This window comes from Sphingomonas panacis (assembly GCF_001717955.1).
GTDB lineage: Bacteria > Pseudomonadota > Alphaproteobacteria > Sphingomonadales > Sphingomonadaceae > Sphingomonas > Sphingomonas panacis.
Window position 1 is genome coordinate 57672 of sequence record NZ_CP014169.1, and the last position, 229032, is coordinate 286703.

211 protein-coding genes and 7 pseudogenes (2 of these 218 running past the window's edge) are annotated in these 229032 nt (G+C 62.5%); 105 read left to right on the plus strand and 113 right to left on the minus strand.

Annotated features, from left to right (window positions below; genetic code table 11):
- The 8 genes from J0A91_RS23470 to J0A91_RS24975 all read right to left on the minus strand — a co-directional run.
- Positions 1–1062 carry the 5' portion of an ATP-binding protein gene (locus J0A91_RS23470; protein WP_069207646.1) on the minus strand. Its footprint begins 768 nt before the window's first position, so only the first 1062 of its 1830 coding nucleotides appear in the window; the start codon lies at positions 1060–1062; its stop codon lies beyond the left edge, outside the window.
- Positions 1055–2245: a ferredoxin reductase domain-containing protein gene (locus tag J0A91_RS23475; RefSeq protein ID WP_150127127.1), complete on the minus strand. Its 1191-nt coding sequence runs from the start codon at positions 2243–2245 to the stop codon at positions 1055–1057. The genes J0A91_RS23470 and J0A91_RS23475 overlap by 8 nt, the downstream gene beginning before the upstream one ends.
- 57 nt (positions 2246–2302) lie before the next feature.
- The gene (locus J0A91_RS23480) at positions 2303–4963 is read right to left on the minus strand and encodes an AAA family ATPase (RefSeq protein WP_069207648.1); all 2661 of its coding nucleotides are present in this window, start codon (positions 4961–4963) and stop codon (positions 2303–2305) included.
- Positions 4960–6069: a metallophosphoesterase family protein gene (locus J0A91_RS23485; protein WP_069207649.1), complete on the minus strand. Its 1110-nt coding sequence runs from the start codon at positions 6067–6069 to the stop codon at positions 4960–4962. The genes J0A91_RS23480 and J0A91_RS23485 overlap by 4 nt, the downstream gene beginning before the upstream one ends.
- 22 nt (positions 6070–6091) lie before the next feature.
- A complete protein-coding gene (locus tag J0A91_RS23490) occupies positions 6092–6949 on the minus strand; it encodes a nucleotidyl transferase AbiEii/AbiGii toxin family protein (RefSeq protein ID WP_069207650.1) in 858 nt (285 codons plus the stop codon).
- Positions 6946–8049, minus strand: a complete 1104-nt coding sequence (locus J0A91_RS23495) for a type IV toxin-antitoxin system AbiEi family antitoxin (RefSeq protein ID WP_069207651.1) — start codon at positions 8047–8049, stop codon at positions 6946–6948. Before J0A91_RS23495 ends, J0A91_RS23490 begins: the two co-directional genes overlap by 4 nt.
- 81 nt (positions 8050–8130) lie before the next feature.
- Positions 8131–8688: a hypothetical protein gene (locus J0A91_RS23500; RefSeq protein WP_069207652.1), complete on the minus strand. Its 558-nt coding sequence runs from the start codon at positions 8686–8688 to the stop codon at positions 8131–8133.
- A 98-nt stretch (positions 8689–8786) separates the two neighbouring features.
- Positions 8787–9062 (minus strand): hypothetical protein, encoded by a 276-nt coding sequence (locus J0A91_RS24975; protein WP_069207653.1) that lies wholly within the window; start codon positions 9060–9062, stop codon positions 8787–8789.
- Between the two features lie 52 nt (positions 9063–9114).
- Here J0A91_RS24975 and J0A91_RS24980 point away from each other — a divergent pair, with 52 nt between their 5' ends.
- The gene (locus J0A91_RS24980) at positions 9115–9480 is read left to right on the plus strand and encodes a hypothetical protein (RefSeq protein WP_069207654.1); all 366 of its coding nucleotides are present in this window, start codon (positions 9115–9117) and stop codon (positions 9478–9480) included.
- 305 nt (positions 9481–9785) lie between these two features.
- Here J0A91_RS24980 and J0A91_RS23510 read toward each other — a convergent pair whose 3' ends face one another.
- Positions 9786–11381 (minus strand): putative bifunctional diguanylate cyclase/phosphodiesterase, encoded by a 1596-nt coding sequence (locus J0A91_RS23510; RefSeq protein WP_069207655.1) that lies wholly within the window; start codon positions 11379–11381, stop codon positions 9786–9788.
- 140 nt (positions 11382–11521) lie between these two features.
- Here J0A91_RS23510 and J0A91_RS23515 point away from each other — a divergent pair, with 140 nt between their 5' ends.
- The 5 genes and pseudogenes from J0A91_RS23515 (at position 11522) to J0A91_RS23535 (ending at position 17475) form a co-directional block, all read left to right on the plus strand.
- Entirely contained in the window at positions 11522–13378 is a 1857-nt protein-coding gene (locus J0A91_RS23515; RefSeq protein ID WP_069207656.1) for a putative bifunctional diguanylate cyclase/phosphodiesterase, read from the plus strand.
- A 116-nt stretch (positions 13379–13494) separates the two neighbouring features.
- Positions 13495–14094 (plus strand): annotated as a pseudogene (locus tag J0A91_RS23520) (YoaK family protein).
- 170 nt (positions 14095–14264) lie between these two features.
- Positions 14265–15248: a sensor histidine kinase gene (locus tag J0A91_RS23525; RefSeq protein WP_069207657.1), complete on the plus strand. Its 984-nt coding sequence runs from the start codon at positions 14265–14267 to the stop codon at positions 15246–15248.
- The gene (locus J0A91_RS23530; RefSeq protein ID WP_069207658.1) at positions 15248–15730 is read left to right on the plus strand and encodes a response regulator; all 483 of its coding nucleotides are present in this window, start codon (positions 15248–15250) and stop codon (positions 15728–15730) included. The genes J0A91_RS23525 and J0A91_RS23530 overlap by 1 nt, the downstream gene beginning before the upstream one ends.
- A 116-nt stretch (positions 15731–15846) precedes the next feature.
- Entirely contained in the window at positions 15847–17475 is a 1629-nt protein-coding gene (locus J0A91_RS23535) for a Na+/H+ antiporter (RefSeq protein WP_069207659.1), read from the plus strand.
- 344 nt (positions 17476–17819) lie between these two features.
- On the opposite strand, the gene J0A91_RS23540 is transcribed toward J0A91_RS23535, so the two are convergent.
- From J0A91_RS23540 to J0A91_RS23560, 5 genes are read right to left on the minus strand one after another with little or no spacing between them, the layout of a single operon-like run.
- Entirely contained in the window at positions 17820–18347 is a 528-nt protein-coding gene (locus J0A91_RS23540; protein ID WP_240502334.1) for a DUF2726 domain-containing protein, read from the minus strand.
- 32 nt (positions 18348–18379) lie between these two features.
- On the minus strand, positions 18380–18580 hold the full coding sequence (locus J0A91_RS23545) for a hypothetical protein (RefSeq protein ID WP_069207660.1): 201 nt from the start codon (positions 18578–18580) through the stop codon (positions 18380–18382).
- Positions 18581–18620: 40 nt separating this feature from the next.
- Positions 18621–21683, minus strand: coding sequence for a MobF family relaxase (gene mobF / locus J0A91_RS23550; protein WP_069207661.1), 3063 nt, complete (start codon positions 21681–21683; stop codon positions 18621–18623).
- Between the two features lie 3 nt (positions 21684–21686).
- Entirely contained in the window at positions 21687–23999 is a 2313-nt protein-coding gene (locus J0A91_RS23555) for a type IV secretion system DNA-binding domain-containing protein (RefSeq protein WP_069207662.1), read from the minus strand.
- Positions 23989–24279 carry a hypothetical protein gene (locus J0A91_RS23560; protein WP_069207860.1) on the minus strand — a complete coding sequence of 97 codons (291 nt, stop codon included), beginning with the start codon at positions 24277–24279 and terminating at the stop codon, positions 23989–23991. Before J0A91_RS23560 ends, J0A91_RS23555 begins: the two co-directional genes overlap by 11 nt.
- Positions 24280–24987: 708 nt before the next feature.
- On the opposite strand from J0A91_RS23560, the gene J0A91_RS23565 reads away from it, so the two are divergent.
- Positions 24988–25206, plus strand: coding sequence for a hypothetical protein (locus J0A91_RS23565; protein ID WP_069207663.1), 219 nt, complete (start codon positions 24988–24990; stop codon positions 25204–25206).
- A gap of 111 nt (positions 25207–25317) precedes the next feature.
- Here J0A91_RS23565 and J0A91_RS23570 read toward each other — a convergent pair whose 3' ends face one another.
- Both J0A91_RS23570 and J0A91_RS23575 read right to left on the minus strand, forming a co-directional pair.
- A complete protein-coding gene (locus J0A91_RS23570) occupies positions 25318–25542 on the minus strand; it encodes a hypothetical protein (protein WP_069207664.1) in 225 nt (74 codons plus the stop codon).
- A gap of 239 nt (positions 25543–25781) precedes the next feature.
- Positions 25782–26078: a hypothetical protein gene (locus J0A91_RS23575; protein WP_069207665.1), complete on the minus strand. Its 297-nt coding sequence runs from the start codon at positions 26076–26078 to the stop codon at positions 25782–25784.
- Positions 26079–26427: 349 nt separating this feature from the next.
- On the opposite strand from J0A91_RS23575, the gene J0A91_RS23580 reads away from it, so the two are divergent.
- Positions 26428–26652 (plus strand): hypothetical protein, encoded by a 225-nt coding sequence (locus J0A91_RS23580; RefSeq protein WP_150127128.1) that lies wholly within the window; start codon positions 26428–26430, stop codon positions 26650–26652.
- Positions 26653–26741: 89 nt separating this feature from the next.
- Here the strand turns inward: J0A91_RS23580 and J0A91_RS23585 are convergent, their stop codons facing one another.
- Positions 26742–27320 (minus strand): hypothetical protein, encoded by a 579-nt coding sequence (locus J0A91_RS23585; RefSeq protein ID WP_069207666.1) that lies wholly within the window; start codon positions 27318–27320, stop codon positions 26742–26744.
- 189 nt (positions 27321–27509) lie between these two features.
- The gene (locus J0A91_RS23590) at positions 27510–28484 is read right to left on the minus strand and encodes a DUF2493 domain-containing protein (protein WP_069207667.1); all 975 of its coding nucleotides are present in this window, start codon (positions 28482–28484) and stop codon (positions 27510–27512) included.
- Positions 28485–29010: 526 nt separating this feature from the next.
- Here J0A91_RS23590 and J0A91_RS23595 point away from each other — a divergent pair.
- Positions 29011–29175 carry a hypothetical protein gene (locus J0A91_RS23595; RefSeq protein ID WP_169833233.1) on the plus strand — a complete coding sequence of 55 codons (165 nt, stop codon included), beginning with the start codon at positions 29011–29013 and terminating at the stop codon, positions 29173–29175.
- Positions 29176–29238: 63 nt separating this feature from the next.
- Here the strand turns inward: J0A91_RS23595 and J0A91_RS23600 are convergent, their stop codons facing one another.
- The 14 genes and pseudogenes from J0A91_RS23600 to J0A91_RS23665 form a co-directional block, all read right to left on the minus strand.
- A complete protein-coding gene (locus tag J0A91_RS23600) occupies positions 29239–29559 on the minus strand; it encodes a single-stranded DNA-binding protein (protein WP_069207861.1) in 321 nt (106 codons plus the stop codon).
- A gap of 324 nt (positions 29560–29883) precedes the next feature.
- Positions 29884–30321 (minus strand): hypothetical protein, encoded by a 438-nt coding sequence (locus tag J0A91_RS23605; protein ID WP_069207668.1) that lies wholly within the window; start codon positions 30319–30321, stop codon positions 29884–29886.
- Entirely contained in the window at positions 30318–30584 is a 267-nt protein-coding gene (locus J0A91_RS23610) for a hypothetical protein (protein WP_069207669.1), read from the minus strand. The genes J0A91_RS23605 and J0A91_RS23610 overlap by 4 nt, the downstream gene beginning before the upstream one ends.
- Before the next feature lie 173 nt (positions 30585–30757).
- Positions 30758–31264, minus strand: coding sequence for a DUF736 domain-containing protein (locus J0A91_RS23615; RefSeq protein WP_069207670.1), 507 nt, complete (start codon positions 31262–31264; stop codon positions 30758–30760).
- A gap of 285 nt (positions 31265–31549) precedes the next feature.
- A complete protein-coding gene (locus tag J0A91_RS23620; protein WP_069207671.1) occupies positions 31550–31939 on the minus strand; it encodes a hypothetical protein in 390 nt (129 codons plus the stop codon).
- Positions 31923–32264, minus strand: coding sequence for a type II toxin-antitoxin system prevent-host-death family antitoxin (locus J0A91_RS23625; RefSeq protein WP_240502335.1), 342 nt, complete (start codon positions 32262–32264; stop codon positions 31923–31925). Before J0A91_RS23625 ends, J0A91_RS23620 begins: the two co-directional genes overlap by 17 nt.
- A gap of 236 nt (positions 32265–32500) precedes the next feature.
- Positions 32501–33007, minus strand: a complete 507-nt coding sequence (locus J0A91_RS23630; protein WP_069207670.1) for a DUF736 domain-containing protein — start codon at positions 33005–33007, stop codon at positions 32501–32503.
- 173 nt (positions 33008–33180) lie between these two features.
- Complete coding sequence (locus J0A91_RS23635; RefSeq protein ID WP_069207672.1) at positions 33181–33882, minus strand: Ros/MucR family transcriptional regulator; 702 nt, start codon at positions 33880–33882, stop codon at positions 33181–33183.
- Between the two features lie 320 nt (positions 33883–34202).
- Entirely contained in the window at positions 34203–34682 is a 480-nt protein-coding gene (locus J0A91_RS23640; RefSeq protein ID WP_069207673.1) for a hypothetical protein, read from the minus strand.
- Positions 34683–34874: 192 nt separating this feature from the next.
- Entirely contained in the window at positions 34875–35204 is a 330-nt protein-coding gene (locus tag J0A91_RS23645; protein ID WP_069207674.1) for a hypothetical protein, read from the minus strand.
- 243 nt (positions 35205–35447) lie between these two features.
- Positions 35448–37115 (minus strand): ATP-binding protein, encoded by a 1668-nt coding sequence (locus J0A91_RS23650; RefSeq protein WP_150127129.1) that lies wholly within the window; start codon positions 37113–37115, stop codon positions 35448–35450.
- 82 nt (positions 37116–37197) lie between these two features.
- A complete protein-coding gene (locus J0A91_RS23655) occupies positions 37198–37548 on the minus strand; it encodes a DUF3768 domain-containing protein (RefSeq protein ID WP_069207676.1) in 351 nt (116 codons plus the stop codon).
- Positions 37545–38147, minus strand: a pseudogene (locus J0A91_RS23660) (hypothetical protein); the annotation flags it as partial. The pseudogene J0A91_RS23660 and the gene J0A91_RS23655, both read right to left, overlap by 4 nt.
- Positions 38148–38330: 183 nt before the next feature.
- On the minus strand, positions 38331–38750 hold the full coding sequence (locus J0A91_RS23665; protein WP_069207677.1) for a MerR family transcriptional regulator: 420 nt from the start codon (positions 38748–38750) through the stop codon (positions 38331–38333).
- 71 nt (positions 38751–38821) lie between these two features.
- On the opposite strand from J0A91_RS23665, the gene J0A91_RS23670 reads away from it, so the two are divergent.
- From J0A91_RS23670 to J0A91_RS23695, 6 genes are all read left to right on the plus strand, one after another.
- Positions 38822–39484: a cation efflux transmembrane domain-containing protein gene (locus J0A91_RS23670; RefSeq protein ID WP_069207678.1), complete on the plus strand. Its 663-nt coding sequence runs from the start codon at positions 38822–38824 to the stop codon at positions 39482–39484.
- Positions 39471–39836 (plus strand): hypothetical protein, encoded by a 366-nt coding sequence (locus J0A91_RS23675; RefSeq protein WP_240502336.1) that lies wholly within the window; start codon positions 39471–39473, stop codon positions 39834–39836. Before J0A91_RS23670 ends, J0A91_RS23675 begins: the two co-directional genes overlap by 14 nt.
- A gap of 65 nt (positions 39837–39901) precedes the next feature.
- On the plus strand, positions 39902–41167 hold the full coding sequence (locus J0A91_RS23680; protein ID WP_069207680.1) for a TolC family protein: 1266 nt from the start codon (positions 39902–39904) through the stop codon (positions 41165–41167).
- On the plus strand, positions 41164–42330 hold the full coding sequence (locus J0A91_RS23685) for an efflux RND transporter periplasmic adaptor subunit (protein ID WP_069207681.1): 1167 nt from the start codon (positions 41164–41166) through the stop codon (positions 42328–42330). The genes J0A91_RS23680 and J0A91_RS23685 overlap by 4 nt, the downstream gene beginning before the upstream one ends.
- 3 nt (positions 42331–42333) lie before the next feature.
- On the plus strand, positions 42334–45561 hold the full coding sequence (locus tag J0A91_RS23690) for an efflux RND transporter permease subunit (protein WP_069207682.1): 3228 nt from the start codon (positions 42334–42336) through the stop codon (positions 45559–45561).
- 11 nt (positions 45562–45572) lie between these two features.
- Positions 45573–46487 (plus strand): cation diffusion facilitator family transporter, encoded by a 915-nt coding sequence (locus J0A91_RS23695; RefSeq protein WP_069207863.1) that lies wholly within the window; start codon positions 45573–45575, stop codon positions 46485–46487.
- A 143-nt stretch (positions 46488–46630) separates the two neighbouring features.
- On the opposite strand, the gene J0A91_RS23700 is transcribed toward J0A91_RS23695, so the two are convergent.
- The 4 genes from J0A91_RS23700 to J0A91_RS23715 all read right to left on the minus strand — a co-directional run bounded on the left by J0A91_RS23700 (position 46631) and on the right by J0A91_RS23715 (position 51837).
- Entirely contained in the window at positions 46631–47095 is a 465-nt protein-coding gene (locus tag J0A91_RS23700) for a hypothetical protein (RefSeq protein ID WP_240502337.1), read from the minus strand.
- The gene (locus J0A91_RS24985) at positions 47079–48203 is read right to left on the minus strand and encodes a site-specific integrase (protein ID WP_240502338.1); all 1125 of its coding nucleotides are present in this window, start codon (positions 48201–48203) and stop codon (positions 47079–47081) included. The genes J0A91_RS23700 and J0A91_RS24985 overlap by 17 nt, the downstream gene beginning before the upstream one ends.
- 681 nt (positions 48204–48884) lie before the next feature.
- A complete protein-coding gene (locus tag J0A91_RS23710) occupies positions 48885–50723 on the minus strand; it encodes a site-specific integrase (RefSeq protein ID WP_240502339.1) in 1839 nt (612 codons plus the stop codon).
- Positions 50695–51837: a tyrosine-type recombinase/integrase gene (locus J0A91_RS23715; RefSeq protein ID WP_069207684.1), complete on the minus strand. Its 1143-nt coding sequence runs from the start codon at positions 51835–51837 to the stop codon at positions 50695–50697. Before J0A91_RS23715 ends, J0A91_RS23710 begins: the two co-directional genes overlap by 29 nt.
- A 237-nt stretch (positions 51838–52074) precedes the next feature.
- On the opposite strand from J0A91_RS23715, the gene J0A91_RS23720 reads away from it, so the two are divergent.
- From J0A91_RS23720 to J0A91_RS23745, 6 genes are all read left to right on the plus strand, one after another.
- Entirely contained in the window at positions 52075–52446 is a 372-nt protein-coding gene (locus tag J0A91_RS23720) for a hypothetical protein (RefSeq protein ID WP_069207685.1), read from the plus strand.
- Between the two features lie 94 nt (positions 52447–52540).
- Positions 52541–52792, plus strand: a complete 252-nt coding sequence (locus J0A91_RS23725; protein WP_069207686.1) for a hypothetical protein — start codon at positions 52541–52543, stop codon at positions 52790–52792.
- A 136-nt stretch (positions 52793–52928) separates the two neighbouring features.
- On the plus strand, positions 52929–54158 hold the full coding sequence (locus J0A91_RS23730) for a TolC family protein (protein WP_069207687.1): 1230 nt from the start codon (positions 52929–52931) through the stop codon (positions 54156–54158).
- Positions 54155–55669 carry an efflux RND transporter periplasmic adaptor subunit gene (locus tag J0A91_RS23735; protein ID WP_069207688.1) on the plus strand — a complete coding sequence of 505 codons (1515 nt, stop codon included), beginning with the start codon at positions 54155–54157 and terminating at the stop codon, positions 55667–55669. The genes J0A91_RS23730 and J0A91_RS23735 overlap by 4 nt, the downstream gene beginning before the upstream one ends.
- On the plus strand, positions 55666–58821 hold the full coding sequence (locus tag J0A91_RS23740) for an efflux RND transporter permease subunit (RefSeq protein ID WP_069207689.1): 3156 nt from the start codon (positions 55666–55668) through the stop codon (positions 58819–58821). Before J0A91_RS23735 ends, J0A91_RS23740 begins: the two co-directional genes overlap by 4 nt.
- Positions 58818–59153 (plus strand): copper-binding protein, encoded by a 336-nt coding sequence (locus tag J0A91_RS23745; RefSeq protein WP_069207690.1) that lies wholly within the window; start codon positions 58818–58820, stop codon positions 59151–59153. The genes J0A91_RS23740 and J0A91_RS23745 overlap by 4 nt, the downstream gene beginning before the upstream one ends.
- A gap of 132 nt (positions 59154–59285) precedes the next feature.
- On the opposite strand, the pseudogene J0A91_RS23750 reads toward J0A91_RS23745, so the two are convergent.
- The 26 genes and pseudogenes from J0A91_RS23750 to J0A91_RS23875 form a co-directional block, all read right to left on the minus strand.
- Positions 59286–59657, minus strand: a pseudogene (locus J0A91_RS23750) (hypothetical protein); the annotation flags it as partial.
- Positions 59658–59719: 62 nt separating this feature from the next.
- Positions 59720–60958 carry a hypothetical protein gene (locus tag J0A91_RS23755; RefSeq protein ID WP_069207692.1) on the minus strand — a complete coding sequence of 413 codons (1239 nt, stop codon included), beginning with the start codon at positions 60956–60958 and terminating at the stop codon, positions 59720–59722.
- Positions 60955–62160, minus strand: coding sequence for a helicase HerA domain-containing protein (locus J0A91_RS23760; protein WP_069207693.1), 1206 nt, complete (start codon positions 62158–62160; stop codon positions 60955–60957). Before J0A91_RS23760 ends, J0A91_RS23755 begins: the two co-directional genes overlap by 4 nt.
- 64 nt (positions 62161–62224) lie before the next feature.
- Positions 62225–62464: a hypothetical protein gene (locus J0A91_RS23765; RefSeq protein WP_069207694.1), complete on the minus strand. Its 240-nt coding sequence runs from the start codon at positions 62462–62464 to the stop codon at positions 62225–62227.
- Complete coding sequence (locus J0A91_RS23770) at positions 62458–62712, minus strand: hypothetical protein (RefSeq protein WP_069207695.1); 255 nt, start codon at positions 62710–62712, stop codon at positions 62458–62460. The genes J0A91_RS23765 and J0A91_RS23770 overlap by 7 nt, the downstream gene beginning before the upstream one ends.
- Before the next feature lie 2 nt (positions 62713–62714).
- Positions 62715–63113 carry a hypothetical protein gene (locus J0A91_RS23775; protein ID WP_069207696.1) on the minus strand — a complete coding sequence of 133 codons (399 nt, stop codon included), beginning with the start codon at positions 63111–63113 and terminating at the stop codon, positions 62715–62717.
- Position 63114: 1 nt separating this feature from the next.
- Entirely contained in the window at positions 63115–63927 is an 813-nt protein-coding gene (locus tag J0A91_RS23780; protein ID WP_069207697.1) for a Mom family adenine methylcarbamoylation protein, read from the minus strand.
- Between the two features lie 17 nt (positions 63928–63944).
- Entirely contained in the window at positions 63945–64343 is a 399-nt protein-coding gene (locus tag J0A91_RS23785; protein WP_240502340.1) for a transposase, read from the minus strand.
- 27 nt (positions 64344–64370) lie between these two features.
- Entirely contained in the window at positions 64371–65702 is a 1332-nt protein-coding gene (locus J0A91_RS23790) for a hypothetical protein (protein WP_069207698.1), read from the minus strand.
- Positions 65699–66160, minus strand: coding sequence for a hypothetical protein (locus J0A91_RS23795; RefSeq protein WP_069207699.1), 462 nt, complete (start codon positions 66158–66160; stop codon positions 65699–65701). The genes J0A91_RS23790 and J0A91_RS23795 overlap by 4 nt, the downstream gene beginning before the upstream one ends.
- Before the next feature lie 12 nt (positions 66161–66172).
- Complete coding sequence (locus tag J0A91_RS23800) at positions 66173–66817, minus strand: hypothetical protein (protein WP_069207700.1); 645 nt, start codon at positions 66815–66817, stop codon at positions 66173–66175.
- Positions 66818–66955: 138 nt separating this feature from the next.
- Positions 66956–67189: a hypothetical protein gene (locus tag J0A91_RS23805; protein WP_150127130.1), complete on the minus strand. Its 234-nt coding sequence runs from the start codon at positions 67187–67189 to the stop codon at positions 66956–66958.
- Complete coding sequence (locus tag J0A91_RS24990; protein ID WP_240502341.1) at positions 67186–67884, minus strand: hypothetical protein; 699 nt, start codon at positions 67882–67884, stop codon at positions 67186–67188. The genes J0A91_RS23805 and J0A91_RS24990 overlap by 4 nt, the downstream gene beginning before the upstream one ends.
- A gap of 1 nt (position 67885) precedes the next feature.
- Positions 67886–68368, minus strand: a complete 483-nt coding sequence (locus tag J0A91_RS23815) for a hypothetical protein (protein WP_069207701.1) — start codon at positions 68366–68368, stop codon at positions 67886–67888.
- Positions 68369–68505: 137 nt separating this feature from the next.
- The gene (locus J0A91_RS23820; protein ID WP_069207702.1) at positions 68506–69009 is read right to left on the minus strand and encodes a hypothetical protein; all 504 of its coding nucleotides are present in this window, start codon (positions 69007–69009) and stop codon (positions 68506–68508) included.
- Complete coding sequence (locus J0A91_RS23825) at positions 69003–69443, minus strand: hypothetical protein (RefSeq protein ID WP_069207703.1); 441 nt, start codon at positions 69441–69443, stop codon at positions 69003–69005. The genes J0A91_RS23820 and J0A91_RS23825 overlap by 7 nt, the downstream gene beginning before the upstream one ends.
- Positions 69444–69874: 431 nt before the next feature.
- Entirely contained in the window at positions 69875–70708 is an 834-nt protein-coding gene (locus J0A91_RS23830; protein ID WP_083225024.1) for a PRTRC system ThiF family protein, read from the minus strand.
- Positions 70698–71360, minus strand: coding sequence for a PRTRC system protein A (locus J0A91_RS23835; RefSeq protein WP_069207704.1), 663 nt, complete (start codon positions 71358–71360; stop codon positions 70698–70700). Before J0A91_RS23835 ends, J0A91_RS23830 begins: the two co-directional genes overlap by 11 nt.
- Positions 71357–72184, minus strand: a complete 828-nt coding sequence (locus J0A91_RS23840; RefSeq protein WP_069207705.1) for a PRTRC system protein B — start codon at positions 72182–72184, stop codon at positions 71357–71359. The genes J0A91_RS23835 and J0A91_RS23840 overlap by 4 nt, the downstream gene beginning before the upstream one ends.
- The gene (locus J0A91_RS23845; protein ID WP_069207706.1) at positions 72171–73283 is read right to left on the minus strand and encodes a hypothetical protein; all 1113 of its coding nucleotides are present in this window, start codon (positions 73281–73283) and stop codon (positions 72171–72173) included. The genes J0A91_RS23840 and J0A91_RS23845 overlap by 14 nt, the downstream gene beginning before the upstream one ends.
- A gap of 75 nt (positions 73284–73358) precedes the next feature.
- Positions 73359–73565, minus strand: coding sequence for a PRTRC system protein C (locus tag J0A91_RS23850; RefSeq protein WP_069207707.1), 207 nt, complete (start codon positions 73563–73565; stop codon positions 73359–73361).
- A 45-nt stretch (positions 73566–73610) separates the two neighbouring features.
- A complete protein-coding gene (locus tag J0A91_RS23855) occupies positions 73611–74042 on the minus strand; it encodes a PRTRC system protein E (RefSeq protein ID WP_069207708.1) in 432 nt (143 codons plus the stop codon).
- 35 nt (positions 74043–74077) lie between these two features.
- Positions 74078–75715 carry a PRTRC system ParB family protein gene (locus tag J0A91_RS23860; RefSeq protein ID WP_069207709.1) on the minus strand — a complete coding sequence of 546 codons (1638 nt, stop codon included), beginning with the start codon at positions 75713–75715 and terminating at the stop codon, positions 74078–74080.
- A gap of 471 nt (positions 75716–76186) precedes the next feature.
- Positions 76187–76687: a hypothetical protein gene (locus J0A91_RS23865; protein WP_069207710.1), complete on the minus strand. Its 501-nt coding sequence runs from the start codon at positions 76685–76687 to the stop codon at positions 76187–76189.
- Positions 76688–76868: 181 nt separating this feature from the next.
- Complete coding sequence (locus J0A91_RS23870) at positions 76869–77207, minus strand: hypothetical protein (RefSeq protein WP_169833234.1); 339 nt, start codon at positions 77205–77207, stop codon at positions 76869–76871.
- Positions 77208–77305: 98 nt separating this feature from the next.
- Positions 77306–77590 carry a hypothetical protein gene (locus J0A91_RS23875; protein WP_206365077.1) on the minus strand — a complete coding sequence of 95 codons (285 nt, stop codon included), beginning with the start codon at positions 77588–77590 and terminating at the stop codon, positions 77306–77308.
- A 208-nt stretch (positions 77591–77798) separates the two neighbouring features.
- Between J0A91_RS23875 and J0A91_RS23880 the strand changes: the two genes are divergently transcribed.
- The 3 genes from J0A91_RS23880 (at position 77799) to J0A91_RS24995 (ending at position 82599) form a co-directional block, all read left to right on the plus strand.
- Entirely contained in the window at positions 77799–78959 is a 1161-nt protein-coding gene (locus J0A91_RS23880; protein WP_069207866.1) for a tyrosine-type recombinase/integrase, read from the plus strand.
- Positions 78959–80758 carry a hypothetical protein gene (locus tag J0A91_RS23885; RefSeq protein WP_069207712.1) on the plus strand — a complete coding sequence of 600 codons (1800 nt, stop codon included), beginning with the start codon at positions 78959–78961 and terminating at the stop codon, positions 80756–80758. Before J0A91_RS23880 ends, J0A91_RS23885 begins: the two co-directional genes overlap by 1 nt.
- Positions 80759–81066: 308 nt before the next feature.
- A complete protein-coding gene (locus tag J0A91_RS24995) occupies positions 81067–82599 on the plus strand; it encodes a site-specific integrase (protein ID WP_240502342.1) in 1533 nt (510 codons plus the stop codon).
- Positions 82600–82776: 177 nt separating this feature from the next.
- Here the strand turns inward: J0A91_RS24995 and J0A91_RS23895 are convergent, their stop codons facing one another.
- Entirely contained in the window at positions 82777–83745 is a 969-nt protein-coding gene (locus tag J0A91_RS23895) for a deazapurine DNA modification protein DpdA family protein (RefSeq protein ID WP_206365078.1), read from the minus strand.
- 86 nt (positions 83746–83831) lie between these two features.
- Between J0A91_RS23895 and J0A91_RS23900 the strand changes: the two genes are divergently transcribed.
- Positions 83832–84320, plus strand: coding sequence for a hypothetical protein (locus tag J0A91_RS23900; RefSeq protein WP_069207714.1), 489 nt, complete (start codon positions 83832–83834; stop codon positions 84318–84320).
- A 10-nt stretch (positions 84321–84330) separates the two neighbouring features.
- On the opposite strand, the gene J0A91_RS23905 is transcribed toward J0A91_RS23900, so the two are convergent.
- From J0A91_RS23905 to J0A91_RS23955, 11 genes are all read right to left on the minus strand, one after another.
- Complete coding sequence (locus J0A91_RS23905) at positions 84331–84837, minus strand: thermonuclease family protein (protein WP_069207715.1); 507 nt, start codon at positions 84835–84837, stop codon at positions 84331–84333.
- Positions 84837–85031, minus strand: coding sequence for a hypothetical protein (locus tag J0A91_RS23910; protein WP_069207716.1), 195 nt, complete (start codon positions 85029–85031; stop codon positions 84837–84839). The genes J0A91_RS23905 and J0A91_RS23910 overlap by 1 nt, the downstream gene beginning before the upstream one ends.
- Positions 85032–85072: 41 nt before the next feature.
- Positions 85073–85681 carry a DUF6927 domain-containing protein gene (locus J0A91_RS23915; RefSeq protein ID WP_069207717.1) on the minus strand — a complete coding sequence of 203 codons (609 nt, stop codon included), beginning with the start codon at positions 85679–85681 and terminating at the stop codon, positions 85073–85075.
- A 72-nt stretch (positions 85682–85753) separates the two neighbouring features.
- Positions 85754–86707 carry an ArdC family protein gene (locus J0A91_RS23920; protein ID WP_069207718.1) on the minus strand — a complete coding sequence of 318 codons (954 nt, stop codon included), beginning with the start codon at positions 86705–86707 and terminating at the stop codon, positions 85754–85756.
- A gap of 98 nt (positions 86708–86805) precedes the next feature.
- Positions 86806–88887: a ParB/RepB/Spo0J family partition protein gene (locus J0A91_RS23925; protein WP_069207719.1), complete on the minus strand. Its 2082-nt coding sequence runs from the start codon at positions 88885–88887 to the stop codon at positions 86806–86808.
- Positions 88888–88996: 109 nt separating this feature from the next.
- Positions 88997–93220, minus strand: a complete 4224-nt coding sequence (locus tag J0A91_RS23930; protein ID WP_069207720.1) for a strawberry notch-like NTP hydrolase domain-containing protein — start codon at positions 93218–93220, stop codon at positions 88997–88999.
- 79 nt (positions 93221–93299) lie between these two features.
- Entirely contained in the window at positions 93300–94154 is an 855-nt protein-coding gene (locus J0A91_RS23935) for a DUF7146 domain-containing protein (protein ID WP_069207721.1), read from the minus strand.
- A gap of 805 nt (positions 94155–94959) precedes the next feature.
- A complete protein-coding gene (locus J0A91_RS23940) occupies positions 94960–96192 on the minus strand; it encodes a replication initiator protein A (protein ID WP_069207722.1) in 1233 nt (410 codons plus the stop codon).
- Positions 96193–96765: 573 nt separating this feature from the next.
- On the minus strand, positions 96766–97827 hold the full coding sequence (locus J0A91_RS23945; RefSeq protein WP_069207723.1) for a ParB/RepB/Spo0J family partition protein: 1062 nt from the start codon (positions 97825–97827) through the stop codon (positions 96766–96768).
- 59 nt (positions 97828–97886) lie between these two features.
- Positions 97887–99086 carry an AAA family ATPase gene (locus J0A91_RS23950; RefSeq protein WP_069207868.1) on the minus strand — a complete coding sequence of 400 codons (1200 nt, stop codon included), beginning with the start codon at positions 99084–99086 and terminating at the stop codon, positions 97887–97889.
- Positions 99087–99452: 366 nt separating this feature from the next.
- Positions 99453–100469, minus strand: a complete 1017-nt coding sequence (locus J0A91_RS23955) for a hypothetical protein (protein WP_240502343.1) — start codon at positions 100467–100469, stop codon at positions 99453–99455.
- A gap of 223 nt (positions 100470–100692) precedes the next feature.
- Between J0A91_RS23955 and J0A91_RS23960 the strand changes: the two genes are divergently transcribed.
- Genes J0A91_RS23960 through J0A91_RS23980 form a run of 5 tightly spaced genes read left to right on the plus strand, consistent with a single transcriptional unit; the run spans position 100693 to position 105056 of the window.
- Positions 100693–101166, plus strand: a complete 474-nt coding sequence (locus J0A91_RS23960) for a hypothetical protein (protein ID WP_240502344.1) — start codon at positions 100693–100695, stop codon at positions 101164–101166.
- A complete protein-coding gene (locus J0A91_RS23965) occupies positions 101163–102404 on the plus strand; it encodes a toll/interleukin-1 receptor domain-containing protein (RefSeq protein WP_069207725.1) in 1242 nt (413 codons plus the stop codon). Before J0A91_RS23960 ends, J0A91_RS23965 begins: the two co-directional genes overlap by 4 nt.
- Positions 102397–103524, plus strand: coding sequence for a tyrosine-type recombinase/integrase (locus J0A91_RS23970; RefSeq protein WP_069207726.1), 1128 nt, complete (start codon positions 102397–102399; stop codon positions 103522–103524). Before J0A91_RS23965 ends, J0A91_RS23970 begins: the two co-directional genes overlap by 8 nt.
- Complete coding sequence (locus J0A91_RS23975; protein WP_069207727.1) at positions 103521–104249, plus strand: hypothetical protein; 729 nt, start codon at positions 103521–103523, stop codon at positions 104247–104249. Before J0A91_RS23970 ends, J0A91_RS23975 begins: the two co-directional genes overlap by 4 nt.
- Before the next feature lie 6 nt (positions 104250–104255).
- On the plus strand, positions 104256–105056 hold the full coding sequence (locus J0A91_RS23980) for a trypsin-like peptidase domain-containing protein (RefSeq protein ID WP_069207728.1): 801 nt from the start codon (positions 104256–104258) through the stop codon (positions 105054–105056).
- Positions 105057–105153: 97 nt separating this feature from the next.
- On the opposite strand, the gene J0A91_RS23985 is transcribed toward J0A91_RS23980, so the two are convergent.
- From J0A91_RS23985 to J0A91_RS24000, 4 genes and pseudogenes are all read right to left on the minus strand, one after another.
- The gene (locus J0A91_RS23985; RefSeq protein WP_069207729.1) at positions 105154–106377 is read right to left on the minus strand and encodes an ATP-binding protein; all 1224 of its coding nucleotides are present in this window, start codon (positions 106375–106377) and stop codon (positions 105154–105156) included.
- A gap of 126 nt (positions 106378–106503) precedes the next feature.
- Positions 106504–106623 (minus strand): annotated as a pseudogene (locus J0A91_RS23990) (IS5 family transposase); the annotation flags it as partial.
- Positions 106624–107637, minus strand: coding sequence for an NADP-dependent oxidoreductase (locus J0A91_RS23995; protein WP_069207730.1), 1014 nt, complete (start codon positions 107635–107637; stop codon positions 106624–106626).
- Between the two features lie 12 nt (positions 107638–107649).
- The gene (locus tag J0A91_RS24000; protein ID WP_069207731.1) at positions 107650–108372 is read right to left on the minus strand and encodes a GntR family transcriptional regulator; all 723 of its coding nucleotides are present in this window, start codon (positions 108370–108372) and stop codon (positions 107650–107652) included.
- 173 nt (positions 108373–108545) lie between these two features.
- Here J0A91_RS24000 and J0A91_RS24005 point away from each other — a divergent pair, with 173 nt between their 5' ends.
- From J0A91_RS24005 to J0A91_RS24050, 10 genes are all read left to right on the plus strand, one after another.
- Positions 108546–109271 (plus strand): enoyl-CoA hydratase/isomerase family protein, encoded by a 726-nt coding sequence (locus tag J0A91_RS24005; protein WP_240502320.1) that lies wholly within the window; start codon positions 108546–108548, stop codon positions 109269–109271.
- A 3-nt stretch (positions 109272–109274) separates the two neighbouring features.
- A complete protein-coding gene (locus J0A91_RS24010; protein WP_069207733.1) occupies positions 109275–110528 on the plus strand; it encodes a CaiB/BaiF CoA transferase family protein in 1254 nt (417 codons plus the stop codon).
- A gap of 63 nt (positions 110529–110591) precedes the next feature.
- Positions 110592–111524, plus strand: coding sequence for a 3,5-dioxohexanoate:acetyl-CoA acetone transferase (gene kce, locus J0A91_RS24015; RefSeq protein WP_069207734.1), 933 nt, complete (start codon positions 110592–110594; stop codon positions 111522–111524).
- Between the two features lie 400 nt (positions 111525–111924).
- Complete coding sequence (gene merB, locus J0A91_RS24020; protein ID WP_069207870.1) at positions 111925–112608, plus strand: organomercurial lyase; 684 nt, start codon at positions 111925–111927, stop codon at positions 112606–112608.
- 30 nt (positions 112609–112638) lie between these two features.
- Positions 112639–113136, plus strand: a complete 498-nt coding sequence (locus J0A91_RS24025; protein ID WP_069207735.1) for a DUF302 domain-containing protein — start codon at positions 112639–112641, stop codon at positions 113134–113136.
- A gap of 433 nt (positions 113137–113569) precedes the next feature.
- The gene (locus J0A91_RS24030) at positions 113570–115945 is read left to right on the plus strand and encodes a TonB-dependent receptor (RefSeq protein ID WP_069207736.1); all 2376 of its coding nucleotides are present in this window, start codon (positions 113570–113572) and stop codon (positions 115943–115945) included.
- Between the two features lie 15 nt (positions 115946–115960).
- Positions 115961–116320: a DUF485 domain-containing protein gene (locus J0A91_RS24035; RefSeq protein WP_083225029.1), complete on the plus strand. Its 360-nt coding sequence runs from the start codon at positions 115961–115963 to the stop codon at positions 116318–116320.
- On the plus strand, positions 116317–117975 hold the full coding sequence (locus J0A91_RS24040) for a sodium:solute symporter family transporter (RefSeq protein WP_069207737.1): 1659 nt from the start codon (positions 116317–116319) through the stop codon (positions 117973–117975). Before J0A91_RS24035 ends, J0A91_RS24040 begins: the two co-directional genes overlap by 4 nt.
- The gene (locus J0A91_RS24045) at positions 117976–118425 is read left to right on the plus strand and encodes a MarR family winged helix-turn-helix transcriptional regulator (protein ID WP_069207738.1); all 450 of its coding nucleotides are present in this window, start codon (positions 117976–117978) and stop codon (positions 118423–118425) included.
- A 194-nt stretch (positions 118426–118619) separates the two neighbouring features.
- On the plus strand, positions 118620–119411 hold the full coding sequence (locus J0A91_RS24050; protein WP_150127131.1) for a thioesterase family protein: 792 nt from the start codon (positions 118620–118622) through the stop codon (positions 119409–119411).
- Positions 119412–119649: 238 nt separating this feature from the next.
- On the opposite strand, the gene J0A91_RS24055 is transcribed toward J0A91_RS24050, so the two are convergent.
- The 4 genes from J0A91_RS24055 to J0A91_RS24070 form a co-directional block, all read right to left on the minus strand.
- A complete protein-coding gene (locus J0A91_RS24055; RefSeq protein WP_083225057.1) occupies positions 119650–120735 on the minus strand; it encodes a fatty acid desaturase family protein in 1086 nt (361 codons plus the stop codon).
- A 35-nt stretch (positions 120736–120770) separates the two neighbouring features.
- Entirely contained in the window at positions 120771–121967 is a 1197-nt protein-coding gene (locus J0A91_RS24060; RefSeq protein ID WP_069207739.1) for a hypothetical protein, read from the minus strand.
- A 139-nt stretch (positions 121968–122106) separates the two neighbouring features.
- Positions 122107–122997 carry an alpha/beta fold hydrolase gene (locus tag J0A91_RS24065; RefSeq protein WP_069207874.1) on the minus strand — a complete coding sequence of 297 codons (891 nt, stop codon included), beginning with the start codon at positions 122995–122997 and terminating at the stop codon, positions 122107–122109.
- Between the two features lie 39 nt (positions 122998–123036).
- Entirely contained in the window at positions 123037–123603 is a 567-nt protein-coding gene (locus J0A91_RS24070; protein WP_069207740.1) for a TetR/AcrR family transcriptional regulator, read from the minus strand.
- Between the two features lie 420 nt (positions 123604–124023).
- Here J0A91_RS24070 and J0A91_RS24075 point away from each other — a divergent pair, with 420 nt between their 5' ends.
- The 13 genes from J0A91_RS24075 (at position 124024) to J0A91_RS24135 (ending at position 137040) form a co-directional block, all read left to right on the plus strand.
- Positions 124024–124812: an SDR family NAD(P)-dependent oxidoreductase gene (locus J0A91_RS24075; protein WP_069207741.1), complete on the plus strand. Its 789-nt coding sequence runs from the start codon at positions 124024–124026 to the stop codon at positions 124810–124812.
- A 44-nt stretch (positions 124813–124856) separates the two neighbouring features.
- Positions 124857–125843: an acrylyl-CoA reductase (NADPH) gene (gene acuI / locus J0A91_RS24080; RefSeq protein WP_069207742.1), complete on the plus strand. Its 987-nt coding sequence runs from the start codon at positions 124857–124859 to the stop codon at positions 125841–125843.
- A gap of 54 nt (positions 125844–125897) precedes the next feature.
- The gene (locus J0A91_RS24085; protein WP_069207743.1) at positions 125898–126899 is read left to right on the plus strand and encodes an NADP-dependent oxidoreductase; all 1002 of its coding nucleotides are present in this window, start codon (positions 125898–125900) and stop codon (positions 126897–126899) included.
- Positions 126900–126937: 38 nt separating this feature from the next.
- Entirely contained in the window at positions 126938–127795 is an 858-nt protein-coding gene (locus J0A91_RS24090; protein WP_069207875.1) for an alpha/beta fold hydrolase, read from the plus strand.
- Positions 127796–127936: 141 nt separating this feature from the next.
- Positions 127937–128362 (plus strand): organic hydroperoxide resistance protein, encoded by a 426-nt coding sequence (locus J0A91_RS24095; RefSeq protein ID WP_069207744.1) that lies wholly within the window; start codon positions 127937–127939, stop codon positions 128360–128362.
- A gap of 394 nt (positions 128363–128756) precedes the next feature.
- On the plus strand, positions 128757–129839 hold the full coding sequence (locus J0A91_RS24100; RefSeq protein ID WP_069207745.1) for an alkene reductase: 1083 nt from the start codon (positions 128757–128759) through the stop codon (positions 129837–129839).
- Positions 129839–130606, plus strand: a complete 768-nt coding sequence (locus tag J0A91_RS25000; RefSeq protein WP_240502321.1) for a MarR family winged helix-turn-helix transcriptional regulator — start codon at positions 129839–129841, stop codon at positions 130604–130606. The genes J0A91_RS24100 and J0A91_RS25000 overlap by 1 nt, the downstream gene beginning before the upstream one ends.
- A 39-nt stretch (positions 130607–130645) precedes the next feature.
- Positions 130646–131953: an MFS transporter gene (locus J0A91_RS24110; protein ID WP_069207747.1), complete on the plus strand. Its 1308-nt coding sequence runs from the start codon at positions 130646–130648 to the stop codon at positions 131951–131953.
- Between the two features lie 34 nt (positions 131954–131987).
- On the plus strand, positions 131988–132941 hold the full coding sequence (locus tag J0A91_RS24115; protein WP_169833235.1) for an alpha/beta fold hydrolase: 954 nt from the start codon (positions 131988–131990) through the stop codon (positions 132939–132941).
- A gap of 22 nt (positions 132942–132963) precedes the next feature.
- Positions 132964–133971 carry an aldo/keto reductase gene (locus J0A91_RS24120; RefSeq protein ID WP_069207748.1) on the plus strand — a complete coding sequence of 336 codons (1008 nt, stop codon included), beginning with the start codon at positions 132964–132966 and terminating at the stop codon, positions 133969–133971.
- A 39-nt stretch (positions 133972–134010) separates the two neighbouring features.
- Positions 134011–135195 (plus strand): thiolase family protein, encoded by a 1185-nt coding sequence (locus tag J0A91_RS24125; protein WP_069207749.1) that lies wholly within the window; start codon positions 134011–134013, stop codon positions 135193–135195.
- A gap of 238 nt (positions 135196–135433) precedes the next feature.
- Positions 135434–136216 (plus strand): SDR family NAD(P)-dependent oxidoreductase, encoded by a 783-nt coding sequence (locus tag J0A91_RS24130; protein ID WP_069207750.1) that lies wholly within the window; start codon positions 135434–135436, stop codon positions 136214–136216.
- Between the two features lie 203 nt (positions 136217–136419).
- The gene (locus tag J0A91_RS24135; RefSeq protein ID WP_069207877.1) at positions 136420–137040 is read left to right on the plus strand and encodes a TetR/AcrR family transcriptional regulator; all 621 of its coding nucleotides are present in this window, start codon (positions 136420–136422) and stop codon (positions 137038–137040) included.
- 109 nt (positions 137041–137149) lie between these two features.
- Here the strand turns inward: J0A91_RS24135 and J0A91_RS24140 are convergent, their stop codons facing one another.
- Complete coding sequence (locus J0A91_RS24140) at positions 137150–137848, minus strand: IclR family transcriptional regulator (RefSeq protein ID WP_169833236.1); 699 nt, start codon at positions 137846–137848, stop codon at positions 137150–137152.
- Between the two features lie 290 nt (positions 137849–138138).
- Here J0A91_RS24140 and J0A91_RS24145 point away from each other — a divergent pair, with 290 nt between their 5' ends.
- From J0A91_RS24145 to J0A91_RS24165, 5 genes are read left to right on the plus strand one after another with little or no spacing between them, the layout of a single operon-like run.
- Positions 138139–138633, plus strand: a complete 495-nt coding sequence (locus J0A91_RS24145) for a MaoC family dehydratase (protein WP_083225058.1) — start codon at positions 138139–138141, stop codon at positions 138631–138633.
- A complete protein-coding gene (locus J0A91_RS24150) occupies positions 138633–139121 on the plus strand; it encodes a MaoC family dehydratase (protein ID WP_069207752.1) in 489 nt (162 codons plus the stop codon). Before J0A91_RS24145 ends, J0A91_RS24150 begins: the two co-directional genes overlap by 1 nt.
- A complete protein-coding gene (locus J0A91_RS24155) occupies positions 139118–140344 on the plus strand; it encodes a CaiB/BaiF CoA transferase family protein (RefSeq protein WP_069207753.1) in 1227 nt (408 codons plus the stop codon). Before J0A91_RS24150 ends, J0A91_RS24155 begins: the two co-directional genes overlap by 4 nt.
- 14 nt (positions 140345–140358) lie before the next feature.
- Positions 140359–141267, plus strand: coding sequence for an HpcH/HpaI aldolase/citrate lyase family protein (locus J0A91_RS24160; RefSeq protein ID WP_069207754.1), 909 nt, complete (start codon positions 140359–140361; stop codon positions 141265–141267).
- Positions 141268–141269: 2 nt separating this feature from the next.
- Positions 141270–142055 carry an IclR family transcriptional regulator gene (locus J0A91_RS24165; RefSeq protein ID WP_069207755.1) on the plus strand — a complete coding sequence of 262 codons (786 nt, stop codon included), beginning with the start codon at positions 141270–141272 and terminating at the stop codon, positions 142053–142055.
- A 38-nt stretch (positions 142056–142093) separates the two neighbouring features.
- Here J0A91_RS24165 and J0A91_RS24170 read toward each other — a convergent pair whose 3' ends face one another.
- Entirely contained in the window at positions 142094–142882 is a 789-nt protein-coding gene (locus J0A91_RS24170; protein ID WP_169833237.1) for an IclR family transcriptional regulator, read from the minus strand.
- Between the two features lie 29 nt (positions 142883–142911).
- Entirely contained in the window at positions 142912–143802 is an 891-nt protein-coding gene (locus J0A91_RS24175) for an alpha/beta hydrolase (protein WP_169833238.1), read from the minus strand.
- Positions 143803–144012: 210 nt separating this feature from the next.
- Here J0A91_RS24175 and J0A91_RS24180 point away from each other — a divergent pair, with 210 nt between their 5' ends.
- From J0A91_RS24180 to J0A91_RS24190, 3 genes are all read left to right on the plus strand, one after another.
- The gene (locus tag J0A91_RS24180) at positions 144013–145929 is read left to right on the plus strand and encodes a flavin-containing monooxygenase (protein ID WP_338056998.1); all 1917 of its coding nucleotides are present in this window, start codon (positions 144013–144015) and stop codon (positions 145927–145929) included.
- A 179-nt stretch (positions 145930–146108) separates the two neighbouring features.
- A complete protein-coding gene (locus J0A91_RS24185; protein ID WP_069207758.1) occupies positions 146109–147314 on the plus strand; it encodes an acyl-CoA dehydrogenase family protein in 1206 nt (401 codons plus the stop codon).
- Positions 147315–147394: 80 nt separating this feature from the next.
- Positions 147395–148252, plus strand: coding sequence for an HpcH/HpaI aldolase/citrate lyase family protein (locus tag J0A91_RS24190; RefSeq protein ID WP_420852842.1), 858 nt, complete (start codon positions 147395–147397; stop codon positions 148250–148252).
- Between the two features lie 151 nt (positions 148253–148403).
- On the opposite strand, the gene J0A91_RS24195 is transcribed toward J0A91_RS24190, so the two are convergent.
- Entirely contained in the window at positions 148404–150851 is a 2448-nt protein-coding gene (locus J0A91_RS24195; RefSeq protein WP_069207760.1) for a TonB-dependent receptor, read from the minus strand.
- A gap of 243 nt (positions 150852–151094) precedes the next feature.
- Between J0A91_RS24195 and J0A91_RS24200 the strand changes: the two genes are divergently transcribed.
- From J0A91_RS24200 to J0A91_RS24230, 7 genes are all read left to right on the plus strand, one after another.
- Positions 151095–152678 carry a GMC family oxidoreductase gene (locus J0A91_RS24200; RefSeq protein WP_069207761.1) on the plus strand — a complete coding sequence of 528 codons (1584 nt, stop codon included), beginning with the start codon at positions 151095–151097 and terminating at the stop codon, positions 152676–152678.
- 98 nt (positions 152679–152776) lie between these two features.
- On the plus strand, positions 152777–153829 hold the full coding sequence (locus J0A91_RS24205; protein WP_069207762.1) for an alcohol dehydrogenase catalytic domain-containing protein: 1053 nt from the start codon (positions 152777–152779) through the stop codon (positions 153827–153829).
- A 137-nt stretch (positions 153830–153966) separates the two neighbouring features.
- Positions 153967–156027 carry a 3-hydroxyacyl-CoA dehydrogenase NAD-binding domain-containing protein gene (locus J0A91_RS24210; protein ID WP_069207763.1) on the plus strand — a complete coding sequence of 687 codons (2061 nt, stop codon included), beginning with the start codon at positions 153967–153969 and terminating at the stop codon, positions 156025–156027.
- Between the two features lie 24 nt (positions 156028–156051).
- Positions 156052–157779: an acyl-CoA dehydrogenase family protein gene (locus J0A91_RS24215; RefSeq protein ID WP_069207764.1), complete on the plus strand. Its 1728-nt coding sequence runs from the start codon at positions 156052–156054 to the stop codon at positions 157777–157779.
- Positions 157776–158669 (plus strand): SDR family NAD(P)-dependent oxidoreductase, encoded by an 894-nt coding sequence (locus J0A91_RS24220; RefSeq protein WP_069207765.1) that lies wholly within the window; start codon positions 157776–157778, stop codon positions 158667–158669. The genes J0A91_RS24215 and J0A91_RS24220 overlap by 4 nt, the downstream gene beginning before the upstream one ends.
- 4 nt (positions 158670–158673) lie before the next feature.
- Positions 158674–159852, plus strand: a complete 1179-nt coding sequence (gene bktB, locus J0A91_RS24225) for a beta-ketothiolase BktB (protein WP_069207766.1) — start codon at positions 158674–158676, stop codon at positions 159850–159852.
- 49 nt (positions 159853–159901) lie between these two features.
- The gene (locus J0A91_RS24230) at positions 159902–161308 is read left to right on the plus strand and encodes an aldehyde dehydrogenase family protein (protein ID WP_069207880.1); all 1407 of its coding nucleotides are present in this window, start codon (positions 159902–159904) and stop codon (positions 161306–161308) included.
- 164 nt (positions 161309–161472) lie between these two features.
- On the opposite strand, the pseudogene J0A91_RS25300 reads toward J0A91_RS24230, so the two are convergent.
- The 3 genes and pseudogenes from J0A91_RS25300 to J0A91_RS24240 form a co-directional block, all read right to left on the minus strand.
- Positions 161473–161664 (minus strand): annotated as a pseudogene (locus tag J0A91_RS25300) (DUF2000 family protein); the annotation flags it as partial.
- A 168-nt stretch (positions 161665–161832) separates the two neighbouring features.
- Positions 161833–163209: an IS1182 family transposase gene (locus J0A91_RS24235; protein ID WP_069207767.1), complete on the minus strand. Its 1377-nt coding sequence runs from the start codon at positions 163207–163209 to the stop codon at positions 161833–161835.
- A gap of 141 nt (positions 163210–163350) precedes the next feature.
- The gene (locus J0A91_RS24240) at positions 163351–163644 is read right to left on the minus strand and encodes a putative quinol monooxygenase (RefSeq protein ID WP_150127133.1); all 294 of its coding nucleotides are present in this window, start codon (positions 163642–163644) and stop codon (positions 163351–163353) included.
- Between the two features lie 217 nt (positions 163645–163861).
- Here J0A91_RS24240 and J0A91_RS24245 point away from each other — a divergent pair, with 217 nt between their 5' ends.
- Both J0A91_RS24245 and J0A91_RS24250 read left to right on the plus strand, forming a co-directional pair.
- On the plus strand, positions 163862–164434 hold the full coding sequence (locus tag J0A91_RS24245) for a TetR/AcrR family transcriptional regulator (protein WP_069207881.1): 573 nt from the start codon (positions 163862–163864) through the stop codon (positions 164432–164434).
- A 2-nt stretch (positions 164435–164436) separates the two neighbouring features.
- Positions 164437–165810, plus strand: coding sequence for an MATE family efflux transporter (locus J0A91_RS24250; protein ID WP_069207769.1), 1374 nt, complete (start codon positions 164437–164439; stop codon positions 165808–165810).
- A gap of 70 nt (positions 165811–165880) precedes the next feature.
- Here J0A91_RS24250 and J0A91_RS24255 read toward each other — a convergent pair whose 3' ends face one another.
- Complete coding sequence (locus J0A91_RS24255) at positions 165881–166336, minus strand: MaoC family dehydratase (RefSeq protein WP_069207770.1); 456 nt, start codon at positions 166334–166336, stop codon at positions 165881–165883.
- Positions 166337–166650: 314 nt separating this feature from the next.
- The gene (locus J0A91_RS24260; protein ID WP_069207772.1) at positions 166651–167136 is read right to left on the minus strand and encodes a winged helix-turn-helix transcriptional regulator; all 486 of its coding nucleotides are present in this window, start codon (positions 167134–167136) and stop codon (positions 166651–166653) included.
- 292 nt (positions 167137–167428) lie between these two features.
- Here J0A91_RS24260 and J0A91_RS24265 point away from each other — a divergent pair, with 292 nt between their 5' ends.
- From J0A91_RS24265 to J0A91_RS24275, 3 genes are all read left to right on the plus strand, one after another.
- Entirely contained in the window at positions 167429–168184 is a 756-nt protein-coding gene (locus tag J0A91_RS24265; RefSeq protein WP_240502322.1) for an enoyl-CoA hydratase, read from the plus strand.
- 82 nt (positions 168185–168266) lie between these two features.
- Entirely contained in the window at positions 168267–169241 is a 975-nt protein-coding gene (locus tag J0A91_RS24270) for an NAD(P)H-dependent flavin oxidoreductase (RefSeq protein ID WP_069207774.1), read from the plus strand.
- Between the two features lie 79 nt (positions 169242–169320).
- Entirely contained in the window at positions 169321–170112 is a 792-nt protein-coding gene (locus J0A91_RS24275; protein WP_069207882.1) for an enoyl-CoA hydratase/isomerase family protein, read from the plus strand.
- Between the two features lie 183 nt (positions 170113–170295).
- On the opposite strand, the gene J0A91_RS24280 is transcribed toward J0A91_RS24275, so the two are convergent.
- Positions 170296–170832 (minus strand): TonB-dependent receptor domain-containing protein, encoded by a 537-nt coding sequence (locus J0A91_RS24280; RefSeq protein WP_240502323.1) that lies wholly within the window; start codon positions 170830–170832, stop codon positions 170296–170298.
- Positions 170833–171272: 440 nt separating this feature from the next.
- Between J0A91_RS24280 and budC the strand changes: the two genes are divergently transcribed.
- Complete coding sequence (budC, locus tag J0A91_RS24285) at positions 171273–172073, plus strand: meso-2,3-butanediol dehydrogenase (RefSeq protein WP_069207777.1); 801 nt, start codon at positions 171273–171275, stop codon at positions 172071–172073.
- Positions 172074–172496: 423 nt separating this feature from the next.
- Here the strand turns inward: budC and J0A91_RS24290 are convergent.
- The 8 genes and pseudogenes from J0A91_RS24290 to J0A91_RS24320 form a co-directional block, all read right to left on the minus strand.
- Positions 172497–172715 (minus strand): annotated as a pseudogene (locus tag J0A91_RS24290) (acetyl-CoA hydrolase/transferase C-terminal domain-containing protein); the annotation flags it as partial.
- Positions 172716–172828: 113 nt separating this feature from the next.
- Complete coding sequence (locus J0A91_RS24295; protein WP_069207779.1) at positions 172829–174439, minus strand: 4-coumarate--CoA ligase family protein; 1611 nt, start codon at positions 174437–174439, stop codon at positions 172829–172831.
- 123 nt (positions 174440–174562) lie between these two features.
- Positions 174563–174959, minus strand: a pseudogene (locus tag J0A91_RS25010) (hypothetical protein); the annotation flags it as partial.
- A 162-nt stretch (positions 174960–175121) separates the two neighbouring features.
- Positions 175122–175331, minus strand: coding sequence for a tautomerase family protein (locus J0A91_RS24300; RefSeq protein WP_069207883.1), 210 nt, complete (start codon positions 175329–175331; stop codon positions 175122–175124).
- A gap of 2 nt (positions 175332–175333) precedes the next feature.
- Entirely contained in the window at positions 175334–175618 is a 285-nt protein-coding gene (locus tag J0A91_RS24305) for a tautomerase family protein (RefSeq protein ID WP_069207780.1), read from the minus strand.
- Between the two features lie 48 nt (positions 175619–175666).
- Positions 175667–175960, minus strand: a complete 294-nt coding sequence (locus J0A91_RS24310; RefSeq protein ID WP_069207781.1) for a YciI family protein — start codon at positions 175958–175960, stop codon at positions 175667–175669.
- Positions 175961–176034: 74 nt separating this feature from the next.
- Positions 176035–176796: a 2-keto-4-pentenoate hydratase gene (locus J0A91_RS24315; RefSeq protein ID WP_069207782.1), complete on the minus strand. Its 762-nt coding sequence runs from the start codon at positions 176794–176796 to the stop codon at positions 176035–176037.
- Positions 176780–177685, minus strand: a complete 906-nt coding sequence (locus tag J0A91_RS24320; protein WP_069207783.1) for a fumarylacetoacetate hydrolase family protein — start codon at positions 177683–177685, stop codon at positions 176780–176782. The genes J0A91_RS24315 and J0A91_RS24320 overlap by 17 nt, the downstream gene beginning before the upstream one ends.
- Positions 177686–177857: 172 nt before the next feature.
- Between J0A91_RS24320 and J0A91_RS24325 the strand changes: the two genes are divergently transcribed.
- Positions 177858–178520: a GntR family transcriptional regulator gene (locus J0A91_RS24325; protein ID WP_069207784.1), complete on the plus strand. Its 663-nt coding sequence runs from the start codon at positions 177858–177860 to the stop codon at positions 178518–178520.
- A 34-nt stretch (positions 178521–178554) separates the two neighbouring features.
- On the opposite strand, the gene J0A91_RS24330 is transcribed toward J0A91_RS24325, so the two are convergent.
- On the minus strand, positions 178555–178809 hold the full coding sequence (locus tag J0A91_RS24330) for a hypothetical protein (RefSeq protein ID WP_150127134.1): 255 nt from the start codon (positions 178807–178809) through the stop codon (positions 178555–178557).
- Positions 178810–178956: 147 nt separating this feature from the next.
- Between J0A91_RS24330 and ilvD the strand changes: the two genes are divergently transcribed.
- The 12 genes from ilvD (at position 178957) to J0A91_RS24390 (ending at position 197754) form a co-directional block, all read left to right on the plus strand.
- On the plus strand, positions 178957–180684 hold the full coding sequence (gene ilvD, locus J0A91_RS24335) for a dihydroxy-acid dehydratase (RefSeq protein WP_069207786.1): 1728 nt from the start codon (positions 178957–178959) through the stop codon (positions 180682–180684).
- A gap of 790 nt (positions 180685–181474) precedes the next feature.
- Positions 181475–182662, plus strand: coding sequence for an epoxide hydrolase family protein (locus J0A91_RS24340; RefSeq protein ID WP_240502324.1), 1188 nt, complete (start codon positions 181475–181477; stop codon positions 182660–182662).
- A 206-nt stretch (positions 182663–182868) separates the two neighbouring features.
- Positions 182869–184338, plus strand: a complete 1470-nt coding sequence (locus J0A91_RS24345; protein WP_069207787.1) for an aldehyde dehydrogenase family protein — start codon at positions 182869–182871, stop codon at positions 184336–184338.
- Positions 184339–184405: 67 nt separating this feature from the next.
- Positions 184406–185443 carry an AraC family transcriptional regulator gene (locus tag J0A91_RS24350; protein ID WP_069207788.1) on the plus strand — a complete coding sequence of 346 codons (1038 nt, stop codon included), beginning with the start codon at positions 184406–184408 and terminating at the stop codon, positions 185441–185443.
- Between the two features lie 253 nt (positions 185444–185696).
- Positions 185697–187502: a flavin-containing monooxygenase gene (locus J0A91_RS24355; protein WP_069207789.1), complete on the plus strand. Its 1806-nt coding sequence runs from the start codon at positions 185697–185699 to the stop codon at positions 187500–187502.
- Positions 187503–187635: 133 nt separating this feature from the next.
- Complete coding sequence (locus J0A91_RS24360; RefSeq protein WP_069207790.1) at positions 187636–190059, plus strand: TonB-dependent receptor; 2424 nt, start codon at positions 187636–187638, stop codon at positions 190057–190059.
- 87 nt (positions 190060–190146) lie between these two features.
- On the plus strand, positions 190147–190941 hold the full coding sequence (locus J0A91_RS24365) for an SDR family oxidoreductase (RefSeq protein WP_069207791.1): 795 nt from the start codon (positions 190147–190149) through the stop codon (positions 190939–190941).
- 68 nt (positions 190942–191009) lie between these two features.
- Positions 191010–192479 (plus strand): aldehyde dehydrogenase family protein, encoded by a 1470-nt coding sequence (locus J0A91_RS24370; protein ID WP_069207787.1) that lies wholly within the window; start codon positions 191010–191012, stop codon positions 192477–192479.
- 157 nt (positions 192480–192636) lie between these two features.
- A complete protein-coding gene (locus J0A91_RS24375) occupies positions 192637–193530 on the plus strand; it encodes a 3-hydroxyacyl-CoA dehydrogenase (RefSeq protein WP_069207792.1) in 894 nt (297 codons plus the stop codon).
- Positions 193531–193635: 105 nt separating this feature from the next.
- Entirely contained in the window at positions 193636–194673 is a 1038-nt protein-coding gene (locus tag J0A91_RS24380; RefSeq protein ID WP_069207793.1) for an alpha/beta fold hydrolase, read from the plus strand.
- 85 nt (positions 194674–194758) lie between these two features.
- The gene (locus J0A91_RS24385) at positions 194759–196519 is read left to right on the plus strand and encodes an IlvD/Edd family dehydratase (RefSeq protein ID WP_069207885.1); all 1761 of its coding nucleotides are present in this window, start codon (positions 194759–194761) and stop codon (positions 196517–196519) included.
- A gap of 290 nt (positions 196520–196809) precedes the next feature.
- A complete protein-coding gene (locus tag J0A91_RS24390; RefSeq protein WP_069207886.1) occupies positions 196810–197754 on the plus strand; it encodes an SMP-30/gluconolactonase/LRE family protein in 945 nt (314 codons plus the stop codon).
- A gap of 678 nt (positions 197755–198432) precedes the next feature.
- Here J0A91_RS24390 and J0A91_RS24395 read toward each other — a convergent pair.
- The 9 genes from J0A91_RS24395 to J0A91_RS24435 form a co-directional block, all read right to left on the minus strand.
- Entirely contained in the window at positions 198433–199356 is a 924-nt protein-coding gene (locus J0A91_RS24395) for an SMP-30/gluconolactonase/LRE family protein (protein ID WP_069207794.1), read from the minus strand.
- Positions 199357–199501: 145 nt separating this feature from the next.
- Positions 199502–201922, minus strand: a complete 2421-nt coding sequence (locus J0A91_RS24400; RefSeq protein WP_240502325.1) for a TonB-dependent receptor — start codon at positions 201920–201922, stop codon at positions 199502–199504.
- A gap of 218 nt (positions 201923–202140) precedes the next feature.
- Positions 202141–202947, minus strand: a complete 807-nt coding sequence (locus tag J0A91_RS24405; protein ID WP_069207795.1) for an SDR family NAD(P)-dependent oxidoreductase — start codon at positions 202945–202947, stop codon at positions 202141–202143.
- Positions 202937–204553, minus strand: a complete 1617-nt coding sequence (locus tag J0A91_RS24410; RefSeq protein WP_069207796.1) for a long-chain-fatty-acid--CoA ligase — start codon at positions 204551–204553, stop codon at positions 202937–202939. The genes J0A91_RS24405 and J0A91_RS24410 overlap by 11 nt, the downstream gene beginning before the upstream one ends.
- A gap of 140 nt (positions 204554–204693) precedes the next feature.
- Entirely contained in the window at positions 204694–205260 is a 567-nt protein-coding gene (locus tag J0A91_RS24415) for a 2,4'-dihydroxyacetophenone dioxygenase family protein (RefSeq protein WP_069207797.1), read from the minus strand.
- A 56-nt stretch (positions 205261–205316) separates the two neighbouring features.
- Positions 205317–206396 carry a zinc-binding dehydrogenase gene (locus tag J0A91_RS24420; RefSeq protein ID WP_240502326.1) on the minus strand — a complete coding sequence of 360 codons (1080 nt, stop codon included), beginning with the start codon at positions 206394–206396 and terminating at the stop codon, positions 205317–205319.
- Between the two features lie 219 nt (positions 206397–206615).
- Positions 206616–207623 carry an AraC family transcriptional regulator gene (locus J0A91_RS24425; RefSeq protein WP_069207798.1) on the minus strand — a complete coding sequence of 336 codons (1008 nt, stop codon included), beginning with the start codon at positions 207621–207623 and terminating at the stop codon, positions 206616–206618.
- Between the two features lie 211 nt (positions 207624–207834).
- Positions 207835–208578: an NAD(P)H-dependent oxidoreductase gene (locus J0A91_RS24430; protein WP_069207799.1), complete on the minus strand. Its 744-nt coding sequence runs from the start codon at positions 208576–208578 to the stop codon at positions 207835–207837.
- A gap of 82 nt (positions 208579–208660) precedes the next feature.
- On the minus strand, positions 208661–209284 hold the full coding sequence (locus J0A91_RS24435; RefSeq protein ID WP_069207800.1) for a TetR/AcrR family transcriptional regulator: 624 nt from the start codon (positions 209282–209284) through the stop codon (positions 208661–208663).
- Between the two features lie 363 nt (positions 209285–209647).
- Here J0A91_RS24435 and J0A91_RS24440 point away from each other — a divergent pair, with 363 nt between their 5' ends.
- From J0A91_RS24440 to J0A91_RS24465, 6 genes are all read left to right on the plus strand, one after another.
- Entirely contained in the window at positions 209648–210769 is a 1122-nt protein-coding gene (locus tag J0A91_RS24440; protein ID WP_069207802.1) for a thiolase family protein, read from the plus strand.
- Between the two features lie 2 nt (positions 210770–210771).
- Complete coding sequence (locus J0A91_RS24445) at positions 210772–213069, plus strand: 3-hydroxyacyl-CoA dehydrogenase/enoyl-CoA hydratase family protein (protein ID WP_069207803.1); 2298 nt, start codon at positions 210772–210774, stop codon at positions 213067–213069.
- Positions 213070–213087: 18 nt separating this feature from the next.
- Positions 213088–214857 carry an acyl-CoA dehydrogenase gene (locus J0A91_RS24450; protein WP_069207804.1) on the plus strand — a complete coding sequence of 590 codons (1770 nt, stop codon included), beginning with the start codon at positions 213088–213090 and terminating at the stop codon, positions 214855–214857.
- A 157-nt stretch (positions 214858–215014) separates the two neighbouring features.
- On the plus strand, positions 215015–215278 hold the full coding sequence (locus tag J0A91_RS24455; protein WP_069207805.1) for a hypothetical protein: 264 nt from the start codon (positions 215015–215017) through the stop codon (positions 215276–215278).
- A 75-nt stretch (positions 215279–215353) separates the two neighbouring features.
- Positions 215354–215758 carry a hypothetical protein gene (locus J0A91_RS24460; RefSeq protein WP_069207806.1) on the plus strand — a complete coding sequence of 135 codons (405 nt, stop codon included), beginning with the start codon at positions 215354–215356 and terminating at the stop codon, positions 215756–215758.
- A 124-nt stretch (positions 215759–215882) separates the two neighbouring features.
- Complete coding sequence (locus tag J0A91_RS24465) at positions 215883–216152, plus strand: hypothetical protein (protein ID WP_069207807.1); 270 nt, start codon at positions 215883–215885, stop codon at positions 216150–216152.
- Between the two features lie 19 nt (positions 216153–216171).
- Here J0A91_RS24465 and J0A91_RS24470 read toward each other — a convergent pair whose 3' ends face one another.
- Positions 216172–217467 carry a hypothetical protein gene (locus J0A91_RS24470; protein WP_069207808.1) on the minus strand — a complete coding sequence of 432 codons (1296 nt, stop codon included), beginning with the start codon at positions 217465–217467 and terminating at the stop codon, positions 216172–216174.
- 109 nt (positions 217468–217576) lie between these two features.
- On the opposite strand from J0A91_RS24470, the gene J0A91_RS25015 reads away from it, so the two are divergent.
- Positions 217577–218569: a lytic transglycosylase domain-containing protein gene (locus J0A91_RS25015; RefSeq protein ID WP_083225062.1), complete on the plus strand. Its 993-nt coding sequence runs from the start codon at positions 217577–217579 to the stop codon at positions 218567–218569.
- A gap of 13 nt (positions 218570–218582) precedes the next feature.
- Here the strand turns inward: J0A91_RS25015 and J0A91_RS24480 are convergent, their stop codons facing one another.
- Together J0A91_RS24480 and J0A91_RS24485 are read right to left on the minus strand one after the other, a co-directional pair.
- Positions 218583–219032 carry a helix-turn-helix domain-containing protein gene (locus J0A91_RS24480; RefSeq protein ID WP_240502327.1) on the minus strand — a complete coding sequence of 150 codons (450 nt, stop codon included), beginning with the start codon at positions 219030–219032 and terminating at the stop codon, positions 218583–218585.
- A 181-nt stretch (positions 219033–219213) separates the two neighbouring features.
- Positions 219214–219675 (minus strand): hypothetical protein, encoded by a 462-nt coding sequence (locus tag J0A91_RS24485; RefSeq protein WP_069207809.1) that lies wholly within the window; start codon positions 219673–219675, stop codon positions 219214–219216.
- Positions 219676–220043: 368 nt separating this feature from the next.
- Here J0A91_RS24485 and J0A91_RS24490 point away from each other — a divergent pair, with 368 nt between their 5' ends.
- The 11 genes in view from J0A91_RS24490 to J0A91_RS24540 are tightly spaced (at most 58 nt apart) and all read left to right on the plus strand, a layout consistent with a single transcriptional unit that may run on beyond the window.
- Positions 220044–220364, plus strand: a complete 321-nt coding sequence (locus tag J0A91_RS24490; RefSeq protein ID WP_069207810.1) for a TrbC/VirB2 family protein — start codon at positions 220044–220046, stop codon at positions 220362–220364.
- A gap of 58 nt (positions 220365–220422) precedes the next feature.
- On the plus strand, positions 220423–220713 hold the full coding sequence (traL, locus tag J0A91_RS24495) for a type IV conjugative transfer system protein TraL (RefSeq protein ID WP_069207811.1): 291 nt from the start codon (positions 220423–220425) through the stop codon (positions 220711–220713).
- Position 220714: 1 nt separating this feature from the next.
- Positions 220715–221281, plus strand: coding sequence for a type IV conjugative transfer system protein TraE (locus tag J0A91_RS24500; protein ID WP_069207812.1), 567 nt, complete (start codon positions 220715–220717; stop codon positions 221279–221281).
- Positions 221281–222084 carry a type-F conjugative transfer system secretin TraK gene (locus tag J0A91_RS24505; protein WP_069207813.1) on the plus strand — a complete coding sequence of 268 codons (804 nt, stop codon included), beginning with the start codon at positions 221281–221283 and terminating at the stop codon, positions 222082–222084. Before J0A91_RS24500 ends, J0A91_RS24505 begins: the two co-directional genes overlap by 1 nt.
- A gap of 1 nt (position 222085) precedes the next feature.
- Entirely contained in the window at positions 222086–223405 is a 1320-nt protein-coding gene (locus J0A91_RS24510) for a TrbI/VirB10 family protein (RefSeq protein WP_069207814.1), read from the plus strand.
- Positions 223392–224279 carry a DsbC family protein gene (locus J0A91_RS24515; protein ID WP_069207815.1) on the plus strand — a complete coding sequence of 296 codons (888 nt, stop codon included), beginning with the start codon at positions 223392–223394 and terminating at the stop codon, positions 224277–224279. Before J0A91_RS24510 ends, J0A91_RS24515 begins: the two co-directional genes overlap by 14 nt.
- Positions 224276–225247 (plus strand): type IV conjugative transfer system lipoprotein TraV, encoded by a 972-nt coding sequence (gene traV / locus J0A91_RS24520; RefSeq protein ID WP_083225039.1) that lies wholly within the window; start codon positions 224276–224278, stop codon positions 225245–225247. Before J0A91_RS24515 ends, traV begins: the two co-directional genes overlap by 4 nt.
- 1 nt (position 225248) lies before the next feature.
- A complete protein-coding gene (gene traC / locus J0A91_RS24525; protein WP_069207816.1) occupies positions 225249–227840 on the plus strand; it encodes a type IV secretion system protein TraC in 2592 nt (863 codons plus the stop codon).
- Positions 227841–227844: 4 nt separating this feature from the next.
- Complete coding sequence (locus tag J0A91_RS24530) at positions 227845–228207, plus strand: hypothetical protein (RefSeq protein WP_069207817.1); 363 nt, start codon at positions 227845–227847, stop codon at positions 228205–228207.
- A complete protein-coding gene (locus tag J0A91_RS24535; RefSeq protein WP_069207818.1) occupies positions 228200–228877 on the plus strand; it encodes a type-F conjugative transfer system protein TrbI in 678 nt (225 codons plus the stop codon). The genes J0A91_RS24530 and J0A91_RS24535 overlap by 8 nt, the downstream gene beginning before the upstream one ends.
- On the plus strand, positions 228858–229032 hold the 5' portion of the coding sequence (locus tag J0A91_RS24540; RefSeq protein ID WP_069207819.1) for a S26 family signal peptidase. It continues 362 nt past the right edge of the window; the window shows 175 of its 537 coding nt (coding positions 1–175); it begins with the start codon at positions 228858–228860; the stop codon falls past the right edge of the window. Before J0A91_RS24535 ends, J0A91_RS24540 begins: the two co-directional genes overlap by 20 nt.

Below are 229032 nucleotides of genomic sequence, written 5' to 3' on the forward strand. Positions count from 1 at the left end.
GTGGAAAGGACCATTCGACGCCTTTGTGGCAGCTGCAGTGGAAGAGACCACGAAGCTCTGCGCTCCATCAAAATAATACGCATCTCTGTCCGCGACGAGCGTTCCGTCTGCCAGCTTCGGCTTTCCTTCATCGGGCAACTTGCCGACGACCTCTGAGTTCATGTTCTCCAGATAGGTTACTACCTCGTCGACGGAAAAATAAACCGGGCTATCGAACGATACGTTTGAAAGTCCAGGGTTATGCCGACACTTGTTCCGCACGACGGCATGGCGGAATTGCGAAACCTGGTTATGCGAGTTGAGTTCGTTGCTCTCGATGAACATTTCCTCCAGCTCCTGGGCGTTCATCAGCCAATAGGGCAGTCGGAGACTGTCCACGTCGAGCAGGTTGAGTGTGAAACTCTCCTCATCGGCAAGCCGAAACGCTGCAGCATACTCGGCGTGGATATCGAATATCACGATATGCGCGTTCTTTTGCGCGGCTTTATGGCTGTTCGCCTTGGACTCGATCCCGACCACCGTCTGAAGGATTTTGGCTACGGCGCATGACTTGCCGGATCCAGTCGAACCAACGACGGCGACATGCTTGCTGAAAAACCGGTCGCCATCGATGTCGAACCGGACTTCAGGGGCGATGCTGAGCGTACCCAGCGGAAATGGAGATTTGATCTGGTCCGAAAAGATGCTGCTCAATACCTCTGGAGGAGTAACATAGGCAAATTCGGTCGGCACCGGCAATGAATGTGAGCCGCGCGTGAATTCGCTCTCGTCAGACAAGGTCCCGATGGGTTGCGTGTCGACCTGAAATCGGAAGGCGACTGCCTCGACTTCTCCGCCGCCATCGGCATCACCAGAGCCGTGGGAGCGCTCGGTGTGAGACGCGCGGACCGCCGTGATCGTGCTCAGCAGGTGGAGACTGTTCCCTGAGGCGATGAGGAGATATTGTCCTACGCCTAGCTTCGACTTGTGTTTTTCAAACTCCTCCGCCCCGCTGATTTCAATCCGAATAAGGGAGGGCGAGCTATCGGTGACGCAGCCGATTGGGGCTCCAAGCTCAAGCATAGTCGTTCCTTAACTGAAGCGCGTATTCCAGGTCGGAGAGGCGCTCGATCTCGAATCTGTGAACGTTGACGTCCGGATGGTCCCAGTCGTCGTCGGCGATGTTCACGAGGAACAGGTCGTCAGGTCGCTTCTGGCCTATTTCTGTCACGACCGCGCGCTTAGCTAACCTTACCCTGAACTCGAGTTCGTCTGGGCTTTTCCGCCGCATCGGCTTTCGGAAAAGTTCAGTGGGCCGAAACTCTGTGCCGCCGACCAAGCCGTTCGCACATCGGAGGCCGACATCGTGCAATCTCGCCTGCAGTGCGCCAACGTCATATTCTCCAGTGATCGCGAAAAGCGGCGGGTTGGCGTGCAGATATTTGAAGCTGTAACGCTCGCTGAACTTCTTGATAAATCTGACTATTTCTCCGTCGAAATTAGCGATCATCGTCGGATCGATAACAAAGTGCCGCCCTCGCGAATTCTGGCTGAGCGAGAATTTTAGATCTTTGCGCAGTCGCTGGAAAATCTTGGCGCGGGTCGCAAGCTCGCGGGTCCAGCGCGTGAAGGTGACCTGCCGCACATCATGCAGCGCCGTGATGAAAGCCGATGGTTCAACCGTGCGCTCCGCCGATGTTGACCGGGTAGCTAAGTCCACGATGCGCTGGAAGGCGTTCGGATATACGATCGCATCGACGTCTTCGGGCGAGAAGCCCTTTGCGTTCAGCGACGCTAGGACCGTGTCCTGAAGTGCCTCGCAGGTAGGCCCAAATTCGATCGAAAACCGGCTCAGAAACAGGTTCAGATTCGCTCCTGGCGCGACGCGCGCCACTATCGCCTTTAGCGGCACGGAATTGGTGGCGAGTACTGTCTGCAGCTCGGCGTGCGTTAATGATTGCGACCCGGACGAACCAGGAAAATAGCAAAAGAGTCTGTAATGAACCTTAGGAGGGGCGCTATGATTCGAGAAGTGCTCGAGCATCAGCAGGATTGGCTTGTAGACCTTACCTAGTGTGAACTTCTCAACCTGCTCGTGATATTTGCATTGGACGGCGGTAGTCAGGTCGCGTGTCGTGACGTCAATGTCCTCGATCGCTCCTTCGATCGTTATCGTAGCGCCGTCAGTAGCTGACAGAATCTCCGAAAGGTACCGGAGAAACTGATAAACGTAACCCTTGATTGAATATTCGGCAGTCCGCGCCACAGCATTCATCCCCCTAAGTTGAGGGTGGGCCGCTGGTCCCAACCGGTCAAGGAGTGTTCAGGCCGCAGGCGCATTGACGCGGTCTTTCAGATTGGCGGAAAGGCTGAGCCGGTTAGCCTCCACATGGCGGAATGTCCGATCGCGGCAGGTCAGCAGAATGACCTGCATCCGCTCGGCCGCTTCGCTCAGAATTTCGACCATCAAGTCGAGCCGCGCATCATCGGCATAGACGAGCGGATCGTCCAGGATCAGCGAGACCGGCCGGCCCTGGTCCAGAAGCATGTCTGCAAACGCGATCCGCGTCAGTACCGCCAGCTGTTCCTGTGTGCCGCGCGATAAATCGCCGCACCCTTCGCTTAGCCCGCCACGCACGACAGCCTCAAGGGTCAGGTCCTCTGAAAAGCTAAGGTCGCAGCCCGGCAACAGACGCTCGATGTGCCGTTTCGCCCGTTTTGCAACAGGTCCAACGAACTTGGCTGACGTCTCATCGCGTGCTTCGTCGAGCGTGTCGCGCAGCAGCTTGAGCGTGTCGGCTTCCTCAGAGATCCGCTGCAGTGCTGCGCGCGCCGCCTCCGCCTCTTCGCGAGCACCAGCCTCCCGATCGGCGAGGCCTTTGCCTCCTTCACTTTCGATGGTCCCTTCCAGTCGCGCGACGTCCATCTCGAGTTTGATCCGCGCTTCTCCCGCCGCCTTCGTCCGCGCGTCGATCGTCTCGATTTTTTGCGTAATCGCCGCCGGGTCGTGCGCGGTAGCGTCGCGCGAAGCCTCCTCAAGCTTCACAGCCGCCACGGCAGTCTGCTCGCGGGCACGAGCGACATCGGCGGCAAGGGTTGGAAATTCGGGGCGGGTCTCAATCGTCTCAATCTGGGTCGTTGCGTTGGCGAGAGTGCTGGCGGTGCCGGCTTCCGCGCTGGCCAGCGGCGCGTCCTCCTGTTCGATACGGCGAAGGGCATCGACAGCGCTTTCCTGAGCACCTACCGCGCGTGCAAGCGCAGTATCGGCTGCTTCAAGATTTATGGTGAGGAGCGCGATATCCGGCAGTTCAGCTGGGTCCGTATCCGCATCATCGTTCAATTCCACGATGAAAAGCTTGAGCGCCTCAGGCCCGGCAGCGAGTCCGATGCTGTCATCGGCCGGCGTCACTCCGGCGATGCGAGCGGCGATTGTGCGCAGCTCGCTTGCGGCATCCCGCGCAGCATCGTTTTGTGCGCGTGCCGCCGGCAGGCTGTTGAGGCCGAGCTCCGCAAGCGCGGACCTCTGCCGTTCCAGCGCAGAGGAGAGCGCTCCTTCGGCACTTGCGGCCCCTGCCGGTGGTGTGATGATAAGCTCGGCGCTGCCGAGCCGAACACGGGTTTCGCCCGTCAGGACTCGTTCGCCTAGCGCCATCGGCTCGCCTTCTATCGATATGCCAGTAGCATCGCCCGACAGGGCGATCCGCGTGGCGCCCGCTGCCTGCAGTGCGCGCGCTTCGGCAACAAGGCGCTCGTTTGCCTCAATCGTCTCCATGATCTTTGCGGGAATAAGCGTCGCGGCAAGGGCTTTGGCCTCGTCCTGAAGCCGTTCAAAGTCGACAAGTTCGGCGTGCCGCGTGCGGGCCGCAGCAACAGCACTCTTGCGACGCGATGCGCGCAGAACCTCCTCACCCGTAGTCAGAGCGCTCCAAGCTTCCTGCCGCGCGGTTCGCGCAGCCGCCAGGGCGGTACGTGCATCGACAAGTCGTTGCTGCGCCGTGGCTAAGCCGTCACGGACGTCGGCGCGGCGCGCTCGCGCTTGCGCGACTGCGAGTTCGGCGCTGTCGCGCTCTTCGACTGCCTTGCGATGACGGTCGACGAGATCTTGCAGGCCGCGCATCTTGGCGGTGACGGCTTCATGCTCGGCCCGGCGCGTCGCGAGGATTTGCGCGGCTGCGCGCGCGGTCTCAAGGGAGGCGGAAAGATCCTTGCGCGTCTGGGCATCGGTGTCGTCGGCGATCTCACGGTGAAGAACCTTCAACCTGGCACGCGCGGTTTCGAGGTCGGAGAATGTCATTTCCAGTCCGGCCAGACGTTCAGCGGCGTCGCGCGCGGCCGCGTCGGCCATTTCGACACGCTCTCGCGCCTCGTTCTGTCGTCCCCGTTTTTGCCCCGTCGGAGACCAGTAACGCCCGAACTGCTCGTCGATTCTGGCGCGCACGCGCGTGTAGGCGGGGCCACCCATGATCGAGCCGACCTCTGCTTCAAGCGTCGAGCGGACCGTGTCACGGACGATTTGCCCTGGCGCGGTGACTGTGAGCGCCTCGGCCTGTGCCACCCAGAGGAGCCCCAGAGCACCATAGGTCCCGGCGTCGCCCCTCTGGCTGGTGTCGCGAACCGACCCCAGAAGTGCGTGGAGACGCGCTTCGGCCTCTTCGCCCTGAGCCTTGCCCTGGGGTCCGGTGACTTCGATCGAGGCGCCCCGCAGGAAGCGCTTGGTCACAGTCCACGGTGCACCATCGGCATCGAATGAGACTCGGATTTCTGGACCGACGGCTTCTCCGTAAGGGGCGAACGACTGGGCAAGCTGGTTCTTCGTACTGTGGCGCACAAAAAATGCGGCGCGCAGCGCCTCAAGCACTGTCGACTTACCGGTCTCGTTGGGTTCGATGACGATGTTCAGACCGTCGGTCAGGCCTTCGATCGCCATCGGCTCCCGAAACTTGCGAAAGCCGTCGACGGCGATCCGACGCAGGTACAGGCTCATGCCCTGTCCTCTCGGCTATATTCCACGAACAGGCGTTCCAACGCCCGCTTCGCGACCGATACGTCTGGACCACCAGTTTCCACCAAGGCGGAGAGCTTCGCAGCCGCTACACCGAGCATGCCCTCTACCGAGAGGCTTGCCAGGTCATCTTCGCTGGGGCGGCCGACGAGGTCGGCGGATCGAACGTCGAGATAACGGACGCGGTGTCCGACGTCGTTTTCCAGTCTTCCAAGCATCCCGACCCGGTCGGTGAGGCTGGTGATTCCTGCCAGGGACAGCTCGAGGAGCGTCGACGGTGGATCGATAGATGCCAACAATTGGCTGCACTCGGCATCGAAGCCGGCCTGATCGTTCACCATCCAGGTCCGCCTGATCCACTGGAAACGTCCCGTGCGGATTTGGGTAACGAACGGTTCGCGACCCTCCTGAACGTCAACGAGCAGCACATGGCCGGGATCATCACGCTGGAAACGATCGGTTTCGGGGGTGCCGGCGTACCAGGTGTGCGCATCGATATTGAGTGTCCCGTGCCAGTCGCCGAGCGCAAGATAATCAAGGGAAGAGCGACGGGCCCGGTCGGGAGCGATCTGGTTTTTGGTTTCGCCCTGTGTCCCGAAGTCGCGGATCGATCCGTGGGCAAGGCCGATGCGGATGCGAGCGCCTGATGTATCCATGCTGTCGAAGCGCTCGGTGGGATCGTCGAGATTATGGCGATGCGTGAGCGGTGCCGGCAGCAGCCAGACGTCCGGCTCGATCTCGTGAGGCTGCGCCTCTGACAAGACGGTAATGCCGGCGCCCGCTCGTTGACGCACGCGGTCCCAGAGGCCGCCATTGCGTGCAAAGTCGTGATTGCCCGGCAGGAGCCACCACCGGCATGCATGACGTTCCATCCGGGAGATCGCTTGAACAATCGTGCGGTCTTCCGGTCCTTCCGTGTCGAACACATCGCCGGCGACGAGGACGTGATCCGCGCCATGGAGAGCCGCTTCCTTACCAATCGCATCGATGACATCGAAGCGTGCTTCAGAAAGAGCTGCGCGCACCTCCGGGTCGAACCGCCCATAGGGTTTCCCGAGTTGCCAGTCCGCTGTGTGAATGAGCTTCATCGTTGCCCCGCAGATCGGTGTGTCATCGCAGTCCCATCGCACGAGCCCAGGCATCGACCTGACCAAAGGCATCCTGTTGCCACTCGTCCGGCGTTCGGCCGTCAAGGATATCGGAGTCCTCGACGAAGTTGCGCACGCATGTCGGGCCGTAGCCGTCCGGGTCTTCGAACTTGGCGACGACATGCGCGAAGCCGTCTCTACCGCTCTGATGATCGAGCAACGGGCGGCAATCTTCGGCGAGCGCGTCGATTCCGCCGGGATAATTCCGGATCGAGTAATAGACGTCGTAGGCGTCTTTCTGCTTGTAGCGCCCGTCGAGCGCGAAGCCTTTCATGGCGAGAAGCGCCGGAATCGAGGCGACGGCGATCATCACCTTGTTGGTCCCGCCCTTGGGCATGTCGCCTTCGATCGCGACGAGCTCGTGGAAATGGATGGCAAGTTCCGCGCCGGATGCGCGCTGGGTCGCGAACTCGGTGGTGATCGGCGGCCGGTTCTTTTCCAGAACGGCGTCGTAGGGTCGCAGGAAATCAACGATTACATCAATCGGCGGCCCGTCATCCTTCGGCTGCACCGTCCGGACCATCTGGAAATATTTGAGCGTGTCGCGTGGGGCGTAGCCCTGACCGTGGAGGGCATCGACAAGGGCGACATACTCCTCGCAGGCGACCAGAGCCTGCGCGTCGAGACTGAGATCGATGTCGAGGGTGCCGACGTGGCGCATCTCGCTGTCCTCGAGCAGCAGCCATGGAACGGCGCCACCGATAACCGCGAACTTGCCGCGAAAGCTGCCCAATGTCTGGCCGATCTCGACGAGCACCGATCGTACCGCCGCGCTGGTGCGATCGTCGTAATCGGTTTCCGATTGCGGCTCGTCGGTCATGAGGGCCACCTGAGAAGCTTGCCTTTCAGATGTTCGGCCCCTTCGGCGCCACGCTCGCCGCTTGCCGCGAGATCGAGGTAGGTCTGGACCGGACTGGTCGCGATGACCCCCGGCGCGACCGCTCGCGCGTCATCAAGCACGCCATCCTCATCGGGGACGCGCACGACGATGTTCGCACCTTTCGCCGGCGCGCTCAGACTGAGGATCGTCTGCAAGGCGCCGAGACCCTTGTCATCGGCGTAGAAATAGCTGGTGCTCTGGCGGACGAAGGGCGCGTACCAATCAGCGGCGCTGAACGAGGCGAGTACCACCCTTCCCTCCTCAGGCGCGAGATCGCGCAGACGCTCGGACAGGGCTTTGCCGTGGAGGTGGGTATAGAGGCGTACCTCCTCCCCTCTGGGCTTTTCATAGTTGCGTACCCATTCGTCCAGCAAACCGGAAGGATCGATAAGGCGCAGCCCCTGTTCGGTTTGATCGGCCCAATCGCGGTCGCGCAGTGCCGCTCCGATCGTGCTGACCAGCCCCAGGCTGACCTTGGCTTCTTCGGCTAGTTCGGTCACGCGCCAGGCCCGTTGAGGGTCGTTCAGCAGCACGCGCAGGATGCGGGCTGACTTGGGCTTGAACAGGGTGCGAAGGGAACGTCGCTCGGGATCCGGCTTTCCTTCGACCTGACGTTCGATGAAGATGGAGTCGAAGACGATGCGAGCGTTACCCTGGAAATCGAGATAGGCGATGCCCTCGTCGCGGCATGCGGCCTGCGCCTGTTCGGATAGATAGGGTGCGATGAACATCGGCACGCCCTCCTGGCCGGTTTGATCCAGATAGCGTTTGAGCTGGTAGGCCGCTTGATGCGCGATCCGGGGCTGCCCGTTAGTTTTGACCTCGACCACGAGCCTGACCGGGCGGCCGGCGAACTCCGTTTCCGCAACGATGTCGACACCGCGATCGGATTCGCCTGGCTCGCCGCATACCGTCATCTGGCCAAGGGCAAATTGGGGGATCGATCCAAGGAAGGCCTTCAGCGCTTCTGCTGCGCGTCGCTCGGTAACTGTTGGGTCTTTCACCGAGCCGTTGAAATCACAATTCTGCTGAAATGGCAATATATTTCACTAGAAGTCTCGTTTCAACGAGTCGGTGAAATCCTTGGGATGATGAAAACAGTGCCGCAGAGTTCACCTCTGTCAAGCTCGCTGAGACCCGAGCGCGCACGCGGCCGCTTCGGTGATGGTGTAGACTGCCTCGCGCTGCGCCCCACGATTATGATGGTCCACCCGGTAGCCCTGATAGTGCCGTCGAACCAGACCCGCGCGCACGAGATCGGATACGGCGCGACTGACATTGCACCGCCCGGAGCGTCGCACGCGCGTCCGCACCTCATGATCGATCATACGAGCGGCTTCCTCTGCGTCGTCTGGCAGAGCGTTTTGTTCCGCGAGCGACGCCGTGACCTCGTCAACGATAATCAAGCGACGTGCATCGCGTTTGGCCATTGGTACCAGAGAGTCGCAGAGCCAATCGCGAAGGGGGATCCTGCTCTGGTCGTCGGCGATGACATAGGGACCGGCTGACCCGCTGTTGCCACCAGCGGCTTTGGCGATCAGGTTGAGGACCATGAAGGTGTAGCGCGGCCGTGGCGAAAAGTCAGCGATACGCTCGATCAGCGCCGGTAAGTTCAGGCTCTCGGAAGCGATATTCTGCTCCGCGCCCATCGCATCGAAGAGGTCGGCTTGGTGGAACATAATGGGAATCTTAGCACCGCCTTCGAGGAAGTGAATCCCGTTCGTGCGCTGTCGAGTAGTTTTTTCACCTGTGACACTTCACGGGCGGGGAAAGCGCCCTAGTCCGCCCGACCCTCGGGCAGCAGCCATCCCGCGCGACCGGGTGTTTCGCGGCGCGGAAAGCGATGGCTGCGTAGTAACGCGAGACTATAGAATTCCCCGATCTCAATTTCATGGTCCGATCCGGACCTCTCGTCCTGTACTGGCCAGCGCAGGACACGCCGCTGGCCCAGCTCCAGTTTGACACAATCGCGCGCTGGCGTGGTTTCATCGATGCAGAGTCGCTCAATCCGCTTGTGCTGGACATCGTAATACTCGCGTTCGAGCGCGCTCAAACAATATTATCTGGCTTGGATCGACTTCGATCTGATCAAGGCAGGCGAACTGGTGGCGCTCATTGCCCTCGAGCTGGCGCTCAACGATCGGTACGGAAGGCAGATACCAGGCAAGCCAAGACATAGGCTCAAGGCTGGTGAAGCGCCCGGGCTCGCCAATGCGCTGCCACAACGATCTCTCGCGGCACTGATCGAATATATAGTCGATAGCGATGGTCTTACCGACGCGGACATACCGATGATCGTGCAATGCGGTGGAACGGCCGTAGGTCAGCTAATCGGAAATACGAAGTCGACACTGGCGGTTCGGCGCAATGCGCTGGCGCATGGTAATCCCTTTGATGGGCTTCCGACCAGCGGCCTTGTCGAGCTGGTCCGCGACCTCATCGAGTTCGTCTATCGCGGTCATATCCAGTAAGCGGAGCTCTAGCCGGAGATTGTCAGCAATGACACTTTACCAGATACCCCTAGGTAAAGTGTCACAAGTGGCAGCTAACGGAAACTGAGCACGGCGGGCCTAGAGTCATGCCGTAGGCCCGAGGCACTGGCGCGACTGTTGCTTCGCCGCCTCCGCAATTCACTACCGCAGAATAGATCGGGTGTCCGCGATCGGAAACCGCGGTCATGCGCGTCGGTATTCGCATCAATACCGAAGACCCGCCTGCCATCAGTGGCACCGCCGTTATCGTGCAGCCATTCTTGCGGGGCGCGTATCCGACATCGTCAATCCCTACCCCATTGATGATTGGCGCTGCGGATTGGCGCCGTGCCGAAAAAGGCCAGCGTCTCGCCTGCTGAGACCGGTCCGCTCAGTAAGGCGCCTTGGCCCTGCTCGCACCCAGTGCCGAGAAGCGAGCGCTCTTGCGTGCCGAAGTCGATGCCATCGGCTGCTACTGTAACACCAAGGCCATGGCCGAGACCGATCATGGCGTTGACGATCACCGCGCTTTCACGCTCATCACCCATGGCGTCGATCAGGCTGCGATCAATCTTGATTTTGTCGAGCTTAAAATTGCGTAGATGGTAAAGGCTCGAATAGCCCGTCCCGAAATTGTCGAGCGCGATCCGCACGCCCGCACCACGCAAGGCGCCCAAGGTGACTCGGGCTGCTTCGAGATCTGCGACGAGCGCGCTTTCGGTTATCTCCACCTCGAGCCGTTCGGCAGCAAGGCCCGTCTCGTGCAGGACGCGCACGACGCGGGCCGCGAGCAGCTCATCACGTAATTGAAGGGGAAAGATATCGATCGACAGCCGCACGTGCACGGGCCACTGCACGGCGGCTAGGCAGGCACGGCGCAGAAGAGACTCCGCCAGTTCGTGTATCAGTCCCGCGTTTTCGGCAATCGCAATGAAGCGCTCGGGAGGAATGTCGCCCTGTTCGGGATGATGCCAGCGGGGGAGTGCTTCGAAGCCGACAATGCTGTGGTCGCGCAAATCGAAGGACGGCTGGAAGACCGTCTCGATCGATCCGCTCTCCATTGCATCACGCAGTGCCTGTTCCATCTGGACGCGCTCGTGGATGCGGTAGTCCATCTGCTCTTCGAAAAACCGCATCGCCGAGCGGCGTTCGGCCTTGGCTCGGTAGAGCGCAACATCGGCTTTACGCAGCGCTTCGATCGGTGTCGTCGCATCGGCAGGAAGCAGTGCGATGCCGATACCGGCGCCGATATGGTGGCGTCCATCGCCGCCAGTGATCGGCTCCTTGAGCGCCTCGATCACTCTGAGCGCGACATTGCTCGCCGCTTCAGGCCCAGCAAGGTGATGGGCTAAAATCGCGAACTCATCGCCTCCGAAGCGCGCGATCATGTCGCCGTCGCGCATCACGCCGCGCAGCCGTTGGCCGACCACAACCAGCACCTCATCGCCCGCGCCATGGCCATGAACGTCGTTGACCTGCTTGAAACCGTTGAGATCCAGCAGATAGAGGGCATGGGCGCCGCCGGCGCGCGGTGGCGCGGCCAAGGCTGCGACGAGCGCATCGTCGAACTGGCGCCGGTTGGGCAAGCCAGTCAGAACGTCTTGATAGGCAAGCGTGCGGGCATGTGCTTCGGCCGCCATTCTCCGTTTCACTTCGCGCTTCTGCTCAGCATATCGGCGCCAGCCAAAAATCAACAGACCGATCGCGAGCAAAGCGCCGAGGATCGCCATCTCGTCAAGTTCGATCACCGCGCCTCGGGGTGTGAGCTGGCCCTCCTGCATGAAGATGTCGACATCGAACGCAATATAGGCACCGGAGGCAAGTACCGCGGTGAGCAGCGAAAGATCGCCAATGGTGACGCGATGGCGAATGACGAAGCTCCTGAGCCGGTGCCAGTTCATGGTCAATTCCCGACAGTCACGCTGCGCACGACAGAAATCTTCCTTGCGGCTGCGTAATGTCTTTCAGATTGCACGCTAATCTCTTGGTAAGGCCCAAGGGTTAACAAGTCCCGGTTCGCCCGCGTCGAGTTCGCTTCTTCATGCCATGCGCTTCTATCCATCTTGAGGGCTCGCGCGAAAGCGAGCGGCTCGCGGCGATCGCCGATTATGAGCTCGCCGACGCGCCAGACGAGACCGAATTCGATCATATCGTCGCGCTTGCCGCCTCCTTGTTCGATGTGCCTATCAGCCTGATCTCGGTAGTCGAAGAAGACCGTCAGGTATTCGCCGGGCGAACCGGGCTCGACGTCACCGAAACCGCCCGTGATATCTCCTTCTGCTCGCATGCGATCGAAGCAGATGGCGTCTTGGTCGTCGAAGACGCACGGCGCGATCCACGCTTCTCCCAGAACCCGCTCGTTCTCGGGCCGCCTTACATTCGCTTCTACGCCGGCGCGCCGTTGCGCGTCCTATCCGGGCACGTGCTGGGGACGTTGTGCATCATTTCGCCCGAGCCGCGCGAGTTCGGCCCCAAATTCATCCGCCAACTAGAAAGCCTGGGACAGCTGGTCACTGACCGGCTCGAGCTTCGCAGGAGCGAGCGCAAGCGCTGCGCCAATGAGGTCCGCCTTGCCCAGATCGCGCATGTCGACCAGCTGACGGGCTTACCCAACCGGGCCCTGTTCCACGAAAAGGCCGATGATCTGCTATCGGGACGAAGCGGCGCTGAACCGGCGTCGGGAGCACTGCTGCTGTTCGACCTCGACGGATTCAAGGACGTCAATGACGTGCTCGGGCACGGCGTGGGCGACCGGTTGCTGACCGCCGTCGGCGATCGCCTGCGTGAACGAATCCACGATGGCCACCTGCTTGCCAGGCTCGGCGGAGATGAGTTTGTTTTATTGATGCCCGGTGTCGGCGATCCGCGCGAAGCCCACCGGATGGCCGATGCCATGCGCGCCTGTTTCAATGAGGGCTTCAGGATAGACGGCGAGGAGTTGCAGCTCGATACAAGTATCGGCGTCGCCATCGCGCCGCATCATGGCGCCAACACCGATGCGCTGCTGACGAGCGCGGATCTCGCGCTCTACCGCGCCAAGGATATGGGCGGGGGCGCCATCAGCTTTTTCGAGCCGCATCTGCGCCATCAGGTCGAGATGCGGCGGCGGCTGCAGGGCGAGTTACGTGGCGCTTTCGAGGCCGGCGAGTTCGAACTGCTCTATCAGCCGCAGGTCTGCCTTGACGATGGACGCATTGTCGGAGCCGAAGCACTGCTGCGCTGGCGCCATCGAGAGCATGGGCTACTATCCCCTGCTCAGTTTCTGTCGGTGCTCGACCGCATGCCGCTTGCCGCCGCCGTCGGCGAATGGGTATTGCGAACCGCGTTGACCCAAGCTGCAAAGTGGAAGCAAAATGGGCTGACTTTACGTATGGGCGTAAACCTGTTCGCGTGCCAGTTTCGCACGAATGGTTTGCCCGAGCTTGTCGCTTTCGAACTGGCGCGAACGCACCTTCCAGGCAGCTTGGTGGAGATCGAAGTCACGGAGACGATCGCCATCAAGAACGTCCAGCCCGTCGCGTCCGCTTTGATCGCCTTGCGACAAATGGGAGTCAGCATTGCTCTTGACGACTTTGGCACCGGTTATGCCTCGCTCAGCCTGCTCAAGGAACTGCCGGTCACGCGATTAAAGATAGACAAGAGCTTTTTGCGCGATCTTGATTCCGGATCATGTGATGCCGCGGTGGTCGACGCGGTGTTGCGGATGGGAGAGGCTTTCAGACTTGATGTCATCGCCGAAGGGGTCGAGACCCAAGCGCAGGAGGATTGGCTGCGCGCTGCAGGCTGTCGTGAAGTTCAAGGCTATCTGTACGGCAAGCCGATGACCGCTCACGAACTGTGGCGCTGGGCAGTGAGCTCAACCTCAGATCCTGCGATCAAGTCCCTCCCTAGTGCGTGAGATGCGCTTCCTACAGCAATAGTCGCGCACGTTCCCACCGGGAGATGATTTTCTATAGGGATTATATACTCCGCTACGAACGACGCGCGCGCCTGTTGGCGATTTGCCTGGCCGGGTTGGCCGGCTTCGTCGACGAAGTCGGCTTCCTGAGGCTTGGTAGGTCGTTCGTTTCCTTCATGAGCGGCAAGTCAACCCGGATGGCGGTCGGTTTAACCGGGCGCACTGCAACGGCGGTGCTCGCTGGGTCATTGATCACCGCTTTCGTCACGGGGGTCGTCGTCGGTTCGCTCCTTGCTTCATCTGCAGGGCGGTCGCGCAAGGCAATTGTGTTGGGGGCGGTTTCGCTGCTCTTGTCTGTCGGTGCTGCACTTGGGCGGCTCGGCTTCGACGATGGCGTAGGCATCGCCATGGCGCTCGCGATGGCTGTGTGAACACGGTTCCAACGCGATGGCGAAGTCAGCATTGGTGTGACATATATGACCGGCACGTTGGTCAAGTGCGGTCAACACATCGCCGCCGCACTGCGTGGCGGTGAGCGCTGGGCATGGATACCTTATCTGTTGCTGTGGGCCGGGCTGGTTTTAGGCGCGATCGCAGGTGCCGCCACCTATGCCATGATCGGCCTAAGCGCTCTGTGGTGTGCCGCTGCTGCTGCCGCGTCGCTCGCATTTGCCGTTCGGCTGATCACGTCACCAGCTGGCACGTTCACGTTATAGCATAAGCTGTTCACAGACCGTCTCAAGCGGGAGGACAGGCGGAACATCTCGCGTCAATTTTTGGATCGAGGGCCCAGCGAGAGGCTCGATCCGGTCAGAAATCGCACGAAAAAACAACTTTAGGGCTGCGATTTATGGACGGCGTTGCGCATGGAGGATAGCCCCTGTTCATGGAAGTGATGCATGATCTCGACAGCGCGAGTCTCGGTGCCGTTCTCAAGACGGCGCTCGATGCCGTGGTGGTGATGCGGATGGATGGCACGATCGCGGGATGGAACGACGTCGCCGCGCGGACTTTCGGCTGGTCTTACGACGAGGCCTACGGGCAACGGATGAGCGAGATGATCATCCCGCCTCGGTATCGCGCAGCGCATGAGCAGGGTCTTGGCCACTTTCTGGCGACCGGTGCGGGCCCGGTGCTGGACCGGCATTTCGAAATCGAAGCGCTTCATCGAGCGGGTTATGAGCTGCCCGTAGAGCTGTCGATTACCCGCACCGAACAATTTGGTGCGCCGGTTTTCCTCGGCTTCCTCCGCGATATCAGCGAACGACGCGACGCCGCGCGCCGGCAGGAACTGATGATCGGCGAACTCAACCACCGCGTGAAGAACTTGCTCGGCGTCGTCGCGGCCATCGCGCATCAGACCGGGCGCAACGCCACCACCCTTCCTGAGTTCTCCAAAGCTTTCGAGGGGCGACTCGCGTCGCTCGCCCGTTCCCATGAAATCCTGACCAGCGTTGCCTGGGAGCGCGCGCCATTGCGGGCGCTGGTCGACGAACTGTTCGGCGCTGATCTGAGTGAGGCGGCGCCGCGGATCACGGTCGACGGTCCCACCGTGCTGTTGGCGCCCCGTCACCTGCTCAGCCTTAGCATGATCCTGCATGAATTGATGACGAATGCCGTCAAATATGGAGCGCTCTCGACCCCAGGAGGTCAGATCAATCTGACCTGGGCCGTAAAAGACGGCGAATTGTCGCTGATCTGGAGCGAAACCGGCATCTCCGGGGTTCAGACGCCAAGCCGCAAGGGTTTCGGTTCGAAAATGATCGCGCTCAGCGTCAAACATGAACTGCGCGGGACGATGAACAAGGACTGGCGCGAGGATGGCATGAGGTTTTATCTCAGCTTCGCGCTTGCCGAGGAGGCCGCGTGATGCTGGATCATGGCGTGATCGGATGGCGATGCTCGGGCGACAGGCCGCCGCCAGGTGACGTGAGCCCGGACGGTGCCGGTTCGCTGCCGCAGGCTTTTCTCGAACAGCCCGTCCTCATCATCGAAGACGAAGCCATGATCGCCTGGACGCTAGATAGCTTGCTGGAGGATTTGGGGTTCGTCTCGATCACGATCACCGCGCGCGGCGAGGACGCGATCGCCGCGGCGACGCAGCTGCAGCCCGGCCTGATCGTTTCGGACATCAATCTTGGCATTCGCGGCATGGACGGCATTGCGGCCACCATCGCGATCCGCCGCACGCGCCTGATCCCTATCCTGTTCGTCACCGGACATGCCGGCGCGGACGCCACCGCGCGGATCGGCCACGACTTGCCGGACGCCCTTGTGCTGCGCAAGCCCATTGCCTACTCCGACCTGCAGCGCGCCCTTGTGCGGCTTTCTCAGGCGCTCAAGCCGAGTTGAGCCCGTGCCGCGCGGCCGATGCCGCTAGGTGAGACGCGCCAAGCTGGTCCTGAGCGGATCGTCTTGCCATAAGGGCAGGAGGGCGCGCCCTCCGCCCCGCAAACGGAAAGCGCATTTTGGAAGCAATCACGATCGTTCTTGCCCTGTTGGTCGCCGTCGTCGTCAGCGGCGTCATCTCCAGGCTCCTTCCGCTGCCTGTCCCCCGGCCTCTCGTGCAGATTGCTCTCGGAGCGGTGATCGGCTTGGCGGCAAACTGGCGCGTGACGCTCAATCCCGAAATCTTCTTCCTGCTTTTCCTGCCGCCTTTGCTGTTCCTCGACGGCTGGCGCATCCCGCGTGAAGAGCTATTCAAAGATGGCGTGACCATTCTCGAACTGGCGCTGGGTCTGGTCATCTTCACCGTGATCGGCATGGGCTTGTTCATCCATTGGATGGTGCCCGCGATCCCGCTCGCGGTCGCCTTCGCGCTGGCCGCGGTCGTCTCGCCGACCGACCCGATCGCGGTTACGGCGATCGCGCAACGCGTGCCGATTCCGAGGCGGATGATGCACATTCTTGAGGGCGAATCCCTGCTCAACGACGCCTCGGGCCTGGTCTGTTTGCGCTTTGCCATTGCCGCGGCGCTGACCGGGGCCTTCTCGGTTCATGATGCCGCGCTCAACTTCCTGTACGTCTCCTTCGGCGGTATCGCGGTCGGCGCCGGCCTCACCTGGACGGTCGGCCGCGTCAAGAACTGGATCAGCCGCCGCCTAGGCGAAGACAGCGGTTCGCAGATCCTGATCAGCCTTTTGATCCCGTTCGGCGCCTATCTCATCGCCGAGCATCTCCATTGCTCGGGTATCCTGGCCGCCGTAGCCGCCGGCCTCACCATGGGTTTCATCGAGAGTGGCGGCCAGGCGCTGGCGGTGACCCGTATCCGCCGCAACACCGTATGGGACGTCATCCAGTTCACCGCCAACGGCATGATCTTCGTGCTGCTGGGCGAGCAGTTGCCGATAATCCTCTCGGGCGCGGCCGAGACCGTGCGGCTGACCGGGCATCACGAACCCTGGTGGCTGGGGGTCTATGTGCTGGCGATCAACCTGGGCTTGGCGGCGCTCCGTTTCGGCTGGGTGTGGATCTCATTCCGGCTGACGGTGTTCCGACAGACCGGTCAGCAGACGACGCCAAACTGGCGGATTGTCGCGGCGATGTCGTTTGCCGGCGTCCGAGGTGCGATCACGCTGGCGGGTGTACTGACGCTTCCACTTGCGATGACCGACGGCAGCCCGTTTCCCGCGCGCGACCTAGCCATCTTGCTCGCCATGGGGGTGATCATCGTCTCGCTGGTCGTCGCCAGCATCGGCCTACCCTGGCTGCTCAACGGGCTTGAAATGCCGGCCGAGCCATCGCGGCAGGCCGAGGAGGATCATGCGCGGATCGAAGCCGCGCAGGCGGCGATCGCCGCCATCGAAAAGGTCCAGCATGACTTGGCCGAAGGCCGCAAGGACGCGGATCTCTATGTGGCCGCCGCGTCGCGGATCATGGACGGCTATCGCGAGCGGATCGAGAATCGCCGAGGCACACCTGAAGACAATGCGCTCGGTCGTCGGTCGGAGCGGATCGAGCGCGATATGCGGCTTGCCGCCCTCAAGGCGGAGCGCGCGCAAATCTTTCGGATGGTACGAAAGCGGGAACTGGGCAGCGAATTGGCGCGCAAGCTGATCCGCGAACTCGATCTACTCGAAACACGTTATGCGGGTTAGGCTGACAACGCGGCCTCCATCAGCAGCGTCGTTCGTCTGCATCCCGTGGGGCGACCTCCCTTGATCGCTCACCACCGTTTTTAGTGTTGTGCATATGACCAAACTCAATCTTGGCGGAGCCGATCAACTGCTCCGCTTCCGTGGTCTTCCTCTCCGAGTAGATTTGCATGTGACGATCGGCAGGCAACACCTACTGGGTCTCCATAGTAAGAGAGGCGGCATGCAACTTAACATAGATCGCTGGTCTAACACAGGCGCTAGCCGCTTCTGCTGGAACGGCGGTCTGAACGCAGGCTGTGCGGAAAACGAGTAAATAGGAACAGGCATATGTCCATCGGACCACCTCACGCATTCGCGCGGTCGTGGAGCAGCTCGACGTCGCGCAAATGGCCGACCGCTGCCAGCGCCGTCGGAATAGTCGGCCGGGCCGACGCGGGAATGCGGATCGTCTGGTAGCCCGCCCGCGCCGTCATGGCGTCGCGCAGTCGGTCTTTCACCGCGTCGTGCGAACGGTCGTCGAGTTCGACCAGAGCGACCACCTTGCCGATGGTCGGATCCACGATGACGAAGTCGATGATCTTTTGCGAGAAGGCGTTTCGGTCGGCCAGGTTGAACCGACTTCCCGGCCGCCTGGGCGCGGCGAGCAGCGCGCCCATAGCGACCTGAGCATGGATCCGGTACATCGGGAGCACATGCTCGAGCGCCGACAGCATGGCCTGCTCGCGCGGGGTCATGAACGCCTTGGCGACCGGCGCCGGAGGTCCACCGATCGCCTTCAGCGGCGCGAGCAGCCCGAGCAGGACGACGAGACAGACGAGGAAGATGATCGGCCCCATCGATAGTCGACCAAGCTGGTCGGTCAGCTGGTGCATATGCGTTTCCCTCCGGATTTGCGCGTGGCCGCTCAGAACCAGCCGTCCTTGCGGCCCTCATTGCTGTCGCGAAGCGCTCGGCCGTCGACGGCCGAGCAGCGAATCTCCAGCTCGACCTGGTCGCCCTTGCGTCGCGTCCGGAAATCGGCTTCGCTGAGCCCATTGCGACGCGCATAATCCTCGGCTGCCTTCTCGCTGCCGAACTTGCCGCCTTCGTCAAAATCCCACGCCATGGTCAGTCTCCTTCCAATGTGCCGGCACCGCGCCGACAGTTCACAAATCGAGGCCAAGGCTGCGCTCGGGCAGCGGTGGCAGCAGGTCGCCCTTGACGTCCGGCTTGAGGTCGGGCGGCGCTTTGAGATCATTGGCTTGCCCCACGACCGCGGGCGCGACTGGCCCCTCGGGGATCGGCGGCAGGTCGCCGAGAATGTCGGGCTGGTCGGCCAGATTGATGCCGTCGATCGGGCCAGGATCGAATTTCACGGGCGCGCCGCCACCCTTCCTGTTGTCGATGTCGAGGCGGCCCAGCGTCTCGAGCGCCGAGGTCTTGTTGCCGGGATTGAGGTTGAGCTGGCGCTCGAGCTTCGCCTTGTCGTCCACGACCATCACCAGCTCGTCCCGGACGCGGGTGACGCCGACGTTGAACATTCGCTGGTTCGAAAGATTGCGCTCGTGGCTGTCCATCACGGTGATGGCTTTGTCGGTGGTGATGCCCTGGGCCATGTGCATGTTGAGCGCATAGGCAAGGTCGAGCCGGGAGAGCATCGGGTCGCCGAGGTCGAGCGTGAGCCGCTCCCTGCTCGCGGTCTCGACCGTGACGCCATTGACGTCGACGGTCAGGACCCGCGCGAGCGCAGCGTTATGAAGGTCGCGCGGCTTGTCGTTGGCGGTCCAGCGAATGCGGTCGCCCTCGCGGATATGGAGGTCCTTCTTCTCGGTCAGTTCGAGGCGATCGCGCTTCTCGGTCGGCGAAAGTTGCTGGGGATCGAACCGGATCTTGCGGCGGCCGTCGCTGAGCTCGACCTTTCCATTGGGCAACACGCGGGTGACGTCGTAGCGGCCCTTCTCGAGCCCGACGTCCAGTGCCCCGCCCCGGCCGACGTCGAGCGTCTGACCGGGCTGGTACGTAGAGGCATAGCGCAGCTCTTCGCGCGTGTGGTTGACGCGCTCATAGACGGTGAGGTGGATCCCCTGCCCGCGCACCGTGCCCTCGGCAGCTAGGCCGTCCTGAATCCGTTGGTTGATGATCGCGCGCGAGGCGCGGCCCGACGCAAAGACGGCGGTCGCCTCGCGCTCGTCTGGCGCTAGGGCCAACCACATCTCGGCGGCTGTCTCGGGCGCGCTGGCGCTCTCATGGACGTTCTCGCCCAGCACTTTCATCGCCTCGCCCGCCTTGCCGATATTGGCGAGCGCCGCGACTGTCCGCAGCGTGTCGGTGCGCTGGCGGATGTTCTCGTCCATGCGCGCCATCGTGCCGCCGGCGGCCTGGATCATCGCGAACGACTTGCCGGCGTCGATCGACGAGAGCTGCTGCCGGTCGCCGACCAGAACGAGCTTGTCGATGCCGAGCGCCTCCGTGATCCGGTGGAGCTTGAGCATGTCGTCGCTCGAGACCATCGACGTCTCGTCGACCACCAGCATCGCGCCGGCGAACTTCGCCTGCGCCGCCTCGAACCGCGGCGTGTCGCGCTCGGTTACGAACCGCTCGTTAGCGAGCACGAACGAGGCGATCGTCTGGCTCTTGATGCCGGCACCGTCGGCGAGGTCCGCGACCATCTTGTTCTGGAAGGCGAGGCCGACGATGTCGCGGCCTTCGGCTTCCGCCACGCGCGCGACCGCCTGCAGCATCGTCGACTTGCCGGCGCCGGCGACACCCTGCACCGTGATGGTGCGGTCTTCCGATGACAGGATCAAAGTGGCGGCCGCGAGCTGGCCGGCGTTGAGCGGACGATCGGCGATGGCCTGCAGGCGCTCTGGCGCCTCTGTCGCAGGGATCACCGGCACCGCCTTGCCCGCCCCCGCTTCGACCGCCTTCAGGATCGTTTCCTCGGTGCGCAGCGCTTCGGCCGTAGTGACCATGGAGATGTTCTTGTCGCCGTCGCGGGGCACGCCCGGGATGAGCTGGCGCTGCTCGATCAGCCGCCCGACCCGCGCTTCGACGCTGTCGATCGTCACGCCCTTCAGGCCGAGGTCGAGTGCGGTCTTCGCGAGCAAGTGAACGTTGAACGCCGCCTCGCGCTCGGACAGGATCCGCACGGCGGATGCGACCGCGAGCTGGGTTCGCGCGGTGGCGGGCGACAGGGTGATGCGGGTGAGTCCCGAATCGACCAACGGATCGTGCGGGCGGAGGAAGCCTCCGATCACCTCGCGCGCGCCCTGTATCGCATCGGCTACGGCGCGATACCCACGCTCGACACGGCTGTCCGAGACGCTGGCGCCGGCGCGCGCCTCGGAGGAAGCCAGAAGGCCCTTGCCGTCGAAGCCGAGCGCCGCCGCCTTGTCGATCCAGCCCTTGATCAGACCGTCGCGATCGCCGGCGTTGAGCTTGGGGTCGCGGGTGGTGGTGGTGACGCCGTCGCGCCCTTTCGCCGAGACGATGCCGAGCGCGGCGGCTTTTTCGAGGATCGCCTCGCGCCGCTGGCTGAACGCGTCGATGACGGTCTTCGGCACCCCCGAAATCTCGAATGTGCCATGCTTGCCCTGGAGTTCGACCTGATAGCCGAGCGTCTCGAGGCCGGCGCGCAGATAAGCGTGGTAGATGGCGCCGATCGTCGCATTGTTCGCCCAGAGCTTGTCGGCATGGAGCGCCTGCCATTTGCCGTCGGGCATGCGGGTCAGATTGGCGACGACGGCGTGGATGTGCGCCTGGGGATCGAGCGCGCGGCTGGTGTCGTGCTGGAACAGCGCATAGACGAGATTGCTGGTCTGGACCGGCACCTTGCGGCCCTCGATGTCCTTGCGACCTTCCGCGAGATTCTTCTCGACCCAAGCCATGGTTTTCTGGACGGCGGTCATGTTGGCGGCGAGCACGCGCTTGTCGCCGGCGACATAGGCCATGAGCGACACCGATTTGGGGGCAGAGAAGGTGAGGTCGACGCCGTTGCGACGGTTTTCGTGCCTCGCGACGCCCTCGCCCGACGGCAGCGTGCCGCTCAGGATTTCCTCGAAAGCCTGTTTCGAAACCTCGCCTTCGAGGCCGAGCGTCTCGGCCCCTGCGCCGCCCCACGCACTCTGCTCGGCCGAGCCGTCGGCGGTGTAGTAATTGTCCTTGAAATCGTCCTTCGCGAAATAGTTCGCGGCACCCGAGGCGGAGCGGACCGAGGCGACCGAGAGCACGCCCTAGATCCCCATATCCATGCCACCGGTATCGCGCCCGCTGGCAAAGCCTTCCCTCAGCTCGACGAGGCTTTGGTTTTCGACCTGGGTCTCGCGCGGTTGCGCATCGCGACCCTCACGGCGCTCGTCGCTGGTGCGCGTGCCGACGACCTGCTCCTCGGGCTTGTCGCGCGCCGCCTGCGCCTTGTCGGCCGCGTGGGTAGCAGGCGTCGTCTGCTCGTTACGATCGTCGCTACGCTGTGCCGCGCGCATCGTCTCGGCATTCTCCTCCTCGGTCGGGCTACTGAGGATCCGCGCCGCCATGTCCTTGGCGAGATTGGTCGCCTCGACCACTTCCTCGACGATCTGGGCGGCGCCATCACGCCCCCCTGCCTCGCCTCCCGCACCGCCCTCGTCGGCGAACACTTCCTCTCCGCGCCTTGACCGCACGGGGGCCATATTGGGTCGGGCGATGAAGCCCTGGGCGACCTGGGGATAGTCTTGCCATTCGAGCAGAATCCGCGCTGCCGGAAAGCCATCGGGGAACTTCACGAAGCCGTGCATGGACGGAAGGTTCGTGATGTCATCGGCGATGACGAGGGGCTCGACCTGCTTGCGCGGGGTTAGCGTCGAGGCGTCGCGATTGTTGTTATAGCCGTAGCTATAGGCCTCATCCATCTGGCGCACTTCGCGGTTGCCGATGTAGCGCGCGCACTGCTCGGCCGTATCCAGATCGGCGGTCGCGAGGATGAGTTTGGAGCGAGCGAGCGAGGCAAGGTTGCGAGCGCCCTGTTCACCGTACACCTCGACCAGTTTCTCGAAGCTGTGGATGCCGAGGATCATCGCGCCGCCGAACGCGCGCGCGGTTTGCAGCCCGTTCTCGATCGCCGGCAATTTATGGAGCGCGCCGAGCTCGTCGAACATGAACCAGGTCCGCAGCGAACGGGTGCGCGGCATGGTCATGAGGCGGTTGATGCACAGGTCCATCCAGAGCGTCAGCAGCGCCCGGTTCATCGGCAGATCGACATAGTTGGACGTGATGAAAAGGATCGATCCGGGCTGCTTGTCACCGGTGATCCAGTCCCGGATCGAGAACTGCTCTCCCTCGTCGGGTAGGAAGCGCAGGACCTGCGCATTGGTGTTGAAGACGGCCCGGATCGATTCCGCCATCCGGGCGGCTTCAGGGGCGGTCAGCGGGTCGGCGATGGTGTTGGCGAGGAACCGATGCACCCGCTTCAGGTCCGCCGTCATGAGGTTCTCGGAGAGCGCCAGATTGGTGGTCTGCCCGCGCTCCTGCAGCCGTATGCACATCTCGATGAAGAGCGTGCGTGCGGCGAGCGCCCAAAACGGCTCTGACGAGCCGCCGTCGGACGGAATCAGCGCGGCCGCGGCAGCGGTGAACTCGCTATGCGTGCGGCAGTCGTTGAAGATCGACCAGGCCGGGCAGCGCTGGTCCATCGGGTTGAGGATCGTATCCCGCTCGGGGTCGTAGAAGGCTTCGACATAGGCGCCGGTCAGGTCGAAGATGACGGCATTGTCCTGGCGCGCGCGCATCTGCGCGACGAGGCTGCGAAGCTCGGTGGTTTTGCCCGATCCGGTCGTGCCGATGAGCATCGTGTGCGACTGCTCCATGCGGTGCGGATAGGGGACGCCGGCCAGCGAATAGGCGTGGTGGATGCCGCCGGATTTCCGCTCGGCGAACGGGAGGCGCAGCACCGCCGAAGGGCTCAGTCGCGGGAAGAATTGGCGTGCATCGTCCTCGAATTTGGCGACGTTGTGCTGGGCGATTTCGGCGAAGAGGACGTCGCGTTCGACGAGCATCGCGCCGCGCTCATGGCGCTCCTGGAGTATGGTCTTGCCTCGCCGGCGGGAGATGTCGACGAACCAGATCGCGATCGGCGCAATGACGAATAGCGACACCAGAAGCGAGCCGATCAGCGCGTGGATGGTAGTGTCCCAAGCCTTCTGGACGGCGGGGATATAGGGCACCGCTGGCATTATGGTCTTGAGGATCTCGCCGTTGGGCAGGGTGACGTTGACGCGCTTGTTCGGGTTGAGGTCGACCCAGTTCCAAAGCGCCGAATAGAGCTTCATGCAGACGAGTTGGAAGCCATGTTCGTCGAGACGGAGCGAGAGGATGATGAACCAGGCGGCGAGGAAGGCGAAGAACCAGGCGATAATGGGCAGTTTAGCGCCCGAGAACCACATCAGCATCTCATGTGTGAGAAGCTGGCTGCCACGCGTGAAATTGCCCGAGTTGCGCTGCACGCGGCCACGCGCGCTGTGATGGGTCAGCGGGATGTTTTTCCCGTTCGAGCGGATGTCCTCACGCGCCATGATATTGGACCAGACGCTTGTCGGTTTCGGCCACGAGCCGGTCACGCAGTTCGGGATATTGCTCGCGGATGATGACGTCCAAAGCGAGCTGTTGAAACTCGCTGATCCGGGCGAGCCGCCGCTGGCTCGCGCTCAGGAGATCGGACGAGGAGAGGAACACGTCGAGGGCCGACCGGATGATATCGGCGACGCTGAGTTTGCGTTCGGCGGCGATCGCGCTCAGCCGATCCCATTGGGACCGCTCGAGCCGCACATTATAGTGCCGGTAGCTTGTAGCCAAGACCAACCTCCTAGCAGGGAGGCTGGTGGGGACTGAAGAATGGCAGACTTATAGCGTAGCGAGGCTTGCACGGCAAGTTGATCGTCGCTGGCTCAAGTGTCGTAGTCTCTGAGACTACGCAGAAATGGCCGATTTCCGCGCTTTCGGGTCGCAGCAAAAGCCGTACTACAGCGTAGTCGCGCCTTCACGCGCGATAAACCGTTGTGAAACAACGAAAACCTTGCACCTTCAGGTGCGTAGGGTGTGCATATCCTCAGAGACCGATTCCTTGTCCCTGGGTCGTCTGGTGATGTCTGCTGGGGCGCCGTTAGCGGGTCCGGCTGGGCCAAGCGCCGCCGACGGGCGGAATGCGCAAGGCGTCGGCTGCAAAGCAGCCACGCAGCGCGATCGGGGACGGGCAAGCGAAGCGATGCCCTCCCCATGCGTGCTGGGACGCAAGGCCCGAGCGCGCGTCAATTGGGGCCACCGGCCCCATTGGTCAGGCGAGGATCGTGACCCGGCAGGGCGGAGACAAGGACGCAGTCCTTGGCTCCGTGAGCTTTGATCCCGGCGTCCGTGCAGGGCGGCGGGATCTCTAGCGAATAGAGCCGTCATCGGGCGACCAGCCCGATGCGCCCCCGACCCGTTCATCCTCTTCTTCCAGCGATCTGGCAAAGTCGCTATACTTGACCAGTTCACAGCCCGATTAGCGTTGAACAAGAGGCCCTTATGGCAAAGACACTGGAACAGGAGCGCTTGGCGTTCGAGGAAGATGCGCGTCGGCTCGATGAGCGACGCAGGAGGCTGGAGGAGAAAGAGCGCGAGCAGGCGATTACGACGATCGAAAAGTCGGGTTTGCTCAAGCTCGAAGCCAAAAGACTGGCGGCGCTGACCGACCGCATCAAGGCCCTCGGAATCGACGCTGTCGAAAAGCGTCTGGCCGCCTGAGGCCATCCCGCCGCGCCAACGGCGCGGCACGGACATGGGGGGTTCGATGCCCCCCATGTCCGTTTCTCTCCCAACAAAAAAGGGAGAGGCCGAAGCCCCTCCCTGATGTGCTCAATATTCGTCTGACATCCGTCCCGGGACCGTGTGCACCACCCGGTCGATGAGCGTCATCGGCAGCGCGTCATAGTCGCCCTCGTCGATGGCGGTGTAGGCGCCGCGTTCGTCCTCGATGACGTGCTGGTCGAAGTAGCTGTGGAAGGCGCGGCGTTCGGCGAAGGCGAGTGCTGCGAGATAGTTGGCGGTGTCGGCGTGCGCGGCGGTCGAGATGATCTGCATGATGTGCCTCCTGTCGTCTTGAATGACAGGGGAATGGCCGTCGTTGAGGGAGCCGCCGGGTCAGGGACGCCGGCACAGCCGGCGCCGCGAAGCGGCGGTGGGGGTCACGATTTTCTTCGGCGGCCGCGGCGCCGAAGAGGGAACGCCCACGTCCGATCCGCCGAAGAAAATGGTGGGGCCCCGCCGTCCTTGACGCGGCGGCTCCCTCAACGACATGCTCGGAATTCTGTGAGAGATTTTTATCCTCTGATGGGGCCTCGACGGTCGATCCAGGACCAGCAACGCCCGAACCCTGGCTGACGCATGCGATAATCACTGATCCCGTGCCGCGTGGCCACGCTCGGATCTCGTCGATCGGTGCACCATGACCGCTTCTGCGCGTTCGATCGCAGCAATTCTTCGAGATGCTCGGCGGCGCGTTCATGGAGCGCGCGGCTTTCTGCCGTGAGCTTTTCGCCCGACGGCATCTTTCCGCTTTCGACGGAGTCCCTGAGCAGGTTGATCGCCGCTCGGAATGCAATCTCATTGTCGGTCATAAAACCTCGTTAGTGGACGCCGACGATCGACATTTACAATATCCGCCGTGTCGGCGACAGGCTCGGCTAAAGCTTCGGAAGGGCATTTCTTAGGACGCCGCTGTGCGCACATTCGGCGGGTGCCGCCTTTGGGTTGGTGCGGCGATGTGCCTGTGTTAGTTCCGATCCGCGCTGCGAAACGGGCAGCGCCGGGACTGGTAATCCCGCTGAGAAACGGCAACTCGGTGTGATCTCACGCCGGGGTGCCTGCGCATATGTCCAGGTGTCTCGGCACTAAAAGCGTAGGCGCATGTCTCGGCGTGTTACCAGCCCCGGCTCCCGCGCCCAGTGCGCGGGAGTTGTTGGAAGATTGGCACTTCGGCACTTCCGGGACGATGCTGGTGCCTGGGTGCGGGAAATGAATCTTTACGAAAAGAACCCGGTCGTCACGAAGGCGATGGCGCTCGCGCTGATGCGACAGGCGTTGGGCCTTCTGGACGCGGTGAACGAGCAGATCGCCACTTGCCATTTGCAGATGGCGATCGATACATTGCTGGTGAAGCAGCCACCGGGCCCTGCGGCCGGAACGTGCTGAAGGCTGGTAGGGCGCTGATCCAAGCGGACAAAAAAAAGGCGCGCCCGCGACGGACGCGCCCTTCCCTCGTCGTCCGGAGTGGGCGGAGGCTATGCCCATTCCAGGCGGCAAGAATCTCCGGTAACGGCGAGCGTGAGCAGTCTGTCCAGCCGCTCGACATAACCGGTGACGCCGTCCTCGGCGGCACGCCGGCGGACTGCCGGATTGGCGAGGCGGGTACGGATCGTGTCGATCGGGATTTCGCCGACGCTGTCGGGGCGCAGACCGAGGCTTTCGAGCAGCGCGTAAGCGTTGCTCGAAGCGAGGTCGAGTTCAAGCCCGAGGTCCGAGGTGAGCGCCACCCGCATATTGATCGTGGCCGTCGGCTCGCGGCGGTAGATGCTGACGCGCCGGCTTCGAAACTGTGCTTCCTCTACGACGCTGATGACGTCGGTTGCGAACTCGAAGACCTTGGTGACCGACGCCAGCGCAAGCGGGCAGACGCGTGCTTCGAAATGATAGGAGAGGAACGCGTCTTCGGCGCCGTCGGGATCGAGCAGGACGGCGCCGATCCGCACGCTCTCCTCGCGCAGATAGGTGCGGAAGGCGGCAAGCTGGCGGGCGGTGATAGTGGCGATCGGGCCGTCCCTGTCGTCGGCTGCCGTGGCGATGCGGAATGTGATGGACATCTCGTCCTCCCTTGTTGAACCGCACCTCCAATCCCCCTCCCCTTTACCGTTTCAGCGGGCTGCGAGACGTCGGGCGCGCATGCGCTCAGTCTCCGCGGCGCGACGGGGCTCGATGCCCCCGAGCGCCGCATTGCGACGCAGAAAAAGGAGGAGAGGCTCCAGCGGAAGCCGGAACCTCTCCAACGGGGGTCATGCCTGCCGTTTGACACGCTGCTGGGCGAGACGGACGACGTGCAGCGGCACCCCTGCCTGGCGTAGCTTCTGGGCAAGGTTCTGCTGGATGCCCGAGCCCTCGCAGATCACCGCTTCGACCGGCTTGAGGTTCAGGATGCGGTCGTTTCGGACGAAGGCTGCGCGGTTGCCCTGGGATCGATCGAGCCGGAACTGGATGACCTTTACGCCGCGCGATGCGGCCCAGGCGTGTGCCACGGCATCGCAACCCTTCGACTGTGCGGTAGTCGCCAGGATCATTTCGGGGATGCGCGCCTTGATGCTGTCGAGCCCCTTCCACAGGAGCTCGCCATCCTCCCAAACCTGACCGCCGGAGAAAGCGACGACGGGCCCCTCGGGGGCGAACTGCTCGCGGCGCTCACGGGCGCGGGAGGCGAGATAGTCGCGGGCGTCGATCATCGATGCGTTGAGCGCGCTCGATACCCGGCTGCCACGCACCGGCGAGAAGGGCTTGCCGGTCTCGACGCGGTACATTTCGGCGGCATGGTCGCGCATGCATTCCATCGCCTCGCGGCATCCCTGCAGCGTCTGGCAGAGCAGTTGCGTATCCTCCAGTTCGGTTGCGTAGATCTCGGATGGGTCATAGGCGCGGGCGAGCTCGCCGAGCTTCTTGGCGGCGTCGTCCTCGCGGCCTTCGATCCGCTTGGCGACGACGTGGAAGCTGTTGGCGAAACCCCAGACGAGGTCGGTCGCGAACGGCTCCATGCGGGTGTCGCGCAGCACGTCGAACATGGTCATCATCATCATCTCGACGGCTGCCCGCACCTGCTCGGGATCGGGCATGTCGAGCGCTTCGGGCGCGTCGACGATGCTGAGCTTCGCCATCTCGCTATGCTCGATGAACGCACCCTCGTAGGTTTCGGTCAGATCCTCGTTCACGCGCGTTGCCGCGATGTGGCTGGCAAGGTCGGCGAAGTTGTTGAAAGAAGTCATAATAGCCTCCGAACAAGTCATGTCTCTCATCCGGGATTGGATGAAAGATGAAATCTCATCGGATGAGCTGGCGACCTTTTGTCAGGGACGCGGGGCTTCTCCCCGCGCCGCGCGAGCGGGGCGTGGGGGAGCCGATTTTCTCAGGGTCCAGAACGAAAGCGAAGCGAAGTGGCGGATCCTGTGAAAATTGGGGGAACCGCGCATCCTTGAGAAAAGGCCTTAAGCTCATCAGACTATGGCGATGAAGCTTGTCTGATACCGAGATGTTAGAGAGAGAATTCGATTTGCCCCGGACGCGAAGTGGCCGGGTTAGCAGCAAATCGTCCGCAGCTTTCCTGGGCGAACGGGTCGATCGGGGAGGTCAAAGCCGGGCTGGGCATGAGACTTGCCATGTATAGCGGCGCGGCGTTGCGGCGGGACGGCCGAGTTTCTATCGGCGGTCGTGGTTCTTTCGTGGATGGCGTCATAGTATCGGCCATCCCGTCACCCAATCCGCCGTCGTTTGATACGTCCGGGAGAATTGAGCATGTCGAACCTTGAAAAAGCCATCGAGGCAGCCGCGCGCGCACTGTGCCGTCGCCAGGGAAATCCCGAAAACACGCGGTTCGAGGGCAAACCGATGTGGCAAAGTTACGTGCCGGAAGCGACAGCCGCGGTTGAGGCCGCTCTGCCGCACCTGCGAGGCGAGTGAGGGTAAGCGTCAAGACCTCGCCGCGGCATCGTGGCGGCGCCCGCAGGCGCCGCCCCGTCCAGGTCAGAAGAAGTCGATCTTGTCGGCGATGATCTCGCAGCCGTAGCGCGTGGTGCCGTCACGGTCTTCCCAGCTCGAATAATGGAGCCGGCCGGTGATCGCGACGACGTTGCCCCTCTCGCGCGACGCGGCGGCCTTGCCGAGACCGTTGAAGCAGGTGACCTTGTGGAATTCGGTTTCCTTGGCGGTGTAGCCGGTGGCCTCGTCGACATAGGTCTTGCCGTCCTTGAGCTTGACGCGATCGGTCGCGACGATGAGGGTGGTGACGCCGCCGCGGGTCTCGGGATCCTTCGCGACCCGACCGGTGATGTTGACGTTGTTCATGGGTTTGCTCCTCATTGGGTCCAGCGGCCTTCCCGCCGGTGACACCGATGAGCGGCGTGCGGGCTTGGCCCACACCGAAGCGCATGCGCAGGGGAACCCCTGAAAGGGAGCTGGCGCGGGCAGCCGCGTAGCGGCAACACGGGCGACGGGAAGGGGTTGTGGTCCGGGACCGTCCCGCCGCAGGTGTCGGGAACAGGCGAAGAAAGGCCGCAGGCCCGGAGACGAGCGGGGACCAGCATGTCGATGTCCGGCCTCTCGCAAGGTCCGAGCGGCGGGCGCCGTCAGCTCGGCGGATAGAATTGCCACGACCGCAGCGCTGCGACCTCAGGACGAGCGGTTCACCTGTGCGATCTTGCCGGCGTCGTAGACGGCCAGCCAGCGGGTCCAAATGGTCTCATAGAGGCTCGCCGGCAGCGACCCATAGGCCACGTCGCCGGTGGGATCACCGGGCGCCGGACGGAGGTCGGGGCCAGGCCATTGGAAATGGTTGAGTTCGGTGAGGATCACCCAGGACCGATCATCGTCGAGACCGAGGCGGGCCTTGGTCCCGACCGGTATCTCGACCGCCAGCGCAGGGTTAGCCGGGGGCGTGTGCGTCACCGGCAGGACGGACACCATCTTGGCGCCGGCCTTGGTTGTTGCGGTCAGCAGGATGGCGCACGGGCAGTCCTTGCTGCCTTCTTCCTGGCCGGCTTTTGCTTCATGGCTCCAGAGGTATGCGTATCGGATGACGAGGCCTGGAACCGGATCAGGAATAGTCACGCGATGGGGCCGACCTCATGGTCGAACGCCGCGGCCGCCGCGCGTGCCCGCGCAGCGCGCACGCCCTCTGCGATATCGTCCGGCACCTCGTCGATCGCATAGACCTGCCGGTCACGGCTCTTGAGGCGCAGATATTCCGCGTGCGACAAGAGCACGAGGCTCTCATGGCCATGATGCGTGATCGTGAGCGGGCTCTCGAGCGCCTGGCGGCTGAAGCGACCAAACGACTTCGATACCTCGACGGAACTGGCAGTCTGGGGCATACCTAATCTCCTATCCGGAAAGTACGGATTTTCCGGATAGATTGCAAGACGAATTGGGTGGGCGCTTTCGCACGAACGAAGACAGGGCCCGCTTCGCTGGGGGAGCGAAGCGAGCCCTGTGAGGGGCCGCGCGCCGGTTGTGGCGCGCGGTCGGGGGAGTGCGATGGCGAGGTTCAGTCGGCCATTTCGGGCGTGCGCGCACCGCGGCGGCGGCCGCCCGAGGCGGGCTCGTTGCCGAACGCGCCCTCGGCCGAGGAGTCGCCAAGGCCGTCGGGACCCGCCGGGGGAACGGGCGCGTCGGCGCCGGGAACCGGCGGCAGGCCGTCATCGGAGGCGGCGGTGTCGGTGGGCGCGTCGCGGCGGCGGGTCGGGCGCGACCAGACGATGTTGTACGAGCCGTCCTCCTGGCGGAAGGCCGAGAGGTAGAGCGGCTTGTCGAGGCTGGGATCCTCGATCTTGCCGTTGAGGAAGGTCTCGCCGGTCGAGTTGGAAGCCAGCTCGAACAGCGCGCCGACCTGGACCCACTGACGGGCGGCGGACAGCGCGAGGATTTCGAACTTGGGGGCGCGCGGGTTGGTCGACTGGACCGTGCGCAGGGCGATGACGATCGCGACGGTCAGCGTCGAGATCTTGCCGGTGTAGGTGCCGCTGGCGTTCTGGGTGATGGTACCGATGTTCATGGGGAATATCCTTGAGATGTGCTGCTCGAACCCCTTGTTCGAACACACTCTCTCCCCCACTCAGCTCCTCGGCCGTTCGGCCGAGTAAGGCGCGCCAGCGCCGCTCCGACCTGGCGCCACTTCGGCGCCGTCGGGTCGTCCTAGTCGTTACAGATGCCAGCGGCGGTACGGTGTCAGGCGTCGGCTGTCGGGGTGTCGGTGAGCCGCCTATGCGGGCGCGCGGGTGCTTGGCGAGGGCAACCGCGGGGCCTCGGAGCGAGACGCCGGCGGGTGGGCAGCTAGGCGTCAGTCCCGATTGATGCCTTTGGCGTTAGCTCGCAGTGCGGAGAGGATCGTGTTTGTAAACCCGGGCGGCATGCGGCCGGCGACATAAGACGGTTCGGCCGTAACCGGCCTGATATCGTATCCGATCCAGGTGAAGTGATTATATTGATCGACGATGACCGACGTTCCACGGGCCAACCCGGCGCGATCGGCGACGGCGTCCGGAATCGGCAGCGTCGAGCCCGTCTTGTCGGCTTTGGTAGTGATCGCCAGAGTAAACACGCGCGCGCCATCGACTTGTGCGACCATGACGGGACGCGTTTTGATGCCCTCCTCGCGGCCAGCCTCCTGTTCGTGCGTGAACAGGTAGACATAGTGGAGAATGTCGCCGACTTTAGGAGGCGGCGTCATCGTTCCATCGGTCGGCAGCAATTTCCTCGGGTGTCGGGCGGGCGGCTTCGAACAGTGCGGCATGCTCGTCGGTCATGTCGGCAGCATCGACTGCTTTGAGGTCGAGCACTGCGAGGATTTGACCGGCGGCGATGCGCTCTATCCGGTCGAAATAAGATGCCTCCGCAATCGTGATATCCGGCCGCCCATGCTTGGTGATGGTCACAGGCGTTCGTCGACCGAGGTCGAGATACTGACCCGTATGATTGTGGAAGGTCGTGAGCGGGACCTGATCTCTGGTCGTTCGCGCGAGCGGTGTTTCAACGGTCATGGCGTTCTCGAACATTTGGAATACTCCCATAATAGCAAATATGGCCATTTTAGCAAGTTGGCCTAGCGTCCGGCTTAGAATTGGGCTTCCCCTCGCGCGCAGAGGCGCTGGGTGATGGCGGACAGAGTGCATCTCCTGCCAGATATTGGGTGAACGAAGACAGGGCCCGCTTCGCTGGGGGAGCGAAGCGAGCCCTGTGAGGGGCCGCGCGCCGGTTGTGGCGCGCGGTCGGGGGAGTGCGATGGCGAGGTTCAGTCGGCCATTTCGGGCGTGCGCGCACCGCGGCGGCGGCCGCCCGAGGCGGGCTCGTTGCCGAACGCGCCCTCGGCCGAGGAGTCGCCAAGGCCGTCGGGACCCGCCGGGGGAACGGGCGCGTCGGCGCCGGGAACCGGCGGCAGGCCGTCATCGGAGGCGGCGGTGTCGGTGGGCGCGTCGCGGCGGCGGGTCGGGCGCGACCAGACGATGTTGTACGAGCCGTCCTCCTGGCGGAAGGCCGAGAGGTAGAGCGGCTTGTCGAGGCTGGGATCCTCGATCTTGCCGTTGAGGAAGGTCTCGCCGGTCGAGTTGGAAGCCAGCTCGAACAGCGCGCCGACCTGGACCCACTGACGGGCGGCGGACAGCGCGAGGATTTCGAACTTGGGGGCGCGCGGGTTGGTCGACTGGACCGTGCGCAGGGCGATGACGATCGCGACGGTCAGCGTCGAGATCTTGCCGGTGTAGGTGCCGCTGGCGTTCTGGGTGATGGTACCGATGTTCATGGGGAATATCCTTGAGATGTGCTGCTCGAACCCCTTGTTCGAACACACTCTCTCCCCCACTCAGCTCCTCGGCCGTTCGGCCGAGTAAGGCGCGCCAGCGCCGCTCCGACCTGGCGCCACTTCGGCGCCGTCGGGTCGTCCTAGTCGTTACAGATGCCAGCGGCGGTACGGTGTCAGGCTTCGCCGGTCGGTGCTTCAGCAGTTCCCGCCTTGCGGCGCCGGGGTTTCTTAGCGGCGGACGGTGCCGGCGCGGGAATAGTGTCGCCCTTGGCTTTCCGGGCGCGCCGCGGCTTTGGCTGTTGGGGGATCGCGGGCTCGCTCGCCGGTTGTTGTGTCTCAGGGGGTTGTGCGGGAATGGAAACAGTGGCTGCCTTGGTTTTTTGGGCGCGCGCCGGCTCTGGCTGTTCCGGGATCACGCCGTCGCTCACTGGTTGTGTCGCCTCAGCGGGCGCTTCTGCGGTTCGAGGTTTACGGCCAAGGCCTAGGCGCTTCGCCACTTCGCGACGCTGCGCGGAATAACCGGGCGCGACCATTGGGTAGTCGGCCTTGAGCCCGTAGCGCGCACGGTATTCGGCAGGGGTCAGACCGTGCGTACCGAGATGCCGTTTCAGCGTCTTGTAGGGCTTGCCGTCGATCATCGAGATGATGTGATCGGGCGAAGCGAGGCTCTTGCGCGCTGTGACGGCAGGCGCGAATTCGGTCTCGGCTGGCGGCGCGTCTTCCGCAGGAACGATGGCTTCGCTTGAGATGCCGGCGATCGCAGCGTGTGTTTTCGCAATGAAATCGGGCACGGCGTCCGGGGCGATATTGTTGTGGGCGACGTAGCTTGCGACAACTTCAATCGTCATGGCGACAAGGTTATTTTCTTCGGGCACCAGTAGCTCCCCAGGCAAAGGTTCGTCATAGCGGTCTGGCCAGACGAATGCACGTTATGGCGCTCTGTGAGCGCCAGGCAAGTATTGGTGGTAGGTCGTGGGCCATTTCCGATATCGGCGTTCGACATTTGGTCTAGAAAGAGGATGGTCAGGCGGCGAGATTGCGGCCCGGAACGCCACGGCGCTATGGTGTCCTGCAGTGTCGAGATTGACCGTATTCGTGCCCTCGCGAAGAGGCATGTCGGCGTCGGTGCTGGTGATGGCAACGCCCAAAGCAGCCTTGGTATAACTATTCGGCATGGATTCTTTCTCGGCTAAGGCTAGGAAAGGTCGGGTACCGATGGCTCGGCGAGCGCGTCTCCTTCGACTATCAGCGGCGGTACCGTGGCGTCGGCCGCGTCGAAATAGGTGAGCACGGCCTCGAAGGAGCCCAGAGCCACCAACCTCTCGCGGGCGATGACAACTTCGTCGTCCTCGGTCACGGCATAGGGGCTGGGACTGCCCGTCCCGGTGAAGACGACGCGTTCGGGCCCGAATTGTCCGGCACAGCCGCCGGACCAACGGGTAAATGGTAGGCGGTGCGCGAAGCACCAGGCCTCCAGTTCACTGAAACGACCCCAGGTGACTTCATGGGCGTAGAGATAGAGCGGCTTGCCGATCTCCCTGTGTCGAGGCTCGAAGGGCTCGCCGTCCCACTTGGCGGATAGGCCTTCAAGGGTGATGATGTCGACAAGCTCGGCGAAGGTGGACGCGGTCAGCGTCCCGCCTAGCGCAATCGAGGCTGAGACTCGGTCGGCCATAGTGGACTCCTTCGTGGTAAAATTGGCTTGGCTGAGGTCGATGCGAGGCGTGCGTCGCAGTTCACGCGCCGCAGCGGCTGCGCGTCATCGATCAACTTATCGGGTACGGAGCCGACGCTCGGCAACATTCGAGGTTCGGCGCGGGAGATGACGACAGTGGTGATGCTCGGAGCGTTTGCGCTCAGGACGGTATCAGTGGATTGAGCCGAAGATGCGCCGTTTGGCCGTGGCCTGATGGTCGCTGTCCTTGACGCCGATCGTCGTGCGCATCTCGGTCGTAAGGCGTTCGGCGAGGTCTGTCGGGATGTCGGCAAAGGGCGCGACGATCGCGATCGCGGCCTCGGCGGTCGGAAGCTCGCCAGGCGCGGTGCCATGCCAGATGAGCGGTTCGCCCTCCTCGGCCTCGGCCTCGGTGCGGAAGAATACCTGCGCGAAGAAAGTCTGAAGCGGCCGATCCCAGCCGATCGTCACGCTGATGACGTCCGCGATCTCGGCCTTGGGGTGAAGATTGTGCCGGCTCATCCAATCGTCCTCCGGATGCGATGTTGTACGTGGCGCGCAGCGCCCTCGGCGCTACTGATCGCTTTGCCTGCCGCCGAGGCAGCCTGGCGGGCGCCGGCCTGTCGCAGCAGGGTACGCGCTTCGCGCAGTCGTTCAACGGCTATTGCAATGGCTTGGCCCTGATCAGGTGTGGCTGGAGTGATCCGGCGCATGGGGATTTCCGGTCTGATGTCGAGAAAACAGGATGCCGAGCGTCGGGAATGCTCAAAGCTGGACGGCGTCGATCGGCTCGGACGGATCGATATCGAGCTCCAAGGTATCGCGGCCGATACTGGCGTAAAGCTTTCGGCCCTCGGGGACGAACCATTGAACCCGATGGGCGAGCACCGCTCTGAGACGCTCGAGTATTGCCGCGTCGTCGCCCATGAGGATTCGGGTCGCGATCTCGCGCGCGTCAAGGAGAAAGCGGTCACGCTGCGTATCCCAACTGTCGGCGTCGCGATCGTCGCTGGAGGAAAAGCAGGCACCTTCTAAGAGATCGACCAGCTCGGCCGGCGTGATTGCTTCGCGGGAGGTCAGGACAACATTGGCATCGTCGACCGTCCAGAAGCTGCCTTCGTCATATTCGATCATGACTGGAGCTGGGATTGTGACGGTTTCGGGCGTTGTGCCCGCGACGGTGATTACCAAGTCTAGACGGTCGACGAGGCCGCCTTCGACGCCTGGAAGATTTGTTTCATCGTAGCGGAACGTTTCGCCGGCGCGTTCGATCTCGAACGCCATTCCCGTGATGCGCGACAGGCGGTCGTACCATGAATAACCTTCCATCTTTGGATCTAGTGAGGCGAGCCGACCGGCGAAGCGGGCGTCACGGTCTAGCGCGAAATGCGCGCATTGTTCGATCGGTGGCGCGAACGATTCAACGATGAGGAGTTCGTCGATCGATGTGAGCTTACTTCTGGTTATCCCGTTGTGGGGGTCCGCGGTTGCTGGTGCCCATTCGATCAATTCGGGACGGGCCTCAGGCAGGTAGACCCCAAGCTTCTCGGCCTCGGCCCAATGCTCGAACGGGAGCCGGTGACTGGCGCGCTTTTGGATATGGCGATAGATTGCGCGCGTGGCGTTCCGGCGGAGCTGACGCAGCGCGTCGTTCTCGATCATCTCCTTGCGGGCCGGCAAAACGAGCTGAAGTTCGGGGGCGTCGACAATATCGACGCGAACGCACCAGCTGACGTCGCTTTCGGCGATCGAGGGCAACGCGCCGGGGACGGTTACTCCGTGGAAGTTGATGGAGGCGCTATCCCGGTTGGCGCGGTGATCGTCGAAGACGCCGATGCGGACGCCGTTTTCCTCAAAGACCGCCTTGGCACCGGCGAGCCAGTCCTGTGGCTCGAGGCGTTCGCCGTTGAGGTGAACCCGGATCGGGCAATGGCGCGCGGCGTTCCGGGCCGCCCTGTCAAGCGCGTTTGCCCACGACGTGTCGAGGGCGACGACGATCTCGGTGCCGCGTGGCCTGGCGCAAGGATCGACCGCAATCGCCCGGCCGTCTTCCCAGGCCTCGGGTGCAATCTCGAACTGCCAGCCTTCGCCCGTGGTGTTCGGGCAGGACCGGATGAGGGCGTGCCGGCCGGCGAGACTGAACACACCCATCCCAGCGGGGTCTTCGCGTCTTGCGATCGAGTCATTCCAGCCGGACCGGCCGAGCGCCAGGACGACGGAAGGATCGGCGATGCCGGAGCCGTCGTCGGCAATCGAAAGTTGTGCGATGCCGTCGGCCGCGGTGACGGTCAGCTTGACGGTGCTGGCGTTTGCGCGCCGGGCATTTTGAATCAGCTCGGCGAGCACGTCTTCGATGGTGTTATTGAACAGGCGCGTCACCTTGGTGACTGCGGCGGGATCGACCTGGCTGTGAATGACGGTTGGAAAGGTCACCTTGTTGCTCCTTGCAGCGAGCGGCATCGCTCCCCTGCCCTGCCCCACTCTTCTTTCGATCTGGCGCGTCTTCGCGACCGAGTTAGTCATCCTCGGGCAGCATGATTGTCATGACCCGCGTGGTGACCGATGGATCAGCGGGATCCTCGGAGCCCCATTCAAGCGCGAGATCATAATAATCGATCTTGAAGCGGATGGTCTGGTCGCGGACGAGAAGTTCGCCGCGATCACGCTGCCTGCCGTCTTCGGGCCTGAAGACGTAGCGGCGCACCGCCGCCAGCACCTCGGCCTGGGCCAGGATGATCGCCGCGGGTCCGGTGCGTTCGGACAGCGCGGCGAGGCAGCAGGCAGTGATGAGGATGCGCGCGTTCCGGTCGAGACCGATGCGACACCGATCGTTGAGTTCGGCGATCCGGGAAAGTTTGTCGGTCATATTGCCTCCAAAAGGCCGGCGTTGAAGTTCTCGATCCACGCTTCCATCGTCGGTCGCTCTGCGAGCGGAATGATGCCGGCGGCGTCCTGGAAGCGGATGAGGTCGGTTGGGGCGTCGCGGCGGATCGCGTCGATCTCGGCCTCGGGAAGAAGTCTTTCGCCCCGAATGAAATCGGTGATGCGGCCCGGCTTGGTTTTGGTCGAGCGGCGCCAGAGACCTTCGACCGTGCGAAGCCGAGGTTCGGCGCGCGCTTCGATGAGGACGATCAGGCGAAGGCACCAGGGCGGCAGCGCGCGCACCTCGTCCGGACGAATGGCCCCACAGAAAAAGCAGCTCGATTTCGGGCAAATCGGAAGGCCAGCAGCCTCGATGCGGGCGATGCAGCGGTCGCGTGTCCAATTCCATTCGCGCAGCGGATAGCGGCAGTCGAAGAGCGGATCGTCGAGCGTGGAAGCGTGCGCATAGCGCCGCGTGTCGGCGGGCGAGGCGTCATAGCCGATCAGCCGAACGACCTTCTGGCCGCGGGCCCATGCCGCTTTGGCCGGTGCCCATTGCTTCAGGAAGGCGTCTTGCGGGGCGACCTTCCATTTAAGGCAGCATTAGGTCCGGATCGGTGTGTCTTATTGCCCTCGCAATGCCCGCTTTCCCGCCACTCCCATTCCGTTCTCCCCTTCCAAGACGCCCAATTAGGGCGGGATCGCCCTCAGCCACCGGCGAGTTCGGTTCTTCGTCGCCGGTGCGGATTGGAACGGGCCGACGCAAGCGAGTGTGCCTCAGCTTGATCAGCCAACGGCATTTAAGGGAGCGGGCGCCAAGGCTTCCAGGATTCGGCAATCAGCCACAGTGTTTCGGCTACAGGAGTCGATCAGGCTATCCAGTTCAGACGCGAGTGCCGTCAGGTCGGCGATCTTGCGAGTGATGGCGTCGCGGTGCTGGTTGGCAATGACATCGACAGCCATGCAGGATCGGTCGCGCCGGTCGGCAAGCCCCATCAATTCCCGCACCTGGTCGATCGAGAAGCCGAGATCGCGCGCGCGCCGGATGAACGACAGGCGACGAAGATGGGCGGCGTCATAGGTCCGGTAGTTCGAGGCCGATCGCGCTGGCGCCGGCAGCAAGCCGATCTGCTCGTAATAGCGGATCGTCTCGACCTTGGTGCCGGTCGCCCCGGCCAGTTTTCCGATCGTCAATTGGCTAGACATGGCGCTTGACCCTCTAGTGACTAGAGGGTGCATATAGGCTGCCGGATCGATTCTATCGAGGTGGCGGAAACATGGCCTGCACGAGCTGCGCGTCCGACAAGACGGGCACCTTCAATGACCCGAAATGGCGGCGCGCGCTGTGGATTGCGCTTGCGATCAACGGCGGCATGTTCGGCGTCGAGATCGTCGCTGGCATCGCCGGCGGATCGAAGGCGCTGCAGGCCGACGCGCTCGACTTCTTCGGCGACACCGCGAATTACGCGATTAGCCTGGGCGTCGCCGGAATGGCGCTCACCTGGCGCGCTCGAGCCGCCATGCTGAAAGGCGCGACCCTCGCGCTGCTCAGCCTCTATGTTCTCGCCGCCGCGGGCTGGGCGGCCGTTTACGGCGCCGCGCCCCATGCGCAAGTGATGGGGATCGTCGGCGTCGCCGCCCTGATCGCCAACCTCGTCGTGGCGGTGATGCTCTACCGCTTTCGTGAAGGCGACGCGAATATGCGATCGGTCTGGATCTGCTCGCGCAACGACGCGATCGGCAACATCGCAGTCGTCCTGGCCGCAGGCGGCGTGTTCGGCCTGAACAGTGCCTGGCCCGATCTTGTCGTCGCGGCGCTGATGGCCGCGCTGGGATTGTCGGGCGGCATCCAGATTGTGCGGCAGGCCCGTGCCGAGTTGCGGTCCTTCCCGCCTTCCGTGCCCGTCGATTTCCAAGGATCGTTACATGGCAGCCGGTAAACTGCTACGGGCAGGGTCGATGCACCGTTTTTCGGCCCTTTTCCTCTGTCTGATGCTCGTGCTGTCGCTCGGGTTCGGATCGGTCGCGCACGCGGCCGAGGGGCCAGGCGTCGAGGTGTCCACGGTGACGTCGATCGGCCATGTCGACGGCGATGGCGATCAGGTGCCCGCCGATAGCCAGAAGGGCTATCCGCATCATCATGGTGGATGCCACGGCCACGATATCGGCGTTCCGATGGCGCCCGATCCTGTGGCGTCCGTCACCGGACTGCGGGTAGCCGTGTCGGCATGGGACAAGGGTCCGATGCCGCGCGCGCCTTCGGACCCGGCGCTACGACCGCCCCAAGCCTGAGCGACGTCTAAGCTCCGCCGGGCACGCCCGCGCGGAATCCAGCGTTCGTCAGGAGTCCGTTACCCATGCAGCGTTTTATCGCGGCCCTTTTGGCCGTGGCGTCGTGCGCGTCGATCGCGCACGCGCAATCATCCGAGCCGGCATCGACCAGTCCCCCGCTCACGCTCGAGCGCGCGCTGACGCTTGCCGGCGCAGCCGCGCCTACGCTTGAAGCAGCTACGGCGGGCGTGCGCGCGGCCGAGGCCGGTCGCACCGTTGCCGGCTATCGTCCCAACCCATCTATCGTCGCCGAAACCGAAAATGTCGCCGGCAGCGGTCAGTATCGCGGCGTGCGCAGCGCGGAGACAACGGCAGGGTTGGCGTTTCCGATCGAGCTGGGGGGCAAGCGTTCGGCGCGGATTGCCGTCGCCGACGCGATCGGCAATCGTGCCAGGATCGGCTCGGCCCTCGCCGAGGCCGATCTACGTCTCGCCGTCACCCAACTCTATATCGAGGCCACTGCGGCGGAACGGCGTCTCGTCACCGCGCGCGAACAGGCCGGGATCGCTCGCGAGGCATTGCGCGCGGCGGGCGTGCGCGTGCAGGCGGGACGTGCCTCGCCGCTCGAACAACAGCGTGCTGACGTTCTGCGCATCAACGCCGAAACCGCCGTGGAACGCGCGCAGCGGCTCGCCGACGTCGCCCGCGACAATCTGGCGCGCCGGATCGGCCAACCCGTCACCGACGCGCTCGACATGGCATGGTATGACCGTGTCGAGGGCTATGGTCCGGCGCAGCCGATCGCACCAGCCGGTACGCTTGCGCTCGCCGCAGCGCGCGCCGATGCAACCACCGCCGAGGCCCAGGTCAGGCTTGCCCGATCGCAGCGCATTCCCGACGTGACGCTCAGCGCCAGCGCGCGGCGTCTCGAAGCGACGAACGACGTCGCCGCGGTGTTCGGCGTGTCGATCCCGATCCCCCTCTTCAACAACGGTCGCGCGAGCGTGGCGCAGGCCCGCGCGCAGAGCGATCAGGCACAGGCGCTCCGGCGTGCCGCCGAGCTGGACACGGCGCAGGACATTGCCCGGGCCCAGGTCGAGGTAGCGAATGCGGCCACGTCCGCCCGCAACGCCAGCGGACCTGCGCTCGCATCGGCGACCGAGGCGGCGCGGATCGCGCGGATCGGCTACCGCGAGGGCAAGTTCGGGCAGCTCGACCTTCTCGATGCCGAACGCACCCTCTCCGAGACGCGCACCGCCGCGATCGACGCGCTCGCCACCTATCATGACGCCAAGGCACGCCTGGAACGGCTCGTTGCCGCGGCGCCCTCGCTCGAGGAAAACGACCGATGAAGAAGAACATCGTGCGGGCGCTCGCGCCCATGACACTCGTGATCCTCCTGGCCGGGTGCGGCAAGGGCGGTAGCGAGGCAGGCGGCAATGCGGGCGCCGGGAAGACGGAAGCGGTCGAGGGTGCCGAGGCCAAGGAAGCCCCCAAGGATATCGTCACCCTGTCCGCCCAGCAAGTCGCCGACGCTGGTATCGAGGTCACGCGTCCGACCGTAGGCGGCGAAGCCGGCGCGATCGAGCTGTCGGCGACGATCGAGGGCGATCCGCAAGGCGTCCAGGTGGTGTCGGCAGCGGTCGGAGGACGGCTTGTCTCGCTGACCCGCAATCTCGGCCAGTCGGTCGGGCGCGGTGATCCGCTCGCGATCATCGAGAGCCGGGAGGCGGCCTCGCTCAAGGCCGAGGTCGAAGCGGCGCGCGCGCGCGCCGCCCTCGCCCAATCGAACCTGCGCCGCGAGCAACGTCTGTTCGCCGAACGCGTATCGCCCGAACAGGATCTTGTCGCCGCGCGCACGGCCGCCACGGAAGCGGGCATCGCCCTTCGTCTCGCCCAGCAGCAGTTGTCGGCGACCGGTAGCGGGGGCGGTGCACTCAACCGCATCGCCGTGCGCTCGCCGATCGGCGGTCAGGTCATCGCCCGTTCCGCGACGCTTGGGCAGACGGTCGCAGCCGACGCCGAGCTGTTCCGCGTCGCCAATCTCTCCAAGGTCACGGTCACGACATCGCTGGTGCCGAACGATGCGGGCCGGGTGAAACCCGGTGCCCGCGTCGAGGTGACGGCATCCGGTAGACGTCAGGAAGGCCGGGTGACGTTCGTTTCGCCTGTCCTCGACGAGACGACCCGGTTGGTGCCGGTAATCGCGACGCTCGACAATGCCGGCAGCACGTGGCGGGTCGGCGAGACGGTCAATGTGTCGATCCTCGTGCCCGCAGGCGGGGACCGCACCGTCGCCGTGCCGTCGGCCGCGGTACAGATGATCGAGGACAAGCCGTTCGTCTTCGTCCGCACCCCGACCGGCTTCCGCGCGATGCCCGTGACCCTGGGTCGGACCAACGGCGGTCAGGTCGTCGTGGCCTCCGGCCTGACCGGTTCCGAGCGCATCGCGTCGACCAACAGCTTCACGCTCAAGGCCGAACTCGGCAAGAGCGCCGCGAAAGACGAGGACTGAGCCATGATCGGTCGCATCGTCACCCTCTCCGTCGAGAAGCGTTGGCTCGTCCTGCTTTTCACCGTTGCTGCAGCGTCGATCGGGATCGGCGCGCTGCGTCAGCTCCCGATCGACGCGGTGCCCGACATCACCAACAACCAGGTGCAGATCAACGTCGTCGCCCCTGCCCTCTCACCTGACCAGATCGAAAAGCAGGTCGCCTTCACCGTCGAGACGGCGCTCGCCGGCATTCCCGGCCTTGAATACACCCGGTCGCTCAGTCGCAACGGCTTTGCCCAGGTCACGGCGGTCTTCTCTGCCAAGACCGATATCTATTTCGCACGCGCGCAGGTCGCGGAGCGCCTGCGCACCGCCGAGGAAGACCTGCCCCAGGGCGTAAACCCGGAGATGGGACCGATCGCGACCGGGCTCGGCGACATCTTCATGTGGACGGTCGAATATCGCGAACTCGATCAGACCCGGCACCGCAACGGCGAACCCGGCCTGCAACGCGACGGCAGCTACATCACGCCCGAAGGCGATCACCTCGTCAGCGACGCCGACAAGGCGACCTACCTGCGCACCGTGCAGGACTGGATCGTCACGCCACAGTTGAAGAGCACGGCGGGTCTCGCCGGCGTCGATTCCCTTGGCGGCTACACCAAGGAATATCTCGTCGTCCCCGACGTGCAGCGGATGGCGGCGATGCGCCTCACGCTGCAGGACCTCTCGAGCGCGCTCGACCGCAACAACACGAGCGCCGGTGCGGGCGTCGTCGACCGGAACGGCGAAGGGCTTGCCGTTCGTTCCGATGGGCGCGTGCGCAATGCCGACGAGCTGGCCAGGACCGTTGTCGCCACCCGCGAGGGCGTACCGATCCTGCTCAACCAGATCGCGACCGTTCGTACCGGGCAGGCGCTCCGCATGGGCTCGGCATCCGAAAACGGTCATGAGGTCGTGGTCGGGACCGCGGTCATGCGGATCGGTGAGAACAGTCGCACCGTGTCGACGGGCGTCGCCGAGCGGCTGACGCAGATCGGCCGTTCGCTGCCGGTCGACGTGGTGGTGAAGCCGGTCATGAACCGGACCGAACTGGTGAACTCCACCATTTCCACGGTCGCCCGCAACCTCGCCGAAGGCGCAATTCTGGTCATCGTCGTTCTGTTCGCGCTGCTCGGCAATTTCCGGGCGGCGCTGATCGCCGCGTTCGTCATCCCCATCACGATGCTGCTCACCAGCATCGGTATGTTGGAAGCCGGCGTGTCCGCCAATTTGATGAGTCTCGGCGCGCTCGACTTCGGCCTGATCGTCGATGGTGCCGTCATCATCGTCGAGAACGCGCTGCGCCGCCTTGCCGAGGCGCAGCATGGTCGCGAGGGCGAGCTGACGATGCAACAGCGGCTCGGGTTGGTCGCTGCGTCCGCGCGCGAGATGATCCGCCCATCGGTCTACGGGCAGGCGATCATCATCCTCGTCTATGCGCCGCTCCTCACCTTCACCGGCGTCGAGGGCAAGATGTTCGAGCCGATGGCGCTGACCGTCATCATCGCGCTCGTCTTCGCCTTCATCCTGTCGCTGACCTTCGTACCCGCAGCCATCGCCATCTGGCTCAGCAAGAAAGTGAATGAGAAGGAAAGCCGGGTCGTGGCGTTCCTGCGGCAGCGCTACGAACCGGGGCTCGACGCGGCCATGCGCCGTCCGAGCCTGACGATCGGCGTCGCGATCGGCGCGCTGGCGCTCGCCGGCGTCGCCTTCACCACCCTGGGACAGGAGTTCCTGCCCCAGCTCGATGAAGGCAACATCCTCGTCCAGGCCGTCCGTATCCCCGGCACGTCGGTCGACCAGAGCCAGGCCATGCAGTTCCAGGTCGAAAAGGCGCTCGCCAAGGCACCTGAGGTCCGGTTCGCCTTCTCGCGCACCGGCACGTCGGAGATTGCGTCCGATCCGATGCCGGCGAATGCGACCGACACGTTCGTCATCCTCAAACCCAAGAAGGAATGGCCGGACCCCGGCCTGTCCAAGGAGGCACTGGTCGAGCAGTTGGAAAAGCGTCTCTCCACTCTGCCGGGCAACGCCTATGAGATCACCCAGCCCATCCAGATGCGCTTCAACGAGCTGATCGCGGGCGTGCGCGGCGACATCGCGATCAAGGTGTTCGGCGACGACTTCGGCGAGATGAACGCGACCGCTGAACGCATTGCCGGCATCCTGCGCCGGACGCGCGGCGCGGCAGACGTGCGGGTCGAGCAGACCGAGGGGCTACCGATGCTTGATATCCGCCCCAACCGCACCGCCATGTCGCGGGTCGGGGTGACGGCTGGCGACGTGCAGGACACGGTCGCCGCGGCGATCGGAGGACGACAGGCGGGCGTCATCTTCGAGGGAGATCGACGCTTTCCCGTCGTGATCCGGATGGCGGAAAGCGCACGGTCCGACCTGACCGCGGTCGCGCAGGTGCCCGTGCCGACCGCCAGCGGCGGTTTCGTGCCGCTGTCGACGGTTGCGGATATCGCCGTGGTCGACGGCCCCAACCAAATCAGCCGCGAGAACGGGAAGCGGCGTGTCGTGGTGCAGGCGAACGTCCGCGACCGTGACGTGGCGGGCGTCGTCGCCGACGCGCGCGCCGCGATCGACGCCCAGGTGAAACTGCCTGCCGGTACCTATCTCGAATGGGGCGGACAGTTCGAGAACCTGGCGTCAGCGCGGGACCGGCTCGCCATCGTGGTGCCGATCTGCTTCGCCGTCATCATGCTGTTGCTCTACGGAGCGCTCGGTTCGGTGCGCGATGCGCTGATCGTGTTCACAGGCGTGCCGCTGGCGCTGGTGGGCGGTGTGCTGGCGCTGGTGCTGCGTGGGATGCCGTTCTCCATTTCCGCGGCCGTAGGCTTCATCGCGCTGTCGGGTATCGCCGTCCTCAACGGGCTGGTCATGGTGTCTTCCATCCACGACCTGATGTGTGCTGGCGTGGATCGGGCCGTGGCGGCGCACCAAGGGGCACTCGCCAGGCTCAGGCCGGTGGCGATGACCGCGCTCGTCGCTTCGCTCGGCTTTGTGCCGATGGCGCTAGGACACGGTGCCGGCGCCGAGGTGCAGAAACCCCTCGCCACTGTCGTCATCGGCGGCCTGATCTCGGCGACGCTGCTGACCTTGTTCGTGCTGCCGACGCTCTACGCGCGCTTTGGCACGCGCACGCTGCCGGCACCGTCGAGTGACCATCTCGAACTGCCTCCCCTCCCCGCTCCGGCACATTGAAAGACCAGACGATGCACGACCATGCAGCGGGCGGACACGCCCACGATCATACCGCCGGGGCCAACGCCAAGATGCTGGGGTGGGCGCTGGCGCTGACCACTGCCTATCTCGTTGCCGAAGTCGTCGGCGCGTTCGTCTTCAACAGCCTCGCTTTGCTGTCCGACGCGGCGCACATGCTGACCGATGTCGCCGCACTGGTGATCGCGCTGATGGCGATCCGGTTCGGCCAGAAGCCGGCCGACGACAAGCGGACGTTCGGTTACAAGAGGTTCGAGATCCTTGCCGCGGCCTTCAACGCGCTGCTGCTGTTCGCGGTCGCGATCTACGTGCTGGTGGAGGCCATCCAGCGCTTCCGTCAGCCCGAAGCCGTCCAGTCGACCGGCATGATGATCGTCGCTGCGATCGGGCTCGTGGTGAACCTCGTATCCATGAAGCTGCTGACGTCGGGCAAGGACGCCAGCATGAACGTCAAGGGTGCCTATCTCGAAGTATGGGCGGACATGATCGGCTCGATCGGCGTGATCGCGGGCGCGGTTGCGATCCGCTTCACGGGGTGGACATGGGTCGATCCGATCGTCGCAGTGGGCATCGGGCTATGGGTACTGCCAAGGACCTGGGTGCTGCTCCGCGATACGACCAACGTCCTGCTGGAAGGCGTCCCCGGAGGGATCAAGCTGCCCGAGCTGCGCGCCAGGATCGCCGGGGTCCCTGGCGTTGCCAGCGTGCATGACCTCCATGTCTGGTCGATGTCGTCGGATGATGTAACCTGCACGGTGCACGTTACCCTCCAAGAGGGCGCCGACGCCGATGCGGTCAGAAGGGCGGTTACGGATACGCTCGATCGCCGCTTCGGAATCGAGCATTGTACGATCCAGACGGAGGCAGCAACCGAGCCTTGCGAGGACACGCCGCATCGACACTCGTGAACCTGACGGTCGCAAGATTGCGGCGAAAGCGTTGGACGGCAAGTGGAAGAGATGAGGCCGGTCTCCGCCAGCTCTTTGGGTTCACGCGGCCGCTGACTCGTTCTTTTCACGCGTTTCAAGTGACCCAATTTCGGGGTACGCTTTCAGGCGGCGGGAGGATCGGGCGCTTCGATGTTGGAGTGGATCTGAACGGGCCGGCGCATCCGATCGAGTTTCTGCACGAGCTGCGCATTGCGGCGTTCGAGCCGTTCCGCCTGCTGCTCGGCTTCGACAGCGCGTTTCAGTAGGCTAGCGTTATGTGTCGCGAGGGCGATGTTCCTGGCCTCCGTGTCGCGAAGGGCAGAGCGACTGCGATCGGCCTTGCCGGCGGCCGCTTCAGCGGCGCTCTCACGCTGCGACTGAAGTTCGCGCAGTGCGTCGAGAACACCGCCATGGTGAGTGTAGATGATGTTGCGGCCGACGCCGGCTGCTCGTGCCAGTGCGGCGACCGTTGGTGCGGTGGACGAATTGCTGGTGAGGATACCAAGGGCTTCGCGCAGGCGTGCATCGGTATTTGCCCGTCGGCGCGCCTGCGGGGTCGATAGGTCAGCTTCAGACGTCACCGGCATTTCCTTTGTCGAGATGGTCGAGGATACGGCGAGATTCCAGGATGCGGGCTTCGGCAAGCGCACGGCTTTCGGTATCGAGGTCATCGCGTTGGGTCAGTGCGGTGTTGCGTTCAAGGCGCGCTTCCCAGACCGGCCTATGCCGGTCGGTCACGGCGAAGTTGGCGCAAGTCGAGCAGGTGCTTTGCGTGCGAAGCACCGGGTTCGGCTCGCGTTCGCCACCGTGGCAAGCGGAGGTCTCCCGGCGGTAGAGGCAGTAGCCCCAGTCGCAGACGCCGAGACGCATATCGGTTTCGGCAAGGATTCCGGCGATATAGGCATCGACATCACCCGAGCGCGTGCGTCCGCGGAACGGCGACCGTTCGGAGAGCATGACGCCTGCCTTCCCGGCAACCTGCGGGGCCAGAAGCAGGTCTTCCAGCGCTTTGCGGGTTTCTTCGGCGGCCTGGTCGTCGATCAGCTCGGCAAGCTCGAAGTCGGTGCCGACATAGGCCCGGTCGGTCATCGCGCGGTGGACGTGGCCGAGATGGCGTTGCAGCGCCGTCAGGCCCGTGCGGTCGCGCCGCCCGATAAATCGCGAGAACGTCTTGCGTCCCTGATAGGTGGTGAGGCGCCAGACGCCCCCCTGATGGTCCGGCAAGGCGAGGAACGGCGCAAGCCGCTCGTTCAAGCGAACATTGACCATGGAGGAGGTCAGGTGCTCGACCGGCATCGTCGTTGGGAGCGGCGAACGCCCATAACCGAGTTGATGGAGCCAAAGATTCTTCTTGCCGCTGAGTTCGCGAAGCGGAGCAGAGAGGAGTTCGAGGATGTGGATCGCCCGCTGGACCGGCTCCGGTGCGAGCCAGCGGTGGATGTCGCCATGTTCCGTCAGCGACGTCTTCGTGATCGCGCCGACCAGATAGACATGTTCCTCGCCGTCTCCGTCGGCCGCGCGCCGTTCGAGACAACCCTCCGCAAGTCTAAGGATCTCGGAGGCTCTCGCGCCAACGAGATAGGCGATGACGACGAAGCAGGCATCGCCGAGCCGGTCCAGCATGAACGCCAGGCGGCGCAGCGGCCATTCTGGATTCGGATACCGATCCGCGCAGGGGCACGGCTCGGCCAGCATGGCGCGTCTGACATGCCAGTGCAGCATTCGTCCCGGGTGCGCGGTCGGAGCTGGGCGTATAGGTCTGCGAGACGGTCGCGCAGCGCGATTATCTGGTCCGCAGGATCGCCGAGCAGCTCGATAGCCCCGCTGATGAGCGTCACGGCGATCTCGTCAGGGGTGCAGGGATGGCCGCCATAGGGTTTCCAGTGACGCTTCCCGACCGAGGCGGCGCTAGGCGGCGGCGCCGATGGTGCGTCGTCCAGCTTGTCGCGCTGCATATGGAAGGTGCGGATCGTTCCGAGATGGCCTTCGGCGGTGCTGATCGAAAGTAATGCGCCGTTCCTGCCGCGACGGGCGCGGAGCATCGCCACGAACCGATCGACGGTATCCCTGTCGAGTTCGCTGAAGCATCGGACGTTCTCGGTCGCCATCCATCGCACAAGGAAGCGGATGTTACCGAAGTGGCCGTAGATGGTCTCCTTCCGGAGCGGCATTCGCCCTTCGGGTGGATCGTTCCGCAGCGAGAGCAGGAACAGTTCGGCCGCATGCCGGAGTGGCGTCCACCGATCGCTGGTAAACCGGCTTCCGTCCGGCATCTCGAACCCCCAGCTGAACGTCATAGCGGCGGCCACGCCTTCATTACCGAGCAATGGAGCCGGAACCTGGGTGGGCGTGGATTTCGGGACTGAGGCCATGAGGCTATTCCAGGTCCGGCAGCGGAGGCAGGGCAAACATGAGCCGTTCCGCGTCCGGCATCATTTCGGGCGGGAACGCCGGCAGCAGGTCTTGCGTCAGTACCTGAAGGCTGGGAGCGTAGAAGAGGCCGAACCGGATCGGGTCGATCCGCTCCCGCGCCGCTTCAAGGTGCCGTGTGGCCTGGACGATCCGCGCCAGATGAGCCGGGTCGATCGGGACGATCAGGCCGGGACGAGCGAGGCAGCCTCCCAGCTTCGGGCACACGCGGCCGGGATGGGCATGTCCGCTGTCAGTCGGGCGAAGGCAGTCGTGGCCGAATAGCGCCGACACAGGGGCACCGGTATCCGGTCCTCTATTTTGCGGCTGATTGGGGCCTGCCTCGCCGCGAACCCAAGTAATCATCAGCGTCTGAAGTCGGGCGATCGTATCGCGCTCGAGGCGGCGAACGGCATCGCCGTCGACATAGATATCGGTGGTGACGACACTCGCATGATTAAGGACCGCCTTGGCCACCATAATGTCGCCCTGCGATGCCGTATAATGGGCACTTGCCATGCTGCTGCGGAACAGCTTGGGCGAGAAGTCGGGGAGCAGCGCACGAGGCTTTTCGGGATGCGCTTCGTTCCACGAGGCGATTGTAGCATTCTGGCGCTCGTAGAAGCGCAACATTGCCGATCGCAACGTGGCCTGGACGATATGGCCGGCGTGATGATCACGCTCGAGACGGCCAGTCGTCATGAGGAAGCGATGCAGGAACAACCGATCGCGCCTCGATGGCTCCACATGCGGCAGCAGGGGGGCCGTCATCGCAAGGAGCTTCTCTATCAGGCGGGGCGCCGCATAGGGTCGGCGATTGTCGAACGACCGTCGCTGCATGCGTTTCACCTTGCCGCCGGCGCGCGGCTTTACCCACTCTACCATGATGCGGTGACGTTCGAGCGGATGGGGAACCAGGCAGTCCCGCTTGATCTGACGCAGCGGGCCGGCATTTGCCGCAGTCTGGATCAGCAGCACGATATAGAACGCAACCAGCGTGTCGGTCGTAAGGTGGAGGTAGCCTTCAAGCTCGCGGAACCCGCCCACTTCGGCGATCCGCTGCCGATCGGGCTTGCTAAGGTCCGAGCCTCGGGCAGGCGGCATGACGCCGTGGCCGAGGCGGTGGAGCTTCCAGATCCAGCGATCCCGTTCGGCGGTCCGGCCACCATGGAGCGGCAAGTTCGGAAGAGCGACGATGGTTTGCCCGTGCTGGAACTTGTCCCAGGCCGTCTCGATCTCGGCATAGCAGACTGCCAACAGCGCGCGCATTGCGGCGGGTGTCAGCCTGTCTTGCGGTAGCCGCTGGACGCCGGCGAGCGGGATCGGATTGTTGGGAACGGCGAAGCCCGGTGCGAACAAGCCCGGATTGTCAGCGTTCGCGCGCTTGAGGTTCGGCCGGATCATACCGAGCTGACTGGATTGCGATTTTACTCCCCGCGTGCGCCCGTTGGCAGGCTTCGCCAGCCAAGTAATGAACCGGCGGATCGTCGCTGTATCGAGGTCGACCGCGTCCCTGACACGCGCATCTTCGCACAGGAATCTGCCGAACACCCGCAGTGCGAACCAACGCGCGGTACGGGTGGCGGCGCTGGAGGCCACGTCATGATCGCGAAAGGCGCGCGAGATAGCTGCGCTGATGTCCTCCGGCATTCCGAACAGAGCCGGGTCGAAGCGTTGAACGATGCTGCCCCATTCGTCGCGGAACTGGATTTCGGCGACCTCTGCCGGATGGTCCGCCGGCGTCGGTTCGACCCGAAGCGTCCGATCGAGGTGGCTCCTAACCATCGGCCGGAACCAGCTCGCCATAGAGATAGGCCAGGCTCTCGCTCAGGTCGCGCTCGTGCAGCTCAACGCAACGCAGATAGATCGCCGTCGTCGTGATTGAAGCGTGGCCGAGCAGCACCTGCACGACCTTGAGCGGATTGAGATCGGGATTGGTGCGCGCCTGGACCTGAAGGCGGGTTAGCATCGCCATCGCGAAAGTATGCCGCAGCCAGTGCAATGTGCCGTGCAGTCCCGCGGCGGCGAACGCTGCTGCGAGCTGCCCGGTCAGGAGCTTGCGCGTCATGGCCCGTCCATGCTCGTTTAGCAGGAGATTGGACGGCGCGCGGTAGCTTCGGTCGGAACGGCGGATACGGCGGACGATCCGGGCGCGTTCCTCGCCGATATGCCAATGCGTGTGATCGAGCAGCCGAAGCGGCGGATAGACCGTCCTTGGCCGGTCGCCTTTGGTGATATGCAGCGGCACGCCAACCAGCGGGTCGCTGCCGAGGTCGAGTGGCCAGCTATCAGGGATCTGGTCGACGGCAAGCGCGCAAAGTTCCTTGCGGCGCAGACCCGCTCCGAGCGCCCATTGCGCGGCAAGTCGCGTGGTGGGCCTCAGATGCGCGAACAGCTGCGCCAGCTCGTCGGCGCGCAGCGGCCGTGGGAGCTTTTCGGGGCGCGAAACGATGAGTTCGTTGACCTGGCGTCGCTGCAAGCCTGGGCGATAGGCACCGTCAAGCAGCAGCGTCATCTTCTCGGTCAACCGGAACGGGCAATGGTCGATCAGCCCGCGGTCGAGCGCCCAACCGTAGAAGCGGCAGACGGTCGAGACGCGCGCATTGATCGTGGTCCGGGCATAGGGCCGCCCGGTATGCGTGCTGGGATTCTCCAGCATCCGGTTGCGGTATGCAGCAATGACACGCTCGTCGGCATCGCGCCATTCGATCCCCGATTGTTCGAGCGAGTCGAACCAGTCGTGGAGATGCTCGCCATAGGTCCGGACGGTTTCAGAGGCCCGCGCGCGGCCACTCAGTTCGGCGTGTTCCATGAGCCAGACAAACGCCGGTTCAATGATCGCCATCCCCGCGTCAAACAGGATTGGGAAGCCGACCGGAATGCCCGCCTCACCTGCACCCGCCCGGATGATCGTCACCATGGATCGTGCCTCCGCTGCGCACACGCGGGGTCATGACGGTGACGATAGCATCTTTTCGGGGTCGCGGCCGAACGGCTGTCGGCAGGACGGGCGCATTTTAGGCCGGGCAATATGACGGTCGTTCCACGCGTCGCGGCCGAAGCTTGAATATTCTAGCCGGGCGGTAACCTAACCGCCTCTGCCGGCGTAAACCGGTTCACGTTGACTTCGAGAGCCAAGTAGAGGCACGTCACGCGCATGGTCCGCCGACTCATCTCCCTGTTGCTAGCGATCGCGCTGCTCGGCGTGACGGGGCAGAGTGCTGCCTATGCCGCACACGGGCCGGACCCGATGCAATCGGCGCACATGTCGATGGACATGGCCGACTGCATGAAGATGATGGAGCAGGCCGCACCAAACAAAGCGACCAAGAGCGGCAAGCACAAGGGCTGCACACCGGCCGACTGCCTCAACTTCATGATCTCCTGCGCGGGCATCGCCGCGGCATTGCCCAACGACCCGACACCTTCGCTCGTCGCCTACAATCGGCGCGCGATCCTGCGTCCCAGCCTCGCGGACCCGCTGCAGGGCCGCTCGCAGCCGCCCGACATACAACCTCCCATCGCCTGATCTGACTCCATCGGCCTGGCTTTTCGCTCGCCACGGGCTCTCCCGTCGCGCGCGCCGTGCCCGGCCGTCATCCGTTCAGATCAGGAGATTTCCCATGAAGACCAAGTATGTTGTTGCGGCCGTGGCTGCCGCCTTCTCGTTCGCCGGTGCTGCGAGCGCCGCCCCCGCCGATGGTTCCACCGGCCACTACGAATGGCGTCAGGCCCCAAGCTATGGCCCGCGCGCGCCGCTCGCGGCACCGCGGCGGGTCTGGGTCGCCGGCAGCATGGCGCAGACCGACTGCCCGATGATGCACGGCGACAACGCCGCCGCATGTCGGGCGATGATGCCCGGCAAGGCCGGCTAGGCCCTGCCGGCCGGTCGTCGCTGACGATCGGACCAACGATTCCGGCGGCGTGGCTCGTCCACGCCGCCGGCTTTGCCTGGTTTGCATCGCGTACCGCGCCGACCGGCCTGATCTCATTTCGATCAGGAGCATTTCCATGAGAGCTTGTCTGTTCGCGCCGCTGCTCGCGGCGATCCCGAGCCTCGCGTTCGCAGGGCCGCTCACCTTCGAGGGAGCGTTGAAGCAAGCGCAGGCCACTGCGCCTTCGCTCAAGGCGAGGTCGCTCGGCGCGGATGCGGCGCGCTCCGCACGCGGAGCGGCGGGCGCGCTGCCCGATCCAACGCTCTCGGTAGGGGTCGACAGTTTCCCGATCTCGGGACCGCTCGCGTTCGAGCCGGGCCGCGACGATTTCACGATGGCGCGGGTGGGCATCTCCCAGGAGTTTCCCAACCTCGCCAAGCGCCACGCCCAGCAGGCCCGCGCCGACACCGACATCGCCGCTGCTGACGCCGATAGCGCCTTGGAGGCGCGCAATGTCGAGGTCGGCACCGCGCTCGCCTGGATCAACCTCGCTTATGCCGAACGCCGGCTGGCAACGCTGGACGATCTGCTCGCGCGCCTCGATCGGGTCGTGGGGACGACGCCGAGCGCCGTGTCGTCAGGCAATGCGCGCCCGGCACAGACGCTGGCCGGCCGGCAGGCTGTGGCTGCGTTGCAGGACCGCCGTGCCGAACTGGTGTCGCAGGTTGCGCGGGCCAGGGCGACGCTTACCCGCTGGACGGGCGACGCCGACCCCCAGATCGCCGGGCCAGTCCCTGACTTCGCTATCGACGCAGTGGCACTGAAAGCCGGTCTTGATGGACAGCCGTCGATCCGCATGATCGACGCGCAGAGCGCCAAGGCCAGTGCGGATGTGCGCCTCGCAGAAGCGAACCGGCGACCGGATTTCGGGGTCAACCTCGCCTATCAGCGCCGCGATCCGAGGTTCGGCGATTATGTCTCGGCCGGCGTCACCATCAGCCTTCCGACCTTCACCCGGCGCCGCCAGGGCGCGGACATCAGCGCCGCCCAGGCGCAGGCCGGGCGGGTCGCGGCCGAGCGCGAAGCGGCGCGCCGCGCGCTGACCGCTGATCTCGACGCCGATCTTGCCGACCATGTGATGCACCACGAGCAATGGATGCGCGCCCGCGACACGCTTCAGCCGCTCGCAGAGCAACGCGTCAGGCTGGAGACGGCGAGCTACGGCGCCGGCCGCGCCAGCCTGGTCGATATTGGCGACGCTTACGCCGGGCTTGCCGATGCAACCCTCACCACCCTTGAGCGAGAAGCCATGGTCGCCGCCGATGGCGCCCGGCTTTCGCTAACCTATCGGAGCGCCGACCAATGACCGAAGCCACCTCTTCCCGGTCGCGCCTTGCTGCCGCTGGCGCCCTGATAGCATTGGTCGCCGGCGTGGGAGGCTACGGCATCGCCCAGCTCGTCGGTCATCCGACCGGGGCGCTGCCTGCGGCCCAGGGTGCCGCCAATGGCGGACGCAAACCGCTCTATTGGTTAGACCCGATGGTGCCGGCCCAGCATTTCGACAAACCGGGCAAATCGCCTTTCATGGATATGCAGCTCATCCCCAAATATGCCGACGACGCCGGCAGCGGGAATGATGCGCCGGGCATCCGCATCGATCCAGCGGCGACGCAAAGCCTCGGGCTACGCACGGTCGCCGTGCGGCGCGGCCCATTGTCGAGCAGCCTCACCGCCACCGGCACGATCAACTTCAACCAGCGCGATGTCGCGGTCGTGCAAGCGCGTGCCGCCGGATTCGTGCAGCGGGTCTATGGCCGCGCGCCGGGCGACGTGATCGGGGCCGGCGCACCGCTCGCGGACCTGCTCGTCCCCGATTGGGCTGGCGCCCAGGCCGAATATCTGGCGGTTCGCCGAACCGGGAACACCGTGCTTGCCCAGGCCGCGCGCCAGAGACTCGCGTTGCTTGGGATGCCGCCGGGCACGATCGCTGCTGTCGAGCGCGGGGACCGGCCGCACAATGTCGTCACCATCTCCACCCCTACGGGCGGCACGATCAAGACGCTCGGCGTCCGTGCGGGCATGAGCGTGATGGCCGGGCAGTCGCTCGCCGAAATCAACGGGCTCGGCACGGTGTGGCTCAATGCCGCCGTGCCCGAGGCGGTGGCGGGGCAATTGCGGCCGGGACAGAGCGCGCGCGCCGTGCTCGCCGCCTATCCGGGCGAGACCTTTAACGGCCGGGTCACGGCGATCCTGCCCGACGTTCAGGCAGAAAGCCGCACCCTCACGGTGCGGATCGAGCTGCCTAATCGTGGTGGCCGGCTCAAGCCTGGCATGTTCGCGACCGTTTCGTTCGGAGGTAACGCGACACCTGCGCTGCTGGTGCCGTCCGAGGCGCTGATCCGCACCGGCAAGCGGACATTGGTCATGCTGGCGCTCGACAAGGGGCGCTACCGGCCGGCCGAGGTCCAGACTGGACGCGAGTCCGGCGACGACACCGAAATCCTCGCCGGGCTGTCCGAAGGCGAGAAGATCATCGCGTCAGGCCAGTTCCTGATCGATTCCGAGGCGAGCCTGTCGGGCGTCGCGGCGCGACCGATCGGGAGCGCTACGTCCGCTACGACGCCAGAAGCCTCGGCAAAGCCATCGCCCGCGCTCTACGAGACGACGGGCAGGATCGAGCAGATCACCGGCAACTCCGTCACGCTCAGCCACGAACCGGTGCCTGCGATTGGCTGGCCGGCGATGACGATGACCTTTGCGCTGGCGAAGCCGTCGATCGCACAGGGGTTGAAGACCGGCGACCGCGTGCGCTTCGGCTTCGACCAGCCGCCGGCGGGGCCGACTGTGCGGCGCATGGCCAAGGTGGCAGGCCGATGATCGCCAGGCTCATCCGCTGGTCGGTCGCCAACCGGCTGTTCGTCATCCTCGGCGCGCTCGCGCTGCTGGCTGCGGGGCTCGTTGCCTTGCGCTCGACCCCAATCGACGCGCTGCCCGATCTCTCCGACACGCAGGTCATCATCCGCACGAGCTGGCCGGGTCAGGCGCCGCAGATCGTGGAGAACCAGATCACCTATCCGCTGACCACGACCATGCTCTCGGTGCCCGGCGCGAAGACCGTGCGAGGCTATTCCTTCTTCGGCGACAGCTTCGTCTATGTGATCTTCGAGGACGGCACCGATCTCTATTGGGCGCGCAGCCGCGTGCTCGAATATCTCAACCAGGTGCAGGGCCGGTTGCCGCAAGGCGCCACCGCCGCGCTCGGGCCGGACGCGACCGGGGTCGGCTGGGTCTATGAATATGCGCTGGTCGATCGCAGCGGCCGCCACGATCTCTCGCAGCTCCGCTCCTTGCAGGACTGGTTTTTGCGCTACGAGCTGAAGACCGTCCCCGGCGTCGCCGAGGTCGCCAGCATCGGCGGCATGGTCAAGCAATATCAGGTGCTGCTCGACCCGGTGAAGCTCGCCGCCTACGGCGTCACCCACGCACAGGCGGTCGATGCCATTCAAAAGGCCAATCAGGAAGCCGGCGGCTCGGTGCTGGAAATGGCCGAGGCCGAGTATATGGTCCGGGCTTCGGGCTATCTGAAGACGCTCGATGATTTCCGCGCGATCCCGCTGCGCGCCGCCGCCGGCGGCGTGCCGGTGACGCTCGGTGATGTCGCCACCATCCAGACCGGCCCGGAGATGCGGCGAGGCATCGCCGAGCTGAACGGCGAAGGAGAAGTCGCCGGGGGCGTCGTCATCCTGCGCTCGGGCAAGAACGCGCAGGAAACGATCGCGGCGGTCAAGGACAAGCTCGCCACCTTGAAGGCGAGCCTGCCGTCCGGCGTGGAGGTCGTCACCACCTATGACCGTTCGCAGCTTATCGACCGGGCAGTGGACAATCTCACTCACAAGCTGATCGAAGAGTTCATCGTCGTCGCGATCGTGTGCGCCTTGTTCCTTTGGCACGTCCGATCGGCGCTGGTTGCGATCCTGACGCTGCCGCTCGGTGTACTGGCCGCGTTCCTCGTCATGCGGTTCCAGGGGGTCAACGCCAACATCATGTCTTTGGGCGGCATCGCCATCGCGATCGGCGCGATGGTCGATGCGGCCGTGGTCATGATCGAGAACGCCCACAAGAAGATCGAGCGCTGGGAGCATGAGCATGCCGGCGAATCGCTGGTCGGCGAAACGCGCTGGTCGGTGATCACCGACGCCGCCGCCGAGGTAGGGCCAGCTTTGTTCTTCAGCTTGCTGATCATTACGCTGTCGTTCGTGCCGGTGTTCACGCTGGAGGGACAGGAAGGCCGGCTGTTCGCGCCGCTCGCCTTCACCAAAACCTATGCGATGGCGGGCGCCGCGATCCTGTCCGTGACTCTGGTTCCCATCCTGATGGGCTGGTTGATCCGTGGCCACATCCCGGTCGAGCAGGCCAATCCGGTCAACCGCTGGCTCACCGCGCTCTATCGCCCGGCGATCGACTGGACGCTGAGGCGCCCCAAGGCGGTGTTGGTCATCGCCTTGCTGGTGTTCACGACGACAGTCTGGCCGCTGTCGCGCCTCGGCGGCGAGTTCATGCCCAATATGGACGAAGGCGACCTGCTTTATATGCCCTCGGCTTTGCCGGGTCTGTCGGCGGCGAAGGCGAGCGAGCTGCTCCAGCAGACCGACCGCCTCATCAAGACCGTGCCCGAAGTCCAAAGCGTGTTCGGCAAGGCCGGCCGCGCGGAAAGCGCCACGGATCCGGCGCCGATGGAGATGTTCGAGACCACCATCCAGTTCAAGCCCCGCGATCAGTGGCGGCCAGGAATGACACCGGAACGCCTCGTCGATGAACTGGACCGCAGCGTGAAGCTGCCCGGCCTCGCCAATGTCTGGGTTCCACCGATCCGCAATCGCATCGACATGCTCGCGACAGGCATCAAGAGCCCGATCGGGGTCAAGGTCTCGGGCGCCGATCTCGGCCAGATCGACCGCATCGCCCATGATGTCGAGACAATTGCCAAGACCGTACCGGGAGTCAGTTCGGCGCTCGCCGAGCGCCTGATTGGCGGGCGCTATGTCGATGTCGACATCGACCGGGCCGCCGCCGCCCGGTTCGGGCTCAACATCGCCGACGTGCAGGCAATCGTCTCTGGTGCGGTTGGAGGTCAGAATATCGGGGAAACGGTCGAAGGGTTGGCTCGCTATCCGATCAGCGTGCGGTACCCGCGCGAGCTGCGCGACAGTCTCGAAGGACTGCGGACGCTTCCGGTCCTGACCCCGTCGGGCCAGCAAATCACGCTCGGCACGGTGGCCAACATCTCGATCGCCGAGGGGCCGCCGATGCTCAAGACCGAGAATGCCCGGCCCTCGACCTGGGTCTATGTCGATGTGCGCGGGCGCGATCTCGCCTCGGTAGTCGGCGATCTGCAACGAGCCGTGGCGAAACAGGTCCGGCTGACGCCCGGCGTGAGCATCGCCTACTCCGGCCAGTTCGAATATCTCGAACGCGCCGTCGCCAAGCTCAAGCTGGTAGTGCCAGCCACGCTGCTCATCATCTTCGTGCTGCTGTTCCTGATCTTCGGCCGGTTCGACGAAGCGGCGCTGATCATGGGCACGCTGCCATTCGCGCTGACCGGCGGCATCTGGATGCTCTATCTGCTCGGCTTCAATCAGTCGGTCGCGACCGGAGTCGGGTTCATCGCGCTGGCCGGGGTCTCGGCCGAGTTTGGCGTGGTGATGCTGATCTACCTCAAGCACGCGCTCGAGGAGCGCGGCGCCGATCCTGACGCTGGCGAGATCGAAGCGGCGGTGCGCGAAGGCGCGCTGTTGCGTGTCCGGCCCAAGGCGATGACGGTGGCGGTGATCCTCGCCGGCCTGCTGCCGATCCTCCTCGGGTCGGGCGCCGGCTCCGAGGTGATGAGTCGGATCGCCGCGCCGATGATTGGCGGGATGCTGACCGCGCCGCTCTTGTCGATGTTCGTTCTGCCCGCCGCCTATCTGCTGCTTCGGCGACGGCGCGTGTCCTCCATTCCCCACGCCTCTCACCAACGGAGTCTGTCATGAGAGCATTATCTACCTTGTTGGTTGCTGCCTCCGTCCTCGCCGTCGGGCCAGCGCTCGCGCAGTCGATGGCAAACATGCCCGGCATGAACCATGCCGCCCCGGCCGCGAAGACGGGGCAAGGAACCGGCGTTGTCGCCGCGATTGACCCCAAGGGTGGCAAGATCACGATCAAGCACGGCGCGATCCCGGCGGTTGGCTGGCCGGCGATGACGATGACGTTCAAGGCGACGCCGCCCACGCTGCTCCGGGGCGTGCGTGTCGGTCAGACCGTAGGGTTCGACGTGCGAACCAAGGGCACGGACGCCGAAGTCACAGCACTGCGGCCACGCTGAACTCCATTGGCGTCGGCCGTCAATCGGCCGGCCGACGCCAAGGACGCGGCAATCGGCGATGCGCTGTCGGTCGCAATTCGTGATCCCTCTCCCTCACGGTGTCGCTAACGAGACAGGTCAAGCCGCAAGACCTAACGAGCAGGAATGGCGACCAAGGGAGATGCTCGGCAATGTGGCATTTGTGAGCACGTTGGACAGGATGGAATAATAGGGTGGCCAGTGCTTGAAGCGCTGCGGAACATAGCGCACCACTTCATAGGGGATTCCTCGGGCAGCCATCCACGCCGCCATGATTTTTTGATATTGGTAGGTCGCGGGCTTCTCGGCGCCGGGGTCGGCGGTAAGCACGAGGTCGGGTGTCTCGCCGCGGTCGTGTAGCTCAATCAGGAGCGCGGTCGAATCTACGCCGATGCCATAGGCGAGCACGACGGGCGGCGGCGATGCGGCGAGAATATAGTCCGCCGGGCGCGGCTGCGCGGTAAATATGGAAGTTTGATTGGCCATGGGGTCGCTCCGGGGCTCGAGCGATTTTCCGCTCCCCTTCCCATCACCCCACTCTTCTTTGTTCAGACGGCTGTGGTCTGAGGCGCAGAGAGCGCGATGATCTCCAGGAGCGTTGGTGCCTCGCCCCGAAGAGCGCGCCGGCCGAAATCGAAGCCGTGCTTGGTCGCGAACTTAGAGACCGACGCGGGTTTGCGAGTAAGCGCGGCGGCGAGATCCGCGATCGCGATGCCATGGTGGAAGGCGTTGGCGAGCGCGGCCATCTCGTCCTTGGTCCAGGGGCGGATGTAGCCGTGCACGAGCCCGAGGACATTCGCACGTGTGGTGATCGAGGCCTTGGTACGCCCAAATCTGGCGGCCAGCGCGCGCGTCGGCGTGCGGCCATATTCTTCGCGCAGGATCGTCAGATCGGCCTCGGACCAGTCCGGCGCTGTGCGCCAGCCGTTCCGGTTGGCGTGGCTGCCGCGCAGGCCAAGATACTCGGAGCGCCAGCGGATCGAGCAGGTAGTGCGCCCCAATCGGGTTCGCACCGGCGTAAGGCTCGAGCCTTCGGCATATGCGCGGACGAGCAACGCGTCTTCGTCCGGCCCCCACGGCCGACCCCAGCCTCGGCCGTAGCCGAGCCGGCGGATTTGCGGTCCCAGGCCGGCGAGGCTTCTGCGCGGGAAGCCCTCCGCCGCGAGCTGTTCTATGATCGCCCGGTAGCGGTTACCGGCCTCGGCCAGTTCGAGGGCGCGCCCGGCCTCGGCATCCGACCAGCCTGATGGATGGTTCGGATGACGAAGGCCGAGCGCAGCGGCGCGTGCTGATAGGCCGGTCAGCGGTCGGCCGATCAGGGTGCAAAGCTGCTGCAATGGCACGGCCAGTCGGTACCCTTCGCGAAGCTGGGCATCTTCCCACGCCGTCCAGGCTGGCGGGGCACCATCTGTCAGGCCCAGGATCGAAGCGCGTGCATAGATGGCGGCGCATGTCCGGCCGAAGAGGAGTGCGAGCTGCGCCGTGGCCAGACACCCGTATTGGCGCGTGAGGTCGTCATCCTCGAGACCGGACCATGGCCTCGTCGAGTTGCGGCGCAGGCCGAGACCAGCGATCTTGTCGGCAATGCCGAAGCGGCCGCGCCTGAGCGCCTGCGCGATTTGGTCGAGCGATTGATCGGCGTCGAAAAGACGGCGAAGTTCATCGACCTCGGCCGGCGCCCAGCTGTCCTTACGAAATGCCATTTCGCGCAAGTTCAGGGCGGGCGCCGCAGGAGGCTGGCAAGCGACCAGCTCGATAATCTCGGCGTCGAGGTCCAGCGGCCTCATGAGAGGGCCACCACGGGCATGTCGGTGATCTTCGCGCGAAGGCGCGCGTGCAGCCGGGCTATCCGACCCTCTTCACGCGGCATCGTGTCGACCACCGACAACGCTGCGAGCACGTCGAGTGCCTGATCCACGGCCTCGCGTTCCTGGCCAAGATGTCCGGCCAGGTCGCTCGCTGTCGTCGCATTGGGGGAAATGTTGCGCAGCGCGGCGACGACGGCGGCGGCGGTGGGCGCAATCGGTTCGAGCAGGAATCCGTCGAGAGCGCGGGTTCCGCGGATCGCAATGGCGTCTCGGGAGCGCTGCGGTACTTCCCGCAGGGTGGCGAGGTCGAGCAAACGCTCGGCGGCCTCGCCGTGAATTTCCGAAGCCGCCTTGAGTTCAGGCGTCGCGCCGATGTGATCGGTGATCGTGTCGTCGATCTTGGCGAGAAGCGCGCTGCGCGAGAGTGCCGGGCCCATGGCGAAGAATTCGCCTGGCTCGATCATCCTGAGGCGTTCGGCCTGCTTCGATGAGAAGCCGAGCAGACTGGCGGCGCGCGCGACATCGCGGTCCTGCACGTTCAGTCCGATCAGGAAATTCTGAAGCTCGGAGGTTACGGAGGCTGATAATTTGGCAAGCCGCTGCGTGGCGATGATCGGCGCGATTCCGCGTTTGCGGCCTCGGGCACATAGATCGGTGAGTGTCGACACGCCGATGCGCCTGGTCTCGGCGTCATGGGCGGTGCCGGCGTGATAGGGAGCGAGCAGATGCGCCTCGTCGATACAGACCAGTGTGGTATTTTCCCAGATCTCGCGGCCGACGGCGATCAGGCCGGTGAAGAAGGCGGCAGCCTTGAGAATCCGCTGCTCGGGATCGAGATCGGTCAGATCGAGATGGAGCGACAGCCGGTGTTCGCGGGCGCGTTTCGCGGCGGCGGTAAGGCCGTCGGCGGTAAGTTCGGCTCCGACCAGCGTGGTCGCGCCGATATGGTCGGCGAGATTGCCGAACTCGCCTTCGGGGTCGACGAGAATGACGGTGGTATAGTCGAAGACCTCCTCGACGATGCGTCGCAATGTGCGGCTTTTGCCGGCACCGCTGCTGCCCTGGATCAGCAGTCGCCCGGCGAGCAGGCGCTCGAGATGGAGGGTCAGGGCGCCGCCGGAATGGCGGCCGAGCGTCACGAGCGTTCCGTCTGCGGGACGGATGGGAGAGACACTAGCCATGGAATTTTCTCCTGTCCTTGAGTGAAAGGCATGTGCCTTCCAACTCTCGGCCCCCCTCCCCTTTTCAGCGGGCGGATCCGGCGTACTGGACGGCCTCGGCGACGCCCTGGATTTGGTCGATTGCCATATCGAGCCTGCGGGCGGCTTCATCGGCACTGTCGCAGCCCTCGCTTGAGGAAAGCTCGATCATGAGGAAGGTGAACAGCGTGTCTCCGGCTTCGCGGGCGTCGTCCAGGCTTTCGACATGGGCGAAATCGCCCTCGGCAAAGGTGGTTGCGCAGGCGCGTTGGAACGGGTTCAGCATGGCGTTATATCCTGATCGAGCGTTGCGAGATGGGCCCAACAGGCCTCGATCGCGGCATCGAGCGTGGCGCAATCGCCGAGCGGTATGGATGCGGCCCCGCGCGGCGTGATGATGCGCGCGTTCGGCGTCCAGACGGGGTAGGCGAGATCGCCGGGCCAGTCGTGGAAGCCGTGGGGGTAGGCGGTGATCGAATAGGGCGCCCAGAGTCGGGGGTGAAGCCGCGTATAGCGGGCGACGTAGATCGACATGGCTACGCCTTAGGATCGGATGGTGTTGGCGCACGCGGCTCGCCCAGAAGGATGACCGCGATCGACGGTTTGTCGTCGTCGGGCAATTTGCGGCTGTCGAACGCGTGGCGGCCGCCAAGTCCGATGGTCAGCATGTCGAAGACCGGCGATCGCCCGCCGTTCGCGTTTGATATGGTCGCACCCTGGTCGTGAAACTGGATGTCGACGAAGCTGGGCGGTGCGCCGCGCTGATATTCGCCGAAGAAGAAGGTGATGCGGCGTCCGTCGGTGGTCCTGGCGCTGATCGTGAAGTTGCCGTCCGGAATATCGATGGGAAGGGTCGGCACATCGTTGAACCGGGCAAAGCCGATGCTGTCGGCATCGGCCGCGCTCATGACGGGCAAGGTCGTAATGTCGGCCATGTCAGATCTCCTGCGGTGGAAAGAGTGGAAGGCTCGGATGGGTAAGCGGCAGCGCCTTCGGATACGGCAGGCGCGGAAGGGCGCGGCCTCGGCGGCGCGCTTCGCGGGTAAGCTCGAAACAATAGGCGTAGAGGCCGGCCTGTCGGTGGCGGAGGAGCAGCCGCTCGCGCTCGAGCCGCCAAAGCCAATGCGCCGGAGCCTCGAGCACCGCCGGCCTCGGCAGACCGAGGGATACCAGCTGGTCTATCGCGCCGGCGTGACCTTGCTCGCCAAGACGGATCTTGGAGAGCGTGCGGCCCGATATCGTCACGTTGCCGATCCGCAGGACGGTTCGCGGTCTGGTGATGGCACGGTGCGCGGCCGACAGCGCGCAATAGACCCGGCCGATATGGCCGGCGCCAGGATCGCTGTAGGAAACCACGGCCTCGATGGCGGGGCGCTCTCGCCGGAGATGGCGAAAGGCGCGCGCGACGAAGAAGCTCTCGCCATTCTGCGGGACCGCGTCCGTCAGTATGAGGCGCGCCAAGACGCACCCGCGTGCGGGATCGTCGAAGCCGGTGTGCCTGGTGATAACCGCGTCGGTCGTCGGAACGGCGAAGACGGCGACACCTTCCAGCTCGGCCTTGCGGCCGAACAGGCCGACGGCGATGCGCGCGGCGGGATAGCTCGGCAGGTAATGGTGCTGGGCGATGAAGGCGCGCGCTGCAGCGTGCTCGATGATATCGACGGCGTAGGCGGCGGGGTCGATGACGGTGAGGTCGCGTGCCCATAAGGCACGTCGCTCCCGCCAGCGCTGGCTGCGGGTTGTTTCCATTGTCGATGTCCGTTTGGTCAGAGCAGTCTGGACTGCCGGGCGTGGCGCTCGAGAAAATCGCGGGCGAAAGTTTCGGCCCCGTCCTGCGCGGAGCAGGGAAAGAGGTCGTGCCTGCTGTAGAGGCGGAAGGTGTGATCCAGCTTCATCGCGCAGAGCCATCGTGGCGTGCCACCGACGTCGATCATCACGAGCGGGAAGCAGCGCGAGCCGCCATACGGTCGCGGTTCGATCGGGTCCGCGGGAAACCCGGCAAGGGTCCAGAAGCGCCAGCCCAACGGGGCCGGATCGATTCGTGCTGTTATGACAAAGCCGGCAATTCGGTCCGAATCTCGGTCATTTTTGGCTTTCTGGGCGAGAAGCGCCTCAAAACCCGGATTTTGCTCCAGAATGGATCTATCCGGGGAGCGGATTTTCAAGGGCGGCGGAGATGGTGGTGCGTGGGCCTATGATGCGGGCGAAAGTCGTGTCGCACCCCCAAAGGCGCGCAGCCCTGCAGCCATTGATGGGCGTAGGTGCTTCTGATTGGTGATCAGAATTTCCGGCTGCAGTAGATCACCGCGCACCGTCATGAAGCCGTTGGCCGGATCGCCATTTGGCAATTCGACGAGGATGCGATGGCCGCGCCCCTGCTCTTTGCCGGCATAGCGCGCGGTGAATTCGCCGAGGCGAGCGGTGAGCCCGTTGGCGACCTTGCCCCAGCGGATATGCCCCGCGCCAAGGGTTTCGCCTGAGCGAACGCCGCGATCGAGCCAGATCCTGAAATGCGCTTTCTGCTGGATCAACGAGTTGCGGGTGCGCTCCATGACGCGGCAGAGCGGTAGAAGCTTCGCATGGGCATCGAGAGCATCCAAGTAGAGGCCCTGGGCGGCGACCAGAATCTCGTCGAAGTCGCGACCCGCGAGCAGAGCCGCGAGCGCCGCTGCCGGAGCGGGATTGGCTGTCAGGCGTTCAACGTCGCCCGCGGTTCGCAAAGCTGCGACGCGGACGACGGGTTCGGTGACAGGCAGAAATCCGCCAGCGCAGACGACGATGATGGTTGCCTGGTCGGCCTCGGGTCGGTCGCGCAGCAGCGGCAAAAGCGCCGCATGCGCAAGACCGCCGTTGATCTCCGTCTTAGACAGCATGCCCGTCTCAGGTGCGCCGATGATCAGCAGGCGCCGGCGCCAGGTCGTCGGCCTCGGCGTATCCGAGGGTTTGGGCCAGGTGCTGGGAAGCGGACGCGCACGATCTGGTGGGTTTTTCAGTCGTGGAGCCGGCGCTGGTCGTTCCGGGGCGACAAGTGCGCGGCGGGCGACGTCGAACAGATCGTCGGTATCACCACCGCCCTGGTCGAAGCCGGTCATGTAAGCGGCTCTGAGGCGGATGTCGGCGGGATTGCCGTTTCGGACCTCGGGAGGTCGGCAGATCCAACCCGCCCGTGCCGCATATAAGCCGTATGCGAACTGGACCGAGGCGTCCCAGTCATAGCCATGGTTGTCGCGGCCGCGAAGGATCGCAGCGTCGCGTTCGTCTCCTTCGGATCTGGCGATCCGTTCCTGGGTGAAGGCGAAGTTGCGCGCCTGTCTCTGGCGTTCCTGCTCGGCCTGGATCGCCTCCATCACGGGGCGCATCGCCTGAACACGTTCGCGTGTTCGCGCCATGCGTTGCGCCGCCGGCGCATCGTTGGGCAGATCGGGAAAAGTCTGCCACGCCCTCGCCATGATGGCGGCGTGGTCGGGCCGGCGTCCACGGGCGACCCAGGTCTGCGGATCGGCAGGGTCGAAGGCGGACATCATGTGACCCGCCTATCGATCCGTACTCCGATCAGCGCCGAGGTGATCGTGGCAAGCAGAGGCTGGAGCGCCTCGTAGCGCGATGTGAGCTCGTGGACGGTCGCATGCACGATGGCGTTGGGCGGCGCGGAGAGGACGGTGAACCGGAACGGCAGCATGTCAGCAGTCATTTCCGGGAAGAGCGCGCACAGGATAATGGCCGATAGCCGCGACGCGGCCTCCTCGATCGCCTTGGCTTGGGCGTAGCGCACCGGCCCCGGCGGCGTCTCGAGATGTGTCATCGGCGCGATGACGTCATCGACCCTTGCGAGATAAGCATCGCGCGCGCCGATACCGAAATTCGATCGGTAGGCTATCAGGCGCTGGCGCTCGGGCGACAGCTGCGACATCGGCACATAGAGGCGATAGGCGTAGGTCGGTTGATCCATGCCAATGCGCGTGCGCGTGGCGACGATGTCCATGGGTGGCCTCCATCAGGCGAACAGGCGCGTAGCCGACGTGGGAGCGGCGCTGAGCTGAAGCTCGCGGCGGAGCCGATCGGCGAAGCGATCGGGCGAGAGCAGGTCGCGAATGGACGCCCAGCGGTTGCGATCGCCGGTGTGATCGGCGCGGCCGTGCACGCGGCGGAACAGCACTTCATGATCGGGACCGAGATAGCCGAGGCTGAGCTGGACCCAGACCTCCTCGCCATGAAGCGTGATTTCGCCCGAGCAGGCCGGACCGGCGCGGTTGGAGCGAACCTCGAAGCTGTGCTCGGCGAGGTCGAGGGCCTCGGCCAGGCGGCGCATCGCGGCGCGGCCTTCGCTGTGGAATGCACGTTTCGCGTTGTCGTCATGGCTGACCCCGCGGCGGGCGAGCGTCAGCAGCATCGGATGGCGTCGGATCTCCGCGATCTGATCCATACAGGCGTGACGCAATTGGATGTCGCCCGGTCGCGCCCCGGTGACGGTTGCCAAATGCCGCACGAGCAGCACGACGGCGGGATCGTCTTCCAGATCCTTGCCCGCGTTGCGGCAATCGGTGATCGCGGCCTCGACCGCGTGGAGCGTCGTGGCGATGGTCGTAAGGGCGCTGGGATCCAGGGCCTGCTGGTGTCGGAACGCAACGTCGTAGTGCATGGGGACCTCCGGCTTGGAGCGCGCATCACGCTCGGAGCCCCTGCCCCCCTTTCCTTTTTCACCGGGGTATATTGACCGGCCTTGGCGTGGCGGGCGGTTGACCGGGCCAGCCGATCGATGTCGGTGCCAGCGCTGGTGTCAGGGTTGAGCAGCGTCTTGGTCAGCCACACTGGCAGCGCGAAGTAGTTCCTCCGCTTCCCAACGGAAATCGGCCGAGAAGCCTTCAGCCACGCACCGCGCGTGATCAGCGCCGCAATTGATAGCTGACTGGCGCAGGTGATGGGCAAGACGGTCGAACTCTGCTGGATTGTCGATCCTGATTGGCAAGCGCTCGCGGCGGAGCTGGTCGCGACGTTCATCGAAGGCGATCATGACCGCCCGGCGGGGTCATGAGCAGGAAGCGCGAGAACCTCCAGATAGGCGGTTTCGACGAGCTCTGTCTTCTGGGTCCGCTCGCGGGGCGTCATGTCCAGCCTGACGTAGAAGCCGGCGAAGTGCGTGCGCACGATCGTGCCTTCCCGGTTTCGGAAGCGGTCGCCGCCGACGCGTGGGCGCTGGAGGATCCGCACGCGGGCGCAGATCGCGAGTGCGAGCGGAGACCAGCGGGCGAGGTCGTCACTCTCGGCGCCGCAATCGTCGCAGGTGGTCGAATCGAAAAGGCCGGTAATCGTCCAGTCCTGGATGATGATGTCCCAGCGCGCGGCGGCGTCGCGGGCAAGATTGTCGCTGCCGCAAGTTCGGCAGAGGGGCCGGACCAGTGGATGAGGGAGGACCGGTTGGACGGCGTCGGCGCCAGTCTCGGCATCCGGATTGTCGGAATGTGAGGCATTCATAAGAATCTCCGGGCTTCGGCTTATGTCGGAATGAGCGGGCGGATATTCGCCGTCTGCACACGGCGCGCAGGAGCCGGCGGGCGGGTCGCGTGGCGATGCTTCGTCGTCTGCCTCCATGGCCGCGTGCCTGGCCGCCGATCGGCTGTTCCATCGCCAGTCGTTATCGGTGATGAGGGTGCCGTCGCGGCGGCGTGCGATCCATCCACCTTCCGGGTCCCTTTCTATGCGGCGCATGTCAGCGTTCCTCCGCCTGGGCGATTGCGCGATCGAGCGCTCCAGCCTCGCCTCGGAGCCAGTCGGGAATGTCGCCTCCGAACGCGGCAAGCATTGCCTTGGCGCGGGTTCGCAGCTCGGTGGCACTCTCGATCTCTCGCGCGATCTGATCGCCTTGTCTGGCATTGCCGGAAACAGGTTGCCCGTTTTCGGCAATCAGTTTCCAGATGAGGGTAGCGGCTTCGTCGCAGATGATGTGGTGGACAGGGCCGAACTCGCTGTTGGACCGGTAGCTGACCAGCCGGTCTGCGAGGGCGCCGGCCGGGTCTTCGTCGTCTGAGACTGTGCGCCCAGCAGATAGCCGGACCTCGACGGAAAACCGCTCCGTCGGCTCATCAGATGATGTGAGCGTCCCGCGCCATGTGAAGCGGTCATACCCATAGTCGCGGGCGAATTTCGCCAATGCCTTGGCGCAATTGGCTTCGGCTGACTCGTCATATGCCATGTTGTGATCCCTCCGGCTGGTCGTTCGATCATCGAGGCGGCAGCTCAGCTGTCGGTGACCACCGCGCCGATGGCGGAATCCGGCCGAGCCATTCTCGAGAGCCAATGCGCTCGACAGGCCCTGCCCCCCTCCTCTTTTTACCCAGGCGCTGAAGCGTTGGCGGTGTCGTCGGCATCCAGGATCAGGCGCGCAGCCTTGAGAAGCGTTGCCTCGTCGGCACCATTGAGGATTTCCGCACTGGGCTTCTTGCTGCGGATTGCTGCGATCACCGGCTCGGCCGGACGCTTCTTTAAGGGGTAGGCGTAAACGGCGCCGTCCTCGATCGTGACGATGTTGGTGCGCAGGCGGCGGCGCAGCGCCGAGACGCTTTCGGCCTCGTCGATCAACGTGGCGATTTCATGCTCGAGGCTCGGTTCGAGATCGATGCCCTGATAGGTGCGTGCGGTGCGGTGGGCTTTGAGCCACCGGTCGACTTCGGCCTCGGTGAGCGTTCCTTTCTGGCGATAGTCATCCGCTCCACCCTGTCCGCGGTTGCTCGCGAGGAAGGCAAGCGCGCCGTCGATCCAGATTTCTGCGGTATAGCAGGATGTCTCCTCGGAGAGCGCCCTGATCACCTTGAGCTTGCGCAGTTCGATCAACATGCTGGTGCCTCCTGGATAAATCGGAAGATCGGTTCGACGCCCTGGTGAGGTCGCCATCGAACGATGGTGTCGCCTTCCCGCTCGCAGGCCTGGCAAGTGTGGCAGTCGTAAATGTCGACAAAGGACCATTGTCCGGTGCGCGAATCCCACATGGCGCTGGCGTCACGAACGATGTCGGCGCTGGCGCAACTGTCGCAGACGGGCTCCTTTTGCTGCGCAGCAGGGCCGCAAAATGACGCGGTGCAGGCTGCGTGAAAGCGCGCACCCCACGCATAGACGCCAAAGGCGGCCACCGCCGCGACCCAGTTCGCGCGTGCTTCCTCTGTGATGAATTCGTGGGATGTCGCGTATCGCGCGCTCAGATACTCCTTGGCGAGCGTGACGGGGTCGGCCGCGACGAGCCCGTAGGCGCCGGCCACATAGCGGTGTCGCATAGGATCCTCCCTGATTGAGGTTTGGCGATGGCGCTGTCGTTTCGGCCGGCTGCGCGAGCTGGCCGGAACAGGGGGACAGGTTTCATGCCGGGCGCGAGTGGGGCCTCGGGGGTGCGCCACGCTTGTCGGCGCAAAGACGTCCGCCGTGTCGAAAGTTCAGGGGCGCTGTCTGACCGATCGGCGGCGACCAGGCCCTGGGCCGATGGCACGAGCTATGTGCCCGGCATAGACGCCGCAAGCCGCCCAATAGGCCGCGACCGGCGGCTTTCGGCTTCGCCAGCTGCGTTCTGCGCGCAAACGGGCGTCGTGCTGGATGTCGAGCAGGATGTCCTGGAGAGCGAGACGGGCTTCGGGACTGAGTGTGCGAAGTCGGGCTAGGGACGGGCGGGTCAGGATGGGATTGCGAACCTCCGCCTTGGAGGAACGTTCGATCATCGCTGTGCTTCCATTACGGGCTCCGCGACGTGCTCGTCCGGATCGATGGCGGTGCGGCGAATGTCGGTTACGTCATCGGTCGCTGGCAGCGGAATGGGGACGCATTGTCCGCTGGCGAGGTTCATGAATGCGCCAGCGTGGCCGATCGAGCCGCGGCCGATCAGATCGAAAAGCAGGGCGAGCGCGTGACTGGCCAGGACACGGTTCACGAACAGGGATTGCCGTTCGAGCGCCTCGGCGACCGAGCAGGATGGGCTATCGTCGTCCGGCAGGGTCTCATCGGCGATCTCGGGGAGATATTCGAGCACGGTCGGAAGGCGTCGGCGGTCTCGCCCGTGCTGGTCGCCCGGGCAGCCGATGATGAACTGGCCGTCGCTGGCGCGGTTGCCGAGGTCCATCCAATAGGTCGGTGCCGTGGATTTGGTCGTCATTGCAGCGCCAAGCGCGCGTCGCGCGGACGCTGTGTCGACGCAGCTGATGAGGATATCGGCTTTCGAAATATCGACCGCGCCTGGCGCGCGGCCGTGGATGGCCTTCCAGGCGAGACCATGCGCAAGGTTGATCCGCTCGGTTAGCGTATGGGCCTTCGAGCTGCCGAGGTCGCACCGATAGAATGGCTGTCGGCCGAGATTGGCCTCGCTGACGACGTCATCATCGACAATGGTGACATGGAGCGATCGGGAGGAAATGGCGCGCAGGGCCGTGTTGAGCGACGCAAGGCCCATCAGCATCTGCGCGCCGTTGCCGCCGCAGCCGACGAGGACGATCCTGATCGTGCGATTGTCGAAGCCGGCGGGGAGATAGTGGCGATCGGGTGGATCAGGCTGCATAATCGTCTCCTGAGAAGGGATTGCGCGGGACGGCCAGGAACATGCCACCCGCGCATAGGCGGGAGGCAATGACAGGGCCGTCCGGGTCGCCGAGCCGCCCGACCACGAGCGCGATCTTCGTGGTGTGAGCGTCGTCGCGATCGTCCGTAGCGCTGAAAAATGCCGCACCATGACCGTGACTGTGAATGTCGCAGACGAGATGCCGCCGCAGTGGAAGGACGGGGTTGCGGTAGATCAGGCGCGACGGGGTTGCCTCGTCGATCTGAGGGAAATGCAGCGAGAAGTCGCGATCATCCTCATCCCAGATGACGAAGGCGGCCGCTTCGTTCGGAAGAGCCGCGCAGAAGTGGTCGAGGACGCGATCGAATATCTCTTTTGGTATGAGACCGCAGCGCAGATTGGCGCGGCGCTCGCCGATGCTGCCATAGGGTAGATATGCCGGGATGGGCGGTGTGACGGGAACGTCGAGCTCGAGCCAGGGACGGCGTACGATGAGACTGACGCCATCGCGTCCGACAGCGAGGCAATGGCCGGTGCGGGAGGCGCGCACCGCGTCGATGGCAGGAGACCCGCCGCTCGGCGGTACCGGGTAACAGGGCGCGGCCGCGAGGATCGCAGCTGCGGTCGGGTCGTCGGCGAGCGTGGCGGTCATCTTGAGCCTCCCGCAACGAGCTGCCCGAACGTCATCGGCTTAGCGCCAGACGCAGCTTTGGGAGAATTGGCCTGCCGGCTCTTGCCGGCGAAGGGCTTGAGGCGCCGCACCGGGAAACGCGTCGCCCCGCGGGCGGCGAGGTCGTCCCAGAGTTTCACCAGGCCGCCCTTGCCCGTGATGGTCCGCTCCTGCCCGGGATTTGGATGTGTCGACCAGCTATCAAATACCGCGCGCTCGAATTCCGGGATCGCCGATACGGCGAGTGTCCCGGGCCTGGGGATGTTGCCCCAGCAGAGCGATCCGTCGATGTAGACGTTGAGGATGGGCGAGTGAAGCAATCGGGTCTCGGCGGTGGGGCGCTGGTTTTGCGCAAGCGCGTAGACGCTGAGTGTACGGCGCGTGGCGATGAAGAGATGTGCGGGAAAGGGGACGGGAACGATGGTCCGCTGGCGCAAGGGGCCGAGCCCGACGGGTGGGGCCGACAGATTGAAATAGGCAGGGCGGACCTGCTCTGGCGTCCACCAGGCAAGCATGTCGGCGTGAGCTACCAGCACATTGTGCGGCAGAATGTCTGGCGGCGCTGCCCTGCCGAGGGCCTGGGACCATTGTCGCAGGTGGGCGCGTGTCAGCGGTGTGCCGGCGGCGATGGTCGGGCCGGCTTCGTTATGCTCGATGGGATGGAGACTGGCAAAGGCGTGCGCGTCGGGTCGCGGCGTCGCATGGTGGCTGGGATTTCGTGGGGAGTCGTTCTGGTAGAGCAGGATGGCGCTGGTCAGCACCATGCCGGCGGCGGTTGCTTCGAAATGAGCGCTATGGTCGGACATGGGAACCTCGCAGTTTCTCGGGATCGAGTTCGATGAGATGCTGGGCAGCGAGCAGGAATCGCGCTCCGACCTCGAGTGACGCGAACCAGTGCGTGATGGTATCGGCGTCCGGGAGCGGGCAGAGACCGGCGACGTCCATGAAGCCGTATTCCATGCCGTGACGGCCGACATCGTCGACTTCGGCCGCGAAATATTCGACGGGCACGAGGGTCAGCGGCGGCAAGGACGAACATTCCTCGAGGCCGGGGACATATTCGTAGAGCGTCTCGGAATTGAAGCGCCAGGCGTTGCGATCCTGTGGCAGCCGCCGAAGCGCGTCGTGGGTCTGTCGAAGCCGGCGCAGGGCTATGCGCAGTCTGGTCGGGAGCTGAGCGTGCGGCACGGAATTCGCAGCATCCATCCACCCGGGTTTCCTGGCGTTCATGGTCGACGGCAGGCTGTGCTCGTCGAGATCGTCGGGGTCTGCGCCCTGGTAGTCGATGAGGCTTTGGCGCGCGCCTTCATCGTCGGTTTCGCCGTCCCAATAGTAGATCGAGATTTCGTCGAAGAGGTCCTGATAGTTGAAGATTGGGAGAGCACTGCCGAGGGTCTGCTCGAGCGCGGCATAAGCGGCCGCCCGCCAGGCGATCGGCGCATTGCTGTTCTCGATCCATCCCAGATCGAGCTGTCCCATACTGTCGCAGATGGTGGCGACTGCCGGCGGACCAACGTCCTCGCCGTTGAGGACGACGATCCGCAGATCAGCGAGCGTGAGCGGGTCGAGAGCGTCGAGGACCGCATGGTTGAAGGTCGTTTCGATATGCCGGCGTGCGTCGCCGCGCGTGTAAGGGATTGCCGAGCTATCGCGCGACGCGACCCAGCGCCCGATCAGCTTATGGTGGGCCGCGAGCGGTCGGTCGAACGCAGTCGGGATTTCCGGTGCGATCTTGACCGACCGGCCGGCAAGGTCAGCCGAGTGGGGGTAGCCGCAGGCTGGTGGGCGCCTGAAGAGGTTCGGCAGGGTCGTTTCCATAGGCGCCCGGGTCGAGCGCGATCTGGACGTGGATGGCCTGGGCTTGCTTGCTGCAGGGAGGCTCGGGAGGACCGGTTGTGTCGCCATCTTCGATCTCGATCCATTCGAGGAGTGTCTTGCGGGGTGCGGCGGGGATGGCCGCGCCTTTGCGGCGCGGCACGTTCAGCCCTTCGTGCCGACGGCGCGGCGATATTCAGTGACATGCACGCCGCCGGTCACACCGGCGTCGACGAGTTCGGCGTTGAGGATCGCCGGATAGAGGGTAGCGTGATAGGCGCGCAGGCCTTGGGCATCGTTCGCGAGATGCGGCGGGATCGGGAGATCGATGCCGTCATAACGACAGGTGCGGGCGAGATGGTTGATCTGCATCGGTAGTTCCTCGTGATGGTGGGAAAAAGCGCTAAGGCGGTTCGATCACCACAGGCTGGCGGGCTCATCGGATGTGGCCTCTGCGGGGGGCGCGCTCGGAGCAGGAGACGCAGGTGCGCTTCCGGCGCTGGACGATCTGTTCGGCGCAGAGGCGGCCTTTGCCTTGGCGGCTTCGGCAGACGCGGCGCGCGCCGCCTCGGTGGCCTCACGCTGTTGGGCGATCTGGTCGGCAAGCGTCTTTCGCGTCGTGATCAGCTGGCCAAGTGCGCCGTCTGCCCCCCTGGCGAGTTCGGCATCGATCTCCGAGGCGGTCGCGGTGATCGAGATCGGCCGCGTCTCGCCGGTTTCGAGGCTGTGGGTCTTGCCTTCGGCATTGCGCGGAATGACGGTCAGGGTGACGGTTCCGTCGGGGCCGGCGACAAGGTCGAAGCCGAGGGAGTAGCGCTCGAGGAGCGGGAGCAGGCTTGCGATAAGCATGGCGATCAGTCCTTCGTTTTGAGGTGGGATGTCGGTCAGGCGGCGAGGTCGGTGGCGCCGGAGGCGACGGCCGGAGGGACGGCGCTCTCGGGCGGTCCGTATGTTGCGTCGAGCGTCATGGCGCTTGGCAGGCGGCCGGCCCAATTGAAGCCGACGGCGTTGAGCATGCCCGCTATGAGGTCGGCTTTCTTGGCACCGAGAAGCTTGGCGAACGCCTTTTCGCCTTTGTGCGCGATGAGGCCGCATTCCCGAGCGATGAATTTAAGCTCGTCCTTGGTGTATCGCTCGAGAAACGCGCGATCGACCTGCCAGGCGTGGCGGATATCGATTTCGAACATGCGGGCGAGATCGGCGACATGGCCGAAGGACTGGACGTCGCGCGCATAAGCTGCCCCGATCGCAGAGTGCGCGGTGGCGGCCTGTGCATTGGTCAGCGCGAGGATTGCCTCGATCTTCGCGGTGAAGCTCAGGCCCGGGAAGGATGGATTGACCAGGAGACCGGCGCGGGACGTCAGCGTGCTCGATTTGATCTGGGAGAGCGTGCCGGTCAGTGCAGCCACCAGGATGGCGGTGTGGGCGTGCGCCGCGTTGTCGGCGAGATCGCGGGCCAGAGCGGTGCGCCATGTCGCCTCGCGAAGGTCGGTGGTCCGTCCGGCAATCGATTTGACGGTGACGGACGGGCCATCTGTGCGGGCAGTCGTCTTCACGCTGCCGGCGGGGGCCGATGGCCTGGGGATGATGACGGCTTCACCGGTGGTATCGGCGTGGTCGGTTGGGTATCGTGCCTCGCGGTCGGACGGCTCGTTCTCCTCGTCGCTGGAATCGTCGATTTCCTCGTCGTCGTCCTCGGATTGCGAGTCTTCGGCCTGCGCGGCCGCGGCGCGTGCCTCTTCTTCGAGACGCGCGTTGTCGACGGCCTGGGTTTTGAGCTGGAAGCATCCGGGATTGGTGCAGTGGCCATCGTCCACATGGGTCTCGAACAGGGCGCGCTGCGTCGCAGAGTTGAACGGGCAGGTCGTGCATTCCGTCTTGTCGAAGGTGGCGGCGGCGAGACTCTGCGTGACGCGCATGAGCAGATCCCGCGTCTTTCCGATGTCGAGACCGGCGGCGAGGATCGTCTCGAGTGCCTTATCCTGCTTGTCTGCAGGAACGGCGGCGAGCAGCTCCGCATGGCCGACCTTGATCCGCCGCTCGTCGAGAGCGGATTTGACGGTCTCTGAAAGCCCGGCGAGCGCCAGACGGCGATCGAGCTTGGCCCGCGACCAGCCAAGGCGCCGTGCGGTTTCCGCGCGATCATTGTGGCAGGCCGCAAGGTGACGGACGGCCGCGTCTGCCTGTTCCGTCTCCGAGGCGTCGTCGCGGTTGTCGTTCTCGTCGATCGCCGCTTCCAGCGCTTCCTGATCGGTCATCTCGCGGATGATGACCGGCACTTCACCATCGAGGCCAAAGACTTCCAGGGCGGCCCTGTAGCGGCGCTCCCCAGCGACAATAGCGTAGGTGTCGTCGGCCTCTGGCACCGGACGAAGCAGGATGGGCTGGAGCATGCCGCGCAGGCGAAACGACACAACGAGATCGTCATGCTTCTTCCGGTCGAAATAACGGCGTGGGTTATCGCCCTTGATGATCTTGGAGAGCGGCAGCGTGGTGGCGCTGCCTGGTTGGGAAACGGTCAAGGCGAATCTCCTTGTGGGATGTGCGAGGCGCTCCCTTCACGGTCGCGGGCCCCTCGTCTGGCGAGCCTGAAGCCCACCCCCTCCGATCCCCCTCCCCTCACTCAGCCGGCGAGGCTGTCTCGATTGATGTCGGCCGCCTATCGTTCAATCCGCGGAGCGGTGAGGTCGTAGTGTTCAAGGTTTCAGATCTGGAGCGGAGCTTGCTGTTGGACACGGCAAGCTCGCACTTTCGCCGTTCCGTCAGTCCGCCCCTTTCGAGATGTCCAATTAGGGCGCGGCAGCCTTCAGGCGGCTGATGGACCGTGTGTGCCTGCGCTGGAGTGGATTGGTGCCACAGGCGCGCGACCTGGATCCGCGGGCGCGACGTTGTGGGTGAAGCGCTGGAGTGAAGAGGAGGAAGTCACGCGGCGCGGCGCGGCCGCGCGAGTGTCGGTACCGCTGCGTCGAGAGCTTCAGCCCTCGAGCTGGCGCCTATTCAGGGCGTGCGTCCCGGCCGAGCCGATGAGCCTGTTCGACGGCCTGAAGCCACGTCGGGCCGAGCCTGTCGATGGCGTCGAGCGGGTGGCGATAACTCTCCGGAAGCCAATCCATGCGGCCATTGAGGAGCGCGCCGGCGATAAATTCTCCGGTGCTGAAAGGGCCGTCGCCTTCGTTGGATGCCATGGTCTGCGCAATCCGTATGACGGTCTCGACGAGTGCTGGGTCGGTCGACTGGTCCTGACCGACGATATGAATTTCGAGCGATTTGCGGGCGGGGCGCTCGGGGGGCATCAGTGTTGCGGCTTCTTCGAGTTCGTAACAGCGAACATCAATGACCGGCGTGTTCTGCGCGATTGGTTTGCCGTCCAGTGCAGCGATCTTGATAGAAGCGGGAAGGCCCGACTGCTGTGCTTGCGCGAGAATATCGACGCACTTGCGTAACAGGTGCTCGGTTCCCGGTACGAGGGTCAGGGTCTTTTCGTCGTCGGCCATGGTGCTTTCACTCACGCGGATCGGTTGCAGGTTATCTGGGAATCACCTTCAGCGCCACGGCGAGCCACAGAAATGATGACAATAAGCGACGTTGAAAGGCGCATGAGCCCTCGGGCCGGCGTGATCTCGCCACGTTGGCAATAAGAACAGGCCATGGTGTCTTGGCTGAATAGGCGCGGCATCAGATGATCCGCGCAACGAACGGGCCGTCGTCGCCCTGGTCGTCGCCCGTGATCGCGGGCTCCTCGCGCGTCACCCATACCCATGCCATGACGTAGGCGCCGTCATCGCTGGCCGAAACGACGGCGTCGTCATCGATCTCGCACTCGCCGGCGCGCGCAAACGGAAGGTCGCGGGCCGCAGCAATGTAGGTTAGCTCGCGCTGTGCTCCGCCTTCGTAGTGCGCGATGCGTTGTCGGATAAGGCCCGTGTCCGCACGACGTTCGGCAGAGCCAATTTCGGCATGGGCCAGAATGCGCTTGAGCGCCTCGAGTTGTGGAACATCTAAGTTGATCCACATGCTATTCTCCTCGGATCGGCGTTCTGTCTTCCCCCGGCTCGGCAGGCTCGCCCGGTTCGTGATTTCGGTCGTAGTGTTGGGCCCTTGGAGTAGGTCGATCATGGGACGGCTTCCATCGTCGGTCCGTCCCGGTAGATGTCAGCCGCCCATTGCTCGATCCACGGTGCGGTCAGCTGGTCGTGGTCGAGATCTCCGCTCTCGATGAGGTCGCGTATTTCTGCCCGTGCCTGGGCGATCGCCTGTTCCCAGGGGTCCAACGGCGGGCAATCGCCGGGTGGAGACAGGCCCTGGGGAAGCCGCTGCGGCGGTCCGGCGAGCCGGTCATGCTGTGCGGCGATCCAGGCCTCCATGTGATCCGCGACGAGCCTGTCGGTCTTGGCCACGCCGCGGCGGAGCGCGGTCCGGCGCGCACTGATGCCGTAAGCCTGGCTGTCGATCGACGCGATGCGGCGACCGTATGGGAGGAGGAAGGGCAGAGCCGTGCCTTTGACGCCGAAGAGATGATAGGTTTTGTGCCTAGAGCGTCCTTAGTGTAATCTAATTTGCGCCGATCAGGACAGGTTGGATCTCCATCACGCTGTTGGGAAGACCGTGGCCGACCTGTTGTTCACCACAGATGCCTTCGAGGCCCAAGGTCGGCAAGTGCCGGGCATTCCCATGTTGCTGGATCACGAGATGCGGCTGATCGAGCCAGCTTGCTCCTGGCTTCTGCATATTTCGCTTATCCGAGGTCGGACGCGCAGCCGGCAGACTTGGCGGACCTATGGCGAAGCTCTCTATGATTGGTGGCAGACATTGGAGGCCAATGGATGGTCGTGGGATTCAGTCCGGTTCCACGAGGTCGCCGCATATCGCGATCGGATGCTAACGTCGCGCAGCGAGCACACCGGCCGTCCTTTTGCGCGTGCCACGATCAACGGGCGATTGAGGACTATTGCACAGTTCTACCGGTGGTCCGTCGACCACGGACTGATTGATTCCGCTCCATTTAGTTCGGAAGATGTTTCTGTCGCGAGATGGCGACCTGCGCCTGCCTTGGTACATATCGACGCGCGCGGCGGGATTCAGTCGGCCAACGCTCTGCTCCTGCGCGAGCACTCGACACTACCGAAGCCTATGCCCCCCGCTGATATACGGCGTATCCTTCAGGGCAGAACAGCGCGCGACCGACTGATCATCGAGTGGGCGGCGCTCACTGGCATGCGGCGCATGGAGATAGCAGGCCTCGAGCGTTCGTCCATTTCTGGATCGCAGACTAGGGACGCAGGCGGCTCGCAGATTGTCCCGGTACGTCTCACCACCACGAAGGGCGACCGAAGTCGCCTCGTATATCCACCATTGCGCCTGGTCGATCGTACGCTTGCCTATGTTCGGGAAGAGCGCGCCGTGATCGTCCGCCGCGCCCGCGAGCGCGATCCGGATTATCAAGAACCCGAGCAGGTATTCATAACTCTGCGGGGCACAAAGATGTCGCCGCGCAGGATTGGCGCAATGTTCTCCGATGCGGCGCACAAAGCCGAGGTCGACGCGACCTTCCATTCACTTCGCCATACCTTTGCCGGTGTCATGCTCCGCACGCTCCAGCGGCAAGCCATCGACCATCCGGAGATGAACCCGCTGTTGGCATTGCAGACGATTCTCGGGCACGCCGATTTAGCGACGACAGCGATATATTTGCGGATGGTAGCAATCGACCTTGAGGCCGTTGAACTCGCCTTAGACGACCTGTTTGATCTCACTCAGCCCGTGTAATGACGCGCCGACGGAAGACCTACAAGCTGCCCGCCCTGCCAGCGCATATGGTGGACGTCGATAGCCCCGGTGGCTGCGTCCTGCGTTTTCTAACGCCGGTCGGCGAACTCGAGCAGGAGATCGACCTCACAGGAGATGGCGGACGGGGTCAGCTTCGCGCGGATATCGCCTTCGCGCTCCGTCATCATTTGGCGGATAAGAGCTGTATCTATCGAGAGGGCATTGCCAGGTCCCTGCCCCGATGGTTTGAGTTCCTCGATATACGAGACCCAAGTCGGAGCATGATTACCGCGGCTCGGCACGTCGATGAAGCCGTCCTGCGAGCCTATATCGCGTCACTCGATCGCGAGCCGTGGGCGAAGGGTTCCAAAGCGGCATCCTGGTCGACGGTCAAGGTCCCATTTGCTTGGCTCATCAAGCACCGTCCCGACCTCGCGGCGCCAGGGCTGGACTTGCCGCACAACCCTTTCCCGTATCGGAACCGCGACACACCAGGACGTTCGATTCTGTCAGGCTTTGAGGTGGACGCGACACTGACTGCGTGTCGGTGTGCTATCGAAGCCAGCTGGAATCGGTTCCAGACGGGCCGTGAACTGATCGCCAATTCGCCGATCGACGTGCCACTGACATCCGCGGGCAAGCTCGACCTCAAAGATCTTGGCGTGCTGCTTCGCCTCATTTCGACACGCTATGAAGGAGTCTTGCCCGACCGTCGGTCAGCTCCGCACGATGTTGTTCTCTCGCGGATCTGGGACGAGATTAAACAACACCATCCGGGGTGGCGGGAGATCGCCGGTTATCTGCACGCCACACCCGAGGTGCTCGCTCCCTATATGATTGCGATCGGTCTCCAGACCTTTGCCAATCCCGAAGCGCTACGCAACTTCCGCCGCGATTGCATGACCGAACACTTATTCCTGAACGGCCGGGTACTGGTAACGTGGGAGAAAGGCCGGGCGGGTCGGTCACAGCGTCGGAGCTTTCTTCGAGATCGCGGAATGTCGGTTCCGAAGCTGATAGATCGTGTCCTTGAGATGACCGCGCCACTCATTCCCCTGTCGCCGGTCGAACAGCGCGACAGGTTGTTCCTGTGCGCGATTGCCAGTCCGCGCAGCGTTGGACTCATCGCGCCATGGTTGCCGTCGCGCCTCGTCAAGCAGTTTGTCGAACGGCACGACATCCGGGATAGCTCGGGGCGGCCGTCGCAACTCACGATCGCGATGCTTCGTCCAACCGGGCTGAGCCTTGCCCATCACAAGGTCGGTTTCGATGTGCTGAAGACGCAGATTGTCGCTAATCATGCCGATCCCGCAACGACAAAACACTATGTGGATCGCCCGGCTCTTCGCGCCGCGAGGGAAGCGATGCTGGCTGGGCTCCAGGGGCGCTTTGTGAGCGCCATTCGCATCGGCACTCTCGACCGAGTGGATACTCAGTCGGATGATACCGGCCATATCGACGGACGCAACGCTACCGCAGCTGGGTTCATCTGCGCGGACCCGCTTTCCGGGGTCGCGCCCGGCCAGCGGGAAGGTCGGTTGTGCACGGCTTGGCTCGGGTGTTTCACATGCCCCAACGCCGTTATACCGCTCGGTGTCGAGACGTTAGCGAGGCTGCTAAAGACCCGGGACGCCCTCGCCGCTGCACGAATGAGCATGGCTCCTGATCGGTGGCGGCTCGTCTACGCTCCCAAGCTCGAGATACTCGAACGCGATATTCTCCCCCGGTTCCCCGCCGCAATGCGTCCTGAGGGGGAGGCGGCGATGGAGGGGGCGCCAATGCTCCCGCCGATCGAGTGATCGGGCGCGCAACACGCATCCGCGGTCCATCGGCGCCGGTCAGCGACGATTGGCTCGATGCCTATGTTTCATCCGGTAGCCGCTTTCGCGATGACGTCTGGGAGCTCGATATCCACACCGCTGGGCGCCGCGCGTTCCACAAAATTCTCCGGTGGCCCTCGGCATTGCCCACTGATTCACAGATATCGAAGGAGCAGCATCAGCAGCTGATCCGAGCCGCCAAGCAATATCTTTGGTCCCTGTCGACCGATCCACCACCAGGGCGCCGACGGCCTTCAGCGCCGACGCTCCAAGCGCATGGTCAGCTGGTGCAGACCATCATCGCCTGGATGGCGACCGAAGGACTGTCAGCCTTCCGATTGCTGACGCCATCGGTTGTTGGACAGTTGGTAGCATGGCTCAGAGCGCGTCCTGGCGCCGGCACGCGTGGAACGCTGAAGCCGACCACAGTCGGCTTCTATCTCAACGTGATCAACACCATGTATCTCCAGAGGGCGAAGCTGGAAGACAGCCCGATGGTGAACCCGGTCCCGGGTAGCAGCACTTCCGGCCTCGCCGGCGTCTGTAAGCGAACAGCGGCGCGCATCCCCTTCATTCCCGATCCGGTTGCTGTCGACCTTCTTTCAAAGGCGCTGGATTGGGTCGAGAATCATTCAGCCACCATCATTGCAGCGATCGATTTGGCCGAGCGGACTTATCGAACTGCCGCGGCCGAAGGCTGGAAAGAGAGTTGGACCAGGACGATCGTCAACCGCGCTCTTGCAGCTGCCGATATTCCCGGCGCTGACGGCGTTCCCCTGACTCAAACTGTGACAGTTCGCCGTGCGGGGAACCACCTTACTGCGGCATGCTTCGCACTGATCGCTGGTTTGGTGGGCATGCGGGCAAGCGAGATCCTTTCAATGCAGGTAGATGCGGTCGAGCTCATGCCGATTGGGGAGACGGGGCTCAGCCAGGCCTATGTCGTCGCGCGATTGTTCAAGACCAGCCAAGATCCTCGCGGGAGTCTTGAGCGTTGGATAGCCCCGCAACCGGTTGTCAGCGCGATCGATTGCCTTGCCCGGCTTGCTGCCGTTCTTCGCGCAGATACTAAAGGCGTGGACTTGTTCATTGTTAAGGACGGGTTCGGAGCGCCGATTGAGGTGATGACCAACCACCTGATCACATGGCGACTTCAACAGTTCGCCGAGGCCGTCGATACGGTGCCGCACGAAGGTCGGACGTGGGAGTTCAGTTCTCATCAATTTCGCAAGACGTTTGCACGGTTCATCGCGCGAGGCGATCGAACGCAGCTGCTCGCCCTGGCCGACCACTTCAAGCATGCTTCCGTGGCGATGACCTCGCGCGGCTATGTCGGTACCGACTTCGAGTTGCATCAGCTCATCAATGAGGAGAGCCGCAACGAGACTGCATGGGCGCTCGATCGCATTCTCGCCAGCGAGAGCCTCGGCGGTCGTATGGGAGAACGGATCGCCGCTGGCAATCACGGCTTCCGTGGGCGAGCCGGCGAGGAGGTGCGCCGCGACTATGTCGATTTCGTGCTTGCCGAGACCGACTTGCATATTCGTGGGTGCGACTATGGCTGGTGCGTGTTCCAACCGGAAGTCGCTGTCTGCGGCGGCGAGATCGCCCCCAATGAAGCTCTCCGCAGCCCTTCTGCGTGCTCGAGTTGTCCCAACCTCGTCGTTGAGCCTCGGCACGCTGGATACTGGCAGGAACGACGAACAAGGAACCAGGCCCTGTGGGAACGAGCAAGCCCGCTCGCGAGGGCATCGCTGGCGGAGACGATCGGCGAGTGTGATCGCATGTTACGACGCATACAGGAGGTTGAAGGTGTCTGAGATCCCGCCCGCGCCTGGACGCCGGATCGCGCCGGCGGCAAACTCAGCGAGAGCCTATCGTGCCGCGCTCGAAAGGCTGGTGCAAGGAAGGGCCAGCCACCCGAGCCACGCCGGTCGCCCGGTTCGCATTACGCCTGCAGCGGTTGCACGAGAGGCGCGGCGCAGCCGTAATCCCCTTTATACGACGCACCGCGACATTCTGGATGAGATTGCGGTGGCGGCAAATTCCGGCGTGCCGGCAGACCTCGCCGATACGATTTCGGACCTACGCAAGGAGATCAAGGAGCTGAGATCCACGGTCAGGCAGCAGCAGGAAGACAAGCGGCGACTTGCCACTGAAAATTTGAGGCTGCTCCATCGTGCCCAAATCGCTGAAGAAAAACTTGCGGCTGAACGATCATCTCGGCGGCAATAATTCCGCCTTCGGCGGTTGCGTGTGGTGCAGTTCGAAAACAAGTTTCGAACTGCACCACACGCCCAATGGGTTGAAAAATATCGCAGGACACTTGCAACGATACATAATGCGTGCAGGCGAATGCCCGAGGGCAAGATCTGATCGAGATGGTCGATCACGGCAATCAAACCTTCAGGACCATGAATCTCCCGTCGACACATGCTGCCGACGCCGATCGGCGAACCGGGACGGATAGAGTGCCACAAGGCTTCGACGCAGCGCTCATAATCGTCCGGGCGGCGGCCCTGGATCACCGGCATCAACGTGTCGGCGATGCCGTAATCGTCGGCGAACATTCGGCAGTCGCGGTTGGCACGGATCGTCCGTGAAAGACGGTCGATGACTTCATCCCGGTGGCGGGCGATTTCGGGCTCGACACAATAGTCGGCACTGGCCCACCAGCGGAAGGGATAGGCCGCAGCCAGCGCGACATAATCGGCGATCGTCCAGGGAAAGCCGCCATAACGGGATGCTGCGACGAAACCGGCAGAGTCGAGGCATAGCCCGGCTAGCCCGTGCGCGTTCGACAGTTGGCTGAGGCGCCATCCCGCCCATTCCCGCCAGCCTCGGCTGCTGGACCAGCGCGAGAGCCCGTTCGCGGAGATGAGCGCGGTCTGCTGAAGAGCGCGGGCGCGCTGCAGAATCGGGCCATTGTTCAGATGAGGCAGACCGATGATGGTCTCGAGCGGCATCGCGCATGTCCTGTGCTTGAGCGTCACTTCTCCAGCTTGACCGTTGGACACGTTCACGGTACGTTCCGTAGCGCAGGAGAATTGCTATGAAGAAGGCTGCGTTCCAGGTTCGTTTCGATCTCGACATCACGCTGCGTGACGCGGCGTTGGACGCCGACAATCGGCCGACCCGCCGGATGATCGCGAATGCGGCGATCGGAATGAACGTCGAGGACGCCTATTATTCCGTGCGCGAGCTGCGTGAGGCGGTGAGCTGGGTCCATGAGGGCGTGCCCGCTGGAAAGTCCAAGCTGGCGGAAATTCTCGCCAATGACGGCGCCGACGACTTTCAGCGCTGCATCTATTTTTGCCTAGCCGGGCGCGGCGTGGTCACGATGCTCGATGATCTCGAGTGGCTTGAGGATCTGCTGGAGCGGCGCGGTCGGATCGCGGGCGAGGTGATGCGGCAAAAGGGGTCGCGGATGCCGCTTACCAATCCCTATGTGGCGGATGCGCCCGACGGACCGCTTGTTCGGGTCGAGAGTGATTTCGTGCAGGGTCCATCCTGGTGGGCGGATCCGACGCTCGACCGGTGATGTCCGGGCGTCAGCGCTCGCATTGCAATCGCGCGCCGCGTCGCCATTGCGATGGTTCGATCCAGCGGCCGGCAAGGGCCCCTGCCCTTCCGGCCGTCGCTTTTGCGAACGCAGCGGTGTAACGGGCCGCTCGAGCGGGATCGTTGCGAAGATATCCGGTCTCGGGGATCGCCAGTCCAGCCCGGATCAGCCGCTCGCCAAGATCCTGACCATCGACCGTCACCACGGCGACGGGACGTCCATAGGTGCTGCTCGGCATCAGCTGGATGGTGGCTGTTGCCGCGCGCAAGGCGTTGGCCGCCAGATCCTGGGCCGCTTTTCCGCAGGCCCAGCAGCCGCTCGAGCGCTCGCAAAGTTGTCTGCGTTCGAACGCGTCGACACCGAGCAGTCTGAAGTCGACAGCAAGTGTGTCGCCGTCGAGGGCGCGAGCCTTCGCGTCAACTCTCGGATGCTGCGCAAAGCTTGTGGATGCGCTGATCGTCGCAAGAGCGATGGCCAGAATGAGGATCGCTCGCATCAGGACACCATCTCGACCTCGACATGATCGCCGAGCGCTGGAGTCGTGCAGACACGGAATGGCTGCAGCGGATTGCCGGTGCGCACGATGCTGATCCTGCCGGACTGGACGTCGAACAGACGGGACGCGACCCGATTTGCGTTTTCACGGCTGCACAAGAGCAGGCGTTTGGGAGAAAAGATTGGGGCGAGCATGATGAAATCCCTTTAGGAGTGCATGATACCGGCAATATGGCTCAGGCAAAGATCGTCTTGTGGACCTTTGTCGTAGGGACGATCTCCCATGGCATGTCCATGACGCGGGTGATGCGATAGCGTGAATAGCCGTCGGGAGCGCGAAAGCTCAGTCTTCGGCCGCGCTTCTCAACGACGAACTCGTCGCCGACATGGCCGTCGGTGAAGGTGATGGCCGCACCAAGCTTGATACGATCGCCATTTTCGAGCTTTCGCGCGCGACGTTTGAGATTTTCCGCGCAGCGCTTGCGCCAGTCCAGGGCATGCTCATGTTCGGTTGGTGTCAGGAGATCGAGAATCGCCCGAGGACAATTATCCTCGCAGGGGCCCATATTTTCGGTCATGTCCTTGTAACCGAACTGCTCGCCGTTCTTGCTGCGCGGGTTCCACAGGACTTTGCAGACGACGGCGAATACCTCGCTGCCGACACCGTTTTTCAGGACTTGAACGGCGGCGTAATAGGTGCGGTTCTGTGGACAGGAGGAGGCCAGCACCTTGAGGCCTTCGGTGCCGCCCTCGACCGGACGGCTATAGGTCAGCTGATCATCGAGATAGGCTTTGGCCGTTGCATGACCGCCCATGGAGCGCCGAGACATTGTGAGCCAGCCCATAGCACGTCTCCTTTCATACGGTGATTGTTACCGACCGCGGGGCGGCATGGTTCTTGATCGAGCCGCGTAGTTTCAGGCGGTTTCCGCAACGGGTACGGCACCGGCCGCGGTGTCGGCTTCTGGTTCCTGGGCGTCATCCCCGTTGCTGAACGACGATAGATAGTTGAAGGCCTGTTCGGCCTTGGCAGCGGCATGAATGATCGCTGTCTTGTCGCCCTTCAATATGCCCAACCAATGTCCGACATAGCTCGCGTGGCTGTCGTGCAGCTCATTTGGAAGGCCGAGATGCGCGCAGATGAGACCGCTACCGATTTCGGCGACCAGTTCTTCAAAGCTATAGGCGTTGTCGCCGAACCGTTTGCCGAAAGTTCGGGCAAGTCGACTCGCGCTGCCTGACCAATGCGTGCTCTCATGGCCCCGGACCGATGCGTAATGGTCCATGGTCCGGAACGTGCGGGGATGCGGCATCTGGATATAGTCGAAGGTCGGGCTGAAATAGGCGCGGTCACCACCGTGGCGGACGTCTGCTGGAATGGCCGAGAAGAAGCGATCGATCGCGTCCTGATGGACCGACGGGTCGAGCGGCGCAGGCTCCTGCATCGACCCGTAATAATACGCGGGGAGGCCATCGACCTGGTCGGCGTTGAACACGATGTAGTGGCGCAGGAAGCGGATGCTCCGCTCCTTTTCAGCGCCGGTGACCGGGTTCGATTCCGTTTTCTTGAAGCTCGAATAATAGACGGACAGCGAGCCCAGTTCGCCGCGGCGGACATGGCCTCCAAGTGCCTCGGCCTGGCGATATGTCATCCAATAGCGCGAGCGGTAAGCCTGCGCGTCGGCGATCGCCCAAAGGTAGAAAGTGTTGATGCCGGTGTACGGCGTACCGCAATGGCGCAGCGGTCGGCCACCGCCCCCCTCCGAGCGCCACGGGCGGCTCCACGGAGGAACGCCTTCTTCGAGTTTGCGGATGATGAGATTGGTGATCTCGGCCGCGACATCGCGGCTCGACCCCGGTTTGGCGGGCATGGCAGATGCTCCGAAAAAGGTGACAGGGACAGACCGCCGACACTCGGAAGTGCCGGCGGTCTGTTGCCAGTAGGGACTGTTCGGTGAGGGTCTGCCGGTCAGGCGTCGGCCGGTACGGGACCGTCCGCATCGACATCGTCGGCTCCGGCATCGTCCCCGTCCTCGAAGACTTCGAGAGTGTCATCGGTCAGGACGTCCGAGAAACGCATCGCGTTGGGCACCCATGCAAGGGCGGCCGCCTTGGTCTCCGGCTCGACGATGGCGTCACCGGCAAACAGTTTCTGGCAGCTTTCCGAAATCTCGGCCTTCTTGAGCGAGGCGTGGCGGGACGTGAGGGGCGCTCCGCCGATGTCGTTCAGAAGGCTGAGGATGCTGCCTTTGTTGACCCGGTCGAAGAAGTTGTCCGAGGTTGGACGCCACCAGCTTGCGACATCGACGTCGAGGATCGACGCGAGCCGGTTCTGCAACGGGATCTGCTCGTTGCTGATGCCGTGCTTCGCCTGAAGCGATGTCGCTACGATGTAGGCGAGCCAGTTCGCCTTGCTGTCGTCGTCCAGAGCGCGGAATGCCTCGAACCGATCGACTTCGCTTTCATGCTCGGTCCAGGCGGCGTCGAGACCTTCGTGCGCCTCGGCCAGATAGTCGCGGGCCCGGGACGCCGGCACGTCGCCCACGGGATCCTGCGGCCTGCTGGCGCCAAGGGTCGTTCCATATTTGACCGGATTGTCGCTAGTCGGGCTCGATGGATGACTGCGCGAGTCGATCATTACGAAGAGCGCGTAGTCGAGGGCTAGCGCCGGCTGAGCCAGGAGGGACGATGCGAGAATGTCACGACGCTGCATCGCCAGTTCGTCGTAGAGCCGTGCGCTGAGCGGTTTGCCGCCCGGCGCGACAGCTTCCGGACGGTGCTTGGGTTCGCGCGGCTCGCTGTCACCGATGCGGAAGCGGCTCGTTGAGCGGTCATCGCCCTCGCCGCGCTCGCCGTCCGGCCGGTCTTCGCGGTCGCTTCCGGTCGGCTCCTCGATGAGGATCTGCTGCTCGCTGTAGAATTGCGTGTCGAGCCGCATTTCGCCCTGCGGGGTCAGGAGCAGGAATGCACCGACATGCGGCTTCAGTTCGTCCGGCAACACAGGCGCGCGATTCTCGATGTCCCCGGCTTCGGCGAGCAGCCGGTCGTCTTCCTGGTCGAGCAGCCTGATGACGTCTTCGGACAGCGCCTCGTCCTGCATCTCGGCCTCGATCTCACTGCGGCGCTGATCGATCTGCTGCAGGCGGGCCGCCTGCTCCTCGGTCAGCGCTGGCGGCTGGAGGATAGCGCGATAGAGACCATGCGCGGCATTATGCGCATAGTTGCTGGCGATCGGGCGGATCCACGCCAAGCCCATTTCCTCGCCGATCCGCTTGGCCTCGGCTTCCATGATCTCGCCAGCCAAACGGTGCGCGATTTCGGGATTGACCCAGCGATCGTTGCCGTCGGTGAACAGGTCGCCATCGACCTTGCCGCCGGCGACGACGTAGCGGGTCTCGCCGACCAGGATTGCGATCGGATCATTCGCCTTCAGCGTCTCGTTTGCGATGACGCGGCGGATGGTGTCGGCGTTGACGTGGTTGTTCTGGTAGCTGTTCCAGACCAGCAGCTGCTTTTCCTGATTCTCGGTCGAGGCATAGGCCTTCGCGACATCGATCGTGATTTCGCCGGCGCTCAGCGCTTCGAAGATCGGCTCTGCGAGCGATGCCAGACGAAGGCGCCCTTCGACGAACCGCCGCGTGACGCCGAACCGCTTGGCGACCGCGTCGATGTCCCCGCTAGCGCCGATGAAGTGCTGGAACGCACGACATTCCTCGGCCGGCGTCATCTTGAGCTGCTGGAAATTGGTGGCCGTCGAGGTTTCCGATAGGGTCGCTTCATCGGCCTGGAGGACCATCACAGGGACATCATAGTCGTCGGCCTTGATGAAACCGGCATCGGCGAGACGCTGGAGCGCGCGCAGGCGCCGGCCGCCGTCGAAAACCTCGAAGGTGCCGCGAGGCTTTTTCGCCGGGGTGACGAGCAGGTTCTGCAGAACGCCCCGCGCTTCGATGTCCGCCGCCATCTGGGGAATCTGCAGCTTCTCCTCGGGGAGACGGCGCACGTTGATCGGCGAGAGCCGCAGCTTGTTGAGTTTGATGGTCTGGATCACTGGGGGAACTCCTTCTGGCATCCGGCACATTCCGGACACCGTCCCAGCTCCCCCTCACCTCTTTCCCGGGGCGACCCACGGCGCGCGGTCGTGGGTTGCGTGTGGCCGTTCAGCTGCTGCCGAGCAGGATGCGGTCGAGCGTGTCCGCAGCCGTCGACATGGGAAGAAAGACCCGGGTCCGGTACTGGATGACCTCGGTGAAGCACCCGATCGACTTGAGCCACGCGAGCTGCTGGACCGGTGCGCCGACCAGTTCGATGCGTGGACTTCCATTCACCAGGGCGCGTCTGATCGTCATTGGGAATGGGCGCGAGAGATCGACGCTTCGCCCCGACATGGCCGACTTGACGATGTCCGTAGGCGGGAGGTTCTCCGCACGATCAATCCCGAGCTTGGTGAAGAGCTGGACGATATGCTCATCGAACACGAGACGGCCGAGCCAGCTGTTGCCGTCCTTATCGGCGATGCGATTGACGACGAGATGGTCGCTGGGAAGCGCTGACCAGATCGGCAGTAGCAAACCTGTCGCAAGGCGGATGGTCTGGGTGTCGACCTTGTTCGCGGCTTCGTCGGCCTCGTCGACCCATTTGGCCGAAAAGGCCGCCCGGTCGATGCTGGTCCAGGCGCTTTCGTAGAGATCCTCCTCGCGCATATATTCTCGGCGCGTCGGACGCATCAGCTCTATGCGCGGGATGGGTGTGCCCTCCTTCTCTTCCATGAGGGCGCGGGCGCGGGTTTGAAGCGCGACCATGCCGGACTTGCCGTTGATCAGGAATTCGGCGGTCACGTCGGTATCGGCGATGTGCAAAATCCGCGCGAGCGAGACGGGCAAGCGCCGCTGTTCGATTTCAATCGTGAGCAGGTGCGAGGTGGCGCCGCTGACCGGGTCCGTGCGCAGCAGCGTGTCGTCGATCAGCGTGGCCTTGTCGACGAGGATCGTCTCGACGCCAACATCCAGCCGGCCGGCTTCGCGTGCCGCGGAGACCCGGGTTTCCACCAGCGAAAGAAATTCGTCGAAGATTTTGTTCTGAAGCCCGATGGGAAGGGCGAGTATCCGGTTGAGCCAGCGCTGGATCGGCGGCAGCTCTTCCTTCATAACCCCGTCCTTCTCGCACAGTTCGAGCCCGGTGCGACTTTCGAAATCGGCGTGCGAGACACTGGTGAGCTTGCCGCCGACAAGCAGGTGAAACCAGGTAACGAGGGCCGCGCAGGCATATTCGCTCTCCAGATTGTCCGCCGGGTCGAACAGGTTCTGGCCGCCGGTTTGACGCTGTCCGCGCGTGAGCGCGCCCAGACTGTCGAGCCGCCGTGCGATCGTGCTGGTGAAACGGAGTTCGCCCTTGCAGTCGGTCGTAACAGGACGAAAGAGAGGTGTGCTGGCCTGGTGGGTCCGATGGGTACGGCCGAGACCCTGAATCGCCCGGTCGGCGCGCCAGCCCGGTTCGAGCAGCAGATGGACGCGTTGCTCCTGATTAAGGGCGTCCCGGGAAGCGTGGTAGGATCGCCCCGTCCCGCCGGCGTCGGAGAAAATGAGCATGCGCTTGCGGCCTGCCATGAAGGCTGCCGCTTCGGCCTGGCTCGTGCGCGTCGAGCGCGTCTCGAGCTTCTGCCGGCCATCGCCGGTCGAGATGAGGCGCTTGGTTCGCCCTGTCACCTCGGCGACATGGTCGTGCCCGAAATGCTCGAGCAGGCCGTCGAGCGCCGACATGATCGGCGGCAGCGCGCAAAGCTGCTCGATGAGCTGGTCGCGAGCGGCTTCTGCCTCGGGATTATGAACCGGGTTGCCGGCGTCGTCCTCCATAGGCGCGGAGCGCTGCGTTCCGGTATCGTCGGTATAGACACGCATCTGCCGTGTCGGGAACGCGCGCTCCAGATAGTCTATGACATATTCTCTCGGGGACAGGTCGATCTCGAGGTCGGCCCGCTCGTCGGGGCTGAGCGCACCAAGCCGGCGATCGAGGATGGACTCGGCCGTCGTCACCAGCTGCATTACGACCGACTGCCCGCTCTCGAGGTGCTGCTGTGCCGCCGCGATCACGCTTGGCAATTTCATGGACAGCAGGACCTGGCCGAAGAAGCGCTGTTTGGTGGATTCGAAGCGCGATCGCGCCGCAGCCTTGGCGCCGCTGTTGAGTGTCGCGTTCTCCATTCCGTCGACGACGGCCGTCAGTTCGAGGGCCTTCTCCATGTTCTGATGGATGATTTGCCAGGCATCGGCGTAGGTGTCGTAGATCTCTATCTGGGCGGGTGTCAGCTCGTGCTTGAGAACGTCATATTCGACGCCGGCGAAGCTGAGCGCGCGCGCCATGTAGAGGCCGGTCGCCTTGAGATCGCGTGCCACAAGCTCCATCGCAGCAATCCCGCCCTGGCGGATGCTGCTGATGAACTGCTCGCGGTCGGCGAAGGCCGTTTCCGGACCCCAGAGCCCCAGGCGCACAGCGTAAGCGAGATTGTTGACATCGGACGCACCGGTTGCGGATGCGTACAGGACTCTGGCGCCGGGAAGCTGGTTTTGGAGCAGCACGCCGCAGATGCCCTGCTGCGATCCTTCCTTCGCGCCAAGGGCCCCCTCCCCGCCCGCCACGCCGCCCATCTCATGCGCTTCGTCGAACGCGATCACGCCGTCGAAATCCGAGCCTGCCCAGTCGGTGATTTGCTTCAGGCGGCTATGATCGCCCCGCATCGAGCGCAGCGTCGGGTAGGTGACCAGCAGTACACCCTGGTCAAGCTTGATCGGTTCGTCGATCTTCCAGTTGGCAATAGGCTGGACGTCACCGCTCAGACCGCCGAGCGCCGTCCAGTCTCGCCGGGCATCTTCGAGAAGCGGCGCGTTCTTGGTCACCCAGATGTTGCGGCGGCGGCCCTGCAGCCAGTTATCGAGGATGCAGGCGGCGATCTGGCGGCCTTTGCCGGCGCCAGTACCATCTCCCAGGAAGAAGCCCTTGCGATAGTGATCGCCGTCTTCGGCAAGGGAGAGACCGACGCCTTCCTTGTTGGGCTTGAATCGTCCGGGAATGAGCTGGGACCAGGCATGCCCCGCATAGACCACGGTTTCGAGCTGGGAGGAGGAAAGCATCCGCTCGGCGACGGTGCGCTCGGGCAAGTACGGCAGATAGCCGGGGACCGGCGCCGGGATCGATCCCATCGCCACCGATTCAACCAGGGCTGTCGGGTGCTCGCCGGCCTTGTCGAAGACGATCCGGCTCGGTCGATAGGGCAGATAGACGCCGGTCTGCTCGAGGAGCGGCGCCGGTGTATCGAGCCTGGCATAATCCACGGGCAGGACGTCGTTGCGAACCGCCGCATGGTAGGGCCTGGGCTCCGGCCGGTTGCTTTTGACCGCTCGGAACATCGAGATGGTGCCGACACGCTTCGGGTTGGGAGCCGGCACATCGGCGCGAGACGGCGCTCGTTCGTGGATTGAGATGGCGTCGAGCAGCTCGGCGACCGAGGATCGCTGGATCGTCGCAGGCAGCGATCGGCCTGGGAGTTTGTCGATGACGTACATGCGGACGGCGATCGATGTGCCGTGCTTGAGATAGCATTTCTCGAGGCGGATCGAGGTCCTGACGGTGACATCGCGCAGGACCGTCTCATACTGGTCGCGCATGCGGGCGCTTGGGCCGAACCAATCTGGCATGATGGCGACGAGGCGTCCGCCGGGGCGAAGGCGCCGCAGCGCTGCCTGGAGGTGGCGGACCGCCGCATAGTCGTCCGCGCCGCGGCCGAGCGACCGGGAGAATGGCGGGTTCATGATGATGACGGTCGGTCGGATGGCGCTCGCGAGGGTGGAATTGATGGTAGCGCCATCGTGCCCGGTGATCACAGCGTCGGGAAAAGCGTGAGCAAGGCGGCCGCGCCGAACGGGGTCGAGCTCGTTGAGGTGGAGCGCGGCATGGGAACCAACGTGGGCGACGAGCAAGCCGTTACCGGCACTGGGTTCAAGGATCACGTCGTCAGGCTCGACATTGGCGAGCAGCACCGCGACGGCGGCAATATCGACCGGCGTCGAAAATTGCTGCCATTCGATCTGCTCTTCGCTGCGAACGGTCTGGGTCGGTAGGCGCGTCGCGAGCGCTATCACCGGCGGGATGTCTGACAGAACCGAGGGTTTTTGCGCGATCGATCGCAGATGAAGTGCGAGGGCGTGTTCGAGGATCTCGAAGCTGTGCCGCTGGGTCCAGCGGCCCGCGGCATCGCTCCCGCCGAATGCCGCAACCATCGCGTCGTTGAGGATTCGGCGCGTGATAGGCGTCTCAGCGTGCAGGTGCGGGAGCAAGCGGAGCGCAGCTTCACGATCGGCGCGGTCGGCGGCGTCGAAGAGGTCGGTCATGTCGGGATCTCCTGTGTCGCTGCACCCTCGGCAGCATCACATTCCCGATCCCCCTCCCCTCTTGTCGGCCTCGGCGCCCCTAGAAGCGGTTTGACAGCGCGTAAGCGTCCAGAGCCTTGGCCCAATCCTTGAACTTGGCCGGTGGCGGCGCGTGACGGATGGCGAGACCCAACCGGCCGTAGTGGTCCTCGGCCCTCTCAGCGGCCCGGCGCCCTTCCGGATCATTGTCTTGGGCTATGAGTAGTGTTGTGATGCTGGCGGGGATGACGAGCTGGTCGAGTCGACGCGCTCCCAGCGAAGCCCAGCAGGGAACGTCGTTGAGCCTGAAAAAGGCCTCCGCCGTTTCGAAGCCTTCGGCGATCGCGAGTGTAGGTCCCCCTCCCCTGCCCTGCCAAGCCCCTGAGAGCGGTGTCCCGAGCATGACCTTGCGCGTGTAGTCAGCGCTGTCGCGGTCCAGAAAGATGCGCTGGATGGCCACCAGCGTCCTCGTTTCGCGGACAGCGATGAGGAGCGCTGGCAGGAAAACGGTTTTTGGCATGGGCAGATAGGGACAGCGGGGATGGAAGCGGATGTCGGGTGGAGGCGGCAGGAGGTTCCGGCGGGCCAGATAGCGTTCGGCGAGGGTGTTTCTGACGTCGCTTGCCTGGTCCCAAATCCGTTGCACGTTTGCGGTGCCAAGCGGCCTCGCGGCATGGGGGGGAGTATAATGCCGACCAGGCCGAATGCGGCGGAGTTCGCGTAGAACATCGTCTGGTGGGCATCCAGCAAAACAGGTGACGAGCATCCCGCGGTCTCCTTGGCGGATTGAGAGGCTCGGGTCGCGGTCGGCGTGCGCAGGGCACCGGCACATTGCGATATATCCGCTCCAGGTGCCCCCGAGTGCACCGACGATGTCGACCAGTTCCTGCGATGGTCGTTTGGCTGTAAGTGGCATAGTAGCATCTCCTGCTCACGAGCCTCTGCCCCCCTCCCCTCGCTCAAGAGTGTACTATCCGGTCGTCTGGCTGTTCGGCGCTGTCCCATGTCTGATCGCTTGGGGATCGTCTGCAATGCTGATGGTCAGGCTGGGGCTTCCGCTATGACGATAACCGCTCGGAGATCATCGGTCGTTCGTTGCTCGGCTCGGTCTATCGGTAGACGGGATCAGTTCTGCTGGCGGTGTAGGTTCGTCGCGTAAGGTCGCGGTCGTGTGCGGGAGCCAAGGGTTGTTGGTCGCTAATGATTTACGGTGAGCTTCCCCCTTCCCCTTATCCTATTGAAGAAAAAGAGAAATCTGGCCGGTTAGATTGGTTTCTATAGGGGTTAGACAGTTAGCTGGGCATATTCTCGTCGTAAACCATTGGAATCGGGCGATGCATCAACGTGGGGGCGTTCCTGATGTGTCGAGGATGCGTTCCCGAAGGATCGTGTGTCGCGTTCCTGATGTGTCGACCATCAGTTCCCGCAGTACCGTGATTCGTTCCTGATGTGTCGAAAGATCGATAAAGCAGTCGAATTAGGCAAGGCGTTTGAATCAATTTCGAGGCGGTTGGTCAGATAGACGTTCAAGAATGGCGTTTGGCCGCGGCAGAGGTTGGACAGAGCCATCGATTTCGGTTTTGGGGGACGGGATGCCCGACACTTCGGGAACGCTTGCGGCGGCTTCAGCGTCGTGATGGGTTCGCTTTCCCAAATCTCGGGATGAGTCTGTCATGGTGGGTGGCGTACGTAGGCGCGCGTAGGATTGGTGAAGCAACGGCTTAACCCCGAAGTGTATGGCGGTTCGCCTTGTCATATTTTCGAACGAACCCGAGGAAGGCGTTCTGATAGTTGACGGGTGTGCGCGAGGGATCGCCGTCGATCCACTCTCGGAAAAGCATATGGAGGTTCTGATAATCCCAGCCGGGACATTCACTCCTTAACGTCTGCAAAGTAGCGTCGGTGATGAAACCTTCAGTCGCTTTCGAAGATAGGCTTGAAACGGTTCGGCGGACCAAGCTGCGGACATCGTAGGTGCCGGTCGAGCCGCTATCTTGCGCTCGCGCCGGAATGGCTGAGCGGCGTTCGGCGGATGTCTTGGCGTCGCCTTTAGGTTTAGGCTCCGATCGGCGTGGTCCCTGCCCTTTCTGCGGACGGGTAGAGTGTTCGATGTCGGCCTCGGCCCGACGTCGCATGCGTAGGCTTGGCTCACGTTTGCCTGGGACTTGCTCGATCGTTACCGAATATCCCGGCAGTTCATTGCGTTCCGCTATCTTCGCGATTTCGAACTTGAAGCGCCGATATTGACCCTCGGCGCCTGATTTTTCAAAGAGGGTTGGGAGCGAGATGGCAAATCCAGCCTCGCCTGCACCGCCAGCGTGCTTTCGCGCGACCTTGTAGAGCCAGCGCTCTCTGCCGCCACTGATATCAAAATAGGCGCGATCGATCGAGAGGATGCCTCCCTGCATGAGGACGCCTTCATGGAACCAGTTGCTCAGTTCGATTGTCATGCCGCGTGAACGTTCCGTTTTTTCATCGACGAGCTGGGTCCAGCCATCCAGCCAGCTGAACGTCGCCTCGCGTCGATTTTCAGCCCGGATATTGGTCTTGACAGTGGTGGAGACCAAGCGGTCCAGCGACTGGGCGAGCAGTTCGTAGGCGCGACCGGTCGTGGGGCGGCCGATAGCACGGAGTAGATCGTACGGCATGAGATGAAGTTTGCGCGGGACGTCGTTCACGCCGCGGCGAGCCATATCGGCGAGGGTCGATGCGCAATAGATGAGGATGTCCGCATCCCAAATGGTGGCCATACCATAATCTGGATTTGCCGAGACATGGACCCATAACTTGCCGTCAGGGGAATTGTAGTCGATCGGCTTGATTCGCTTCGACTTTGAGAGGCTGAAGAACGGCCGTTCCATCATCTCGCGTTGATCCCGCAGGGGGAGGTCGGAGATGTAGGGCAGGAATAGGTCGAACTGCTCGCTGATTTGGGATTGTTTTGCTTTTGTCACGGGTGATGCCTGGCGATTAATGATTGAGCTCTTGGGAGCGTGATTGTTTGTCGTAGTCCCGGGTTAGGCGAATGGGCCACTTTCTGAAAGTGGCGTTTAAGATGCCCCAAGAGTGCACGGTGTTGGTGTGCATATGTGGAGTTTCCCCGGGGAAACTTCGCTATTCCGACCGCTGGACAGGGAGGGTGCCGAGCAACAGGGTTTTGAAAGTCAGACCGGGCGTTTGGAGGGGGAGTTGTTAGCGCGGTGGAGAACGTCGTTCGATGCGTTGCGTCACATCGTCGAGAGCTGTTTGATGTTTCCCCGGGGAAACATGCGCCAGGTATCGAGATGTTAGTCAGAACTCGACGGGATGATACCGCGATACGGGGAGGGCGGGTTGCTCTGATTTCAGAAGGGAAGGGGAGTATGCGCGAGCCCCGAACGACGATGAGCGGGAATTTGCTGCGTCGTTCATCGGCGGCGGGACCTTGCAGGCCCAGAATGTTTCCCCGGGGAAACATCGATAGAGGCGACCCGGATTCCCTTCGCCGACGAAGCCACCCGTGATGGTTCCCCCGGGGAAACATTCGCTCAGCGGAGTAGATTGCGGCCTGTGGCATCAAGATGCGCGAGTGCTTCCCGCAGGCCTCGCAGCAGATCCTCTTCGCTGGCCCCGGAGCCGGCATGGAGCCGTATCGTAACGCCTTGCCGATTGGAGGAGACGACGCTCAGCGCGCTGCGCCCCAGCTTGCTCTGGAAGGTAAAGGGCTCTTTGGCATCCGCCTTGTCCTGCGCTGCAAGGTGAAGGCGCCGAAGCACCTCGGACGCTGTAACGGTCGGCTCACCACTCGACTTGCGCTCGGCCTGCTGTTTTGCGAGCGCTTTAGCGGCGGCAGCGACTACCGCTGCCTTCGGCTTGTCGTCGAGAAGCTGTGCCAAGGCATAAGCCGGCTTTAGCTGGATGTCAGAAGGCGAGGCAAAGGCCGAGACGACTATATCGGGCAGCGCTGCAACCTTCAGCATTTTGGAGAGCCAGCCTTTCGACACCTTAAGGCGCTCCGCCATGCGGCTCATATGGTTGCCGTAATGCTGACGCAGGGCGGCAGCGTAATTGCGGGCGCGTTCGAGATCGGAGACATCCGTACGGGCTCGGTTTTCAAGATCCGCAAGCCGGAAAGCTGCTTCGTCATCCAGAGCCACCACCTGGGCTACAAACTGCATCTCCGGATAGGAGTTTCGTCTAAGCCAGGAGATCGACCAATGGCGGCGGGTGCCGGCGATCACCTCGAAATCGTGCGCTGGATCGTCGTCAACTCGCCGCACGACGGCAGGCACCTTTTGTCCGCCTTCTGCGAGGATCGAGTCTATCAGTTCGCGGCAGTTATCCTCGGTTAGATGCCCATAGAGACGGGCGTTGCCGCTCCAAACGCGGACACGCGCGGGATCGAGCAGCATTTGGGTAACTTGGCGGACTTCGCCTGTGGCAACGCGCGCGAGCGCAGACTCGCGGCTGAGCAGAGTACCGCCGCGCATGCGATCCGGCCTTGCCGGAGGGCTCGCTGGTGCGCTGGTCTCATCGTTCGAGGGTGCGACCGCAGGCACCTCCTCGTCCGCAAGAAGATCTGCAAGATAGTCTTTTTGATTACGCGCCATCGGATCGGTCCCAATCGGCAGGTGACATTGTAACGAGGTCCGCGGCGAGGGCGCGGGGGCTAAGCGGCTTCATTAACAAGGGCCTCCTCGCTGACTGGCGACACACGGCCCCAACCTCGACGGACAAGCTGCTCAACCTGGCCAAGAGCCTCGTCAAGATTGGTGCGACACCGCTTGTGTGTCCGTGCTGTTCCGATCGGCTTATCGAGTTCATAAACGGTCATCATACGCATCGCAGCGTGGCTGATTTCCGCAGATTCTAGGATGGCCACTGGCAAGAGTGCAGGTCCGAAAGTTTGTTCCATGATCTGCTGGACCATAGCGTGCGCCGGGTCATTTCCGTTAAACTTTGAGCAGATCAGGCGGACGAACGAATAGTCGACATCTATCCCGGCTTGCCCGAGTTGACCAATGACCTGCTCCATCATCGATAGAAACTGTACCGTGGAGCAGAAATCGGGCGTTGTTGCCGCAAGCGGCACGATCAGTGCATTTGCGGCCTGCATTACGGCGAGGCTGATGGTTCCGAGTGCGGGAGGTGGATCTAGAAGCACGACGTCGTAGGATCGCGCGAGATCCATCAGACCCGCTTTTAGTTTTCGGAAACGCGTTGCGAGGATGCTCCCGCCATCGGCGCCGGCTGCTGCCATCTCATATTCTACATCGAACAATTCGAGGTTGGAGGGAATGAGATCAACATTGGGCCAGGGCGTTTTCTTTACGGCATAGAGTAGGTCAGCCTGGGTCGGATCGATCGAGAGATAGGGATAGAGGGTCTCTTCACGAGTCACATTGAAATGCGGATTGAGCCCAAAAAGCGTGGTCGTTGTCGCTTGGCTGTCACAATCCACTACGAGGACGCGGTACCCTTGAACCGCCAGATAATGAGCAAGGTGGGTCGTGACGGTTGACTTACCAACTCCGCCTTTGAAGTTCTGGACGGCGATAATGGGCGGCTGATCCATAGGCGCGCGGGCAGGCGAGGCGCCAAGCACCTCGCGCATATGCAGTAGCTCTTCGATCGTGTAGCCAGCTCGGCGACCAGAATCCGTTGCCGGTGGTTGAGGTAGGCGACCAGCGTCTTCGGCCATCCGTATGCGGTTGGTCGAGCAGCCAAGTAGGGCGGCTGCCTCAGCGATGCCGTATCGGACATCCAGACCCTTACGCGTGTCGGGAAGAAAAGCCTTCCGGCGGAGGCGTTCGATCATGCGGACACCGGAATCTGCAAGTTCGGCGATCCGGGACGCATCTGAAGTCATTTCAGCCATTGTCTTCCACCCTGAAGATATTTACGCTCACATAGGCCCATTTGCGTTCAATGGTCAATCAGAGACGCTTAAGTGATCATGATGGCCGCGCTGTACGTGGCATGCCTTCATCTCGAGACAATCCGTGACGCTCATTTGGCCACGCTGGGGAGTAGGATAGCCCAACAGCATTCATCAGCTGCGCCACAGCGCGCCACAATCTTGCGAAAAGGCAAACTAAGTTATTGTGAACGAACCGATATTCGCTGCATTCGGGCTACAAAAGAAACAGCGGTTTCGACGGTCAATTTTTTCGGAAGCCCCTGACCGCGACCTGTCCAGGCCGTGCGCCGCCAGGGGATCAGGTTCCACGATGGCTTACTCCACGCTGGAAGAAAAGCTGTAGCGCGCGTCGAACTCCGCCATGTCGCGGTCGAAAGAGGAGACGATGTCGTTTAAGTCCTTGGATGAGCCTTGCGGTTCGAGAGCTTTTCTGGGGCGGCCACGTGGAGCCGCAACCAAGCCAAGCGCGACGGCGACATCAGGTACAACGTATACCCTCCAGGAGCGGCGTCCGCTGACCTCCTGGACGAGTCCGAGTTGTGCGGCGCGATCGAGCAGTTTGCCGGCTCCGGACAGAGTTAACCTTAGCCCTGCGGCAGTTCGTTCGGGGCTTGTGACAGGGTGGTGAAGGAGGCCGGCGGCGAGCGAGGTAAGTTCGCCAGGTCGGTGCACGCCGGAAATGGCGGAAATGGCTTTCCGTCGATCGGCCTCGATCGCCTCAAGGGCTTTCAGCGAGCGGTCCGCGGTTTTGGCAAGATGGCGGAGCAGGCGCAGGGCCAGAGGCCCCTGCTGGACCGTCCCAAACCGCAAGGCTTTGTCACCGCAGGCCACAGAGGGGAGGGCGGACCGGGTGACGCCCATCCGGTGGAGAAGGACGGGTAGCCATAACCAGGGGAGGATGGAGCGATCGGCGAGGGCGAACTGGCGTGTAACTTCGAAGGCGCGGAGCAGGGCAGGGGCGCCGGCAAAACCATCTTCGAGTTCGGGGGTAAAGGGGAGTTGTTCCTGCCAGTGATGCCCCGTGGCGGCGAGCGATCGCTGCCAGGGTACGAAAGCGGAGAAGGGATCGTGCAACGACTCGCGGTGCGGCCGGCCGGACAATTGCACGCCGGTTGCCCAGGAAAATACATCGATTTCGTCGATTTCCTCGCCCTGCAGCTGGAGCGCCTTGCTATATCCAGTCCAGGCGGCACGCAGCGCCCAGGCGGAGGCGACAGAACTGGCGGAAACACGGGCGTCCAGGCGCGCGATTGCCGATGCGGCCGCCTCAAGAGCGCCGGCCAGTTCGGTGGTCCAAGGGACCGACATCAGGGAGGGGGAGGGGCGTGCCATGCTCCGATAGTATCCCCTAATAGCCATTTCGTCCATGTTGCTGATACGCGTAGTGTTGATAATGAGCCCTTATCAACACCAGCATTGTTGGAAGTCCTGTATATCGGTAAGAAGAAAGAAGCCTCGCACGACGCGGGGCAGGCCGTAGCCACGGCCGTCAGGGGGAAGCCACAGGACCGTGCACGATCATCTCAGCCCACTCGCCCAGCAACTCGGCCGCCACATGGCGGAGCAATGCGCCGACGGACTTCCCGGACATTTCGGGGACGAGCTGCTCGAGGCCTTTCCCGGGGAAGACCGAAAGTCTCTCGGCCTCGCGCTCGCCGAACTCGAGGCAGACGGTTTCGTCGACCTGTCGCCGCTGATCGGGCCGAAACTGCCGCGGGTGCGCACGACCGTCGATCTGTTCGTCGCGTGCGATGCGGCGATCACCGGCCATGACCCGATCGAGGATTCGGTGGTGCTCGCGCGCCTGCTGATCGAAAATCCGAAGCTCGGCGGAAACGCGCGCGATCTCGAGCAGGCGTCGCACTGGGAGCGCCGGCGGTTCAATCCGGCCTTTGCGTTGCTCATTCCCTGCGTGGCCGACGGACGCGTGCGCAAATCGGTGCAGAACGACTATCCGACGATGGGTGTCATCCTGGCCGACGAGGATGTAGTTCAGCTGCGGCGCTATGTTCAGCGGCACACCCGGTGATCAAGATCACGCACAACGGTCGACCCTTCGACGCGAAGCGGTTCGCCGCCGACATCGAGGCGAAGGCGATCGCGCTCGGCATGCAGGCGATCGAGGAAAAGGCGAGGGGGGCCGCGGCGTCCATCGTCGATCCCGAGACCGGACATCATGCCGACGTCTTCGTCGACCGCTTGCCCGGCAACAAGGTCGCTATTCGAACGACCGGTTCGCCCGCTTTTGCGCGGCTGATCGAGAAGAGACTGGGTGTCGACCCAGGAAAGGTTCAAGTCATGAATGCCGCCGATGGCGCTGCCCACCCGAAGGTCTATCTGGCGCACGCGAGCGAGGACAAGGCCCGCGTGCGCCCTGTCGCCGAGTATCTGATGGCGAACGGAATCGAGGTCTGGTTCGACGAGTGGGAGATCGAACCAGGCGATAGCCTGCGCCAGAAGATGGAGGAGGGGTTGGGTGCGATGACGCACTTCGTGGTCGTCCTCACCGAGACCTCGATCGCCAAACCGTGGGTCGCCAAGGAAATCGATGTCGGCATGGTCCAGCAGGTGGGTGGCAAAAGCCGGTTCGTGCCCCTCGTCGTCGATCTCGATCCCGCCAAGCTCTCGCCGTTCATGCAGGCGATGCTGTTCCTGAAGATCGATCCGGCCAGCGAGGTGGACCTCAAGGGTTTGGTCGACCGCCTTCACGGCGTCAGCCGTAAGCCTGCCCTCGGCGAGGCGCCGCGCTATGTCCAGAATGCCCCCAAGGGACTTGAGGGCTGGTCGGCTGCAGCGGTCGCTATCGGGAGGCACATCGTGGAGACAAGCGGCAACGCGATGCTGGTCGATCCAGCCGTCACCCTGGAGGATCTCCAGGGATCATTGGATCTCGCGTCGGACGATTTGCGGATTGCCCTGCTCGATCTGAAGGACGGTGGCTACCTGCGCGAGATGAACGTGCGCGGTCATTATGCGCCTCAGCCTGCCCTGTTTGTCGACTTTGATGAGGTGTTCATGCCGTTCAGCCCGAGCGCCGACGCTGCGGTGCTGGCCAACCGCATGGTGACCGGCGACGATCGGGCTGTCGACACCAAGGGGCTCGCTGAGGCGCTGGGGTGGGCGCCGCGGCGGATCAATAGCGCGATCTGCTATCTCGAGCGGGTGGGGGCGATCCGAACCCGGACGGCGCTTGCGTCCGCGCCGTGGCGGGCGGTGCAACTCGTGCGCACCGATGAAACGCTGCGGTTCGCGCGTAACCATGCCTGACCTTTCATTCCTGGAGTCGGCATCGGCGCCGGTGACCGACGTGGTGGCGCAGGTCGAAGCGCTCGCGCCGCTGCGTCGGCTTCCAGATCCGCAGCTCGTTGCTGCGGCGACCCGCGCCTGGTCGCCCAATACGATCCGTGCCTTCCTGTCGGACCTCAAACTCTGGGACCGTTGGTGTCGTCAGCGGGGCCTGATCGCCTCTCAGGCCGACGCGGACGCCGTCGCCGCTTATCTTCGCGGGCTCGCCGGCATCGAGCAGGATCCGCGTAATCCCTTGAAGCTCCGTGCGGCAGCCACGATCGAACGCTATCTGGTCAACATTGGCTGGGCCTACCGGATGGCCGGGCTGGACGACCCCACGGCGCCGCCGCTGGTCCGTCTGGAACTCAAGGCGCTTCGCAAGACGCTTGGGACCCGCCAGCGCCAGGCGCGAGGCTTGCGCTACAAGGGCGAGGTCGTAGACCTAGACGATGCGCCGTCCGGAGTATGTCTGGCGCATCTGCTCAAGGCGTGCCGACGAGACATGCTGGGCGCGCGCGATCGCGCCTTCCTGCTGGTCGCCTATGACAGTGGCTGCCGGCGCTCGGAGCTGGTCGCGATTACCTGCGAGGCGATCGACGGGCCCGATGCGGACGATGCCGGCACGCTGTTCATTGGGGCCAGCAAGACAGACCAGGAGGGCAGGGGGGCGTTCGCCTATCTGTCGCCGGCGACCATGGCGGCGATCGAGGCGTGGCGGAAAGCGGGCGGGATCGCACGCGGACCTCTGTTCCGGCGGGTTGAGACCTATTTCGACGGAACGGTACGGTGCGTGGGGGAGGGGGCGCTTCATCCCAACAGCGTGACCTTGATCTATCGCCGACTTGTCCGCGCTGCCTTCGCCAAGAAGCTGCTCGGGACGATGAATGAGGCTGAACTCGAGCGCTGGGTCTCCGCCGTCTCGAGCCATTCCATCCGCGTTGGTGTCGCCCAGGATAATTTTGCCGCCGGTGAGAGCCTGCCGGCGATCATGCAGGCCTATCGCTGGCGAGATCCCAAGACGGTGATGCGCTACGGGGCACGGCTTGCGGCCAAGAGCGGCGCCAGCGCGCGGCTCGCGAAGCGGTTCGGAGCGCAATGAGCGGCGACGCTGGAGATCGCGCGCCGGAGCGGCTGGTCAATCCCTTCTTTGCCGGCTGGCGCCGCTACAAGGACGCAGAGCATGATTGGCGGCTGTTCAAGGAGACGGCCGAGCGGGCGATTCCCGACCTCATGACGCTGAACGCCGACTTTGCGGCCTTGGAAGCCTATTGCGGCTTCTATTGCCATCTCGGGATCGAGACGACGGTGCAGGTCGAGTTCGCCAACCGCCTGATGGGGCGGACGACCCTGAAGGGTGCGACCGCCTCCGAACACGGCGCGACATTGGTCTATTCGTTCGGACCGACCGGTTGGGTCGCCGTCATGCTGTTTCCGCCGAAGTCCGAGCTGGGGCGGGTCACTGAGGATCATATATACCTGCGCATCATTCCCGCGTCGGCCGCCAAGCTGCTCGAGAAATTGCCGCGCGATCTGCGCGACCTGGTTCGCTATCAGCGTGTCGCTAGCCTCGACGGCACGCCGCGGATCGGGGAGCGGATGCGGCTGGCTTGGCTTCGCTATTGGAGCCGCATGCAGGTGAACGGTCAGATCAAGGCGGCGCGCAGTGCCGAGCATGTGAATTGGGCGCTGGAATTCTCGACGGGCCAGCTCGTCCTGGCGATGATCATGGCCGTCCTGAAGCCGGTCGGAGTCTTGATTGTGGTGTATTTGTTGATCCGGTTTGGAATGCCACATCTCGCGCAGATCCTCCTTCCGAAAGGTTGATGGGGAATGACCGCTCCTGGCATCGATAGCTGCTCGCTGGTTCCGCTCTTTGTCGAGCCGCATTTCGGCGACACCAGGCTGGGTGTGGCGACGGCCTTCTTGTGGCTGCGGCCCGATGCCACCCTGGCCCTCATCACCAACTGGCACGTTGCTGCAGGCCGTAACCACGAGACTGGAGAATGCCTCAATAAGATGGGGGGAGTCCCCGATCATCTGCGGGTTCATGTGCCCTTGCTGGATCGCGCACTGCCGCCCCTGATAGTCCGCGTTGATACGCTAGACGAGGAAGGAGAAAGGCGCTGGGCCGAGCATCCGGAGGATGGCGCGGCGATCGATGTCGTCGCGTTGCCGATCGCGCTTCCGCCACCCGGCGAGGTTGCGACCATGCCGATGAACGTGCTCGGTTCGGTGCCGCTCAAGCAGCGGATCGGGATGCCGGTCTTCATCCTGGGATTTCCCTTTGGGCGGCTGGGCATCGGCATGCCGGTCTGGAAACAGGCGACTTTCGCGAGTGAGCCGTTCCTCTCGCCTGACATGGATCACCGTTATCTGATCGTCGATAGCGCCTCCCGGCCTGGGATGTCGGGTTCACCAGTGATCCAGCGCGTTCACGGCCAGGTTGAGCTCGAAGGTGGCCAATATGGTCAGATAAGCGAGGGAGACGGGGCGTTACGCTTCGTCGGCGTCTATTCTGGCCGTTTTCATACGAGTGACGCGAGCGATGCACAGCTTGGGCGTGTGTGGCCTGCCCGGCTGGTGACGGAGATCATCGACCATATGGCGACGGCCGCTCCGCAGCGGCGTTAGGAATTTCGCGGCGGCGAGCGTTGGGGAACACCCGATCGCGATTTCCTCTGGGCCATACGCACCGACGAGACGGCGATCGCTTCACATGTTCGCGCGATCAGCCCCACAGGCTGGAAAGAGGTATCGCTGCGAGGCGGTCGCCAAAGGCAACGGTCCGTTCGTGGTCGTATAGGACGGCCCCGAATGCAAATCGCTCCCCTACGGCAGCGGCGAGTTTGCGCAGGCCCGAGAAATCTTCGGAGCGGACGGTCGCCGCTGCCTTGATTTCGAGACCGACGATCCGACCGTCTCGGTCTTCGATGACGATGTCGACCTCGTCTAGCTCCTTGTCACGGAAGTGGCTCAGCGTCAGGCGGTTCTCGGACCAGCTGGCGAGCTTGAGGACTTCGGAAAACACGAAGGTTTCGAGGATCGGGCGGAAGCTGGCGCGATTGGCTGCCACTTTTTCGGGTGTCAGGTTTATGAGCGCGGCCAGCAATCCCGAATCGAGGAAATGGAGTTTCGGCTTCTTGGTCAGTCTCTTGAGGGCGTTGTTGTGCCACGGCGGTAAGGTCCGCACGAGAAAGAGTTGCTCGAAGATCCCGGTATATTTTTGCGTTGTCACGTGATTGATGTCGAGACTGGCGCCGACGCCGGCGTGATTTATGAGCTGGCCGGAGTGAACCGCAAGCGCGCGCAGGAGTCGGGGCATGCGATCGAGCTGATCGATATTGGCGATGTCGCGAACGTCTCGGTCGACCACAGCGTCGACATAGTTTGCGTACCAGTCCTGGCGCCGTGTCCACGTCTTGCGGGCGACAGCCTCCGGGTATCCCCCCGCCAGAACCAAGTCGACAAGAGCGCTGCCGATCAGGAGCGGTCCCGGCTGTGGCGCCCGGCCGGCGAAGAGTGACGCGAGGAAGCGTGGCGGAGGCTGCGCGAGTATCTCTGATTGGGAGAGGGGCAGCAGGCGTATGGTTTCCATTCTGCCCGCAAGCGAATCGGCTATGTGCGGTAGCGTCATCAGATTGGCAGAGCCGATTATCAGGAAGCGGCCGGGCCTCGGATCCCGATCAACGCTTTCCTTGATCGCCAACAGCAAAGCCGGCGCACGTTGAACTTCGTCGATGATCACCTGGTCGAGTTCTCGGATGAGGCCGGCCGGATCGGATTTCGCGGCCGAGAGTGTGGTTGCATCATCGAGCGTCAGGTAGGTTCGGGATTTTTCGGCGAGAAGGCGGGCGAGGGTGGTCTTGCCCGCTTGCCGGGGGCCAGCAAGCAGCACCACTCGGGTGTCCTGCAGGGCTTCGCGAACACGATTGGCCGAATGGCGATGTAGCATGACTGTTTGAAGCTTCGCCTACGTCCAAATGAAAGAAGGTCGGCGTCTATCTGAAAGAGGGCCAGTGGCCAACTGAAAAATAGTGGTGGCGGGTCGTGCTCGAACAAGATGGGGAGGCGAAACGCGCCGATTAACCCGCAGGCTCGATGCGGTGCGGTGTGCCTTGAGATAGGTGGCGTCGATCATGATCGTCTTGGGCGTGGCGCTCGTAGCGGCCAGTCCTTCCATCCTGCGCAGGAACACACCCTAGAGCCGGACGAGGAGCTTTCCGAAGTTGCGGCCCTTCAACAGGCCGATGAAAGCGGCTGGTGCGGCTTCCAGACCATCGACGATGTCCTCGCGGTAGCGGATGCTGCCGTCGCGTACGCCGTCTCCGACTTCCTGCAGGAATACGGGATAAAGTTGCGCAAGGTCGTAGTTTATGAAGCCCCTGACTGTCAGGCTCTTGGTCAATATGTCGCGCATCAACCCGGGCATGCGGTCTGGACCGTCAGTGGAAGCGCCAGAATATTGCGCGATGAGCCCGCACACCGGCACGCGGGCGAAGCGGTTGAGCAACGGCAGGACCGCGTCGAGGACTGCGCCACCGACATTTTCGAAATAGACGTCGATGCCGTCCGGGCACGCGGCGGCAAGCGCCTCGGCGAGGTTGGGAGCCTGGTGATCGAGCGCGACGTCGAACCCGAACTGCTCGATCAGCGCGCGGCATTTTTCCGCGCCGCCGGCGATGCCGATGGAGCGGGCGCCCGCGCGTCGCGCGAGCTGACCGACAAGCGAACCGACCGGGCCCGAGGCCGCTGCGACAACCAATGTCTCGCCATGCGTCGGCTTGCCGATCTCCTTGAGCCCGGCGTAGGCGGTGAACCCCGGCATACCGAGCACGCCGAGCGCCGTCGTTACTGGCGCGGCGGCAGGGTCCAGACGGCGTAACCCATCGGCGACGACCGCTGCATGACTGCGCCATCCCGTACGCGCGGTGACGACAGTGCCGACCGGCCAGTCCGGGTGCCGTGAGTCGATGATCTCGCCGACGCTTTCCCCTTCCATCGCCGCGCCGATGGCCACCGGCGGGGCATAGGACTTTCGGTCGTCCATCCGCCCGCGCATATAAGGGTCGAGCGACAGATATTCGGCGCGGACGAGCACCTGTCCGTCCGCCATTTGCGGTAGGGACAGCGGTTCGAGCCGGAAATTATCCACGCTGACCTCGCCTTGGGGGCGTGAGGCAAGAACGATCTGCTGTGGCCGATTTTCGCTCAATTTCCGATAATCCTACGCATCGACGGACACGGTCGACCGTGCCGTCTTTCGCCGGCTCGCCAGCTTCGGCTCTTCACCCGAATGCAGCACGATCTCGGCCGTCCTGCGGAAGTGGTCGCTCATGAGGTCGATCGCCAATTCCGCGTCATGTGCGAGGAAGGCGTCTGCGATCCGGCTATATTCCTTACCCAGATCGTGCCGCTTGTCGGGCATGGCAAGCGAGAACCAGCGGTAGCGCTCGCTTTGCAGCATCAGCATGTCGCGCATGCGGAGCAGCCAGGGGTTGTCACAGGTTGCGACCAGTGTCCGATGGAAATGATTATGGGCATCGGCCCATTCCTGCGTGACGTTGCCGGTGTCGTCATGTCTTGGCGTCCGCAGCAAGCCGTGGAGCGCTGCCACGATCGCTTGTTCCCAGGCGATCGTAGTGTTCTCGATCGCCGAGCGGATGCAGGGCGCTTCGACCAGAAGGCGCACCTCGGTAAGGTGGTGAAGATCTTCCGGTGCGACTGGCGCGACGCGGAACCCGCGTTGCGGTTGCGCGTCGACAAGGCCCTCCGATGTGAATCGTGACAGGGCCTCACGCACCGCGCTCTGATTGGCGGAAAAGCGCTGGCACAATTCGGATATCACCAGCTTGTCGCCCGGGGGCAGGCGGCCATTGAGAAGATCGACGCGGATCTGCTCGTAGACATGCTGGGTTCTGCTGGCCGGGGATTTTTTCGCGTTTGGCATGTCGATACGATAGTGGACTATCCGCCGGTGGGCAACAATGTCCCATAAAATCCATTTTCCATTGACGCATGGACTTTATAGGGCAAGAAAGGCGCGAGAACGCAAAGGAGGGTGTCGGAATGGATTCGGATATTGTCGGGATCGAGCAGCAGGGTCGCATCGCCGTCATGACGATGCAGTTCCGGCCCTATAATCTGATCGGTTTCGACCTGCTCGAGGCGTTGCTCGCGGCGCTAGGCCGGATTGACCATGAGAAGACCGGTGCGATCGTGTTGCGCAGCTCCCTCCGCCACTTTTCAGCCGGCGCGGATATCGCGATGTTCGAAGAAAGAGCCGAGACGGGCCGCAAGGAGGCTGTCGTCGATCTGGCCGGCTTCATGGAAAAATGGGAGGCGTTCCCAATTCCCATCGTTGCCGCGATCAATGGTGTCTGTCTTGGCGGCGGCTTCGAACTTGCGCTGATGTGCGACTATGTCGTTGCCGCATCGTCCGCCAAGATCGGCTCGGTTGAGGCATCGCTCGGGCTCCATCCGCTGATGGGCGGCATCCAGCGTCAAGTGCAGCGGGCCGGTGCGCTCCGCGCGAAGGAAATATCGATTCTCGGCCGGCGCTACGATCCGGCCACTTTGGAACGCTGGAACCTGATCAATCTCGTTGTGGCCGACGATCGGCTCGACGCCGCGGCCTTGAATATCGCCGAGGAGATTGCCCATGGTCCGAGCGTCGCCCATGCCGCGACCAAGCGGCTCGTCGCGGTGACGGTGGACGAGGGAGTCTTGGCGGCGGATCGCGCAATGGAGGATATACAGCGACCCATCTGGGCGTCTGAAGACCTCAAGATCGGCCTTGCCGCGTTCCACGCGTCGGGACCCGGCGCCGCCAAGTTCAAGGGGCGCTGAACCATGGCTGGCCCACTTGAAGGCATCAAGGTCGTCGACTTCGCGCGCGTCCTGGCTGGCCCCCTCTGCGCCCGCACGTTGCTCGACCTCGGCGCGGACGTCATCAAGATCGAGCCGCCGCGGCCGGACGTCTCGCGCTTCGCCTTTCCACAGGCCCCTGGCATGTCGGGCTATTACGCTCAGCAAAACGCCGGGAAGCGCAATGTCAGCATCGACCTCAACGTCGCCGGGGCACGCGATCTCGTGCTCAGGCTTTGCGATGAGGCGGATATCGTTGTGGAGAATTTCCGGGCCGGAACGCTTGGCTTCTTCGATCTCGATTACGAGACGCTTGCGGCCCGCAATCCCAAGCTGATCTACGCGTCGATAACGGGCTATGGGCAGAACGGCCCCTGGCGTGGTCGCATGGCCTATGCGCCTGCGGTCCATGCCGAGATGGGGCTGACTGCCCACAGTCTCAAACATTATGGTGATGCGCTCACCGAACCGAAGAGCGACAGTCTGTCGCACGCCGATGTGAATGCGGGCATGCAAGCGGTCATTGCGATCCTGGCGGCCTTGCATCGGCGATCGGTCACCGGCATAGGCCAGGCGATCGACGTGTCGATGGCCGCGACTTTGCTCTCGACGAACGAGAAGGCGCATGTCGACCTCAACGGCTTCGACCTCGGGCCCGAGCCCGCGATCCTGGGGGCGACCGACACGCCCTTTTTTGAGGGGCCGGGCGGTGAGACCTTCACCGTGGCTGCCAGTCTGGTCGGATCCGCCACCTTCCCCTGGTACGTACACGCCATGCGGCGCGCCTATCTCGAGGATGACCCGCGCTTCGCGACCGCGGCGGCACGCCTCGAGCACAAGGCCGAGCTCTTCAAGATCGTGCAGGAGTGGATCTACACTTTTCCGGACATGGCCACGCTGGATGCACAGCTGGACGAGGGCAAGGTCGCGCTTGGCGAAGTGCGGACGATGGCCGAACTGGTTGAAACGGAATGGGCCGAATATTGGGGCGCGACGCAAGAGGTCTCCGACCGTCACGGCGGAACGTACAAGCTACCCGGCCGCCCCTGGCATTTCTCGCGCGACACGCTCGATCCGCTGGGACGGCCGGCGTTTCAGGGCGAGGATAATCGCAGCGTGTTCCGCGAATATGGCTTGAGCGATGCCGAGATCGACACGCTCGAAGCCAGCGGTGCTCTCGTGCGCGATCCAGTGATCGGCGCGCTTGGCGATGCGGCGGTGAAACCCGACGCCGTTTAAAACGAGCACGCTGCCGGCACCACGTCCGGGCACGGCACGACCGACCGTTGGAGAGCAGGTAGAATTATGAAGAACAAAGTCGTCATCACCTGCGCGGTGACCGGGTCGATCCACACGCCGACCATGTCGGACGCGCTGCCGATCACGCCGTCGGAAATCGCCGAACAGGCGATCGCTGCGGCACAGGCGGGGGCAGCGATCCTGCATCTCCATGCTCGCGATCCCGTCGACGGCCGCCCGTCGTCGGATCCCAGGTTGTTCATGGAGTTTCTGCCGCGGATCAAGCAGAGCACGGATGCGATCTGCAACCTGACCACGGGCGGCAGCCTGAAGATGACGGTCGAGGAGCGGCTTGCCGCGCCAGAGCTGGCGTCCCCCGAAATGTGCTCGCTCAACATGGGGAGCATGAATTTCGCGCTTTATCCGATGGCCGATCGATACAAGGACTGGAAGCACGACTGGGAAGAACCGTATCTGCGTGAATCCGACGACTATATTTTCCGCAACACTTTTCGGGATATTGAAAAGATCGCGCGGACGTTGGGTGACGGTCATGGCGTCAAATTCGAGCATGAATGCTATGATGTCGGCCATCTCTATAACCTCGCGCATTGTATCGACAGGGGCCTCTTCCAACCGCCGATCTTCCTGCAGTTCATTTTCGGTATTCTCGGCGGGATCGGCCCGGAGCTCGACAATTTGATGTTCATGAAAAGCACCGCTGACCGCCTCTTCGGCGATGATTATCATTGGTCGGTGCTCGGCGCGGGACGCTTCCAAATGCCCCTTGCGACCCACGCCGCGCTGCTCGGGGGCAATGTCCGCGTCGGGCTCGAGGACAATCTCGCTATCGCGCGCGGCCGGTTGGCCTCGAGCAACGCCGAACAGGTCGCCAAGGTTCGGACGATCATCGAGGAATTGGGCCTCGAAGTCGCTACGCCCGCGGAAGCGCGCCAGATGCTTGGATTGAAAGGGGGAGACAAGGTCGGTTTTTGAGCGGCAGACCTTCGGGTCGCATACAGGTTGTCGGTACGCGACGTATACCAGCTGGGCTCGCGAGGAAGAGCGCGCTTAGAGGCATCTGCCACATCCTGAAGTTGGCACCCGCACAAGGACGTTGGCGGACGGCTGGGACGCGATATAAGGGTTAGGGCGAACCGGTGACACGTCGGTTCGTCCGAGAACGAGGAGGGGCGCAGAGTTAGGCCACGGACGAGTAAAATGTTTGTAGAATGGAAATGCGGCACGCCTTCTTCCTGGGTTTCGCGCTACCTTCAAAGGGCGCGCCAGGCTCATCCGATATGGGACGGGCGCAACGAGCCTGCCAACGCATGACGTTGTTTTCCTCATGACCGATCGGGAGGGTCTCGCCGGGACGGGCACGCACGAGTCAGTCGTGGCTGACCTTGCGTCTAGCGTGCATCACCGCCTCGTCGATGCGCTGCTCGCGAGCGGAAAGATCCCGACGACTCTGGAGATCGCGGATCAACTCGCCGTATCGATCGACGTGATCGAAGTGGCGCTGGACAGCCTTGCTTTGAGCCACGGCCTTGTCCTGCATCCGCATGAGAAGCGACCGTGGGTCATCCACCCGTTTTCCTGTTCTCCAACGGCGACATGGGTCGAAGCAGGTGATCGCGGCTGGTGGGCGCCGTGCCTGTGGTGCGCATGCGGCGTGGCGACGCTGGCGGGCGGAAACGCGGTGATCCATGCCCGCATCGGGGGCGAGAGCGAGGATGTCGACATCCACATCGTGGACGGCGCTGTACTAATGGACAATCTGTGGGTTCACTTCGCAGTGCCACCCCGCGCTGCATGGGATAACGTCCACCATTTTTGCGCCTCCGTCCTGCCGTTTCGCACGCGCGAGGACGTGCGCCGCTGGAGCGACCGGCACGGCATTCCGCATGGCGCCGTCATATCGCTGTCGCAGTGCTTGGAGCTCGGCAGGGAATGGTACGCGCGTCATGCGGATATCGACTGGCGCAAATGGTCCGTTCGCGACGCCGCCGGGATTTTCGAAAAAGTCGGGCTTTGCGAGGAATTCTGGCGGCTTCCGGTTTCGGAGGGTGGATTTTGACCAGCCGCAGGGGCCAATTGGAGGATAGGCATGATCAAGGCCATCAATGTCGAGCACCGCGAGCATGTAAGCCAGCGGACGTTCGAGGACGTGCTCGCATCGTTCATGGATGTGACGGGCTCGGTGGAGGACGGCTTCGACGCCGTGGCAGGTGCGCTTTCCGATCGCGAATCCTTCGAACGTGCTTTTAAGGAGCGGGAGGGCAGCAGCGGTTTCATGCGGTTTGCCGTGATTGATCATGGCGCGTGGCTTACCCGGATCTACGACCGACCGACAAAGGCCGTAATGGTGATCCTTGGTAATCCGTTGATAGCGATCACGATGCTCCGTCACCATACCGGCGCCGGTCTGAACGTCCCGGTACGAATTTACCTGTATGAGGACACGAAGGGGCGCACGCTGGTCAGCTATGATCTGCCTTCCTCCCTCATGAGCAGCCTGGAAGACGATGCCGTTATGGCCGCGGCCAGGTTCTTGGATGCCAGGCTCATGGCGTTGGCAACCATGATCGCCGGCGTCGAGGCATAGATCGGTCCATCTTGCGAGCATGCAGCGCTGGCGCTGAACCGTGCGCTGCGCCCCGATCGAGTGATGGCGCGCTCATCTTTGACGCCCGGTTCGATACGCCGTTCGCCTGAGCAAGCAGGTTTACTGCGTTCGCCAGCGTCGGCGCGACCGAATCGCTTCCCGAAAACTCGAGCGACGCCGGCCACATCGGCCGCAATTCCCTGCGCAGGTGATCCGGCGCCCGCTGGCAGGCAAGGAACCCTGATGCTTTTTCGCGGAATATGGACTTAAAAATCACAAGTCCATCATAGATTGACAAATGGACTTTTTATGGCAGGATATGATTGCCGGTCCCGTTTCGCCTTACCTGGCGAACTGGGGATAGCCGGCGCCGAAGACACGCGAAGTCGTGCGCGGCGATAAGATCTCATTGAGATCATTGGAGGAGGGGATCATGATGTCAGAACATCGCTGGGCTGCCGGAGCTTGTTTGGCCGCTTTGTCTTTCGCCACAACAGCGAATGCGCAGTCCAACCCTGCAGCGCCACCCGCAGTCGACGGATCCACGACTGTCCAGGTTCCCGCACAATCGCCGCCGGAGACGAACGAAGTCGCCGATATTGTCGTTACGGCGCAAAAGCGATCTCAGAACCTTAACGACGTGCCCATGTCGATCACGGCCATAACGGGCGAGACCCTGCAGAACCGAGGCATCACCAACGTTCAGGACCTGGTCAAGCTCACGCCCGGTCTAAGCTATGCCGAGAGTGGTAACGGGGTTCCCGTATATTCCCTGCGCGGCGTCGGCTTCTTCGATACCTCTCTGGGTGCCCGCCCGACGGTCAGCATTTATGTCGACGAGGCGCCGCTCCCTTTCACGATCATGACCAGCGGCGCGTCGTTCGACCTGGATCGCGTCGAAGTGCTCAAAGGGCCGCAAGGTACGCTGTTCGGCCAGAACGCGACCGGTGGCGCGATCAACTACATTGCCGCCAAGCCGAAGAGCTCACCCGGCGCCGGTATGACGGCGAGCTTCGCTCGGTTCGCTACGGCCGACTGGCAAGGCTACATAACCGGACCGCTGGCCTCAGGGCTCAATGCCCGCCTCGCGGTCCGAACCGTTCAGGGCGGCGGCTGGCAGAAAAGCTACACGCGCTCCGCAACACTTGGCGACCAAAACTTCACCCAGGGGCGTTTCCTGCTCGACTGGGACGGCCTCGACCGGCTGAAGGTTTCGCTGAATGTAAATGGGTTCGTGGACAAAGGGGACACCCAGGCGGGACAGCTGGTCCAGGTCGTGCCACAGGTCGCGAGCCAGATCAGGGCGATCCCGGCGCTGTTAGCCTATCCGACGGCGCCCCATAACGACCGCGCGGCCGACTGGGACCCTGGCGCGCCCCTGCGCAAGGACAATCGATTTTATCAAGCCACCCTCCGGGCGGATTATGACCTGACCGACCGGGTCACGTTGACATCCTTGAGTGCCTATTCCCACATGCGGATTCGCCAGCTTGTCGACATCGACGGGACGGCGCTCACCAACGCCATCGACGATATCAGCGGCACGCTTTCGTCTCTATCCACCGAAGCGCGGTTGACCGGCCGGTTCGGCGGGCTGACGCTGATCGTGGGGGGCAATTACTCGCACGACAAGTCGGACGAGAATGATATTTTCTTTGTTCCTTATTCGACACTTGCGCAAATCACTTTGCCTGTTGCGCCTTACAACTCGCCCGCGCCGTCAGGATCGCAGAACTTCCATACCAAAGCCGTGTTCGGCAACATCGACTATGACATCGGTCGGCTCGTCACGCTTCATGGCGGCATACGCTATACGAAAGCGGATCTCGATTATTCGACCTGCAGCCGCGCCGGCAATGCCGATACGGGCGCCGGCATCGTGACGATCTTCAATCGCATTCGAAACGCCGCTGGCCTGCCGTCGTTGGGACCGATTCCGCAATTCGCGTGCGCGGCGCTGGACGCCAATCTCACTCTCAATCCGCTGACCGGATCGTTCAACCAGGACAATATCTCGTGGCGCGCCGGTGTCGATCTCAAGCCGGCGGAGCGGGTCCTGATCTACTTCAACGTCAGCCGTGGCTATAAGGCTGGCAGCATTCCGGTGACAGCGGGTGTCAGCTACGAGCAGGCAAGGCCGGTCGGGCAGGAAACCGTGCTGGCCTATGAGGCCGGATTCAAGGTCTCGGTGTTCGACCGCCTCGCCGACGTCACGGGCGCGGTCTTCAGCTATCGCTATGGCGACAAGCAGTTGAAGGGGCGCGTTCAAACGACCCCGAATATCCTTGGGCCGCTGGAATCGCTCGTGAACGTTCCGCGCTCGCGCGTGAACGGAGCGGAAGCCCAGATCATCGTCTATCCCGCCCATGGATTGAGCCTTTCGGCGGCAGGGACTTATCTCGACACCAAGGTCACGGGGCCATTCCTCAATTACACCGTTCTGGCCACACTCCGGGACTTCAATGGGAATCCCTTCCCCTATTCACCCAAATGGCAGGTGAACCTCGACGCAAACTACAAGTTTCCGCTCAGCAGCGCACTCAATGCATCGCTGGGCGCCAATTACAGCCACCGCTCGAAGACCAGTGCGGGCTTTGGTAACGAGCCACTCCTCGAGATCGACGCATATGGTCTTCTGGATCTTCAGGCCGGGATCGAATCCCGTGACGGGAAGTGGCGCGCGTCGGTGTTCGGCCGCAATGTCACGAACACCTATTACTGGACCAATGTCGCGAAGTTCTTCGACGACGTTCGCCGTCTAGCGGGTCAGCCAGCGACCTACGGTGTGCAGGTCGGACTGAAATTCTGATTTGTCGGCGCGACCGTGCACCACGACGTCAGGAAAAAGAACACGAACGACGGGAGTGCGATGATGAGGCCTCAGCCTGCTTACGACGCCATAATAGCGGATCCCGAGTTCAAGAGACTGTTGTCCGCAAAGCGCCGGCTACGCGCTGGGTTAAGCGCAATCGCTTTGCTGATGTTCTTCGGCTTCGTGCTGCTCACATCGACACCGGCGGGGAGTGCGATCGCATCGATCCGCATCGGCGATATCCCGCTGGTGATGGTGCTGGCCGTGCTCATCATCGCCGCCGTCGTCATCCTGACGAGCGTCTATGTCTTCTGGTCCAACCGGGTTCTCGATCCCGCCTCGGTCGCGCTGCGTGAGGCATTCAGGCCATGAGGCGGCTGCTCACCTTCTGTCTGCTTTCGCTCGCGGCGACGCCGGCATTGGCCCAGGGAACCATGGCGGCCCCTACGCCCGTCTCGACCAGCTGGCCGGCGATCCTGATGTTCTGCGCCATCGTCCTTACCACATTGGGCATCACGTTCGCCTCGGCTCGCAAGACGGGATCCCGCTCGGATTTCTATTCGGCGGGGAGCGGCATCACGCCGCTGCAAAACGGCCTCGCGATTGCCGGTGACTTTCTGTCGGCCGCGGCGTTCCTGGGCATCTCCGCGCTGGTGTACACCAATGGCTTTGACGGCATGCTCTATGCGATCGGCTTTCTGACGGGCTGGCCGATCCTGCTCTTCGTCATGTCGGAGCGGTTGCGGAATTTGGGGCGCTTCACGTTCTCGGACGCGGTTTCCTTTCGTTTTCGCCCCGGGCCGACCAGAATTGCTGCCGCGATCGGAACCCTCGTCGTCGTGGCGCTCTATCTCGTTTCGCAGATGATCGGCGCCGGCAAGATCATCGAGTTGCTGTTCGGCATACCGTATTTCTACGCGGTCACCGGCGTCGGCGTCCTCATGACCATCTACGTTGCAGTCGGCGGCATGCATGCCACGACCTGGGTGCAGATCACGAAGGCTTCGATCCTGCTGGTCGGCGGCACGCTCATGGCGATGCTCATCCTTCATCGCTTCCATTTCAACATCGGCGAATTGCTCGACGGCGCTGCCGCAGCGCATCCCACCGGCCGGGCGATCCTCACCCCCGGCAACCTGTTTGCAGAGCCCGTTTCGGCCATTTCGCTTGGCCTGGCGCTCGTTTTCGGTACGGCCGGATTGCCGCACATCCTCATGCGCTTCTTCACGGTCCGCGACGCGGCCAGCGCCCGTAAATCCGTCTTTTTCGCCTGCTGCTGCGTCGCCTATTTCTGCCTTATCATCCCGCTGCTGGGCTTCGGCGCTATCGCGGTTCTGATGAACGATCCGCAATTCTTCCATGTGGACGGGGCAGGGAGTTATGACAAGATCAAGGACCTTATCGGCGGGGCCAACATGGCCGCGGTCCATCTCTCCGGTGCGCTGGGCGGCCCTTTGCTGCTCGGCCTGATCTCAGCGGTCGCATTCGCAACGATCCTTGCCGTGGTCGCCGGCCTCACCCTCGCCGGTGCTTCTGCGATCAGCTACGACCTTTACGGTCAGGTCTTCCACAAGGGTTCCGCGAGCGAAAAAAGCGAGGTGCTGGTGTCGCGTCTCGCGGCGGTCGGGATCGGCGTAGTGGCGGTCATACTGGCCTGCGGCTTCGAAAACCAGAATGTGGCCTTCATGGCCGGGCTTGCGCTAGCAGCGGCGGCCAGTTGCAACTTTCCCATGCTTCTGGCAGCGATCTTCTGGAAGAGCGCGACGACGAGAGGGATTGTCGTGGGTGGCTTGATCGGCCTTATTTCCTCGGTGGGTCTCGTCGTGGCGAGCAAGACCGTCTGGGTCACCGTCTTCCATTTCCAAGCCCCGCTTTTCCCTTACGAGAACCCTACGTTGTTCACGATGCCACTCGCCTTCGCGTTGATCTATATCGTCTCGTTCCTTGACCGGAGCCTGGCCGCACAAGAGGAACGGGGGCGCTTTGCAGCTCAGATGGTCCGTTCGGAGATCGGTGAATTGGAGTAGATGGAGGACCCTGACAGTCACCGGATTCCCTGTGTATTCGAGACGCTCCGCAAGGCGTCGCGCGCATTCGCGCGCCTCGGTGATCAAACCCTTGCGCCATGCGGGATGACTGCGGTCCAATTCACCATTCTGCGTTCGATCGAAAACAGGGGGCCGGACGGATGGCCTCTCAGCAAGCTTGCGGAAACGATGCTGATGGAGAGGACGACCCTTTACCGCGCATTGAGCCCTATGAAACGCGCCGGCTGGATCGAGATCAGCAACCCGAACGCCGGCCGCGTGAAGGTGGTCGCCGCAACAGCCGGCGGTCGGCTTGCCTTCGAGCGGGCCAACGCGCTCTGGGCGCAAGCCCAGGCTCGCATCTTGACAGCGTTTGGCACGGATCGCTGGCGCGTCCTGAGCGGCGACCTCACCGACCTTACCGGGTTTAGCACGAGGCTTGGCGATTGAGCGAGAGGCCAGCCTTTGTCGCGGTTCCCGGGCGGGATGTCGAACTTGGCCGGCCGGGAGCGGTTTTGTAAACCCTCGGCCAGAGATCCTCGTTGCCGCAGACCATCATCGGGGTCAGGCTCGGGTTCGTCGGTACCGAAGAGCAGGCCTGATCTCTCGGTAGGAACATCGATCGCGCATGCAAGGAAGAGGCGGTGACACAGTTTTCAGACATTCTGGAGTCCATGACGCTCGATGCAGAGCGATACAGCGTCGTCGTACCGGATGACTGGCTGCAAGGCCGGACAACCTATGGCGGCCTGTCAGCGGCGCTGAGCGTGGCGGCGGCGGAACGGACTCTTGTCGAGGAGATCCCTCTGCGATCCGCTCAATTTTGCTTTGTCGGGCCGACTTATGGCGAGATGAGTGTTCGTCCCGCCATTCTGCGCCGGGGAAAGGCGACGACAGTCATGGGTGTCGATCTCCATGGTCGCGACGATCTGGCAGTTCGCGCAACGCTGGTATTCGGACGGGATCGGGCCTCAAGCTATGAGCATCCATGTGACGGACCGCCGCAGGTTGCGGGCCCCGATAGCTGTGAGCCATTCTTCGTCGGACCGGGAACGCCAGCGTTTGCAAGCCATTTCGAGGCACGGCGCGCCGGGGGCGCGGCTTTGGTGTCGGGCGCGCGAACGCCGGATTTCCTGGTGTGGGTGCGCCATAGGGACCGAACCGAGGGATCCGACATGGCGCGTCTCGTCGCGCTTGGTGACGCGCTGCCGCCGCCCGCCATGGCTCTTTTCAGGGAACCTGCTCCTATCAGCACGATCACGTGGAGCATGGACTTTCCGATACGTCCCAAGGGAGGCACCGCGGCGGACTGGTATCTGGTTGAGAGCTGTGCCGAGGCTGTCAGCGCCGGCTATTCCACGCAGTCGATGCGGGTTTGGTCGGCAAACGGAGAGGCCCTGATGACAGGGCGTCAGAATGTCGCGATTTTCGCGTGAATATGCCGCCACGGTGCGATCCTCGGAATCGGTGCCATGGCTCCCGGCTGAGCCCAAATAGCCCCGGCCGGCCATGGATGCTGCCGAAAACCTATGCGTTGTTTGGACCTTGGGCATGTCGACGTACGACGGAAAGCCCGATCACGCGGTGCAAATGGCTGCGCCCCTTGCAGAGGGACTTCGACCGTCAAGAGTATCGAGCGATGGACCGTGGCGCTGGGGCTTCGTTTCCGGGTGATCAGCGCTCCGATGCGGTGCCGCGCGCGATCCTGGCGATCAACGGCAGCATCCCGGAATGGTTGGCCTTACGATAGGCTGACGGCTCGACGATTTGAGCCATGATCCGCCGGTGCGCCGTGCCCAGGCTATGATAAGGCAGGCTCGGCAGGAGATGATGAAGCGCGTGGTAGCGCAGGCCCAGGGGTGCCCAGATTGGCGCAAGCCAGTTCGGTGGCGGCACGTTGACCGAGTCCAGATACTGCTCGGTCACGCTCATCACCTCGCCGTCATTTTCCCAAAGGTGCGCGACCAGCGTTCGAAGCTGGTTAAGGACCGTCAGACCGGAATGGACGGCCAGATAGGTCAGCAAGGGCCGGGTCCCGATCATTACGACACTGGCCGCCAGCATCAGTGCCCAAAGACAAGCACATGCTTCCTGCAGCTGCCATTGTCGCCTGAATGCGCCGTGGGGCGCTGAGCGGCGATAGGCTGGATTTATGGACAGCGCAGAACATCTCTCCTGCACGATCTTCCTTAGGGGCGGGATAGCTACGCCCATCGGGGTCAGCACTCCGAAGCGCACGATAAGAGCAAGGGGAGCGAGTGCGGCGCTCATCACGAACAGCGGCAGCGACCAGGGCTTCATCAATGCCAGCGACAGATACTCCGGATCCTCGGCAGTTCCGTAACGCGTACGTGCGTGATGCTGGGTGTGGACGCCTTCGTAGAGGAAGGACGGAATCATCAGGGGAATGCCGATGAGAGCATTCCACGCGAAGCGGAAGCCCGGCAACGCGCCCTTTCGGAGATGACTGAGCTCGTGAATGAAGCTCGCCGCCCGGTATAACGCAAGTATGGCGACGAGACCGCTCGCAAGGGCCAGGGAAACGGTATCGAAGGAAATGGCGCCGGCTAGCGCAGTATATCCGACACCCGTCGATATGAGCAGATCAGGCCAGTAAACAGATGCCCGCGGCGTGGAAAGATCGCGCACCACCGCGGCTGCGACACGCAGCATTCTCCGGTCATCCCGCGTGTCGTCCAGAGGCGGTGCGGCATTGGGATGTGCTAGTTCCGGGAGAGTTATTGTGTCGGTCGAAACCATCATTTTCACCTCAATCTCCTGGGACCGTCACGCACTCAGTGGAGAATGGACGCAGAATTTTCCGGGCGCTCCAATTTCTGTTCCGGTCCCCATGCTCGTATGAACATCGCCTCCGCGTCGGCGCCGGTGGGCAGAACCGGCGCTGCCCCGCTACCTGGTATAAAGGTGGCGATCGATGCGCCTAGAACCGAACGGAGCTGACGAAAAAGCGGATATCCCTCGCGGGGATCGAAGCCTGTCGGGTCGACCTGGTAGGACGGCAAACGGAAGCGGTGCGGCACGGTCGCTGGACCGGTCTCGAGAAAAACATTCTCGGCCTGCTCGGCGAGAAGCGGCCACAATTCCGGGGCGATGCGCCCTGGCCTGTGGGATGTCGACCCGCGGATAAGCCCGATCACCTCCTCCCGGGCCGCATCATGCTGCAACGCGATCGCGACCAGGGCCATCATGGCGTCTGCTGCTGTCAGCGGATGTTCTGACCTGTCGAGCGCGTCCGCATATCCGGGGATGACCGCCGGGCCAAATTCCGCCGCGGCGCGGGCCCCGATCGCAGCTAACCAGCAATTGCGGTCTCGAACGAAGGGAAAGCTCGGCGTCCATGTCGTCCAAGTGAAGGCTTTCGCCAGATCGACAAGCCAGGGGCGGGCCCCCGGTGTCGTCGCCACCAGAGTCGCCTGTCCCAGCATGCCAGCGAACCGCCAATAATGCTGGGTCAGGGTCGCCCGCCTCTCGCCGGTTTGCGGCGACGTCAGCAAATGCCCGCGAAGCGCGTCCAGAATTTCAACGAGGCGCGCCGCGAACGCATAGACCTGGGTCTCGATCAGCGGCGCATATGCCAGGAGCTTTTGAAACGCTGCGCGATCGCTGACCAGAAGACCGTATACCGCGCGTTCGGCAAGCGCGCTTCCTTTAGCCCAAGAGGGGCTCGTCTGGATCGCCCGCACGATGGTCGGCGAGAGCGAAAGGGCGGCATAGGGCTTTTCTGGCAAATGGAGGCTGTTGCTTCCTGCGATCGATGCGGATGTCCTGTCGACGAGCAGCCATGCCGCCCGATGCGGAATCCGGAAGGCTACAGCTGGCGTCTCCTCCAGGGCGGCATGGCGTGCCGCTTCATCAACGGACAGCGTCAAGACGAAACTCAGCAGGGAATGGATGCCTGCCAGCGCCTGGCCCATGTCGTCCTGAAGACGATCGGCGATCGGCAAACGCGAAAGTACGGCGCGCGATATCATGGGGCGAAGAATCCCGGGTGCAGGAAACCTGTCTTGGAACGTCCACGGGGAACGGCTCGCGACGTGCGGGATGTCATGTCCGGGAAACGGAGGGCGGTGCATTTGTCGCTGTTCCACATCCGATCACCGTTCTTTTTGCTCAGCGCTGCGGTCCGGAGAAAAATGAGATGAGCGCGCGCGCGGTCTCGTCTGGCGCCTCCTCGGGCAGGAAATGTCCGACCGGCAGGGCGCGCCCGCTTACCGCAAGGGCCTTCTCGCGCCAGGTCTCGACGACATCGTAGAGCTTTCCGACCAATCCTTTCGCACCCCACAGAACGAGGAGGGGCGCGTCGATGCGCCGCGCGGCATCCGCCTCGTCATGGTCCAGATCAATGCTTGCGGCCGCCCTATAGTCTTCGCAGGTCGCAGAAACGCACGCGGGATCCCGGAAGGCCGTGCAATATTCGTCGATCGCTTCGGGTGAGAACACCGACAAGCCGCTTTTGCCCCACGCATCGAGCTTGGTGCGCAGGTAGAAATCGGGGTCGGCGCCGATGAGCCGTTCCGGCAATGGCGCGGGCTGGATCAGAAAGAACCAGTGGTAATAGCCTGTCGCAAAGGTCCGGTCTGTCCTCGCGTACATCGTCGCCGTGGGCGCGATATCGAGAACCGCAAGCCGCGCGACCACCAGGGGGTGATCGAGAGCCATTCGATGCGCGACCCTGCCGCCGCGGTCATGGCCGGCGACTTGGAAGCGCTCGTAGCCCAGCCTCTGCATCAGCTCGACCATGTCGTTGGCCATGGCGCGTTTTGAATAGGTGGAATGATCCGGAGAGGATGGCGGCTTGTCGGATTCCCCATAGCCGCGCAGGTCGGGTGCGACGACGGTAAACCCGGCCGCCGTCAGTTGCGGCGCAATGGCATGCCAGCAGGCGGACGTCTGCGGATAGCCATGCAGCAGCATGACGGGCGGACCCTCTCCACCGGTTCGGACTCGCAACGCCAGCCCCGAGGACAAAATGATCCTTTGGTCGTCGAATCCTTCAAACATCATCCGTTTGTTCGCTGTCTGTCTGGCATGCAGCCCTCCTTAATGGACCGCAGACTGCGGGCTGGCGTGCGTCGCGATCCACGCGCGGCTTTGCTGAAGCACTTCGTCCGACAGCGCCGGATCATCGATGGCCCGCGCGAGAATCACGGCTCCGACCATCGTCGCCCATGTGCCGATCGCCGCACGACGCCGGTCAGCTTCGGTCTCACCGGCACAAGCCTGGCTCAAGCGATCGATTTGCGTCCGGAAACCCGTGGTCATCGTACTCCGCACCATTTCGCTTTGATGCCGCGTTTCTGCGGCAAGCCCGGCCGTGGTACAGCCGGTGCCGGGATTGTCGCGATGCTGCGGCGCGAGATAGCTGTCGATGTAAGCCTCGAGACCGACCTCGCCTTCGACGCCGATTTCCAACGAACGGCCCAGTGCCTGGGCAATCAGATCGTCCTTCGATGTGAAGTGGCCGTAGAAGCCGCCATGGGTCAGTCCCGCCGCCTTCATGACCTCTGCGACGGTGACAGCCTCGAAGCCCTTCTCACGAAACAAGTGGCCAGCTGCCTCCAGGATGCGACCGCGGTTCTCCGCCATCTGCTCGCGACTGACTCTCATCTCAAATGCCTCCGCACACCGTAGACATGAAGGCTACCGCACCGGCGATTCAATCATGACAATGGTCATGTATTTAGGTTGTTGCCGCAATAAGCGCAATGGCATTGCCGGTGGGAGCCCACCGCGTCATTCGGATCTCGCACCGGGGGGGCGGCTAATCGGCAACGCTGGCGGCTATGACAGTCTTCGAGGTGCCGCACCGAGGTTTCGAACGGGACGCGCGGTCGGGCATCGGGGTTTAGGGTCGCAAGCTCTGCCGCCAATTCGGGCTCGCTGGAATGGATCCCGATCCGGCTTGCGCTCTTGCGGCAAGGAAAATCGACCGGCTCGTTGATATTTTGATGACAAGCATCATATCTACTGTCAATGATGACGACCGTCATAAATAATTCGATTTTTCGAGGGAGCGAGATCCGCATTATGTCCAACAAGTCAGCAGTGCTCATCACCGGTGCCTCAACAGGGATCGGGGCAACCTATGCAGATCGTTTCGCGCGCCGCGGCCATGATCTCGTTCTCGTCGCCCGAAACGAAAAGCGATTGGACGAGGTCGCCACGCGGCTTCGCACGGAGACGGGCGTTACGGTCGACATCCTGCGGGCCGGCCTCACTGAGCCGGTTGATCTTGCCGCTGTCGAAGCGCGCCTGCGCGAGGATCGCCGGATCGACATCCTCATCAACAATGCCGGCGGGAATATTCCCGGGAGCTTTGTCGAGCAAAATATTGACGATGTCGACCGACTGGTCGCCTTGAATACCACGGCCGTGGTCCGCCTGGCCAGTGCCGTCGCGCCACGTTTTGCCGGAGCGGGAAAGGGCGCGATCGTCAATATCTCTTCGGTGGTCGGGCTGGCGCCTGAACTGGGCATGTCGGTTTATGGCGCGACGAAGGCGTTCGTAACGTTTCTGTCCCAGGGGCTGGCCCTCGAGCTTGGGCCGAAGGGCGTCTACGTCCAGGCCGTGCTTCCGGCCGCTACCAGGACCGAGATCTGGGGCCATTCCGGGGTTGATGTGAACTCGTTGACCGGGGTCATGGAGGTCGGCGAACTGGTCGATGCCGCGCTGGTGGGCTTTGACCGCCGCGAGCCGGTGACGATCCCGCCGCTGCCGGATGCGGGGCAATGGGAGACGTATCAGGCGGCGCGGCATGCCTTGCTGCCGAGCGTCCAACAGGAGCATGCCGCCGAGCGATATCGGAGCGCAGCGTAACGTGCGCTTTAATCGCCTTAATTGCTGACCTGGAGAAGAAACCGATGAGTTTCAAAGCACTATTGACCACCAAGCAAGGTGAAACACTCGCAACCAGCCTCGTCACGCTGGAGGACGATGATCTCATGGCGGGCGACGTTACGGTCGCCGTCGACTATTCGACCGTGAACTACAAGGATGGGATGGCACTTACCGGAAGGTCGCCGATCATCCAGGTCTTTCCGCTGATTCCCGGCGTCGACCTGTCCGGAACCGTCGAGGCGTCGTCCTATCCTGGTATCGAGGTGGGCGATCGTGTCGTTGCCAACAGCTGGGGCCTGGGCCAGACCCATCATGGCGGCTACACCCAGAAAGCGCGGTTGAGCGGTGACTGGCTCGTCAAGCTTCCGGATGTGTTCTCGACGAAAGACGCCATGGCCATTGGCACTGCAGGCTATACGGCCATGCTGTGCGTTCTGGCGCTCGAGCATGGCGGGGTCACACCCGATCGAGGTGATATCGTGGTCACAGGCGCCAATGGGGGCGTCGGCTCGATCGCGATCGCTCTGCTGTCCGACCTCGGCTACCGCGTCGTTGCATCGACGGGCCGCCTTGATCAGTCCGATTATCTGCGCGAGCTGGGCGCCGCCGAGGTTATCGACCGCGCGACGCTGTCAGGGCCGGGGAAGCCGATTGCAGTCGAGCGTTGGGCGGGGGCTGTGGATTCGGTTGGCAGTCACACGCTGGCGAACGTGCTGGCCCAGACTCAGTACCGTGGCGTGGTGACCGCCTGCGGCCTTGCCCAGGGGCTCGACCTTCCTGCGACCGTCCTACCGTTCATCCTGCGCAACGTCACGCTCGCCGGCATCGATTCCGTCAACGCGCCCCAGGCAGTTCGACTCGAGGCCTGGTCTCGTCTGGCGCGTGATCTCGACCTCGCGAAACTCGCGCGGACGACCAAGGTCGTTGGCCTGACCGACGTGCCGGAGATTGCTCCGCAAATCCTTGCGGGACAGGTGCAGGGCCGCACCGTTGTCGATGTCAATTCGTAACCAAACGTCATTGCCCAGGCTGGGTCTGGCAAGAGGGAAAGCGACAAGCAGATCATGAAAGCGTTCATCCTCGACCGATACAAGAAAAAGAGTGCTCTGCGGATGGGCGAGGCGCCCGAGCCCGCGCTGCTCGACGATGATGTCCTCGTCGAAATCCACGCGGCTGGTCTCAACATGCTCGATGTCAAAATCCGCGACGGCGAGTTCAAACCGATCCTTGCCTACCGGCCGCCCTTCATCCTTGGGCACGACCTAGCCGGCGTCGTCGTCAAGGTCGGCGTGCGCGTGAAAAGCTTCAAACCGGGCGACGAAGTTTATGCAAGGCCACGGGACGGACGAGTCGGTACCTTGGCCGAATATATCGCCGTCAACGAAGCGGACCTGGCGCTCAAGCCCAAGAATCTCTCCATGGCGGAGGCGGCCTCGATCCCGCTCGTCGGCCTGACCGCCTGGCAGGTTCTGAGCGACAGGGTCAAGCTGCGCAAAGGGCAGAAGATCCTCATCCACGCGGGTTCGGGCGGCGTGGGCACCTTCGCCATCCAGCTGGCCCGGCACTTGGGAGCGACTGTCGCGACCACGGCCGGCACCTCGAACCTCGACCTGGTCAAGAATCTCGGCGCCGATGTCGTGGTCGATTACAAGCGGCAGGATTTCGAAAAGGTCCTGTCGGGTTACGACGTCGTGCTGAACAGCCTGGGCTCCGACACGCTCGAAAAGTCGCTCGCGGTCCTCAAGCCGGGCGGCAAGCTGGTCTCGATATCCGGGCCGCCTGATCCTGAATTCGCGCGAGAGCAGGGACTGAACGCCATCCTACGGCTCGTGCTCCGGCTGTTGAGCTTCAAGATCCGCAGGAAAGCAAAGGCTCGGCGCGTCACCTATTCCTTCCTCTTCATGCGCGCGAATGGTTCGCAGCTCAGCCAGATTACGGCGCTGATCGAAGCGGGCGTGATCCGGCCCGTCGTGGATCGCGTGTTCCCGTTCGACGAGACGAACGAAGCGCTGGCGTATATCGAAACAGGGCGCGCCAAGGGCAAGGTTGTGGTGACGCTTCGCTGACCCGCCGGTTTGTCTGCGCCTAGGAAAAGAGAATGACCATGTTGACACCTGTGGGTAGCATCGATCGCCAATGGATAAACGCCCCGAACCTCGGCATCCACGCTGCTGGAACGACGTTTGCGTACCGGCGGCTTGGCGCGCCTACCGGCGTCCCAGTCGTCCTGCTGAACCACTGGGGCGCAACGCTTGATAATTTCGATCCGCGCATTGTCGATGGGCTCGCGGCATCGCGGCCCGTCTATGCGCTCGACTATAGAGGTGTCGGCGCCTCAGGCGGCGACGCACCGCTCACCGTTGACGAAATGGCCCGGGACATGATTGCCGTGATCCGCGCGCTGGGCCTCGAGCAGATCGACCTTGTCGGCTTCTCGCTTGGCGGTTTCGTGACGCAGGACATTCTCTTGAAGGTGCCAGACCTTGTCCGGAAGGCCATCCTGGCGGGCACGGGGCCGGCGGGAGGTGAGGGCATCGACCGGGTCGGGGCCGTATCCTGGCCGCTGATCGTCAAAGCACTTCTGACGCTGCGCGACCCAAAAACCTATCTCTTTTTCACGAGTACCGCCAATGGCCGCCGCGCCGCGACGGCCTTTCTGGCGCGGTTGAAGGAGCGCAAGACCGATAGGGACAAATCCGTCTCGATGGCGGCGTTCCGTCGCCAACTCACGGCCATCAAGGCCTGGGGCAAGCAAACGCCTCAAGATCTGGGCGTGGTCCGTCAACCGGTCCTGGTCGCGAATGGCGATCACGATATCATGGTGCCCACGCCCAATTCGGTCGGCCTCGCTGCCAGACTGCCAGCTGCCGAACTGGTGCTGTATGACGATGCCGGGCACGGGGGCATCTTCCAATATCACGACGCATTTGTCGGAAAGGCACTCGCCTTCCTCGATGCGTAAGGGCGACTGACGGCCATCCTGCACGGTTCGCTTGGTAAGCGACTAACTGCGGGATGAACGATCCCGGCGGCAGATGACGCCATCCCGACGCCCTCGGGCGACACAATATATTGATGCCGAGTCCTTTGATGGAGAACCAATATGAACGCTCTTTATTCCACGAAGTCGATCGCCGTCGGCGGCCGCAACGGGACGGTTCGGAGCGACGACGGCCTTCTCGAACTGCAACTGGCAATGCCAACGGGGCTGGGCGGGAAGGGCGGGGCGACCAATCCCGAGCAACTCTTCGGCGCCGGCTATGCGGCCTGTTTTGGTAATGCAGTCATCCACGTCACTCGGAAGCTGGAAAAGAAAATCCGCGACAATGACGTCGAAGTTTCCTCCACTGTGAGCCTTCTGCCGACGGATAGCGGCGGCTTTGCCCTGGCGGTCGCGCTCGAGATCACGATTGCCGGCGTCGATCAGACGAGTGCCGAGGAAATCGTCGCCGAGGCCCATAAAGTCTGTCCCTATTCGAATGCCGTGAAAGGCAACATCGACGTCGCCTTGTCGGTGAAGACGCGCTGAGAGAGGGCGCGCCGTCGCCGGGTGATGGCGCGTCATACCCGCCCAAGGGACGAGTGAGCCCGGTGTAATGTGATGGCCTGAAGTGCCTGCCGTTATCGTGGATGTGGAGCGATCCTGAGCGCGGCAACGAGCGAGATGAACGGACTCCCCTGTGTGGTCAGGCCGCAAGGGGAGCGAGCGTTCGTAATGTGCCGGAGCGATTGCGCGGACCCTGGCCCGGGCCTTGGGCTTTGCGGTCCGGCGCCGGCCCATTGCCGTGGGCCGGTCCAGGTAGCTTGTTCCATGTTTGACAACTTTCATGATGACTATCATATAACGAATGATGACGAGGATCATCTTTGCGCTACGGGCACACGGATGGCTACGGAACACGAACAGAAAGGCATCAGAAGTAATGACGGAAAAGACCATCTTCGAGCCCTACGAGCTCGGCGGCATCTCGCTCTCCAACCGGATCGTTATGGCTCCCTTGACTCGCAATAGGGCAGGTCCCGGTTTTGTGCCGGGACAGCTTGCGGCGGATTATTATTCGCAACGCGCATCGGCGGGGCTGATCATCTCCGAAGCGACGCAGATCTCCCAGCAGGGGCAAGGCTACCAGGACACCCCGGGCATCTATAGTCAGGCGCAGATCGACGGTTGGCGCAAGGTGACGGACGCCGTGCACGCAGCGGGCGGCCATATCTTCGTCCAGCTTTGGCACGTCGGCCGCATCAGCCATGTCGACTTGCAGCCGGACGCGCGTGCGCCAGTGGCGCCGTCCGCGATACGGGCCGAAACCAAGACGTTTGTGAACAACGGGTTCGTGGACGTTTCGGAACCGCGCGCGCTCGAGCTTGACGAGATCCCGGGCATCATCGCGGATTTCCGCCGCGCCGCCGCGAATGCGATCGCGGCCGGGTTTGACGGCGTCGAAGTGCACGGTGCGAATGGCTATCTCCTCGATCAGTTCGCCAAGGATGGCGCGAATGTGCGCACCGACACTTACGGCGGGTCGATCGAGAACCGCGCGCGGCTGATGCTTGAGGTAACGGCGGCCGTTGCCGAGGAAATCGGCGCTGATCGCACTGGTATCCGGATTTCGCCGGTTTCGCCGGCTAACGGCATATCAAGTTCCGATCCGCAGCCGCAGTTCGACTATATTGTCGAAAAGCTGAGCGAACGCGGCATCGCCTTTATCCATGTCGTGGAAGGCGCGACGGCCGGGCCGCGCGATGTCGCGCCGTTCGATTTTGGAGCGCTGCGCGCCAAGTTCTCGAACAGCTATATCGCCAACAATGGCTACGATCTCGCTCTGGCGACCTCTGCCCTTTCCGACGACAAGGCAGATCTGTTCGCTTTCGGACGCCCCTTCATCGCCAATCCCGACCTGGTCGAGCGGCTGAAGACCGGCGCCCCGCTCGCTACTCTTGACCCCGCCACGCTTTATGGGGGCGGTTCGGCCGGTTATACCGACTATCCCAGGATCGGCGGCTGATGGAGGCGCGCCGTCGTCGGACCGGACGGGCCGACGACGGCTCTCCACTGTCGCGCGCCGTGGACTCGGCGCGCTGCTTCGACAGGCATTTTCAGCTGCCGGGTTTCGCCAAAGTCGACGTCGGTGGATTATCCCCAAGGGGCATGGTCGTCCGGCATTTACCCGTTGGCTTTTCCTCACATCCCGCCGCGCTGGGCTCGTCGAGCACGTGTCGGCTGCTCGATTCCCGCTGCACGGAAGCCTCGGGCAAATCGGTATGGCCTCGCTCGTTGGTGCGGCGCCGGGTCTTGCCACGACAGCATAGCGATAACACCACTTCCGGGCATTTGGGTCGACAATTGTCAAACGCGGGTATATACCCGCGTGTCATGAGCAACTGCTATTGTGCCCGTTTGCGCGCCGCTGCCCGGCGGATTGGTTCTGTCTATGACGAAGCGCTGGAACCTGACGGGATTAACGTTGCGCAATATTCGCTGATGAGCGTCATTCAGCGCCGGCAGCCGGTGAGCCTTACCGAACTCGGGCGGGCTGCAGAACTTGAACGCTCTACCATCGGTCGGAACGTGCGGGTGCTTGAGCGCGCAGAGCTGGTCGAGGTTGGGCGAGGGGACGGTGATCACCGAGAGGCGGCCGTCAGCTTGTCGCGACGCGGGGCCGAGGTGCTCGTGTCGGCGCGGTCTCGCTGGGATGCCTGTCAGCAAGCAATAGAAGCGCGTCTTGGCGCAGATAAGGTGAGCGCGTTCGATGATCTTCTCAATTCGATCTGACGGTCGCCCGACCGGCCGGTGCATTGGTCGATGTGCGGAATGACGGTCGCGTCATCCTCACGTCCCTTCGGTCTCGCCGCGTCTCTGGCTGGTAGGAAGATCCACTATGCGTGGGTTATTGCGTCGGTGACCTTTCTCACGATGATCGTCACCGCGGGCGCGATCGGCGCGCCGGGTGTGCTGATCGGCCCGCTCCAGGCTGAGTTCGGCTGGAGCGCTGCGGATATTTCAACTGCCTTTGCGGCAAGGTTCATGCTCTTTGGCCTCGTAGGTCCGTTTGCGGCCGCCTTCATGAATCGCTTTGGGCTCCGCCGCGTCACCGTGACGTCGCTCATGCTGATCGGGCTCGGTATAGTCGGCTCCCTGATCATGACCAAGCTATGGCATCTGCTGCTGCTCTGGGGCGTGATTATCGGGCTTGGGACAGGCCTGACGGCCATGGTGTTTGGCGCGACCGTGGCATCGCGCTGGTTCGCGACACGACGAGGGCTCATACTGGGATTGCTTTCGGCAAGTGCGGCGACGGGCCAGCTGCTGTTTCTGCCGGTGCTTGCGAGCCTGACGGCGCATATCGGCTGGCGTTACGCACTCGCATTCCTCCTCGTCCTGCTGTTGGCGGCAGTGGGGACGGTTCTGGCGTTGATGCGCGACACGCCGGCCGATGTCGGCCTGACCCCTTATGGCGCGGTGCAAGTGGAGGCAGAAGGTCTGGAGCCAACCAGTTTTCGGGCCATGCTGATGTCGCCCCTGCTTGCGCTGAAAGACGCGGCGCGATCGGCGACCTTTTGGGTGTTGTTCGGCACGTTCTTTGTCTGCGGCGCCAGCACGAACGGCCTCGTACAGACTCATTTCGTCGCCATGTGCGGCGATTTCGGTATCGTACCCGTGATGGCGGCGGGCATGCTCGCCATGATCGGCATTTTCGACCTTGTCGGTACGATTGGTTCGGGCTGGCTCTCCGACCGCTTCGACAGCCGCTGGCTCCTGTTCTGGTATTACGGGCTTCGGGGCCTTTCGCTGGCATATCTGCCGTTCAGCAATTTCTCCTTTTATGAGCTCGGCATCTTCGCGATTTTCTATGGCCTGGATTGGGTCGCGACCGTGCCGCCGACAGTGAAGCTCATCGCGGATCGCTTTGGCGAGCAGTCGAATCTGGTGTTTGGCTGGGTCTACACCGGCCACCAGCTTGGCGCTGCTCTCGCCGCCTACGCAGCGGGCTACACGCGCAGCGCCTACCAAAGCTACTTGCCCGCCTTTTTTGTGGGCGGACTTCTCTGTTTGCTCGCCGCGATGGCGATCGTGATGGTGCGCGAACGTCAGCATGTTCTCGCGATCGGTGCGGCATGACGTCTGCTGGATCGCGTCTGAGGGAGAATCGACCGTGATAGCCCCGAACAGGAGTCTCAAATTCCTCGTCACGCTGATGTTTGCCGGCGTCTGGGCGTCCAATGCGCTGGCGCAAACCCCGCTATCCCTGTCACCAGCAAGCTACGAGGAGGTCCGGACCCAGTTTGTCGAGGTGAAGGGGACGCGCTACGCCTATCGTCGTTTCGGACGAGATAGTTTAGTACCGCTGGTGTTGTTCGCGCACTTCCGCGCCTCGATGGACAATTGGGATCCTCGGCTTCTGAACAATCTCGCGTGCGCGAGAACGGTCATCGCGTTCGACAACAAAGGCGTGAGCAGTTCTGGCGGGGCGACGCCCGACAGCATCATGACAATGGCGGACGATGCCGCTGATTTCATCACGGCGCTGGGCTATGCAAAGGTCGATGTCCGCGGGTTCTCGATCGGTGGCACGGTCGCCCAGGAGTTGATGTTCAGGCATCCCGCGATGGTAAGGCGGGCGATTCTGGCGGGGACGGGACCGCAAGGGTCGGATGGGATCCGCGACCGCGATCCAAGAATCTCTCAGGTGGCGACCAAGACGCCGGTGGAACTGACCGACTTCCTCTACCTGTTCTTTCAGCAGACGCCGACGAGCCAGGCTGCGGGGAGGGCGTTCCTCGAACGCCGGGGTCATCGCGATATCGATCCGGAACCGGCTTCCACCGCGCAAACCATGGCCGCGCAAGCGAAGGCGTCGGCGTCATATTGGAGCAACAAGACTGATGGACCGGATAAACTCGGAAGAGTGAAATCCCCTGTTCTCATTGCCAACGGCAGCGATGACATCATGATCGCGACGGCGAACTCCTTCCGCCTCTTTCAGCTTCTCCCCGACGCTCAACTGATTCTGTACCCGGATTCGGGGCATGGGTTTCTGTTTCAATATCCCGATCTGTTCGCGCGGCACGTTTCGATATTCCTGAGCGATCAGGGCGAGGCCAAGTAAACACCAAGACGAGGAATTTCGGATGAAATATACTGTATTTGGCAAGACCGGCCTGCGGGTGTCGCAAATCGCGCTTGGGACCGGCACCTTCGGGACGGGCTGGGGTCACGGGGCCGATCCGGAGACGAGCCAGGCGGTGTTCGATGCCTATGCCGAGGCGGGCGGCAATTTCATCGACACGGCCGATATCTACCAGTTTGGCCAATCCGAGGAGATCCTCGGCACCCTGCTGGCCGGCCGCCGGGAAAATTTCGTCCTCGCCACCAAATTCACCAACGGGGCCGTGCCCAATGCTGACCGGCTCGTCACCGGCAACAGCCGCAAGGCGCTGGTCGATTCGGTTGAGGGCAGCCTCAAGCGTCTCAAGACGGACCGGATCGACATCTACTGGGTCCATCATCCCGATGGCGTGACCCCCGCCGAGGAGATCGTCCGGGGCTTCGAGGATCTCGCCCGTGCGGGCAAGATCCTCTATGCGGGTCTTTCCAACTTTCCGGCCTGGAGGCTTGCCCGCGCCGTTACGCTCGCGGAACTGACCCACGCCGTTCCGATCGCAGCGGCGCAATTCGAACACAGCCTGGTCCACCGTCAGCCCGAAGCTGACCTGTTTGCCGCGGTCGAAGCGCTCGGGCTCGGTGCCGTGACGTGGTCGCCGCTCGGCGGCGGCATGCTCACCGGCAAATACCGTCACGGCGAGAAGGGACGTGCCGAAGGCATGGGCGGCAGGGTGTTCCAGCCGGAAAATTCGGAACAGCGCACCAGGATTCTCGATACCGTGCTCGCGATTGCGGGCGAGCTCGGCGTCAGCGCGGACCAGGTCGCCATCGCCTGGGCCGGTACCCACGGCGCGGTTCCGATGATCGGTCCGCGTTCGCTTGACCAATTCTCCAGCAACATCGGGGCGATCGCAGTGGAATTGTCGGCGGACCAGCTCGGCCGGCTCGACAGCGTCAGCTCTCTCGATCCGTCCGCGCCGGCAAGAGAGCCGGCGGCCTGGGCGTCCGGAGAAAGCGCGAAGGCCATCGCCTGAGCGTCCTACCCATGACATTCCTCACATCGGGAGATACTTATGAGCACTCGCGACATCGTCCTCGCCTATCCGGTCCGCACGGCGATCGGGGGCTATAACGGCACGCTGAAAGGCGTGCCCGCGACGGAACTTGGATCCATCGTCGTGCGGGAAACGCTGCGACGCGCCGGACTTGCGGGCGACGACATCGGCACAGTTGTCATGGGTAATGTCGTCCAGGCCGGCAACCGGATGAATCCCGCGCGGCAGGCCGCCATCGGCGGCGGCCTTCCTGTGTCCGTGCCTGCCCTCACCGTCAACCGTGTCTGCGGCTCGGGCGCGCAGGCGATCCTTTCGGCCGCCCTGGAAATCGCCGCCGGCGACAGCGATGCCGCCATTGCCGGCGGCATGGAGAATATGGATCGCGCGCCCTATCTGCTGGACGGCGGGCGCTGGGGCTATCGCATGGGTCCGGCCCAGATCCTCGACGCCATGCTGACCGACGGGCTCAACGATGCGTTCTCTGGCGAGCATTCGGGCTGGCACACCGAAGACCTCGTCACGAAGCTCCAGATCACGCGTGAGCAGCAGGATGCCTTCGCTGCTCGCTCGCAGCAGCGCTTCGCTGCTGCGCGTGATGCAGGGCGCTTTACCGACGAGATCGTCGCGGTGGAGATCAAGGGGCGCAAGGGGACGGAAAGCTTCGTTGTCGATGAAGCTCCGCGTCCCGAGACGACGGTCGAGACGCTGGCGCGGCTGAAGCCCGCCTTTCGCCAGGACGGCTCCATCACCGCCGGCAACGCGCCGGGGCTCAACAGCGCCGCCGCTGCGCTGATCGTCGCCGAGCGTGGCTTTGCCGATGCGAAAGGCCTGGAGCCCATGGCCCGTCTTGCCGGCTATGGTGTCGCGGCGGTCGAGCCGGGCTTCTTCGGCCTTGGTCCCGTTCCGGCTATCCGCAAGGCGCTCGACAGGGCAGGCTGGGCGCTGGGTGATGTCGAGCGGATCGAGATCAACGAGGCTTTCGCTGCCGTTCCTCTGGCGGTCATTCGGGAGCTTGGCCTGCCGGAGGATGTCGTGAACGTCGAAGGAGGCGCCGTCGCGCATGGTCATCCGATCGGCGCTACCGGCGCGATCCTCACCACCCGGCTTCTCTATTCGATGAAGCGGGACGGACTTTCCAAAGGGATCGTCACGCTCTGCATCGGTGGCGGCCAGGGCATCGCGCTCGCGCTCGAAGCGCTGTAATCGGCTACGAAACGCGACAAATGCGTCAGTGCCGGTATTCCGGGCCAGCGTCCCCGCCGGATGCTCCCCGGCTGGCAAAGAGCGCGCCTTGCCGAACGAGAATACCTCTCTGCAAGGGCGCATCGGCAGACGGCGCACCGCGGCGGTACGCTGAGGGAAAGCCCCAGATCCGGCGGCCATAGCGATGGGCAGTATGCGCGAGACGCCTCGGGTCAAATGAGCGCAGAAAGGACATGATATGGCAGTCAGTTCGGAGCACGGTTCCACGGCGCTGGAAGGAAGTATCGTCGTAGCGGGCGTCGGGTCGATCAACGGTGTCGGCGCGGCGATCGCGCGCCGATTTGGACGTGAGGGCTATCCCGTCGTGATCGCGGGTCGGAATAGCGAAAAACTGCTGGCGACCAGTGATGCGCTCAAAGGGGCGGGTGTCCACGTCCGAGCCGTTCCCGGCGACGTATCACAGCTCGAGGATGTGAAGCGCTTCGTCGCAGAGGCCGAGAAGCTGGCACCGCTGGCGATCGCCGTCCATAACGCAGGCAGTAATCGTCCCTCGCCCTTTCTCGAAATACCGGAAGGGGATTTCGAGATGCATTGGCGCGAACATGCACTTGGCGCCTATCATCTGGCGCGCGCGGCTTTGCCGGCGCTGCTCGCTCGTCAGGACCCGAGCCTGCCGTTTGTTCACGGCGCCAGCTTGTTCTTCACCGGCGCGAGCGGCAGTCTGCGCGGAAAGGCGAAGTTCGCGCCCTTCGCCGCTGCCAAGGGCGCTCTGCGGAACCTTTCCCAGTCGCTCGCTCGGGAGTTCGGCTCTCTGGGCGTCCATGTCGCTCATGTCGTGATCGATGGCGGCATCGCGGGCGAGCGGCTTCTCTCGCGACTTCCCGACCTTGCCGAACAGCGTGGACCAGACGGTCTCCTGAACATCGATGCCATTGCCGAGGCATATTGGGCGCTACACCATCAGCATCGCAGCGCCTGGTCTCAGGAGCTCGACCTCAGACCCTGGAGCGAAACCTTTTGAGCGCTTGAGGCAGCGATCCATGAGCTGGTTCCGCAATCTTCGGTCTCTGATTAGCTCCCGCCACTCATGCAACGCAGGCGGGCGTCGGTGCAGGGACCGAGGTTGCGCAGGGCTGCGCCACGACAAATCGCATCGCGCAATCTGGCTATCGCGTACCCATGATGGTCGCGCGCTGCGCAGCGGCTCACTATCATAGGAGCAGCATGACCAGCCTCTCGTCTCAAACGCCCGCGGGGCAGCGCGGTCCATCGGACCATGTCATACGCGACCAGATCATTCTCGCGGCACAACAGCATTTCAGTCACTATGGCTATGGAAAGACGACGGTCTCGGACCTGGCCAGGAACATCGGCTATTCAAAGGCTTATATCTATAAATTCTTCGACTCCAAGCAGGCGATCGGTGAGGCGATCTGCGCCCGTTCGCTGGCCGGTATTCTTGCGGAGGTGGAAGCGGCCGCAGCCGACGGCAAGTCGGCTACGGAAAAGCTGCGGCGGATGGTGGAGAAGCTGACATCTCTCAGCGCCGAATTCTTCTTCGCTGATCGCAAGCTCTACGATATCGCTGTGCATTCAGCGATCGCGAAATGGCCCCCGTCGCAGGAATATATCGCTCGGATAAAGGATATACTGGCCGGGATCATCGTCGAAGGCCGCGAAGCGAACGAGTTCGAGTGCAAGACTCCTCTCGATGAAACCTGCCGGGCGATTGTGCGCGCCTTGCAGCCCTTCGTCAGTCCGCTCATGCTGCAGTATAATCTTGACGACGTGCCGCGCTGTACAAACGAGACGCTCAGCCTGATCCTGCGAAGCCTCGCTCCCTAAAATTCGGTAGCAAGGGACCGTTGGCATGCCAGAGACGCTATCGCCAATGAAAGCCCTTGGCGTGACAGGCGATCACATACATCTGCCTCGGCTCATTGCTTCCCATGGGTCAGGCTGCGGCTCGGCCCGACGCTGTGATGGTGTCGGCGCTGACCATGGACGCCGCGTGCACGACGGCAGCCGTCGCGTCATCGAATATTCGGTAGAAAATCGAGCGCGGTGCGGTGATCGAGACAGCTGCAATGGCAATGCCGTCGGGATCGAGCACGGGAGCGCTTGCGCAGCAGGCTTCCTCAAGGATTTCGCCATCGTCGACGGCATAGCCTCGCGCCCGGATCTCGGCGATTTGTTCGTGGAACACGCCAGCGTTTGGTGTCGATTTCCGGGTCAGGATCTCGAAGGTTGCCTCTTCCAGATATTTCTCGAGCTCCCAGGTCGGGCGGAAAGCGAGTATCGCCTTGCCTATGCCTGTATTGTGCGCCGGCAGCGGCGTGCCGGCTTTCAATTCGATCCGGAACGTTTCAGGCGATGGGATCGAGTCGGCATAAATGACCGAGCCGCCCGCCAACGTGCCGAGGTTCACTGTCTCCGCAAACCGTCTTGCCAGTGTCGCTAGATGGGGCTTGGCGACATCGATCAACGATATCCGGGGCCGGATGCTGTCGGCAATCGCGACGAACTTCACACTGAGGCGATACTTCTTGGTTTCGGCGATCCAGTCACCGGCAACGAGCTTCATGAACAGGGCACGATCCAGCCCGCGATCATTGCGATAGTCGACTTCCTCCGGTGTTGCCTGGTGGCGCAACGGTCGCAAGCTTCTGCAGTCGTCGTGCCGCTCCCCCCGCTTGCCACACCCGGTTATCGTGGTGGCCCAGCAACAGGTGGGCAATCGCGCGCAATCACGATGTCGCTGGACCGGAACTGCTGTACACAAAGCGAGATTGATCGGCATCGTCGGGCCCAATTCCCAAGGAGGCAATTACGGCGACGGCACGCCATTGCATATGCAATGCTTCCCGGTTCGACGCCGGGCAAGGGTTGTGGCCAGTGCGGCTAAACGGCACGAACGCCCGGAAGATAAATCGGGAGCGGGCGGTGACTCAGCACATTCGGCAGCGTGCCAAGCTCTGGCCGAAAGGGCGATTGTTCGAAGACTTCGAAGTTGGTAAAACGTTCGCGCATCATTGGGGGCGCACGATCACGGAGAGCGAAACGTTATTGTTCACGACGCTTACGCTGTCTTATAATCCTCTATACTTCAATCGTGCGTTCGCAAATGCGCACGGACATCCCGACATCGTGGTCAACCCGCAGCTGATATTCAACACTGTGCTGGGATTGAGCGTCGAGGATTGCAGTGAAATCGGCGGTCCGTTTCTCGGGGTTTACGGTCTCAAATATCATCGTCAGGTTTACCCTGGCGTTACGATAACGGCGTCTAGCAAGACGACCGAAGCTCGCATTTCCAGCAGCAATCCTGCGAACGGTATCGTCACGTGGGAGAGCGAGGGTCTGGACGAAAACGGGGAGGTCGTCGTTAGCTTTCGTCGATCCAATTTGATCCGTTTGCGTGCGGCGGGAGAGGCGTGATGGGCCGGCTGTCGACTCTCACTGGCACGAGCAATTACTTCGAAGACTTCGAGGTTGGCATGGCGATCCGCCATGCGCGTGGCAAGACGCTCAGCAACCTTGAAAATGTCCTCATCTGCAACATGGTGATGAACACGGCGCAAGGTCATTTCAACGCGCATGCGATGCGCGACATGGCGTTCGGCGGAGGACAGATCGTCAGTTACGGCGGAGTCAACTTTTCGCTGGTTCTCGGTCTTGCGGCGCAGGATTGCATCGAAAACGCTTTGGCAGAACTTGGCCTCGACAACATCAAGCTCTCGCGGCCGGTTACGCACGGCGACACGCTTTATGCGTATAGCGAGGTACTGGAGACCGGGCCCGCGGAGCGCGAGGATGCCGGTATCGTGACCTTCCGCCACTACGGCTTCAATCAGGATGACGAACAGATCGCACAGATTGACCGCACCGCCCTTCTGAAGCGCAAGAGCCATTGGGCCGACCGATGAGTACGCAGACCCCGTTCGGCGCGTTGAGCGATATCAAGATTATCGATCTCACACAGATGATGGCCGGGCCTTATGGCAGTATGATCCTTGCGGATCATGGTGCGCGGGTCATCAAGATCGAGGCGCCAACGGGCGATATCACCCGCGCTGCGACAGGGCAGCTTCAGGGCGGCCGCGAGCTTGGCGGCTATTTCCAGAGCATCGATCGCAACAAGGAAAGCGTGGTCCTTGATCTGAAGACGCACGGCGGCCGTCAGGCTTTGCTCGCGATGGTTCGCGATGCTGACGCGGTCATGGAGAATTTTCGCGCAGGAGTGATGGATCGGCTCGGGATCGGCTGGGACGTGCTGCGCGAGGTCAATCCGCGGCTGGTCTATGGATCGCTGCGAGGGTTTGGTGATCCGCGAGGCGGCACTAGCCCCTATCAGGATTGGCCGGCATACGATGTTGTTGCGCAGGCCATGGGCGGAATTATGGCAATCACGGGTCCCGACCCCGTCACGCCGACCAAGGTGGGCCCGGGCGTGGGGGACATTATACCCGGGATGATGTTGGCCTTCGGCGTGTTGGCAGCCATCCACCATGCGCGCCGAACCGGGTGCGGCCAGTTCGTGGATGTTGCGATGGTCGACGCCATCCTTTCGGTAAGCGAGCGCATGGTATGGCAACATTCTGTCGACGGAAGCGTGCCGGGGCCCGAGGGCAATCATCATCCGTTCCTGTGCCCCTTCGGCATGTTTCCAACGAGTGACGGTTTCATCACCGTTGCGGCGCAGCAGGACGCGTTCTTCAAGATTCTTGTCGAGCAACTCGGCGCAGATCAAATCGCGGCAAATCCGCGATTTGCGTCGCAAGACCTGCGAACGTTCAACCGGCGCGATCTCGTGGCCGCTCTCAGTGCCGCGACGGCCCGGTTCACGAAAGCGGAACTCGTCGATCTGCTTGGCGGACGTATTCCGTTCGGCCCGGTCATGAATATTGCCGATATCGAAGGCGACCCGCACTTCGCATCGCGTGATATGATCGTTTCGGTCGACGAACCGGGGCAAACGCCGCTTCGTGTTGCCGGCGTTCCGATCAAGATGACTGAAACTCCGGGCGCGGTTCACAGGCGCGCCCCATTTCTCGGCGAGCATACCCGCGATCGCTTGCGAGAGGCGGGGCTTTCCGATGACGAAATTCAGCTTCTCATCGATCGCAGGGAAGCGATCGCCCGTAATTAAGGAGGACGATAACAATGACCTCGATACGCCGTGCGCGTCGTTCGCAACTGTCGGTGCCAGGTTCGAGCGAGAAAATGCTCGCCAAAGCGGCCGGCTCACAGGCCGACCACGTGTTCTGCGACCTTGAAGACGCGGTCGCGCCATCGGTTAAGGTCGAGGCTCGCCAGAAGATCGTTCACGCTCTCAACTCGCTCGACTGGGGCCGAAAGACCCGCTGCGTGCGCATCAATGACGTCTCCACCGAATGGTGCCACGGCGACATCATCGAGATCGTCGAGGGGGCCGGCCGCAACCTCGATACAATCATGCTCACCAAGCCATATGGTGCGGCTGACGTTCTCTTCCTGGACCGGATGCTCACCCAGCTCGAGAAGAAACTGGGGCTTGAGCGTCGCATCGGCATCGAGGTGTTGATCGAGGAGGTGCAGGCGCTGCAGAATGTGGAGGAGATCGCGACCTGCAGCGATCGGATGGAATGCCTGGTTTTCGGAATGGGCGACTATTCGGGTTCGCAAGGCATCGATACGAAGTCGATCGGTTCTGACAGCGATTACCCGGGCGACCTGTTCCATTATGCTCGCTGGCGCATCACCATGGCGGCGCGAGCAGCGAAGATCGATGCCATCGATGGCCCTTATGCCGACTTCGGCGATGAGGAGGGATATCGGCGCGAGGCAGTGCGCGCTCGCTGCCTTGGCATGGTCGGCAAATGGGCGATCCATCCATCGCAAATAGCCCCCGCGCTTGACGTGTTCAGCCCGAGCAACGCTGAGATTGCGAACGCGCGCAAGCAGGAGGAAGCGTACCGGGCGGCCGAGGCGCGAGGTCTGGGTGCGGCTCAGGTCGATGGCGTTATGATCGATGTTGCCGTTCTTCGCCTTACTCGTAATGTGCTGGATCGCGCGGAATTGTATGGGATGTAGATATGCGCTCCATCAAGTCGGCGGAACGCACGCTCGCGCTTTTTGAGCTGTTTACGAAGCGCCAGCGGCCGCTGAGCGTCGGCCGAATTGCTGCCGAGCTCAACATCCCGCAACCCAGCACGTCGATGCTGCTCTCCAACCTGCTGCAGCTTGGCTATATCAGTTACGACCGGTTCGCGCGGACGTACACGCCCACTATCCGGGTGGCGCTCTTGGGAGGGTGGATCAATCATCGGTTCGATCAAGCTGGCGGGTTGACCGCGCGGTTGAAAGATCTCCAGCGTCGCGTTGACGAGACGGTCTTCATCGGCATTCAGAACGGTGCTCACGCCCAGTATATTTTCAACCTGCCGCGCGACAAACCGAACGGGATGCAGGTCGTGAATGGCCATGTAAAACTGCTCACGGGGTCGGCGGTGGGAAGGGCGCTGCTGTCACTTAAATCCGATCAGGAAATCCTAAAGCTGACTCATCGCTGCAACGCGGAGGCGGGAGAAGCGAGGTTGCGGGTGGTCCCGAGCGACTTCCTCGCGATCGTCACGACCGTGCGAGAACGGGGTTATGCGCAAACCCGGGGTGACATCACTCCAGACTTTGGGGCATTTGCCGTCACGGTCGACGCTCCGCATGAGCTTGTTCCGATCGCGGTCGGCGTCGGGTTGCCCATCGACCGCATAGAGCAGAAGCGTGACGTCGTGATCGAGGCCCTTGCAGAGCTGAAGGGCGTGTTCGCGGAATACATCGCGCCAGAAGCTGGAGAATCGCAAGACAGCGACACCGCAGCGTGAACTGGGCAAGCCGGCACGCGCCGAAGGCGCTGACGAGGTCAGTTAGCAAGTGCCAACTGGGGGGCGCCTTGATACCCGAGCTCGCGCGATACACGCAGCGCCGCTCTGCTGAGGGTATGAACGAGTGGCTCGATCTCCTCGTTGGGCAGATGCTCAAGAGTGCCACCAGCGGAAACGGTCGCTACCAAGCGGCCGTTTTGGCTACGTATCCCAGTAGCAACGTGGCGCATGTTGTAGGCGAGCTCTTCCGTTTCCGTTGCAAAGCCACGGTTCCGCGTGGCCGCGACCTCCGTCACATACGCGTTCGGTTCCGTAATCGTGTTTGCGGTGAAGGGATCCATACCCTGACGCTGAAGCAGCGCCAGCAATGCGTCCTCGTCGATTTCGGTAGCAAGCATCTTGCCTGGCGCGGAGGCATGTACTGGTACGACCGCAAAGAGGCTGACGTCGCGGTGGCTCGACGCGGTGGCGCGAGATCGCATCACGATGATGCGGCCTCGCTCGAGCCTGCTGAGGCTGAAATAGAGTTTGGACCGGCTCGCCATTTCGTCGAGAATGGGCATGGTCAATCGATCGATTTCCCGACGGTCAAGCGCATCCGCACCCAAGGCGGTCAGGCCAAGGCCGAGATAGCAGCGGCCGGTTTCAGGATCCTGATGCACGAGGCCACCGCTTGCCAAAGTCGCAATCAGCCGAGACACGGCACTGGTCGACATCTCAAGCCGCATGGCAAGGTCACTGACCCGTAAGGGCCGCCGGACCTCGGAAAGCGCATCCAGGATCGCCATAGCCTTGCGCACCGACTTGATGGGAAAGTCTTCCGTCATGATAGTGATACTCATTTCTTCGACGTGCGTCAGCCGAGCTTGGCCTGCATGAACCTACCGATCTTTTCGATTGCTTCGACCCCCTCGGGAAGCACGTCGGCGAAAAAGGGCCAGATGTGGATCATGTCCTCCCACACGTCGAGTTCGACATCGACGCCGGCGCGTTCGGCCTTGTCTGCGATGCCTGCGGCATCGTCGAACAGCATCTCACTGGTTCCGACCATCACAAGCGTCGGCGGGAGGCCATGCAGGTCGGCGTACAGGGGAGAGGCCAACGGCGTCTTGGGATCGGTCTGGCCAAGATAGCGCGCCGCATGCGCGGTGGTTGCCTCGAGATTTACGATTGGGTCGAGGTGAGCGCGTTCCCGGACCGAGGCACCTTCACGCGCAAGGTCTGTCGACGGTGAAATGGCGACGATGGCGCCGGCACACGGAAGGCCCTGCTCGCGTGCCAGTGCGGCTGTCGCGAACGCAAGCCCGCCCCCGGCTGAGTCGCCGGCAAGCACGACATGTTCGGCTGCCACATAATTTTCTATCAGCCAGCGATACGCCGCCACGCAGTCTTCGACTGCGGCCGGGAACGGATGTTCCGGAGCGAGCCTGTATTCGACGGACAGGGCGCGCATCCCTGCCGCTCGCGACAGTCGGCCGACGAAGCTGCGGTAGCTGGCGACCGATCCGATACTGTAGCCGCCGCCGTGAAAATACAGGATCACGCGATCGTGCCGGACGTCGGGCGCGTCGGTCCACTCGACGGGAACGGTGTCGGCGATTTCGGCTGAAAATACGATATCGGCCGCCGGTTTGAAGCTCGCCGTGAAGGCGTTCCAATTTGCGCGCAGGTCATCGACGGTTGGGGCGTCGAGCCGAGGCGCGGCACGAATCGCGGCCACAAGGTTTTCAAACTCCGGCGAAACCACATTCTCTCTCCTAGAATCGCAAACAGCGTGCATAATACGGGAAGGGGATCCCCAAATCCGGCCATTGCCGATATTACATTTGCGATGATCCTTGGGGAGAGATTGTCCGCTCTGCCCGTCCTGCATAGAAATGCACTAAGGTTGCCTAATACGCAACAGCGTCCCTTAACGAGCGGCGTGCCGCGACCGGGTGCCGTGCGATGCGAGAGGATGAAGATGGTCGAAGATATTGCAAAAGCCGTTTTGCTCCGTCTGGCCGATGCGGAGGGGCTCAATCCTGATCTGCTCAAAGACAGGTACGTTGCAGAACGAAACCGGCGGATCGTGCCGACCGGCAATGGTCAATACACCCCGACGGTGGAAGGCGCCTTTGCCAATTTTGGCAGGGATCCCTGGGCCGATCCCAATTTTCAGCGCGATGCTGTCCTGGGACATTCCGAAGTCATCGTGGCCGGCGCCGGCTTTGGCGGTCTGGTGAGCGCTGCCCGGCTGCGCGAGGCGGGATGTAACGATATTCGCGTCATCGACGAGGCCGGCGATTTCGGCGGCACCTGGTACTGGAACCGATATCCGGGCGCGATGTGCGACATTGAGGCGCACATCTATCTGCCGTTGATCGAGGAACTGGGCTACGCGCCAAAGCATCGATATTCCTATGCGCCCGAGATGCTCGATGTCAGCCAGCGGGCCGGCCGGCACTATGGACTTTACGAACAAGCCTTGTTCCAGACGAGCATCCTGGACGTACGTTGGCTGGAAAGCGAAAAGCACTGGCTGGTCGAGACCAACCGAGGCGATCGGCTGACCTGCGACATCCTGGTGATGGCGTGCGGTCGACAGAGCTTGCCGAAGCTTCCAGGCATTCCCGGGATCGACCGCTTCAAGGGGCACGCATTCCATTCGAGCCGCTGGGATTATGCCTATACGGGTGGCGACTTCCATGGCGGAATGACCGGATTGGCAGACAAGCGGGTCGCCGTGATCGGCACCGGCGCCACCGCCATTCAGCTGATCCCCGAAGTGGCCAAGGACGCCAAGGAACTGCTGGTATTCCAGCGTACCCCGTCCTCGGTCGGCGTGCGGGCCAACCGTGACACTCCGCCGGATTATGCTGACAGGAGTCGACCCGGTTGGCAGCGCGAGCGGCGATACAATTTTCAGTCGATAATCTCGAACATTCCTCAGGACCAGGATCTGGTCGGTGATGGCTGGACCGATTTCACGCGGAAGATCAAACCGCCCACGCCTATCGAACTCGCGGAACAGCTTGGTCGCCAGCCGACCCCTGAGGAGCTGAAGCTCGTCGCGGAAATCTTCGACTACCGCGTGATGAACGAATTGCGCGGGCGCATCGACGACATCGTTGCCGATCCGGAAACGGCTGAACTTCTGAAGCCTTGGTATCGGTGGTTCTGCAAGCGTCCGTGTTTCCACGACGGTTACCTCGAGACATTCAACCGGCTCAATGTGCGCCTGATCGATACCGGTGGTCTCGGCGTCGAGCGCATCAGCGAGACAGGCATCGTCGTCGACGGCGTCGAGTATCCGATCGATTGCCTGATCTTCGCGACCGGATTCGAGGCAAACATCTCCTACAAGCGACTGACCGGCTTCGAAGTCTATGGTCGAGGTGGACTTGCGCTAGGTGACCATTGGACCGGTGGCGTTCGGACGCTGCATGGCATGATGACGGACGGCTTTCCGAATCTGTTCATGGTCGGTGGAAATCAGCAGACTACAGCCGCGGTAAATGCCGTGCACCTTATCGATGAGCAAGCCGAGCACGTCGCGTATATCTACCGTCGTTTCAAGGAACTTGGCCTCAGGCAAATCGAGCCGACGAGCGATGCGGTAGACGATTATGTGCATATCATCCGCTCCTCGCCGGCCAACGCCGCCTTGGTGGATTTCTACAAGGACTGCACACCCGGCTACTACAACGCCGAAGGCAAGGCGACGCGCAGCGAGGACATCTTTTTCGGGGGCCGTTATGGCGATGGCCCTATCCCTTTTTTCCGCATGTTGCAGGCTTGGCGGGCGACAGGTCAGATGGAGGGTCTGACGCTGGGCGATTATACGGGCGAGCATGTCGGCTCTGGCGACTACGTGTCGAACATCATCAGCTGAAAGAGGCTGCGCTGCAAGAACGGGGGTGGCAACGCCGCCTAGGCTCTGCATTGGAATAGAGCTCCAAGGCTCCGGCTGTCGCGATAGTAAACCATCGCATGTGTAATTGCGACGGCCGTTGTCGCTGTCGAAATTTTCGGCGATCCACTTCTGGCGGCCCCGCATCGGAAAAGAGTAAAATGACCGATATCAATACGGAGACAACGCTTTACCTCACGGAAGAGCGACTGATGATGCGGGATCTGGCCCGCGAGTTCACCCTCAACGAAGTCTTGCCGATTGCAAACCAACTCGATCCGATCAAGGGCGACATACCGAGGTCGCTGATCGACAAGATGGGAGAGCTCGGCTTTTTCGGCATCATGATTCCGGCAGAGTTGGGCGGGCTCGGGCTTGGAGCGTTCGAATATTGTCTGGTCGCGGAAGAGCTCGCACGCGGCTGGATGAGCGTCTCGAGCATCATTGCTCGTGGCAATGGTCTTTACAAGTCCATTCCCGGCGATGAGGAGGAGCGCGCAGAGAAAACCAAGCTCATGGCAGCAGGCCAGTACCTGGGGGCAGCAGCCTTGTCCGAACCGAGCACGGGGTCCGATCTCTCAGGTGTGAACTGTCGGGCTCGCAGGGACGGCGATGACTGGGTGATCACCGGAAACAAATACTGGTGCACCTTTGCTGATGGCGCCGACTTCATCAACGTGCTCTGTCGGCTTGATGGCGCGGAGGTTTCTGAGGGTGGGCGAACGCCGACCGTGACAATCGCGGTCGAAAAGCCACGTGGTGTATTGCCGGACGGCGTGACGGGCAGCCCGATCCCGAAGATCGGCTATTTCGGCTGGAAGACCTGGGAGCTGCATTTCGACGCGGTTCGCGTCCCCTACCGGCCGCCGGTTTCGGACGCGGAAACCGGGCGCGGCTTCCAGGCGACTGCCGAATTGCTGGGTGTCGCCCGCGCGCACACAGCCGCACGCTCCATTGGCCTTGCACGCGGTGCGCTCGAAGACGCTGTGGCCTATGCCCGCGAACGCGTGCAGTTTGGACAGCCCATTTCAGATTTTCAGGCGATCCGCTTCAAAATTGCAACGATGGCCACGGAGATCGAGGCGGCCCGCCAATTGATGTACTATGTCTGCAGCCAGATTGATGCGGGTCGCGATGCGCGAACCGAAATCTCCATGGTCAAGCTTTTCGCCGCGGAGATGTCGGAGCGCGTTACCAGCGAGGCTCTGCAGATCCTGGGTGGAGCAGGATACACGACGCACTTTGCTGTCGAGCGGTACTGGCGGGATGCGCGCCTCACGAAGATCTTCGAAGGCACGTCGGAAATTCAGCAGCGGATTGTCGCCGACATCCTGCTTGGGAAGCCGACGCGACGCGGTTCGAACTGATACGGCACCCGGCGCGGCCTGCTCGTTAGGGTTGCGCGGTCGGGTGCGCGCAATTTCCGTGAACGAATAGGGGAATGCTGATGAGTCAGAAGCCGCGCCGCAGTGCGCTCTACATGCCCGCATCGAACGCGCGTGCGATCGAGAAGGCCCGGACACTCGAGGTCGATGTCGTCATCCTCGATCTGGAAGACGCGACCGCGCCGGATGCGAAGGACGCGGCGCGGAAGCAGGCCGTGGCCGAGATTGCCAAGGGTGGCTTTGGCGAGCGCGAGGTGGTCCTGCGTGTAAACGCGCTCGATACCGTATGGGGTGCTGAAGACCTGGCAGTTGCTGCCGGATGCGGCGCGGACGCCGTGTTGCTACCCAAAGTCTCCGGTCCCAAGGCATTGGCCGAGGCCCGGGCAGCGTTGGGCGATTCCGGTGCCGATCTTTGGGCAATGATCGAGACGGTTCGCGGCATCGTGGATCTGCGCGCTATCGCCGAGGCGGCCGAGAAATACAGGCTGGTGACGCTCGTAGCCGGGACGAACGATTTGGCTAAAGAGCTTCGCTGCCGCCCCGGCAGCGACCGGGCGCCGCTCCTGGGTGCGCTTGGCGAGATCGTACTCGCAGCGCGCCTGACGGGCTTGGTTGCGATCGACGGCGTCTGCAATACCTTGACCGACGCGGACGTTGTCCGGGCCGAATGCGAACAGGGGCTGCGGTGGGGTTTCGACGGCAAGACGCTGATCCATCCGGCTCAGGTTGCGGTGGCGAACAGGGTCTTTACGCCAAGCGACACGGAGATTGCCTGGTCGAAGCAGATTCTCGACGCCTTTGAGCAACCCGACAATGCCGGAAAAGGGGCACTCCAGCTTGGAGGGCAGATGGTCGAGTTGCTGCATCTCGATGAAGCGCGCCGGATTTTGTCTATCGCGCAGGCGTGCGGCGTCGCCTAGTCCCCGATCACACGCCCGAAAGATGAAAAGAATGCCCCGCGACGGATGACCGTCGCGGGGCATTTTAGCTGCGCATGCTCCTGCCCCAGCCAAGCCGTTGCAGCGTCATTTGCCAGCGGCCGCTGCCGCCGCCGACCGACGCTCGATTGGCTCAGAAATTATATCCCAGCCGGACGCCGTAGGTAATCGGCATTGCGGCGTATCGATTCACGGTGTTCGTGGTCGTGACGACGTTAGTCCAATAGTATTTGTTGGTGAGATTCTTGCCGTAAATCGCGATGTTGAGCTTGTTGTCCATCAGCGACAGGCCAATATCGCCGTCAAGGACGCCATACGCATCGATTTGGCTAAGCGATCGGCCGGCGGGGATGGCGACGGCGGGATTGGACTCGCCGCCAACAACGGTAACCGCCTTGGTCCGGTAGTTGAATTGCAGTCCAGCGGTCAGTTTTACCCCGTCCGAGATGGGGCGAGTGATGCGCGGCGAAATAGCAAACTGCCATTTCGGCGAGAAGGGGACGGCTGTCCCAGCGAAATCGCCGGCCAGACCGGCGCCGTTGATGCCCGAAAACTCGTCGATCGTCGCATCGAGGTAGGTCACGGCGCCTGAAAGGCTGAGTCCGCCGCCAAAATTGAGCGTTGCGTCTGCGTCGACACCGCGAACGCTCGATTTCGGAATATTCTGCAAAACGTCTAGGATGCCGAAATTGGCATCGGCGACTTTGGAGCGCAGCTGTTTATTTTTATAGTCGTAGTAGAAGCCGGCGGCATTGATCTGCAGCAATCGGTTGAACATCGTTGCCTTGATGCCGCCTTCGATCGCAAGAACTGATTCCTGCTTTACCGGCAAGTACGAACGGAACGAAGAGCTCGAGACCAGCGGGAATGAGCCGGCTTTGTAGCCCTTCGACACATTCATATAGAGAAGAACGCCCGGATCGACTTTCCAGTCGACACCGGCTCGCCACGAGACATTGTGTTCGTGCAGCGTATCAACATAGGGACCGGGCGCACCGGCGGCGACGCCGTTGATCGCTCTGCCCTGATCGTTGATTGGGAAGCATTTGCCGGCCGTGTAGGGGCCGTACGCGCCGCCCAGCAGGCGCGTGTAGAAGAACGCGCCAGCATCGGTAGGCAGATCGGTGATCGATTGGTTGCAGGTGTAGCCGTCATTCTTGCTGTCGGTGTATCGCACGCCGCCCTTGATGGTCACGTTCGAGACGACGTCAGCCTCGACGTTTCCGAAAAAAGCGTAATTCAGGATGTCCTGATTGGTGGTGAACCGGGCACCATTGATGAAATATCCGGTGCCGAGGAAGATCGCATAGACCGAGCTCGATTGCGGAGTGATCACCTGCGCGGTCTGGCGCACATCGCTCTTCTCGAGATTTCCGCCGACGACCCATCGGATCGGCTGGTTGCGGGCGTTTGAGAAGCGTAATTCCTGGGTGAATGATTTTGCCGTCCCGCGATCAATATCGAGGTCGAGCGCCGAGAGCGGCAATCCGTCCTGATCGGTGCGCTGATTCTGGCTGTACGTCACATAATTGGTGATCGACGTCAGTTTGACTGCGTCGCTAAGCGTTTTGTCTACGCGCAAAGTGGCCTGAACCTGTGAATTGCGTGCGAAGGGAAGGCCCTGCTTCCAGTCGGCGGCGCGCGCCACCTCGGGCGAGAAAGGCGATGCACGCAGGGTCGGATCGATGAGCGCTCCGGCCACCTGCAAAGCGATATACTGCGTGGCCTGCGGCTGACTGTGGTCGATCCAGCCGTTGACGTTTAACTGTATATCGAGTCCGTCGTTGGGGTTATAGCGCAGAATGCCGCGGCCCATCGCGTTGAGGCGCCTGCCATTCTGGTCATTCGGCCGGCTGTTGCTAATCTGCCAGGCGTCGGCGCGTTCGAACCGGCCGGCAACGCGGAACGTCAGATTTTCGCTGATCGGGCCCGTGTAGAAAGCCTCGGCATTGACCTCATTGAAGCGACCATATGAAATCGTTGCGGAGCCGCGGGGCTGATCGCTGGGCTTGCCCGCGATGTAGTTGATGGCGCCACCGGTGGCGTTGGATCCGAATAAAGTGCCCTGCGGGCCTTTGAGAACCTCGATCCGCTCGAGATCGTAAGCCGAGTGCTTTGACATGACTGGAAAGGGCAGCGGGGCCTCGTCGCTGTAAACAGTGACCGCCGGATACGCACCCATCGATGTATCGTAGAACCCGACGCCGCGCAGCGTATAAACCGGCGTGTTGTTCGCACTGTTGGTATAGGACAGGCCGGGAATCGCATTGGCGATGTCCTCAAGGCTGCTGATCTGGCGTTGTTTCAGTTCGTCCGCGCCAAGAACGCTGACGGTGAGGCCAACGTCGCTCAGGCGCTGAACGCGCTTGTTGGCGGTTACAACGATATCGGCAACTGTGTTGTCCGGATTCGTGGCCGGCGAAGCGGGCGCCGGCGCCTCCGGGGTCGATTGTACGCTTTGTTGGTCAGTCTGAGCCGCCGCCTGCTCCGCTGGCGATGCCGTCGATGCAATGGCTGAGTGCGACGACGTTGCGAGCAGCAACACCGCGGCAACTTTGGAAACATTCTTGACGGTATTCATAATATCCTCCCCCTCGTATTTTGTCTAAGAACTGCGACGGGGCCGCATTTAGGTCAACCGCGTCCGAGGGAGGTTTCGGGCCTTATTACATGTGCAATGGATGGTGCTAATCGAGCCGCAAAGAGAGACAGGCACTCTAATCCACGACTAATAGTTCGCTAACTGAGCGGTCTGGTAATCGAGCATGATTGCCAGATCCAAGAAAGGTGCCCGTGCGCCAAATTTACTGGTGGGGATGTCTTAATGGGCGTGAATTATGACTACATCATCGTAGGGGCTGGCTCTGCCGGCTGCGTCCTGGCGGAACGTCTCTCGCAGGGGAGCGAGCGCGTGCTTCTCATTGAAGCCGGCGGCCGCCCGATGCATCCGATGTTGCACATTCCGGCCGGGTACTCGTACAACCTAGGGCCGCGTCCCTACAATTGGGGGTACGAGACCGAGGCAGAGCCGGTTCTGGGCGGTCGAAAGATCAAATGGCCTCGCGGCAAAGTGCTCGGTGGATCTTCCGCCATCAACGGCATGATCAATGTCATCGGTCAGCGGGAAGACTATGATCACTGGCGCCAGCTTGGCAATGAAGGCTGGGCCTGGGACGACGTCTCCCCGTATTTCCGTCGGCTTGAGCGTTTCCCAGAAGGCGGTGCCGATCGAGGCAAGACCGGTCGGCTTGGCATCACCCCCATGGCGCCACATCCGATTTCGGAGGCCTTTATCGGCGCCCTCGATAGTCTTGGCACGAAGCTGACCGACACCAATTCCGGTGATCAGGAAGGCTGCACATATGTGGAATCGACCGTGTTCAAGGGCGTTCGGCAATCGACGGCGAAAGCCTATCTCGAGCCAGCGCGGAAGCGTCCGAACCTCAGCATCATGACCGATGCCCTCGTCGAGCGCATCGTGTTCGACGGGAATCGCGCAACCGGTGTCGTGGTGCGGCGGGACGATCGCGTCGAGACTGTCGCAACGAAAGGCGAGGTGATCGTCAGCGCTGGTGCGGTCAACAGTCCGCAGCTCCTTGAACTGTCAGGTATCGGCCATTCCGAGACGCTTGTTGCCGCTGGCATAAAAGTCTTTCACGACCTGGCCGGTGTCGGCGAGAACCTGCAGGATCATTATGCGGCGTTCGTCTCGTATCGGGTAGCTGGCGCGAAGACGGTCAATGAGCTCTCTCGCGGCCTCCCGCTGGTGGGGCAAGTGCTTCGCTTCGCCTTTCTTCGCAAAGGCCTTCTGACTTCGGCGCCGGCGCATGTGCTCGCCTATATCCGCACGCGTTCGAACCTTGCCTCACCCGACATTCAGTTGGCGATGATGCCTGCGACGCTCGATCCGCAAACCAACGCGCTGGAACGGGAAGCCGGAATGACCTGTGTGGCCTACCAACTCAGGCCGGACAGCCGGGGCTCCATCCACGTCACTTCGGCGGATCCGAGCAAGCCGCCGCGTATCATCGCCAATTATCTGAAAGAGGCAGGCGATCAGCAGACCATCGTCGAAGGCATAAAGGCGATCCGCACGATCATCGGGCAGCCGCCACTGGACCCATTCCGGAGACAAGAGCTGACTCCAGGCGCTGCGCGGCAGTCCGACGCCGATTTGCTCGCATTCGCGCGCGAGACCGGGTCCACGCTCTACCATCCTGCCGGAACCTGCAAAATGGGGAACGACGATGCCGCAGTCGTGGACGCGCGCCTCCGCGTTCGCGGCCTGCGCAACCTTCGCGTCGTCGACGCGAGCGTTATGCCGGTTATCATCTCGGGCAACACCAACACTCCGACGATCATGATCGCGGAAAAAGCTGCAGACATGATCCTTGCGGATGCGCGCTGAGCAGACCGACGGGTCGGTAGCGACGAAGAGGTTCACGACGAAAGGAACTGCCGGCCGCGAAAATTCGCTCGGCTGTCGGTTGTTGTAGGAGAAGTCTGATGAAAGCGATTGTATATCACGGTGTCGGGGATGTTCGGTTTGAATCTGTTCCCGATCCCGTGCTGCCCTCCTCGAAGGGCGCGATCGTGCACATCACGACCTGCGGTATTTGCGGCAGTGACCTGCATCCCTATCATGTAAATCCTGGTCTTGGATCGTTCTGCATTGGCCATGAGGCGGTCGGGACGGTCGCGGCGGTCGGATCCGACGTCCGCAACTTCAAGGTCGGAGATCGCGTTCTGGTGGCCGCGTCGGCCGGGTGCGGCGAGTGCGCGCGCTGCGAGCGCGGAGAGGTCATCCTGTGTGAGCGCTCGACGATCGGTCGTGCCTTTGGCCAGGGCCTCCCAGATCTGAGCGGTTGCCAGGCAGAAGGGGTTGCCGTGCCGGCCGCGGATCGCAACCTCTGGCCACTGCCGGAGGAATTCTCCGACGACGTCGGCATCATGCTGACCGACAACCTCTCGACGGCCTGGTACTGCGCGCGCGGTGCCAAGGTCAAACCCGGTGACACCGTCGCCGTTATCGGGCTTGGCTCGGTGGGCTTGAGCTGCGTTATGGCAGCAAAGGCGATGGGCGCGGCGAGGGTTTTCGCAATCGACCTACTCGCCGATCGGCGTGCCGCCGCCGCCGCTTTGGGCGCAGAACCGATCGACGTCGAAGACGTCCGTGCCGCCGTCTTGGAGATGACCGACGGTGCCGGCGTCGACGCCGCTCTCGATGCGAGCGGCGGGCGCATCACTACGCCGTTGGCGGTGAGCCTCGCGCGGCGCGGTGGAAGCGTCTCGGTCGTTGGTGTCACCGAGCAACCCGCGTTCGAGTTCCCCGTGCTCGAGTGTCTGCGCAAGAACTTGACATTCGTGACAGGCGTTTGTTCGGTTCAGGCTCAGTTGCCCGAGATCGTGTCGGCGTTGAAGAGCGGAAAGCTCTCGGCCGACCATATGGAGTCGCTCGTGACGCATCGTATTCCCCTCTCTGAGGCGCGAGATGCGTACAAGGTGTTCGACGAGAGGCCGGAAGGCTTGAAAAAGATCCTGCTCACACCGTCGGGCTGATCGAACTTGTTGATAACGCCTATTTCGAAGTAACTATGTCATTGCGTATGCAATAGCTTCTCAAGCCACTTGAAGCGTTGCCTGGCGCTGCCAATACTGTTTGCGATAGTGGCATCGATCAGGACTGGAGAAGTTTTTTGCACGTCGACCGGACAGTTCAACAACGGGTGGCGATCATTCGTTTCACGTCCCCCCCGGTGAACGCCCTGTCCATTGCAAATGGTCTCGTTGCCGGTCTGGCAGCGGAGATCGATCAGGTGAATGCGCTGGAAAATATCGACGCGATCGTACTCGCGGGATCCGCAGGCACCTTCAGTGCCGGTGCGGACATCAAAGAGTTCGATCATGATCGATCCCGGCTCGATGTATCGCGCGCGTTGTTCGAACGTGTTGCTGCGAGCCGCTACCCGGTCGTGGCTGCGATTGACGGCACGTGTCTCGGCGGCGGCTTTGAACTGGCGCTGGCTTGCACCTGGCGGGTCGGGACTGCCAGCGCCCGCATAGGTCTGCCCGAGGTCACGCTCGGCCTGCTGCCCGGCGGCGGTGGCACCCAGCGATTGCCGCGTCTGATCGAGCCGGGTGCCGCACTGGACCTTATGCTCACCGGCACGATTCTCGATGCGGATAAGGCGGCACGGGTCGGCATCCTTGATGCGATTATCGCCGGCGACGTCATCGCGGGCGCCATCGAATGGCTTCAGACCAGCGGCGCTCAACCTCACCGCGAGGTGTCAGCGACCAGCAAAATCGCCGCTGCCGTGCACGCGCGTGGTGATGTGCGTGGCGTTGCGCAGCGGGCGATCCTGGCCTGTGTGGAGGCAGCGGGAACGCTTCCGCTTGCCGAAGGGCTGGCGATCGAAGCCCGCTTATTCGACGGATTGCTCGACAGTCCGGAATCTCTTGCGCGTCGGTATGCCTTCGCCGCGCGGCGGATCGCCGCACGTCCTCCGCTGGGCGTGGACGGCATCGCACATCCGCTTCAATCGGTCTTGATCCTAGGTGCTGGGACGATGGGGATCGGCATTGCGACAGCGATGATCAACGCCGGCATCGACACCCAGCTTTTCGACCCCCTCGACGGGGCACTTGATCGCGGGCAGCGCACGATCGCTTCGACGCTGGAACGTGAGGTCACCAAACAGCGCCTATCTGCGAACGAGCGCGATGTGCGTCTTGCGAGGCTTGGGATGGTGACCGACCTGGAGGCGGCTCGTCCAGCAGATCTGTATATCGAGGCGGTCTTCGAAGACCTGTCCGTCAAAAAGGATGTCTTTGAAACCCTTGATCGCTTGGCGCCTGAGGGTGCGCTGCTCGCCAGTAACACGTCCACGCTGAACCTCGACGTCATCGCGGGCTTCACGAAGCGGCCGGCCGATGTTGTTGGCCTGCATTTCTTCAGCCCGGCCAACATCATGCCGCTGCTCGAAGTAGTGCGCGGGGCTAAGACATCGCCAGCCACTGTGGCGACCGCCATGGCGTTTGCGAAACGTATTCGCAAACAGGGGGTCGTCTCAGGAGTCTGCGACGGCTTCATCGGAAACCGTATGTTCGAGGAGTATTTGCGGCAGAGCTATTTCCTGCTGGAAGAGGGCGCTCTGCCGCAGCAGATCGACCAAGCCTTGGAACGGTGGGGCATGGCGATGGGGCCGTGCCGCGTCCTCGATCTCGCAGGACAGGATATCGGTTGGAGCGTTCGCAAGCGCCGCGCCTTGGAGCAGCCCGATCGGCCCTATTCCCGTATCCCAGACATGCTTTGCGAGATGGGCCGATTCGGACAGAAATGCGGTGCAGGCTTTTATCGGTATTCGAATGGTCGCACCGCCGAGCCGGATCCCGAAATCGACGCGCTGATTGTCGCCCATTCCGCCGCGATCGGCGTAACCCGTCGCGCGATCTCGGAGGAGGAGATCGTCGAGCGTTGTATTTACGCCCTCATCAACGAAGGCGCGCGCATTCTCGATGAGGGGATAGCATACCGCCCTTCAGACATCGATGTCGTCTATCTCGATGGTTATGGGTTTCCCGCCGATCGCGGCGGTCCGATGTATGAGGCGGACCGCGTCGGCCTGCCCGCGGTGGTCTCGCGAATGCGGGCATTTGCCCAACTGCGCCAAGGCTGGGCCTGGCAGCCGGCACCGCTTCTCCTTGAATTGATCGAGCAACGCGGAAATTTCAGCGCGCTCAATGCTTCGGCGTAGTCGCTTGGCTGTGAGGAATGACCGATGAGTGATGCTTTGATCGTGCGGCGAGACGTCAGTTTCCTGCTCTTCGACTGGCTCGACTTGGGGAAACACCATGATCGCGCAACGATCGACAGTGTGCTCGACCTTTCCGAGAAGCTTGCCGAACAGGCCTTCCTTCCGCACTACAAGGGTGCGGATGTGCACGAGCCGCAGCTCAAGGATGGCCAGGTCTCGATATATCCGCCGATCGGCGGGGCGCTTCGCGAATATGCAAATCTCGGGCTCTTTGCCGCCGGCTTTCCCGAGGACATCGGTGGCCTTGCGTTACCCAGCGCCGCTTGCTGGGCGAGTTACGCGTATTTCGCGGCGGCGAACATTGCCATTGCCGGGTATGCGATGCTCACCGTCGCCAATGCGCGCCTTATCGCCACTTTCGGATCTCCCAACCAGATTGAGCAATTTGCGCAGCCCGAGATCGAGGGCAGGTGGTTCGGGACGATGTGCTTGTCCGAGCCGCAGGCCGGTTCAAGCCTTGCCGATGTGCGCACGCGGGCCGAGCCAGACGGATCGGACGATCTCGGGGCGCGATACCGGCTGACCGGTAACAAGATGTGGATTTCCGGCGGCGACCAGGATGCGAGCGAGAACATCGTACACCTCGTTCTTGCCAAGGTGCCCGGTGCCGATGGCAGCTTGCCTGCCGGCACCGAGGGGCTCTCGCTCTTCATCGTTCCAAAAACGCTTCCCGACGGCTCGCGCAACGACATCAGCGTCGCCGGGCTCAACCACAAAATGGGCTTCCGCGGGACTGCGAACTGCCTGCTGAACTTTGGCGAGAAGGACGGCGCAATCGGTTGGCTCGTTGGAGAGCCGGGACGCGGACTGCGACAGATGTTCCAGATGATGAACGAGGCGCGGATCGGCGTCGGCGTCGGCGCTGCAGCGCTCGCTTATCGTAGCTATCGGCTGTCCGTGGCCTATGCCGGAGAGCGTTTGCAAGGACGCGAGATCGGCACGCGGACGGGCGACCCCATCGCAATTATCCGCCACCCCGACGTGAAGCGAATGCTGCTTTCGCAGAAAGTCTATGCGGAAGGCGCGCTGGCGCTCTGCCTGCTTTGTGCATCACTGGTGGATAATGAGGCGGACGCTGAAGCGCGCGAGTTGCTCGCCTTGCTCACACCGGTCGCGAAGACTTGGTCATCAGAATACGGGTTGGCCGCGAACGATCTCGCGATTCAGATACATGGCGGATACGGCTATACAAGGGATTTCGACGTCGAGCAGCTCTGGCGCGACAATCGGCTAAACCCAATTCACGAGGGGACTACCGGCATCCAGGCAATTGATCTACTTGGCCGCAAGGTCCTTAACGACGATGGCGCAGGCTTGGCGTCACTCGAGGCGCGGATTGCGCGGACGGTCGGACGCACGGTCGGAACCGACCGTGAGGTCTATGCCCAACAGCTCGTTCGACTCTCGGGCCAGATCGCCACGTGCATCGAGGCATTGCGTCAGCATCACGCCCCGCTGGCCAACGCGACCACGTTTCTATCCGCCTTCGGTCACGTCGTCGTCGCTCTTCTCTGGCTGGAGCAGGCAAATGCGGCATCCGCCCTCGAGGGAGAAGACGCTTTCGCTGCGGGCAAGCGTCGAGCGTGCCGCTTCTTCTACGAATACGAGGTGCCGCGGGTCGATGCCTGGCTCGCCATCGTGCGATCCGGAACCGATGTCGCGGGCAACGCTCCACTGGAGACCTTTATATGAGCGGCGCAATCGATCTTCACGGACGTGTGGCAATCGTAACCGGAGCAGGCCGGGGTCTCGGACACTCCCACGCCCGCGCGCTGGCGGCTCGTGGCGCAAGCGTCGTGGTGAGCGACCTTGATCTCGTTGCAGCCGAGGCAGTCTGCGCGGACATCACTGCCGGCGGCGGGGACGCCATGGCCTGTGGTGCCAACGTCACAGACGTTGCCGCAGTCGAGGCGATGTGCGCGGCCGTCAAGTCTCGCTGCGGTCGGATCGACATTCTCGTCAACAATGCCGGCATTGTGCGCGACAAGAGCTTCGCGAAGATGGATCTGGCGGCATTCTCGTTGGTACTCGATGTCCATCTGCGCGGTGCCGCAATCTGCACGATGGCGGTCTGGCCCATCATGCGAGCCCAAAAGTATGGACGCGTGATTTTTACGACCTCTCCGGCAGGCCTCTACGGCAATTTTGGTCAGGCGAACTACGCAGCGGCCAAGATGGGTCTGGTCGGGCTCATGCAGACGCTCTCCATCGAGGGTCTTCGTGACGATATTCGCGTCAACTGTCTAAGCCCGGTTGCAGCAACAGCGATGACCGACGCGGTGTTTTCCGCTGAGGATCTGGCGTTGCTGGATCCCGCTCTGGTCTCCCCGGCGGTGGTCGCCCTTGCGAGCCAGGATGCCCCGACGCGGGCTATCGTCACGGCGGGGGCAGGCTGTTTCGGAACCGCTCACGTGACCATGTCGCCGTTGACCTATCTCGGCGATGCCGATGACGCGGCCGAGCTGGTGCTGTCGTGTGTGAAGGCGGACGCCTCGGCGCATGACACGACTCCGTCGAGCGCCGAGGCGCAATGGCTCGCTGCCCTGCCGCTCGCGCGATCTTCTCAAACCGAACAGGCCTGACATCATGGACCCTATCTATATTACCTCGGCAAAGCGCACTGCGATCGGCACATTCGGTGGCAGTCTGAAGGATAAGTCACCGAGCGAGCTGGCGGCGCTGTGCGTCAAGGCTCTCCTGATCGAGAGCGGCATCCCGATCGATGCTGTTGGACATAGCGTGTTCGGCCAGGTTCTGCCGACGTCACCGCGAGACGCCTATATCGCGCGCATCGCGGCGGTCGAGGCCGGGCTGCCGCACGAAGTGCCGGCACTGACCGTCAACCGCTTATGCGGATCGGGCCTTCAAGCCATCGTGACCGCCGCCCAGATGCTGATGCTCGGCGACGCGTCGGTCGCGGTCGCCGGGGGCGCCGAGGTCATGAGTGCGGTGCCGTATCACGCGCCGACCGAGCGCTGGGGGAAGCGCATGGGCGATGCTCGCCTGGTCGACGCCTTGGAGCGTGCCCTGGACGATCCGTTCGGCGGTGGCGCGATGGGGGTAACCGCCGAGAATATCGCCGAACGGTACGGCGTCTCGCGCGATCGTCAGGACAGATATGCGCTCGAAAGCCAGCGCCGCGCCGCCAAGGCGCTAGCAGAGGGTTATTTCACCGATCAGATCGTGCCGGTCGAGGTCCAGCGCGGCCGCTCGGTCGAGGCCTTCAGAGTCGATGAGCATGTTCGCGGCGAGACCACCATCGAGCAACTCGCCAAACTCCGGACGCTTTTCAAGCAGGATGGAAGCGTGACGGCGGGCAACGCCTCCGGCATCAACGATGGCGCAGCCGCGATATTGCTTGCGACCGAAAGCGCGGTGACAACACACGCACTTGCCCCGCTCGCGCGCATCGTCGCTTACGGTCATGCTGGGGTTGATCCCAACTTTATGGGGATTGGTCCGGTGCCGGCATCGCGCATCGCTCTTGGCAAGGCCGGCTTGTCGGTCGATGACATGGACGTGATCGAGTCGAACGAGGCATTCGCAGCCCAGGCCTGCGCCGTTGCCGACCAACTGGGTTTCCCCGCCGAACGCGTCAATCCCAATGGCAGCGGAATCTCGCTCGGGCATCCGGTTGGTGCCACCGGCGCCATCATCCTGACGAAGCTGGTACATGAACTGCGCCGGCAAAACGGCCGCTACGGGCTCGCAACCATGTGCATCGGCGGCGGTCAGGGCATCGCGCTGGTGGTGGAGCGGGTCTGAGGCGCGCGCCCAGATAACAACTGCCGCAGGTTTCTTCTTGGAGGTCATCGTGTCGAACGAATTCAAATTGTTGATCAACGGTGCCCTTGTCGGGGCCGCAAACTCCACCCCGGTTCTGAATCCGGCGACACAAGAGGTCGTCGGGCTTGCGCCACGGGCATCGGTCGAACAACTCGAAGACGCGATCGGCGCAGCCAAAGCCGCCTTCCCGGGTTGGGCCGCGACGCCGCTCGACGAGCGGCGGAAGGTGCTTGTTCGGATCGCGGATGCGATCGACGCGGAGGCTGATACGCTGGCGGAACTCCTAACGCGGGAGCAGGGGAAGCCGCTGCCTGATGCGCGCGCCGAGGTGGGCGGGACGGCGTACTTCTTCCGGTATTTCGCTGCGGTCGAACTCGAGGACCGTACAGCGACGACGGCGAGTGGCCGCACCGCCGATATCAGCCGGGTGCCGCTGGGAGTAGTGGCAGCCATCGTGCCGTGGAACTTCCCGCTGAACTTGATGGCTGCGAAGGTTCCGCCGGCGCTACTGGCAGGGAATACTGTTCTTCTCAAACCGGCGCCGAGTACGCCGCTTTCGACGCTGGAAATCGGAAGGATCATCAAGGATATCTTGCCGCCGGGCGTGCTCAACATCATTGCCGACGAAAACGACCTGGGTGAGCGTATCACCGGACATCCGGACATCCGCAAGGTGAGCTTCACCGGCTCAACGCAGACCGGTCGCAGAGTAATGCGCAGCGCTGCGGAAACGATCAAGCGGATCACGTTGGAGCTCGGCGGAAACGACCCTGCGATCGTGTTGTCTGATGCGGACCCCGTCGCGGCCGCCGAGGGCATCTTCCAGTGCGCCTTTGCGAATAACGGCCAAGTCTGCCTCGCGATCAAGCGCGTGTACGTGCAGGACAGTATTTACGACGTGTTCTGCGACGCGCTGGCCTCCAAGGCGGATGCTGCAAACGTCGGCAATGGCCTCGACGCCGGAACAGAGCTCGGGCCGCTTCAGAATAAGGCCCAGTACGAGCGGGTGCTCGATCTAATCGAAGACAGCAAGATTTCCGGCAAGATCATCGCGGGTGGCGCGGCCATCTCCGGGGCCGGCTACTTCATCCGCCCGACAATCGTCCGCGATGTCGGGGACGGTGCGAGGATCGTGGACGAAGAACAGTTTGGGCCGATCCTGCCGGTGGTGCGCTTCGGCGACATCGACGATGCGATCGCGCGCGCCAATCGCTCGGAATATGGCCTCGGAGCGTCGGTGTGGGGCAACAATCCTGTAAAGCTTCGCGAGGTAGCCGCCCAGCTGGATGCCGGGACCGTTTGGATCAACGGCCATCTCGACATGTCGCCGAACGTGCCCTTTGCCGGAGCCAAACAATCCGGCCTCGGCGTCGAGCTCAGCGAGCAAGGCTTGCATGAATACACGCAGTTCAAGGTGATCAATTCACCCGCATAAGCTTGATCAAGGGGGGCGGGTTGTCGCTTACGTCGGGCGTATAGGCCGCGTCCTTCGCCCCAAACGGCTGCCCGCACGGTGGATAGCGGCACGAGGCCGGGATCGGCCACGACGGCCGCCCGGTTGTCGATATCGTTGAACGTCTGGAAGAGGTCGCTCCTGAAGATCGAGAAGGGTACTTCCCGGTTGCGGGCACGCTCGACCGCGCGGATCATCTCTTCGGCGCTCGCTCCGAAAATCCGGACAGGATCCTTGAACATCGGCCGATACTTGTTGCCTGACGCATCGCGGTAATCGTCGCCGACAGCGCCGTCCTGGCTCGCGACGCCGCCGATGGTGAAGGCCGCGACATTCAATCTTTGCCAGGGCTAGAGGTCCGGACGCAGTACGACCGCGATCTTCATCGGCTGGCTGTCATCTTGCGCCGCCCGCGACTCGACAATTGTGGATCGATTGTGTTGAAAAAGGCGGTTCTGGGGCGGGTAGGATGATGCCCGCGCGGCGCAGATAAGCGGCGTCGGCACTTACCGGGCTGCAACCACGTCAGGCATTGGGATAAGCTTGGCGAGCTTGCGGAAGTTCTGGGCGGTGGCGGCGAGGAGGAATTCATCCTTCGCACCGTTGGGGCCTCGCAGTCGAAGGCGCCCGAGCTTCAGGATGCGTTTGAGGTGCGCGAACAGCATCTCGACCTTCTTGCGTTGCCGGCGGGATGCGACATACGCGTCGGTGGTGGCGATATCGCGCGCCATGTCGCGAGCGCCCTCGTGGATCGAGCGCAGGATCTTGCGGGCTGGCGCGTTGGGGCAGCAACGCTGCTTCAGGGTGCAGGCGTCGCAATCGAGCTTGCTGGCGCGATACCGGGTCATGCCCTCGGCATCGACGAAGGGGCGCGCTTCCCGATAGTGCTTCTGGCGCTGCCGCAGGCGCATGCCGGCGGGGCAGACATAGCTGTCGTCGTCATGGTCGAAGATGAACTTCGCGCGCTCGAAGGTGCCGTCGTGCCGGGCTGACTTGTCGAACACCGGGATGTGCGGCTCGATGCCGCGATCCTCCACCAGCCAGGACAGGTTCCTGGCGTCACCATAGCCGGCATCCGCGGCAAGCCGCTCGGGCCACAGCCCGAAGCGCGTGTGGGAGCGCTCGATCATCCTGCGCTGGGCGGTCACCTCGGCCTGGCGGACGGCGGTGGTCGCCTCGACATCGACGATCACGGCATGGTCGAGATCGATCAGATAGTTGGTCGAATAGGCGAAGAAGGCCCGCTCGCGCGACGCCGCCGTCCACCGCGCCGCCGGATCGGTCACCGCCAGCTGCTTGGGCGGCACCGGGGTCGCGCCACCGAACGCGGCATCGTCGAGCACGGCCAGATACTCCCGTACGGCGTGGCTGGCGCTGGCGGGCGGAAGCTGTTCGGCGCGATCGACGGCGTTCTGCCGGCTGACGTCGGCCCGGATCAGGCTGGCATCGACCGCAAAGCCCTCGCCGCCCACCAGCTTCTCGGCGATGCAGCGCGCCACCGTCGTCTCGAACAGCCGCCGAAGCAAGTCGCTGTCGCGGAACCTGCCGTGCCGGTTCTTGGAGAAGGTCGAGTGGTTGGGGACGTCGCCTTCCAGCCCGAGCCGGCAGAACCAGCGATAGGCCAGGTTCACATGCACTTCCTCGCACAGCCGGCGCTCCGAGCGGATGCCCATGCAATAGCCGATGATCAGCATCCGCAGCATCAGTTCGGGATCGATCGAGGGTCGCCCTGTCTCGCTGTAGAACGGGCGCAACTGCTCGCGCAGATCCGACAGATCGACGAAGCGGTCGATAGAACGCAGCAGATGATCCCTCGGTACGTGCCGCTCCAGGCTGAAGCTGTAGAACAGCGCCTCCTGCGACACAGTTCGCTCGCCCATCATCCGCACGTCTCCCGCCGACCGGCAGAAGTGAATCAGACACTCACCTCGACTTCAAGGACGCCTTTTTCAACACAATCGGATCTATATCAGACATTCCGCGGCCTCCGCCGTTCAAGGTCGGGGTAGCGGCTGACAGGGTGTTCAGTCGGACGGTTCGAGTTGGTAGATTTCCGGCTCGCGCGCTAATATCCTTTCCGCTTGCGCGAAGAACTCCTGGACGTTGGGCTTGAGACGGTGAGTGTCCGAGTGCTTTTTGCTTTCCCAGATCTCGTACAGGATCCAGATCGGGGCCTCGACGACCTTATGATAGTTGAAGGTGATGAGGCCTTCATCCTTTCGGGTCTCGGTGACATTCTCGCTTACTCTGCGTGCGAACTCCTCCTCATGTTCAGGCTTGATATTAAGGAGGACGCATAACGCATATTGATCGGACATGATAATCTCCGTTTGTGCGGGCAAGGCGCTCGTCGGGTGCGGGAACTCCCGCCCGCCGATGCCTGTCTCACGCGTCTGAGTTCGACAGGGTTCCGGATGACGACTCCTGCATTGCTCTTCTGGGTTTCGCCTCTATATTGATGACATTCATCATGTTTGTATAGGGCTTATGATCGTCGCAGGAGCGTGGTCAAGGCTGGTCCCGGGGAAGTTGAAGATGAAGGTCAGTCGGGAGCAGATGGCGGAAAATCATGTCCGTATACTGGACGAGGCCAGCCGGCTGTTTCGCGAGAAGGGGTTCGAGGCCGTCACCGTGGCGGAGGTGATGAAAGCGGCCGACCTGACGCATGGCGGCTTCTACGGGCATTTCGAGTCCAAGGACGATCTGGTCGCGCAAGCGATCGAACGGACGCTCAAGGCGGCCGCAGGCGGCAAGTTCGATCTCGACGCTTTTATCGACAGGTATCTCTCCCCGCGTCACCGTGACAATCCTGGCGCGGGCTGTCCGATTGCCGGTCTGGTCGCGGAGACCCGCCATCAGAGTCCGGCGGCGCGAACGGCGATGACGGAGGGACTCCGTGCGCAAATCGAGAGGATGAGCAACGCGTTTCCGGGAACGAGCGACGCCGAGAGCCGTCAGGAGGCCATCGGAAGCTTGGCGGCAATGGTCGGCGCGGTGATCCTCGCCCGCGCGATCGACGATCCCACGCTTTCAGGCGAGGTACTCGAACAGACGCGCAGTTGGATCGGATCCGGCGGCTGCCATATCCGCGCGGGCCGGCGACTGTAGGCATGGCCGATATCGATGCGACCACCGCAGGTGGCCCTATGGACGTGCGAACTCGGCGTCTCCTCGAGGCGCCGATCGTCCCGCTGCTCCTCAGCATGGCATGGCCTAACATTCTGATCATGGTGGCGCAGGCCTCGACCGGTTTGATCGAAACCTGGTTCGTGGCGAAGCTCGGCACCGACGCGCTCGCCGGGATGGCGCTGGTATTCCCTCCCGTCATGCTGATGACCATGATATCGGCCGGCGCCATGGGCGGGGGCATTTCGTCCGCCGTCGCGCGCGCATTGGGGGCCAGGCGTCGCCGGGATGCCGACGATCTCGTCCTGCACGCGATCGTGATCAACGTCTCGCTGGGACTGACCTTCTCCGTGATTTTCCTGATGTTCGGCCGACCGATCTACCGGATGATGGGCGGGGAAGGGGGCGAGCTTGAAGCGGCTTTGATCTACTCGAACATTGTGTTCACCGGCAACATCTTCATCTGGCTGATGAACGGCCTCGCCAGCGTCATCCGCGGCACGGGCAACATCCTCTTTCCGGCGCTTGTCATCTGCGTCGGCCTGGTTTTCCTCATCCCCCTCTCGCCGGTCCTGATTTTCGGCTTTGGGCCGGTGCCGGCGCTCGGTATCGCAGGTGGCGGCGTTGCCATGATCCTCTTCTATGTTGGCGGCACGGCTGCGATGCTGTCGTACATCCTTTCGGGGCGCAGTTCGGTCCAATTCCGCTGGGCGAGACTTCAGTGGCCCGCTCTGGCGAGCATCCTGCGGGTCGGCGCCGTCTCCGCGATCACGTCTATCCAGACGAATGTCATCATCGGCACCGCGACGGCGCTGGTCGCCACCGTCGCCGGGGTCGGCGCGGTTGCCGGCTTCGGCACGGGGGCGCGCCTGGAATATCTCCTCATCCCGCTGATCTTCGGTATCGGGGCGCCGCTGGTTGCCATGGTTGGCACGAACATCGGTGCCGGGCAGCGTGATCGAGCGTTGAAGATCGCCCTGGCGGGTGGTTCGCTCGCGTTCATCCTGACCGAGACGATCGGAATTGCCGCTGCAATCTGGCCTGCGGTGTGGTTGAGCCTGTTCAGTGCCGACCCCGAAATGATCGAGACCGGGAGCACCTATCTGCGGATCGTGGGGCCTGCCTATGGCTTTTTCGGATTAGGGCTTTCGCTCTATTTCGCGTCGCAGGGAGCCCGGCGACTGTTCTGGCCGCTGACGAGCGGCTTTCTGCGCATCGCCGTCGCGCTGGGCGGCGGCTGGGTCGCCATGAAACTCACCGGCTCGCTGAGCGGGCTATTCGCCGCCATCGCGCTGGGGCTAGTGGTCTACGGGCTGACCATATTGACGGCCGTGCGATCGGGCGCCTGGTTCCGCTGATCCGCTCTGCCGCAGTGGAATGAGCACAGCAGTCGCAAGCGCCGGCCGGCAGCGAGCGGGCTGAGCATTCTTACGCTGTCGGCGGTCTCCTAAAGACCACGAGATTGCCGACCGATACCTGCACCGTCTCGTTCTTCTGGTTCAGCGTGGTGGTGCGGACCTTGACCATCCCCTGTTCGGGCTTGGACCGCGATGGCCGAACCTCGAGGACTTCACTTTCGATATGCAGCGCGTCACCTGGGCGAACCGGGCGCGGCCAGCGCAATTCTTCGAAACCCGCGCCGATGATCCCACCGGCAGGCCTGATATCGCTCCCGACCAGAAGCCGCATCGTGATCGCGGCGGTGTGCCAGCCGCTGGCGGCTAGTCCGCGAAAGAAGCTGTTTCCTGCCGCCTCATTGTCCAGATGAAATGGCTGCGGGTCGAACTCGCCCGCGAACCGCTTGATGTCGTCCTCCTCTATGCGCAGCGGCCCCGCGCTGAATGTCTGACCTACGGCAAAATCTTCCAGATGGTGCAAAGCCATTATCGGGTTTCTCCCTGCTTTCCCCGCGCGCGGGTTGCCCGGAATAGGAACAACCGGTCGGCGATGATGATGATATTCCTGTCAATCGCTGCGAACGACCACCTTCGCTCGACCGGCCTGAAGGCGATGTCCTGTTGCCGGCAGATCGGGCAGCAGGTCGCGCATCCGCGCAGCACCGTTCTCGAGAGGGGAGCCAGGCTCTCACGGCTACGCCCGCTGTGCCGCATGGATCGATCCGCGCCGCGCGCAGCGCAGCATCCATGGTGAGAGAGACGCCCGCAACGTAGTGTGCAAAAGTTGCGGGACAGGGCGGCTCAAACTTGTGCGCCCGCCATCAGTCTTCGTTCCGCTGTCATGTCGCTCGACATTTCAAGGGTGACATCGCGCGGTCCGACCCCGTCGCCGCAGCGCGAACAGCTCAGCTCAAGTTGCATCTCATGGCCGCAGGACGCATGACGCAGTTTGAGCGGAACGCCCGATGGCCATTCGTGCCAGCGTTCGCCCCATTCCTTGAGCGTGATGATGACCGGCCACAGGCTGATGCCCTTTTCGGTCAGACGGTATTCGTAGCGTTTCGGGCGCTCGAGGTAGGCCTGGCGCCGAACGATATCCGCTTGTTCGAGCTTTCGCATGCGCACGCTCAGAAGGTGTGGAGACATCCCGGTCATGGCCTGGATTTCGTCAAACCGGCGGTTCTTCAGAAAGAGCTCCTTCAGGATCATGAGCGTCCAGGGATCACCGATCGTCGACACCGTCTTCGCGACGGCACAGGTCAGGGAGCGGAGGCCGTTTAACGACATGCTAGACTCACTTCATAATTTGAAGCTACACTAAGTCCAAGGAGGCGATTCATCAATACTTGATCGGAGATGCCAGGAGGCGGATGTCTGGGACGGGATCCGTTCCATCGCGTGCGCCCACGGTTTCTCCATCCTTTTTCCGAGGGAACCGATGGCCGCCGTGCCCGAACGGCGTGGTCTCCTCTCGATGTCGATCGGGGACATTCTTCGTCAACAGGGCCGTGCGTCGTGTCGCTCCGGTGAAAGAGTCGCTTGAAGCAGGAGGCAAGGAACGGTGAGCGAATATATAGTGGTGAGCCAGGTCCGGGCAGTTCGGACGATCACGATCAGTCGCCCGGAGAAGAAGAACGCGCTCACGCGGGTCATCTACGACGATCTGGCGGCGGCGATCCGATCGGCCGACGACGATCGATCGGTGAGGGTGATCTGCATCACGGGCGCGCAAGGCGCGTTCACCTCAGGCAACGATGTCACCGACTTCGAGGCAAATCCGCCAACTGTCGGCGGCGAGATCGGACCGGGTGCGTTGTTTGCCGCGCTGCGCCATGTTGAGAAGCCGGTCGTCGCAGCCGTAAACGGTATCGCGGTCGGCATCGGAACGACCCTGCTGCTGCATTGCGACCTCGTCTACGCTGCGGCAAGCGCCCGCTTCAAACTGCCGTTCGTCGGGCTCGGCCTCGTACCCGAGGGGGGATCCACCGGTCTGCTTCCCAGGTTGCTCGGCATGCGCCGCGCAAGCGAGCTGCTGTTCTTTGGCGATTGGATCGACGCGCAGAAGGCGCTCTCATGGGGGCTCGTCAACGACATATTCGAGGACGCCGAGTTGCTCGCTGCCGTCCAGTCCCGGGCCGATCGGCTTGCGTGCCAGCCCGGACGCCTGCTGCGTCTGACCAAGCGGCTCATGAAGCAATCGCCGGTCAGCCTCGATCAGCGGATCGACGAGGAACTCGAACTGGTCGCCCAGAACATCCCGCAACCGGAGGCACAAGAGGCTCTCCTGGCGCTCCGGCAGAAACGGGCGCCAGACTTCGAGCAGTTTGAGGCATGAGTCGGCCGGCTTTGCCGGGTCACCATGCACGCCTAATCTATCTTACCTCGCCTTCAACGTTCCCAATTTCATCGGGGTCCCCATGACTGCAACACTAGATGCGCCTCTGACCACCGCCGCCCGCCTCCGTTCCCGCGTGACGCTCCCTGTCATCGGCTCGCCATTGTTCATCATCTCGAATCCAGCGCTCGTCATCGCGCAATGCAAGGCGGGTATCGTTGGGTCCTTCCCCGCGCTGAATGCTCGTCCGGCGTCGATGGTGGACGAATGGCTGGCGCAGATAACGGAGGAATTGCGGGCGTGGGATCAGGCCCATCCCGACGCGCCGTCGGCGCCGTTCGCGGTCAACCAGATCGTACATCGTTCCAACGACCGGCTCGAGCAGGATCTGGAGCTGTGCGTGAAGTACCGCGTGCCCATCGTGATCACCTCGCTTGGAGCGCGGCCTGAGGTGAATGCGGCGGTGCACTCCTATGGGGGCGCGACCTTTCACGATGTCATCAACACGGCGTTCGCCCGCAAGGCCGTGGAAAAGGGGGCGGACGGCCTCATTGCTGTTGCCGCCGGCGCCGGTGGACACGCCGGAACGCTGTCGCCCTTTGCGCTTGTTCAGCAGATCCGGGCCTGGTGGGACGGTCCGCTCGTGCTGTCGGGCTCGATCGCGACGGGTCGCGCGATATTCGCGGCCGAAGTCATGGGTGCGGATTTCGCTTATATCGGTTCCGCGTTCATCGCCACGGAAGAAGCCAATGCGTCGGAGGCCTACAAGGCTGCGATCGTCGAGAGCGGCGCGGAAGATATCGTGTACACCAACCTCGTCACCGGTGTGCATGGCAATTATCTGAGAAGCGCGATCCTCGCCGCCGGTCTCGATCCAGACGCCCTGCCAAGTTCCGATCCGTCGGCCATGAATTTCGGCTCGGGCAGCGCCAAGGCGTGGAAAGACATTTGGGGTTCGGGCCAGGGCATCGGTGTCATTCAAGCCGTCTCGCCGGCGCGGGAGCTGATCGATCGCCTGAAGCGCGAATATCGCGAGGCCCGCGCGAGATATTTCTAGGTCTGGGGCGGATCGAGTCCGATGGCTGATCATCCTGCGGGTGCGAACCTCGATGTTGAAGATGGAAAGGAGCCGGCGCTTGATCACGACCGAACTTGTCGATGGCATCGCGGTCATCAGGCTTGCGCGCGCAGCGTCGCGTAACGCGCTGGGAATCGAGGACTGGGGCGCGTTGCAAACGGCGCTCGAGACGATCGCCTCGCCATCCGCGCGGGTGATCCTGCTGGAGTCCGCGGTCCCTTCCGCATTCTGTGCCGGATCCGATCTCAAGGCGATGGAATCCCTGGTCGGGCGGCCCGATCGGGCTGCCGAATTCCGCTTGCGAATGCGGTCCGCGATCGAGGCTCTGGCCGCGGCGCCGGTTCCCACCATAGCCAACATACAGGGCGATTGCTTCGGTGCCGGCGTTGCCCTCGCGCTGGCGTGCGATTTTCGCGTTGCCGGGGACGGCGCGCGATTTGGCGTAACGCCGGCGAAGCTCGGGCTGTCCTATCCGGCTGAGGATGTCGCGCGCCTGGTCAGCACGGTCGGCGCAGGGCAGGCCAGCCGCTTGCTGATGAGCGCAGACACCATTTCCGCCTCCGACGCCCATTGCATGGGCCTGGTGGAAGTTCTGGGCGGCGCTGACGAGGCAGTGCGGATCGCGACTGCGGTCGCGCGCAACGCTCCGCAAAGTGTGGTGACCGCCAAGCATGTGATCGAGGCCATCACGCGCGGAGAAGAGCTGGCATTCGATGATGTGTTTGATGGTTTCTTTGCGTCCGCGGCGTTCGCGGAGGGTTTGAAGGCCTTCAAGGAGAAACGCCGGCCCGTCTACGCCGACGAACCACGCCCGGATGTAGCGCGTGATGCGGGCCGCCGTTGCCCTTAGGTTATTCCGATTGGCCCAGGTAGAATGCCACACCGGTCCAGAAGGTTCGCGGTGTGCCGAGGTCGTCGGACAAGACCGGAGTGCTGACGCAGCGAGTATAAACCCGAGTGTCGAACATATTCTCGACCCGGCCGATGATCGCGACGCCGCGGCCCAGCGGCGCGCATGCGAACGCATCGCGAGTCAATGCGTCGGGCAGGGAGTCGACGTTGAGGTCGTCTTCATATTGCCGCTCCGCATAGCGAAGCGTCGCGGCGAGGCGCGCGCAGCCCCCGGGTTGCCAGGCGAGGGTTGTCGATGCGGCATGTTGCGGCTTTTGCGCGGGGTCGAGACTGTCGAGCGCGGCGCCCGGCGCACGCACCTTTGAATGGCTGAACGTGTAGGCCCGGCCAGATTGAACGCGCCGAGCCTGGCTGAAGCCGTCAGCTCGATCCCGTGCGCTTCGATCGCGCTTACGTTCCGGGGTTGGCGGACGTTCACGCCAGTGGTGACATTGGCGATGGCGTCGTCCAGCTGGTTGTCGAAGATGGTGAGGCCGACGGCGATCCCGCTGGCCGGCGCCAGCTCCACGCCGCGCAGGCGCTCCGGCTTCAGGTCCGGATTTGCGTTGGTGACGACGGGAAGGACCGTGAAGCTGCGATACAGCTCGTTGAGCGTCGGAAGCCTGAAGCCGGTATAGGCGACGGCGCGCAGCGCGACGGCTGGATTTAGCTTGTACATCGCGCCGGCGTGACCGCCCCCCTCCCACGGGGAGCGGTCAGGATATCGCTATCCGATGACAGGGCGCCCGCCAGCTTTCATACCGTGCGGGAACGGACGCTGCGGTCCGCTGGCTCCCCGGCTTGGTCTGGAAACCATCACCGCGCTCATAGCGGCCGGAGAGCGAGACGAAATCCTCGCGCGAACCGAATGCTCTTTGCTAACTGGGCGGAATTCGTAAGCCCTGACGCCAGAGCTGGATCGATGCAATCGCCGAACCCGACAAAGGCGCGAAATGCCAAATAAGAGTCGTGAACGGACAAGTTCGAAAGATCGTCTGCTGGCAGCATACAGGGCTGCTGAAAGCGGGTCGGAGCTTCTTCGTCCGACAAGCGGGAACAGATCGCTATCGCGGCCGAACGGCCCTCAAAGGTCAGAAAATAACTAATGGAGAGACTGTCATGACGCGTTTCCAGGGCAAGACCGCCATCGTAACGGGCGGCGGCGGGGGTATTGGCTCTGCCATCGTGAAACTGCTGGCCGCAGAAGGCGCCACGGTCTTCGCCGCCGACATCAAAAAGGCGGTACTCCAGCATGATGCGGAGGGTGTCACGAATTATGTCTGTGACGTTACGTCGAGCGATCAGGTCACCGCGATGGTGCAAGCCGTGGTCGATGCCCATGGCCATATCGACATGGTGTTCAACAATGCCGGGACCGGTTCGATTGTCGAGGTAACCGAAACCACTGACGAGGACTGGGATCGCGTGCTTAAGGTCAACCTATCAGCGATCATGTACGCCTGCCGCGCGGCGGTACCGCACATGCGTCGCCAAGGCGGGGGCGCAATCGTCAATACTTCATCGGTTAGCGGGCTCGGTGGAGATTACGGGTTTGGCTCGTACAGTGCGTCGAAGGCTGCGGTGATAAACTATACGCGGACTTTGGCGCTGGATCATGGGCGGGACAATATTCGGGTCAATGCCTTTTGTCCCGGCTTTATCCCTCAGACAGGCCTTACGCTCAGCGTCGAGGGTCTCCCGGTTCGGCAGCAGTTCAACGATATAATCCCGCTGGGGCGGGGTGGTACGCCCGAGGAGATGGCCAATGTCGCGGCCTTCCTGGCCTCCGATCAGGCATCCTATGTAACCGGAGCGATTCTGGTCGCCGATGGCGGTATCATGGCACACACGGGCCAACCGAATGTGATGGCCGTGATGCGCGAATTGTCGGCCCGAGCGCCGAGTTCTTCGGCCGCTTAGCGGACACGCAAAATGGGATCCGCGAAGATTTGCCTGGCAGCGACACGAGGGGCTGGAGTCGACCATTTTGCGTCTGTTCTAGATCGAGGCATCTTGGCTTCATCGATATGATGTGACGGACAGTCCAAATCGGAGCGTTCCAGGGTGGTTGCAGCCGTTCCAATTGTCGCTGCGACGGAGGTATATGAGATCAGTCTGCTATCCTCTCCGGCCGCTTGAGGATCAATCCCCAGCCTATGTGGCAGGGCGCGTGGATCGCCGCCCAGGCCGGTTACGAGCGGCGCATAGTCGACCGGGGTGGAACCTGAAATCAGATCGATCATGATCATCTGTCCCCAAGCCGGCCGCGCTTGAGGGCAGGGTTTTCCGAATTCGGGGGACTGACTGATCGTCATCCCGGAAGGTGCGGAGACCAGACATTGGTCACGCAAATCCCGGAAGCTCACGCGCAGACTTTTCCAGCGTATCTCTGAAATCCGGATGTGCGATCGCAATCAGCGCTTGGGCGCGCTCCTTCATGCTCTTCCCCTTGAGTTCCGCGCTGCCATATTCGGTTACGACGATATGCGTGTCGGTGCGCGGCGTGATCGCAGCCCCCGACAGGGCGGGAACTACGCGAGACACCGAACCGCTCGCGGCTGTTATCTCCTCCGATCAACGCGCGCTTCAATCCCTTCGGCGCCTTTGCGATCCCGGTTCGCCTTCATTGCGAGCGGATGAAGCGGTCAACCTCAGCGGCGGCAGCTGAAGTATCGTCATGCTGCGGTTCGCAGATCTTTTCTGAGGATTTTGCCGGAGGGTGATTTGGGTATGGCGTCGATGAAGGCCACGCGTCGGATCTTCTTGTGGGGGGCGACCCTGGCGGCGATGAAGGCCATGACGTCGTCGGCGCTGAGCGGTGCGTCACCCCGGCGAACGATGTAGGCCATGGGGATTTCCTCGCCGTCGTTGTCGGGCACGCCGATGACCGCCGCGTCACCGATCGCTGGGTGGGTCAGGAGCAACGCTTCCAACTCGGCCGGTGGCACCTGATAGCCCTTGTACTTGATGAGCTCCTTGAGCCGATCGACGATGAACACACGGCCCATGCTGTCGATCCGCGCGAGGTCGCCGGTATGCAGGAAGCCATCGGCGTCGATCGTCTCGGCGGTCGCTTGCGGGTTGCCGAGATAACCCAGCATCACATTTGGCCCGCTGACCAGCAATTCGCCGGGCTTGCTCAGCCCTTCCGTCGGCGGCAGGATGTCGTTGCCGGTCGCGGGATCGACGATCCTGTTGATCGTGTTGGGAACGGGCCAGCCGCACGAGCTGAGCGGCGCCAGCTCGCCGAACAGGCGCAAGCCGCGATCCGCGGGCATCAGGTGGCTGACGGGGCTGAGTTCGCTCATCCCATAGCCATGGATCATTCGTACCTTCAGACGCTCCTCGACCGCGGCGCCCAGCTCGCTGTCGAGCGGGGCGGCGCCCGACAATATGGTGTTGAGCGAAGAGAGGTCGTACTGGTCGACTAGGGTGTGCTTGGCCAGCGTGACGGCCACCGGTGGCGCGATGAACCCATAGGTGATCCGGTGACGCTCGATGGTGTCGAGGAACTCCGTCAGATCGAATCTGGGCATGACGACGAGCGTCGCGCGGGCTTGCAGCGCGGCGTTGAGCAGGACGGTCATGCCGTAGATGTGGAAGAAGGGCAGCACGGCGATGATTCGGTCGTCGCGCTTTATGTCGAGCAGGGGCCGAATCTGCGCCATGTTGGCGACCAGGTTGCGATGGGTAAGGATCACGCCTTTAGGATTGCCGGTGGTGCCCGAGCTATAGGGCAGGGCGGCCGGGTGGATGGCAGGATCGAAGACGGCCTGCGGAGCGTGGACGGTTCGCGCAAGAATGTCGGCGAGGCTGGGATGTCCGGTCGCGATTCGGGGCCCGCCGTCCAGCAGGATCACATCCTCGCGCGCGATTCCGGCGGTCGCTGCCGCTTCCAATGCGTGTGGCAACAGCGCCGTCGCGGTGATGAGCAGTGAGGCCTTCGCGTCGATGAGCTGCTTGGCGATGTCGTCCGCTGTGAACAGCGCGTTGACCGTGGTCGCCGTGGCGCCAGCCCGCAAGATGCCGTGGAAGGCGATGGCGAACTGGGACGAGTTCGGGGCGAGAAGCCCCACGACACTGCCCGGTCCCACGCCGCGCAAGGCCAGCGCTCCGGCCATCGCAATCACCCGCACGCGCAGCTCGCGGTAGCTGGTTTGCGCGCTATTGGCGCTGTCGATGAGGGCAGTCCGGTCGAGGTCCTGCTCGTCGATCTCGGCAAACAACGCATCGAAGACGCTCGACGCAGGAATTTCCACGTCCGCAAAGGGGCTGGCGACGCTCACGTCACAGGCCCTCACCATGGCTTGACCCAGCGGCGCGGTGGTCTCGATCGCGTCGAGGGGGAAGTGCCTCTGACTGGATGGCGGATTTGAACAACATGGTCTCCCAAGGCAGGAAAGGCGAACTCACCCGCGCTGCGCAGAGGCAAAGATTGCGGGCAGGGCGGTCCATCGGGGCGAGGCGGCGAAGCGCGTGAGCAGGCGTCCGGTTGTCGCGGCCGTGCGGTTCGTGACGAACCAGGGCGGCCGGGGTGATAGGGTGAGCTCGCCATGCAGCGCAGGTCGGAACGACCCGCGCAATACGGTCCGCTCCGACCCGTCCAGAAACAGCGCGTTACGCACAACCTCGATGCCGCTCTACACGTTTTCGATCGTGTGGCCCGGAAAGGCGCCCCAGTTAGCGGTCGCTGTCAGATACCCGAAGCCGGTTCAGGCATTCAGTCCACCATGCTGTGCCGTAGCGTAATTCGGCGATCGCGTCTGTGACCACGGGGCCGAGTTCCGTAATGAGATTGACCCCAAGCATTCGCGACAACCGTTCCCGCCGACACGATTACGGCGTCTTTCAGGGGAAGCGACATCCGATGCCCAGCATGAGCGTCCAGGCAACCTTGCAAAGCCGCCTGAGCTAGTCCAGATCAAGGTGCACGGACATCGGCTTCATGGTCCAGGGGACCAGCACCGATCAGGCGGCCTGTTGTTGGCGGCTGATCAGGCCGAGATTGGCTTTTCCGGTCTCCCCGATATTTGCTGCGGGATGTTCCCGGATCACGACGTTGATATGCTCGCACGACGAGCCGATCGCTTCGTTCGTTACGGCAACCATGCGTTTGACGATTTCGATCTTCTGCTCGTCCGACAAGCCCAGTTCGATGTCGCATTGAATGAAAGGCATGATCATTCTCCATGGTGTGGTGTTCGGGAAACCTTGCTCTTGGCTTCGTTGCGCAGACGCAGCTGCGCGGCGCCGGCGATGTCTTCGCCATTCGGTCCCGGCACATAGTCAGGTATATGTTCGCCGGCGTCGAGGAAATTGAAGCCGGGCATCTCGCGAGTAACGACGAAGATGTTGTCGATCGACACGCCGGCGACATCGATAAGAACCTGGCTCAGTCCCTTCGCGAGCCGGCTCTTCTGCTCCTTCGTGCGTCCGTTGCGAATGTCGCATGTAATAATCGGCATTAGCCTTCCTTTCTCAGGCTCACAGTCACTCCACGTTGATCGCCGCGCCTATGGCCTCGGCTCAAGCCCTGATCCGAACACATACTTCCACTCCTGAATCTCAACGGATCCATAGAGTTCGAGCGCGCGGAACGGATCCTTGGCCGCCCAGTCCTCTGCGGCCGCAAGGTTCGCGACATCGAGCAGGAAGAAGCCGCCCACGGCATGTCCGTCAGGACCAATCAGCGGGCCGGCAGCGACGATACTCGAGCCACTGCCCTTGATATATTCAAGATGGGCCGGACGGTTATTCAACCGCACCTGCTCCATCGACGCGTTATCCCGGCAGTGCACTGCAAACATCCTAGATCCTCTCACACATTCGATATGCCCTCAGGCGCACTCCCATCACGAGCGCCTGAGACATATGACTGGTGTCAATCGACGGCCGAAAACTCCACGGATCCAATGCCGGAAAAATGAGCCACGAACCTGTCGCCAGCGTGGATCGGCTGTTGGCGCAGGAACGAGCCCGTCATGATCAAAGAGCCCGGCACGAGTTTGGCGTCGTACCGTTTCAAACGCTCCTTCAGCCAGAGCAGCGAATTGAGCGGATTGCCGAGGACTGCGGAACCGTCGGCCGAACCGACCGTCTCTCCATCGACCTCAAGGCGGCATTCGACCTTCGAAAAGTCTAGATCAGCGGGGATCGGGATGCCTTTGCCAAGGACGATGGCGGTGTGCTCGGCGTTGTCAGCCATCGCTCCGCCGAAGTCGGTGATGGGCACGCGTTTTTCGATAAGCTCGAAAGCGGGAAAGCATTTCAGCACCGAGGCGCGGGCGTTGTCGAGGGTCTCCGCCGACAGGATATCCGCGGTGATCTCGAAGCAGATCTCGCATTCCGCATGGGGCTGGACGAGTTCGGCAATGGCTAGCTCATGCCCGTTGGGGTAGTTGCGCGACGTTCGTAAACTCCCGAAAGCCGGCTCGGTGATGCCCAGTTGCTGCTGCACCGCCGGATTCGTCGCGGCCACCTTCCATCCGATGCGCATGTCGCCTTCGCGGTCCCGAAATTCCTGCATGAGGATCTGGACGCGAAAGCCGTCGTCGGCGTCGAGAATATTGGCATAGCGATTGGGAACGCCGACAGCATTTCGGGCTTCCCAAAAAGCCTCGGCGACTTCAGCGATGTTCGACAAGATGCTTCCCCTCTGCCGCCGCATTGCCTTGAGATGCATCTTCGTTCGCGATGACATTTCGCAACAGGCCGATTCCCTCGACCTCGATTTCGCAAACGTCGCCATCCTTCATCCACAAGGGTGGAGTGCGGCCGGCACCGACGCCTGCAGGGGTTCCCGTGATGATCACATCGCCAACCTCAAGCCGCAGGGTCTGGCTCAGATCCGAGATGAGCGCGGCGACCGAGAAGACGAGGTCACGGGTGTTGGCGTCCTGCACCACCACTCCGTTCAGCCGCGTCTGGATCGAAAGCCCTGATGCGCCTGCAGGAAGCTCATCGGCGGTGACGAGATAGGGTCCGAAGGCACCGGTGCCATCGAAATTCTTCCCGATCGTCCATTGCGGTGTACGCAGCTGAAAATCGCGTATCGAGGCATCATTGAACAGCGCGTAGCCAAGCACATGCGACAGCGCATCCTCGGGCGAGATATAGCGCCCCCCTTTGCCAAGCACGACGGCGACCTCGCCCTCGTAGTCGAGCTGATCGGATTGCCGCGGCTTGAGGATCGGCGCCTCGTGACCGATGAGGCTGGAGGCAAAGCGGGGAAACACCGTGGGATGGTCGGGAACTTTGAAACCCGTCTCCTTGGAATGGTCGGCATAGTTCAGGCCAACGCAGATCATTTTCGAGGCGCCGGTTATGGGCGGGAGAAAATCGATCGCACTCAGATCAATCTGCTCGCCGGCGGACAGGGCCTCGCCGAGATCGGAAACATCCTTTTTCGTAAGCAGGGCTGGTGTGAGGTCGCCTGGATACCCCTCTTGCGAAGCGGTGAAACCGTGAAAGCTTTTGCCGTCTCCCACCGCAAGGCCGACCTCGCCATCCTTTGAAAAGCGCAAGAAGCGCATCAGCTTTCCTCCATCCACGACAGTTTCGTTGTTCTGACCAGGCGACGCGCTCGGCGGCGGCGAAGTCCGTTGATCGGACGCTCGCAGGGCTAATCACCGGTATCCATCGAGTCAAATAAAATCTTTTTTCTGGCGTTTGACGGGATTCCGTCGTTCGCTTAGGCTGAGGCGCATGAACAAACCTTCGAGCGTCAGCCTGACTGAGGCCACCTATCACCGTACCCGCGCCTACATCCTGAGCGCCCAGGCGAAACCCGATGACAAGCTCAAGGTCGCCGATCTGGCGGCTGTGATGGGGGCCAGTCCAAGCGTCGTACGCGAAGCCCTTTCGCGTCTTGTTTCCGAAGGGCTTGTGGTGGCCGAGCCGCAGCGAGGGTTCCGGGTAGCCCCTTTGGAACTGTCCGATGTCCGTCACCTCTTTGAAGCGCGTATCAAGATCGAGTGTGCATGCCTGTCGGGAGCGATCCGCAATGCGGACCTGGGCTGGGAAGGCCGGGTCGTGGCAGCGCTGCACGAGCTGGCTCGGACGCCTGAGGAACGCGGCGTGCGGGAAGATAGCGTGTCGGCCCATTGGGCCACCGCCCATTCGATTTTTCATCAAGTTCTGGTCAGCACCTGCCCCAATCCATGGTATCTGAAAATCAGAGCCAACTTGTATCTCCACAGCGAGCGCTTTCTGGCGCTCGCGATGGTGTCTCGCCCTACCGACAGGGACCTTCTTACAGAGCATAACGAGATTGCGGAGGCTGCCATCGCCCGCGACGAACCTGCCGCATGTGCGTTGATGACCTTGCATCTCAACCGGACCGTGAAAGAGTTCTGCTTGAGCGAGTGATCGCTCGCGCCACGCTGCGCAGATTCCAAGATGTTCACCGGCGGCCGGCCTCGTCCAGGCGGTAGCGGCCTGTTCCATGCGCGCGCCTTTGCGTCCGCTTCTTGGGGTGAACACCGCCCTCCGGAGCGCCTAACGGCGCCCGGCGCTCCAGATGGATCGTCACGGCGGCGCGGACCGTCGCAAAAAAGATGTTGTTGATAATATCGAGATTATTGACGCGAAGGATTTTGGCGACTAGACCCGCCGGACGCTCATAAAGACACGCCGCGATCTGTGGTGAAGTCGGCATGTGCAAGTGGCCACGCGACGCGAGGGTGGTTTCCCGCCCCATGGCCTCGAGGACGTCTGACGAGACGGGCACGAATGCCCGCCGACGGGTTCATGCCGTCCGTGCCGCATCGTGCGGTGATCGGATGGGATCAGGTGGGGATAAATAGTGGACGCTGAACGCTCAGGAAAACAGGGCCTGCCCAGTCGGCATGTCACGGAAGGCTATGAGCGCGCATCCCACCGGGCGTTACTATATTCGATGGGCCTCACCAAACAGGAAATCGACCAGCCGTTTGTCGGCGTGGTTTCCTGCTGGAACGAGGCGGCTCCGTGCAACATAGCCTTGATGCGGCAGGCGCAAGCCGCGAAGCGCGGCATCGTCCGCGGCGGCGGCACGCCGCGCGAGTTCGCGACGATCGCGGTCACGGACGTCCTGGCGATGGGGCACGAAGGGATGCGCTCCTCGCTCCCCTCTCGTGACTGCATCGCCGACTCGGTGGAACTGACGGTACGCGGTCATGCCTATGATGCCCTGATCGGTCTCGCCGGCTGCGACAAGACATTGCCGGCCCTGATGATGGCCATGATTCGGCTCAATGTCCCGTCGATCTTCATTTATGGCGGCTCGCAACTGCCTGGTTCGCACGACGGGGCGTCGATCACCGTGCAGGATATGGTGGAGGCTGTGGGCAAGCATTCCGTGGGCGCTCTATCGGCCGAGGAGTTGGAAGAGATGGAGCGGGTGGCGTGCCCCTCGTCCGGTTCCTGTGGCGTCCAGGCGACCGCGAACACAATGGCATGCGTCTCGGAGGCGATCGGCCTCGCCCTGCCGTACTCCTCTGGCGCGCCGGCAGCCTATCTCAGCCGTGATGCGCTCTGTGTCCTGTCTGGCGAAAAGATCATGGAACTGGTCAGGAACCGTATCCGCCCTCGCGACATCGTCACCCGGCAGGCGCTCGAGAATGCCGCCGCTGTTGTAGCGGCGTCGGGCGGCTCCACGAATTCGACGCTCCATTTGCCGGCGATTGCGCATGAATGCGGGATCTCGTTCGATCTCTTTGATATCTCTGCGGTATTTAACCGAACGCCTTATGTTGCGGATCTCCAGCCTGGTGGGAAGTACAACACCAAAGAAATGTTCGACGCTGGCGGCGTTCCTTTGCTGATGAAAACGCTTCTCGAGGGCGGCTACATCCACGGGGACTGTTTGACCGTGACTGGGCAGACAATTGCCGAAAACCTGGCCGGCGTGAAGTGGAACCCGAACCAAAACGTCATCAGTGCGGTTGGCAATCCCAAAAGCCCCAGGGGCGGCGTCACTGCGCTTCGCGGAAACCTGGCGCCTGAAGGCGCGGTCGTTAAGACGGCGGGCATCGCAAAGACCAGCTTTAGCGGTCCGGCGCGCTGCTTCGACAATGAGGAAAGCGCGTTCGCGGCGGTTCGGGATCGGCAGTATGAAATGGGCGATGTGATCGTCATCCGCTACGAGGGCCCCAAAGGGGGGCCCGGCATGCGTGAAATGCTGGCGACGACAGCGATGCTCTACGGGCAGGACACCTCGGGAGAGGTAGCGCTGGTCACCGATGGCCGCTTCTCTGGTGGGACCAGGGGCTTCTGCATAGGTCATGTCGGCCCCGAGGCAGCCGAGGGCGGCCCGTTGGCGCTGCTGCGCGACGGCGACATCATCGATATCGATGTTGTCGAAGGCACGCTCGACGTTCGTCTGACCGATGACGAGTTGCGCGCGAGGCGTGCGGCCTGGAAACCCCTTGGACCGGGCCGGTACCGGTCCGGTGCGATCTGGAAATATGTTCAGCAAGTCGGCCCCGCGTACCAAGGCGCGGTGACCCATCCTGGCGCCCTGGCTGGGGAGGCAACTTACGCAGACATCTGAAGCGTTCTCCCCAGTGCGGAAATTTGCGTGGTGAGCGGCCAAATGAACCAAGCGTATTGATATAGTATAAGTAAGGGACGTATCCGGGACAAGTCCAGACGAAGAAAGCAATTCAAGATGAGTGGCGTGGGCTATGAAGGATTTTCGGACGCGGCGGCGTTGGATGGTTTCACCTTGCTGAACGCCCCGGCCGTGGCTGGGAAACTTGAAAAGCAAAATCAAGATTCAGGTAGTGGGTCCAAGGCCGCGAGATCTGAGATACCAGTTCCTCAAATCGACAGACTGATTGATTACCCGAACCGGGCGTCAGCATCGTGACGGCACATAAGCGACTCCTGGGCGTCCAGAAAGTCCTGATCCCCACCGCGACGGGATCGGCCGGACACTTTGCGGCATTGAGGACTGAGATTACCGCCGGACCGGCCGGGATCGCTTGGCAGTTGCCGTACCTGAGAGGGAACGATCGCGTTCCAGCTTGTTTCATCCGCAGGGTCTGCTTCAGCGATACGACGTTCTGCAAGCGTCGGACAGTCGCCGTGTATGTGGGGGAAGCGCCAAGTTCTTCCTCTCCAAGCACGCGAGGCGCGACCCTCGATATTGGTCCTAGTCGTTTCAACAGCGCGAGCCCGACGGTGTTCATCAGCCAATGGGCGAATAATCGGCATCTGGAGCGATCAAAAGGACCACTGGAAGGAAACTATCTCAGCAACGCGGCGATCGGCCGGCAGGAGTTCAACACGGGCTGGATCATGCGTGATCGGGATCCCTCCGCGGGTCCAGGATGGAGGCCATGCTCATGAAGCCTTCTCCGCAGCTGGGGAGCGGATCGCCGGGTGACACTATCACGCCGTTCTCCGTATCTGTGCCACAGGCCGATCTTGACGATCTGAGGCGACGTCTGGCCGCCACCCGCCTGCCCGATAAGGAGTCCGTCGGAGATTGGAGCCAAGGGGTACCGCTGGCGAAAGCACAATCGCTTCTCGACTATTGGCAGGATCGTTATGACTGGAGGAAATTCGAGGCGCGCCTCAACAAACTTCCCCAGTTCCGTACCACCATCGATGGGATTGGCATCCATTTCCTGCATGTCAGGTCGGTTCATGCCGAAGCGCTGCCTCTCATTCTCACGCATGGCTGGCCGGGTTCGATCATTGAATTCCTCGATGTGATCGAGCCCCTCGTTGACCCCGTCCGCCATGGCGGGAGCGCCGAGGATGCCTTTCATCTGGTGATTCCCTCGCTTCCAGGCTTCGGCTTTTCGGATAAGCCGGTCGAACCTGGTTGGCACCTCGGACGAACGGCGCGAGCCTGGGCTACCCTGATGAAGCGGCTCGGCTATCCCCGCTGGGTCGCCCAAGGGGGTGACTGGGGAGCGGGGCTGGCGATCGTTCTCGCACAACAACAGCCGGATGGCCTTGTCGCGGCGCACGTCAACTGGCCGATGGTCTTTCCAAAGGAGTTGCCCTCCAGCCCGACTCCGGAGGAGCAACGTGCGATCGACGATCGGGCAGGCTTTCTGGCATCAGGATCGTCATACTTCCGGCAGCAAGCAAGCCGGCCCCAGACATTGGGCTACGGTCTGGCGGATTCACCTATCGGCCAAGCCATGTGGATCTATGAGAAATTCTGGGATTGGACCGACAACAAGGGAGCCCCTGAGGATGCGTTGTCGACCGTGGCGATGCTCGACAACATCACTCTCTACTGGCTAACGAACTCCGCGACCTCGTCGGCTAGGACTTACTGGGAGAATACCCAAAGTGGCCATGTCGGACATGGCAAGGGGCGTGTCGAACTGCCCATGGCAGGTACTGTATTCCCGCGCGAGATATTTCGCGCGCCGAGGATTTGGGCCGAGCGGGAATGGCCGAATCTGTTCTACTGGAACGAACTGGATAAGGGAGGTCACTTCGCGGCGTTCGAACAACCCACTCTTTTCGTCAGGGAATTGCGCCATGCTTTCGCCGCGATCCGTTGAAGGCAGGGTCGATGCCGAAGACGCAATCCTGGGTCAGCTTGGAATCATGCGTGAGCGCCGAAGTGCTCAGACCCGAAGCGAGTCGCGCAAAGGACATCCTTCTCGAAGGCGAATGTGGCCGAGCATTCGTTCAGTCGGTGGCGACGTCGAATTTCAAAGTTCAACCAGCATCATCGCGATCTGCTAAATTTGAGGAGTGTTGTGACATGAACATCGAGGTCCATACGAAGGCTGCGGCTTGGCACGAGCGTATTTATGTGGGCGGGTCGTGGGAGGCGGGCGCGGGGGGCGTGGTGGACGTTCGCGAGCCGGCGACTGGGGATGCGATCGCGACGGTCGGCATGGCGGGACCGGCGGACGTTGATGTGGCTGTGGCGGCGGCGGTGAAGGCGCAGGTGGCGTGGGCGGAGACGCCGGCGACGGAGCGGGCGCGGGTGCTGCGCACGGCGGGTACGCTGCTCGAGGAGCGCAAGGAGGAGTTCATCGAGTGGCTGGTGCGCGAGAGCGGCTCGACCCGGTTCAAGGCGGGGTTCGAGGTGGCGAGCTTGGCCGAGCTGTATGAGGCCGCGGCGCTCCCGACGCAGCCCGAGGGCATGGTGCTGCCGTCCGGCTCGGCCGTGCGGATGAGCTTCGCGCGGCGCGTGCCCGTCGGCGTGGTGGGCGTGATCACGCCGTGGAACTTCCCGCTGGCGATGGCGCTGCGCGCGGCGGCGCCGGCGCTTGCGCTCGGCAATGCGGTGGTGCTCAAGCCCGATCCCAAGACGCCGGTGTCGGGCGGCATGCTGCTGGTGGGGCTGTTCGAGGAGGCGGGCCTTCCGCCGGGCCTGTTCAGCGTGTTGCCCGGTGGCGGCGACGTCGGCGAGGCGCTCGTGGGGCATCCCGATGTCGGGATGATCTCGTTCACCGGCTCGACGGCAGTGGGCCGCGCGATCGGCAGGACCGCGGGCGGGATGCTCAAGAAGGTGTCGCTGGAGCTGGGCGGCAACAATGCGCTGATCGTGCTGGAGGATGCGGATCTGGACAAGGCGAGCGCGGCGGGCGCCTTCGGCTCCTTCTTCCATCAGGGTCAGGTGTGCATCGCGTCGGGGCGGCATTTTGTCCACCGCAAGATCGCGGACCAGTATATCGAGCGGCTCGCGGCGCGCGCGAACAATATCGTGGTGGGTGATCCGTTCCGCCAGGATGTGGGGATCGGGCCGATCATCAGCGCGCCGCAGCTCGCCAAGATCGATCGGCTGGTGCAGGAGAGTGTCGGCGCGGGCGCGAGCCTGGCGGCCGGCGGGACGCATGACGGGCCGTTCTACCGTCCGACCGTGCTCGCCGGCGTCACCTCGGGCATGTCGGCCTTCACCAACGAGATCTTCGGCCCGGTCGCGCCGGTGACCGTGTTCGATGATGAAGACGAGGCGGTCGCGCTCGCCAACGACACCGAATATGGCCTGTCGGCGGCGGTGATCAGCCGGTCGCCGATGCGGGCGCTGGCGGTCGGGCGCCGGCTCAAGAGCGGCATGGTCCATATCAACGACCAGACCGCCATCTATGAGGTCCACGCCCCCTTCGGCGGCGTCAAGTCGTCCGGCAACGGTGCGCGCCACGGATCGCTGACTAACCATGAAGAATACACCGTCCTCCAGTGGGTCACCATCAACGACGAACCCCCAGCTTACCCGTTCTAATTAAAAGAGAGACGGGTGGCTGTTCGTAAGAACGAGCCACCACGTCTCCTTCACGAAGGAGAGGACAATGGAAATGCTAGGAAATTCCGGATGTATCCGTCAGTTTGCGCGATTTGCCCGGGAGCAGGGTATAGCTCTTGAGGCGCTGATAGACGGAGACTTGAGAGAGGTTCTTAGGGCCAGCTATGAAAAGGATAGGGTTCCGGCGCACGCAATCGTCGATATGCTGCAAATATGCTCGGTCAAGATGGATCGCCCCGCTCTCGGAGCCTCGACAGCGGCATGGGCTAAAATCAACGGCGGCTTTGGTCCGCTCAGTTTGGTATGGGACCATGCTCCAACGCTTGCCGATGCACTGCGCGTCAACCGTCAATATATCCATCTGGAAAATGGTGCTGTTGGCTTCAACCTGTCGGATGAAGACGAAAACATCGCCCTCGAACATATATTAATGGTGCCCGCGCGTTTTGGCGCATCGCAGTTCGTAGAAGCGTCGCTGACACTCGAGGTGCGCATTATACGCATGATCCTGGGCAGTGAAAACTGGTCTCCGGTGCGTGTCGAACTCGCTCATCACGCACCGCCTACCATCAGGATTCAGCAAAATATCTTTCGTTGTCCTATGGATTTCAACTCGGATCGTAATGCGGTTGTCCTTAAACGGCGGGACTTGAAGCAGCCATCGCGCAACGGCAATGCACAGATGTTTGCGTTTTTGGAGCGGCAGATCCGAACCGAGGACTCTGCCGCGCCCGTGGAACTTCCCAGACGAGTCGAGCAGATTATTGCGGCCAAGCTCGTAAGAGGGGAAGCCACGCTCGAACATGTGGCACATGGGCTTGGCATGAGCCCGCGTGCATTGCAGCGGCACTTAGCCGGGCACAATCTAGCATTCGCGGATTTGCTGATCGAGGTGCGGACCAGGATAACCGACGAATATTTTGGCGGCGAACGGCGTCCAAACCTTACGGCGCTTGCACATCGATTGGGCTATAGTGACAATAGCGCGGTAAGCCGCTTCCTACGTAAGCATTTGAATACGGGCGCCCGCGCTCTACGGGCTCAGAAGGGGGCAATGAAATGTCGGGAACCCGCGTTGCATTAGGCGTCAGGCGGTTACTGCTAGCCGTATGCGTTACGCAAGTGCGGGGCCTTAGTCCTCCGTAGGGCCACCTGCTGCCCTCGCCGGACTGCGCGCGGCACGCCATGGGGTCTTTGCCCGGAACCGAGCGGGAGCAACACTGTCGCGATCGGTCAATATTCTGGCGCGCATCGCAACGTCTTCGGGACGCTCATTCGATAAGATCCATCCAAGAGAAGGCCGGGGGAGGAATCGCCCGCAAGCCCAAGGAGTGGATATGACCGGAAGTGTTGCTGAGGTCTCGCGCGATCACGCCAGCGTGGAATCGCTCCGCGCAAAATATGCGGAAGAGCGCAACCGCCGTCTCGATCCGCGCAAGAATGAGCAGTTTATCGAAGTAACTGGCGAATATCGTCACTTCGTCGACGATCCGTGGATCGAAGCGCCGATCACGCGGGGTTCAATCGAAGAGGTCGTCGAGGCGCTTGTGATAGGCGGGGGATTCGGTGGACTCCTGGCATCGGCGGGTCTGAAGAAGATCGGGATCGACGATATCCGAATTGTGGAAAAAGCAGGCGATTTCGGTGGAACTTGGTATTGGAACCGGTATCCGGGCGCACAGTGCGACATCGAGTCCTACATCTATCTGCCGCTGCTTGAGGAAACGGCCTATATTCCCACCGAGAAATACGCCCACGCGCCGGAGATTTTCGAGCATGCCCAGCGCATCGGCAGACATTTCGGGCTATACGACAAGGCTCTGTTTCAGACCGAGATCACCAGCATGGATTGGGACGAGGCGGCATTGCGCTGGACCGTTCGTACCGATCGCGGTGACCTGATCCAGGCGCGCTATGTGCTGACCGCCAGCGGACCCCTCAATCGCCCCAAGTTGCCCGGTATCTCCGGGATCAGCCGCTTCAAGGGTCACATGTTCCACACCAGCAGGTGGGATTATGGCTATACCGGCGGCGATGCAAATGGGGGCATGACGCGCCTTGCGGACAAAAAGGTTGCGGTGCTGGGCACTGGCGCGACGGCGGTCCAGTGTGTTCCCTATCTCGCGCGCGATGCGCAACATGTTTACGTGGTACAGCGCACCCCCTCCAATGTAGGCGCGCGGGGCAACAGACCGACGGATCCGGACTGGGTAAAATCCTTGGCTCCCGGTTGGCAGCGCGAACGGATGGAGAATTTCAACGCCATAGTGTCCGGTGCGCGCTGTGAGACGGACTTTGTCGCCGACGGGTGGACCGAGCTGTTCAGCGACATGTTGACCAACTGGCGACCCGAGGATGGCCGGGAACTAGCCCTTCCTGAGGCCATGGCGCTGATGGAACGCGCCGATTTTCAGAAGGGCGAGGAAATGCGCGCCTGGATCGCGGCCCATGTGGAACGCCCGGAGGTCGCGGAGGCGCTCAAGCCTTGGTACGGTGTACTGTGCAAGCGCCCCGCCTTCAACGATGACTATCTGCCCTCCTTCAATCGGGACAACGTCACGTTGATCGATACGCACGGGGCGGGGGTCGACGAAATCACCGGGTCGGCCATCGTATGTAACGGCGTTTCCTATCCTGTCGACTGCATCATCTTCGCGACCGGTTTCGAGGTTGGCACGACCACCAATCGCACCGCCGGCGCCGCCATCCGCGGTGTCGGGGGTGAACTCCTGGCCGGCCATTTCGCGGATGGTCCCCGCACGCTGCACGGCTTCTATGTCCATGGATTTCCCAACCTGTTCCTTCTGGGGTCCGGCAATAATGCGGTGAAGCCCAATATCACCGACATGCTGGCCGAGCAGGTCGATCATCTCGTCGATCTCATCGCCAAGACGCGTGCAGTCGGCGCCAAGCGGATCGAAGCGACGGCGGGTGGCGAGGCGGAATGGCGCCAGATCATCGTGGCGAAATCGCAGGGCATAAGGGCCATGCACGCCCAATGCACGCCGGGCTATTTCAATGCAGAAGGCGATATCGAGAAGAGTTGGAGCGCCAACACCTACGGTGGCGGAGCCCTCGAATTTTCGGCGCTGCTCAACGAGTGGCGCGAACGCGGCGATAATGCGGGATTGAAGATTTCGTAACGCAGATCGCGGCTGCTTCCGACACAAGGAACGCCACGTACAACTTGCCATAGGGATTAACGCTGGAGTGAAGAAGCAGGGATAGGGTCAGACGTCTAAAGAACGAAAACCATAAAAGTCAAAGGAGGGGAAAATGAAGCTCTTGAATAAGGGAGTCTTTTCGGTTGTCACGCTATGCAGTTCGACTTCTCTGTTTGCACAAGTGGCGGCTGCTCAGCAGGCTGGCAGTGTGGTCGCACCTGCATCTCCGGTCGTGCAAGCATCCGGCGTGACATCAAACGAACCGCAGGTCGGCGATATCATCGTTACGGCACAAAAGCGGTCCGAGCGTCTCAATGATGTCCCGATGTCGATTACGGCGAGCACCAGTGATCAGTTGAAGTCGGCCGGAGTAACAAGCACCGATGACCTCGCGAAGATCGTTCCCGGCTTCACCTTCCTGAAAAGCAGCTATGGAACACCGATCTATTTCATACGCGGCATCGGGTTTAATGATACCACGCTCGGCGTAAGCCCAGCCGTTACCGTCTATGTGGACCAAGCGCCGCTTCCCTACTCCCCGATGTCGCGCGGCGCCACACTCGATCTCGAGCGCGTCGAAATCCTGAAGGGACCGCAAGGTACGCTTTTTGGGCAGAATTCTACCGGCGGCGCGATCAATTACATCGCTGCCAAACCGACTGACCATCTCGAGGCCGGGTTCGATCTGGGATTCGGCCGCTTCAACGCCGTCGATACCGAGGCGTTCATCAGCGGTCCGATCACCAACACCCTCAAGGTGCGCCTCGCTGTTCGCCAGGAATATCAGGATGACTGGCAAAAGAGCTATGTCAGCAGTGATACCATCGGACAGAAAAGGTTCATCAATGGTCGGGCGATGCTCGATTGGGACCCGAGCAGTACCTTTCATGTCGCATTGACTGCTTCTGCGTGGAAGGACACATCTGATACCCAGCAGCCGCAATTCGTGCTGTTCCGCGGTCCCGATAGCGCTCCCGCTCACCTGCCTATTCCGTATCCTATCGATACCTTCCCGGCAGCGCCAAAGAACGACCGGGCAGCAGCATGGGATCCGGGGGTGAGTTTCGCAAGGAATGACAGATTCTATCAGTTCACCGGGCGGGCTGACTGGAACTTGATGGATGATATCGCGCTGACGTCTTTAACATCGTACGCCAATTATAAGACATTCACGCCGCTCGATCTCGACGGCACCATCTATCCGGTCTCGCGCACGGTTGTCTCCGGCATGATCAAAAGTTTTTCTCAGGAATTACGGCTCAATGGGACCGCAGGAGACAGGCTGCGCTGGATGTTGGGCGGAAGCTATCAGAAAGACACGGTCAACGAGGAATTCCGATACGATCCCCAATTCACGACGAATGGAAATATAGGGCCCTTCGTCTATCACGGATTTGGAGTGACCAACGATCAGAGCATCAGGACAGCGGGGGTGTTTGGAAGTTTAGATTTCGCGATAACCGATAAAATCACGCTGCAGGGATCGGCTCGCTACACCGACCAGCACCGCCGTTATCAGGGATGCGGGAGAGATGACGGTGACGGGGATCTAGCAGCAGCCTTCGATTACCTGGCTTTTCTACTGAGTGGAACTGCCGGAAACATTCCTCCTGGAGGTTGCGTCACACTGAATGCCACCACCGGCGTGCCGGGTCTCGTGCATGATCAGCTCAATCAAAACAACGTCTCTTGGCGCGCGAGTGTGAATTACAAGCCGAGATCGAGCATGTTGTTTTACGCGAATGTAACAAAGGGCTACAAGTCAGGCAGCTTCCCGACACAGCCCCCGCCTACCTCCGCAGCTCTTAATCCGGTAAACCAGGAATCGGTTCTGGCTTATGAGGTGGGGACGAAAATCGATCTGTTTCGCCGGAAAGTGCAGCTGACTGCTGCGGCCTTCTATTATGATTACCGCGACAAACAGCTTCTTGGTACTCTCAATCTTCCGCCATTCGGCGCGCTTCCTGCATTGGTCAACATCCCTATGTCGAGGGTTGAAGGTGCGGAATTCAATGCAACCCTGCTGCCGCTTCACGGCCTGAGACTTAATGTGGGCGGCACCTATGTCGATACCAGGATAAAGAGCGATCCGCCCAATCCCACAGGCCCTTTCGGCAGTCAGGGCGGGAGCTTCGTCGGTAGCCCGTTTCCCTTTACGCCCAAGTGGCAGGGCGTTGCGGATGCCCAGTATACCTTTCCGATCTCGTCTGGCCTGAACATGTACTTGGGAGGCAACGTGACGGCTCGAAGCAAAGCGAACGCGTCGCTTTTCAACGGGGGTTCGGCCGTTTCGCCTTACGACGGCGCATCGATCGCAGGTCTGGAGAAAATGCTTGTCATTCCCGGATACGCGCTGCTGGACCTACGGGCGGGCGTGGAAACGCCGGACTCGAAACTCCGCATCGAGATCTGGGGCCGCAACGTGGCGAACAAATTCTACAGCACCAATATCGTTCGAGTATCAGATTATGTCTATCGATTTGCTGGCATGCCCGCAACGTACGGAGTGACCTTGAAGTTTCGCTTCGGTCAATGACGCTGATGGACGCATATTTGGGAATGAAATTTTCATTGATTGAGAAGGAAGGTGGTCTTGACTGCCTTCTCGGCTGAGGGAGCTTCTATGGCGGAACGCCTGGCTGGGAAGAGCGCGCTGATAAGTGGCGGCGGGGGCGGCATCGCGCGTGCGACCGCACGCCGTTTCGTCGAGGAAGGCGCCAGCGTGGTGCTGGGGGATATCAGTCTCGCGCTTGCTGAAGAGGCGGCCAAGCCGCTGGGAAGTTCGGCGGCTGCCGTCGCGATGGATGTTCGCAAGGAGGACGATTGGCAGGCAGCCGTTGATCTCGCCGTATCGCGATATGGCAAGCTCGATATCGTCTGCAATGTCGCCGGCTTCGGTATTCCTGGGACGATCGAAGACATGAGGATGGAGGACTACCATCGCATGCTGGCGGTCAACCTCACGGGCACGGTGATCGGGTGCCAGGTTGGACTTCGCGGCATTCTTGCGTCGGGCGGCTCGGGCGCGATCGTAAATCTGTCGACGCTCGCCGCTTTGCTCGGGCCGGCGGATGCCGCCGGCTATGCAGCAGCTAAGGGCGGCGTTACCGCTTTGACGAGGACGGTCGCCATGCACTGTGCGCAGCGGCGTTATCCTGTGCGCTGTGTCGCGATCCATCCGACCTACGCCGATACGCCCAACATTGATGCCGTTGCCGCTCAGGTGGAAGGCGGGCGCGCCGCACTTTTGAGCGCGATGGCGACTCAGGTGCCGATGGGCCGCGTTTGCACCGCCGATGATATTGCATCCTCGATCCTGTTCTTGGCCTCGGATGAGGCCGCGATGATCTCCGGTTCCAGCATCGTCATCGACGGAGCGCAAAGCGCCGGCCCTCCAAGTATCCGGCCGCTTGAATGACGTAGGCGATTTCATCGAGGGGCCACGCGGGTTCCTGCAATGAACCATTAATTGAGGAGTGTTGTGACATGAACATCGAGGTCCATACGAAGGCTGCGGCTTGGCACGAGCGTATTTATGTGGGCGGGTCGTGGGAGGCGGGCGCGGGGGGCGTGGTGGACGTTCGCGAGCCGGCGACTGGGGATGCGATCGCGACGGTCGGCATGGCGGGACCGGCGGACGTTGATGTGGCTGTGGCGGCGGCGGTGAAGGCGCAGGTGGCGTGGGCGGAGACGCCGGCGACGGAGCGGGCGCGGGTGCTGCGCACGGCGGGTACGCTGCTCGAGGAGCGCAAGGAGGAGTTCATCGAGTGGCTGGTGCGCGAGAGCGGCTCGACCCGGTTCAAGGCGGGGTTCGAGGTGGCGAGCTTGGCCGAGCTGTATGAGGCCGCGGCGCTCCCGACGCAGCCCGAGGGCATGGTGCTGCCGTCCGGCTCGGCCGTGCGGATGAGCTTCGCGCGGCGCGTGCCCGTCGGCGTGGTGGGCGTGATCACGCCGTGGAACTTCCCGCTGGCGATGGCGCTGCGCGCGGCGGCGCCGGCGCTTGCGCTCGGCAATGCGGTGGTGCTCAAGCCCGATCCCAAGACGCCGGTGTCGGGCGGCATGCTGCTGGTGGGGCTGTTCGAGGAGGCGGGCCTTCCGCCGGGCCTGTTCAGCGTGTTGCCCGGTGGCGGCGACGTCGGCGAGGCGCTCGTGGGGCATCCCGATGTCGGGATGATCTCGTTCACCGGCTCGACGGCAGTGGGCCGCGCGATCGGCAGGACCGCGGGCGGGATGCTCAAGAAGGTGTCGCTGGAGCTGGGCGGCAACAATGCGCTGATCGTGCTGGAGGATGCGGATCTGGACAAGGCGAGCGCGGCGGGCGCCTTCGGCTCCTTCTTCCATCAGGGTCAGGTGTGCATCGCGTCGGGGCGGCATTTTGTCCACCGCAAGATCGCGGACCAGTATATCGAGCGGCTCGCGGCGCGCGCGAACAATATCGTGGTGGGTGATCCGTTCCGCCAGGATGTGGGGATCGGGCCGATCATCAGCGCGCCGCAGCTCGCCAAGATCGATCGGCTGGTGCAGGAGAGTGTCGGCGCGGGCGCGAGCCTGGCGGCCGGCGGGACGCATGACGGGCCGTTCTACCGTCCGACCGTGCTCGCCGGCGTCACCTCGGGCATGTCGGCCTTCACCAACGAGATCTTCGGCCCGGTCGCGCCGGTGACCGTGTTCGATGATGAAGACGAGGCGGTCGCGCTCGCCAACGACACCGAATATGGCCTGTCGGCGGCGGTGATCAGCCGGTCGCCGATGCGGGCGCTGGCGGTCGGGCGCCGGCTCAAGAGCGGCATGGTCCATATCAACGACCAGACCGCCATCTATGAGGTCCACGCCCCCTTCGGCGGCGTCAAGTCGTCCGGCAACGGTGCGCGCCACGGATCGCTGACTAACCATGAAGAATACACCGTCCTCCAGTGGGTCACCATCAACGACGAACCCCCAGCTTACCCGTTCTAAAGGGTCCGGACGGCACGCCCCGACGGTCGACGATCATAGAATGCTGCGTGATCTGGGGCGGCCAGCTCGTGAAAATCCGCTCCAGGTCATTGCAAAATCAATCGGATCGCAGTGCTGCTGAGGAGTTGCGGTCGGTTCGTAGGGAAAAGGAAGGACGATGATCAACAGGATTCTCATTGCCGGCGCAGGGCTGGTCGGATCGGAAATAGGATTTTACTGTGCGACCCGTGGGTTGGATGTCGTCATGTACGACATATCGGCACAATCGCTCGACACTTCTCGCGCCAGCCACGGAACATATGCAGACGCATTTCGGGCCGAAGGAAAACTCAGCGAGGAAGAGGCGGCCCTGGTTCTCGCGCGCCTCAGCTATGAAAGCGACCTGTCGAAGGCGGCTGCCGATGTCGACATCGTGAGCGAGTCCGTCACGGAGGCGCTCGACATCAAGAAGGCAACCTACGAGGCCCTTTCTACGCATTGTCCGCCCCGGACGATTTTTACCACCAATACATCCACGATGCTGCCGAGCGAGATTGCGAAATTTACCGACCGCCCGGGTCGGCTGTTGGCCTGCCATGTCGCCCGACCGATCTGGGATCATCCGATTCTCGAAATCATGCCGCACGCGGGCACCGACCCAGCCCTTGTCACCGACATCGTCGACTTCGCGCGGCGGATCCAGCTGGTGCCGATTCTGCTCAAGAAGGAGCAGCCGGCCTATGTGTCGAACTCCATCATGGCAGCGTTCATCACGAGCGCGCTGGATCTCGTGTCACGCGGAGTTGCGTCGTTCGAGGATGTCGATCGCGTATGGATGATCGGCACCGGTGCACCGCTCGGTCCGATAGCATCGGTGGACATGATGGGCATCGGCACCGTGTATAACGCCCTGAGCCATCTCGCCGAGAATGAGGGACGGTCTGAGCTCCTGCCGATAACCGAATATCTCCGCACGAACTTCGTCGACAAGGGCGCACTGGGCGCCAGAAGCGGTCAGGGCTTCTACACCTATCCCAATCCGCATTTTGAGCAGGATGACTTCTTCAAATAGGCGGGTCTCGAACCAACCGCCGACACGGGTCTCGGCTTTCGACGGCAAGGCCGCATCACATCGATCGCGCTACGGCGCGATGGAGCGAAGTGAAGGAAACGCAATATGAAGATCGAAAACAGCTTCATCTTCGAGCGCGTCAACAAGACCGCCCGGCACACGACATTCTATCTCGAAGCCGGCTCTGTGTCCGCCACGCCGATCATCTTCGTCCATGGCTGGCCCGAACTGTCGGTGTCCTGGCGTCAGCAACTTGTCGCATTCGCCGGGCTCGGACTGCGCGCGATCGCGCCCGACATGCGTGGCTATGGACGGTCGACCATCCACCCGCGGCACGAGGACTATGCGCTCGAAGAAGTCGTGACCGATATGATCGAGCTGCTCGATTCCCTGGGCGCGCAAAAGGCCATCTGGGTCGGCCACGATTTCGGCGCGCCGGTGGTATGGCTGATTGCGCAACATCATGTCGATCGTTGCCATGGCGTCGCCGCCATGTCGGTGCCCTATATTCCCGATGGCTTGTCCTACCGGACATTCATCCCGTTGATCGACCGCAATGTCTATCCGGAGAGCACATTTCCAGCCGGTCAGTGGGAGTACATGCTGTTCTACGAGGAGAATTTTGAGAAGGCCCGTGCCGGGTTCGAAGCGGATATCGGAGCGACCGTACGGGCACTGTTCCGGGCGGGAGCACCCGGAGGCATGGGCCAGCCGGCGATCACGGCCTTTCCTCGCCGCAATGGAAGCTGGTTTCCGCCGGACAATAAGGCCCCCGACATGCCTCGCGATGACACCATCCTCACTCTTGAGGAGGAAAATCGGTACGTTGCGGCGCTGTCGCGAACCGGCTTTTTCGGTCCCGACAGTTATTATATGAATAATGATGCCAACATGGCTTATTCTGCCCGGGTGAAGGATGACGGACGTCTCTCGCTGCCTACTTTGTTCGTTCATGCCGCCTATGACTATGTCTGCGCCACAGTCGACACCCGGCTTGCCGATCCGATGCGCGAGGCTTGCGACGATCTTACCGAAGCGGTCGTGAAATCTGGCCACTGGATGGCGCAGGAAAAACCGAGTGAAGTGAACGCCGCTATCGCGAAATGGTTGGCGGCGCGGCTGCCCGATCTCTGGCCTGGCTGACGCCTCATCGGCTGGCTGCCATCCTGGCAGTGCGGGACAGGTGGAAGCAAGGTGCAGTGGTTCGGCTAATGGGACGATGACTGCGATGACCGATGATGCGAGAAATAACAAGTCGGGCGCACCGCGTCCCCTTCGCTCGGCCGAATGGTTTGGCGGCAAGGGCAAGAACGCGATCATGTCCCGCTCATGGATGAAGAATCAAGGCTTGCCGGCCGACAGCTTCGACGGCCGCCCGATCATTGGCATCTGCAACACTTGGTCCGAACTCACACCCTGCAATGCCCATCTCCGGGACTTGGCCGAGCGGGTCAAGCGCGGCGTCTATGAGAGCGGCGGCGTGCCATTCGAGTTTCCGGTCTTCTCGGTAGGCGAAAGCACGTTGCGCCCCACGGCGATGTTGTTCCGCAACCTTGCCGCCATGGATGTCGAGGAGGCGATCCGCGGTAATCCTATAGACGGCGTCGTGCTGCTGGGTGGTTGCGACAAGACGACCCCGGCCTTGCTGATGGGGGCGGCATCCGTCGACCTTCCCGCGATACTGGTTTCGGGCGGGCCGATGCTGAACGGCAAGTGGCGAGGCCAGGACGTCGGATCGGGAACCGCGATCTGGAAGTTCGCCGAGATGGTGAAGTCCGGCGAGATGACGATCGATGAGTTCGTCGATGCGGAGCAGGGTATGGCGCGCTCGGCCGGGAGCTGCATGACGATGGGCACGGCTTCCACCATGGCTTCGATGGCAGAAGCGCTCGGTATGACCCTGTCGGGCAATGCGGCGATTCCCGCCGTCGACGCCCGCCGGCGGGTGATCGCGCAGCTTTCCGGTCGGCGCATCGTCGGCATGGTGCAAGAGGATTTGAAGCCATCGGACGTGCTGACGAGGCACGCATTCGAAAATGCAATCCGGGCCAATGGCGCGGTGGGCGGCTCGACCAATGCGGTCATTCATTTGCTCGCCCTTGCTGGCCGGGTCGGCGTCGGCCTGTCGCTGGACGATTGGGACCGTCTGGGACGGGACGTGCCGACGATTGTGAACCTGCAGCCATCCGGGCGGTACCTCATGGAGCAATTCTACTATGCTGGCGGCTTGCCGGTCGTCCTGAAGGCGCTCGGTGAGATGAGCTTGCTCCATAAGGACACCCTCACCGTAAGCGGGGGCGCGATCTGGGATGAGGTAAAGGATGCGGTCAATTACGATCCCGAAGTGATTGTTTCCCGAAAAGCAGCGCTTACCCAATCAGGGGGCATAGCGGTTTTGCGTGGGAACCTTGCGCCTCGCGGAATAGTGCTGAAGCCCTCCGCGGCTTCTCCGCATCTCATGCAGCACCGCGGGCGGGCGATCGTTTTCGAAAGCATCGAAGATTATCATCTCCGGATCAACCAAGAGGATCTAGATATCGACGAGACTTGCGTGATGGTCCTGAAATATTGCGGTCCGAAAGGGTATCCGGGGATGGCAGAGGTTGGCAACCTTGGCCTCCCTGCAAAGCTTCTAAAGCAGGGCGTCACGGACATGGTGCGTATCTCGGACGCTCGCATGTCGGGCACGGCTTACGGCACCGTGCTTCTACATGCGACGCCCGAGGCGGCCGACGGCGGCACGCTGGCGCTGGTCCGCGACGGGGACATGATTTCGATCGACGTGCCTGGCCGGTCGGTTCATCTCGAGGTGTCCGACGATGAACTCGCAACGCGTCGCGCGGCCTGGATTTCACCTGTCGAGAAATTCGATGGCGGTTATGCCGCGCTCTATGTGAAATCGGTCATGCAGGCCGATACGGGCGCGGACTTCGACTTTCTGGTTGGCCGCCGAGGATCAAGAATACCGATGGATCGCAATGGTCATTGACCGGCGGGTACGGGCGCACGTTGCGGATGGGGCAAAATGGGAGAGAGATGACGTCGCGAACAAGGGCATCGATCGAAATCATGTCCCCGTCGCGGACCAGTGCGAGGAGTTGGTGCGTGGCAAGACGGCCTCGCCACAGCCGATACAGAGTTACAAGCGTGGTGGCACTCGCAGTACGTGATGCCGGTGATGCGGGGTGACACGGAGGAGCTCACGACTTTCTCGTCGGCCGCCGCCCTAAACTGCCAGCGAACACGAAGTTACCTATGGTAAGCAGAATGGAAATCCAAATGCGCCAAACTATCAAAGACTTCAAGCTGAAGAGCAGCGACGTTACGTTTTTCGGCAAGAACCTCAATCGACCAGAATGTGTGTGGATCGATCGCGAGGGCATATGGGTCTCGGACAGTCGGGGTGGTATCGCAAGCGTCCACGATGACGACGAGCCTATGCTGATAGGCGCTGGCATCCAAGAGGTTAACGGTTTCAGCCGCCGCGCAAATGGCAACTTTGTTGTTGCTGATATTTCCGGTGGCGCCCTGTATGAGGTTGCTCCCAACGGAGACACGCACCTGCTGTTGGATGAGATTGGCGGTGCGCCATTAGGTGCGGTCAATCATGCATGGGTCGATCACGAGGACCGCATATGGGTATCGATCATGACCCGGCATCAACGATGGTATGATATGCTTAAATCAGGCCGCCGTGACGGCTACATTATCCGCATTGACGAACGAGGTCCCGTTATTGTCGCGGACGACATCGCCTGTACAAACGAAGTAAAGGTTGGTCCAGACGGGAAATATCTTCACGCGGCGGAGACTTTGGGAAACAAGATCATACGCTTTCCGATCTTCCCGGATGGTTCGCTTGGCGATCGTCAAACGGTCGGCCCGGAAAGTTTGGGTTACGGCGGTTGGCCCGATGGATTTACGTTTGATGCAGACGGGAATATATGGGTGACGCTCATTTGTCGCAACGGCATTTCGGTCATCACGCCGGACGGGGCTGCGAATGTTGTATGTGAAGATGTCAACAGATTAGCTCTCGATAGTCTCGTCGCTTCGGTGCAGGACCAAACAACAGATCCCCAGCTCATCCTCGCTTGTGCAAGTGGCTTTCTTCCTCTCCCTACCAGCATTGCTTTTGGCGGCCCTGACGCGAGAACGGCTTATGTCGGATCTATCGCGATGCCATGTCTGGCCGCATTCCCACTTCCGACGTCTGGTCAGTAAGTCGATTCGAGAGAGCGGTAAACTGAACCCAACCACATCCTCAGAAACACTCTTATTTGTCCTCTTTTGTCCGTCCTGCAGCTGACCGACGGAAATGCCAAACGATCGTTGGCCCGCACCAGGCAGCATGTACAGGGCCGCGACGTTTCACCCTTACCCGACGAACTATCGTAACGGTGCGAAACTGATCTGCACGAGTGACGCTCCGATATCCTCGCAAATCCGGGTATCAACCCCGCGTAAGCGCTCACTGTGCTTGCTCAATCTGGAAGCCGGAGATACTTTTGGCCGTTCCGGTGCTGAAATCACATTGCGCGAACTCGGCATAGCTCAGACGGCGTCCATTATAGGAATTTGGTAGGAATCCCTCCTTCGGACCGGTCGCCGGCACGGAACTCCTGATTAAGTGGCGAGGGTCAGGTCAGACCCTAGGGAATGCCTTCAGGTAGATATCGCCGTACTGCGTAATCAGATCGATAATTCGCGATAGAATCCGTCTGAAGATGGATTGTCCGCCCTGATCAATCACTTTCATAGCTCGCTCTCCTAAGCCCGAAAATAAATGGCCCGGGAAATCTCCGCCTCCCTATCCATTGAAACTTCTATCGGCTCCGTCGATAATATGAAAACGCGGCCAGCGATAGGCGGGATCAGCCATGTCGGTAGGGTCATCTGGCGTCAGCCCGCGAAACGAGATGCCGGTTGTCCCCTGGAGCCAGGCCTGCAGACGAATAGTCCTCCCGCACCCGGTGCGGCGGCCGCGCGATCAGCCATGTCCGCAGTGAATCCCACAAAATCCCAAAGCGGTTCGGGCAAGCGCCCGGCGGCAGTCGTAATGAACAACTCTCCAAGGTCGCTGCCCCCGAACTCGCAGCTCGTGACACCTATGTCCCCGACTTCGACTCGCCCGATTTCCGCGCCATCCGGCGAAAAGCGCCGAACATCGCTCGTTCCGAAAGCCGAAAACCAGACGCATCCTTCATCATCCACGGTCATGCCGTCGATTCCGACACCCTCACATCTAATCACGCTTCTACGATTCGAAATCGTACCACGACGTCCATCAAAATCGAATGCGTCCACTGCGCCGGTAAAGGAATCGATATAATAAAATATCGTTCCATCCGGGCTCCAGCCTAATCCGTTTGAAAGGCCGATCCCCGAGAGCAGCGTTGACACGCCGCCGTCTGGATCTATACGATAGAGTTCGCCTGAACTTGCGCTGCCGTCCAGAGCAAATGTCCCGGACCATAGTCGACCTTGAGGATCGCATTTGGCGTCGTTGAGCTGGACGAGGTCCGGATCCGCACCGGTTTCGGCAAATAGCTCAAGCTCGCCTTCGTGATCGAGGGTGTATATCTCAGTCCCGCTGGTTACGATCAAACCGCCCTCCCGACGAAGGATGACGGCACCTATCTTGCGATCCAGTGTCCAAGAGTTGGTCTGACCCCACTTACCGTCTTTATCAGCCTTCCCTTCATGGATAGTACCGGATGCCTTATCTATCCACAGAACACGATCGTTCAAAATGTCCCAGACGGGGCTTTCACCGATCATATCGCGGGAGTTAACGGCTAGAGTTGCCTTCTTATCAGCGCCCATCGTTCACTATCTCCGGTGAATTCTACATAGTTATTTGTGTCCGGTACGCCGAATGTGACCCCGCCGCGCCATAAGAGGCTCTCGACAGGGGCTTCGAGCGGGCGTTCGATCCGCAACAAGCGATAGAAATCCTGCTATAGCGGCCTCACTGCCCGAATCGATACCGTAACGTCGCCCCGTAGGTCACGGGCATACCGGTGAAGCGATATGTATAATCTGAAACACGGGTGGCGCTGTTGGTGTAATATTTGTTGGTCACATTCCGGCCCCACAACTCAAAGCGAATGCGGCCGTCCTGGGTTTCCACACCCGCCCTCAAATCCAGCAGTGCATAGCCTTTCAGATAGAGCAGGGCCTCCAGCGGTGCCTCTGCGGCACCTCCAGTGGTGAGCACGCTTTGCGTTCCGCTGCGAGCGGAAACGTTACCGCCAACAAAAGCGTCCAAAGCTGAGGATAGTGCGAATCGATACTCTGTATCCACCGTACCTTGCCATTTGGGCGTGAAGGGGAAGGCCTCTCCGACGAAGCTTCCTGATGTGCTATATGGGCCGATCGGATTGATCGGGTTACGCAGCACCTTGGAGTCAATGTAGGTTCCACCGATATTGATGGTCAGCCCACGGACGGGCCGCGCCAGAATGCTGAGTTCGGCTCCCTGAACTTTCGACTTGGGAATGCTGACGAGGGCGGGAAGTGTCCCGAAGGGTGGATTGGCCTTGTAACCCACGAGTTGCTTGTCGCGGTAGTCATAATAGAATGCTGCCGCACTAATCTGAACCTTGCGATCGAACAGCTCTGTCTTGGCGCCAACTTCATAGGCGAGTATCGACTCCTGCTTGATCGGTGCGAGCGACGCGGAAAAGCCCGCCGGAAGCGTCGGGAAACTGCCGGACTTGTACCCTTTCGTCACGTTGGCGTAGAACAATGTCCCGGAGCTGGGCTTATAGCTGACACCGGCGCGCCACGAGAGATTGTCTTCATTGAGGTTGCCAGTCACGAGCCCGGGCAGGCCCGTCTGGCTGTTAAGCGTCGCGCATGCACCAGGCGCAATTGTTGCTGGTGTTCCCGTGATGAGTCCCGACAAAAACCCCAGGGCGGCAGCGACGTCGCCGGTGCCATCGTCACGGCCGCAGCCCTCTCCATGACGCCTCTGATCGGTATAGCGGATCGAACCCTGTAACGTGAGCTGCCGGGTGATATTGTAATCGAGGCTGGCGAAGATGCTGCCCGTCTTCACTTTTTGATCATTGTCGACAATCAGTCCATCGTAGGTAAATGGTCCAACGCTCGCGCCGGTACTTAAATCGGGACCAAGCACCCAATGCTCTTTGACGCGATCATTCTGATAATTGCCCCCGAACATCCAGTGCAGATTATCACCGACTACGCCGCTAAGCCGGAGTTCCTGGGAAAAAGTCTCGATTGTGCCGTGCGTGTCCACGCGATCGACAGGGTAAATGGAGGCGTCGAGATCCAAGGGAGTTGACGTCTTGAAATGAGCATAGGACGTAATTGACGTGAGAGTGATGGCATCGCTCAAATCCACCTCACCGTGCAAAGCAAATTGGTAGAGACTATCGTTCTTCGCGAAATCGAAGCCGGGATCCCAAGCAGCGGCTCGGGCATTTGCTGGCGCTGCCGGAAAGGTCGCGATCGGGAAGGTCGGTGGACGGCCGGTTCCCGCGGGAAAAAGCGGCGTGAATTTGATAAATTGCCCTTGCTGGGTGTCCGACCTGTCCCTCCAGCCCGAAGCCGAAAGGGAGATGCGCACCGTGCTCGTTGGATCCCAGTCAAGGATGGCTCGACCATTCAGAAACCTTTTCTGGCCGATTGTATCGTTATTCACATAGCTTTTTTGCCAGTCGCCCTGATATTCATTTTCCACGGCGATCCGGCCTTTGAGAGTGTCCGTCAGGGGGCCACTGATGAACGCTTCTGTATTGACGCTGTTGAAGCGACCGTAGCCGAGATCAAATCCGGCCTGCAACCGGTTCGTCGGCTTTGCGGCGATATAGTTTATCGCGCCACCGGTGGAATTTTGACCGAACAATGTACCTTGCGGCCCCTTCAATACTTCTACGCGCTCGATATCGAAAAGCGCGCCTCGGGTCATAGCCGAATAGGGGAGCGGGACCTGATCGACATACACGGTGACAGCTGGACTGACGCCAAGTGTTGTATCGTTGAAGCCCACACCTCGAATATAGTAGATCGGCAGCCCGTAGGCGCTCTTTTGGAAGGTAAAGCCCGGGACGATCTTGGCGAGATCGTCTGTGTTTGTGATGCCTGCTGACTTCAGCTGATCGCCGGTGCTTGCCGTGATCGACATCGGCACCTCATTGAGACGTTCGGACCGTTTTTGGGCGGTCACGATAATGTCGCCGGTTTGGCTAGCGTCGGATGTAGGGCTGTTTTCGTTCATTGGACCCGCAGGGGTCAACGTGGCGGAGGTACGGGTCGACGGCACCTGCCCCAACTGTGACCCAGCAACCGCCTGTGCATTTGCCGAGGCCGGGCCGCACAGCGCGGAAACGAGTACGACCCCCTTGAGCGATGCACCCTTCATTATTCCCCTCCCGAGCAACTTTATCAATCTAGGCCACGAACCACAGGCGTCTGCGCGACCAGTTGGGTTGTGGTATTCAGCATGTTGAGCCGGACCAGCTTGGCGAACCGCGCCATAATGTTGACGGATCGCGTCGCGGGGGTTCGAACTCGCTTGAGAGCCTGCCCCGCTCCGACGGGGTTCACTCTTGCGAGCGGATATGCCCCGGCACTGAGGTGTCAGCCCTGCGGTGAGCGGATTTGGCTGCTATATCGTGGTGCTGCTGAAGCGAGTGAGATGCGGGTCGAAAGCTCCCGGCGCAGACCCTCGTATCGCTCCCAATCGTCGGCGTTCTGAAGCGCCGGAAGCGTCACGACTTCCCCGAGATCAAGTCCGGTCAGCGCCGCATCCACCATCTCGCCTGCCTCCATCACGATCTCTTTCGGAAGATTTTGGTGAGGAAGGCCGGCATGGCTCCAGAATTCAGTGGCGGTCGCCCCCGGCAGTACCGCCTGCACCCTTATCCCTTTGTCGCTCAACTCATGATGCATGGACTGGGTTAATGCGAGGACGAAAGCTTTGGAGGCGCCATAAACCCCATTCAGCGTTTCTGGAGAGATCGCAACGACGGAGGCAATATTGATAATGGTCCCGCCTCCATGCGCAACGAACGCAGTTGCTGCTGCATAAGTGAGCCGTGTGAGAGCAAGAACATTGAGATCGATGATCGCCGCCATGGCCTGGACGTCGGAGTTCAGCAACGGCGTGACGGCACCCACGCCCGCATTGTTCACGAGCATCGTGATGTCCAGGCGTTCGCCCAACAGTCGCTCAATGCGTGCGAGATCGTCCTGGTGGCCAAGATCGGCGGTCACAGTCTCGATGCTGCGCCCGGTCTCCGCGCGCAATCGCTCGGCGATCGCCTCCAGGCGATCACCGTTTCGCGCCACCAGCACGAGGTCGTAACCACGCCGCGCCAGCCGATCGGCATAGATGGCGCCAATTCCTGCGGATGCGCCGGTTATCAACGCGCTGTTACGGGCCATGGATATCTCCTTGAGTTGCTATGCGGGTGCTCAGCACCGCGTTCGGCTCGGACTCGGCATTTTGTCGGAGCAGCCTCTTGTCGATTTTGCCGACGCTCGTGCGCGGAAGGCTGTCGCGGAACACGATCTCGTCCGGAACGGCATAGGGACTGATGTGCCCACCTGTCGCGAATTGGGCCAGAAACGCTCGAAGTTCTTGCGGTGGCGGCGCTGCCGTTCCCGGTGAGCCCACCACAAAAGCTTTGGGGCGCTCACCCCATTTCTTGCTGGGGATGGCGATGACGGCTGCTTCCGAGACGGCGGGGTGCGACATGAGCAACGCCTCGATCTCGATCGACGACACCCATTCGCCGCCCGTCTTGATGACGTCCTTGATCCGGTCGACGATCCGAACGCCGCCATCTGGATCTATCTCGGCGATATCCTGGGTGTGCAGCCAGCCATCCTCCCACAGCGCGTCCGATGCGTCCTGGGCGGCATAGCCCTGGGTTACCCAGGGCGCACGCACCTGGAGTTCCCCGCGTCCATCCGGCTCTGTCCGCATGTGAACAAGCGGGATCGGAAAGCCGGCACGGCATTTGCTATCTATGGTGTCCTCCGGTCCGGAGCGCCCGATCGACAGGATCGGTCCCGTCTCGGACATACCGTAGCCGCAAACCGTCACGATCCCCTTCCTGGCGGCTTCCCGGGCCAGGTCTGGAGACAGCGCTGACCCGCCCACCAGCATTGTCCAGGGGGCCAACGACTCCGATGCGGCATCAAGGACCATCCGCAGCAGTGTCGGAACACCATGGGAGAAAGTGACGCCTTCCTGCTTCTTGAGTGCAAGAAGCGTCCCCGGATCATAACGACCGGGATACACCTGCTTCAGGCCCAGCATGGTTGCGATATAGGGCAGGCCCCAGGCGTGGACGTGGAACAGCGGGGTCATCGGCATATAGACGTCGCTCCGGCGCAGGCCTTGGCCATCTGGTTGATTGGCCAGGGTTGCGCTGGCAGCGAGCGTGTGCAGAACGATCTGCCGGTGCGTGAAGAATACCTGCTTGGGATCGCCCGTTGTCCCGGTGGTATGAAAGGTTGTGGCGATCGCGTTCTCGTCAAAGTCAGAGAACGGAAATTCAGGAAGCGCCGCCGCTAACAGCGCTTCGTAGGTGCCAGGCTCATCGCCATCGATGAGCCGAACGACATGCTCCAGGTCGGGAAGGGCGTCTCGCAGGTCCTCGACGACCGGTTCGAATTCAGCATGGCACAAGAGAAGCTTCGCGCCCGCCTGGCGAAGAGTGAATCCGATGACATCCCGTGACAGGCGCACGTTGACCGTCTGGAGAACGGCGCCCATCATCGGAATCGCGAAATAGCATTCAAGGTAGCGATGGCTGTCCCAGTCCATGACAGCCACGGTGTCGCCTGCCTGTACTCCAAGTGAGCGGAGGAGCGAAGCCAGCCGATGAATGCGCTCGCGGAGCGCGACATAGGAAAAGCGCCGTCCCGCGCTGACAATTTCAGTCGTCCGGTACTGCTTGACCGAGGCCAGCAACTGACCGATGAGCAAGGGATAGGAATAAGCCTCCCGCCCCGCGATATTCACCAGCCTCGGTTCTGCCACAGATCGAGTTCCTGTCGTCAAGTAGGAGAGGGCGAAGGTTGTCGTGGACCTTCGATGAATATTGTCGTGGAATTACGCCAGGAAACATTGCAGGATGTCTCCATCATTGACCGGCGGCCGCGCGTATTGCGAACGGAGCATCATTCTGCCAACGCGGCAACGCGATTCGGTTGGGTCTTCACCTCGACCTGGCGTGCCGTTCCACCCGAGAGGTAGGGAACCGTCACCCCGCCATTGGCCTGCGCCCATTGTTCGGTCAGTGCGCGGACGGTGACAGCGTCAAGCGTCGAGTGGAACTGCCCATCATCGGTGAAACCGATGTTGGCACCGTTCACGATGAACAACACCACCGTGTCTTCCGTGTTGGTGTCAGGGACGTAGAAGGTGTGCATCGACGAAGCCGGCTCGTACAGATAGGAACCCTGCACTTGGACTTGGTCGGGATACTCCTTGTAGATCCAGCTGCCCTTGAGCGTTAAGCCATGCACTGCACCGGTATGAAGATGCGTCGGAAGCGTGGCGCCCGGCGCAAATGTGCCCATCACCGTCCAGACCCCCATTTCGGGATCGAGAAGCAGCGGCTGAAAGCTGATGCCGGGGCCTGCACCATCCTTGAGAAGCGGCACCTCGTTCACGTTCAGTGTCAGTAGCCTGTCCTGCGGGAGGAAGAGGACGGGGGCGTTATCGGATGCGGCGGTGGCGGTCATGGTCTTCTCCTGTGTTTGTATCTCTGTAACTCCGCTTCACTGGCGGTCATCGATCATCACGGAATGACGACGATCTTGGCGTCTCGCTCTGGATCTTTGAGCCTTGCGAAAGCCTCGGGCACGCCTTCGAGACCGACATGGCTCGTGATCAGAGCGCCAGCATCGAGTTTGCCCGATGCGATATGATCGAACGCTTCCGCATATTCATCCATCGCGAACGCAATGCAGAAGACGATGTCCACCTCCTTGATGATGGCAAAGGAGGGATAGAATTTGTCGAGCTCCATGCAGAGACCTGCAACCACGATCTTGCTGCAGGGAGCGGCGCCGGCGAGGATCTGCTGGATGATGCCCGGTATGCCAACGCATTCGAACACGACCGACGGCCGGAATGCGTGGCCGGGAAACATCTGGGTCTGACGCCCGAACTGGCTGAGGTCGGTGGCGGCAGCCACGGCCCTCCAGCTATCATATGGCGAAGTCTCACGGGGATCGACGACGACATCCGCACCGATCATCTTTGCCATCCGGCGGCGCGACGGCGAGAAGTCCGCCGCAACGATCGGACCTATTCCGCGCATCTTGAGGACCGCAATCACGGCGAGCCCGATCGGCCCGCAACCGATCACGATCGGAACGTCATTGGCACCCAGCTTGCCGCGGTTCACAGCATGCAATGCGACGGCCAACGGCTCGGCGAGCGTCGCCAGATCACTGGGCAGATGCTGCGGCACCGGAATCAGCATGTCTTCCGATAGCAGCATATATTCGGCGTAGCCGCCGGGCGTCTGCGGGGTTCCAAAAACGAGCGAAACCGGTTCTGGCCTTAGCAGAAAGGGGGCGGAGACGGCGCGCGTGCCTGGTGAGAGGGTCTTGCGGCAATTGGGCCCGTATTCGAGCACCTCCGCGCAGATCTCGTGACCCATGATGACAGGATCATCAAACCCGAACAGGTCGATGCCCGCAACCTCCTTCGCACTTGACAGCAACTGACGACCGTGGGCGGCGCAGTGAAGGTCGCTGCCGCAAATGCCACACGCCAGAGTTTTCACGAGCACTTCGCGCGGTCCGGGCTGCGGAATGGGGAATTCGGCCAATGAGAGATCGCCGGACTGCATGACGACCGCGCGCATCATGCTGCAACCACCAACTCGACGGGCGAGATCCGCAACGCTCCGAAATATTCGATCCAGGCCACCATTTCAGATCCTCATCCTTCGCGGCAGACTCTATCGTCTACCATCTTGATGTTGCGTGGATCATACCGCGCCCGGTGTCGGCTAACTTGTCATTTCACGAGTATTGTTTACCATTTCGCGACCGGCTCGTGGGCGGTCAAACCGGGCACGTATCGTTCAAGCGCTCAATGGCCGCTTGTATCGGCTGGCGATCAGCTGACGGGGCGTTTGCCCGTACCAGCGCCGGCAAGCGCGCGAATAACCGCTCTGCTCCGAGTAGCCGAGCATATTCGCGATTTGTGAAGCGCGTGGGATGCGTTCCGATAACTGCCAGGCCATTTCGCGACGGACTTCGTCGAGAATCGCCTCAAACGAAGTTCCATATTCCGACAGCCGTCGTTGAAGAATGCGCGGATGCACGATCAGGGCTCGCGCGACGTCGACGAGATTGGCCTGGTTGATCTTGAGCATGCGATGAATAAGTTCGCGCACATGTTCGACGAGCGGCAGCGCTGACCCTATTTGAGAAAGGTAATTCTCCGCCATCGCCAAGATCGTCGGATCATGGCCAGGAATCGGCTTGCTTAGCACCGCTAGCGGCACATGTATGGAATTGAGTTCGCAGCCGAATTCGACCGGGGAGCCGAAGAATTGGCGATAAGCGGTCGGGGGCGAGATGGCGCGGTGCTGCATCGTGACCCGGAGCGGCGCGAAATCGGGTCCGAGCATCAGCCGGAATGCCTCCATCGTGAGCATCAGGCCTTTTTCAATCCAATGATCTCGATAAGCCATCTGCCGCAGGGCTATCTCAAGCGTGAACACGGCGGTGCTTCGCCCACGTCGCAGTGCCGCGATGTCGGGCGGCGCGCAATGATACAGATATCGCGATACGCCCTCGATGGCATCGCCGACCGTTTCGGCATGCCGGATCAGCACCGCGACGGGTCCGAGGCTTTGCACCCCCTGCTTGCGAGCGAGCCGCATGCCGAAATCGGGACAATTCAGATCGGCGGCGGTCTCCCCCACCAAGGTCGCCACCGCAGTGTAGCGCAAGAGCCGGTCTGCCACCCCCACGGCTGCCGGGGCGATGTTGTGCGCGGTAAGCAGCCGGTCCGGGTCGCCACCCAATTCCCTGACCAGGGCAGGATAGTTCAGCAGGACGGTCCCGGAGATCAGGTCAGCCATAGTCGCGAAAAGGTAAATCGGGTTCGCTTAATGTCAAGTTTCGTACGCCGAGGCGGCCTGAGAAAGGGTCGGGAAATTTGCGGAATATGTCGGGCGGATCCCTTTCCATGCAGGATGAGTCGACTCCATGCTCGGAGCGAGCTGAAGGTCGAGGGATCCGTGGACCGCTCCAGAAAACCGCGCCACACAAGCCGGTCCCGATCCAAGCGTCTCATGCTCCCAAAGGCGCAAAGCTGGCGTCGAAAGCATCGAGGTTCGGCATCGGGAGCACAGGATGGCTATCGAGATCGGCGACGTAACGGCGAAGCTGTTCCAACATTCCCGCCCGCTCATTCTGACTGAGATATGGCACGTGATAGGCGGTGAATGGTGCGATCACCTCAAGGCCGGTATAGCCAAGCGTGCCCTGCAGGAAGTGGCGCAATAGCCCAGTTTCCAATTCGCCATGCAGCGAGCCGGGGCCGAACATATGCTCCCTGCCTCCCAGGCTGAAGACCGCCAGGGCGCGCTTGCCGCGCAAGCCGCCACTGCCATAGATTCGGCGTCCGCCATAAAAGGGGCCCGAGATCCACACTCTATCAATCCAGCCCTTCAGGATCGCTGGAAGGCTGAACCAGAATATCGGGAAGGTAAATATGAGGAGATCGGCGGCCAGGACCTTGGCGATTTCCTCGGTGATCTCCGCCGGCAGCGTGCCCGTCTCGTAAGCATGTCGCTGCTCCAGCGCATAGACCAGATGATCTTCATTCTTGCGACTGGGGAAGTCGGAGGGCGACAGGACGGGATTGAAGCCCATAGCGTAGAGATCGGATTCCGTAATCGTCCAGCCCTCGCCGGCCAGTTCATTCCTGATGGTATCACGCATCGCCGATACGAAGCTGTCCGCTTCGGAATGGGCATGGATGAGGAGAACCGTGTGGGTTCCGGCCTGCTTTTCCGTTTCAGGGCTATCCATTGGCAATTCCTTCCGTAATTTCGAGTAGTCATTGCAAAGAACACCTGTCGAAACTGGGCGCTGAATATGATGCGCACGCGGCTCACCGTTGCGACTGCCGAAATATCTGGACGATCTGGCGCGCTATCTCCTGGGGCGCCAAGCGACCGTCCTTGTACCATCCACTCACATTGTTGAGCAGCGTCAGGAGCAGCAGACGGTAAACACCGCGGTCGACTGCGGGATCCAGCGGCAGATCGGTGACCAGGTCGCGAAAAATATGTTCGAATTCGTCGCGCTTTGCGATGAGTCGCGCGCGGATTTCCATTGGTACCGAGGCAAAATCTTTCATCAGCGGCATCGTCAGCGAGGCGGGGTCCAGCTGGATCTCCAGCATGGTTATGCAGGCCGCCTCGAGCCGGTCCCACGGGTCGACAAATTGTGAGATCGCGAAAGCAATGCGGTCCTCCGCCATTTGCAGGGCGATATCGTGGATGCGGACGAAGAGGGCCTCCTTCGATTTGATATAGTGATAGAGCGATCCTCCCAGCAGTCCGACCTGTTCGCCGATATCGCGGACAGAGGTTGCGGCGTAGCCGCGTTCCGCGAACAAGGTGGCGGCAGCTTCCAGAACATCCTTGTGTCGGTCGCTGACATTTTCCTGCTGCAATGCGCTTCCAAGCCTGCTCCGCGGCACTTTGGCATCCGGGTTCTCGTGTTCGGTCATCGCAAATCTGGCTGCCTTTCTGAGCGAATTATCATCACCGCATAACGGCGGACCGCGCTTGTCGCGACCGTCCGCTTCCGCTCCTCACATAGCAGGCAATCTCTGCTTGCTAACTGTATCGACCGTTTGATACAAGCGCCACGACAAAGCGACGCGCATCGGTGCCGCCGCGGAGGGCGCAATTCCAAATGGCCAGCAGCGCGGAGAGATTCGCCGATGATCGGCTCGGAATCGGCATTTTGGCGATCGCCGATCGGTTTGGCGGGTATCCGCACGATGCTCCGGCTGCGGGAGAATTCCGATCGAGATTCATCGCGACCGACCGGTTCGACACCAAAAATCCAGGCTTGAGGACGAGCGAAAATGACAACCGCCTACATTGTTGATTACCTGCGCAGCCCCTTTACGCCCGCCTATCGAGGTTCTCTCTCAACCGTGCGACCCGATGACCTCGTGGCCGAGATCATCAAGGCCCTGGTCGGCCGGTCGGGCATCGATCCGAATGAGATCGAAGACGTCAATCTGGGCTGCGCGTTTCCCGAGGGAGAGCATGGTCTCAACATCGCGCGCTGCGCCGCGCTGATTGCGGGCTTGCCGCAATCGGTCGGCGGCTCGACGGTCAACCGCTGGTGCGGTTCGTCGATGCAGGCAGTCCAGATGGCGGCTGGGGCCATCGCCATGGGCGCCGGGGATGTCTTCATCGCCGGCGGCGTCGAGACGATGAGCCGGGTTCCGATGATGGGCTTCAATCCGATGCCCAATCCGCGGTGGAGCGATGCCCAGCGCACCGCATTCCTCAACATGGGGCTGACGGCGGAAAATCTCGCAGATCGCTACGACATCTCGCGGGAAGAGCAGGACGCCTACTCTCTGGAAAGCCAGAACAAGGCGCTCGCGGCGCGTGCCGATGGACGACTGGCCTCCGAACTCGCGCCGATCGGCGATGTCGGCGCTGATGGCTGTCCGCGTGCAACGGACGCTGAAAAGCTTGCCGGTCTCAAGACCGCGTTCAAGGCGGATGGCTCCGTCACCGCAGGTAATTCCTCACCCTTGACCGACGGAGCGTCGGCGACGCTCGTCTGCTCGGAAGCCTTCGTGCAACGCAACAAGCTGACACCGCTGGCGCGAATCGCGGGTTATGCAATCTCGGGATGCGCGCCGGAGATCATGGGGATCGGGCCTGTCGAAGCCAGCCGCAAGGCTTTGAAGCGCGCAGGCGTCACCGCCGCCCAGCTGGACGTCATCGAGATGAACGAGGCGTTCGCCGCGCAAGTGCTCGCCTGCTGCCACGATCTCGATATCGAACCGGCGCGCCTGAATCGCGACGGCGGCGCGATCGCGTTGGGTCATCCGCTCGGCGCCACCGGCGCCAGGCTGGTTGGCAAGGCGTCGCTGCTGCTCAAGCGCGATGGAGGCCGGCACGCGCTGGCGACCCAGTGCATCGGCGGTGGCCAAGGGATTGCAATGGTATTGGAGGCCGCTTGAGCATGACCGAGATTCGTACTGCCGCAGTGATCGGCGCGGGCGTCATGGGCTCAGGCATCGCAGCTCATCTTGCAAATGCCGGGCTCGACGTGATCCTGCTGGATACGGATAAGGCCTTGGCGGATGCCGGCATTGCCCGGCAGCTCAAGGCCGGCGGCTTCATGGATCCCGCCTTCGCCAACCGGATCAGCACGGGGTCGACGGCGGACGACCTCTCGCGTCTTGTCGAAGCCGACTGGATCGTGGAGGCGGTGGCCGAGAATCTGGAGATTAAGCAGGGCCTCTATCGTGCGATCGAAGGTGTTCGAAAGGCCGGCTCGATCGTCTCCTCCAATACATCGACCATTCCGCTCGCGGATCTTGCGACAGGACTGCCGGAGCGGTTCGCCGCCGATTTCCTCATCACGCACTTTTTCAATCCGCCACGCATCATGCGCTTGCTGGAACTGGTCTCCGGTGAGGCGGCCAGGCCGGAGGTGACCTCGACCATCAGCGCGTTCGCTGACCGATCGCTCGGCAAGACGGTCGTCACTTGCAAGGACACGCCCGGCTTCATCGCCAACCGCATCGGCAATTACTGGCTGTCCGTCGGGCTGAATGAAGCGATCAGCCTTGGCATCGACGTCGAAGAAGCCGATGCCGTTCTCGGCAAGCCCTTCGGCATCCCCGCGACCGGCATATTCGGTCTGCTCGATCTCGTGGGCATCGACCTGTTGCCGATGGTCTTGCGGAGCCTGCAACGTGCAACCGGCGCTGACGACGCGATCCAGGATTATGCGGCCGAGCCGCTGCTGATCGCGCACATGATCGCGGAGAACCGCCTGGGCCGCAAGAGCGGCGCAGGCTTCACGCGCCTCTCGGCTGACCGCAGGACGCGCGAGGTGATCGACCTTGCGACCGGCGACTACCGCCCGCAGAAACCCGTTTCTTCCGAAAGCCTGGCTGCTGCGCGCGGTGATCCGCGTTCGCTGATGGAGCAGCCGGGGAGCGGTGGCCGCTTTGCCGCCGCCGTCATGGAGCGGACTTTGGCCTATGCGGCTTCACTGGTGCCGGATATCGCCGACACGCCGGAGGCGGTCGATGAAGCGATGCGCTCCGGCTATGGCTGGAAGCAGGGGCCGTTGGAACTGATCGACCGGCTGGGCGCCGCCTGGTTCAAGGCCCGGCTCGAAGCCCGAGGCGCGGCCGTACCCGCCTATCTGGCGCTCGCCGCCCGGGAGGGAGGCTTTTATGCGGTCAAAGGCGGCCGGCGGTCCAGCCTCCGCCCTGATGGTGCCACCGCACCCGTGAGCCGCGGCGATGATGTGCTGCTGCTGTCCGACCTCGCTTTGGCGGGCGAGCCGGTCGCCGTCTGGGAGACGGCGCAACTCTGGGATCTGGGCGAGGGCGTTGCCTGTTTTGAGATCCGTACCAAGCTGAATACGTTCAGCACGGATCTGCTCGATGCGATCGAGCAGGCGGTCGAGCGCTGTCGTGCCGACTTCAAGGCGCTGGTGATCGGTAGCGACGCGCCATATTTCAGCGCGGGTGCTGACCTGCGCGTGTTTCTCGACACGTTCGAGAAGGGTGGGCGTGGGGCGATCGGGGCCTTCATCGATCAAGGGCACCGCACGTTCAAGGCCATCAAGTATGCGCCTTTCCCGATCGTGGCCGCCGCCTCGGGTATCGCGCTGGGCGGCGGTTGCGAGCTCCTTTTGCACTGTGATGCCATCCAGGCCCATGCTGAGCTGTCCATGGGGCTTGTCGAGACCAAGGTCGGGCTCATCCCCGGCTGGGGTGGCTGCAAGGAGATGCTGGTCAGACAGTCCTCCGCCGCGCACGCTCCGCACGGCCCGGTTGCGGCGGCGCTTTCCGTTTTCAACATCATAGCCCCCGCCAGGACAACGACCAGCGCCTTCGATGCCCGAACGCTTGGTTTCCTGCGGCCGGCGGATGGCATCACGATGAATCGCGATCGCCTGCTCGGGGATGCCAAGGCCAAGGCGCTCGAACTGGCTGAGGGCTATGTTCCGCCTGAGCCGATCCAGATCGCACTCGCTGGTCCCTCCGGCGCAAGCGCGCTCAACAACATATTGGACGGCGAGGCGCTGGCCGGCCGGATCACCGCGCACGACAAGGTGATCGGCATGGCGCTTGCCAACGTGCTGACGGGCGGTCTAGCGGCCGACCCCGTGAAACCGCAGAGCGAGGATGCGATCCTAGCGCTCGAACGCGAAGCGTTCGTGGATCTTCTCGCAACGCCTGCATCGCTCGATCGCATCCGGCACATGCTGACAACCGGCAAGCCACTGCGCAACTGACGAAGATTAGGAAATCTCATGGCTGCCTATGTTCCCCCGATTGAAGACATAACGTTTCTGCTTGGTGACGTGTTCGATTTCGACGCCGTGGTGAGAGTGCTGCCCGGTTTTGAAGACATCGATACGGCGCTCGCCACGAGTATCCTCGAGGAGGGTGGCAAGTTCTGTGCCGAGGTCCTCGAGCCTCTCAATCGTCCCGGTGACGAGGAAGGCTGTCGTCTGGAGAACGGCCAGGCGATAACGCCGGCGGGCACGATCGATGCCTATAGCGCGTTCGTAGCGGCTGGTTGGCCGGGACTCTCAGGTGACGCGAAATATGGTGGGCAGGGCCTGCCGCGTGTCCTGCAGATCCTGCTCGACGAGATGATCGCCTCGGCTAATCTTTCGTTCGGCCTTTTCCCGGGCCTGACGCGTGGCGCGGTGGAGGCGATTGGCCACCACGCGAGCGACGCATTGAAGGCCACCTACCTGCCCAAAATGATCTCGGGCGAATGGACAGGCGCTATGGCGCTGACAGAATCCTCGGCCGGCACCGACCTCGGCCTGCTCTCCACCCGCGCCCAGCCCGTGGGCGACGGATCCTACGCGATCACGGGCACCAAGATCTTCATCTCATCGGGCGATCATGATCTCGGCGGCAACATCGTCCACTTGGTGCTGGCGCGGCTCCCTGATGCTCCAAAGGGGGTGAAGGGTATCAGCCTGTTCCTGTCGCCGAAATTCCTCGTCAACAAGGATGGTTCGCTCGGGTCGCGCAACGGCATGTCGGTCGGTTCGCTAGAGCATAAGATGGGGATCCACGCCCAGCCGACTTGCGTCATGAATTATGACGGTGCGATCGGCTGGCTGGTCGGCGAGCCGGGCCGGGGATTGAACGCCATGTTCACGATGATGAATGCTGAGCGTTTGTTCGTGGGAATCCAGGGGCTCGCGATCGGCGAGGCCGCCAACCAGAAAGCTGTCGCTTACGCCCGCGAGCGTTTGCAGGGGAGATCGGCCGATGGCGCGCGCGGGCCTGTTCCGATCATAGAGCATGCTGACGTAAGGAAAATGCTGATGACCGGGCGCGCGCTGACCGACGCCGGTCGTGCGCTTGCCGTCTGGACCGCGTTGCAGATGGACGTCGCGGCGCGTCATCCCGACGCCGAGACGCGGCGCGTGGCCGATGGTTTCGTTGCTCTCCTGACGCCAGTGGTCAAGGCTGCCTTCACCGACTTCGGCTTCGAGACCGCCGTCATGTCGCAGCAGGTGTTCGGTGGCCACGGCTATATCCGCGAGTGGGGGATGGAGCAATATGTCCGCGACGCCCGCATCACGCAGATTTACGAAGGCACCAACGGGGTGCAGGCGATGGATCTGGTGGGCCGGAAGGTGCCGATAGAGAATGGCGGTCTGGTCAAGCGATTCTTCGCGATGATCGCTCATGACCTGCAGGCAGCCGCTGGCGACGCCAACCTCGGCGAAGCCGTTAATGCTACCAGCGAGGCGCTCATCCGGCTGGAAGGATTGACCGACTATATGCTGGCGAAGGGAACGGATCTGGAAGAAGCCGGCGCAGCCGCCACAGACTATCTGCGTTCTCTTGCATTGGTGACCTATGGGTGGCTCTCGGTGCGGATGGCCGTCAAGGCGGCGGCCAAGGCAAATGCCGTACCTGGACTGACGCAGCGTAAAACAGCCCTCGCCCGCTTCTTTGCAGCACGCCTCCTGCCTCAGACGATCGCGCTCGACGCCGCGATCCGCGCCGGGGCAGCCGATGTCGTTGGGCTCGAATCTGAATTGCTTTGAATGATGATTTGAGGCCGGGCACGGTTCAGAGACCGCTCTCAGCGCTCTGCTCAACCGATAAGAACATGATCAGCTCGGCACCCGTTCTCACTGTCAGTAAGTCGTCCCAGGCGAGGCAACGCTCGGTGATTACGGTCAAGGTCAAGCGAGCAGTTCAATGCTGGTTATGGTGCTAGTGATCATCTATAGGAATGCGAGGTTCATTAGCATTCACGATGATGAAAGCAGCGCATCCGCTGCTCTTACGGAGTTTATGGAAGGGCGCTGGATTGAACGATTCGGTGAGGATTTTCCGGGTACTTCCTTATCAATCGAGGAGCGCACCCGCCGGTTCTTCGCGGAGGAAGACAGCACATATATTTTAGGGGAAGCGGACCTGTCGGAAGTCGAGGCCCACATCGATGCAGCGCTGCGCAGCTGAGATTTCGATGCGGCCTTTCGGGGACGAACCGCTTACGCTCGGCCGCATCTCGTGTGTGAATGCAGCGAGGGCGTCATGTTCGAATGCTTGATCATGGGCGATAGCACGGGCGTCGGAACCGCGAGCGCGATCAATGCGCGGCGGACGATGCATTGTGACGTGATCGCCGCGGAGCGCGCTACCGCGAAACAGATTCTCGCATGGCGCAAGTCGACGAAGACCTATGGCACTGCGATTCTTGCTGTTGGATCGAACGATATTCCGGGACCGGCGTTGGCGCGCGATCTCGCCAAAATGAGGTCGACCCTGGCGACGCGCCGGGTAATTTGGCTTCTTCCCTATTCGCGTCCCGCCGCCGGCGTCGTGAACTCGGTTGCAATTTCGTTCAACGACGAGACATTGGATCTCGCACGGTTTCCATCAAAGGATAGAGTTCACCCGGCCCGCTACGAGGACATCGCGAAGGCATTGCTCAAATAGGTTTCGCGCGTTCGGCAGGTCTATGAGTATAAGCTGTTGGGCCCGGTATAGACTGGAATGCGTAGTGGAAGCAGGACCTCTGTAAATAGGCGTCCAACCGGGACCTCGAGGCTGGAGACATTGGATGGCCCTTCTATCGCAGACTGAAATCTCGAACTGGATGGCCCTGTATGCTGCCGCGGGCCTCTGCTGTGGCATAGCCGTGACGCTTTCCATCGCGGCGTCGCTTTCCGAGCTGTATCGCGAACGAGCTTGGGTCGGGCTGAAATCCACCAGGGATGTTCTGCGCTTCATCCCCAAGACATGGTGGCTGTGGCAGAAGCGTTATCTGCTTTCTACGCCCATGACGCTTCTCATCGTGGGCTCGTTCGCGGCTACGCTGTCGTGGAACTGAATGTATCGATCGCCGGCGTTTAACCAGCCAATTTTTCGGCCAGGATCCCGCCGAGGCGTCCCGCTTCCAGATCCTCCGGTGTGATGCCGACGACAGGGGCGATTTGCGCCATGCGTGGATGCGTGACGGTCTTGGAAGCGCGATATTCGTCGCTGGAAAATCCCATAGCCTCGACGATGAGCTGCCGGACTTCGCCGGTGTGCCGCGAGCGTGCCTCCAGCAAGAAATCCGGTCGACACGCACCGAGCGGCGTTAGTATGTCGAATACCGGCTTCTCGATCGCAATATCGATTCCGTCGCGGTCGAAGGCATGGCGGAGACCGAGAAGGGCACGCAAGGTGTTTCGTTCGAACTCTGATTCGACTGGAACGAAGCGATTGCCCGAGAAAATGGGCTGCGCGTAAGCCCTCAAGGGTGCGTAGCCATGCGCTTCGGGATACTCACCGATGACAACAATGATGAGAAAGGGACCCTTGATGCGGTTGCCTCTCACAGACGGCGATTGGATCCGGTTCGCAACGGAAATTGGCTCGGAACCGGCCGGGTAGATTGTAGATCCCCGGAATTCCTGCGCGAAAACCGTCAGAAAGCCTTGCGGGGCATGTCCGCGGGGCCATTCTCGGGCAAGCTCGCGGATGCTGGCAAATGCGCGCTTGGTGTGAAGCGCCCTGGCATGCGTCCAGAGCGCCCGGCTGAGTTCGACGCCAGGGGCGATCTCGATCCTTGCCGCGGCCGCGCTCAGTGCCTTGAATTCCTGAGTGATCGAGCGCTCGGGTGGTTCCTCGGAGATCGGAGAGGAACGGTTGAGGCCGGAGGCGTTCAGCAGGCGCCACAGCAGGCGTGCCAATCTCGGCATTGAGGCGTTGCGTGTCCGGTCGTCGCTACTGTCCTCGTCGGGGCGTTGCGCGAGCTTCTCGGGCGCCGGGCGCAGGACTTCGAAATAGCCCACTGGCGGGTCGGCGGGCGTTTCTGGATTGCGGACTTCGCTAATGCGGTTGGTCGCCTGGTCGCGAAAGAACGGGCAGTTGGTGAGATGCTCGGCTCGTTTCGAGCCCGTGAGCCTGCGCAGATAATAGGTTTCTGCCTCCGACAGGAATGCCGGTGTGAGGATCGGCGGTTCGCGGTCGTTGCCAAGGCAGTCGCATGCGATCCATTTTTCGCCGATGCGCGCCTGTTGCACCAGCATGATGCCGGCCTCTTCGTCGGACCGGGAGCCGTCGCCTACATACCATCGTACGAGCGCGGCTCGAAGCGGTCGGGGAAGCGGTATGCGGGCTCTGCCAAGCCCGTCGCTATAGCGATCGATCAACCACATGAACGAGCCTGTGAGCGGGAGTTTGGATGACGCTTGCCGAGTCCCGACGGATTGACAATCCACTTTCGCTTGACCTCAACTTTTCCAAACTGTCGCTTTGGAGGTCGAGATGCGATCTTTTTTGCTGGTATGCGGTGCTTTTTGCTTTGGGAGCGCGACCGGATTTCAGGCTGCCGCGCAAACGGTCAAGCCGATCAGAACGGTTCAGCTCATCTCGATGTCTGCCGGCTCGATGCCATCGACATCTGCCGACGCGCCCCACGAGCCGCGTGGGGGCGCCCCGGATGAGGACGCCGTCATTCCCAAGGAGCGTCCCGAACTCGAAGACGCCTTTCGCGTCCACGATCTGAGCCGCCGATGGGTCGAGTTCGAGATGAAGAACAGCTTCCGGTCCTTCGCCCCGACTGCCGCGCCGGCGAGTGACGATGATGATCCCTTTGCTCATGTGGGGGTCGCCCGCATTGGCGCCGCGTCTTTGCCTATGGTCACGCCGATGCCGCGGCCGATCCCAATTCCCGCGTGGATGACAAGTGGGCTGGCCTTCTCGGCGGTCGCATCGAGATACGCTCCGCGGTGCGGGACGAGCGCATATCGTCCGGCAGGTTTCCTTGGCGCCGCGGCCGAAGCCCGGCGGCTTGGCTATTACGCAATGATGAGCGACATCGCATGCGAGTATGGAATTCCGACCGGGTTGTTCGATGCCATGATCATCAGGGAGAGCGGCTATCAGGCCGCGATCTACTCACCGCGGAATGCCTTCGGGTTGACCCAGCTTATGCCGGACACGGCCGAGGGTTTGGGTGTAAATCGATATGACATCGAGCAGAATCTTCGCGGCGGCGCCAGATATCTGCGGCAGCAGCTCGATCGCTTCGGCCAGGTGCATCTGGCGTTGGCGGCGTATAACGCGGGCCCTGGACGCGTGCGGAACGGCGTGTTGCCGCGGATCGGCGAGACACAGGCTTATGTCGACAATGTGCTTTCGAACTGGCAGCGATTAGCCGGCCTGGCGCGGACGGCGACGGTTCAACCGGCAGATATGCAACCTGCTGGCCGCCCGAAGATGCGTATCGGCCGCACCGCCAGCATTTCGACCTTCTAGCGCGGACGCCTCCCTATAATCCGAGGCGGCTAGTTTCGGTGAGAACAGCACGGCGCGCCATGATGTTGGTAACTTCCTTGACCAGTTTTTCGACGACCGCTTCCTTGAGTGGTACAGCCCATTCTCGTCGTATTTCGGTGCCGTCGATGCCGTCAATTTCGTCCAGCGCCTGGATGAGCATGGAGGGCAGGCCGGTGAAGAGTTCGGACAGCATCGCGAGCAACGTCACGAAGCGTTCGTCGTGAACGCTTTCTTGGTCGATTGCGGATTCGACGCTGATGATCGCCTGCACGATACTGATGTCCAGCGCGTTTAGAATCTTTTGAAATTCGACAAGGGATAGATTCGGCCGTTTGGTGGCATTGCTATGTAGCAGGAGGCCGAGCCGGCTCTTGCTGATGCCTGTCTTTGTGGCGAGCTCACGGATGTGCAGGCCTTTCCCGGACATCGCTTGCTGGATCAAAGGGATATAGTCACGCGGCCGGTCATCGGCGGGGGGATGAGAACTCGCGGGTTCCCCAGTCCTGGCAAGGGATGAATTCACGTTGCCCCCGATTCCAAAGCTCGGACCAGTGAGCAAATCACAGCAACCTGGAATAGGCAAGACGTTGTGATTTCGGGGAAATGCGTAACGTGAAGGTTAATTACCTGAGAGGGATGACGTTTCCGTCCTGCTCACCGCTCGCTGATGTTTTATCTCCATTTTGGGTCGAATCACCTAGCCCGATACGGTCCAGCAGTTGGCCGGCCCGTTTCTCGGCCACATAATCGAAGAGCAGAACGGAGATCGCGTCGGCAACGGTGATGTCCGATCCAAGCCTCCCGCAAAGGCGCGCGCGCGCTTCATCAAGGCTCTCGGCGCTAGTCTTCCGAATGGTGAGAGTGATCCGGATATCGCCTTCGGTTGGGATCGCGCAGAGGTGCTTTCGGAGCGTGTCGGTCTTGTGCTCGTCCTTGTAGCTGCCTGACGCTGCGCGTGCATTGATAAGGCTCTCCAGGGTCTCGAACCGGTGCGTTTCGTTCGAGTGAAGGCGCAGGCTCTCGGTCGATAATTTGAAAAAGTCCGTGGAAATGTCCAGCACGAAATTGCGGGTGTCCGCACTCATTTTCCTATCCCTGCCCCTAATTCCCTCGCCGACATGAATCCGGCGAGGGTCCCTCGTTAACGATATGCAAAAACCTCGCTCGCATCGAGTCCAAACCACGACTCGGTGATGCCGTCATTCGAAAAATGGGGCGCTCGGACCGTCCAGAGGTTGGGACGCCGTGTCCCGGCTCACCGGACGGGCCGTCCCGAAGCGCAGGACGCTGCGTCCCGAGATCGGGGACGTGCTGTCCGCGAATCCCAGACAAGGTCCGAATTTCGTGAAAATTCCTGCCAGCCGCCGGAGCGCTTTGTTGCGCGCCGAGTTTGGCGGGCCGCACCTTCCAATCGAGCGCGGATCCGTCGCGTTCGTTTTGAAGGGAAACTCTCATGCAGTCTGTCCTCAAGCACAGCGGCCGTGCGGAGCTGGCGATCCTCGCTCTCATCGCACTGGCGTTCGCGCTATTCATTTTTGCCGGACCCGCATTCGCGGGCGCCGATACGACGTTCGACACCGCTCTGACGAAGTTCACCGACTTCCTCGAAGGCTCGGGCGGCAAGATCATCACCGTCCTCTCGCTTGCGGGCGGCATCGTCGCACTCGCCTCGGGCCGCTTCTCGATGGGCCAGATCGCCATCCCGGTCGGCGTCGGCGTCGGCGCAGGCACGGGCATACCGATCGTCACCTCGACCGTGACGGCAACGATCTGACGGGTCCGACGGTCGGTCGGAATAGCAGATCCGGCCGGCTCTTGGAGAGGGTGGTGTAATGGCTGCGGACAAGTATGTCATACCGTCTCATCTAGACGATCCCGAGCTAATCGGGCTGTGGACGCTAGATGAATTCCTGGCGATGGTGATCCCGTTCGTCTGGGGTATCCTGTCTCAGCATATCCTTCTTGGCATGTTGCTCGCGGGCGCAGGCTGGTGGGGATTGAAGAAGGCTAAGGCAGGTCGGGCGGCGTCCTGGCTGCTTCACATGGCTTATTGGCATCTTCCCGCCGGCTTCACCGGCATGAAGGCCACACCACCCTCCTATCTTCGACTGATGGCGGGGTAAGATGGAGATCTCCTACACGCACGCGCAAAGCCAGCGCGTCCTCAGGCAGCGGAACCTGCTGGTATTGGTCGCGGCTGCGCTGGGTGCTCTCGCTGCGATCCTGCTTCTGGTCACCGCGACCCGGGATCGGGAAGTGATCCTGCAGCCGGTGCTTGGCTCGGCGCTCACGGTGAACAGCGCCGGCGTGTCGCGGGAGTATCTGGAACTGATCACCCGCGACACCGCGGTGCTCACGCTCGATCGCAGCCCGGCCAATCTCGAATATTGGATGAAGTCGGTCCTCGATATCACCGCGCCGAGTGCGCAGGGCAAGATCCGCGCCGACCTGATGAAGATCGTGAACGAGCAGCGCGGTTCGTCGATCTCGCAGTTCTTCACGATCCAGACGATGGAAATCGACCCGAAGAACCTGTGGTCCACCGTTACCGGCGACCTGCACACGATCGTCGGCAACAAGGTCGTGTCCAATGAGCGACGGACCTTCCGCTTCGATTGGCAATATTCCGGACTGTCCTTGAAGCTTGTCGGCTTCGGCATGGTGACGACCGGCAAGGAAAAGGATCAGTGATGTCGGTCTTTGCCATCGGTTGCGCCGCGATCGGCGCTGTATTCCTGTCGCGCATCTACTGCCTTTTGAGCCGGTGCCTCGGCGCCGCACTGCTGGTGATGAGCTTTGTGTTTACCGCCGCGCCGGCCTGGGCCGACCAGACGGTGATGGCCGCGGACGGTAGCCAGGTCGACTGCGCTGCGTCCGCCAAGGATCTGACGCGGATCAGCCTCGTCGAAGATGAGTTCGCGTCGGTGTCGAAGATCTCGACCGGCAATCCGCAGGACGACTTCTCCGTCGTGAACGAGCCGGTGCGAGGCGATATCTACCTCTCGGTTCCGGAAGGCTTCGGCCGCCAGGCCCTGTCGTTCTTTGCGACCAGCAAGCGGGGATATGTCTACAAGTTCGTGTGCCGGATTGCGGGCGACCAGGCGGTCCAGGTGTTCATATCGAACCCCGCGATAGCGAAGGACAAGGCCGCCGAGGCCGCACCGCAGACCGCCGCGCTGAGCCCGCAGGACGGCGCGGTCGAACTCGTCCAGGCGATGTATTCGAACCAGGTCGTCGAGGGCTACGAGATGCGCCAGCGCGCGCTTCGACCCGTCTATGTCGGCAACCTCGCGGTCCAGATGATCGCCGAGTATCGTGGCGCGGACCTCACCGGCCGGGTGCTGCGCATCGAGAATAAGGGCGGCGCTCCGATCATGCTCACCGAAGCCACCGTAGCGCCGAGCAGCGCGCTCGCGGTGTCGATCGCGGAGCCGAAGCTCGATCCTGGGAAGGTCACGACGGCCTACCTCGTCTCGCAAACCGGGAGGCAATGACATGGCCCTGAGCGATTTTCTCAGCCGCAAGCGCGCGCCCCTGGACGGCGGGGCGGAAGACGGGGTCTCTCCAGTCGCAAGCGACCTCACCGCCAACGAAGCGGTCCGTAAGAAGCAACGGCTCCTGCTGGCTGGCGTGGCCGGCGTCGGGCTCATCGCCTCCTCGTTCTGGATCTTCGGGGATGACCGCAACAAGTCGGCATCCGCGGGCGATGCGCCCGCAAAGGTCGAGGTTTCGACCAAGGACATGGTCAACAAGAACCTCAACCAGCAGGAGTGGATGGCCCTCTCCGAGAACCAGATGCAGTCGGTCGAGAACCAGCTGAAATCGGTCAACGGCCAGCAGCAGCGCATGGATCAGCTCGCGCAACAGGTCGAACTGCTCAAAGGCCAGAACCAGGCGATGCGAGCGGACGGCGCGCGGGTCCTCTCGGCCTACCAGCAGGAGAATGATCAGCTGCGGCGCGAGGTTGCGACCAGTCGCGCGGCTCCGCCGCCGGCCCCGGGACCAGCTGCCATGTACGGACCCGGCGGGACGCAAAATTATCAGCGGCCCGATGGCGCGGCTTCGCCGAGGGTCGCGCCAAACGGCGGCGCCGAAGTGAAGATGGTGAGTTTCCAGACAGCGGACACCGGCACGGCGACGAGAGTCGCAAAGGGCACCACCACCTACACCGACAGCATCAACTATCTGCCGCCCAACAGCTTCGCGAGCGCCAAGGTCATCGTCGGGGTCGACGCAAGCGCCGGTGTGAACAGCCAGACCGATCCGCTGCCGGTCGTGCTGCGCGTCACGGGGCCCGCGCGATCGGTCTATCAGAATGGCCGGCTGCTCACGACGAAGATCGAGGGCTGCCTGATCAATGGCGCCGCGCGCGGCGAGCTTTCCAGCGAGAAGGTGTACGTCAAACTGCAGAAGATGACCTGTCCCCAGCCGGGCGGTCGCTACGCGGTGTCCGAGGTGAAGGGGTTCATCGCGTTCGGCGGGAAGACGGGCGTGCGCGGCCGGGTGGTCTCGCGCGAGGGTTCGCTCGTAACCCAAGCGTTCCTAGCAGGCCTTGCTGGCGGCTTCGGCCGCGGCTTCTCCGCGAACGCGACGTCGTTCCTTCAGCAGCCCAACGTCACCGTCAACGGCCAGCGTCAGAAGCTCGGGGCCGGCGACATCGCGCAGGGCGGACTCGGCGAGGGCGTCGCGCAGAGCGCCGACATGGTTTCGAAATATCTGATCGAGCGCGCCGAACAATACCAGCCGGTGATCGAGATGCCGACGGGCATCGATGTCGAAATCGTCTTCCTGGAGGGTGTATATGTCCGCAATTGACCGCCTGCGGGGCTTGCCCGCGCTCTTTCGTCGTCGGACCTCGCTGTTGCTGCTCGCACCTATAATCGGTGTCGGCAGCGTGGCACTCGGCGCGGTGGTGTCGGGACCGGATGACGCCAAGGTCACCGGATTGCTCAAAGCCCGGCTGCCGAAGACCGAGGTGACCAAGGTCGATTGCAAGAAGATCGAAGGTATCTGCGAGATCACGGCGGGGTCGAACCTCTTTTACGTCAATCCCGGCGCCCGCTACCTCATCATCGGCCGGGTCTACGATATGGAGACGCGGCAGGACCTGACCGCGGCCCGGCTGCTTGAGATCAACCCGGATATGCTGGTCGGCGGTGCCGCCAAGGCCAATGCCGCCGCAGCGGAGGGACCCGACGAAGCCGCCACGGAGGTTGCATCGGCGCCGGTCGGCGCGCGCCGAACCACGGTGCCCGTGCGCCCGGCAGCGTTGAGCTTGGCGGGTCTGCCTTCGGACGGCGCGATCGTGTGGGGCAATCGGGCTGCAAGACAGACGGTTACCGTCTTCACTGACTTCCGCTGCGGATATTGCCGGGCGTTGACCAACGTCTTGCGCGACATGGACGTGCGCGTGGTCGAACGGCCGATTTCGGTTCTCGGCAGCCGCGACATCGCGGATCGCGTCTATTGCTCGAAGAACCAGGAACAGGCGTTGCACGCCGCCTATGCCGGCGAGCCGTTCAAGGCACCGAGCGCATGCGACACAAAGGGGCTCGATGCGAATGAGAAGTTCGCGCGAGCGCACGGCCTGAGCGGCACGCCGGTCATCGTCCGGAGCGACGGGGCGATGATTGAAGGATATCGGCCCAGGGAGTTTCTCGAGGCCTGGCTGAACGGGGCCAAGTCGTGAGCGCCCGCCACTATCCCAGGCCATGGTTGCGGGCGATCATCGCCACGGCCATGCTGGCGGCGCTCGGCGGGTGCGCGACCTTCGGTGGCAACGTCAAGGGCCGCTTCTCTTGCGCGGCACCCGACGGCGTCTGCGCACCGTCCTCATCCATCGACGATCGCGCGCTCGCGATGATCGCTGGCGACAGCAGTGCTTCCGATCCGACGCCGGCCGGTCCGTATATGGAGTCGAAGCCTCGGCAGAGACTGTTGCGCACGGCGGCTGCGAGCCAACCTCTTCCCATAGGTCAGGCGGACCCCCGGCGGACCCAGGAACGGGTCCTCCGGATCGTCTTCCAGCCTTATATCGACGGCCAAGGTCGCCTCCACGAAGCGAGCGCTGTCCACGCGGTCGTGCAGAGCGACGAATGGCAGCAGCAAGTGCTGGCATCGTCAACGGCGATTCCCGATCGGAACGCCCGCGCCACGCCCGCTGCGCCGGTGTCGCTCGCTGAAGCCGTCGATCAGGCCGATCCGGCGAACGGCGCGGTCGCAGCGATAGACCCGAACCTTCCTGATCCTGCGGTTGTCGCTGCAGCCCGGGCGCGAGCGGCCGATCCGGTGGGATCGATAAAATCCGAGGTTGCGGCCCGTCTCGCCCCCAAGGCGGGTCGCACGCCCCCGGCTGCGGTGGGAGCACCCGCGGCGCAGGTCAAAGCGACGGATCACCGCCCTGTTGGTGCGGCCGCGCCGGCGTCGCGCCTGCAGGCTACCGACCGGGTCGGTGTGCCGAGCTCCACCGCGGCGGAAGCGGCTCCTGTGCTTCCTCCGCGAACAGGTGTTGGCGCGGAGGCAGCGGCGAGCGCGAGGCAGGCCGAGGAAACCGCCCGAGCGGCCGCTGCGACCGCGCCACTCCCGGGCTCTAAGCCGGTCGTCTCGGGGACGGTCCGAGCAGCCAGCTTCCCCGCTGCCGTGCCGGAGGAGCACTGACATGGCCAGGACCTTCTTCGACGATCTCCTTGCTGGCGTCTTTGGCGAGAGCAAGCGGCCGGACGCCCAGCGTCCCGATCTTGCCGTGCCGATGCTGGCGCACTGGCTCCCCTATCGGAGCTACGATCCGAAGACGGGGATCTTCTACAACAGTTCATCGCGAGGCTTCGTGATCGAGGCTGCGCCGCTCGTCGGCGCCGATGAGCGCACGGGGGAAATACTCGCACAGTTTCTCTCCGAGGGCATACCCGCACCGGGCTGCCTGCAGTTTCATCAGTGGATGTCGCCACGCGTCGGCGAGCGCCTCTCGAAATGGTATCTGCCTCGCTATTCGGCACGCGGCGTCTACGAACGGATGGCCAAGCACCGCGTCGATTTCCTTACCGACGGCGTGTGGGAATCTCTGTCGGCCGACGCGCCGTTCTGTCTGCGGCACCATCGCGTTGCGATCTCCTACTCGACACCGGAATCGTCGAGCGTCTCGGTCGAGCAGATCGTCTCGGTGATGGAGGGAATCATCTCGGCCCTGACATCGATCAACGTGTCGGCCCGCAAGATGGACCCTGTCGCGCTGATCGGGTGGATCGACGACATTACCTCGCCGACCACCGCCGCCGGCGACGATGCCGTCAGCTATAATCCGCTCGATCCGATCGCTGACCAAGCCATTCGTCGCGACATCGAGCTGCAGGTCGAGCCGGACCGCATGCTGCTGCGTACGGAGCGCTTCCGCCCGACCGGCAAGACGCTCAAGGGCGCGCCAGAGATCGGCGAGATCTATCCGGACGTGTTCGACGTCCGATCTTTCTCCGTGCGGAACCTGCCGAACCGCTGGGCGCCCTGGGACGTGGCGCGGCTGATCGGCGACATGTTCACCGACAAGCTGCGCATGCCGTGCCCGGTTGCCACGAACCTGTGCATCGATTTTCCCGACGCGCAGGCTTCGACCAACAAGGCCAGCTACAAGTTCATGCGGACGACGAGCCTGGCCGACTCCAAATCGTCGAAGTTTCTGCCGCAGCTGCGCGATCAGTCGCAGGAATGGCGGTATGTGAACGAGGAGATCCGGCAGGGCCGCAAGCTCGTCCGCGTATTCTTCAGCGTGACCGCCTTCTCACCGAAGGGGAAGGGGGACAGCAACGAGCGGGTCCTCAAGTCCGTCTACCGTGCAGCAGGCTGGGACCTGCTCGACGATCGCTACCTGCAGGTCATGGGTCTGCTCTGCGCGATGCCCATGACGATGGCCAATGGGCTATCGAGGGATCTCGAGCGCATGAAGCGGATGCGAACGCTGCTCACCACCACAGCGGCGAACCTCGCGCCGATTCAGGGCGAATATCTCGGCGGGTCTATACCGCATCTGTTGCTGATCGGTCGGCGCGGCCAGCCCTTCTTTTGGAGTCCGTTCGAGAACGCCGCCGGCAACCACAACGTCGCGGTGTTCGGCAAGTCCGGTTCGGGCAAGTCCGTGGCACTTCAGGAACTCTGTGGATCGCTTTGCGGCGCCGGCGCGAAGGTCGTGGTGATCGACGACGGGCGCTCGTTCGAGCACTCGGCGAAGCTTCAGGGCGGCGCCTTCGTCGAATTCACGATGAGCTCGGGCTTCTGCCTCAATCCGTTCTCGATGATCGACCAGGGCCAGGCGGCCGACGACGAGGATTATCTCCTCGACTGCATGGCGATGCTCAAGGCGATCATCAATCAGATGGCGCGCCACATAAACCTGCTCGACGACACCGAGCGTGGATTGATTGACGGTGCCGTCAACCAGGTATGGGCAGAACATGGCAGCAAAGGCTCGATCGATATGGTGATCGAGGCGCTGGAGGCGACGGGCAATCCGCTGGCTTCCAATCTCGGCATCGCGATGCGCCCTTTCTCGTCCGCAGGGACGTACGGCCGGTTCTTCCAGGGCGAGGTATCGTTTGAGCTGAAAGCGCAGCTCACCGTGTTCGAGCTATCCGACCTGTCAGCGCGAGAGGAGCTGCGCGGCGTGGTGCTGACAGCGATCATGTTCATGTCGCAGCAGATGATGCGCAAAATGGACCGGTCGATCCCCAAGGCGCTTCTGCTCGATGAGGCGTGGCAGATGCTCCGCGGCGGCGCGATGGCCGACTTCATCGAAACCTATGCTCGCACGTGCCGCAAATATGGCGCGTCGCTGGTGACCGCGACGCAGTCGCTCAACGATTATTACAAATCGGCCGGATCGGTGGCAGCGCTCGAAAACTCGGACTGGTTTGTCATCCTGCAGCAGAAGCCGGAGACGATCGCGGACTTCAAGAAGCACGATCGCTTCGAAATGGACGACTATACCGATGCGCTGTTGCGATCGCTCAAGCGCAACGGGTTCGAATATTCCGACATCATGATCAAGGGCCCGGATACACTCGCGGTCGGACGCCTGGTGCTCGACCCCTATTCGGCCACTCTATTCTCGTCGAGCCCGAGGACCTTCGCCGCGATCGATGCGCTGATCGCCGAAGGCCTGAGCATGGACGAGGCGATCGAACGCATCGCCTTCCCCGACAACCCCGAAAAATGGGTCAGCAATCTCGCCCCGGTGGACGAGATCGCGATAGCCGCGGAGTAGCAAGATGGCGACCAACCTGAGCGAAGCCAATGCCATTCAGGAGGCCGGCGCGAAGCGACCGTCTGACTGGCGAGCGGTCCTGTATTTCACCCTTCATGGCTTCGGCTTCGTCGGGTCGACGCTTCTCATCACGTGGGGGCTCTTCTTCCTGTTCTTCCTCGCCATCGGCGGCTTCTCGTTCGACGGCCTCATCCACCAACTCAATAATTTCACCACGCGCTACGTCGCGGCCGATGCGGCGCGCACCGGCGCCTTCATCAACATCTTCGCGATCGCGCACATGATCCTCTCGGCCGCTGTCATCACATTGCGCCGGGACAGGATCCTTCCCGAGAGACCGTCGCAAGGAGAGCGGCATCATGGCTGAGCAGCCCGAACTCGATCTCCCGCCGGTCCCGCCCTCCGCGCCACGTTCTTCATCGGTACGGCGCCGCCCTGGGTTCGGAGGGTTCAGTCGGTCCCAGATCGTCATCGGCCTCGTGCTCCTCGCCCTTCTCATTTGGGGAATGTGGGTGACGCGGGCACTCACCGCGCCGAAGCAGGAGCACATCGTCTCGGCGCGGCTGTCGGCCCTGGTTGGCGATTATGTCGAGGCGCAGCGCTACTCGGGCTCGCCCCCCGAGCGTGTGCAGGCCGAGATGCGGGCGTTCATGGCGTCGCTCGACAAGGAGCTCCAGCGCCGCAGCGCCGACGGCCAGGTGGTCCTAGTCGGCGAGGCTGTGCTGACCAGGAACGTGCCCGACATCACCGACAGTTTGAAGAAGGCGGTGTTCGCCTCCGGCGTGCCAGTTCCGAAGCGCGCGTCCGTCCAGGAATTGCAGCGCATGCAGGAATTGTCGGCCGCGCAGGCGGCGCTCGCTGCGGCCCAGCAGGCACCCCTGCCATCTGGAGGTTCGATCGATCCGACGAGCGCCCTTCCGGCGTTTCCCCAGCAGGACGGGGGCGCCTCGGCGATACCGTCGCAGCAGATCGCGCCAGTCGGCCCGGGCGCCTCCGTCTCGACCTTCGGAGGGCCCGATGGCAACCCTCGTCCGTGAAGCGCCGATCGAGCGTTGGCGTCCCCGCAAGAAGCTGTGGGCGATGCTCGGTATCGCGATCGTCGGTACCACCGTCATCGGCGGGATCGGCAGCTGGCGGGATAGCCATTTGCTGCTGATCAATGCGACGGACTCGCTTCCCAACTGGGCGTTCA

Bases quoted from the DNA above. Each gene is read 5' to 3' on its own strand.
- J0A91_RS23480 (WP_069207648.1), bottom strand. From the start codon at position 4,963: ATGAGCCTGTACCTGCGTCGGATCGCCGTCGACGGCTTTCGCAAGTTT.
- J0A91_RS23485 (WP_069207649.1), bottom strand. From the start codon at position 6,069: ATGAAGCTCATTCACACAGCGGACTGGCAACTCGGGAAACCCTATGGG.
- J0A91_RS23490 (WP_069207650.1), bottom strand. From the start codon at position 6,949: ATGACCGACGAGCCGCAATCGGAAACCGATTACGACGATCGCACCAGC.
- J0A91_RS23500 (WP_069207652.1), bottom strand. From the start codon at position 8,688: ATGTTCCACCAAGCCGACCTCTTCGATGCGATGGGCGCGGAGCAGAAT.
- J0A91_RS23510 (WP_069207655.1), bottom strand. From the start codon at position 11,381: ATGAACTGGCACCGGCTCAGGAGCTTCGTCATTCGCCATCGCGTCACC.
- J0A91_RS23515 (WP_069207656.1), top strand. From the start codon at position 11,522: ATGCCATGCGCTTCTATCCATCTTGAGGGCTCGCGCGAAAGCGAGCGG.
- J0A91_RS23525 (WP_069207657.1), top strand. From the start codon at position 14,265: ATGGAAGTGATGCATGATCTCGACAGCGCGAGTCTCGGTGCCGTTCTC.
- J0A91_RS23530 (WP_069207658.1), top strand. From the start codon at position 15,248: ATGCTGGATCATGGCGTGATCGGATGGCGATGCTCGGGCGACAGGCCG.
- J0A91_RS23540 (WP_240502334.1), bottom strand. From the start codon at position 18,347: ATGCACCAGCTGACCGACCAGCTTGGTCGACTATCGATGGGGCCGATC.
- J0A91_RS23545 (WP_069207660.1), bottom strand. From the start codon at position 18,580: ATGGCGTGGGATTTTGACGAAGGCGGCAAGTTCGGCAGCGAGAAGGCA.
- J0A91_RS23555 (WP_069207662.1), bottom strand. From the start codon at position 23,999: ATGGCGCGTGAGGACATCCGCTCGAACGGGAAAAACATCCCGCTGACC.
- J0A91_RS23565 (WP_069207663.1), top strand. From the start codon at position 24,988: ATGGCAAAGACACTGGAACAGGAGCGCTTGGCGTTCGAGGAAGATGCG.
- J0A91_RS23570 (WP_069207664.1), bottom strand. From the start codon at position 25,542: ATGCAGATCATCTCGACCGCCGCGCACGCCGACACCGCCAACTATCTC.
- J0A91_RS23575 (WP_069207665.1), bottom strand. From the start codon at position 26,078: ATGACCGACAATGAGATTGCATTCCGAGCGGCGATCAACCTGCTCAGG.
- J0A91_RS23585 (WP_069207666.1), bottom strand. From the start codon at position 27,320: ATGTCCATCACATTCCGCATCGCCACGGCAGCCGACGACAGGGACGGC.
- J0A91_RS23590 (WP_069207667.1), bottom strand. From the start codon at position 28,484: ATGACTTCTTTCAACAACTTCGCCGACCTTGCCAGCCACATCGCGGCA.
- J0A91_RS23595 (WP_169833233.1), top strand. From the start codon at position 29,011: ATGTCGAACCTTGAAAAAGCCATCGAGGCAGCCGCGCGCGCACTGTGC.
- J0A91_RS23600 (WP_069207861.1), bottom strand. From the start codon at position 29,559: ATGAACAACGTCAACATCACCGGTCGGGTCGCGAAGGATCCCGAGACC.
- J0A91_RS23610 (WP_069207669.1), bottom strand. From the start codon at position 30,584: ATGCCCCAGACTGCCAGTTCCGTCGAGGTATCGAAGTCGTTTGGTCGC.
- J0A91_RS23615 (WP_069207670.1), bottom strand. From the start codon at position 31,264: ATGAACATCGGTACCATCACCCAGAACGCCAGCGGCACCTACACCGGC.
- J0A91_RS23620 (WP_069207671.1), bottom strand. From the start codon at position 31,939: ATGACGCCGCCTCCTAAAGTCGGCGACATTCTCCACTATGTCTACCTG.
- J0A91_RS23625 (WP_240502335.1), bottom strand. From the start codon at position 32,264: ATGTTCGAGAACGCCATGACCGTTGAAACACCGCTCGCGCGAACGACC.
- J0A91_RS23630 (WP_069207670.1), bottom strand. From the start codon at position 33,007: ATGAACATCGGTACCATCACCCAGAACGCCAGCGGCACCTACACCGGC.
- J0A91_RS23640 (WP_069207673.1), bottom strand. From the start codon at position 34,682: ATGGCCGACCGAGTCTCAGCCTCGATTGCGCTAGGCGGGACGCTGACC.
- J0A91_RS23645 (WP_069207674.1), bottom strand. From the start codon at position 35,204: ATGAGCCGGCACAATCTTCACCCCAAGGCCGAGATCGCGGACGTCATC.
- J0A91_RS23655 (WP_069207676.1), bottom strand. From the start codon at position 37,548: ATGACCGACAAACTTTCCCGGATCGCCGAACTCAACGATCGGTGTCGC.
- J0A91_RS23665 (WP_069207677.1), bottom strand. From the start codon at position 38,750: ATGTCTAGCCAATTGACGATCGGAAAACTGGCCGGGGCGACCGGCACC.
- J0A91_RS23670 (WP_069207678.1), top strand. From the start codon at position 38,822: ATGGCCTGCACGAGCTGCGCGTCCGACAAGACGGGCACCTTCAATGAC.
- J0A91_RS23675 (WP_240502336.1), top strand. From the start codon at position 39,471: ATGGCAGCCGGTAAACTGCTACGGGCAGGGTCGATGCACCGTTTTTCG.
- J0A91_RS23680 (WP_069207680.1), top strand. From the start codon at position 39,902: ATGCAGCGTTTTATCGCGGCCCTTTTGGCCGTGGCGTCGTGCGCGTCG.
- J0A91_RS23685 (WP_069207681.1), top strand. From the start codon at position 41,164: ATGAAGAAGAACATCGTGCGGGCGCTCGCGCCCATGACACTCGTGATC.
- J0A91_RS23690 (WP_069207682.1), top strand. From the start codon at position 42,334: ATGATCGGTCGCATCGTCACCCTCTCCGTCGAGAAGCGTTGGCTCGTC.
- J0A91_RS23695 (WP_069207863.1), top strand. From the start codon at position 45,573: ATGCACGACCATGCAGCGGGCGGACACGCCCACGATCATACCGCCGGG.
- J0A91_RS23700 (WP_240502337.1), bottom strand. From the start codon at position 47,095: ATGCCGGTGACGTCTGAAGCTGACCTATCGACCCCGCAGGCGCGCCGA.
- J0A91_RS24985 (WP_240502338.1), bottom strand. From the start codon at position 48,203: ATGCTGGCCGAGCCGTGCCCCTGCGCGGATCGGTATCCGAATCCAGAA.
- J0A91_RS23710 (WP_240502339.1), bottom strand. From the start codon at position 50,723: ATGGCGAGCTGGTTCCGGCCGATGGTTAGGAGCCACCTCGATCGGACG.
- J0A91_RS23715 (WP_069207684.1), bottom strand. From the start codon at position 51,837: ATGGTGACGATCATCCGGGCGGGTGCAGGTGAGGCGGGCATTCCGGTC.
- J0A91_RS23720 (WP_069207685.1), top strand. From the start codon at position 52,075: ATGGTCCGCCGACTCATCTCCCTGTTGCTAGCGATCGCGCTGCTCGGC.
- J0A91_RS23725 (WP_069207686.1), top strand. From the start codon at position 52,541: ATGAAGACCAAGTATGTTGTTGCGGCCGTGGCTGCCGCCTTCTCGTTC.
- J0A91_RS23730 (WP_069207687.1), top strand. From the start codon at position 52,929: ATGAGAGCTTGTCTGTTCGCGCCGCTGCTCGCGGCGATCCCGAGCCTC.
- J0A91_RS23735 (WP_069207688.1), top strand. From the start codon at position 54,155: ATGACCGAAGCCACCTCTTCCCGGTCGCGCCTTGCTGCCGCTGGCGCC.
- J0A91_RS23740 (WP_069207689.1), top strand. From the start codon at position 55,666: ATGATCGCCAGGCTCATCCGCTGGTCGGTCGCCAACCGGCTGTTCGTC.
- J0A91_RS23745 (WP_069207690.1), top strand. From the start codon at position 58,818: ATGAGAGCATTATCTACCTTGTTGGTTGCTGCCTCCGTCCTCGCCGTC.
- J0A91_RS23755 (WP_069207692.1), bottom strand. From the start codon at position 60,958: ATGAGGCCGCTGGACCTCGACGCCGAGATTATCGAGCTGGTCGCTTGC.
- J0A91_RS23760 (WP_069207693.1), bottom strand. From the start codon at position 62,160: ATGGCTAGTGTCTCTCCCATCCGTCCCGCAGACGGAACGCTCGTGACG.
- J0A91_RS23765 (WP_069207694.1), bottom strand. From the start codon at position 62,464: ATGCTGAACCCGTTCCAACGCGCCTGCGCAACCACCTTTGCCGAGGGC.
- J0A91_RS23770 (WP_069207695.1), bottom strand. From the start codon at position 62,712: ATGTCGATCTACGTCGCCCGCTATACGCGGCTTCACCCCCGACTCTGG.
- J0A91_RS23775 (WP_069207696.1), bottom strand. From the start codon at position 63,113: ATGGCCGACATTACGACCTTGCCCGTCATGAGCGCGGCCGATGCCGAC.
- J0A91_RS23780 (WP_069207697.1), bottom strand. From the start codon at position 63,927: ATGGAAACAACCCGCAGCCAGCGCTGGCGGGAGCGACGTGCCTTATGG.
- J0A91_RS23790 (WP_069207698.1), bottom strand. From the start codon at position 65,702: ATGATGTCCGCCTTCGACCCTGCCGATCCGCAGACCTGGGTCGCCCGT.
- J0A91_RS23795 (WP_069207699.1), bottom strand. From the start codon at position 66,160: ATGGACATCGTCGCCACGCGCACGCGCATTGGCATGGATCAACCGACC.
- J0A91_RS23800 (WP_069207700.1), bottom strand. From the start codon at position 66,817: ATGCACTACGACGTTGCGTTCCGACACCAGCAGGCCCTGGATCCCAGC.
- J0A91_RS23805 (WP_150127130.1), bottom strand. From the start codon at position 67,189: ATGATCGCCTTCGATGAACGTCGCGACCAGCTCCGCCGCGAGCGCTTG.
- J0A91_RS24990 (WP_240502341.1), bottom strand. From the start codon at position 67,884: ATGCGCCGCATAGAAAGGGACCCGGAAGGTGGATGGATCGCACGCCGC.
- J0A91_RS23815 (WP_069207701.1), bottom strand. From the start codon at position 68,368: ATGGCATATGACGAGTCAGCCGAAGCCAATTGCGCCAAGGCATTGGCG.
- J0A91_RS23820 (WP_069207702.1), bottom strand. From the start codon at position 69,009: ATGTTGATCGAACTGCGCAAGCTCAAGGTGATCAGGGCGCTCTCCGAG.
- J0A91_RS23825 (WP_069207703.1), bottom strand. From the start codon at position 69,443: ATGCGACACCGCTATGTGGCCGGCGCCTACGGGCTCGTCGCGGCCGAC.
- J0A91_RS23830 (WP_083225024.1), bottom strand. From the start codon at position 70,708: ATGCAGCCTGATCCACCCGATCGCCACTATCTCCCCGCCGGCTTCGAC.
- J0A91_RS23835 (WP_069207704.1), bottom strand. From the start codon at position 71,360: ATGACCGCCACGCTCGCCGACGACCCGACCGCAGCTGCGATCCTCGCG.
- J0A91_RS23840 (WP_069207705.1), bottom strand. From the start codon at position 72,184: ATGTCCGACCATAGCGCTCATTTCGAAGCAACCGCCGCCGGCATGGTG.
- J0A91_RS23845 (WP_069207706.1), bottom strand. From the start codon at position 73,283: ATGGCGACACAACCGGTCCTCCCGAGCCTCCCTGCAGCAAGCAAGCCC.
- J0A91_RS23850 (WP_069207707.1), bottom strand. From the start codon at position 73,565: ATGCAGATCAACCATCTCGCCCGCACCTGTCGTTATGACGGCATCGAT.
- J0A91_RS23855 (WP_069207708.1), bottom strand. From the start codon at position 74,042: ATGCTTATCGCAAGCCTGCTCCCGCTCCTCGAGCGCTACTCCCTCGGC.
- J0A91_RS23865 (WP_069207710.1), bottom strand. From the start codon at position 76,687: ATGGCCGACGACGAAAAGACCCTGACCCTCGTACCGGGAACCGAGCAC.
- J0A91_RS23870 (WP_169833234.1), bottom strand. From the start codon at position 77,207: ATGTGGATCAACTTAGATGTTCCACAACTCGAGGCGCTCAAGCGCATT.
- J0A91_RS23885 (WP_069207712.1), top strand. From the start codon at position 78,959: ATGACGCGCCGACGGAAGACCTACAAGCTGCCCGCCCTGCCAGCGCAT.
- J0A91_RS23895 (WP_206365078.1), bottom strand. From the start codon at position 83,745: ATGCCGCTCGAGACCATCATCGGTCTGCCTCATCTGAACAATGGCCCG.
- J0A91_RS23900 (WP_069207714.1), top strand. From the start codon at position 83,832: ATGAAGAAGGCTGCGTTCCAGGTTCGTTTCGATCTCGACATCACGCTG.
- J0A91_RS23905 (WP_069207715.1), bottom strand. From the start codon at position 84,837: ATGCGAGCGATCCTCATTCTGGCCATCGCTCTTGCGACGATCAGCGCA.
- J0A91_RS23910 (WP_069207716.1), bottom strand. From the start codon at position 85,031: ATGCTCGCCCCAATCTTTTCTCCCAAACGCCTGCTCTTGTGCAGCCGT.
- J0A91_RS23915 (WP_069207717.1), bottom strand. From the start codon at position 85,681: ATGGGCTGGCTCACAATGTCTCGGCGCTCCATGGGCGGTCATGCAACG.
- J0A91_RS23920 (WP_069207718.1), bottom strand. From the start codon at position 86,707: ATGCCCGCCAAACCGGGGTCGAGCCGCGATGTCGCGGCCGAGATCACC.
- J0A91_RS23930 (WP_069207720.1), bottom strand. From the start codon at position 93,220: ATGACCGACCTCTTCGACGCCGCCGACCGCGCCGATCGTGAAGCTGCG.
- J0A91_RS23935 (WP_069207721.1), bottom strand. From the start codon at position 94,154: ATGCCACTTACAGCCAAACGACCATCGCAGGAACTGGTCGACATCGTC.
- J0A91_RS23945 (WP_069207723.1), bottom strand. From the start codon at position 97,827: ATGGCGCGTAATCAAAAAGACTATCTTGCAGATCTTCTTGCGGACGAG.
- J0A91_RS23950 (WP_069207868.1), bottom strand. From the start codon at position 99,086: ATGACTTCAGATGCGTCCCGGATCGCCGAACTTGCAGATTCCGGTGTC.
- J0A91_RS23955 (WP_240502343.1), bottom strand. From the start codon at position 100,469: ATGGCACGCCCCTCCCCCTCCCTGATGTCGGTCCCTTGGACCACCGAA.
- J0A91_RS23960 (WP_240502344.1), top strand. From the start codon at position 100,693: ATGGCGGAGCAATGCGCCGACGGACTTCCCGGACATTTCGGGGACGAG.
- J0A91_RS23970 (WP_069207726.1), top strand. From the start codon at position 102,397: ATGCCTGACCTTTCATTCCTGGAGTCGGCATCGGCGCCGGTGACCGAC.
- J0A91_RS23975 (WP_069207727.1), top strand. From the start codon at position 103,521: ATGAGCGGCGACGCTGGAGATCGCGCGCCGGAGCGGCTGGTCAATCCC.
- J0A91_RS23980 (WP_069207728.1), top strand. From the start codon at position 104,256: ATGACCGCTCCTGGCATCGATAGCTGCTCGCTGGTTCCGCTCTTTGTC.
- J0A91_RS23985 (WP_069207729.1), bottom strand. From the start codon at position 106,377: ATGCTACATCGCCATTCGGCCAATCGTGTTCGCGAAGCCCTGCAGGAC.
- J0A91_RS24000 (WP_069207731.1), bottom strand. From the start codon at position 108,372: ATGCCAAACGCGAAAAAATCCCCGGCCAGCAGAACCCAGCATGTCTAC.
- J0A91_RS24005 (WP_240502320.1), top strand. From the start codon at position 108,546: ATGCAGTTCCGGCCCTATAATCTGATCGGTTTCGACCTGCTCGAGGCG.
- J0A91_RS24010 (WP_069207733.1), top strand. From the start codon at position 109,275: ATGGCTGGCCCACTTGAAGGCATCAAGGTCGTCGACTTCGCGCGCGTC.
- J0A91_RS24025 (WP_069207735.1), top strand. From the start codon at position 112,639: ATGATCAAGGCCATCAATGTCGAGCACCGCGAGCATGTAAGCCAGCGG.
- J0A91_RS24030 (WP_069207736.1), top strand. From the start codon at position 113,570: ATGATGTCAGAACATCGCTGGGCTGCCGGAGCTTGTTTGGCCGCTTTG.
- J0A91_RS24040 (WP_069207737.1), top strand. From the start codon at position 116,317: ATGAGGCGGCTGCTCACCTTCTGTCTGCTTTCGCTCGCGGCGACGCCG.
- J0A91_RS24045 (WP_069207738.1), top strand. From the start codon at position 117,976: ATGGAGGACCCTGACAGTCACCGGATTCCCTGTGTATTCGAGACGCTC.
- J0A91_RS24055 (WP_083225057.1), bottom strand. From the start codon at position 120,735: ATGGTTTCGACCGACACAATAACTCTCCCGGAACTAGCACATCCCAAT.
- J0A91_RS24060 (WP_069207739.1), bottom strand. From the start codon at position 121,967: ATGATATCGCGCGCCGTACTTTCGCGTTTGCCGATCGCCGATCGTCTT.
- J0A91_RS24065 (WP_069207874.1), bottom strand. From the start codon at position 122,997: ATGTTTGAAGGATTCGACGACCAAAGGATCATTTTGTCCTCGGGGCTG.
- J0A91_RS24070 (WP_069207740.1), bottom strand. From the start codon at position 123,603: ATGAGAGTCAGTCGCGAGCAGATGGCGGAGAACCGCGGTCGCATCCTG.
- J0A91_RS24075 (WP_069207741.1), top strand. From the start codon at position 124,024: ATGTCCAACAAGTCAGCAGTGCTCATCACCGGTGCCTCAACAGGGATC.
- acuI (WP_069207742.1), top strand. From the start codon at position 124,857: ATGAGTTTCAAAGCACTATTGACCACCAAGCAAGGTGAAACACTCGCA.
- J0A91_RS24085 (WP_069207743.1), top strand. From the start codon at position 125,898: ATGAAAGCGTTCATCCTCGACCGATACAAGAAAAAGAGTGCTCTGCGG.
- J0A91_RS24090 (WP_069207875.1), top strand. From the start codon at position 126,938: ATGTTGACACCTGTGGGTAGCATCGATCGCCAATGGATAAACGCCCCG.
- J0A91_RS24095 (WP_069207744.1), top strand. From the start codon at position 127,937: ATGAACGCTCTTTATTCCACGAAGTCGATCGCCGTCGGCGGCCGCAAC.
- J0A91_RS24100 (WP_069207745.1), top strand. From the start codon at position 128,757: ATGACGGAAAAGACCATCTTCGAGCCCTACGAGCTCGGCGGCATCTCG.
- J0A91_RS25000 (WP_240502321.1), top strand. From the start codon at position 129,839: ATGGAGGCGCGCCGTCGTCGGACCGGACGGGCCGACGACGGCTCTCCA.
- J0A91_RS24110 (WP_069207747.1), top strand. From the start codon at position 130,646: ATGACGGTCGCGTCATCCTCACGTCCCTTCGGTCTCGCCGCGTCTCTG.
- J0A91_RS24120 (WP_069207748.1), top strand. From the start codon at position 132,964: ATGAAATATACTGTATTTGGCAAGACCGGCCTGCGGGTGTCGCAAATC.
- J0A91_RS24125 (WP_069207749.1), top strand. From the start codon at position 134,011: ATGAGCACTCGCGACATCGTCCTCGCCTATCCGGTCCGCACGGCGATC.
- J0A91_RS24130 (WP_069207750.1), top strand. From the start codon at position 135,434: ATGGCAGTCAGTTCGGAGCACGGTTCCACGGCGCTGGAAGGAAGTATC.
- J0A91_RS24135 (WP_069207877.1), top strand. From the start codon at position 136,420: ATGACCAGCCTCTCGTCTCAAACGCCCGCGGGGCAGCGCGGTCCATCG.
- J0A91_RS24150 (WP_069207752.1), top strand. From the start codon at position 138,633: ATGGGCCGGCTGTCGACTCTCACTGGCACGAGCAATTACTTCGAAGAC.
- J0A91_RS24155 (WP_069207753.1), top strand. From the start codon at position 139,118: ATGAGTACGCAGACCCCGTTCGGCGCGTTGAGCGATATCAAGATTATC.
- J0A91_RS24160 (WP_069207754.1), top strand. From the start codon at position 140,359: ATGACCTCGATACGCCGTGCGCGTCGTTCGCAACTGTCGGTGCCAGGT.
- J0A91_RS24165 (WP_069207755.1), top strand. From the start codon at position 141,270: ATGCGCTCCATCAAGTCGGCGGAACGCACGCTCGCGCTTTTTGAGCTG.
- J0A91_RS24170 (WP_169833237.1), bottom strand. From the start codon at position 142,882: ATGACGGAAGACTTTCCCATCAAGTCGGTGCGCAAGGCTATGGCGATC.
- J0A91_RS24180 (WP_338056998.1), top strand. From the start codon at position 144,013: ATGAAGATGGTCGAAGATATTGCAAAAGCCGTTTTGCTCCGTCTGGCC.
- J0A91_RS24185 (WP_069207758.1), top strand. From the start codon at position 146,109: ATGACCGATATCAATACGGAGACAACGCTTTACCTCACGGAAGAGCGA.
- J0A91_RS24190 (WP_420852842.1), top strand. From the start codon at position 147,395: ATGAGTCAGAAGCCGCGCCGCAGTGCGCTCTACATGCCCGCATCGAAC.
- J0A91_RS24195 (WP_069207760.1), bottom strand. From the start codon at position 150,851: ATGAATACCGTCAAGAATGTTTCCAAAGTTGCCGCGGTGTTGCTGCTC.
- J0A91_RS24200 (WP_069207761.1), top strand. From the start codon at position 151,095: ATGGGCGTGAATTATGACTACATCATCGTAGGGGCTGGCTCTGCCGGC.
- J0A91_RS24205 (WP_069207762.1), top strand. From the start codon at position 152,777: ATGAAAGCGATTGTATATCACGGTGTCGGGGATGTTCGGTTTGAATCT.
- J0A91_RS24215 (WP_069207764.1), top strand. From the start codon at position 156,052: ATGAGTGATGCTTTGATCGTGCGGCGAGACGTCAGTTTCCTGCTCTTC.
- J0A91_RS24220 (WP_069207765.1), top strand. From the start codon at position 157,776: ATGAGCGGCGCAATCGATCTTCACGGACGTGTGGCAATCGTAACCGGA.
- bktB (WP_069207766.1), top strand. From the start codon at position 158,674: ATGGACCCTATCTATATTACCTCGGCAAAGCGCACTGCGATCGGCACA.
- J0A91_RS24235 (WP_069207767.1), bottom strand. From the start codon at position 163,209: ATGATGGGCGAGCGAACTGTGTCGCAGGAGGCGCTGTTCTACAGCTTC.
- J0A91_RS24240 (WP_150127133.1), bottom strand. From the start codon at position 163,644: ATGTCCGATCAATATGCGTTATGCGTCCTCCTTAATATCAAGCCTGAA.
- J0A91_RS24245 (WP_069207881.1), top strand. From the start codon at position 163,862: ATGAAGGTCAGTCGGGAGCAGATGGCGGAAAATCATGTCCGTATACTG.
- J0A91_RS24250 (WP_069207769.1), top strand. From the start codon at position 164,437: ATGGCCGATATCGATGCGACCACCGCAGGTGGCCCTATGGACGTGCGA.
- J0A91_RS24255 (WP_069207770.1), bottom strand. From the start codon at position 166,336: ATGGCTTTGCACCATCTGGAAGATTTTGCCGTAGGTCAGACATTCAGC.
- J0A91_RS24260 (WP_069207772.1), bottom strand. From the start codon at position 167,136: ATGTCGTTAAACGGCCTCCGCTCCCTGACCTGTGCCGTCGCGAAGACG.
- J0A91_RS24270 (WP_069207774.1), top strand. From the start codon at position 168,267: ATGACTGCAACACTAGATGCGCCTCTGACCACCGCCGCCCGCCTCCGT.
- J0A91_RS24280 (WP_240502323.1), bottom strand. From the start codon at position 170,832: ATGTACAAGCTAAATCCAGCCGTCGCGCTGCGCGCCGTCGCCTATACC.
- budC (WP_069207777.1), top strand. From the start codon at position 171,273: ATGACGCGTTTCCAGGGCAAGACCGCCATCGTAACGGGCGGCGGCGGG.
- J0A91_RS24300 (WP_069207883.1), bottom strand. From the start codon at position 175,331: ATGCCTTTCATTCAATGCGACATCGAACTGGGCTTGTCGGACGAGCAG.
- J0A91_RS24305 (WP_069207780.1), bottom strand. From the start codon at position 175,618: ATGCCGATTATTACATGCGACATTCGCAACGGACGCACGAAGGAGCAG.
- J0A91_RS24310 (WP_069207781.1), bottom strand. From the start codon at position 175,960: ATGTTTGCAGTGCACTGCCGGGATAACGCGTCGATGGAGCAGGTGCGG.
- J0A91_RS24320 (WP_069207783.1), bottom strand. From the start codon at position 177,685: ATGCGCTTCTTGCGCTTTTCAAAGGATGGCGAGGTCGGCCTTGCGGTG.
- J0A91_RS24325 (WP_069207784.1), top strand. From the start codon at position 177,858: ATGAACAAACCTTCGAGCGTCAGCCTGACTGAGGCCACCTATCACCGT.
- J0A91_RS24330 (WP_150127134.1), bottom strand. From the start codon at position 178,809: ATGCCGACTTCACCACAGATCGCGGCGTGTCTTTATGAGCGTCCGGCG.
- J0A91_RS24340 (WP_240502324.1), top strand. From the start codon at position 181,475: ATGCTCATGAAGCCTTCTCCGCAGCTGGGGAGCGGATCGCCGGGTGAC.
- J0A91_RS24345 (WP_069207787.1), top strand. From the start codon at position 182,869: ATGAACATCGAGGTCCATACGAAGGCTGCGGCTTGGCACGAGCGTATT.
- J0A91_RS24350 (WP_069207788.1), top strand. From the start codon at position 184,406: ATGGAAATGCTAGGAAATTCCGGATGTATCCGTCAGTTTGCGCGATTT.
- J0A91_RS24355 (WP_069207789.1), top strand. From the start codon at position 185,697: ATGACCGGAAGTGTTGCTGAGGTCTCGCGCGATCACGCCAGCGTGGAA.
- J0A91_RS24360 (WP_069207790.1), top strand. From the start codon at position 187,636: ATGAAGCTCTTGAATAAGGGAGTCTTTTCGGTTGTCACGCTATGCAGT.
- J0A91_RS24365 (WP_069207791.1), top strand. From the start codon at position 190,147: ATGGCGGAACGCCTGGCTGGGAAGAGCGCGCTGATAAGTGGCGGCGGG.
- J0A91_RS24370 (WP_069207787.1), top strand. From the start codon at position 191,010: ATGAACATCGAGGTCCATACGAAGGCTGCGGCTTGGCACGAGCGTATT.
- J0A91_RS24375 (WP_069207792.1), top strand. From the start codon at position 192,637: ATGATCAACAGGATTCTCATTGCCGGCGCAGGGCTGGTCGGATCGGAA.
- J0A91_RS24380 (WP_069207793.1), top strand. From the start codon at position 193,636: ATGAAGATCGAAAACAGCTTCATCTTCGAGCGCGTCAACAAGACCGCC.
- J0A91_RS24385 (WP_069207885.1), top strand. From the start codon at position 194,759: ATGACCGATGATGCGAGAAATAACAAGTCGGGCGCACCGCGTCCCCTT.
- J0A91_RS24390 (WP_069207886.1), top strand. From the start codon at position 196,810: ATGCGCCAAACTATCAAAGACTTCAAGCTGAAGAGCAGCGACGTTACG.
- J0A91_RS24395 (WP_069207794.1), bottom strand. From the start codon at position 199,356: ATGGGCGCTGATAAGAAGGCAACTCTAGCCGTTAACTCCCGCGATATG.
- J0A91_RS24400 (WP_240502325.1), bottom strand. From the start codon at position 201,922: ATGAAGGGTGCATCGCTCAAGGGGGTCGTACTCGTTTCCGCGCTGTGC.
- J0A91_RS24405 (WP_069207795.1), bottom strand. From the start codon at position 202,947: ATGGCCCGTAACAGCGCGTTGATAACCGGCGCATCCGCAGGAATTGGC.
- J0A91_RS24415 (WP_069207797.1), bottom strand. From the start codon at position 205,260: ATGACCGCCACCGCCGCATCCGATAACGCCCCCGTCCTCTTCCTCCCG.
- J0A91_RS24420 (WP_240502326.1), bottom strand. From the start codon at position 206,396: ATGATGCGCGCGGTCGTCATGCAGTCCGGCGATCTCTCATTGGCCGAA.
- J0A91_RS24425 (WP_069207798.1), bottom strand. From the start codon at position 207,623: ATGGCTGACCTGATCTCCGGGACCGTCCTGCTGAACTATCCTGCCCTG.
- J0A91_RS24430 (WP_069207799.1), bottom strand. From the start codon at position 208,578: ATGGATAGCCCTGAAACGGAAAAGCAGGCCGGAACCCACACGGTTCTC.
- J0A91_RS24435 (WP_069207800.1), bottom strand. From the start codon at position 209,284: ATGACCGAACACGAGAACCCGGATGCCAAAGTGCCGCGGAGCAGGCTT.
- J0A91_RS24440 (WP_069207802.1), top strand. From the start codon at position 209,648: ATGACAACCGCCTACATTGTTGATTACCTGCGCAGCCCCTTTACGCCC.
- J0A91_RS24445 (WP_069207803.1), top strand. From the start codon at position 210,772: ATGACCGAGATTCGTACTGCCGCAGTGATCGGCGCGGGCGTCATGGGC.
- J0A91_RS24450 (WP_069207804.1), top strand. From the start codon at position 213,088: ATGGCTGCCTATGTTCCCCCGATTGAAGACATAACGTTTCTGCTTGGT.
- J0A91_RS24455 (WP_069207805.1), top strand. From the start codon at position 215,015: ATGCTGGTTATGGTGCTAGTGATCATCTATAGGAATGCGAGGTTCATT.
- J0A91_RS24460 (WP_069207806.1), top strand. From the start codon at position 215,354: ATGTTCGAATGCTTGATCATGGGCGATAGCACGGGCGTCGGAACCGCG.
- J0A91_RS24465 (WP_069207807.1), top strand. From the start codon at position 215,883: ATGGCCCTTCTATCGCAGACTGAAATCTCGAACTGGATGGCCCTGTAT.
- J0A91_RS24470 (WP_069207808.1), bottom strand. From the start codon at position 217,467: ATGTGGTTGATCGATCGCTATAGCGACGGGCTTGGCAGAGCCCGCATA.
- J0A91_RS25015 (WP_083225062.1), top strand. From the start codon at position 217,577: ATGCGATCTTTTTTGCTGGTATGCGGTGCTTTTTGCTTTGGGAGCGCG.
- J0A91_RS24485 (WP_069207809.1), bottom strand. From the start codon at position 219,675: ATGAGTGCGGACACCCGCAATTTCGTGCTGGACATTTCCACGGACTTT.
- J0A91_RS24490 (WP_069207810.1), top strand. From the start codon at position 220,044: ATGCAGTCTGTCCTCAAGCACAGCGGCCGTGCGGAGCTGGCGATCCTC.
- traL (WP_069207811.1), top strand. From the start codon at position 220,423: ATGGCTGCGGACAAGTATGTCATACCGTCTCATCTAGACGATCCCGAG.
- J0A91_RS24500 (WP_069207812.1), top strand. From the start codon at position 220,715: ATGGAGATCTCCTACACGCACGCGCAAAGCCAGCGCGTCCTCAGGCAG.
- J0A91_RS24505 (WP_069207813.1), top strand. From the start codon at position 221,281: ATGTCGGTCTTTGCCATCGGTTGCGCCGCGATCGGCGCTGTATTCCTG.
- J0A91_RS24510 (WP_069207814.1), top strand. From the start codon at position 222,086: ATGGCCCTGAGCGATTTTCTCAGCCGCAAGCGCGCGCCCCTGGACGGC.
- J0A91_RS24515 (WP_069207815.1), top strand. From the start codon at position 223,392: ATGTCCGCAATTGACCGCCTGCGGGGCTTGCCCGCGCTCTTTCGTCGT.
- traC (WP_069207816.1), top strand. From the start codon at position 225,249: ATGGCCAGGACCTTCTTCGACGATCTCCTTGCTGGCGTCTTTGGCGAG.
- J0A91_RS24530 (WP_069207817.1), top strand. From the start codon at position 227,845: ATGGCGACCAACCTGAGCGAAGCCAATGCCATTCAGGAGGCCGGCGCG.
- J0A91_RS24535 (WP_069207818.1), top strand. From the start codon at position 228,200: ATGGCTGAGCAGCCCGAACTCGATCTCCCGCCGGTCCCGCCCTCCGCG.